This window comes from Agromyces molybdatiresistens (assembly GCF_052748445.2).
The window spans coordinates 2,610,361-2,834,293 of sequence record NZ_CM188258.1 but is presented as its reverse complement, the minus strand read 5'-3'; the positions used below and the strand labels follow the sequence as shown (position 1 = coordinate 2,834,293).

219 protein-coding genes, 5 tRNA genes, 3 rRNA genes and 3 riboswitches (2 of these 230 running past the window's edge) are annotated in these 223,933 nt (G+C 71.9%); of the genes, 136 read left to right on the top strand and 91 right to left on the bottom strand.

The annotated features are described in order from the left end of the window. The 6 genes from pstA to ACULK2_RS13050 all read right to left on the bottom strand — a co-directional run. Positions 1-388 carry the 5' portion of a phosphate ABC transporter permease PstA gene (pstA, locus tag ACULK2_RS13075; RefSeq protein WP_445968304.1) on the bottom strand. It extends 713 nt beyond the left edge of the window, so the window shows 388 of its 1,101 coding nt (coding positions 1-388); it begins with the start codon at positions 386-388; its stop codon lies beyond the left edge, outside the window. After that, positions 388-1,326 carry a phosphate ABC transporter permease subunit PstC gene (gene pstC, locus ACULK2_RS13070; protein WP_445968303.1) on the bottom strand — a complete coding sequence of 313 codons (939 nt, stop codon included), beginning with the start codon at positions 1,324-1,326 and terminating at the stop codon, positions 388-390. The genes pstA and pstC overlap by 1 nt, the downstream gene beginning before the upstream one ends. Positions 1,327-1,417: 91 nt before the next feature. Further along, entirely contained in the window at positions 1,418-2,512 is a 1,095-nt protein-coding gene (locus tag ACULK2_RS13065; protein WP_445968302.1) for a phosphate ABC transporter substrate-binding protein PstS, read from the bottom strand. A gap of 178 nt (positions 2,513-2,690) precedes the next feature. Next, positions 2,691-3,635, bottom strand: coding sequence for an NUDIX hydrolase (locus ACULK2_RS13060; RefSeq protein WP_445968301.1), 945 nt, complete (start codon positions 3,633-3,635; stop codon positions 2,691-2,693). After that, positions 3,632-5,830 carry an RNA degradosome polyphosphate kinase gene (locus ACULK2_RS13055; RefSeq protein ID WP_445968300.1) on the bottom strand — a complete coding sequence of 733 codons (2,199 nt, stop codon included), beginning with the start codon at positions 5,828-5,830 and terminating at the stop codon, positions 3,632-3,634. Before ACULK2_RS13055 ends, ACULK2_RS13060 begins: the two co-directional genes overlap by 4 nt. Before the next feature lie 45 nt (positions 5,831-5,875). Beyond that, entirely contained in the window at positions 5,876-6,565 is a 690-nt protein-coding gene (locus tag ACULK2_RS13050) for a response regulator transcription factor (protein WP_445968299.1), read from the bottom strand. A gap of 74 nt (positions 6,566-6,639) precedes the next feature. Between ACULK2_RS13050 and ACULK2_RS13045 the strand changes: the two genes are divergently transcribed. The 4 genes from ACULK2_RS13045 to ACULK2_RS13030 all read left to right on the top strand — a co-directional run bounded on the left by ACULK2_RS13045 (position 6,640) and on the right by ACULK2_RS13030 (position 9,933). Next, complete coding sequence (locus ACULK2_RS13045) at positions 6,640-6,963, top strand: hypothetical protein (protein ID WP_445968298.1); 324 nt, start codon at positions 6,640-6,642, stop codon at positions 6,961-6,963. Positions 6,964-7,103: 140 nt separating this feature from the next. Then, a complete protein-coding gene (locus tag ACULK2_RS13040; RefSeq protein WP_445968297.1) occupies positions 7,104-7,712 on the top strand; it encodes a nitrobindin family protein in 609 nt (202 codons plus the stop codon). Next, entirely contained in the window at positions 7,712-8,857 is a 1,146-nt protein-coding gene (gene ygfZ, locus ACULK2_RS13035; protein ID WP_445968296.1) for a CAF17-like 4Fe-4S cluster assembly/insertion protein YgfZ, read from the top strand. The genes ACULK2_RS13040 and ygfZ overlap by 1 nt, the downstream gene beginning before the upstream one ends. Then, a complete protein-coding gene (locus ACULK2_RS13030; protein WP_445968295.1) occupies positions 8,854-9,933 on the top strand; it encodes an FUSC family protein in 1,080 nt (359 codons plus the stop codon). The genes ygfZ and ACULK2_RS13030 overlap by 4 nt, the downstream gene beginning before the upstream one ends. Positions 9,934-9,968: 35 nt before the next feature. Here ACULK2_RS13030 and ACULK2_RS13025 read toward each other — a convergent pair whose 3' ends face one another. Beyond that, positions 9,969-10,778, bottom strand: coding sequence for a class I SAM-dependent methyltransferase (locus tag ACULK2_RS13025; protein WP_445968294.1), 810 nt, complete (start codon positions 10,776-10,778; stop codon positions 9,969-9,971). A 127-nt stretch (positions 10,779-10,905) separates the two neighbouring features. Here ACULK2_RS13025 and ACULK2_RS13020 point away from each other — a divergent pair, with 127 nt between their 5' ends. Then, positions 10,906-11,652: a phosphoglyceromutase gene (locus tag ACULK2_RS13020; RefSeq protein ID WP_445968293.1), complete on the top strand. Its 747-nt coding sequence runs from the start codon at positions 10,906-10,908 to the stop codon at positions 11,650-11,652. Positions 11,653-11,732: 80 nt separating this feature from the next. Here the strand turns inward: ACULK2_RS13020 and phoU are convergent, their stop codons facing one another. Further along, positions 11,733-12,386, bottom strand: coding sequence for a phosphate signaling complex protein PhoU (gene phoU / locus ACULK2_RS13015; RefSeq protein ID WP_445968292.1), 654 nt, complete (start codon positions 12,384-12,386; stop codon positions 11,733-11,735). A gap of 191 nt (positions 12,387-12,577) precedes the next feature. Between phoU and ACULK2_RS13010 the strand changes: the two genes are divergently transcribed. Further along, a complete protein-coding gene (locus tag ACULK2_RS13010) occupies positions 12,578-13,828 on the top strand; it encodes a sensor histidine kinase (protein ID WP_445968291.1) in 1,251 nt (416 codons plus the stop codon). Then, on the top strand, positions 13,825-14,505 hold the full coding sequence (locus ACULK2_RS13005; RefSeq protein ID WP_445968290.1) for a response regulator: 681 nt from the start codon (positions 13,825-13,827) through the stop codon (positions 14,503-14,505). The genes ACULK2_RS13010 and ACULK2_RS13005 overlap by 4 nt, the downstream gene beginning before the upstream one ends. Positions 14,506-14,583: 78 nt before the next feature. Here the strand turns inward: ACULK2_RS13005 and ACULK2_RS13000 are convergent, their stop codons facing one another. Next, positions 14,584-15,045, bottom strand: a complete 462-nt coding sequence (locus ACULK2_RS13000) for a hypothetical protein (RefSeq protein ID WP_445968289.1) — start codon at positions 15,043-15,045, stop codon at positions 14,584-14,586. A gap of 158 nt (positions 15,046-15,203) precedes the next feature. Here ACULK2_RS13000 and ACULK2_RS12995 point away from each other — a divergent pair, with 158 nt between their 5' ends. From ACULK2_RS12995 to rlmB, 4 genes are all read left to right on the top strand, one after another. Next, entirely contained in the window at positions 15,204-15,686 is a 483-nt protein-coding gene (locus tag ACULK2_RS12995) for a CarD family transcriptional regulator (protein ID WP_067948714.1), read from the top strand. A gap of 124 nt (positions 15,687-15,810) precedes the next feature. After that, positions 15,811-17,046: a 2-C-methyl-D-erythritol 4-phosphate cytidylyltransferase gene (gene ispD, locus ACULK2_RS12990; protein ID WP_445968288.1), complete on the top strand. Its 1,236-nt coding sequence runs from the start codon at positions 15,811-15,813 to the stop codon at positions 17,044-17,046. Positions 17,047-17,094: 48 nt separating this feature from the next. Then, positions 17,095-18,519, top strand: coding sequence for a cysteine--tRNA ligase (gene cysS, locus ACULK2_RS12985; protein ID WP_445968287.1), 1,425 nt, complete (start codon positions 17,095-17,097; stop codon positions 18,517-18,519). Continuing rightward, entirely contained in the window at positions 18,516-19,532 is a 1,017-nt protein-coding gene (gene rlmB, locus ACULK2_RS12980) for a 23S rRNA (guanosine(2251)-2'-O)-methyltransferase RlmB (RefSeq protein WP_445968286.1), read from the top strand. The genes cysS and rlmB overlap by 4 nt, the downstream gene beginning before the upstream one ends. 97 nt (positions 19,533-19,629) lie before the next feature. Here the strand turns inward: rlmB and ACULK2_RS12975 are convergent, their stop codons facing one another. Continuing rightward, the gene (locus ACULK2_RS12975) at positions 19,630-20,946 is read right to left on the bottom strand and encodes a DUF4032 domain-containing protein (protein WP_445968285.1); all 1,317 of its coding nucleotides are present in this window, start codon (positions 20,944-20,946) and stop codon (positions 19,630-19,632) included. A gap of 73 nt (positions 20,947-21,019) precedes the next feature. Continuing rightward, positions 21,020-22,120 (bottom strand): ABC transporter ATP-binding protein, encoded by a 1,101-nt coding sequence (locus ACULK2_RS12970; RefSeq protein ID WP_445968284.1) that lies wholly within the window; start codon positions 22,118-22,120, stop codon positions 21,020-21,022. 286 nt (positions 22,121-22,406) lie between these two features. On the opposite strand from ACULK2_RS12970, the gene ACULK2_RS12965 reads away from it, so the two are divergent. The 3 genes from ACULK2_RS12965 (at position 22,407) to ACULK2_RS12955 (ending at position 24,603) form a co-directional block, all read left to right on the top strand. Further along, complete coding sequence (locus ACULK2_RS12965; RefSeq protein WP_445968283.1) at positions 22,407-23,327, top strand: DsbA family protein; 921 nt, start codon at positions 22,407-22,409, stop codon at positions 23,325-23,327. Between the two features lie 97 nt (positions 23,328-23,424). After that, positions 23,425-23,497 (top strand) — tRNA-Thr (locus tag ACULK2_RS12960). Positions 23,498-23,499: 2 nt separating this feature from the next. Continuing rightward, positions 23,500-24,603, top strand: coding sequence for a DMT family transporter (locus ACULK2_RS12955; RefSeq protein ID WP_445968282.1), 1,104 nt, complete (start codon positions 23,500-23,502; stop codon positions 24,601-24,603). On the opposite strand, the gene ACULK2_RS12950 is transcribed toward ACULK2_RS12955, so the two are convergent. Together ACULK2_RS12950 and msrB are read right to left on the bottom strand one after the other, a co-directional pair. After that, a complete protein-coding gene (locus ACULK2_RS12950) occupies positions 24,587-25,138 on the bottom strand; it encodes a nitroreductase family protein (protein ID WP_445968281.1) in 552 nt (183 codons plus the stop codon). The two genes, ACULK2_RS12955 and ACULK2_RS12950, sit on opposite strands and share 17 nt — an antisense overlap. Positions 25,139-25,140: 2 nt before the next feature. Then, positions 25,141-25,542 carry a peptide-methionine (R)-S-oxide reductase MsrB gene (msrB, locus tag ACULK2_RS12945; protein WP_445968280.1) on the bottom strand — a complete coding sequence of 134 codons (402 nt, stop codon included), beginning with the start codon at positions 25,540-25,542 and terminating at the stop codon, positions 25,141-25,143. Positions 25,543-25,764: 222 nt separating this feature from the next. Between msrB and ACULK2_RS12940 the strand changes: the two genes are divergently transcribed. The 4 genes from ACULK2_RS12940 to groL all read left to right on the top strand — a co-directional run bounded on the left by ACULK2_RS12940 (position 25,765) and on the right by groL (position 28,818). After that, on the top strand, positions 25,765-26,034 hold the full coding sequence (locus ACULK2_RS12940) for a DUF3263 domain-containing protein (RefSeq protein WP_430647713.1): 270 nt from the start codon (positions 25,765-25,767) through the stop codon (positions 26,032-26,034). A gap of 24 nt (positions 26,035-26,058) precedes the next feature. Beyond that, positions 26,059-26,601, top strand: coding sequence for a LytR C-terminal domain-containing protein (locus ACULK2_RS12935; RefSeq protein ID WP_445968279.1), 543 nt, complete (start codon positions 26,059-26,061; stop codon positions 26,599-26,601). A 210-nt stretch (positions 26,602-26,811) separates the two neighbouring features. Then, positions 26,812-27,015, top strand: a complete 204-nt coding sequence (locus ACULK2_RS12930) for a cold-shock protein (protein ID WP_155053299.1) — start codon at positions 26,812-26,814, stop codon at positions 27,013-27,015. A gap of 183 nt (positions 27,016-27,198) precedes the next feature. Further along, a complete protein-coding gene (groL, locus tag ACULK2_RS12925; protein ID WP_445968278.1) occupies positions 27,199-28,818 on the top strand; it encodes a chaperonin GroEL in 1,620 nt (539 codons plus the stop codon). A 108-nt stretch (positions 28,819-28,926) separates the two neighbouring features. Here the strand turns inward: groL and ACULK2_RS12920 are convergent, their stop codons facing one another. From ACULK2_RS12920 to ACULK2_RS12910, 3 genes are all read right to left on the bottom strand, one after another. Continuing rightward, positions 28,927-29,217 carry a WXG100 family type VII secretion target gene (locus ACULK2_RS12920; protein WP_445968277.1) on the bottom strand — a complete coding sequence of 97 codons (291 nt, stop codon included), beginning with the start codon at positions 29,215-29,217 and terminating at the stop codon, positions 28,927-28,929. Positions 29,218-29,466: 249 nt separating this feature from the next. Continuing rightward, positions 29,467-31,329: a sensor histidine kinase gene (locus ACULK2_RS12915; RefSeq protein ID WP_445968276.1), complete on the bottom strand. Its 1,863-nt coding sequence runs from the start codon at positions 31,327-31,329 to the stop codon at positions 29,467-29,469. Positions 31,330-31,370: 41 nt separating this feature from the next. After that, positions 31,371-32,060, bottom strand: a complete 690-nt coding sequence (locus ACULK2_RS12910) for a response regulator transcription factor (RefSeq protein ID WP_445968275.1) — start codon at positions 32,058-32,060, stop codon at positions 31,371-31,373. 112 nt (positions 32,061-32,172) lie between these two features. On the opposite strand from ACULK2_RS12910, the gene ACULK2_RS12905 reads away from it, so the two are divergent. From ACULK2_RS12905 to ACULK2_RS12890, 4 genes are read left to right on the top strand one after another with little or no spacing between them, the layout of a single operon-like run. Next, positions 32,173-33,408, top strand: coding sequence for an NAD(P)/FAD-dependent oxidoreductase (locus ACULK2_RS12905; protein WP_445968274.1), 1,236 nt, complete (start codon positions 32,173-32,175; stop codon positions 33,406-33,408). A 59-nt stretch (positions 33,409-33,467) separates the two neighbouring features. After that, positions 33,468-34,289 carry a dihydropteroate synthase gene (gene folP / locus ACULK2_RS12900; RefSeq protein WP_445968640.1) on the top strand — a complete coding sequence of 274 codons (822 nt, stop codon included), beginning with the start codon at positions 33,468-33,470 and terminating at the stop codon, positions 34,287-34,289. 50 nt (positions 34,290-34,339) lie between these two features. Continuing rightward, positions 34,340-35,089, top strand: coding sequence for a dihydrofolate reductase family protein (locus ACULK2_RS12895; RefSeq protein WP_445968273.1), 750 nt, complete (start codon positions 34,340-34,342; stop codon positions 35,087-35,089). A gap of 52 nt (positions 35,090-35,141) precedes the next feature. Then, positions 35,142-35,873: a Pr6Pr family membrane protein gene (locus tag ACULK2_RS12890; RefSeq protein WP_445968272.1), complete on the top strand. Its 732-nt coding sequence runs from the start codon at positions 35,142-35,144 to the stop codon at positions 35,871-35,873. Positions 35,874-35,905: 32 nt separating this feature from the next. Here the strand turns inward: ACULK2_RS12890 and ACULK2_RS12885 are convergent, their stop codons facing one another. From ACULK2_RS12885 to ACULK2_RS12875, 3 genes are all read right to left on the bottom strand, one after another. Continuing rightward, positions 35,906-37,546, bottom strand: coding sequence for a DNA repair helicase XPB (locus ACULK2_RS12885; RefSeq protein WP_445968271.1), 1,641 nt, complete (start codon positions 37,544-37,546; stop codon positions 35,906-35,908). Between the two features lie 130 nt (positions 37,547-37,676). Continuing rightward, positions 37,677-39,551 carry a helicase-associated domain-containing protein gene (locus tag ACULK2_RS12880; protein ID WP_445968270.1) on the bottom strand — a complete coding sequence of 625 codons (1,875 nt, stop codon included), beginning with the start codon at positions 39,549-39,551 and terminating at the stop codon, positions 37,677-37,679. Between the two features lie 5 nt (positions 39,552-39,556). Further along, positions 39,557-39,832, bottom strand: a complete 276-nt coding sequence (locus ACULK2_RS12875; RefSeq protein WP_445968269.1) for a hypothetical protein — start codon at positions 39,830-39,832, stop codon at positions 39,557-39,559. 109 nt (positions 39,833-39,941) lie between these two features. On the opposite strand from ACULK2_RS12875, the gene ACULK2_RS12870 reads away from it, so the two are divergent. Then, positions 39,942-40,322 (top strand): cold-shock protein, encoded by a 381-nt coding sequence (locus ACULK2_RS12870; protein WP_129234506.1) that lies wholly within the window; start codon positions 39,942-39,944, stop codon positions 40,320-40,322. Further along, positions 40,315-40,986: a DUF3027 domain-containing protein gene (locus ACULK2_RS12865; protein ID WP_445968268.1), complete on the top strand. Its 672-nt coding sequence runs from the start codon at positions 40,315-40,317 to the stop codon at positions 40,984-40,986. The genes ACULK2_RS12870 and ACULK2_RS12865 overlap by 8 nt, the downstream gene beginning before the upstream one ends. 28 nt (positions 40,987-41,014) lie before the next feature. On the opposite strand, the gene ACULK2_RS12860 is transcribed toward ACULK2_RS12865, so the two are convergent. Both ACULK2_RS12860 and serC read right to left on the bottom strand, forming a co-directional pair. Next, positions 41,015-41,278 (bottom strand): DUF2530 domain-containing protein, encoded by a 264-nt coding sequence (locus ACULK2_RS12860; protein ID WP_445968267.1) that lies wholly within the window; start codon positions 41,276-41,278, stop codon positions 41,015-41,017. A 9-nt stretch (positions 41,279-41,287) separates the two neighbouring features. Next, the gene (gene serC / locus ACULK2_RS12855; protein WP_445968266.1) at positions 41,288-42,403 is read right to left on the bottom strand and encodes a phosphoserine transaminase; all 1,116 of its coding nucleotides are present in this window, start codon (positions 42,401-42,403) and stop codon (positions 41,288-41,290) included. A gap of 151 nt (positions 42,404-42,554) precedes the next feature. On the opposite strand from serC, the gene ACULK2_RS12850 reads away from it, so the two are divergent. The 8 genes from ACULK2_RS12850 to ACULK2_RS12815 all read left to right on the top strand — a co-directional run bounded on the left by ACULK2_RS12850 (position 42,555) and on the right by ACULK2_RS12815 (position 49,953). Then, a complete protein-coding gene (locus ACULK2_RS12850) occupies positions 42,555-43,247 on the top strand; it encodes an iron-dependent transcriptional repressor DtxR (RefSeq protein ID WP_445968265.1) in 693 nt (230 codons plus the stop codon). Positions 43,248-43,650: 403 nt separating this feature from the next. Beyond that, the gene (locus tag ACULK2_RS12845; protein WP_445968264.1) at positions 43,651-44,394 is read left to right on the top strand and encodes a C40 family peptidase; all 744 of its coding nucleotides are present in this window, start codon (positions 43,651-43,653) and stop codon (positions 44,392-44,394) included. A 339-nt stretch (positions 44,395-44,733) separates the two neighbouring features. After that, positions 44,734-45,231: an HNH endonuclease gene (locus tag ACULK2_RS12840; protein WP_445968263.1), complete on the top strand. Its 498-nt coding sequence runs from the start codon at positions 44,734-44,736 to the stop codon at positions 45,229-45,231. Between the two features lie 799 nt (positions 45,232-46,030). Further along, positions 46,031-47,017: a CHAP domain-containing protein gene (locus ACULK2_RS12835; RefSeq protein WP_445968262.1), complete on the top strand. Its 987-nt coding sequence runs from the start codon at positions 46,031-46,033 to the stop codon at positions 47,015-47,017. Positions 47,018-47,350: 333 nt separating this feature from the next. Then, a tRNA-Arg gene (locus ACULK2_RS12830) sits at positions 47,351-47,425 on the top strand. Between the two features lie 82 nt (positions 47,426-47,507). Continuing rightward, the gene (pgi, locus tag ACULK2_RS12825; protein WP_445968261.1) at positions 47,508-49,190 is read left to right on the top strand and encodes a glucose-6-phosphate isomerase; all 1,683 of its coding nucleotides are present in this window, start codon (positions 47,508-47,510) and stop codon (positions 49,188-49,190) included. A 140-nt stretch (positions 49,191-49,330) separates the two neighbouring features. Beyond that, entirely contained in the window at positions 49,331-49,663 is a 333-nt protein-coding gene (locus ACULK2_RS12820; RefSeq protein WP_445968260.1) for a DUF7882 family protein, read from the top strand. After that, on the top strand, positions 49,660-49,953 hold the full coding sequence (locus ACULK2_RS12815) for a hypothetical protein (RefSeq protein WP_445968259.1): 294 nt from the start codon (positions 49,660-49,662) through the stop codon (positions 49,951-49,953). The genes ACULK2_RS12820 and ACULK2_RS12815 overlap by 4 nt, the downstream gene beginning before the upstream one ends. 37 nt (positions 49,954-49,990) lie before the next feature. On the opposite strand, the gene ACULK2_RS12810 is transcribed toward ACULK2_RS12815, so the two are convergent. The 3 genes from ACULK2_RS12810 to ACULK2_RS12800 all read right to left on the bottom strand — a co-directional run bounded on the left by ACULK2_RS12810 (position 49,991) and on the right by ACULK2_RS12800 (position 50,869). Continuing rightward, positions 49,991-50,350, bottom strand: a complete 360-nt coding sequence (locus ACULK2_RS12810) for a hypothetical protein (protein WP_445968258.1) — start codon at positions 50,348-50,350, stop codon at positions 49,991-49,993. A gap of 82 nt (positions 50,351-50,432) precedes the next feature. Then, the gene (locus ACULK2_RS12805) at positions 50,433-50,690 is read right to left on the bottom strand and encodes a hypothetical protein (RefSeq protein ID WP_445968257.1); all 258 of its coding nucleotides are present in this window, start codon (positions 50,688-50,690) and stop codon (positions 50,433-50,435) included. Continuing rightward, positions 50,687-50,869: a hypothetical protein gene (locus tag ACULK2_RS12800; RefSeq protein WP_445968256.1), complete on the bottom strand. Its 183-nt coding sequence runs from the start codon at positions 50,867-50,869 to the stop codon at positions 50,687-50,689. The genes ACULK2_RS12805 and ACULK2_RS12800 overlap by 4 nt, the downstream gene beginning before the upstream one ends. Positions 50,870-51,048: 179 nt before the next feature. Here ACULK2_RS12800 and ACULK2_RS12795 point away from each other — a divergent pair, with 179 nt between their 5' ends. Beyond that, a complete protein-coding gene (locus ACULK2_RS12795) occupies positions 51,049-52,116 on the top strand; it encodes an ATP-dependent DNA ligase (protein ID WP_445968255.1) in 1,068 nt (355 codons plus the stop codon). 86 nt (positions 52,117-52,202) lie between these two features. Here ACULK2_RS12795 and ACULK2_RS12790 read toward each other — a convergent pair whose 3' ends face one another. Further along, positions 52,203-52,706, bottom strand: coding sequence for an Lrp/AsnC family transcriptional regulator (locus ACULK2_RS12790; RefSeq protein WP_445968254.1), 504 nt, complete (start codon positions 52,704-52,706; stop codon positions 52,203-52,205). 131 nt (positions 52,707-52,837) lie between these two features. Between ACULK2_RS12790 and ald the strand changes: the two genes are divergently transcribed. Then, positions 52,838-53,938, top strand: coding sequence for an alanine dehydrogenase (ald, locus tag ACULK2_RS12785; protein ID WP_445968253.1), 1,101 nt, complete (start codon positions 52,838-52,840; stop codon positions 53,936-53,938). A gap of 100 nt (positions 53,939-54,038) precedes the next feature. Here the strand turns inward: ald and ACULK2_RS12780 are convergent, their stop codons facing one another. Beyond that, complete coding sequence (locus ACULK2_RS12780; protein WP_445968252.1) at positions 54,039-54,332, bottom strand: metal-sensitive transcriptional regulator; 294 nt, start codon at positions 54,330-54,332, stop codon at positions 54,039-54,041. Then, on the bottom strand, positions 54,329-54,637 hold the full coding sequence (locus tag ACULK2_RS12775; protein ID WP_445968251.1) for a rhodanese-like domain-containing protein: 309 nt from the start codon (positions 54,635-54,637) through the stop codon (positions 54,329-54,331). The genes ACULK2_RS12780 and ACULK2_RS12775 overlap by 4 nt, the downstream gene beginning before the upstream one ends. 140 nt (positions 54,638-54,777) lie before the next feature. Here ACULK2_RS12775 and ACULK2_RS12770 point away from each other — a divergent pair, with 140 nt between their 5' ends. Further along, on the top strand, positions 54,778-58,542 hold the full coding sequence (locus tag ACULK2_RS12770) for an AAA family ATPase (protein ID WP_445968250.1): 3,765 nt from the start codon (positions 54,778-54,780) through the stop codon (positions 58,540-58,542). Positions 58,543-58,859: 317 nt separating this feature from the next. Here the strand turns inward: ACULK2_RS12770 and mscL are convergent, their stop codons facing one another. The 3 genes from mscL to ACULK2_RS12755 form a co-directional block, all read right to left on the bottom strand. After that, positions 58,860-59,300 (bottom strand): large conductance mechanosensitive channel protein MscL, encoded by a 441-nt coding sequence (gene mscL, locus ACULK2_RS12765; protein ID WP_445968249.1) that lies wholly within the window; start codon positions 59,298-59,300, stop codon positions 58,860-58,862. A 65-nt stretch (positions 59,301-59,365) separates the two neighbouring features. Beyond that, positions 59,366-59,692, bottom strand: coding sequence for an FmdB family zinc ribbon protein (locus ACULK2_RS12760; protein WP_445968248.1), 327 nt, complete (start codon positions 59,690-59,692; stop codon positions 59,366-59,368). Positions 59,693-59,745: 53 nt separating this feature from the next. Next, the gene (locus ACULK2_RS12755; RefSeq protein WP_445968247.1) at positions 59,746-60,324 is read right to left on the bottom strand and encodes a 5-formyltetrahydrofolate cyclo-ligase; all 579 of its coding nucleotides are present in this window, start codon (positions 60,322-60,324) and stop codon (positions 59,746-59,748) included. Between the two features lie 62 nt (positions 60,325-60,386). Here ACULK2_RS12755 and galU point away from each other — a divergent pair, with 62 nt between their 5' ends. The 6 genes from galU (at position 60,387) to ACULK2_RS12725 (ending at position 65,658) form a co-directional block, all read left to right on the top strand. Next, positions 60,387-61,286 carry a UTP--glucose-1-phosphate uridylyltransferase GalU gene (gene galU, locus ACULK2_RS12750; protein WP_445968246.1) on the top strand — a complete coding sequence of 300 codons (900 nt, stop codon included), beginning with the start codon at positions 60,387-60,389 and terminating at the stop codon, positions 61,284-61,286. Position 61,287: 1 nt separating this feature from the next. Further along, a complete protein-coding gene (locus ACULK2_RS12745; RefSeq protein WP_445968245.1) occupies positions 61,288-61,950 on the top strand; it encodes a GNAT family N-acetyltransferase in 663 nt (220 codons plus the stop codon). Positions 61,951-62,002: 52 nt separating this feature from the next. Beyond that, positions 62,003-63,124, top strand: a complete 1,122-nt coding sequence (locus tag ACULK2_RS12740) for a SepX/GlpR family protein (RefSeq protein WP_445968244.1) — start codon at positions 62,003-62,005, stop codon at positions 63,122-63,124. A 51-nt stretch (positions 63,125-63,175) separates the two neighbouring features. Further along, a tRNA-Ala gene (locus ACULK2_RS12735) sits at positions 63,176-63,251 on the top strand. A gap of 67 nt (positions 63,252-63,318) precedes the next feature. Beyond that, the gene (gene pdxH / locus ACULK2_RS12730; protein ID WP_445968243.1) at positions 63,319-64,011 is read left to right on the top strand and encodes a pyridoxamine 5'-phosphate oxidase; all 693 of its coding nucleotides are present in this window, start codon (positions 63,319-63,321) and stop codon (positions 64,009-64,011) included. Between the two features lie 81 nt (positions 64,012-64,092). Next, positions 64,093-65,658 carry an MFS transporter gene (locus tag ACULK2_RS12725; RefSeq protein ID WP_445968242.1) on the top strand — a complete coding sequence of 522 codons (1,566 nt, stop codon included), beginning with the start codon at positions 64,093-64,095 and terminating at the stop codon, positions 65,656-65,658. Positions 65,659-65,672: 14 nt separating this feature from the next. Here ACULK2_RS12725 and ACULK2_RS12720 read toward each other — a convergent pair whose 3' ends face one another. Then, positions 65,673-66,326, bottom strand: a complete 654-nt coding sequence (locus tag ACULK2_RS12720; RefSeq protein ID WP_445968241.1) for an NADPH-dependent F420 reductase — start codon at positions 66,324-66,326, stop codon at positions 65,673-65,675. Between the two features lie 192 nt (positions 66,327-66,518). Between ACULK2_RS12720 and ACULK2_RS12715 the strand changes: the two genes are divergently transcribed. After that, positions 66,519-67,658, top strand: coding sequence for an LLM class flavin-dependent oxidoreductase (locus ACULK2_RS12715; protein WP_445968240.1), 1,140 nt, complete (start codon positions 66,519-66,521; stop codon positions 67,656-67,658). 17 nt (positions 67,659-67,675) lie between these two features. Here ACULK2_RS12715 and ACULK2_RS12710 read toward each other — a convergent pair whose 3' ends face one another. The 10 genes from ACULK2_RS12710 to ACULK2_RS12665 form a co-directional block, all read right to left on the bottom strand. After that, positions 67,676-68,878 (bottom strand): cation:proton antiporter, encoded by a 1,203-nt coding sequence (locus ACULK2_RS12710; protein WP_445968239.1) that lies wholly within the window; start codon positions 68,876-68,878, stop codon positions 67,676-67,678. A 13-nt stretch (positions 68,879-68,891) separates the two neighbouring features. Then, positions 68,892-69,386, bottom strand: coding sequence for a cation:proton antiporter regulatory subunit (locus tag ACULK2_RS12705; protein ID WP_445968238.1), 495 nt, complete (start codon positions 69,384-69,386; stop codon positions 68,892-68,894). Between the two features lie 96 nt (positions 69,387-69,482). Further along, positions 69,483-70,355 carry an alanyl-tRNA editing protein gene (locus ACULK2_RS12700; protein ID WP_445968237.1) on the bottom strand — a complete coding sequence of 291 codons (873 nt, stop codon included), beginning with the start codon at positions 70,353-70,355 and terminating at the stop codon, positions 69,483-69,485. Next, positions 70,355-70,534: a hypothetical protein gene (locus ACULK2_RS12695; protein ID WP_445968236.1), complete on the bottom strand. Its 180-nt coding sequence runs from the start codon at positions 70,532-70,534 to the stop codon at positions 70,355-70,357. Before ACULK2_RS12695 ends, ACULK2_RS12700 begins: the two co-directional genes overlap by 1 nt. Positions 70,535-70,608: 74 nt before the next feature. Continuing rightward, on the bottom strand, positions 70,609-71,775 hold the full coding sequence (locus tag ACULK2_RS12690) for an acyl-CoA dehydrogenase family protein (protein ID WP_445968235.1): 1,167 nt from the start codon (positions 71,773-71,775) through the stop codon (positions 70,609-70,611). A gap of 9 nt (positions 71,776-71,784) precedes the next feature. Further along, positions 71,785-72,762 carry a DUF4349 domain-containing protein gene (locus ACULK2_RS12685; RefSeq protein WP_445968234.1) on the bottom strand — a complete coding sequence of 326 codons (978 nt, stop codon included), beginning with the start codon at positions 72,760-72,762 and terminating at the stop codon, positions 71,785-71,787. 57 nt (positions 72,763-72,819) lie between these two features. Further along, positions 72,820-74,292 carry a carotenoid oxygenase family protein gene (locus tag ACULK2_RS12680; RefSeq protein WP_445968233.1) on the bottom strand — a complete coding sequence of 491 codons (1,473 nt, stop codon included), beginning with the start codon at positions 74,290-74,292 and terminating at the stop codon, positions 72,820-72,822. Beyond that, positions 74,289-75,836: a phytoene desaturase family protein gene (gene crtI, locus ACULK2_RS12675; protein ID WP_445968232.1), complete on the bottom strand. Its 1,548-nt coding sequence runs from the start codon at positions 75,834-75,836 to the stop codon at positions 74,289-74,291. Before crtI ends, ACULK2_RS12680 begins: the two co-directional genes overlap by 4 nt. A gap of 51 nt (positions 75,837-75,887) precedes the next feature. Beyond that, positions 75,888-76,718 carry an aldo/keto reductase gene (locus ACULK2_RS12670; RefSeq protein ID WP_445968231.1) on the bottom strand — a complete coding sequence of 277 codons (831 nt, stop codon included), beginning with the start codon at positions 76,716-76,718 and terminating at the stop codon, positions 75,888-75,890. A gap of 54 nt (positions 76,719-76,772) precedes the next feature. Further along, entirely contained in the window at positions 76,773-77,981 is a 1,209-nt protein-coding gene (locus ACULK2_RS12665; protein WP_445968230.1) for an MFS transporter, read from the bottom strand. 95 nt (positions 77,982-78,076) lie between these two features. On the opposite strand from ACULK2_RS12665, the gene ACULK2_RS12660 reads away from it, so the two are divergent. Both ACULK2_RS12660 and ACULK2_RS12655 read left to right on the top strand, forming a co-directional pair. Beyond that, entirely contained in the window at positions 78,077-78,412 is a 336-nt protein-coding gene (locus ACULK2_RS12660) for an ArsR/SmtB family transcription factor (protein WP_445968229.1), read from the top strand. Continuing rightward, positions 78,409-78,924: an SRPBCC domain-containing protein gene (locus ACULK2_RS12655; RefSeq protein ID WP_445968228.1), complete on the top strand. Its 516-nt coding sequence runs from the start codon at positions 78,409-78,411 to the stop codon at positions 78,922-78,924. Before ACULK2_RS12660 ends, ACULK2_RS12655 begins: the two co-directional genes overlap by 4 nt. On the opposite strand, the gene hrpA is transcribed toward ACULK2_RS12655, so the two are convergent. Beyond that, positions 78,905-82,993 (bottom strand): ATP-dependent RNA helicase HrpA, encoded by a 4,089-nt coding sequence (gene hrpA, locus ACULK2_RS12650; RefSeq protein WP_445968227.1) that lies wholly within the window; start codon positions 82,991-82,993, stop codon positions 78,905-78,907. The genes ACULK2_RS12655 and hrpA overlap by 20 nt on opposite strands. A gap of 144 nt (positions 82,994-83,137) precedes the next feature. Between hrpA and ACULK2_RS12645 the strand changes: the two genes are divergently transcribed. The 7 genes from ACULK2_RS12645 to pnuC all read left to right on the top strand — a co-directional run bounded on the left by ACULK2_RS12645 (position 83,138) and on the right by pnuC (position 93,254). Then, entirely contained in the window at positions 83,138-83,983 is an 846-nt protein-coding gene (locus tag ACULK2_RS12645) for an aldo/keto reductase (RefSeq protein ID WP_445968226.1), read from the top strand. A 583-nt stretch (positions 83,984-84,566) separates the two neighbouring features. Further along, positions 84,567-86,100 (top strand): 16S ribosomal RNA (locus tag ACULK2_RS12640). A 473-nt stretch (positions 86,101-86,573) separates the two neighbouring features. Continuing rightward, positions 86,574-89,677, top strand: a 23S ribosomal RNA gene (locus tag ACULK2_RS12635). Between the two features lie 203 nt (positions 89,678-89,880). Next, positions 89,881-89,997 (top strand): 5S ribosomal RNA (rrf, locus tag ACULK2_RS12630). The 16S, 23S and 5S rRNA genes sit together here, the layout of an rRNA operon. 161 nt (positions 89,998-90,158) lie before the next feature. After that, the gene (locus ACULK2_RS12625) at positions 90,159-92,132 is read left to right on the top strand and encodes a thioredoxin domain-containing protein (RefSeq protein ID WP_445967575.1); all 1,974 of its coding nucleotides are present in this window, start codon (positions 90,159-90,161) and stop codon (positions 92,130-92,132) included. 28 nt (positions 92,133-92,160) lie between these two features. Then, positions 92,161-92,583, top strand: a complete 423-nt coding sequence (locus tag ACULK2_RS12620; RefSeq protein WP_445967574.1) for a DUF3054 domain-containing protein — start codon at positions 92,161-92,163, stop codon at positions 92,581-92,583. Further along, on the top strand, positions 92,580-93,254 hold the full coding sequence (gene pnuC, locus ACULK2_RS12615) for a nicotinamide riboside transporter PnuC (protein ID WP_445967573.1): 675 nt from the start codon (positions 92,580-92,582) through the stop codon (positions 93,252-93,254). The genes ACULK2_RS12620 and pnuC overlap by 4 nt, the downstream gene beginning before the upstream one ends. A gap of 51 nt (positions 93,255-93,305) precedes the next feature. On the opposite strand, the gene ACULK2_RS12610 is transcribed toward pnuC, so the two are convergent. Continuing rightward, on the bottom strand, positions 93,306-93,638 hold the full coding sequence (locus tag ACULK2_RS12610; protein WP_445967572.1) for a hypothetical protein: 333 nt from the start codon (positions 93,636-93,638) through the stop codon (positions 93,306-93,308). Between the two features lie 148 nt (positions 93,639-93,786). Between ACULK2_RS12610 and ACULK2_RS12605 the strand changes: the two genes are divergently transcribed. The 4 genes from ACULK2_RS12605 (at position 93,787) to ACULK2_RS12590 (ending at position 98,427) form a co-directional block, all read left to right on the top strand. Next, positions 93,787-95,388, top strand: coding sequence for a DUF7059 domain-containing protein (locus ACULK2_RS12605; protein ID WP_445967571.1), 1,602 nt, complete (start codon positions 93,787-93,789; stop codon positions 95,386-95,388). Positions 95,389-95,532: 144 nt separating this feature from the next. Next, on the top strand, positions 95,533-96,465 hold the full coding sequence (locus ACULK2_RS12600; protein WP_445967570.1) for a DnaJ domain-containing protein: 933 nt from the start codon (positions 95,533-95,535) through the stop codon (positions 96,463-96,465). 75 nt (positions 96,466-96,540) lie between these two features. After that, on the top strand, positions 96,541-97,824 hold the full coding sequence (locus ACULK2_RS12595) for a M18 family aminopeptidase (RefSeq protein ID WP_445967569.1): 1,284 nt from the start codon (positions 96,541-96,543) through the stop codon (positions 97,822-97,824). A gap of 93 nt (positions 97,825-97,917) precedes the next feature. After that, positions 97,918-98,427 (top strand): rhodanese-like domain-containing protein, encoded by a 510-nt coding sequence (locus ACULK2_RS12590; RefSeq protein ID WP_445967568.1) that lies wholly within the window; start codon positions 97,918-97,920, stop codon positions 98,425-98,427. A gap of 52 nt (positions 98,428-98,479) precedes the next feature. On the opposite strand, the gene ACULK2_RS12585 is transcribed toward ACULK2_RS12590, so the two are convergent. Further along, positions 98,480-98,671, bottom strand: coding sequence for a hypothetical protein (locus ACULK2_RS12585; protein WP_445967567.1), 192 nt, complete (start codon positions 98,669-98,671; stop codon positions 98,480-98,482). A 64-nt stretch (positions 98,672-98,735) separates the two neighbouring features. Further along, entirely contained in the window at positions 98,736-100,109 is a 1,374-nt protein-coding gene (locus tag ACULK2_RS12580) for an L-serine ammonia-lyase (RefSeq protein WP_445967566.1), read from the bottom strand. Positions 100,110-100,386: 277 nt separating this feature from the next. Between ACULK2_RS12580 and ACULK2_RS12575 the strand changes: the two genes are divergently transcribed. The 3 genes from ACULK2_RS12575 to ACULK2_RS12565 all read left to right on the top strand — a co-directional run bounded on the left by ACULK2_RS12575 (position 100,387) and on the right by ACULK2_RS12565 (position 102,723). Continuing rightward, positions 100,387-101,487 (top strand): ThuA domain-containing protein, encoded by a 1,101-nt coding sequence (locus tag ACULK2_RS12575; protein ID WP_445967565.1) that lies wholly within the window; start codon positions 100,387-100,389, stop codon positions 101,485-101,487. A gap of 102 nt (positions 101,488-101,589) precedes the next feature. Continuing rightward, a complete protein-coding gene (locus ACULK2_RS12570) occupies positions 101,590-102,189 on the top strand; it encodes a GNAT family N-acetyltransferase (RefSeq protein ID WP_445967564.1) in 600 nt (199 codons plus the stop codon). A 57-nt stretch (positions 102,190-102,246) separates the two neighbouring features. Then, positions 102,247-102,723 (top strand): MmcQ/YjbR family DNA-binding protein, encoded by a 477-nt coding sequence (locus tag ACULK2_RS12565; protein WP_445967563.1) that lies wholly within the window; start codon positions 102,247-102,249, stop codon positions 102,721-102,723. On the opposite strand, the gene ACULK2_RS12560 is transcribed toward ACULK2_RS12565, so the two are convergent. From ACULK2_RS12560 to ACULK2_RS12550, 3 genes are all read right to left on the bottom strand, one after another. Continuing rightward, positions 102,698-103,198 carry a CoA-binding protein gene (locus ACULK2_RS12560; RefSeq protein ID WP_445967608.1) on the bottom strand — a complete coding sequence of 167 codons (501 nt, stop codon included), beginning with the start codon at positions 103,196-103,198 and terminating at the stop codon, positions 102,698-102,700. The genes ACULK2_RS12565 and ACULK2_RS12560 overlap by 26 nt on opposite strands. A 176-nt stretch (positions 103,199-103,374) precedes the next feature. Further along, the gene (locus tag ACULK2_RS12555) at positions 103,375-104,694 is read right to left on the bottom strand and encodes an O-acetylhomoserine aminocarboxypropyltransferase/cysteine synthase family protein (protein WP_445967562.1); all 1,320 of its coding nucleotides are present in this window, start codon (positions 104,692-104,694) and stop codon (positions 103,375-103,377) included. Positions 104,695-104,773: 79 nt separating this feature from the next. After that, entirely contained in the window at positions 104,774-105,337 is a 564-nt protein-coding gene (locus tag ACULK2_RS12550; RefSeq protein ID WP_445967561.1) for a cysteine hydrolase family protein, read from the bottom strand. A gap of 234 nt (positions 105,338-105,571) precedes the next feature. On the opposite strand from ACULK2_RS12550, the gene ACULK2_RS12545 reads away from it, so the two are divergent. The 8 genes from ACULK2_RS12545 (at position 105,572) to ACULK2_RS12510 (ending at position 110,478) form a co-directional block, all read left to right on the top strand. Beyond that, entirely contained in the window at positions 105,572-105,886 is a 315-nt protein-coding gene (locus tag ACULK2_RS12545) for an antibiotic biosynthesis monooxygenase family protein (protein ID WP_445967560.1), read from the top strand. After that, a complete protein-coding gene (locus ACULK2_RS12540; RefSeq protein ID WP_445967559.1) occupies positions 105,883-106,548 on the top strand; it encodes an FAD-dependent oxidoreductase in 666 nt (221 codons plus the stop codon). The genes ACULK2_RS12545 and ACULK2_RS12540 overlap by 4 nt, the downstream gene beginning before the upstream one ends. After that, the gene (locus ACULK2_RS12535; RefSeq protein ID WP_445967558.1) at positions 106,545-107,057 is read left to right on the top strand and encodes an FAD-dependent oxidoreductase; all 513 of its coding nucleotides are present in this window, start codon (positions 106,545-106,547) and stop codon (positions 107,055-107,057) included. The genes ACULK2_RS12540 and ACULK2_RS12535 overlap by 4 nt, the downstream gene beginning before the upstream one ends. Before the next feature lie 202 nt (positions 107,058-107,259). Next, positions 107,260-107,326: riboswitch (guanidine-III (ykkC-III) riboswitch) on the top strand. An 11-nt stretch (positions 107,327-107,337) separates the two neighbouring features. Continuing rightward, positions 107,338-107,664: a DMT family transporter gene (locus tag ACULK2_RS12530; protein ID WP_445967557.1), complete on the top strand. Its 327-nt coding sequence runs from the start codon at positions 107,338-107,340 to the stop codon at positions 107,662-107,664. A gap of 129 nt (positions 107,665-107,793) precedes the next feature. Continuing rightward, positions 107,794-108,225, top strand: a complete 432-nt coding sequence (locus ACULK2_RS12525; protein WP_445967556.1) for a hypothetical protein — start codon at positions 107,794-107,796, stop codon at positions 108,223-108,225. After that, positions 108,120-108,452, top strand: a complete 333-nt coding sequence (locus ACULK2_RS12520) for a helix-turn-helix transcriptional regulator (RefSeq protein WP_445967607.1) — start codon at positions 108,120-108,122, stop codon at positions 108,450-108,452. Before ACULK2_RS12525 ends, ACULK2_RS12520 begins: the two co-directional genes overlap by 106 nt. Then, a complete protein-coding gene (locus ACULK2_RS12515) occupies positions 108,449-109,447 on the top strand; it encodes an NAD(P)-dependent alcohol dehydrogenase (protein ID WP_445967555.1) in 999 nt (332 codons plus the stop codon). The genes ACULK2_RS12520 and ACULK2_RS12515 overlap by 4 nt, the downstream gene beginning before the upstream one ends. Next, on the top strand, positions 109,447-110,478 hold the full coding sequence (locus ACULK2_RS12510) for an NAD(P)-dependent alcohol dehydrogenase (RefSeq protein WP_445967554.1): 1,032 nt from the start codon (positions 109,447-109,449) through the stop codon (positions 110,476-110,478). Before ACULK2_RS12515 ends, ACULK2_RS12510 begins: the two co-directional genes overlap by 1 nt. Before the next feature lie 48 nt (positions 110,479-110,526). Here the strand turns inward: ACULK2_RS12510 and ACULK2_RS12505 are convergent, their stop codons facing one another. Both ACULK2_RS12505 and ACULK2_RS12500 read right to left on the bottom strand, forming a co-directional pair. Beyond that, on the bottom strand, positions 110,527-111,579 hold the full coding sequence (locus ACULK2_RS12505; RefSeq protein WP_445967553.1) for a YeiH family protein: 1,053 nt from the start codon (positions 111,577-111,579) through the stop codon (positions 110,527-110,529). Then, complete coding sequence (locus ACULK2_RS12500) at positions 111,576-113,285, bottom strand: dolichyl-phosphate-mannose--protein mannosyltransferase (protein ID WP_445967552.1); 1,710 nt, start codon at positions 113,283-113,285, stop codon at positions 111,576-111,578. Before ACULK2_RS12500 ends, ACULK2_RS12505 begins: the two co-directional genes overlap by 4 nt. 52 nt (positions 113,286-113,337) lie before the next feature. Here ACULK2_RS12500 and rsmI point away from each other — a divergent pair, with 52 nt between their 5' ends. The 11 genes from rsmI (at position 113,338) to ACULK2_RS12445 (ending at position 125,357) form a co-directional block, all read left to right on the top strand. After that, positions 113,338-114,165 (top strand): 16S rRNA (cytidine(1402)-2'-O)-methyltransferase, encoded by an 828-nt coding sequence (gene rsmI, locus ACULK2_RS12495; protein ID WP_445967551.1) that lies wholly within the window; start codon positions 113,338-113,340, stop codon positions 114,163-114,165. A 126-nt stretch (positions 114,166-114,291) separates the two neighbouring features. Next, a complete protein-coding gene (locus ACULK2_RS12490; RefSeq protein ID WP_445967550.1) occupies positions 114,292-115,407 on the top strand; it encodes an NADP-dependent oxidoreductase in 1,116 nt (371 codons plus the stop codon). Positions 115,408-115,515: 108 nt separating this feature from the next. Beyond that, positions 115,516-117,081, top strand: a complete 1,566-nt coding sequence (metG, locus tag ACULK2_RS12485; RefSeq protein ID WP_445967549.1) for a methionine--tRNA ligase — start codon at positions 115,516-115,518, stop codon at positions 117,079-117,081. Beyond that, positions 117,078-117,980: a TatD family hydrolase gene (locus ACULK2_RS12480; protein WP_445967548.1), complete on the top strand. Its 903-nt coding sequence runs from the start codon at positions 117,078-117,080 to the stop codon at positions 117,978-117,980. The genes metG and ACULK2_RS12480 overlap by 4 nt, the downstream gene beginning before the upstream one ends. A 67-nt stretch (positions 117,981-118,047) precedes the next feature. Next, positions 118,048-118,947, top strand: a complete 900-nt coding sequence (rsmA, locus tag ACULK2_RS12475; RefSeq protein ID WP_445967547.1) for a 16S rRNA (adenine(1518)-N(6)/adenine(1519)-N(6))-dimethyltransferase RsmA — start codon at positions 118,048-118,050, stop codon at positions 118,945-118,947. Between the two features lie 62 nt (positions 118,948-119,009). Then, the gene (locus ACULK2_RS12470) at positions 119,010-119,552 is read left to right on the top strand and encodes a hypothetical protein (protein ID WP_445967546.1); all 543 of its coding nucleotides are present in this window, start codon (positions 119,010-119,012) and stop codon (positions 119,550-119,552) included. Between the two features lie 9 nt (positions 119,553-119,561). Then, a complete protein-coding gene (locus ACULK2_RS12465; RefSeq protein WP_445967545.1) occupies positions 119,562-120,521 on the top strand; it encodes a 4-(cytidine 5'-diphospho)-2-C-methyl-D-erythritol kinase in 960 nt (319 codons plus the stop codon). Between the two features lie 81 nt (positions 120,522-120,602). Further along, positions 120,603-122,489, top strand: coding sequence for an ABC-F family ATP-binding cassette domain-containing protein (locus tag ACULK2_RS12460; protein ID WP_445967544.1), 1,887 nt, complete (start codon positions 120,603-120,605; stop codon positions 122,487-122,489). Positions 122,490-122,679: 190 nt separating this feature from the next. Then, on the top strand, positions 122,680-123,564 hold the full coding sequence (locus tag ACULK2_RS12455; protein WP_445967543.1) for a MetQ/NlpA family ABC transporter substrate-binding protein: 885 nt from the start codon (positions 122,680-122,682) through the stop codon (positions 123,562-123,564). A gap of 105 nt (positions 123,565-123,669) precedes the next feature. Then, complete coding sequence (locus ACULK2_RS12450; RefSeq protein ID WP_445967542.1) at positions 123,670-124,698, top strand: methionine ABC transporter ATP-binding protein; 1,029 nt, start codon at positions 123,670-123,672, stop codon at positions 124,696-124,698. After that, positions 124,698-125,357, top strand: coding sequence for a methionine ABC transporter permease (locus ACULK2_RS12445; RefSeq protein WP_445967541.1), 660 nt, complete (start codon positions 124,698-124,700; stop codon positions 125,355-125,357). The genes ACULK2_RS12450 and ACULK2_RS12445 overlap by 1 nt, the downstream gene beginning before the upstream one ends. Before the next feature lie 84 nt (positions 125,358-125,441). Here ACULK2_RS12445 and ACULK2_RS12440 read toward each other — a convergent pair whose 3' ends face one another. Continuing rightward, entirely contained in the window at positions 125,442-125,939 is a 498-nt protein-coding gene (locus ACULK2_RS12440) for a MarR family winged helix-turn-helix transcriptional regulator (RefSeq protein ID WP_445967540.1), read from the bottom strand. Between the two features lie 123 nt (positions 125,940-126,062). On the opposite strand from ACULK2_RS12440, the gene ACULK2_RS12435 reads away from it, so the two are divergent. From ACULK2_RS12435 to ACULK2_RS12420, 4 genes are all read left to right on the top strand, one after another. Beyond that, a tRNA-Gln gene (locus tag ACULK2_RS12435) sits at positions 126,063-126,134 on the top strand. Position 126,135: 1 nt separating this feature from the next. Beyond that, a complete protein-coding gene (glmU, locus tag ACULK2_RS12430) occupies positions 126,136-127,587 on the top strand; it encodes a bifunctional UDP-N-acetylglucosamine diphosphorylase/glucosamine-1-phosphate N-acetyltransferase GlmU (protein WP_445967606.1) in 1,452 nt (483 codons plus the stop codon). 34 nt (positions 127,588-127,621) lie between these two features. Next, positions 127,622-128,599 carry a ribose-phosphate diphosphokinase gene (locus tag ACULK2_RS12425; protein WP_445967539.1) on the top strand — a complete coding sequence of 326 codons (978 nt, stop codon included), beginning with the start codon at positions 127,622-127,624 and terminating at the stop codon, positions 128,597-128,599. After that, positions 128,599-130,314 (top strand): long-chain-fatty-acid--CoA ligase, encoded by a 1,716-nt coding sequence (locus ACULK2_RS12420; RefSeq protein ID WP_445967538.1) that lies wholly within the window; start codon positions 128,599-128,601, stop codon positions 130,312-130,314. Before ACULK2_RS12425 ends, ACULK2_RS12420 begins: the two co-directional genes overlap by 1 nt. A 32-nt stretch (positions 130,315-130,346) precedes the next feature. On the opposite strand, the gene ACULK2_RS12415 is transcribed toward ACULK2_RS12420, so the two are convergent. From ACULK2_RS12415 to ACULK2_RS12395, 5 genes are all read right to left on the bottom strand, one after another. Then, positions 130,347-130,709 carry a hypothetical protein gene (locus ACULK2_RS12415; RefSeq protein ID WP_445967537.1) on the bottom strand — a complete coding sequence of 121 codons (363 nt, stop codon included), beginning with the start codon at positions 130,707-130,709 and terminating at the stop codon, positions 130,347-130,349. Continuing rightward, positions 130,706-131,035, bottom strand: coding sequence for a DUF202 domain-containing protein (locus ACULK2_RS12410; RefSeq protein ID WP_445967536.1), 330 nt, complete (start codon positions 131,033-131,035; stop codon positions 130,706-130,708). Before ACULK2_RS12410 ends, ACULK2_RS12415 begins: the two co-directional genes overlap by 4 nt. Further along, positions 131,032-131,388 (bottom strand): YidH family protein, encoded by a 357-nt coding sequence (locus tag ACULK2_RS12405; RefSeq protein WP_445967535.1) that lies wholly within the window; start codon positions 131,386-131,388, stop codon positions 131,032-131,034. The genes ACULK2_RS12410 and ACULK2_RS12405 overlap by 4 nt, the downstream gene beginning before the upstream one ends. A gap of 42 nt (positions 131,389-131,430) precedes the next feature. Beyond that, entirely contained in the window at positions 131,431-132,900 is a 1,470-nt protein-coding gene (gene gnd / locus ACULK2_RS12400; RefSeq protein WP_445967534.1) for an NADP-dependent phosphogluconate dehydrogenase, read from the bottom strand. A gap of 132 nt (positions 132,901-133,032) precedes the next feature. Next, on the bottom strand, positions 133,033-133,752 hold the full coding sequence (locus ACULK2_RS12395) for a FadR/GntR family transcriptional regulator (RefSeq protein WP_445967533.1): 720 nt from the start codon (positions 133,750-133,752) through the stop codon (positions 133,033-133,035). A gap of 288 nt (positions 133,753-134,040) precedes the next feature. Between ACULK2_RS12395 and ACULK2_RS12390 the strand changes: the two genes are divergently transcribed. Then, on the top strand, positions 134,041-134,688 hold the full coding sequence (locus tag ACULK2_RS12390) for a 50S ribosomal protein L25/general stress protein Ctc (protein WP_445967532.1): 648 nt from the start codon (positions 134,041-134,043) through the stop codon (positions 134,686-134,688). Positions 134,689-134,840: 152 nt separating this feature from the next. Beyond that, positions 134,841-135,425 carry an aminoacyl-tRNA hydrolase gene (gene pth, locus ACULK2_RS12385; protein WP_445967605.1) on the top strand — a complete coding sequence of 195 codons (585 nt, stop codon included), beginning with the start codon at positions 134,841-134,843 and terminating at the stop codon, positions 135,423-135,425. Between the two features lie 61 nt (positions 135,426-135,486). Here the strand turns inward: pth and ACULK2_RS12380 are convergent, their stop codons facing one another. Both ACULK2_RS12380 and ACULK2_RS12375 read right to left on the bottom strand, forming a co-directional pair. Continuing rightward, entirely contained in the window at positions 135,487-135,756 is a 270-nt protein-coding gene (locus tag ACULK2_RS12380; protein ID WP_445967531.1) for a hypothetical protein, read from the bottom strand. 100 nt (positions 135,757-135,856) lie between these two features. Then, positions 135,857-136,543 (bottom strand): RNase H family protein, encoded by a 687-nt coding sequence (locus ACULK2_RS12375; RefSeq protein ID WP_445967530.1) that lies wholly within the window; start codon positions 136,541-136,543, stop codon positions 135,857-135,859. Between the two features lie 123 nt (positions 136,544-136,666). Between ACULK2_RS12375 and mfd the strand changes: the two genes are divergently transcribed. Continuing rightward, positions 136,667-140,344, top strand: coding sequence for a transcription-repair coupling factor (gene mfd, locus ACULK2_RS12370; RefSeq protein ID WP_445967529.1), 3,678 nt, complete (start codon positions 136,667-136,669; stop codon positions 140,342-140,344). Between the two features lie 31 nt (positions 140,345-140,375). Here mfd and nhaA read toward each other — a convergent pair whose 3' ends face one another. Continuing rightward, positions 140,376-141,578 (bottom strand): Na+/H+ antiporter NhaA, encoded by a 1,203-nt coding sequence (nhaA, locus tag ACULK2_RS12365; protein ID WP_445967528.1) that lies wholly within the window; start codon positions 141,576-141,578, stop codon positions 140,376-140,378. Positions 141,579-141,747: 169 nt separating this feature from the next. On the opposite strand from nhaA, the gene ACULK2_RS12360 reads away from it, so the two are divergent. From ACULK2_RS12360 to ACULK2_RS12320, 9 genes are all read left to right on the top strand, one after another. Continuing rightward, positions 141,748-142,473: a nucleoside triphosphate pyrophosphohydrolase gene (locus tag ACULK2_RS12360; protein WP_445967527.1), complete on the top strand. Its 726-nt coding sequence runs from the start codon at positions 141,748-141,750 to the stop codon at positions 142,471-142,473. A 63-nt stretch (positions 142,474-142,536) separates the two neighbouring features. Further along, positions 142,537-143,799, top strand: coding sequence for a histidine--tRNA ligase (gene hisS / locus ACULK2_RS12355; RefSeq protein ID WP_445967526.1), 1,263 nt, complete (start codon positions 142,537-142,539; stop codon positions 143,797-143,799). 51 nt (positions 143,800-143,850) lie between these two features. Beyond that, positions 143,851-144,903, top strand: a complete 1,053-nt coding sequence (locus ACULK2_RS12350) for a glycosyltransferase (RefSeq protein WP_445967525.1) — start codon at positions 143,851-143,853, stop codon at positions 144,901-144,903. A gap of 112 nt (positions 144,904-145,015) precedes the next feature. Then, positions 145,016-146,296 carry a phosphopyruvate hydratase gene (eno, locus tag ACULK2_RS12345; protein WP_445967524.1) on the top strand — a complete coding sequence of 427 codons (1,281 nt, stop codon included), beginning with the start codon at positions 145,016-145,018 and terminating at the stop codon, positions 146,294-146,296. A 74-nt stretch (positions 146,297-146,370) separates the two neighbouring features. Continuing rightward, the gene (locus tag ACULK2_RS12340; protein ID WP_445967523.1) at positions 146,371-146,985 is read left to right on the top strand and encodes an FtsB family cell division protein; all 615 of its coding nucleotides are present in this window, start codon (positions 146,371-146,373) and stop codon (positions 146,983-146,985) included. Next, complete coding sequence (locus ACULK2_RS12335) at positions 146,982-147,521, top strand: DUF501 domain-containing protein (RefSeq protein ID WP_445967522.1); 540 nt, start codon at positions 146,982-146,984, stop codon at positions 147,519-147,521. Before ACULK2_RS12340 ends, ACULK2_RS12335 begins: the two co-directional genes overlap by 4 nt. Then, on the top strand, positions 147,518-148,840 hold the full coding sequence (locus tag ACULK2_RS12330; protein WP_445967521.1) for a S8 family serine peptidase: 1,323 nt from the start codon (positions 147,518-147,520) through the stop codon (positions 148,838-148,840). The genes ACULK2_RS12335 and ACULK2_RS12330 overlap by 4 nt, the downstream gene beginning before the upstream one ends. A 38-nt stretch (positions 148,841-148,878) precedes the next feature. Then, complete coding sequence (locus ACULK2_RS12325; protein WP_445967520.1) at positions 148,879-150,300, top strand: NAD(P)/FAD-dependent oxidoreductase; 1,422 nt, start codon at positions 148,879-148,881, stop codon at positions 150,298-150,300. A gap of 45 nt (positions 150,301-150,345) precedes the next feature. After that, positions 150,346-150,422, top strand: a tRNA-Leu gene (locus tag ACULK2_RS12320). A gap of 87 nt (positions 150,423-150,509) precedes the next feature. Here the strand turns inward: ACULK2_RS12320 and ACULK2_RS12315 are convergent. Further along, complete coding sequence (locus ACULK2_RS12315; RefSeq protein ID WP_445967519.1) at positions 150,510-151,436, bottom strand: Ppx/GppA phosphatase family protein; 927 nt, start codon at positions 151,434-151,436, stop codon at positions 150,510-150,512. Positions 151,437-151,588: 152 nt separating this feature from the next. Here ACULK2_RS12315 and ACULK2_RS12310 point away from each other — a divergent pair, with 152 nt between their 5' ends. From ACULK2_RS12310 to ACULK2_RS12295, 4 genes are read left to right on the top strand one after another with little or no spacing between them, the layout of a single operon-like run. Further along, on the top strand, positions 151,589-152,176 hold the full coding sequence (locus ACULK2_RS12310; RefSeq protein WP_445967604.1) for a TetR/AcrR family transcriptional regulator: 588 nt from the start codon (positions 151,589-151,591) through the stop codon (positions 152,174-152,176). Continuing rightward, positions 152,173-153,507, top strand: coding sequence for an MFS transporter (locus tag ACULK2_RS12305; protein WP_445967518.1), 1,335 nt, complete (start codon positions 152,173-152,175; stop codon positions 153,505-153,507). Before ACULK2_RS12310 ends, ACULK2_RS12305 begins: the two co-directional genes overlap by 4 nt. Continuing rightward, positions 153,504-154,754, top strand: coding sequence for an alanine racemase (locus ACULK2_RS12300; RefSeq protein WP_445967517.1), 1,251 nt, complete (start codon positions 153,504-153,506; stop codon positions 154,752-154,754). Before ACULK2_RS12305 ends, ACULK2_RS12300 begins: the two co-directional genes overlap by 4 nt. Continuing rightward, a complete protein-coding gene (locus tag ACULK2_RS12295) occupies positions 154,751-156,115 on the top strand; it encodes a D-arabinono-1,4-lactone oxidase (RefSeq protein ID WP_445967516.1) in 1,365 nt (454 codons plus the stop codon). The genes ACULK2_RS12300 and ACULK2_RS12295 overlap by 4 nt, the downstream gene beginning before the upstream one ends. Here ACULK2_RS12295 and ACULK2_RS12290 read toward each other — a convergent pair. After that, complete coding sequence (locus ACULK2_RS12290) at positions 156,090-156,824, bottom strand: ABC transporter permease (RefSeq protein ID WP_445967515.1); 735 nt, start codon at positions 156,822-156,824, stop codon at positions 156,090-156,092. The two genes, ACULK2_RS12295 and ACULK2_RS12290, sit on opposite strands and share 26 nt — an antisense overlap. Beyond that, positions 156,821-157,483 carry an ABC transporter ATP-binding protein gene (locus ACULK2_RS12285; protein ID WP_445967603.1) on the bottom strand — a complete coding sequence of 221 codons (663 nt, stop codon included), beginning with the start codon at positions 157,481-157,483 and terminating at the stop codon, positions 156,821-156,823. Before ACULK2_RS12285 ends, ACULK2_RS12290 begins: the two co-directional genes overlap by 4 nt. Positions 157,484-157,799: 316 nt before the next feature. Between ACULK2_RS12285 and ACULK2_RS12280 the strand changes: the two genes are divergently transcribed. Together ACULK2_RS12280 and ACULK2_RS12275 are read left to right on the top strand one after the other, a co-directional pair. Then, entirely contained in the window at positions 157,800-158,366 is a 567-nt protein-coding gene (locus ACULK2_RS12280; RefSeq protein ID WP_445967514.1) for a LemA family protein, read from the top strand. Between the two features lie 6 nt (positions 158,367-158,372). Further along, a complete protein-coding gene (locus tag ACULK2_RS12275) occupies positions 158,373-159,245 on the top strand; it encodes a M48 family metalloprotease (RefSeq protein ID WP_445967513.1) in 873 nt (290 codons plus the stop codon). Here ACULK2_RS12275 and ACULK2_RS12270 read toward each other — a convergent pair. Further along, entirely contained in the window at positions 159,242-160,501 is a 1,260-nt protein-coding gene (locus tag ACULK2_RS12270) for a winged helix-turn-helix domain-containing protein (RefSeq protein WP_445967512.1), read from the bottom strand. The two genes, ACULK2_RS12275 and ACULK2_RS12270, sit on opposite strands and share 4 nt — an antisense overlap. Before the next feature lie 71 nt (positions 160,502-160,572). Between ACULK2_RS12270 and ACULK2_RS12265 the strand changes: the two genes are divergently transcribed. Together ACULK2_RS12265 and ilvA are read left to right on the top strand one after the other, a co-directional pair. Further along, positions 160,573-161,811: an AI-2E family transporter gene (locus ACULK2_RS12265; protein ID WP_445967511.1), complete on the top strand. Its 1,239-nt coding sequence runs from the start codon at positions 160,573-160,575 to the stop codon at positions 161,809-161,811. 85 nt (positions 161,812-161,896) lie between these two features. Beyond that, positions 161,897-163,126 carry a threonine ammonia-lyase gene (ilvA, locus tag ACULK2_RS12260; protein WP_445967602.1) on the top strand — a complete coding sequence of 410 codons (1,230 nt, stop codon included), beginning with the start codon at positions 161,897-161,899 and terminating at the stop codon, positions 163,124-163,126. A 78-nt stretch (positions 163,127-163,204) separates the two neighbouring features. Here the strand turns inward: ilvA and greA are convergent, their stop codons facing one another. Together greA and ACULK2_RS12250 are read right to left on the bottom strand one after the other, a co-directional pair. Beyond that, positions 163,205-163,696: a transcription elongation factor GreA gene (gene greA, locus ACULK2_RS12255; RefSeq protein ID WP_445967510.1), complete on the bottom strand. Its 492-nt coding sequence runs from the start codon at positions 163,694-163,696 to the stop codon at positions 163,205-163,207. 59 nt (positions 163,697-163,755) lie between these two features. Beyond that, positions 163,756-164,313 carry a DUF4307 domain-containing protein gene (locus ACULK2_RS12250; protein ID WP_445967509.1) on the bottom strand — a complete coding sequence of 186 codons (558 nt, stop codon included), beginning with the start codon at positions 164,311-164,313 and terminating at the stop codon, positions 163,756-163,758. A 114-nt stretch (positions 164,314-164,427) separates the two neighbouring features. Between ACULK2_RS12250 and ACULK2_RS12245 the strand changes: the two genes are divergently transcribed. Next, positions 164,428-164,757, top strand: a complete 330-nt coding sequence (locus ACULK2_RS12245) for a hypothetical protein (RefSeq protein WP_445967508.1) — start codon at positions 164,428-164,430, stop codon at positions 164,755-164,757. A gap of 48 nt (positions 164,758-164,805) precedes the next feature. Here ACULK2_RS12245 and trhA read toward each other — a convergent pair whose 3' ends face one another. Beyond that, entirely contained in the window at positions 164,806-165,603 is a 798-nt protein-coding gene (trhA, locus tag ACULK2_RS12240; protein WP_445967507.1) for a PAQR family membrane homeostasis protein TrhA, read from the bottom strand. Positions 165,604-165,678: 75 nt separating this feature from the next. Between trhA and ACULK2_RS12235 the strand changes: the two genes are divergently transcribed. The 3 genes from ACULK2_RS12235 (at position 165,679) to phoH2 (ending at position 169,207) form a co-directional block, all read left to right on the top strand. After that, positions 165,679-166,464 carry an isoprenyl transferase gene (locus tag ACULK2_RS12235; RefSeq protein WP_445967506.1) on the top strand — a complete coding sequence of 262 codons (786 nt, stop codon included), beginning with the start codon at positions 165,679-165,681 and terminating at the stop codon, positions 166,462-166,464. A gap of 67 nt (positions 166,465-166,531) precedes the next feature. Continuing rightward, a complete protein-coding gene (locus ACULK2_RS12230) occupies positions 166,532-167,644 on the top strand; it encodes an aminotransferase class V-fold PLP-dependent enzyme (RefSeq protein ID WP_445967601.1) in 1,113 nt (370 codons plus the stop codon). 192 nt (positions 167,645-167,836) lie between these two features. Continuing rightward, positions 167,837-169,207 carry an RNA 5'-3' helicase PhoH2 gene (gene phoH2 / locus ACULK2_RS12225; protein WP_445967600.1) on the top strand — a complete coding sequence of 457 codons (1,371 nt, stop codon included), beginning with the start codon at positions 167,837-167,839 and terminating at the stop codon, positions 169,205-169,207. 86 nt (positions 169,208-169,293) lie between these two features. On the opposite strand, the gene ACULK2_RS12220 is transcribed toward phoH2, so the two are convergent. The 5 genes from ACULK2_RS12220 to xseA form a co-directional block, all read right to left on the bottom strand. Next, complete coding sequence (locus ACULK2_RS12220; RefSeq protein WP_501044999.1) at positions 169,294-170,667, bottom strand: aspartate ammonia-lyase; 1,374 nt, start codon at positions 170,665-170,667, stop codon at positions 169,294-169,296. Positions 170,668-170,769: 102 nt separating this feature from the next. After that, positions 170,770-171,423 carry a carbonic anhydrase gene (locus ACULK2_RS12215; protein ID WP_445967504.1) on the bottom strand — a complete coding sequence of 218 codons (654 nt, stop codon included), beginning with the start codon at positions 171,421-171,423 and terminating at the stop codon, positions 170,770-170,772. A gap of 11 nt (positions 171,424-171,434) precedes the next feature. Continuing rightward, positions 171,435-172,076, bottom strand: coding sequence for a DUF4245 domain-containing protein (locus tag ACULK2_RS12210; RefSeq protein WP_445967503.1), 642 nt, complete (start codon positions 172,074-172,076; stop codon positions 171,435-171,437). After that, positions 172,076-172,387 (bottom strand): exodeoxyribonuclease VII small subunit, encoded by a 312-nt coding sequence (locus ACULK2_RS12205; RefSeq protein ID WP_445967502.1) that lies wholly within the window; start codon positions 172,385-172,387, stop codon positions 172,076-172,078. Before ACULK2_RS12205 ends, ACULK2_RS12210 begins: the two co-directional genes overlap by 1 nt. A gap of 1 nt (position 172,388) precedes the next feature. Then, positions 172,389-173,612, bottom strand: a complete 1,224-nt coding sequence (gene xseA / locus ACULK2_RS12200; RefSeq protein WP_445967501.1) for an exodeoxyribonuclease VII large subunit — start codon at positions 173,610-173,612, stop codon at positions 172,389-172,391. Positions 173,613-173,697: 85 nt separating this feature from the next. On the opposite strand from xseA, the gene ACULK2_RS12195 reads away from it, so the two are divergent. Further along, positions 173,698-174,744, top strand: coding sequence for a 4-hydroxy-3-methylbut-2-enyl diphosphate reductase (locus ACULK2_RS12195; RefSeq protein WP_445967599.1), 1,047 nt, complete (start codon positions 173,698-173,700; stop codon positions 174,742-174,744). Positions 174,745-174,807: 63 nt separating this feature from the next. Here the strand turns inward: ACULK2_RS12195 and ACULK2_RS12190 are convergent, their stop codons facing one another. Further along, positions 174,808-175,422, bottom strand: a complete 615-nt coding sequence (locus tag ACULK2_RS12190) for a DUF6264 family protein (protein ID WP_445967500.1) — start codon at positions 175,420-175,422, stop codon at positions 174,808-174,810. 8 nt (positions 175,423-175,430) lie between these two features. Next, entirely contained in the window at positions 175,431-176,462 is a 1,032-nt protein-coding gene (gene fbaA / locus ACULK2_RS12185) for a class II fructose-bisphosphate aldolase (protein WP_445967499.1), read from the bottom strand. Between the two features lie 118 nt (positions 176,463-176,580). On the opposite strand from fbaA, the gene ACULK2_RS12180 reads away from it, so the two are divergent. The 4 genes from ACULK2_RS12180 (at position 176,581) to ACULK2_RS12165 (ending at position 180,700) form a co-directional block, all read left to right on the top strand. Next, positions 176,581-177,585 (top strand): fructose-bisphosphatase class II, encoded by a 1,005-nt coding sequence (locus ACULK2_RS12180; protein WP_445967498.1) that lies wholly within the window; start codon positions 176,581-176,583, stop codon positions 177,583-177,585. Between the two features lie 160 nt (positions 177,586-177,745). Next, positions 177,746-178,747, top strand: coding sequence for a class II fructose-bisphosphatase (gene glpX / locus ACULK2_RS12175; protein ID WP_445967497.1), 1,002 nt, complete (start codon positions 177,746-177,748; stop codon positions 178,745-178,747). 41 nt (positions 178,748-178,788) lie between these two features. After that, positions 178,789-179,226 carry an SRPBCC family protein gene (locus ACULK2_RS12170; protein WP_445967496.1) on the top strand — a complete coding sequence of 146 codons (438 nt, stop codon included), beginning with the start codon at positions 178,789-178,791 and terminating at the stop codon, positions 179,224-179,226. Positions 179,227-179,347: 121 nt separating this feature from the next. Then, positions 179,348-180,700, top strand: a complete 1,353-nt coding sequence (locus tag ACULK2_RS12165) for an MFS transporter (RefSeq protein ID WP_445967598.1) — start codon at positions 179,348-179,350, stop codon at positions 180,698-180,700. Positions 180,701-180,801: 101 nt separating this feature from the next. Here the strand turns inward: ACULK2_RS12165 and ACULK2_RS12160 are convergent, their stop codons facing one another. Then, entirely contained in the window at positions 180,802-182,268 is a 1,467-nt protein-coding gene (locus ACULK2_RS12160) for a DNA recombination protein RmuC (RefSeq protein WP_445967495.1), read from the bottom strand. 112 nt (positions 182,269-182,380) lie between these two features. Continuing rightward, the gene (locus ACULK2_RS12155; RefSeq protein WP_445967494.1) at positions 182,381-182,998 is read right to left on the bottom strand and encodes an exonuclease domain-containing protein; all 618 of its coding nucleotides are present in this window, start codon (positions 182,996-182,998) and stop codon (positions 182,381-182,383) included. Positions 182,999-183,160: 162 nt separating this feature from the next. On the opposite strand from ACULK2_RS12155, the gene ACULK2_RS12150 reads away from it, so the two are divergent. Next, entirely contained in the window at positions 183,161-183,955 is a 795-nt protein-coding gene (locus ACULK2_RS12150) for a class I SAM-dependent methyltransferase (protein WP_445967493.1), read from the top strand. A gap of 4 nt (positions 183,956-183,959) precedes the next feature. On the opposite strand, the gene ACULK2_RS12145 is transcribed toward ACULK2_RS12150, so the two are convergent. Then, positions 183,960-185,228 (bottom strand): DUF7363 domain-containing protein, encoded by a 1,269-nt coding sequence (locus ACULK2_RS12145; RefSeq protein ID WP_445967492.1) that lies wholly within the window; start codon positions 185,226-185,228, stop codon positions 183,960-183,962. A 245-nt stretch (positions 185,229-185,473) separates the two neighbouring features. Between ACULK2_RS12145 and ACULK2_RS12140 the strand changes: the two genes are divergently transcribed. The 3 genes from ACULK2_RS12140 to ACULK2_RS12130 all read left to right on the top strand — a co-directional run bounded on the left by ACULK2_RS12140 (position 185,474) and on the right by ACULK2_RS12130 (position 188,489). Next, the gene (locus tag ACULK2_RS12140; RefSeq protein WP_445967491.1) at positions 185,474-186,439 is read left to right on the top strand and encodes a DMT family transporter; all 966 of its coding nucleotides are present in this window, start codon (positions 185,474-185,476) and stop codon (positions 186,437-186,439) included. Between the two features lie 106 nt (positions 186,440-186,545). Further along, positions 186,546-187,619: a redox-regulated ATPase YchF gene (gene ychF, locus ACULK2_RS12135; protein ID WP_445967490.1), complete on the top strand. Its 1,074-nt coding sequence runs from the start codon at positions 186,546-186,548 to the stop codon at positions 187,617-187,619. A gap of 78 nt (positions 187,620-187,697) precedes the next feature. Next, on the top strand, positions 187,698-188,489 hold the full coding sequence (locus ACULK2_RS12130; RefSeq protein WP_445967489.1) for a GNAT family N-acetyltransferase: 792 nt from the start codon (positions 187,698-187,700) through the stop codon (positions 188,487-188,489). Between the two features lie 13 nt (positions 188,490-188,502). Here the strand turns inward: ACULK2_RS12130 and ACULK2_RS12125 are convergent, their stop codons facing one another. Beyond that, positions 188,503-188,796, bottom strand: a complete 294-nt coding sequence (locus tag ACULK2_RS12125) for a putative quinol monooxygenase (RefSeq protein ID WP_445967488.1) — start codon at positions 188,794-188,796, stop codon at positions 188,503-188,505. 164 nt (positions 188,797-188,960) lie between these two features. On the opposite strand from ACULK2_RS12125, the gene ACULK2_RS12120 reads away from it, so the two are divergent. The 3 genes from ACULK2_RS12120 (at position 188,961) to ACULK2_RS12110 (ending at position 191,248) form a co-directional block, all read left to right on the top strand. Then, positions 188,961-189,542 (top strand): RNA polymerase sigma factor, encoded by a 582-nt coding sequence (locus ACULK2_RS12120; protein WP_445967487.1) that lies wholly within the window; start codon positions 188,961-188,963, stop codon positions 189,540-189,542. Between the two features lie 78 nt (positions 189,543-189,620). Next, a complete protein-coding gene (locus ACULK2_RS12115; RefSeq protein WP_445967486.1) occupies positions 189,621-190,955 on the top strand; it encodes a hypothetical protein in 1,335 nt (444 codons plus the stop codon). 83 nt (positions 190,956-191,038) lie between these two features. Further along, on the top strand, positions 191,039-191,248 hold the full coding sequence (locus ACULK2_RS12110; RefSeq protein ID WP_430645710.1) for a dodecin: 210 nt from the start codon (positions 191,039-191,041) through the stop codon (positions 191,246-191,248). A 50-nt stretch (positions 191,249-191,298) separates the two neighbouring features. Here the strand turns inward: ACULK2_RS12110 and ACULK2_RS12105 are convergent, their stop codons facing one another. After that, the gene (locus tag ACULK2_RS12105) at positions 191,299-191,913 is read right to left on the bottom strand and encodes a 1-acyl-sn-glycerol-3-phosphate acyltransferase (protein WP_445967485.1); all 615 of its coding nucleotides are present in this window, start codon (positions 191,911-191,913) and stop codon (positions 191,299-191,301) included. Between the two features lie 153 nt (positions 191,914-192,066). On the opposite strand from ACULK2_RS12105, the gene ACULK2_RS12100 reads away from it, so the two are divergent. Further along, complete coding sequence (locus ACULK2_RS12100; RefSeq protein WP_445967484.1) at positions 192,067-192,825, top strand: hypothetical protein; 759 nt, start codon at positions 192,067-192,069, stop codon at positions 192,823-192,825. Positions 192,826-192,829: 4 nt separating this feature from the next. Here ACULK2_RS12100 and ACULK2_RS12095 read toward each other — a convergent pair whose 3' ends face one another. Together ACULK2_RS12095 and ACULK2_RS12090 are read right to left on the bottom strand one after the other, a co-directional pair. Then, positions 192,830-193,324, bottom strand: coding sequence for a hypothetical protein (locus tag ACULK2_RS12095; protein ID WP_445967483.1), 495 nt, complete (start codon positions 193,322-193,324; stop codon positions 192,830-192,832). A 146-nt stretch (positions 193,325-193,470) separates the two neighbouring features. After that, positions 193,471-193,701, bottom strand: a complete 231-nt coding sequence (locus ACULK2_RS12090) for a hypothetical protein (protein ID WP_445967482.1) — start codon at positions 193,699-193,701, stop codon at positions 193,471-193,473. 31 nt (positions 193,702-193,732) lie between these two features. Between ACULK2_RS12090 and ACULK2_RS12085 the strand changes: the two genes are divergently transcribed. From ACULK2_RS12085 to ACULK2_RS12065, 5 genes are all read left to right on the top strand, one after another. Then, positions 193,733-194,167 (top strand): MarR family winged helix-turn-helix transcriptional regulator, encoded by a 435-nt coding sequence (locus ACULK2_RS12085; protein WP_445967481.1) that lies wholly within the window; start codon positions 193,733-193,735, stop codon positions 194,165-194,167. Positions 194,168-194,372: 205 nt separating this feature from the next. Then, complete coding sequence (locus ACULK2_RS12080; RefSeq protein ID WP_445967480.1) at positions 194,373-194,714, top strand: DUF7882 family protein; 342 nt, start codon at positions 194,373-194,375, stop codon at positions 194,712-194,714. Positions 194,715-194,759: 45 nt separating this feature from the next. Then, positions 194,760-195,656, top strand: a complete 897-nt coding sequence (locus tag ACULK2_RS12075) for an Fpg/Nei family DNA glycosylase (RefSeq protein ID WP_445967479.1) — start codon at positions 194,760-194,762, stop codon at positions 195,654-195,656. Positions 195,657-195,740: 84 nt separating this feature from the next. Further along, positions 195,741-196,490 carry an LON peptidase substrate-binding domain-containing protein gene (locus ACULK2_RS12070; protein ID WP_445967478.1) on the top strand — a complete coding sequence of 250 codons (750 nt, stop codon included), beginning with the start codon at positions 195,741-195,743 and terminating at the stop codon, positions 196,488-196,490. Beyond that, on the top strand, positions 196,487-196,678 hold the full coding sequence (locus tag ACULK2_RS12065; protein ID WP_445967477.1) for a hypothetical protein: 192 nt from the start codon (positions 196,487-196,489) through the stop codon (positions 196,676-196,678). The genes ACULK2_RS12070 and ACULK2_RS12065 overlap by 4 nt, the downstream gene beginning before the upstream one ends. 27 nt (positions 196,679-196,705) lie before the next feature. Here the strand turns inward: ACULK2_RS12065 and ACULK2_RS12060 are convergent, their stop codons facing one another. Continuing rightward, positions 196,706-197,443 carry a hypothetical protein gene (locus ACULK2_RS12060; protein ID WP_501044927.1) on the bottom strand — a complete coding sequence of 246 codons (738 nt, stop codon included), beginning with the start codon at positions 197,441-197,443 and terminating at the stop codon, positions 196,706-196,708. A 294-nt stretch (positions 197,444-197,737) separates the two neighbouring features. On the opposite strand from ACULK2_RS12060, the gene ACULK2_RS12055 reads away from it, so the two are divergent. Further along, entirely contained in the window at positions 197,738-199,324 is a 1,587-nt protein-coding gene (locus ACULK2_RS12055; protein ID WP_445967475.1) for a VWA domain-containing protein, read from the top strand. Positions 199,325-199,403: 79 nt separating this feature from the next. Here the strand turns inward: ACULK2_RS12055 and ACULK2_RS12050 are convergent, their stop codons facing one another. From ACULK2_RS12050 to ACULK2_RS12025, 6 genes are all read right to left on the bottom strand, one after another. After that, positions 199,404-200,954, bottom strand: a complete 1,551-nt coding sequence (locus tag ACULK2_RS12050) for an MDR family MFS transporter (RefSeq protein WP_445967474.1) — start codon at positions 200,952-200,954, stop codon at positions 199,404-199,406. Between the two features lie 195 nt (positions 200,955-201,149). Continuing rightward, entirely contained in the window at positions 201,150-202,292 is a 1,143-nt protein-coding gene (locus tag ACULK2_RS12045) for a cysteine desulfurase family protein (protein ID WP_445967473.1), read from the bottom strand. Continuing rightward, complete coding sequence (nadC, locus tag ACULK2_RS12040) at positions 202,289-203,173, bottom strand: carboxylating nicotinate-nucleotide diphosphorylase (RefSeq protein ID WP_445967472.1); 885 nt, start codon at positions 203,171-203,173, stop codon at positions 202,289-202,291. Before nadC ends, ACULK2_RS12045 begins: the two co-directional genes overlap by 4 nt. Continuing rightward, positions 203,173-204,765 (bottom strand): L-aspartate oxidase, encoded by a 1,593-nt coding sequence (locus ACULK2_RS12035; RefSeq protein WP_445967471.1) that lies wholly within the window; start codon positions 204,763-204,765, stop codon positions 203,173-203,175. The genes nadC and ACULK2_RS12035 overlap by 1 nt, the downstream gene beginning before the upstream one ends. A gap of 1 nt (position 204,766) precedes the next feature. Then, complete coding sequence (nadA, locus tag ACULK2_RS12030) at positions 204,767-206,206, bottom strand: quinolinate synthase NadA (protein WP_445967470.1); 1,440 nt, start codon at positions 206,204-206,206, stop codon at positions 204,767-204,769. After that, entirely contained in the window at positions 206,203-206,982 is a 780-nt protein-coding gene (locus ACULK2_RS12025; protein ID WP_445967469.1) for an NUDIX hydrolase, read from the bottom strand. Before ACULK2_RS12025 ends, nadA begins: the two co-directional genes overlap by 4 nt. A 166-nt stretch (positions 206,983-207,148) precedes the next feature. Then, positions 207,149-207,253: riboswitch (glycine riboswitch) on the top strand. A gap of 1 nt (position 207,254) precedes the next feature. Then, a riboswitch (glycine riboswitch) is annotated at positions 207,255-207,360 on the top strand. Between the two features lie 45 nt (positions 207,361-207,405). Here ACULK2_RS12025 and gcvT point away from each other — a divergent pair. From gcvT to gcvP, 3 genes are all read left to right on the top strand, one after another. Then, the gene (gene gcvT, locus ACULK2_RS12020; protein ID WP_445967468.1) at positions 207,406-208,584 is read left to right on the top strand and encodes a glycine cleavage system aminomethyltransferase GcvT; all 1,179 of its coding nucleotides are present in this window, start codon (positions 207,406-207,408) and stop codon (positions 208,582-208,584) included. A 61-nt stretch (positions 208,585-208,645) separates the two neighbouring features. Further along, on the top strand, positions 208,646-209,017 hold the full coding sequence (gene gcvH, locus ACULK2_RS12015; protein ID WP_445967467.1) for a glycine cleavage system protein GcvH: 372 nt from the start codon (positions 208,646-208,648) through the stop codon (positions 209,015-209,017). Positions 209,018-209,035: 18 nt separating this feature from the next. Further along, positions 209,036-211,933 (top strand): aminomethyl-transferring glycine dehydrogenase, encoded by a 2,898-nt coding sequence (gcvP, locus tag ACULK2_RS12010; protein ID WP_445967466.1) that lies wholly within the window; start codon positions 209,036-209,038, stop codon positions 211,931-211,933. 27 nt (positions 211,934-211,960) lie between these two features. On the opposite strand, the gene ACULK2_RS12005 is transcribed toward gcvP, so the two are convergent. Further along, positions 211,961-212,149 carry a hypothetical protein gene (locus tag ACULK2_RS12005; RefSeq protein WP_445967465.1) on the bottom strand — a complete coding sequence of 63 codons (189 nt, stop codon included), beginning with the start codon at positions 212,147-212,149 and terminating at the stop codon, positions 211,961-211,963. Positions 212,150-212,291: 142 nt separating this feature from the next. On the opposite strand from ACULK2_RS12005, the gene ACULK2_RS12000 reads away from it, so the two are divergent. Beyond that, positions 212,292-212,768 carry a hypothetical protein gene (locus ACULK2_RS12000; protein ID WP_445967464.1) on the top strand — a complete coding sequence of 159 codons (477 nt, stop codon included), beginning with the start codon at positions 212,292-212,294 and terminating at the stop codon, positions 212,766-212,768. Here ACULK2_RS12000 and ACULK2_RS11995 read toward each other — a convergent pair. Next, the gene (locus tag ACULK2_RS11995; RefSeq protein WP_445967463.1) at positions 212,714-213,478 is read right to left on the bottom strand and encodes a CPBP family intramembrane glutamic endopeptidase; all 765 of its coding nucleotides are present in this window, start codon (positions 213,476-213,478) and stop codon (positions 212,714-212,716) included. The two genes, ACULK2_RS12000 and ACULK2_RS11995, sit on opposite strands and share 55 nt — an antisense overlap. A gap of 208 nt (positions 213,479-213,686) precedes the next feature. On the opposite strand from ACULK2_RS11995, the gene ACULK2_RS11990 reads away from it, so the two are divergent. The 5 genes from ACULK2_RS11990 to typA all read left to right on the top strand — a co-directional run bounded on the left by ACULK2_RS11990 (position 213,687) and on the right by typA (position 221,228). After that, the gene (locus tag ACULK2_RS11990) at positions 213,687-215,306 is read left to right on the top strand and encodes a peptide ABC transporter substrate-binding protein (RefSeq protein WP_445967462.1); all 1,620 of its coding nucleotides are present in this window, start codon (positions 213,687-213,689) and stop codon (positions 215,304-215,306) included. A gap of 184 nt (positions 215,307-215,490) precedes the next feature. Next, the gene (locus tag ACULK2_RS11985; protein WP_445967461.1) at positions 215,491-216,420 is read left to right on the top strand and encodes an ABC transporter permease; all 930 of its coding nucleotides are present in this window, start codon (positions 215,491-215,493) and stop codon (positions 216,418-216,420) included. Further along, on the top strand, positions 216,410-217,360 hold the full coding sequence (locus ACULK2_RS11980) for an ABC transporter permease (protein ID WP_445967460.1): 951 nt from the start codon (positions 216,410-216,412) through the stop codon (positions 217,358-217,360). Before ACULK2_RS11985 ends, ACULK2_RS11980 begins: the two co-directional genes overlap by 11 nt. Further along, a complete protein-coding gene (locus tag ACULK2_RS11975; protein WP_445967459.1) occupies positions 217,357-219,120 on the top strand; it encodes a dipeptide ABC transporter ATP-binding protein in 1,764 nt (587 codons plus the stop codon). Before ACULK2_RS11980 ends, ACULK2_RS11975 begins: the two co-directional genes overlap by 4 nt. Positions 219,121-219,323: 203 nt before the next feature. Further along, complete coding sequence (typA, locus tag ACULK2_RS11970) at positions 219,324-221,228, top strand: translational GTPase TypA (RefSeq protein ID WP_445967458.1); 1,905 nt, start codon at positions 219,324-219,326, stop codon at positions 221,226-221,228. Between the two features lie 243 nt (positions 221,229-221,471). Here typA and ACULK2_RS11965 read toward each other — a convergent pair whose 3' ends face one another. After that, positions 221,472-221,633 carry a hypothetical protein gene (locus tag ACULK2_RS11965; protein WP_445967457.1) on the bottom strand — a complete coding sequence of 54 codons (162 nt, stop codon included), beginning with the start codon at positions 221,631-221,633 and terminating at the stop codon, positions 221,472-221,474. Here ACULK2_RS11965 and ACULK2_RS11960 point away from each other — a divergent pair. Further along, positions 221,614-222,288, top strand: coding sequence for a M23 family metallopeptidase (locus tag ACULK2_RS11960; protein ID WP_445967456.1), 675 nt, complete (start codon positions 221,614-221,616; stop codon positions 222,286-222,288). The genes ACULK2_RS11965 and ACULK2_RS11960 overlap by 20 nt on opposite strands. Positions 222,289-222,405: 117 nt before the next feature. Here the strand turns inward: ACULK2_RS11960 and ACULK2_RS11955 are convergent, their stop codons facing one another. Continuing rightward, complete coding sequence (locus tag ACULK2_RS11955; protein WP_445967455.1) at positions 222,406-223,218, bottom strand: enoyl-CoA hydratase/isomerase family protein; 813 nt, start codon at positions 223,216-223,218, stop codon at positions 222,406-222,408. Between the two features lie 119 nt (positions 223,219-223,337). Here ACULK2_RS11955 and ACULK2_RS11950 point away from each other — a divergent pair, with 119 nt between their 5' ends. Both ACULK2_RS11950 and ACULK2_RS11945 read left to right on the top strand, forming a co-directional pair. Further along, entirely contained in the window at positions 223,338-223,784 is a 447-nt protein-coding gene (locus tag ACULK2_RS11950; protein WP_445967454.1) for a hypothetical protein, read from the top strand. After that, positions 223,781-223,933, top strand: partial view of a hypothetical protein gene (locus ACULK2_RS11945; RefSeq protein WP_445967453.1) — the 5' portion only. It continues 249 nt past the right edge of the window; 153 of the gene's 402 nt are visible here — the first part of the coding sequence; it begins with the start codon at positions 223,781-223,783; its stop codon lies beyond the right edge, outside the window. Before ACULK2_RS11950 ends, ACULK2_RS11945 begins: the two co-directional genes overlap by 4 nt.

Genomic DNA, 223,933 nt, shown 5'->3' with positions numbered 1-223,933 from the left:
AGTAGGTGAAGAACTCGGCGTCGAAGCGATTGAGCCCGAGCGTGACGACGGTGATCACCAGCGAGACGAGCGGCACCATCGCGATGAGGAAGGCGCCCGTGACGAGGGCGGTGACGAACCGGTCGGTCGCACGCCGCGAGCCTTCGACGATGCGGGAGAGCAGCGTGATCGTGGCGACGTAGAACAGGGCTGCGACGACGAGAGTGCCGACCCAGTTGAACTCGGCGCCCGCGAACGCGATGACCGCGAAGAGGCCGGCCGACACCACGAGGCTCGCGCCGAGCACCATCCACGAGGCGCCGTTGGGCAGCTTGCCCGCGGTGAGCGAGTTGCTGACCGGCGCCGCCGCGGGGCTGCGGGTCTCGGGAGGGGTGATCGTCGTGGTCATCAGTTCGCTCCCGAGAACTCGGCACGGCGAGCGACGATCCAGCGGGCGATCGCGTTCACCGCGAAGGTGACGATGAAGAGGATGAGGCCGGTCGCGATGAGCACGTTGACGTTGATGCCGTACGCCTCCGGGAAGCTCAGCGCGATGTTCGCGGCGATGGTCGACGGGTTCACCGACGTGAGCAGCTGGAAGGTCACCGCGCCGGTCGCGGAGAGCACCATGGCCACGGCCATCGTCTCGCCGAGCGCACGGCCGAGGCCGAGGACGGCGGCGGAGATGATGCCCGGGCGACCGAACGGGAGGACCGCGGTGCGGATCATCTCCCAGCGGGTGGCGCCGAGGGCGAGCGCGGCCTCCTCGTGGAGCACCGGGGTCTGCAGGAAGACCTCGCGCGAGATGGCCGTGATGATCGGCAGGATCATGACCGCGAGCACGATCCCCGCGGTGAGGATGGTGCGGCCGGTGCCTGAGACCGGGCCGGCGAAGAGCGGGAACCAGCCGAGGTTGTCCACGAGCCAGGAGTAGAGGGGCTGGACGGCCGGGGCGAGGACTCCGATGCCCCAGAGGCCGAACACGACGGAGGGCACGGCGGCCAGCAGGTCGACGATGTAGCCGAGCACGGACGCGAGCCGTCGCGGCGCGTAGTGGGAGATGAAGAGCGCGATCCCGATCGCGATCGGCAGGGCGATGATCAGCGCGAGTGCCGCCGCCCAGATCGTGCCGAAGACGAGGGGGCCGACGTACACCCAGAAGTTGGTTTCGAGGATCGACGCGTCCTCGCTGTCGGCGAAGAATGCCGGGATGCTCTGGACGATGAGGAACGTCGCGACGGCGGCGAGCGTGACGAGGATCATCGAGCCGGCGAAGACCGCCGACTTGGAGAAGACGCGGTCGCCTGGGCGCTGCTTCGCCCGGATCGGCGCGGCTGCGGTGGTCATTCGGGAGATCCTCCGGTCGAGATACGGGGAACACGGCCGTGCCCGGCCCGGTGCTCCGGATTCGGAGCACCGGGGCCGGGCACGATCGTCATTACTGGATCGAGTCGATCGCAGCCAGCGCCTGCTCGCGCAGGTTGTCCGAGATCGGAGCGGAGCCTGCGGCCTCGGCCGAGACCTGCTGGCCCTCCTCGCTCGCCATGAACTCGAAGTAGGCCTTCACGAGCTCGACGTTCTCGGGCTCGGCGTACTCCTGGCAGGCGATCTCGTAGCTGACGAGCACGACGGGGTAGGCGCCGCTGTCGGGCGTGCGGTCGAGCTCGAGCGAGAGGTCGCCGTCGGGGCGGCCCTCGACGAACGGCGACGCGTCGACGATCGCCGCCGCAGCCTCCGGCGAGTACGGAACGAACTCGTCGCCCACGCCGACCGCGACGGTGCCCAGCCCCTCGGCGCGCGACGCGTCGGCGTAGCCGATCGTGCCCACGCCGTTGGTCACGGCGTCGACGACGCCCGAGGTGCCCTGGGCGGCCTCACCGCCCTCGAACGGCCACTCACCGTCGGCCTCCCAGGTCCACACGTCGGGTGCGGCCGAGTAGAGGTAGTCGGTGAAGTTCTCGGTCGTGCCCGAGTCGTCGGAGCGGTGGACCGGCGTGATCGCCTGGTCGGGCAGTTCGACGCCCTCGTTCGTCGCGGCGATCGCCTCGTCGTTCCAGTTGGTGATCTCACCCGCGAAGATGCCGGCGATCGTGGCCGGGTCGAGGTCGAGGCTGTCGACGCCCTCGAGGTTGAAGATCACCGCGATGGGCGAGATGTAGAGGGGGAGCTGGATGATCGACGAGTCGGGAGCGCACTTGGCGAAGCCGCCCGCGGCGAGCTCCTCGTCGTTGAACGCACGGTCGGAGCCGGCGTAGTCGCTGGCGCCCTCGAGGAACGTGTCGCGACCCGCTCCTGATCCGGTCGGGTCGTAGTTGATGGTGACGTCGGGGTTCTCCGTCTGGAACGCGGCGATGAGGGCCTGCTGCGAGGCATCCTGGGCCGACGAGCCGGCCCCGATGAGGTTGCCGGAAAGCGTCGACTCCGAGCCGGTGTCGCCGCTGTCGGCCGTCTCTTCGTTCGCGGCGCAGGAGCTGAGCGCGAGAGCCGCGGTCATGGCGATGACGGCGGGCGCGCCGAAACGCTTGAGGTTCACGTGATTCCCTTCCGGGGGTTGTGTGCAGGAAGTGGGGCCGGGTGCCGACCCGCCTGCGACGCTAACCAGCGTGCGTGACGAGCGTCCCCCACGACGGTGAACAGAAGGTGAACGGGGGCTTTCGGAGCGGATGCCGCAGCTGGGAATCGTCGGGGATCCGCTGGGAGTCCGCGGAGGACTACGCGACGGGCGCGTGCGTCTCGATCGCGATGATGCCCGACGACGGGTTGGTCGACGACAGGTGCACGACGCTGAACGCGCCGACCTCGAGGCTCGCGGCATCCGTCACGTAGGAACCGAGCGGCGTGCCGGTCGCGAGCGCGATCTCGCGCATGATCTCCGGCATCACCGGACCGTGGCCGCAGATGACCGCCGTCTTGCCGACGCGCACGCGCTTGCCGATGACCCGCCGGACCTCGTCGTTGCCGGCCTCCCACGCGTCCTGGCTGATCCCGTCGTCGCGCTTGACGGGGATGCCCGTCTTCGCCGACAGCGGCGCGACCGTGGTCACGCACCTGACGGCGGGGCTCGAGACGATCTTCCTCGGCCGCCAGGCCAGGACCGTGCCGACGAGCGCCGCGGCCTGCTGCACGCCTCGCTCGACGAGCGGCCTGGCCGTGTCCGGCCCCTTCCACGACGAGCGGGCCTGCGCCTTGCCGTGCCGGAGCACGATGAGCGCGAACGTCTGCGTCACGCCCTGCTCGACGAGCGCCGCGAAGTTGTCGAGGATCTCGCGGTCGGGCTCGTAGGTGAGGTAGCCGCGGGCGCGCTTGACGGGCACCCACTCGAGCGCGGCGATCTCGGCGTTCGGCCGGAAGGTCGACGCGAGGATCGCCTTCTCGGTCACCTCGGCCGCCCAGTAGTGCACGATCTTCTCGCGGCCGCTCGGCAGGGGGTACCGGGAGACGCCCACCGGGACGCCCAGTGCGACCGACAGCCCGGTCTCCTCCGCGATCTCGCGGACCGCGGTCTGCGGCAGCGTCTCGCCGGGGTCGACCTTCCCCTTGGGGATCGTGACGTCGCCGTGGACGGTGCGGTGCACGACGAGCACGTTGATGCGCCCGTCGATGACGCGCCAGCAGACCGCGCCTGCCGCGTAGACGGCGGTGGCGACCTGGCTCATCGACGAGCCGCCCGGGAGGCGCGTTGGGCGACGCGCTTGCTGCGCTGGGCGACACGTTGGATGCGGAGGTGCTGCAGGTCGTCGAGCGGGCGGCCCGCGTCATCCGTCGAGTGCCTCGTCCAGGTGCCGTCGCCGGCGAGCCACCAGGATCCGGTGCGTTCGTCCATCGCCTCGTCGAAGAGGCCGGCGATCGCGGCCAGGTGGTCGGGATCGGTCAGCCGGACGAGCGCCTCCACGCGGCGGTCGAGGTTGCGGTGCATCATGTCGGCCGAGCCGATGTAGGTCACGGGGTCGCCGCCGTTGCGGAAGGAGAAGATCCGCGAGTGCTCGAGGTAGCGGCCGAGGATGCTGCGGACCGTGATGTTCTCGCTCAGGCCGGGGATGCCGGGCCGGAGGCTGCAGATGCCGCGCACCCAGATCTCCACGGGCACGCCGGCGTTCGACGCGCGGTACAGCGCGTCGATGATCGCCTCGTCGACCATCGAGTTGACCTTGATGCGGATGCCGGAGGGCCTGCCCTCCTGCGCGTTCCGGGTCTCCTCGGCGATGAGCTTCAACAGGCCCTTCCGCAGGTGCAGCGGCGCGACGAGCAGCCGCTTGAACTTCTTCTCGATCGCGTAGCCCGACAGTTCGTTGAACAGCCGGGTGAGGTCCTTGCCGACCTGGTCGTCGGCGGTGAGCAGGCCGAGGTCCTCGTAGATGCGGCTGGTCTTCGGGTTGTAGTTGCCGGTTCCGATGTGGCTGTAGTGCCTGAGCCCGGTCTTCTCCTGGCGGATGACGAGGGCGAGCTTGCAGTGCGTCTTCAGCCCGACGAGCCCGTAGACCACGTGCACGCCGGCCTTCTCGAGCTTCCGGGCCCACGTGATGTTGGCAGCCTCGTCGAAGCGCGCCTTGATCTCGACGAGCGCGAGCACCTGCTTGCCCGACTCCGCGGCGTCGATCAGCGCCTCGACGATCGGGCTGTCGCCCGACGTGCGGTAGAGGGTCTGCTTGATCGCCAGCACGTCGGGATCGGCGGCGGCCTGCTCGAGGAACGCCTGGACGCTCGTCGCGAAGGACTCGTACGGGTGGTGCAGCAGCACGTCCTTCTCCGCGACCGCGGCGAAGATGTCGGCCGACCGGTTCGGCTCCGACGGCTGCAGCTGGGGGTTCGTGGTGGGCACGTGCGTGGGGTAGTGCAGCTCGGGCCGATCGATGCGCGCGAGGTCGAACAGGCCGCCGAGGTCGAGCGGCGACGGCAGGACGTAGACCTCCTGCTCCGTGACATCCAGCTCTCGGACGAGGAGGCCGAGCGTCACCTCGTCCATGTCGTCGGAGATCTCGAGGCGGATCGGCGGGCCGAACCGGCGGCGCAGCAGCTCCTTCTCGAGCGCCTTGATCAGGTTCTCGGTCTCGTCCTCCTCGATCTCGACGTCCTCGTTGCGCGTCACGCGGAACACGTGGTGGTCGAGCACCTCCATGCCGGGGAAGAGATCCCCGAGGTGGTTCGCGATGAGCTCCTCGAGCGCGATGTACCGCGCGTCCTCGACGGTCTCGGTCGGGTCCACGCGGACGAACCGGGGCAGCATCTGGGGCACCTTCACGCGCGCGAACTCCTGGCGGCCGGTGCGGCTGTTGCGCACGCGCACCGAGAGGTTCAGCGAGAGTCCCGAGATGTAGGGGAACGGGTGGGCGGGATCGACCGCGAGCGGCATGAGCACCGGGAAGATCTGCGTGCTGAAGTAGTTGTGGAGGTGCTCGCGGTGCGCTTCGTCGAGCTCGCCCCAGGAGACGATGCGGATGCCGGCTTCGGCCAGCGCCGGCTTGACGAGCTCCTGGTACGCGGCGGCGTGCCGCGACTGCAGTTCGTGCGCCTTCTGCGAGATGTCGGCGATCACCTCGTGCGGGGTGCGCCCGACGTTCGTCGGGACCGCGAGCCCCGTGTTGATGCGACGCTTGAGGCCCGCGACGCGGACCATGAAGAACTCGTCGAGGTTCGACGCGAAGATCGCGAGGAAGTTGGCGCGCTCGAGCACGGGCAGCCGCGGGTCCTCCGCGAGCTCCAGGACGCGCTGGTTGAACGCCAGCCAGCTGAGCTCGCGATCGAGGTAGCGTTCGGCGAGGAGCTCCGGGGCGCCGTCGATGTCGAGCGGCTCGAAGTCGTCGTCGAAGTCGCTCGCCGTGCGGTCGTCGTCGAGGGTGCTCTCCGCAGTCATCCACACATCATGCCACCGGGCTGCGACGCGGTGGTGAAGCGCAGGTCACCGGGCGGTGACGTTCGCGTCCTGCTCGTCCTCCTCGTGGACGTTGAACCGGTAGCCCACGTTGCGGACGGTTCCGATCAGGCTGTCGAGATCGCCGAGCTTGGCCCTGAGGCGACGGACGTGCACGTCGACGGTGCGGGTGCCGCCGAAGTAGTCGTACCCCCAGACCTCGCTGAGCAGCTGCTCGCGGGTGAACACGCGCGACGGGTGGGCCGCGAGGAAGCGCAGCAGCTCGAACTCCTTGTAGGTGAGGTCGAGGGTGCGACCGTGCACCTTCGCCGAATAGCTGGCCTCGTCGATGACGACGCCCGACGTCTGGATGCGCTCGGCGGGCTGGGCCGCCTGCGCGCGCCCGAGCGCGAGCCGGATCCGCGCATCGATCTCGGCGGGGCCCGCCTGCTCGAGGATGACGTCGTCGACGCCCCAGTCCGAGGACACCGCGGTCAGCCCGCCCTCGGTCACGACCAGGATGAGCGGGACCGAGAGCCCGGTGGTGCGCAGGATCTGGGCGAGCGCCTTCGCGCCCGCGAGGTTGGTCCTGGCGTCGAGGAAGACGAGGTCGGCCTCGGGCGCGCGCACCAACTGATCGGGTGACGCCGGAATCACGCGCACCCGATGCGTCAGGAGAGACAGGGCCGGGAGAACGTCTTCGTTTGCTGCCGGCGTCAGGATCAGCAGCTGCGCCACGCACACCCTCCAGTAGTAAGGTGCGGTCAATACTACGGGACGGCGGACGGCCGGCGATGGACACGGGGACGCACATGACGCAGGACGACGCGGAGGCACCGGCGACGGGGCTCGCACGGTGGGCCGTGCCGGCCGTCTGGCTCATCTCCCTGATCGGCACCGCGGTCGTCGTCGGGCTCGCCTGGGCCGGTACCTCCGACTGGTTCCACGACTCCGGTCCGTACGCCGCGCTGGGGGTCCTCGGCATGGTGTTCGCGGCATCCGTCATCGCGGCGCTGCTGCTGCAGCTCGCCTCGCGACGACCCCACGGGTACGTCGGCCGGGTGAGCGCGTCGATCGCCGGCGCCGTCGTCCCGGTGGCCGTCGGGGCGCTCGCGCTGCTTCCGGTCGTCGGCTGAGCACCGGGTAGACTCGCACCATGTCCTCGCTGCTCGCGCTCGAACTCTTCTTCATCGGCCTGCTCGGTCTTGCGAGCCTCACCATCGCGTGGATCAGCGGCGTCGTCGTCTACAAGCTCTTCAAGGGGCAGCGCTAGACCGTGATCGAACTGCCGGTCGACCTCCCCGCGGAGCTCGTTCCGCTCTCCTGGCTCATCGGGGTCTGGGAGGGTTCCGGCGTGATCGACTACGCCATCGGCGACGGTTCGGTCACGCACGAGTTCGGGCAGCGCGTGAGCTTCAGCCACGACGGCCTGCCGTACCTCAACTACACGTCATCGACGTGGCTGTTCCCGTCGACGGATGACGGCGAGCCCACGCCGCTCTCAGCGGAGACCGGCTACTGGCGGCTCGCCCGCCCGCTCGGCGAGGGCGACCCGGGCCCGGCCATGCTGCCCGCGGTCGGTCCGACCCGGTTCCCCGACGCGGAGTCGGTCGAGACCCTGCGCAACGGCAACGGCGGCTTCGACCTCGAGGTCTCGATCGTGCACCCCGGCGGAGTGAGCGAGCTGTACCTCGGCCAGGTCAAGGGGCCGCGCATCGACCTCGCCACCGACGCCGTCATGCGCACGGCCGGAGCGAAGGAGTACGCGGCGGCGACGCGCTTGTACGGCCTGGTCGAGAACCACCTGCTGTGGGCGTGGGACATCGCCGCGCTCGGACAGGACCTGCGCACGCACGCGTCGGCCCGCCTCGCGAAGGTCGACTGATGACCGGTTCGCCGTTCCTCGCCCTGCCCGGCGCGGTCGCCGGGGATCCGCCCGACGAGGGCGTCGCCGCCCACTACGGCAATCCGATGGTCGAGCAGCGCCGCCTCGAGGCGGGTCGCGCGATCGTCGACCTCTCCCACCGCGGCGTGCTGACGGTGTCGGGCCCCGACCGGCGGTCGTGGCTGAACTCGATGGCCAGTCGCGCACTCGACCACCTCGCGCCGGGCGAGAGCGCCGAGGCGCTGTTCCTCGACGCGTCCGGCCACGTCGAGCACGCCGTGCACGTCGTCGACGACGGCGAGCGCACCTGGCTCGTGCTCGAGGGCGACGCGGCGCCGGCGCTCGCGACCTGGCTCGACCGCATGCGGTTCATGCTGCGCGTCGAGGTCGCCGACGCGTCCGAATCCCACGCCGTCGTCGGGGGGATGCCGCGGGGCGACGACTTCCCGGTGGAGCTCCCCGTCGGCGCCCTCGTCTGGCGCGATCCGTGGCGGCAGGTGCTGCCCGACGGCTACGGCTACGCTCCCGAGGCCGGTCACGCCGGCGCCGACTGGCGGTACGCCGAGGCGATCGTGCCGCGCGAGTCTCTGCCCGAGCTCGCCGCCTCGGTCCGGGGCGGCTCGGTCGAGGTCGCCGGTGCGCTCGCGCTCGAGGCCCTCCGCCTGGCCGCCTGGCGGCCGCGATTCGCGACCGAGGTCGACGAGCGCACGCTGCCCCACGAACTCGATTGGTTGCGGAGCGCGGTCGACCTGAACAAGGGCTGCTACCGCGGTCAGGAGACGGTCGCCAAGGTCGTGAACCTCGGCCGCCCGCCGCGTCGTCTCGTGATGCTGCACCTCGACGGCAGCGACACCGTCCTGCCGAAGCGTGGAGACGCGGTTCTCGCCCTGAAGGTCCGACCCGAGCCCGCGCCGGGGGAGGAGCCCGAGCGCCGGGTGGTCGGCGCCGTCACGTCGGCGGCCATGCACCACGAACTCGGTCCGATCGCGCTCGCCGTCGTCAAGCGGGCCGTGCCCGTCGACCTCGAACTCATCGTCGAGAGCCACGGCATCGACGTCGCGGCCGCGCAGGTCGAGGTCGTTCCTGCCGGTGCCGCTGCGGCCGTCGACGTGCCCCGCCTGCCGAGGCTCGGCATCCGGCCGTGACCCGGTCGCCCGGCGGGGCGACCCGCCTGGCCGTTCGATACGGGCGATTGCGCGACTCCCTGCCCGCCATCCTGCAGATCACGGTCACGGCGATCGCGGCGTACTCCTTCTCGCTGTTCGTCGTGGGGCACGAGCAGCCGCTCATCTCCGCTCTCGTGGCGATCACGTCGCTCGGGTTCGTCCGCGACGCGCGCCCCATCCGGGTGCTCGAGACCGTCGTCGCCATGACGCTCGGCATCGCGCTCGCCGAGGGACTCCTCCTCGCGGCGGGCAGCGGGATCTGGCAGTACGCGCTCGCCCTGGCGGTCACGCTCGCGGTCGCCCGCTTCCTGTCGGGCAACGCGTCGTTCGCGATCGCGGCGGCCGTGCAGTGCTCGCTCGTGATGCTCGTGCCGGCGCCGGAGGGCGGCCCGTTCGTCCGCACGCTCGACGCCGTGGTCGGCGGCGTGTTCGCCCTCCTCGCGACCGCCGTCATCCCGCGCGATCCGCGCCGCACGGCGCTCCGCGACGGGCGACGGCTGCTCGACGAGCACGTCGCGGTGCTGCTCGAGCTGGCGGGCGCGCTGCGCGAGGGCGGGGCGGATGCCGCGGGGCGCGCGCTCTCGCGTGCGCGCGCGACGCAGCCGCTCGTCGAGGCGTGGACGTCGAGCGTCGACTCGGGCATCGCCATCGCGCGGCTCTCGCCCGTCGTGCGACGGGCGCGGTTCGACCTGGAGCGGCAGCGAGCGATGCTCTCGGGCGTCGACCTCGCCACGAGGAATCTCCGCATCGTGGCCCGCCGCATCGAGTGGAGTCTCCGCGACGGACGCTCGCGCGGCGCCGTCGCCGACGTCGTCGCGCGGATCGCCGTCGCCGTGGAGGTGCTCGACGAGTCGCTGCGCGACGTCTCGCAGCAGCCGATCGCGAGGCAGGGCTTCGCCGAGATCCTGCGACACCTCGATCCCGTCGCGATCCTGCCCGACGGCCCGCAGGGCGATCGGAACACGCTCGCGGCGCTGCGCCCGTACCTCGTCGACCTGCTCACCGCGACCGGGCTCGACCTCGAGGAGGCGCGGGCGATGCTGCCCGGCGAGTGAGCGAGGGGCGGCCGCGCGACGACCGACCGCGCGGATCAGCCGGGCGCGACGGCGTCCCAGTCGAGCGTGACCTCGCCGAGGCGCCAGCGCCGCACTCCGTCGTGGACGGGCCAACCCGCCTCGCGGAGCTCGCGGACGACCGCGATCCATCGTTGCGACGGACCGTACACCGACAGCGGTGCGTGCACGCGCCAGCCCCGGTCGAGCGCGGCGAGCAGCTCGTGCACCCGCTCGCCCGGCACGTTCCGGTGGATCAGCGCCTTCGGCAGGCGCTCGGCGACCACGGACGGCACGTCGAGCCCGGTGAGGCGGAGGCTGATCGTGAACGTGCGGGCGCCGGCATCCGTCACGCCCGCCCAGCTCGCGACCCGGCCGACCTCGTCGCACGTCCCCTCCACGAGGAGGCCGCCCGGCGCGAGCCGCCCGGTCATGCGGGCCCAGGCGTCGGCGACCTCCGCCTCGTCGTACTGGCGCAGCACGTTGAACGCGCGGATCACGGCCGGTGCCCGCCCGTCGGGAACGGGCACCTCGAAGCCGCCGAGGCCGAACGCCACGGGCAGGTCGTCCGCGAACGGCGTGCGGCCCGCGCGCACGTCGGCGAGCTGCGCGTCGGCGGTCCGCACGCGCGTCGGGTCGATCTCGAGCCCGAGCACGCGCACGTCGGGGCGAGCGCGGCGGAGTCGCGCGGCCAGCTCGAACGCCGTCACCCCGCTCGCCCCGAACCCGAGGTCCACGACGAGCGGGTCGGCCGCACGTCGGAGCTCCGGCTGCTCGGCGATCCAGCGGTCGACCCGGCGCAGGCGGTTCGTGTTCGTCGTCCCGCGCGTGATGGATCCGACCGGCATGCTCCCAGTGTCGCAGCCGCGGCGACCACGCGGCATCCGTCACCGGTCGCTCGCCGCGCCACGCGGCATCCGTCACCTGACGACCCCGCCCGTGGCGGGCTCCGACCTCGCCGCTAGGCTGGAGCGCATGGTCTACACCCTCGTGCTGCTGCGCCACGGCCAGAGCGACTGGAACCAGAAGAACCTGTTCACCGGATGGGTCGACGTGCGACTCAGCGACCTCGGTCGCTCCGAGGCCAGGCGCGCCGGCGAGCTGCTCGTCGAGAAGGACGTGCTCCCCGACGTGCTGCACACCTCGGTGCTCACGCGGGCGATCCAGACGGCCGAGATCGCCCTCGAGGCGGCCGACCGATCGTGGATCGACGTGCGACGCTCGTGGCGGCTCAACGAGCGCCACTACGGCGCGCTGCAGGGACTCGACAAGGCCGAGACCCTCGAGAAGTACGGCCAGGAGCAGTTCATGCTCTGGCGCCGCTCGTTCGACACGCCGCCGCCGCCCATCGCCGACGACAGCGAGTGGTCGCAGGTCGGCGACCCCCGCTACGCGAACCTGTCCGACGATGAGATGCCGCGCACCGAGTGCCTGAAGGACGTCATCGCGCGCATGCTCCCGTACTGGGAGTCCGACATCATCCCCGACCTGAAGGACGGCAAGACGGTGCTCGTCACCGCGCACGGCAACTCGCTGCGCGCGCTGGTCAAGCACCTCGACGGCATCTCCGACGACGACATCGCGGAGCTCAACATCCCCACGGGCATCCCGCTCGTCTACGAGCTCGGCGACGACTTCATGCCGACCAGGCCCGGCGAGTACCTCGACCCCGAGGCCGCCGCCGCGGGCGCCGCCGCGGTCGCCGCCCAGGGCAAGAAGTAGTCCCACCCGGGAACGACGCGAGGGCCGAGCGGATGTCGCATCCGCTCGGCCCTCGTCGTGTCGCCGGGTGGGCGGCCGGCTCAGACCGGCTCGGGCACCCAGTCGCCGGTCGCGAGGTACACGACCTTCTGGGCGATCGACACGGCGTGGTCGCCGAACCGCTCGTGGTAGCGGCTCGCGAGCGTCGAGTCGACGGTGTCGACCGCCTGGCCCTTCCACGTCTCGCCGAGCACCTTGTCGAACACCGAGAGGTGCAGCGCGTCGACCTTGTCGTCCTCGTTGCGGATCGCCTCGGCGAGCTCGACGTCCTGCGTCTCGAGCAGCGTGACGAGCTTGCGCGCGATCTCGACGTCGAGCGCGCCCATCTCGATGAAGGTGGGGCGGAGCGACTTCGGCACCACCTTGTCGGGGAAGCGGTAGCGGGCGAGCTGCGAGATGTGGGTCGCCAGGTCGCCCATGCGCTCGAGCGACGCCGAGATGCGCAGCGCGCTGACCACGATGCGCAGGTCGCGCGCGACCGGCTGCTGGCGGGCCAGGATCGTGATGGCCAGCTCGTCGAGCGCCTGCGCGCGCTGGTCGATCAGGTTGTCGTCGGCGATGACCTCCTCGGCGAGACTCACGTTCGACTCGTTGAAGGCGCGGGTCGCCTTGTCGATGGCCTCCGCGACGAGCGTCGCGATCTCGACGAGGCCGTCCTGAACCTCGCGCAGTTCCTGCTGGAACACCTCACGCATGTGTTTGACCCCTTCGATGGTCTCGGGCTCCCACGACGGGCACGCGGGACGACCGGTCGAAGACCGGCACGCGACATCCTCGCCGTCGAAGGTGAACGGCAGGTGCCGTGCTGCTGAACTCTCATTAACCTACCCCTGCGCGCGGACGCCCCGGGTGAAACGCAGGTGACCGGGGTGGTTATGGTGGTGCCATGGACTCCACCTGGTCGGTGCTGGTCGCGCTGACCTTCGGCATCCTCCTCGGGGCCGGGTTCACGGTCGTGCTCCACATGGCCGAGCGCCGCGGCCAGAGCGCAGCTCGCGTGGTCGCACCGACCATCCCCGACGGCGTCGACCAGGTGCTCGACGTGCTCGAGTCGGCCGGAGTCGTGCTCGACCCGTCCAACAACGTGCTCCGCGCCTCGCCCGGCGCGCTCGCCATGGGGCTCGTGCGGAACCAGATGCTCGCGCACCAGCAGCTCGTCGACCTCGCCGCCGACGTGCGGAGGACCGGCGAGCCGATCGCGCTCGACCTCGAGCTGCCGCGCGGGCCGTTCGGCGACGCGACGATCCGGCTCCAGGTTCGCGTCGCCCGGCTCGGCACGCGGTTCGTCCTGCTGCTCGCCGACGACCGCACCGAGGCGCACCGCCTCGACGAGGTGCGACGCGACTTCATCGCGAACATCAGCCACGAACTGAAGACCCCGATCGCCTCCGTGAGCCTCCTCGCGGAGGCGCTCGACCAGGCCGCCGACGAGCCCGACCAGGTCCGCCGGTTCGCCGATCGGCTCGGCGTCGAGTCGACGCGCCTCGCGCACATCACGGGCGAGGTCATCGAGCTGTCCCGACTGCAGGCGCGCGACGCGCTCCGTCGCGACGAACTCGTCGACGTCGATCGCGTGGTCGCCGCCGCGGTCGACCAGAACCGCGTGGTCGCCGCAGCCAGGGGCGTCGACGTCGCCGTCCGGGCGAAGTCCCGCGCCGAGGTCTACGGCGACGAGGCGCTCCTCGTCGTCGCCCTCCACAACCTCATCTCCAACGCGATCGCCTACTCGAGCGAGGGCGGGCGCGTCGGGGTCGGGGTCGTCGTCGACGACGACGCCGTCGAGATCTCGATCGCCGACCAGGGCATCGGCATCGCCCCGGAGGACCTGGACCGGGTGTTCGAGCGCTTCTACCGCGTCGACCAGGCCCGATCCCGGAACACCGGCGGCTCCGGCCTCGGCCTCAGCATCGTGAAGCACACCGTCCAGAACCACGGCGGCGACGTGCGCGTCTGGTCGCGCCCGGGCCGGGGCTCGACGTTCACGATCCGCCTCCCGCTCGCGGAGCGACCGATCGCGCGCGAGGTCCCCGAGGCCGTCGAGCCGACCTCCGCCGGGCCCGCGTCCGTCGCCGAGGACACCAAGACCCGTATCGCCGCGGCACTTCCGGCCGCGCCATCCCGAGGAGACCGAGAGTGACCCGCATCCTGCTCGTCGAGGACGAGATCGCGCTGAGCGACCCGCTGAGCTTCCTGCTCGAGCGCGAGGGCTACGAGGTGGAGGTGGCCGCTGACGGCCTCGCCGCGGTGGCCGCATTCGACCGGGAGGGCGCCGACCTCGTGCTGCTCGACCTCATGCTCCCCGGCCTGCCGGGCACGGAGGTCTGCCGCGAGATCCGGCAGCGCTCGAACGTGCCGATCATCATGCTCACCGCCAAGGACTCCGAGGTCGACATCGTGGTGGGCCTCGAGCTCGGCGCCGACGACTACGTGACCAAGCCCTACTCGACCCGCGAGCTGCTGGCGCGCATCCGCGCGGTGCTCCGCCGCCGCATCGAGCCGGAGGACCTCGACGACGCGATCATCGAGGGCGGTCGGGTGCGGATGGACGTCGATCGCCACACCGTCGAGGTCGAGGGCGAGCCCGTCGCGATGCCGCTGAAGGAGTTCGAGCTGCTCGAGCTCCTCATGCGCAACGCCGGGCGCGTGCTCACGCGCGGCCAGCTCATCGACCGGGTGTGGGGCAGCGACTACTTCGGCGACACCAAGACCCTCGACGTGCACATCAAGCGCATCCGTTCGAAGATCGAGGTCACGCCCTCCGAGCCCGTGCAGCTCGTGACCGTGCGCGGGCTCGGCTACCGCTTCGAGGCCTAGCGGTACGAGAGGAGCGGATGCCGCCGGCTCGCGCCGCGGCATCCGCTCTCGTGGCTTCAGGCCCGGGTGGGACGCCCCCTACGGGACGAGGTCCTCGTATTCGGGGAGGCGGCCGTCGAGGACGGGCACGTTGATCTCGACCCCCTCGGCGCTGCCGGCCTGGAGGTAGACGGAGATGAGGCCGCCGACCTCGGCGTCGAGGTTCTCGATGAGGAGCGGCTCCTCCTCCGCGGTGCCGAGCGAGACGGTCTCGCCGCCGTCGACGTCGATCTCGAAGGTGTCGCCCTGGTCGACGAGCTGGACCGAGAGGGTCTCGTCGTCGGTGGTCGGGTTCGTCACGGACATGACGAGGTTGCCCTCCTCGCCGTCGTCGCTCACGATGAGCACGTTGCGCACGTCGAGCCCGCCGACGTCGGCCGAGACTCCGTCGCTCGGGTCGTACTTCTCGGTGGTGGCCTGGTAGGTGATCATGGCGCAGCCGCTGCCGCCGATGGCGATGCCGAGAGCCAGAGCGGCGGATGCCGCAAGACGCGCCTTCACAGAACCTCCAAGGACGAGCGTGCGCGCAGCGGAATGCGACCCGCGCGCGTGGGATCGAGACGAGTGTAGCCTACGGCGTCGACGCCATCCGGGAGGGGAGCGAACCTTAGCACTACCTCGGTGTGATATCCTGAAAGTTGCCGAAAGGACGTCTATTCATGCTGTTTGAGGTTGGCGAGACCGTTGTCTACCCCCACCACGGAGCCGCGACGATCGTCGAAGTCAAGAAACGCATCATCAAGGGCGAAGAGAAGCTCTACCTCAAGCTGAACGTCACGCAGGGCGACCTCGTCATCGAGGTTCCCGCCGAGAACGTCGACCTGGTCGGCGTGCGTGACGTCATCGGCAAGGAAGGCCTCGACAAGGTCTTCGAGGTGCTCCGCGCCCCCTTCACCGAAGAGCCGACCAACTGGTCGCGCCGCTACAAGGCGAACCTCGAGAAGCTCGCCTCGGGCGACGTGATCAAGGTCTCCGAGGTCGTGCGCGACCTGTGGCGCCGCGATCAGGACCGCGGTCTCTCGGCGGGCGAGAAGCGCATGCTCGCGAAGGCCCGCCAGATCCTGATCTCCGAGCTCGCGCTCGCAGAGAAGACCGACGAGGAGCAGGCTTCCACCGTCCTCGACGAGGTGCTCGCCTCCTAGGCCGAGCTCGTTCGACGATCGCCGCCTGCGCTGACGCGCACGGCGGCGATCGTCGTCTCCCGGACGTCCCGGACCGGGGCGATCGACCCGCGTCGGTCGGGGGTCGGGCGGCTACGGTGGAGGGGTGAACGACTCCACCGTCGCCGTCATCGTCGTCGCCGCCGGCTCCGGCACTCGACTCGGGCATCCGGAACCCAAGGCCCTCGTCCCCCTCGGCGGCGACACCATCCTCGGCGTCGCATTGGATGCCGTGCTCGGCATGCGCGAGGCGCCCTACGTCGTCGTGGTGGCTCCCGCCGACCGCGTCGACGAGGTGCGGGAGCGCTGCGTGCCGCGCGCGGCCGCGGCATCCGTCGACCTCGTGGTCGTCGCGGGCGGCCTCACCAGGCAGGAGTCCGTCGCACGCGGCATCGCCGAGCTCCCGCGCGAGGTCGAGGTCGTGCTCGTGCACGACGCCGCGCGCCCGCTGGCGCCCTCGCAGGTCTTCGACGAGGTCGCCGCAGCGGTCGAGGGGCGTGGGCGCGGGATCGTGCCCGGCCTTCCCGTCGTCGACACCGTCAAGCGCGTGGACGCCGAGGGGCACGTCCTCGAGACGGTCGACCGTTCGGAGCTCGCCGCGATGCAGACGCCCCAGGGCTTCCCGCGGGAGGTGCTCGAGTCGGCCTACGCGTCGGCGGGCGCCGAATTCACGGATGACGCGGCGCTGGTCGCCGGCGCAGGGGTGGCGGTCGACGTGGTGCCCGGCGATGCCCGCGCCTTCAAGATCACGGTTCCGTCCGATCTGCACCGGGCGGAGCAGCTGCTCACGGAGCGGGCCGCAGCGGCATCCGCCGCAGCGACGCGGGCCGAGCCCTCGAGCCGGCGCGCGCTGCCCGCGCACGCCGCGACGCCGCGAGTCGGCACCGGCATCGACGTGCACGCCTTCTCCGACGATTCCGAGACGCCGTTGTGGCTCGCCGGCCTGCGCTGGCCGGGGGAGCGCGGACTCTCCGGCCACAGCGACGGCGACGCGGTCGCGCACGCGATCTGCGACGCGCTGCTCGCGGCGGCCGGCCTCGGCGACATCGGCGGCATGTTCGGCACCGCCGATCCGCGGTTCTCGGGCGCGCACGGCGAGGTGTTCCTCGGCGAGACCGTCCGCCGGCTCGCCGACGCGGGGTGGCGAGTGGGCAACGTCTCCGTCCAGGTCGTCGGCAACCGCCCCAGGCTCGCGCCCCGCCGCGCCGAGGCCGAGGAACTGCTCACCCGCATCGTCGGCGCGCCCGTGAGCGTCGCCGCGACGACGACCGACGGACTCGGCTTCACCGGCCGCGGTGAGGGCGTCACCGCGATCGCGACCGCGCTCGTCGTGCCGTCCTGAAGTCGCGCCTGACCGGTCGGGCGGGCACTCCGCCGGTACGCTTGACGGGTGACGCTGCGACTCCACGACTCGAAGGCCCAGGCCCTGCGTGACTTCGTGCCCCTCGAGGAGGGGCACGTCGGCATGTACGTCTGCGGACCCACGGTGCAGTCGAGCCCGCACATCGGGCACCTGCGGAGCGCACTCGTGTACGACATCATGCGGCGCTGGTTCCTCGCGCGCGGGTACGCGGTCACGTTCGTGCGCAACGTCACCGACATCGACGACAAGATCCTGAACGCCGCCGCCGAGGAGGGCATCGGCGAGCAGTGGTGGTCGCTCGCGTACAAGGTCGAGCTGGAGTTCACCGCCGCCTACAACGCGCTCGGCATCCTGCCGCCGACCTACGAGCCGCGCGCGACCGCGAGCGTGACGCAGATGCAGGAGATCATCCGGCGGCTCATCGACCTCGGACACGCCTACGCGGCGCCCGACGGCTCGGGCGACGTGTACTTCGACACGGGCAGCTGGCCGTCCTACGGCGAGCTCACCCGTCAGGCGCGGGAGAACATGGAGGCGGCCGCCGACTCCGACCCGCGCGGCAAGCGCGACCCGCGCGACTTCGCGCTGTGGAAGGGGCACAAGGCGACCGAGCCGCGCTCGGCCGGGTGGGCCTCGCCGTGGGGGCCGGGCCGGCCCGGATGGCACATCGAGTGCTCGGCCATGGCCGCGCGCTACCTCGGGCCCGAGTTCGACATCCACGGCGGCGGCCTCGACCTGCGCTTCCCGCACCACGAGAACGAGCTCGCCCAGTCGACCGCGGCCGGTGACGGCTTCGCGCGCTACTGGGTGCACAACGGACTCGTGAACATCGGCGGGCAGAAGATGTCGAAGTCGCTCGGCAACTCGGTCTACGCGTCCGAGCTCACGGTGCTCGCCTCGCCGCTCGCCGTCCGGTACCTGCTCGGCCAGGCCCACTACCGCTCGACGCTCGACTACTCGCCCGACTCGCTCGCCGAGGCCGAGGCGGCGGTCGATCGCATCAGGACCTTCCTCACGCGGGTCGACCGGCGCCTCGCCGGCACGCGCTACGCCGGCGAGGGGGCGGATGCCACGTGGCCGGACGCCTTCGCCGAGGCGATGGACGACGACCTCGGCGTGCCCCAGGCGCTCGGCGTGCTGCACGAGACCGTCCGCGCCGGCAACCAGGCGCTCGACGGCGAGGACCTCGCGACCGCGGCCGACCTGCGCGGGCAGGTGCTCGCCATGGTCCGGGTGCTCGGGATCGACCCGACCGACCCGGTCTGGTCGACGGATCCCGGCCCGGCGGCCACCGCGCTCGACACCCTCGTCGCCCGGCTCCTCGACGATCGCCGCGCTGCGCGCGAAGCGAAGGACTGGGCCGCCGCCGATCGCATCCGCGCCGAGCTCGCGGACGCCGGGATCACCATCGAAGACAGCCAGACCGGAACGCATTGGAGCCTCACGTCATGAAGGGCAGTAGCGGAAAGCCTCGCGCGGGAGCCGTGCGCAAGAAGGGCAAGGGCCAGAAGGTCGGGACCGGCGGCCACAGCCGCAAGGCGCTCGAGGGCAAGGGGCCGACGCCGAAGGCGGAGGATCGGCCGTACCACCAGGCGCACAAGCGCAAGGCGGCGGCCGAGCGTGCGGCGGCGAAGTCCGGTGGGCGCGGCGGGCAGCGCCCCGGCGCCCCGAGAGGCGCCTCCGGTGCCGCGCGTCGGGCGAAGTCGGGAGACGAGTCCGAGATCGTGACGGGCCGGAACGCCGTCGTCGAGGCGCTGCGGACCCGCATCCCCGCGACGACGCTCTACATCGCGGCGCGCATCGAGATGGACGACCGCGTCAAGGAGTCGATGAAGATCGCCACCAACCGCGGCATCCCGATCCTCGAGGTGATGCGCCCGGAACTCGACCGGCTCGCGGGCGAGGGCGGCGTGCACCAGGGCGTCGCGCTCAAGGTGCCGCCGTACGAGTACGCGCACCCGGTCGACCTGCTCGACGAGGTCGTCGACTCCGGCGAGACGCCGCTCTTCGTCGCGCTCGACGGCGTGACGGATCCGCGCAACCTCGGCGCCATCATCCGCTCGACCGCCGCCTTCGGCGGCCAGGGCGTCATCGTGCCGCAGCGCCGTTCGGTCGGCGTGACCGCCTCGGCGTGGAAGACCTCGGCGGGCGCGGCGGCGCGCGTGCCGGTCGCGATGGCCTCCAACCTCACGCAGACGCTGAAGGCGCTGAAGGAGCGCGGCGTGTTCGTGCTCGGCCTCGACGGCGATGGCGACGTCTCGCTGCCCGGCCTCGACTTCGCCGACCGGCCGATCGTCATCGTCGTCGGCTCGGAGGGCAAGGGCCTCTCGCGCCTCGTCACCGAGACGTGCGACGCCGTGGTCTCGATCCCGATCTCGGCGGCGACCGAGTCGCTGAACGCGGGCATCGCGGCCTCCGTCACGCTCTACGAGATCGCGAAGCTGCGGGCCGACTCGGCCGGGTAGCCCGCGGAGCGCCATCGCCCTGGGTGCGGCGAACGGGAAGCGGGGGGAGTGGGGCCCGATACGGGGCGCTCCGCCTCCTCCCCGACCACCGGGGGCGTCAGACCTTGAGGCGCCAGTCGCCCTCGTCGTCGGGGTCGTGCACGGGCACGGCGGACGTGTCGGGCGCCACCGCGGGCATCGCGGTGGTGATCGCCTCGGTCGGCGGGCCGATCACGGTGGCCTCGTCGCGTCGGTGGCGCAGCACGTCGTTGATGTACGAGGTCAGCGCCTCGGCGAGCGGGATGTCGTGCCCTTCCCGTTGCGCCAGGTACCACCGGTGCTCGAGCAGCTGGTGGAACACCTCGGCCGGTTCGAGCTTGCCTCGCAGCTCCTGCGGGACCGCCCGCACCACGGGTTCGAACACGCGCATGAGCCACTCGTGGGCGACCATCTCCTCGTCGGCGTCCTTCCGGTACGCCGCCCGGTAGGAGTCGAGGTCGTTGAGCAGGCGCCGCGCCTGGTTCTCGCCGGCGTCGAGGCCGGTCAGGCGCAGGAGGCGCCGCTGGTGGTGGCCGGCGTCGACGACCTTCGGCTGGATGCGCAGCGTCGTGCCGGACTCGTCCGTGCGGATCGCCAGCTCCTCGATGTCGAACCCGAGGTCGTTCAGCCGGTTGACGCGCTCGTTGATTCGCCACCGGTCGGCCATGCCGAACGACTCGCTGCCGGTGAGTTCCTTCCACAGGTTGCGATAGGCGTCGACGATGCCGTTGGAGATGTTGACGGGGTCGAGTTCGTCGGCGACCCGGCCGCCGGCCTCGAGGTCGAGCAGCTCGCCCGCGATGTTGACCCGGGCGATCTCGAGGTCGTTCTCGCGCTGGCCGTTCGACAGGCCGCCCTCGTAGAGCTTGCCGGTCTCGGCGTCGACGAGGTAGGCGGCGAACGCGCCCGCATCGCGTCGGAACAGCGTGTTCGAGAGCGAGACGTCGCCCCAGAAGAAGCCGATGATGTGCAGCCGCACGAGCAGCACCGCGAGCGCGTCGACGAGGCGCGTTGCGGTGTCGGGCCGGAGCGTCTGTGAGAACAGCGCACGGTAGGGCAGGGAGAAGCGGAGGTGCCGGGTGACGAGGACGGGCTTCAGGCCCTCCCCGTCGGCATCCGTGCGGTTGGTGATGACGGCCACCGGCTCGACGCACGGGATCTCGAGGCGCTGCAGCGTCCGCAGCATCTCGTACTCGCCCTCGGCCATCTCGGCCGTCGTCTCCTTGATGGCCACCACGTGACCACTCAGGTGCGCGAAGCGCACGAGGTGGCGCGAGATGCCCTTCGGCAGCGCAGCGATGTGCTCGCTCGGCCAGGCTTCGAGGGGGAGGTCCCACGGGAGGTCGAGCAGTGCGGGGTCGGTCGACGCCGACGTGATCGAGAGTGTGCCGCTCATCAGGGACAGCGTACCGGGGAACGACGAAGCCGGCCGGGCCGAGGGCCCGACCGGCTTCGTGGACGACCGGAGGTCAGCTGGCGACGGCCGACTTCAGCAGGCGCTCGCCCGACTCGGCGTCGAACACGTGCACATGCTTCGGGGTCGGCATCAGGTAGACCGTGTCGCCCGCGAACGGGTGGCTGCGGCCGTCGACGCGCGCGACGATGTCGGTCCGCTTGCCCTCGATCTCGGAGTGGCCGTACAGGTAGCCGTCGGCGCCGAGCTCCTCGACGAGGTCGACCTTCACCTCGAGGCCCTCACCCTGCGTGTTCGAGACCTGGATGTCCTCGGGGCGGACGCCGATCGTCACGATCGGGCCCGAGGCGGAGGCGAGCGCGTCGCGCTCGACATCCACGGTGGCCGTTCCGAACATCACGCCGCCCTCGACGACGTCCGCGTGGAAGAGGTTCATGGCCGGCGAGCCGATGAAGCCCGCGACGAACACGTTGCTCGGCCGCTCGTACAGCTCGCGAGGGGTGCCCACCTGCTGGAGGACGCCGTCCTTGAGCACCGCGATGCGGTCGCCCATCGTGAGCGCCTCGGTCTGGTCGTGCGTGACGTAGACCGTGGTGACGCCGAGACGGCGCTGGAGCGACGCGATCTGGGTGCGGGTCTGCACGCGGAGCTTCGCGTCGAGGTTCGACAGCGGCTCGTCCATGAGGAACACCTGCGGCTGGCGCACGATCGCCCGGCCCATCGCGACGCGCTGGCGCTGACCACCCGAGAGGGCCTTCGGCTTGCGGTTCAGGTACGGCTCGAGGTCGAGGAGCTTCGCGGCCTCGAGGACGCGCGCGGCACGCTCGTCCTTGCCGACGCCCGCGATCTTGAGCGCGAAGCCCATGTTCTCGGCGACGGTCATGTGCGGGTACAGCGCGTAGTTCTGGAAGACCATCGCGATGTCGCGGTCCTTCGGCGGCACGTCGGTGACGTTGCGGTCGCCGATGAAGATGTTGCCCTCGTTGACCTCTTCGAGGCCCGCGAGCATGCGGAGCGACGTGGACTTGCCGCAGCCCGAGGGACCGACGAGGACGAGGAACTCGCCGTCCGCGATCTCGAGGTCGAGCTGGTCGACGGCGGGACGGGTGCCACCGGGATAGAGGCGGGTGGCCTTGTCGAACGTGACTGACGCCATGGTTCTGTTCTCCTTCACCGGCAGGTACGTGCCGGACGATCCGTAGTGAATGGAAACGCCGACCTCGATGTCGACGCCCCCTCAGTATGCCATGGGTTCGCGGCGCCCCATCCGCGCGGCGTCGGCGGCCGCGCCGTCGGCCGCGTCGTCCGATGATGCGGGCGGAGGGCGCGTGCAGCGCGCGTCCGGGCGCCGTTTGGGCGATTCCCAGTGATCGCTCCTACACTCTTCGGTGCGTGCGCCTGCATGCACGCGCGCCCCCACAGCGACCCGGAGTTGACCCACGATGAGCACTGGCGGATCAGAGCCACGCCCCACCCGCAACCAGCGACGCGAAGCGGCTCGCGAGAAGGCCCGCGTCCTTCGCGAGGAGCAGAAGAAGCGCGAGCGCCGCAACCGGTTCCTCATCCAGGGCGGCGTGGTCGTCGCGATCGTCGCGGTCGCGGCCCTGATCGGCACGCTGATCTTCAACAGCATCCGTCCCGAGGGGCCGGGCCCGCAGAACATGGCGAGCGACGGCATCCTGCTCGTCGGCGGCGAGAACGGCATCGAGCCCGTCCAGACCCCGGCGATCCCCGCGGGCGGCGAGCCGACGGCCACCGTTCCCGACGAGAGCGGCACGGTCGCGAACATCGTCGTCTACCTCGACTACCTGTGCCCGTTCTGCGGCCAGTTCGAGACGACGAACTCCGAGACCATGCGCACCATGGTCGAGCAGGGCGCGGCGACCCTCGAGATCCACCCGATCGCGATCCTGACCAACAAGTCCGCGGGCACCCAGTACTCGCTGCGCGCCGCGAACGCCGCGGCCTGCGTGGCGGAGGAGTCGCCCGAGGCCTTCTTCGACTTCAACGCGCTCATGTTCGAGAACCAGCCCGAGGAGCTCACCGCCGGCCTCACCAACGACGAGATCAAGGAGCTCGCCGCCGAGGCGGGCGCCGCCTCGTCGGTCGACTCGTGCATCGACGACACGACCTTCAAGAGCTGGGTGCAGGATGCCACGGAGCGCGCGCTCACCGAGCCGATCCCGAACTCCGAGCTCGCGTCGGTGACCGGCACCCCGACCGTGCTCGTCAACGGCAAGCAGTACGTCGGCTCGCTGGAGGACCCGGCCGAGTTCCAGGCGTTCGTGCTGCAGGCGACCGGCGAGAGCTACTCGGAGTCCGAGGCGACCCCGACGCCGACGCCCACGCCCGACGCGGGCTGAGCTCCGACCTCCGATCGCACGACGACGGCCCGGCCGACCGGCCGGGCCGTCGTCGTGCGTGCCGGCGCCACGGCTCGGTAGGATGTCAGGGTCCCATGCCGGCTTGGCGCAATTGGTAGCGCACCGCTCTTGTAAAGCGGTGGTTACGGGTTCGAGTCCCGTAGCCGGCTCGATGTCGAGATCCTCCGGCGGTCCCGACCCGGTCGCGGTGTCGCACTCGCCCGAGGCGTCGACCGATCCGGTCGCGCACCCGCATCACCACGCACATGCCGAGTCGTCCCGCGTGCCCCTGTGGGTCGCGATCGCGCTCACGGTCGTCACCGGCGGATTCGTCGCGCTGCAGTCCCGGGTCAACGGCGAGCTCGCGCGTGCGCTCGACGACTTCTCGGTGGCCGCGGCGATCTCGTTCGGTTCCGGACTCGTGATCCTGCTCCTCATCACCGCGGCCTGGCCGGGGGGTCGCCGCGGCGTCGCTCGGCTGCGCGACGCGGTGCGCGCGCGGCGGATCGCATGGTGGATGCTCCTCGGCGGCGTCGCGGGCGCGTGGTTCGTGGCCACGCAGGGGCTCTCGGCGGGTGTGCTGGGCGTTGCCCTCTTCACGGTGGCGATCGTCGCCGGCCAGACGATCGGCGGCGTGGTCTTCGACGTTGTCGGTCTCGGCCCCGGCGGTCGCCGGCCGCTCAGCCCGACCCGGGTCGCCGGTGCGGCGCTCGCCCTCGTCGCGATCGGCTGGGCCGTCTCGGCGCAGGTCGCGGAGGCGGTGCCGCTCCTGCTCATGCTGCTGCCGTTCTCGGCCGGCGTCGGCGCGTCGTGGCAGCAGGCGATGAACGGCCGCGTCCGCACCGCGTCGACGAGCGCCCTCGCGGCGACGCTCACGAACTTCCTCGTCGGCACCATGGTGCTCCTCGTCGTGATGCTCGTGCACGCGGCATCCGTCGGTTGGCCGACCGCGTTCCCGACCGAGCCGTGGCTCTACGCCGGCGGCGCGATCGGCTGCGTGTTCATCGCCGCGCAGGCCGTGCTCGTGCGCCGCGTCGGCGTCCTCGTGCTGGCGCTCGGCCTCGTCGCGGGCCAGCTCGCCACGGCGCTCGCGCTCGACCTGCTCGTGCCGACCTCGGCGCGGCCGGTCGGGTTCGCGACGGTCGGCGGCACGGTCCTCGCGCTCGTCGCGGTCGCGCTCGCGAGCATCCGGTGGCGCCCGGCGCGCCATCTCGCGGCCGAGTCGACGTCCGCGACCACGTTCGACGGGTCCGGTCCGATCACGCCAGCGCGCTGAACCGCTCCTCGACGCGAGCGCCGGCGCGGCGCTGGGGCCGGTCGGCGGCGCTGCGGCCGCCGACGTACAGCCAGCCGAGCAGGTGCTCGCCCTCACCGAGCCCGTGCATGCGGGCGACGGCCGGATGCCGCGTGAACGGGCCGGTGCGCCACATGACGCCCCAGCCGGCGTCGTCGAGCAGCAGTGCGAGCAGGTGGCCGACCCCGGCCGCGCACGCCTCCTGCTCCCATGCGGGCACCTTCGGGTGCGCCCGCACGACCGCGACCAACGCGAGCAGCAGGGGAGCGCGGAGCGGCTTGGCCGCGAGCTTCTCGGCGGCCGCGCCCTCGAGGCCGGATGCCTCGGCGAGCGCCGCACCGAGGTCGGCACGCGCGTCGCCGCGCAGCGCGATGACGCGCCACGGTCCGAGGGCGGCGTGGTCGGGAACCGTGGCGGCGGCTCGGAGCAGGTCGGCGAGCTCGGAGTCCGTCGGCGCGGCATCCGTCACCTTCGGCCAGGAGCGGCGCGCGAGCACCGCCTCTCGGACGGCGGACACGCTCAGGACTCGGGCGTGAAGTCGAGCGCGATCGAGTTCATGCAGTAGCGGTCGCCTGTCGGCGTCCCGAAGCCGTCGGGGAAGACATGGCCGAGGTGCGATCCGCAGTTCGCGCAGCGGACCTCGGTGCGCACCATGCCGAGCGAGGCGTCCTCGAGCAGTTCGACCGCCTCGGGGCGCACCGATTCGTAGAAGCTCGGCCAGCCGCAGCCGGAGTCGAACTTCGTGCCCGACTTGAACAGCTCGCTCCCGCAGGCGGCGCACGCGTAGACGCCGGCGCGCTCCTCGTCGAGCAGCTCGCCCGTCCACGGGCGCTCGGTCGCGGCCTCGCGGAGCACGGCGTACTGCTCGTCGTCGAGCTCTGCGCGCCACTCGTCGTCGGACTTGTTCACCTGGTACGTCATGGGTCTCCTCGGGTCGGCCGTCTTCCATCGTCGCAGCTTTGCGGCGCGTCGGGTGCAACGTGTCCCGGCGCGACCGTGTTCCCGGCCCGTCGGCCCGGCCCGTCCCGCATCGACCTCCGGCCGCGGTGGCCGCGTTCGGGCCGCGCCGTCGCGTGCGGTGGGCTCGCGGCATCCGCTCTCTAGGATGTGCACGACGGGTGACCGCGACGGGAGCGAGGTGCGATGGACGGGGACGGGCTCGACGAGGCGCAGCGCGCCATCCTCGCCTTCGAATCACGACCCTGGCGCGATCCGGCGCGGAAGGCCGATGCGATCCGCGACGAGCTCGGGCTCTCCGCGGCCCGGTACTATCGCCTCCTCGGCGCACTCGTCGACTCGCCGGCCGCGCTGCGGTTCGATCCGATGCTCGTCGGGCGACTCCAGCGGCAGCGCGACGCCCGCGCGCAGTCACGTGCGCGCCGAACCATCCCGACCGCCCGGCCGCTCGCCTGAGCGCCCCGACCGACTGGACCCCAGGTGCAGAAGTTCCCCCGCGACCGGTTCGACTCGATCCCGCACGGCATGGACCGGGTCGGTGCGCATCGCGCGCCCGCGCGCCGCGGGCGTCGCTGGGTGACCTTCGCGTGGGCCGCGCTCGCGACGGTGGTGCTGGCCGGGATCGGGATCGCCGCGGTCGCGGCGTACAACCAGCGACTCGACTTCGACGACACCGCGCTGCCCACCGGAACGGCGTCGCCGGGGCCGACGGCGGAGCCCACGCTGGCACCCGACGTCAGCGTCGCGGTCCTGAACGGCACGTCGACCAGCGGCCTGGCGGCACGCGCCGGCGAGACCTTGACCGCTGCGGGCGTGCCGGTCGGCATCACGACCAACGCCGACCGGTCCGATATCGAGCAGACCGTCGTGTACTACGCCTCGGCCGACCTCGAGGGCGCCGCCAGGGGCGTGGCGCAGCAGCTCCCGGAGGCCGAGGTGCGATTGTCGGAGGAGTTCGGCGAGGAGGGCATGCAGCTCGTCGTCGTCCTCGGGGCCGACTACGCGGAGGCCGTCGCCGGATGACCCGGTGACCGAATCGTTGCCATTCTGCGACCATTCGCGCCGTCGGAAACCTTGTGCGGGGCCGCCGCGCCGTGAGTATCTAGAACCGGCCGCTCGAACACCCGTGTGAGCACCCGGCGCCGGTCCCCGTCGTCGACGTCGGCACGACGACGGCCCGGTACAGCCGACGGCACGTGCTGACTTCGATACACGGCAACATGGGAGCAACGCATGGCGAACGGAACCGTGAAGTGGTTCAACGCTGAAAAGGGATACGGATTCATCACCGTCGACGGTGGAGGCCAGGACGTCTTCGTCCACTACTCCGCGATCGACATGAGCGGCTACAAGGTCCTCGAGGAGGGCCAGCAGGTGACCTTCGAGGTCGGGTCGGGCTCGAAGGGTCCGCAGGCCGAGGCGGTCCGTCCCGCCTGAGTTCGGTACTTCGGAAGCGCCGCCGGATCCCCCGGCGGCGCTTCCGCATGTCCGTGGAGTCCCGATCGCGTCCCGGCTCGCTTGCACTCGATGCATGCGAGTGCCAGAATCGGTTTAGCACTCGTTCGATTCGAGTGCTAACCCCAAGGTTCTTAGACGTCCGGGAAGGGACGAGAGACACACATGGCAAAGATCATTGCTTTCGATGAGGAGGCCCGCCGCGGGCTCGAGCGTGGGCTCAACCAGCTCGCCGACGCGGTCAAGGTGACCCTCGGCCCGCGCGGCCGCAACGTCGTCCTCGAGAAGAAGTGGGGCGCCCCCACGATCACGAACGACGGCGTGTCGATCGCCAAGGAGATCGAGCTCGACGACCCGTACGAGAAGATCGGCGCCGAGCTCGTCAAGGAGGTCGCGAAGAAGACCGACGACGTCGCCGGTGACGGCACCACCACCTCGGTCGTGCTCGCCCAGGCGCTGGTGCGCGAGGGCCTGCGCAACGTCGCGGCCGGCGCCGACCCCATCTCGCTGAAGCGCGGCATCGAGAAGGCCGTCTCGGCCGTCTCCGAGGAGCTGCTCGCCGCCGCGAAGGAGGTCGAGACCAAGGAGGAGATCGCCGCCACCGCGTCGATCTCGGCCGCCGACCCCCAGATCGGCGAGATCATCGCCGAGGCGATCGACAAGGTCGGCAAGGAGGGTGTCGTCACCGTCGAGGAGTCGAACACCTTCGGCACCGAGCTCGAACTGACTGAGGGCATGCGCTTCGACAAGGGCTACCTGTCGGCGTACTTCGTCACCGACCCGGAGCGCCAGGAGGCGGTCTTCGAGGACCCGTACATCCTCATCGCCAACCAGAAGATCTCGAACATCAAGGACCTGCTCCCGATCGTCGACAAGGTGATCCAGTCGGGCAAGCAGCTCCTGATCATCGCCGAGGACGTCGACGGCGAGGCCCTGGCCACGCTCGTCGTGAACAAGATCCGCGGCATCTTCAAGTCGGTCGCCGTCAAGGCCCCCGGCTTCGGCGACCGCCGCAAGGCGCAGCTCCAGGACATCGCGATCCTCACCGGCGGCCAGGTCATCTCCGAGGAGGTCGGCCTCAAGCTCGAGAACGCGACGCTCGACCTGCTCGGCCAGGCTCGCAAGGTCGTCATCACCAAGGACGAGACGACCATCGTCGAGGGTGCGGGCGACCCCGACCAGATCGCGGGCCGCGTCGCCCAGATCCGCTCGGAGATCGAGAACACCGACTCGGACTACGACCGCGAGAAGCTCCAGGAGCGCCTCGCCAAGCTCGCCGGCGGCGTGGCCGTCATCAAGGCGGGCGCGGCCACCGAGGTCGAGCTCAAGGAGCGCAAGCACCGCATCGAGGACGCCGTCCGCAACGCGAAGGCCGCGGTCGAGGAGGGCATCGTCGCCGGTGGTGGCGTCGCCCTCATCCAGGCCGGCAAGGTCGCGTTCGAGAAGCTCGAGCTCTCGGGCGACGAGGCGACCGGCGCGAACATCGTGAAGGTCGCCATCGAGGCGCCGCTCAAGCAGATCGCCCTGAACGCAGGCCTCGAGCCGGGCGTCGTGGCGAACAAGGTCGCCGAGCTCCCCGCGGGCCACGGCCTCAACGCCGCGACCGGAGAGTACGGCGACCTGCTCGCGCAGGGCATCATCGACCCGGCGAAGGTCACCCGCTCGGCGCTGCAGAACGCCGCGTCGATCGCCGGCCTCTTCCTCACCACCGAGGCGGTCGTCGCCGACAAGCCGGAGAAGGTCGCCGCCGCTCCGGCCGACCCGACCGGCGGCATGGACTTCTGAGTCCACGCGGACCGGTTCCGCTTCGCGGCATCCGCCGCACCACGCGCGAAGGGCGCCTCCCGAGGGAGGCGCCCTTCGTCGTGCCGGGGAGCGTCGGATCCGCCGCCGTCAGCGCACGAACAGGCGCGCGTTCGCCGCCTCGACGTCGCCGTAGTGCAGCGCCGCCGCACCGAGGGCCTGATTCAGCCCCGCGAGGCTCTGCTCGACGTGCTGCTGCGTCGCGCGCCAGTCGTGCACGGCGGCCTGGAACGCCGACGAAGCCTGACCCGACCACGAGCCCTGCAGCCCCGTCAGCTGGGCGAGCAGTGCGGCCACCTCCGATTGGATCCGCCCGATCGTGGCCTGCATGCTCTGGGTCGCCGCGTGCACCTGCTCGCTGTCGACCTGGTACCTCGTCATGGTCTGTCTCCTTCCGCTTCGCGCTGCTGCGAACGTAGGAGAACGTACGAGGTGGGAGGCGGGCGGCGCGCTCCGGGACGGGGATCGGCGACGCGCATGGAGCCGCGGCGCCTGTGGAGGACGGCGTCGACGCAGTCGACTGCGCCGACGTGGTGCCGGTCGCCGGCGCGCCCCGGCACCCGCGCCCCCGCTGCAGCGCGGGGCGCGCGTCGCTCAGCCGTGCTGCACCACGCGCGGGCCGCGCCTCGCTCAGCCCTGCGCGACCGGTTGGGGGGCCGCGCTCGAGCCGGCGAGCGGGAGCGCCACCCGGAAGGTCGCGCCGCCGCCGGGCGTCTCCACGACGTCGACGTGCCCGTTGTGCGCCGACACGATCGACGACACGATGGCGAGCCCGAGGCCCGAGCCGCCCGTCTCGCGAGTGCGCGAGGTGTCGGCCCGCCAGAAGCGCTGGAAGATCTTCTCCCTGATCTGCGGCGGGATGCCCTCGCCGTGGTCGATGATCTCGAGGAGGGCGCGCTCGGCGCCGTCGTCGACCGACACGCGGATCTCGATCGGGCTCTCGACCGGCGTGAACCGGATCGCGTTGCCCATGAGGTTCGTGATCACCTGGCGGATCTTGTTCTCCTCCGCGAGCACGACCGCCCGGCGCACGGGCACCACCTCGACCGCGGCGCCGGCGGCCGACGCCCCGCTTCGGGCGGCGTCCGTGGCCGTCTTCGCGCCGCCGTCGCCGCCTCCTGCGTGCGTCGTCGCGGAGGCATCCGCTGCCGCACCGCTTCGGGCCTGGGCACCGCGACCGGCTCGACCACCCGCAGCGGTCCGGCCTCCGCGTCGACCGCCCCGCGCCGGGGCGCCGACCTCGTCGGCGGCGTCGCCCGCGCGCCGGCCGCGCAGCCGGGCGAGCGTGGCGCCGGCGAACGCGATGGGTCCCGGCGAACGCCCCGCCGCGGCATCCAGGTCGACCTCGACCTCGGCCGCGACCACCTCGGTGGAGCCCGTCGCGATCGCCTCGGGCGCGATCACGGTGACGGTACGGCCGGGGTTCGCCGCCATCGCATCGAGCGCCGCGTCGCGTGCGAGGGGAACGAGATCGACCTCGGTCAGGTCGAGCGGCTTCGCCTCGTCGAGGCGGGCGAGCGCGAGCAGGTCCTCCACGAGGCCGCCCATGCGGATGGCCTCCTTCTCGATGCGGTCCATGGCCTGGGCGACGTCGTCCGGATCCTGGAGGGCGCCCATGCGGTACAGCTCGGCGTAGCCGCGCACCGACACGAGCGGGGTGCGGAGCTCGTGCGATGCGTCACCCACGAAGCGGCGCATCTGGTCGATCGTGCGGGCGCGGTCGCGGAACGCCCGGTCGATGCGGTTGAGCATCGTGTTGAGGGAGCGGTTCAGGCGCCCGACCTCGGTGTTCGGCGTGGCGCCGCCCAGGCGCTGGCTGAAGTCGCCGTCGGCGATGGCCGCCGCCGTCGCCTCGACCTCGCGGAGCGGCGTGAACGTCGTCGTCACGAGCATGCGGGTGAGGAGCGCGCCGACGAGCACGACCCCGATGCCGAAGCCGAGGAAGATCGTGAGGTAGGCCGCGAGGAGGCGCTCGGTGTCCTTCGACGAGATCGCGATGAGGATCGGTGCGAGGTTGCCCTGCTCGTCCGCGTACATGACGGCGTACACGCCGCGGAACGTGAGGTCGCCGTTCGCGTCGGGCAGTGAGAAGACGTGGTAGCCGCCGCCGACGTTCTGCGCGTAGACGTCGGCCTGCGTCAGCTGCTTGGGGATGAGCGGGAAGGCGCCCGGGTCCCGAGTGCCCCAGTTGTGCGTGAGGAAGCTGCCCGAGTTCGCGTCGTAGACTGCGACGAACACGTCGTCGGAGGCGTTGATGTCGAACGCCCCGCCGTCCGGGTCGGAGCCGTCGTCGCGCGTGAGGTAGTCGGCGATCTTGCTCGACGCGATCGACTCGAGCTTGGTCTCGAGCTGCGACTCCACGTACGACCGGAGCATCGCCGCCGTTCCGATGCCGGAGACCAGGAGCCCGAGCGTCAGCATGAGGACGGTGACGCCCGTGATCTTGGTCCGGAGCGAGATCCGGCTCCACCGGTCGGCGAGGGTCTGATGCATGGCGGGCCGAGTCTACGGATCCTCCCTGAGCCGGTGCTGGGCTACGACTTCGACTTCAGCATGTACCCGAAGCCGCGCTTGGTCTGGATGAGCGGTTCCGAGGAGTGCAGGTCGAGCTTGCGGCGCAGGTACGAGATGTAGCTCTCGACGATGCCCGCGTCGCCGTTGAAGTCGTACTCCCACACGTGGTCCAGGATCTGCGCCTTGGAGAGCACCCGGTTGGGGTTCAGCATCAGGTAGCGCAGCAGCTTGAACTCGGTGGGGGAGAGCTCGACGGGCACGTCGCCCACGAGGACCTCGTGCGTGTCCTGGTCCATGGTGAGCTCGCCGGTGCGGATCACCGCGTCCTCCTCGGCGTGCATCGTGCGGCGCAGGATGGCGCGGATGCGCGCGACGATCTCGTCGAGGCTGAAGGGCTTGGTCACGTAGTCGTCGCCGCCGACCGTGAGGCCGGTGATCTTGTCCTCCGTGTCGTCCTTCGCCGTGAGGAAGAGGATCGGCGCCGTGTACCCGGCCGACCGGAGGCGCTTGGTGACGCCGAAGCCGTTCATGTCGGGCAGCATGACGTCGAGGATGATGAGGTCCGGCTCCTCCTCGAGCACGGCCGAGATGGTCTGCGCGCCGTTGGCCACCGCGCGCACCGCGAAGCCCGCGAACCGGAGGCTCGTCGTCAGCAGGTCGCGGATGTTGGGCTCGTCGTCGACGATGAGGATGCGTGGTCCGTCACTCATGCAACGATTCTGCTGCGCGTGGGCTGAAACCTGGCTGGGAATTGCTCGAATGCAGCGCGAACGGATGCCCTGAGCCGTCGCCGCCCGCAGGCGACCGTGAAAGACTCGCGGGATGGCACGCGAACGAGTGGTGGTCGTCGGTGGGGGCCTGACGGCGGCGCGAGCCGTCGAGTCGATGCGGGAGCACGGCGTCGACGACGAGATCGTGGTCGTCGTGGAGGAGCACCGGTGGCCGTACGAGCGGCCGCCGCTGTCGAAGGGGTACCTCGCCGGCGACGAGCCGTCGAGCGCGATCTACCCGCTGGATGCCGCATGGTACCGAGAGCACGACGTCGACGTGCGGCGCGGGGTGCGGGCGACCGGCCTCGACATCGTGGCCCGGACGCTCGCGACCGACGCGGGCGAGCTCCCGTGGGACCGCCTGCTGCTCGCGACCGGCGCATCGCCGAGGCGGTTCGATGGGCCGGGCGCGGGGCTCCGCGGCGTCCACGTGCTGCGCACGCTCCCGGACTCCACCCGCCTGCGGACGGCGCTGCGCGAGGGCGACCGGCGCGTCGTCGTCATCGGCTCGAGCTGGATCGGCCTCGAGGTCGCCGCGGCGGCGCGGACGTACGGCAACGAGGTCACGGTCCTCGGGCGCGGCGAGGCGCCGCTCGTGGGCGCCGTGGGGCGCGAGCTCGGCGGCATGTTCGCCGACCTGCATCGCGAGCACGGCGTGGACGTCCGCACCGAGGTCGCGGTCTCGGCGATCGAGGGCGGGCGCGGGCGAGCGGTCGGCGTCCTGCTCACGACGGGCGAGGCGCTGCCGGCCGACCTCGTCGTCGTCGGCATCGGCGCGACGCCGAACGTCGAGCTCGCGACATCCGCTCGCCTGACCGTCGACGACGGCATCGTGACGGATGCCGCCTTCCGCACGAGCGCCGACGGCGTGTTCGCCGCGGGCGATGTCGCCAGCGTGTTCAACCCGACGCTCGGTCACCGGCTGCGCGTCGAGCACTGGGACAACGCCGACGCGTCGGGTCGCGCGGTCGGCCGGGTGCTCGCCGGCCAGGACGTCGAGTACGACGAGATCCCGTACTTCTTCACCGACCAGTACGACCTCGGCATGGAGTACTCGGGATACGGCGAGCTCGCCGAGCGCGCCGGCCTCGTCGTGCGCGGCGACCTGGCGACGCGCGAGTGCATCGCGTTCTGGGTGCTGGACGGCCGGCTCGTCGCTGCCATGAACGTGAACGTATGGGACGTCAACGACCAGGTGCAGCGGCTCATCCGCTCCGGCGAGCCGGTCGACCCGGCCGCGCTCGCCGACCCCGATGTGCCCCTCGCCTCGATCGGCGCCTCGGCGTGAGCGGAGCGGTGCGCCGGATCGGCCCGCGCGAGTTCGACTTCCAACGGCAGGTCGCCGTGATGGCGATCGTGAACCGCACGCCCGACTCCTTCTACGACCGGGGTGCCACCTTCGCGCTCGACCGGGCGGTGGAGGCCGCGCACGCGGCCGTCGCGGACGGCGCCGACTGGGTCGACATCGGCGGCGCCAAGTTCGCCCCCGGCCCGCCGATCCCCGTCGACGAGGAGGCGGACCGGGTGGTCCCCGTGATCGCCGCGCTCGCCGGCTCCGGCGCCGTGATCTCGGTCGACACGTTCCACCCCGAGGTGGCCCGCCGCGCGATCGCGGCCGGTGCTCACGTGATCAACGACACGACCGGCATCCACGACCCGGCGATGGCCGACGTCGTCGCCGACAGCGATGCGACCCTCGTGGTCACGCACAGCCTCGCCGCGCCGCGCTCGCCGCTCCCGATGCCGCGGTACGACGACGTCGTCGCCGAGGTCGCGGCGTTCCTGCGCGAGCGCATCGACCTCGCGCGCGCGCACGGCGTGCCCGACGAGCGGATCGTGATCGATCCGGGCCACGACCTCAACAAGAACACGCTGCACTCGCTCGAGCTCACCCGGCGCCTCGACGAGATCGCGGAGATCGGGCCGCCGCTGCTCGTCGCGCTCTCGAACAAGGACTTCATCGGCGAGAGCCTCGGTCGCCGCGACCGTCGCGACCGCCTCGCGGGGTCGCTCGCCGCGGCCGTGTACTGCATCGGCCGGGGGGCGCGGATCGTGCGCGTCCACAACGTGCGGGAGACGGTCGACGCGGTGCGCATGGTCGAGGCGATCGAGGGATGGCGCGAGCCCGCGTTCCTCGAGCACAACCTGCAGCCCGGAGCGGCGGGATGATCGCGGGCATCGCGGCCTCGTCGGATCGGCCGCCGTTCGACGCGGACCGGATGCACGCAGCGTACGCCGTCGACGTCGTCGACTCCGGCGGACGGCAGGGCACGTTCTGTCGCGTGAACATGGTGTCGAGCCTCGACGGCGCGGCGACGCTGGCCGGCCGGAGCGGCGGGCTCGGCGACCCCGAGGACCAGCGGCTCATGTCGGTGCTGCGTTCGCACGCAGACGTCGTGGTGGTCGGCGCGGCCACGGTCCGTGCCGAGGGATACGGCGGTGCCGCGGTCGTGGCCGAGGATGCCGCGTGGCGCGTCGCTCGCGGCCGTGCCCCGCAGCCGCGCTTCGCGATCGTCTCGACCGGGCTCGGCCTGGGGCCGGAGCATCCGTTCTTCGCCGAGGCCCGGGAACGGCCTCTCGTCCTGACGAGCCGATCCGCGTCGGCGGAGCGGCGCGCGGCGCTCGCCGAGGTCGCGGACGTGATCGTCGCGGGTGACGACCGGGTCGACCTGCGGGCGGCGTTCGCCGAGCTCGCCCGGCGCGGCCTGCGCTCGGTGCTGTCCGAGGGCGGACCTCGCCTGCTCGGCGAGCTCGCGGCCGCCGACCTCGTCGACGAGCTGTGCGTGTCGATCGGGCCGCTGCTCGTCGGCGGCGACGCGGGCCGCATCGCGGCGTCGGGGCAGGAGGCGCCGCGTGCCCTGCGGTTCGTGCACGCGATCCGGGGCGAACGCATGCTGTTCGTGCGCTCGTCGCGCGACGCCCCGGCCGGCGACGGGCCCGCATTGACACGCTCGCGGGGCGCCGCCTAGCCTCTGCGTGCGGCGCACGAGGGCCCGCTCGACGACGAGGAGAGGTGACCGGGTGAGCGTGGATGCGGCCGACCGGACCCGGGTGGACGACGGCGTCGGGACGGGAGCGCGAGGGAAGGTCTGGGCGACGCCCGCCTTCTGGTGGCGCCTGGCGATCGTCCTCGTCGTGCTCTGGGGCCTGGTCGCGGGCGAGCGGCGACTGGCCCACTTCACGACCCAGAGCAACGTGATCGTGTTCGCGTACTTCGCCGGAGCGCTCTACTGGATGGTGCGTCGCTCCACGACCGCGCCGCCCGCGCGGGTGCTCCGGGGCGGGGTGACGACGTGGATCCTCACCACCATGGTCGTCTCGCACGTGCTGCTCAATCACTTCGAGAACCCGATCCCGGGCCTCTTCGTGAGCGATCCGACCGACCAGCTCGCCAATCGCGCGATCTTCGCCATGCACTACGTCGTGCCGGTCATGGTGCTCGTCGACTGGCTCGCCTTCGGACCGCATCGCGTGGTCCGGTGGCGGGATGCCCTCTGGTGGCTCGTCTACCCGACCGCGTACGGGCTGATCTTCCTCTGGCGCGCGCTCGCCCTGCCCGAGGTGCCCGACCGGTTCCCGTACCCGTTCCTCGACACCGATGCGCTCGGCGCGTTCGGATCGTTCGTGGAGATGCTCGAGGTCGTGGGCTACATCGCGGTGCTCGGGGTCGTCGTGATGGGGCTCGACCGGCTCGCATGGTGGGTCGGCGACCGGTGGCGGCGCGTGCGCGGGCGTGCCGCGGCATCCGTCTGACCTCGCCGCACGGCCGGCCGCCCGGCGGCCGTTCAGGCCGCGAGCGCGTGCGCGTCGAGGATCGTGTAGCTGTAGCCCTGCTCGGCGAGGAACCGCTGGCGGTTGAGCGCGAAGTCCTGGTCGACGGTGTCGCGCGCGACGAGCGTGTAGAAGTTCGCCGACAGGCCCGACTCCTTCGGTCGCAGCAGCCGCCCGAGGCGCTGCGCCTCCTCCTGGCGCGACCCGAACGATCCCGAGACCTGGATGGCGACCGTCGCCTCGGGGAGGTCGACCGAGAAGTTCGCGACCTTCGACACCACCAGCACCGGCGTCCTGCCGTCGCGGAACTCCTGGAAGAGCCGCTCGCGCTCGTCGACCGGTGTCGCGCCGGTCAGCTGCGGTGCGCCGAGTGCGTCGGCGAGCTCCTCGATCTGGTCGAGGTACTGGCCGATCACGAGGATGCGCTCGCCGGCGTGCTTGGCGACGAGTTCCCTGACGACGCCGAGCTTCGCGGGCGCGGTCGCGGCGAGTCGGTAGCGCTCCTCGTCGGCGGATGCCGCGTACGCGAGGCGCTCGGACTGCGGCAGGTCGATTCGCACCTCGTAGCAGGCGGCGGGGGAGATGAAGCCCTGGGCCTCGATCTCCTTCCACGGCGCGTCGAACCGCTTCGGGCCGATGAGCGAGAAGACGTCGCCCTCGCGGCCGTCCTCGCGGACGAGCGTCGCCGTGAGGCCGAGGCGGCGGCGCGCCTGGAGCTCGGCGGTCAGCTTGAACACCGGGGCCGGCAGCAGGTGCACCTCGTCGTAGACCACGAGGCCCCAGTCGAGCGCGTCGAGCAGCGCGAGATGGGCGTACTCGCCCTTCCGCTTCGCGGTGAGGATCTGGTAGGTCGCGATCGTGACGGGCTTGACCTCCTTCACCTGCCCCGAGTACTCGCCGATCTCGTCGGCGGTGAGGCTCGTGCGCTTGAGGAGCTCGTCGCGCCACTGGCGCGCCGAGACCGTGTTGGTCACGAGGATGAGCGTCGTGGTCTTCGCGGTCGCCATCGCGCCCGCGCCGACGAGGGTCTTGCCCGCGCCGCAGGGGAGCACGACCACGCCCGACCCGCCCTCGAAGAAGTTGTCGACGGCCTTCTGCTGGTAGTCGCGCAGGTGCCATCCGTCCTGCTCGAGGTCGATCTCGTGGGGCGTGCCCGGCGTGTAGCCGGCCAGGTCCTCGGCCGGCCACCCGAGGCGCACGAGCTCCTGCTTGAGCTGGCCGCGCGCCCAGGCCTCGACGAGGAAGCTCGTGTCGTCGATGCGCTCCGTGAGCAGCGGCGCGACGCGCTTCGCACCGGCCACCTCGGTGAGCACCGCGAGGTCGTCGCTGCGCAGCCGCAGCGCGCCGTCGTCGGTGCGGTCGACCACGAGCCGGCCGTAGCGGTCGACGGTCTCGCGCATGTCGACGGCGACCGTCTGCGGCACCGGGAACTTCGCGTAGCGCTCGAGCGTGCCGAGCATGTCGTCGGCCGTGTGGCCCGCCGCGCGCGCGTTCCACAGGCCGAGCCGCGTGATGCGGTACGTGTGGATGTGCTCGGGTGCGCGTTCGAGTTCGGCGAAGATGGCGAGGTCGTGCCGTGCGTCCTCGGCGAGCGGGTTCGCCACCTCGAGGAGCACGGTGCGGTCGCTCTGGACGATGAGGGGGCCGTCTGACATAGCGGACGAGTCTATCCCGGGTTCCCGGGCACCGGCTCCGAGCGGCCGGATGCCGCGGGGTCGGGCGCGCCCGCCCGGCCGGATCGGCCGACGCGGCATCCGGCGCGGCCGTGTCGGACGCGGGATGCGGTCAGCTGCCGGCCGGCGCCGGCGCGACCGCCGCGATCGCGGAGATCGGCAGCGTGCGCTCGATGTCGGACTTGCGGTCGCGTGCGCGCAGCCGGCCGTTGGCGACGCTCGCCGGCGCCAGGAGGTAGTCGGCCGTGTCGCCGCCGGGCATCCGCACCGTCACCGTCAGCGTCTCCTTGGCGCGAGCCGCCGCCTCGAGCTGGCGCGCGAGCCAGGCCTGCTCGGTGCCGCCGCCGGCGTCGGCCTCGGCCAGGCGATCGAGCATGGCCTCGACCGGGTCGGTCCGCGGTGCCGGTGCCGCCGCGTGCCCCACGTGGTGGCGTCGGAGGCGGATGATGCGCCCCTCGGCGTCTTCGGCCGCGACCGGGTAGCGCGCATCGCTGAGGCCCCAGAACACCACGTCGGGAGGGAAGCGGGAGAGGAGGCGGTGCGCGCCGTCCTGGCGCAGGCCGAGCGAGGAGAGCGCCTGGTCGACGAGCAGCGTGCCGATGAGCTGCGCGTCGTCGGACCGGACCGAGGCGCGCGCGGGGGCCTCCGACGGGTCGGCGGCGCCGACCCGCACGGCTCCGAAGCGGGCCGCCGACTCGCTCAGCAGGTAGGCGAGCGGCTGCGGGATGCCGGTCAGCGAGATCTTCTCGAGGAAGGCGCGGATGCCCTCCTCGCTGTCGCCCGCCGCGAGGGCCCGGTTGACGGATGCCGCGGTGACCCGGTAGCTCGATGCGAGGTCGCGGCCCTCGACCTCCGCGAACGCGCGGAGTCGCGCGTCGAGCGACGGCTCGAGCGGGCCAGGGGAGACGACCGTGAGGTCGTGCTGGACGTACACCTTGTCGACCTGCTGCGGGAAATGGCGCGCGAGCCGCTCCGCGGCGCCCGCGAGGTCCCCGGAGAGGACGAGCGAGGCCGTCTCGAGCGGCTCGCCGGCGACGGCGAGCCCGAGCGCCTCGGCGTCCTCCAGGAGCCGGTCCATGCCGTCCCGGAGCCAGGCGCCGCCGCCGGGGTAGTACCAGGCGACGTCGTCTCGGATCGAGGCGGAGCTGAGCGCCTCGCTGCGACGCACGACGAGGTCGCGGAGCGGCGCCGGGATGCGGGCGCGCCATGCCTCCGCGAGCCGGGTCCATCGTGCGCCGGTGCCGAGCAGGATCCACTCGGCGCCCGCGTCGGACTCGAGCCAGACCGGGCCGTCGCGCACGATCAGGCCCGACTCGGTGGCGCGTCGGACCAGACGCGGGAACTCGTCGAGCTCGACGCCCGCGGCCTCGGCGAGCCGCTTCGCATCGGGCAGTGCGAAGCCGCCCTTGGCCAGTTCGCGGGCGGGCTGCACCGCGAGACCCGCGAGCAGCTCGGCGGTCGCGGCGACGGTGCCGTACGCGGTCTCGGCGGCGCGCCGGTCGAGGAGCCCGGTGTCGGGCCGGTCGCGGGGCAGCGCGACGGGCGGTGCGTGCGCCGCGAGGGATTCGAGGCTCGGCAGGTCGACGTCGAGGCGGGCGCGCAGGCGCGCACCGACCTCGGTCGGCACGTGGATGCGTTCGTCGTCGCGGAGGAGGAGCAGCCGTGCCTCGAGGCCGGCGAGCACGCTCGCGGGGTCTGCGGCCAGGCCCCCGGCGAGGTCGTCGGCGCCGAGCCGTCGCAGTTCGTCGGACAGCAGGCCCAGGTCGGTCCAGCCGGCGTCGTCGGTAGTGGCGGCCGCTGCGGAGAGCACGGCGAGCGCGGGCCGTTCGAGGCGGTCGATCGCATGGTCGATGGAGTCGGGCGCGGTGAGGGCCTCGGCGAGGTCGAAGAGGTCGCGGACGTTCGAGTGGTCGAGCTCTCGAACCGCCAGCGCGGCCGCGAGCCGCTCGCGCGGAATCGCGCGGAGCCTCGCGGCGAGCACCAGCATGGCCGTCAGTCCGCGCCCTGTCGGGACTCACGCGAGCGGCGGACGCCGTTGACGATGAGCAGCACGATCAGGAGCACGAAGCCGATCGGCAGGCCGATGAGCGGCAGCATGAGCACGAACGGCCAGACGCCCTGGCTGAAGCCGTCGTCGGCGCCGGCCCCGGCGAGCGTGCCGATCATGACCGCGAAGAACGCGATGATCGAGAGCCCGACCGTGGCGGCGACCATGTAGGCGAGGATGCGCTCGAGGCGATGGTCGGTGATCGGGCCCTGGTTGCTCACGCTCCCAGAATAGGCCCCACGGCCGATCCGGGGGATGCCGGACCGTAGACTGGGAGGCGACGTCGCCGCGGTTTCCGGCGCGCCCATCGAGACAGCGGGAGATCCATCGATGCCCACCGGCAAGGTCAAGTTCTACGACGAGGAGAAGGGGTTCGGCTTCATCAGCGGCGATGACGGCCAGGAGGTCTTCCTCCACGCCTCGGCACTTCCCGCCGGTGCGACCGTGCGGTCGGGGACGCGGTTGGAGTTCGGGATCGCGCAGGGCAAGCGCGGAGCGCAGGCGCTCTCGGTGCGCGTGCTCGACGCGCCGCCCAGCCTCGCCCGCATGCATCGCAAGCCGGCGGACGACATGGCGGTCATCGTCGAGGACCTGGTCAAGGTGCTCGACGGCATCGGCGCGAACCTCAAGCGCGGGCGGTACCCCGACAACGCCCACAGCCGCAAGATCGCGGCCCTGCTGCGCAAGGTTGCGGACGAGCTGGATGCCTGACGCGGAGAACGGCGAGGGGGCGGCGGCCGATGCACGCGTGCCCGTGATCGCTGACGAGGTGCTGCTCGCCGCCGTGGACCTGGCGCGCGGCGCACTGCTCGAGGTGACCCCTGCGCAGACCGTCGGATCGGTGATCGGCCACGTGGCCGAGGGCGAGCACGTGCTCTCGCTGCACTTCGCCGCCGACCTCTCCGGCTATCCCGGATGGCACTGGTCGGTCACGCTCGCGCGTGTCGAGGAGGCGGAGCCCACCGTGCTCGAGACCGAGCTGCTCCCCGGTGAACGGGCGCTGCTCGCGCCCGAGTGGGTGCCGTGGTCCGAGCGGCTCGCCGACTACCGCGCCGCCCAGGCCGCGGCCGCCGAGGCGGATGCGGCCGACGAGGAGGACCTCGACGGCGACGACTCGGGCGACGGCGAGGGCGCCGACGGCGGGTTCGACGACGACGAGGCCGACGGCTCCGACGACGACCTCGACGCGGAGGACGACGCCTTCGGGGACGACGCCGGCGACGACGCGTTCGACGGCATCGACATCGACGCGCTCGACGCGGACGGCGACGACGATTCCGGGGAAGACGACGACGAGGCGGACGAGCCCGACGAGGCGGACTCCGACGACGCGGACGACTCCGACGTCGACGACCGGGCGCACGGCACCGACTAGACGTACGAGACCGTCGGAGGTCGCACCCTCACGGCCGGTCCGTCGCCACCGGCCGGCCGCGACGACGTCGCAGCTGCACGGCGACCAGTCCGACGACCCCGAGCGCCACGCCGACCGCGGCCGCGGCGATGAACCACGAGAACCCCGACTCCGCGAGCGGAGCCGCGAAGGCCAGGGCGAGCACGAGCGCGAGCAGCCAGCCGAGGGTCCCGGCGAGCAGCGCCTTGCGCGCGTCGGCACGCGCGGGCGCCGGATCGGGGCGCCGCTCGGACTCGGACAGCCACAGGCGCATGCCGTCACCCTATCCGTTGTGTTCGAGCACCCAGTCCAGCGAGGCGGTGAGTGCGCGGACGTCGTCGGGCTCGATCGCCGTGAAGGTCGCCACTCGGAGCTGGTTGCGGCCGAGCTTGCGGTAGGGCTCGGTGTCGACCACGCCGTTGGCCCTGAGCGTCGTCGCGAGCGCGGCGGCATCCGTCGTCTCGTCGAAGTCGATCGTGACGACCACCTGCGAGCGGTGGTCGGGGTCGGCCACGAAGGGCGTCGCGACCGGCGTGCCGGCCGCCCAGTCGTAGAGGATGCCGGAGGACTCGCGCGTGCGCGCGTCGGCCCAGGCGAGCCCGCCCGACGCGTTCATCCACTCGAGCTGGCTCTCGAGCAGCAGCAGCGTGGCGAGCGCGGGCGTGTTCAGCGTCTGGTCCAGGCGCGAGTTGTCGACCGCGTTCTTCAGCGAGAGGAACTCGGGGATGTAGCGATCGGATGCCGCGATCCGCTCGATCCGCTCGATCGCGGCGGGCGACATGATCGCGAACCAGAGTCCGCCGTCGGACGCGAAGTTCTTCTGCGGCGCGAAGTAGAGGACGTCGAACTCGGCCGGGTCGGCGGTCGCGCCGCCCGCCGCGCTCGTGGCGTCGACGACCGTGAGCGCTCCCTCGTCGCCGCGCACGCGGCGCACGGGGGCCTGGACGCCCGTCGAGGTCTCGTTCTGCGGCCACCCGTACAGGTCGACGCCCTCCAGCGGCTCGGCGTCGACGCGCGAACCGGGTTCGGCCTTCCGGACGTCCGGGGCCTCGAGCCACGGGGCAGCCGCGGCCTTGGCGAACTTCGCACCGAACTCGCCGAACGAGCAGAGCTGCGCGCGCCGCTCGATGAGGCCGAACGCCGCGGCGTCCCAGAAGGCGGTCGAGCCGCCGTTGCCGAGCACGACCTCGTAGCCGTCGGGCAGCGAGTAGAGGTCGGCGATGCCCCGACGCACGCGACCGACGAGCTGCCTGACGGGGGCCTGCCGGTGCGAGGTGCCGAGCAGGCGCGGGCCGACCTCGGCGAGGTGCGCGAGCTGCTCCGATCGCACCTTGGACGGTCCGCAGCCGAAGCGGCCGTCGGCGGGCAGGAGCGACGAGGGGATCACGAGCTCAGGCATGGTCCGATCTTAGGCGCGGCCGATTCGCCATGGCGGCGGATGACGCGGGGTCGGGGGTTCGCGACGTCCATCGTGGCGCTCGGCGGCATGTCGGCCGCGGCCAGTAGTCTGTTCTGATGCACGAGGCGCCCCACGGCCGAGGAGGAGCGAGTTGACCGACCTCATCGACACGACCGAGATGTACCTGCGCACCATCCTCGACCTCGAGGAGGAGGGCATCGTGCCCCTGCGGGCCCGGATCTCGGAGCGCATCGGGCACTCCGGTCCCACCGTGTCGCAGACGGTCGCGCGGATGGAGCGCGACGGGTTGGTCGTCGTCTCCGGCGATCGCCACCTCGAGCTCACGGCCGACGGCCGCCAGAAGGCCGTCCACGTCATGCGCAAGCACCGGCTCGCCGAGCGACTGCTTGCCGACGTCATCGGGCTCGACTGGGAGTACGTCCACGAGGAGGCGTGCCGCTGGGAGCATGTGATGAGCGAGCACGTGGAGCGGCGTCTCGTCGAGATCCTCGGCCAGCCCACCCACTCGCCCTACGGCAATCCCATCCCCGGGCTCGAGGAGCTCGGCGTCGAGCCGGCCGCTCCGTTCATGCAGGGCGTGCGCAACGTGCTCACGGCGCTCGACGAGGGCGACGGCGCGGCCGAGGGTGTGATCCGGCGGCTCGCCGAGCCCGCCCAGTTCGAACCCGAGCTGCTCGGACGCCTGAAGTCCGCGGGAGTGCTCCCGGGCACGCGGGTCTCGCTGCGCCGGGAGGGCCGGTCCGTCGTCGTCTCGGTCGAGGGTCGTGACGACCGGCTCGAGCTGCCCGCCGAGCTGGCGGGCCACCTCTTCATCGGCGACTGAATCGGGACCGCCGCCCCCTGGCGCGGCGCCCGGGCCGACAGGGCTTCGGATCCATCCGCGGAGCGGTTTCCGGAGTGCCGATTCCGGCGCACCGTGATCGAAATGTGACAATCGACGACCTCTCGCGTATTCTCGGTCGAGTCCGCCGGCGACAAGCCAGCCGGAGGAACAGGGTCGAGACGCCTCCCGCGCTCACCGCTCGGCCCCGATACCCGTGACGCGCCCCCCGGCGCACAGGTGAGACGAAGCTCAGGCCTCGTGGGGCGGAGGACACGTTTTGGCTCGATTCCCCCGGCGCCGCTCCGGCGCGACCACCGCCCCCAAGCCCAGGACCGGAACCGCGCTCGTTCGGCGCGCGACGCCGGCCGCCCCAGCGGCTCCCGCGACAGCCACGGACGCCGCGATGCAGGCGAAGCTCCAGCAGGACTCGCTCGGCCGCCGCCTCCGCCGAGGCAGCGCGAAGAACGTGATGGTCATGTCCGTCGCGGCCGGCCTCGTCGGCACGCTCGCGATCCCCGCCTACGCGTTCGCGCCGGGAAGCGACGGCATCGAGTTCGGCGCCACCGCGGCGACCCAGCTCACCAAGGCCGCCCCGCAGGACGTCCAGGTCGCCGACGACGTCATCGCCGCGCCGATCTCCGAGGACGGCTACGACGCCGTCACCGGTGAGGAGATCCGCGCTGCCGAGGAGGCCAAGCGCGCCGCGGAGGAGGCGGCCGCCGCCGCAGAGGCCGCCCGGCAGGCCGCCGCCGAGGAGATGACCTCGTACGCCGCGGCCGCGAGCGAGTACACCCCGGCCGCCGTCTACGGCTCGGCCGACCCCGCCAGCGTCTTCTCGGTCGCGCAGCAGTACCTCGGCGTGCCCTACGTCTACGGCGGCGCCACGCCCGCCGGCTTCGACTGCTCCGGCCTCGTCCAGTACGTCTACGCCCAGTTCGGCATCAGCCTCCCGCACTCGTCCTCCGCGCAGGGTGCCGCCGGTACGCAGATCCCCGTCTCCGAGGCCGTCCCCGGCGACCTCGTCGTCATGAGCGGACACATCGGGTTCTACGCCGGCGACGGCATGATCCTCCATGCCCCCTACGAGGGCACGGTCGTCCGGGTCCAGCCGATCTGGACGAGCGACTACTGGATCGTGCGGATCTGACGTGTGAACAGCATGTGAAGCGTGTCTCGAATGGCGTGCCGGGAGGACCCGGCACGCCATTCGTGTCGTAGCCTTGGATCCTGACGATCTCGATACCGGGTAGGGGAAGTCCGATGGTCGGTCCGCGCAGCAGCACTCATTCCGCGGGTGCGCGCGTGCTCTACGACCAGCGGCGCAGTAGTCAGCCGAGTCGCGACCGCGCCGGGATGCCGACGGGCACTGTCTTCACGACGGTGCCCGTTTCGCGTCTCCGCGGCGGTCGCGCGCACCCCGCGGCATCCGGATCGTCCTTCCCTTCACGCGGCTGGAAGCCATCCAGCACCGATCGAAAGGCACCCCATGCGCACCCTCGTGCTCAACGCCGGATATGAACCCCTCGCGGTCGTCTCGTTCAAGCGCGCCCTCCTGCTCGTCATGAACGAGAAGGCCACCGTGATCCTGCACGACGAGGGGAATCCGGTGCACGGCACGAACAGCGACTGGGTCCGGCCCAGCGTGATCCTGCTCACCCGGTACGTGCGGACGCCGCGCGTGCACCAGGTGCCCGTCAGCCGCCGCGGGGTCCTGCGGCGCGACGAGCACCGTTGCGCGTACTGCGGCAAGTCGGCCGGCACCATCGACCACGTCCTGCCGCGTTCGCGCGGCGGCCGCGACACGTGGGAGAACCTCGTGGCCTGCTGCCTGCGGTGCAACAACTCCAAGGGCGACCACACGCCGGCGGAGATGGGGTGGACGCTGCGGATCACGCCGCGCATGCCGCACGGTCGCGGGTGGGTGGTGCGGGGCTTCGAGCGGCCGCTCCCGCAGTGGAGCGACTTCCTCGAACGCGCCGCGTAGCGGGCGGCCGACGCGCCGGGAACGGCATCGTGACAACCGCTCGGGCCGTGCCCTAGGGTGGTACGAGTCCGGAGCACCCCCGGTTCCGGAGACCCGAAACGCCCCCGCGTGCGCTCCCCCCAGAGGCGGCGCGGGACCCGGAGGTTCACGACCCTTGTACGGTGACGACTCGCACGGCCGGCCCCCGAGCCTGCGGCCACGGCGCCCTGCACTGCCCGTCGACGGTTCGCCGAGTCGGATGCCCGGCGGCGACGTGACGCCGCGGCCGGATGCCGCGCCGGCCCCGCCCGTCAGGGGGCGCCGCGCGGACCGCGAGCGCCCGGCGGACGGTGCGGCGGCGCCGGAGCGCGCGGGACTGCGGGATCGATCGGCGCTGCGCGAGACCGGATCCATGCCGCCGCCCGCGCCCTCGCTCGCACCGGAGCCGGCTCGGCCCGCGCGTCCCGAGTCGTACCGGCCCCGGGCGGAGCCGATCGCCCGGCCCCTGCCCGACCGGGCGCCCGCGGAACGGATGCCGGCGCCGACGCCGCACCGATTCCCGCGCGAGGAGGCGCGGCGCGATGTCGAACCACCAGCCCGCCGGAGCGAGACGCGCCCGCCCGTCGAACCGTGGCGTCGCGAGCAGGTCCGCCGCGCCGCGTCGGCGCCACCGGCGCAGCGTCCCGACTCCCCGCAGCCCGCGCCGCGTCGTGAGGGCCCCGCTGGCGGGGCCGGCGCGCCCGGTCGCCCGGCCGCTCCCGGTCGACCGGCCCAGGCTGCGCCGGTCGCGCGCCGTGCGCCGTTCCCCGAGGCGGTCGCCGTGCCCGCCGCGACCCCGGCCGATCCCGCGGGGATCCCCACCGCCACGGCGGTCGGCGTTCCGGCGACACGCTCGTCCGCGACCCCCGCGCTCGCGCGTGCGACCGACGCAGGCGGTGCCGCCGGCGGGGCCTCCACCGCGGCTCCTGCGGGCGCCGCCCAGCCCCGCGGCGCGGTCCGAGCGGCGTCGGCGCGTCGTCGCCCGGCGGCGGCATCCACCAGCCCGGCCGGCCGTGCGAGCGGCCCGGTGGCGCGTCGGAACGGACCCATGCGGGTCGCGGCGACGGTGTTCCTGGTTCCCGCGCTCGTCGGAACCGTCGCCCTGCCCGCCTACGCGTTCCTCCCCGGCGGGCATCTGCCCGGCGGGTCCCCGACGAAGTTCAGCCTGTCCGTCGCCGAGGCGCAGGCGCTCGAGGTCTCCGACCAGGCCGCGGGAGCTCCGGTGTCGAGCGACACCTTCTCCGTCACGACCAAGGAGGAGATCGATGCGGCGGCCGCCGAGGCCGCTGCGGCCGAGCGCGCGGCGTGGGAGGCCGAGCTCGCATCGCGGGGGACCGGCGAGTACGCGATCGTGGCGCAGCAGGCCGAGGGCGACGACTACCCGTGGTGGTACGAGACGCCCGACGACTACGGCGGCGGCCTGTCGCCGCTGCGGTACTACTACCGCGAGTGCGTCGACTTCGTCGCGTGGCGCCTGAACCGCGACGCCGGCGCGACGGGCGCGCCGTGGAAGTGGGACTGGAGCAACCTCGCATCCGGCAGCGCCTGGATGTGGGCCGACGAGTGGGCCGCGAAGGGGTGGCCGTCGAGCAGCGAACCCGTCGTCGGCTCGGTCGCGTGGTTCCCGTACAACCATGTCGCGTACGTGCAGTCGGTCAACGGCGACGGCACGGTCACGATCGAGGAGTACAACTGGAACTCCGACCACTCGTACCACGTGCGCACCATCCCGGTCGGCGAGGCGCTCTACCTCTACCCGCCGGCCTGACCGTTCGGGTGCCGTCGACCGCGCGTTCCGATCGCCTAGCGTGACAACATGGCGAAACCGCCCCGCGAAGTTGGACGTTCCGGACAATGACCGCGACCGACTCCCGCCGATAGCCTGAGGCTTCCCCTTCCCCACCAGCGAAGCAAGGTGACCGCGATGACGCAGCCCTCAGACGACAGCCGGTTCGACGAGAACGGGTTCGTCGACGAGCTCGCGCCGTCGACGTCCGCGATCGTGGTGCTCGGCTACAACTGAGCTGCGATCTCTCCGGTCCGTCGGTGCGGTCCCGCGGGATCGGGCGGCACCGGTGCGCCCGCTAGACTCGACCGGTCAGCCTCTGTAGCTCAATGGAAGAGCAGCTCCGTCCTAAGGAGAGGGTTGGGGGTTCGAGTCCCTCCAGGGGCACCATCGCGGATGGCGCATCCGACCTCGGCGGTAGCCGGGCGTCGCACGGGTTCACGCACCCGACCGAGGGCGATAGCGTGGGCGGGTGAGCACGCCGATCGATCCCACCGCCACGTCCGCCTGGTCCGAACTCGAGGCCCATGGCGCCTCGTTCGAGCCCGACCTCCGCGCCTGGTTCGACGCCGACCCCGGTCGCGTCCAGCGCCTGAGCCTGCCGCTCGCCGACCTGCACGTCGACCTGTCGAAGAACCTCGTGACCGACGAGATCGTCGCCGCGCTCGTGCGGCTGGCGGAGGAGACCGGCGTCGCCGAGCGGTACGCCGCGATGCTCGCGGGCGAGCACATCAACACCACCGAGGACCGCGCGGTGCTGCACACCGCCCTGCGCCGTCCGAAGGGTGCCGTGCCGGCGCTCGTGGTCGACGGGCAGGACGTCGACCACGACGTCCACGAGGTGCTCGATCGCGTGACGGCGTTCGCCGAGCGCGTGCGCTCCGGAGACTGGGTCGGCGTGACGGGCAGACGAGTGGAGCACGTCGTCAACATCGGCATCGGCGGGTCCGACCTGGGGCCGGTCATGGTGTCCGAAGCGCTGAAGCCCTACGCCGACGCCGGCATCGACGCTCGGTTCGTGTCCAACATCGATCCGACCGACCTCGCTCAGAAGACGGCCGGCCTCGACCCGGAGACGACCCTCTTCATCGTCGCATCGAAGACCTTCACGACGCTCGAGACGCTCACGAACGCGCGACTCGCGCGCGACTGGCTGTGGGCCGGGCTCGAGGCCTCGGGCGCGATCGCCGCCGACGAGGCATCCCGCACCGACGCGGTCGCCCATCACTTCGTCGCGGTCTCGACCGCGCTCGACAGGGTCGCCGAGTTCGGCATCGACCCGCAGAACGCGTTCGGGTTCTGGGACTGGGTCGGCGGCCGGTACTCCGTCGACTCCGCGATCGGTCTGTCGCTCGCGATCGAGCTCGGGCCCGAGGCGTTCCGCGAGCTCCTCGCGGGCTTCCACGCGGTCGACGAGCACGTCCGCACGACACCGCTCGAGCGGAACGTGCCGGTCCTCATGGGGTTGCTCAACGTCTGGTACACGAACTTCCTCGGCTCCCAGTCGCATGCCGTCCTGCCCTACGCCCAGCAGCTGCACCGCTTCCCCGCCTACCTGCAGCAGCTGACGATGGAGTCGAACGGCAAGTCGGTCCGCTGGGACGGCTCTCCCGTGACGACCTCGACGGGGGAGGTGTTCTGGGGCGAACCCGGCACGAACGGCCAGCACGCGTTCTACCAGCTGATCCACCAGGGCACGCGCCTGATCCCGGCCGACTTCATCGCGTTCGTCAACCCGGCCTACCCGCTCGCCGACGACGGTCGCGACGTGCACGGACTGTTCCTCGCGAACTTCCTCGCACAGACGAAGGCGCTCGCGTTCGGCAAGACGGCGGAGGAGGTCGAGGCCGAGGGGACGACGGGGGCCCTCGTCGCCGCACGCACCTTCGGGGGCAACCGGCCGACGACCTCGATCTTCGCCCCAGCGCTCACCCCTGCGGTGCTGGGCCAGCTCATCGCGCTGTACGAGCACATCACGTTCACGCAGGGCGTCGTCTGGGGCATCAACTCCTTCGACCAGTGGGGCGTCGAGCTCGGGAAGCAGCTCGCCATGCAGATCGCCCCGGCGATCGAGGGCGACGAGGCGGCGCTGGCGGCACAGGACGCCTCGACCCGGGCGCTGCTCGAGTACTACCGGTCGTACCGGCACGGCTGAGGCCGGCGCGTGCGGAACCGGATCGCACCCGGTCCGATCGCTCCGTGGCAACCCCTGTTCCGCGGCGGTCGGCGAGACTACGCTGATGCACACGCATGTGCGGTTCGGAGATCTGCTCCGTCACGGTGTCGGAGGTGGACGTGGGGAAGCTGACGTACGATTCCACGCTGGGCGTGGACTTCGATGACCGAGTGCTCGCGCACCTGCAGCTCGTCATCGGCGCCAAGCTCCGCCGCGGTGAGTCGTTCTACTTCAGCTGGCGCGACGATCCCGCGATCGGCGACGGGCGCAGCACGCTGTGGATGCATCCGCGCATCCCGCTGGTGTTCAAGTACGCGGGCGGCCGTCAGCCCTCGATCAACCGCGCCTGGGTCGATGCGCTCATGGCCACGGCGAACTCTCCGGGAGGGCTCGTGCTCGTGCCGGAACCCGAGGTGAGGAACTCCGCGGATCCGAACGGAGGGCACGAGTGAAGCGCGTCAACATCATGTACGGCGGCGCCCAGTACTCGGTCGGCGAGGCCGACGTCGAGGCGATCAAGGCGGCGATCGAGCAGGCGCACCGCAACGGCATCGCGGACTGGATCACGGTGAACTTCGGCGAGGGCCGCCCGCAGCCGGCGGAGCTGCTGGTCGGCCCGGGCATCCCGGTGAGCATCGTGCCGATCCCGTCGGATGACCCGGAGCCCGGGGAGGACCGCGAGGCGCCCCTGTCGGACGAGTCCGGGACGGGGCGGTCGTCTTCCACCGAACTCGACGGCTGAAGCGCTCGCGGCGGATCGGTCGCCGCGGGATCCTCGGTCACCGGATCGGAGGCCACTCCAGGTCGTCCGTGTCGCCGCTGTCGTCGAGACCGCCGTTGTCGGATCGGCCGACCAATGGCCGCGCCGTCGAGAGCGCCGTCGTCGCCGCCCGCAGCCTGGTCACCAGGTCCTCGTCCTGGAGCTCGTCCTGGTCGGTCTCGACCGGCTCACTGAGCAGTTGGCTCGCCGGGCCGATGAGCAGTTGGGCGTGTGCGGTGGTGCCGTCGGCCGCGCGGATCGGGATGTCGATCGACGCCGCGGTCCGCTGCGACGCGAGCGCGGCCGCGTACTCGATGACCGCGTCCGCGATCGCGCTCCCGGTGAGCAGCTCACCGCCGGCGTAGTGGATCCGATCCATGCTTTCTGGTCTACCGGTCGCGGCGGGGTGGACTCAACGGCTTGCGCGTACGCCTCGGACGTGGTGTCATCCGCGCGACCCGTCAGACCCAGTCGGTCGCGTGCGTCCAGCCCGCCAGGTACGCGCGCTCGTTCGGACCGAGCCGGACGCCGGAGCGGGGCACCGGACGGTCCTCGAGTTCGCAGAGTTCGAAGATGCGCCGCACGACGACCGCACGCAGCGGCGCGGTCGGCTGCTCGAGGATCTCACGCTGCAGCGGCGCCTCGAGCATGGGCCACCATACGCCGATGGACGGGAGCACCGCGGTCTCATGCTCGGGTCGATCGAGGAGGGAACTCATTGCGCTCGCTCCTGCGTGATCCGCCCGTCGTCGTCCTGGACGGCGACGCGCTCCTCGGCGTCGGCGTCCTCCTGCGCACGCGCCCGGCGCTCGACCTCCTCGATCGCAGCGTCGGCGACGCGGTCGTCCTCCGATTCGTCGGCGTTCCGCCCGTGTCCCTCCGGTTCGGTCATCGTCACGCTCACCTCTCCGTGGTTTCGCGCGCCCCCGAGCGCGACTCCGGATTCCGATGGTACGCGGCGGGTCCGTCTGCGGGCAGTCCCTTGACCCTCCCGAACCTCGGTGCTACTCCGAGCGGATGGCCGGGCTCGCGCGGTCGACGGATGCGGGTGTCGGCGGCGGGGAGCATGATGGGCGGATGGACCTGCCGGTGATGCCGCCCGTCAAGCCGATGCTCGCGAAGTCCGTGAAGGCGATCCCCGACGTCGGCCACGTCGAGCCGAAGTGGGACGGCTTCCGCACCATCGTGTTCCGAGACGGCGACGAGGTCGAGCTCGGCAGCCGCAACGAGCGCCCGATGACGCGGTACTTCCCGGAGCTGGTCGAGGCGTTGAAGCGGAATCTGCCGGACCGGTGCGTGGTCGACGGCGAGATCGTGCTCGTCCGTGACGGGCGACTCGACTTCGACGCGTTGCAGCAGCGCATCCATCCGGCAGCGAGTCGCGTGGCGATGCTCGCCGAGCAGACGCCGGCGTCGTTCGTCGGCTTCGATCTCCTGGCGCTCGGCGACGACGATCTCACCGCCCGGCCGTTCGCCGAGCGGCGCGCGCTCCTGGAGGAGGCGCTCGCCGCGACATCCGACCCGGTCTTCGTGACACCGGCCACGGGCGACCTGGCCGAGGCGGAGGACTGGTTCGCGCGATTCGAGGGTGCGGGACTCGACGGGGTCGTGGCGAAGCCGCTCGACGGGGCGTACCTGCCCGACAAGCGCTCGATGTTCAAGGTGAAGCACGAGCGCACGGCGGACTGCGTGGTCGCCGGGTACCGCTGGCACAAGACCGGCGGCATCGTCGGTTCGCTGCTGCTCGGCCTGTACGGCGACGACGGCCGCCTGCACCACGTCGGCGTCGCCGCATCGTTCCCGATGACCAGGCGCCGCGAGCTCGTCGACACGCTCGCACCCTTCGTCGAGGAGGACCCGTCGCGGCACCCGTGGGGGGAGTGGGCCGACCAGGAGGCGCACCGCAGCGGCCGGATGCCCGGCGCGGTCAGCCGATGGAGCGCCGGGAAGGACCTCTCGTTCGTCCCGCTGCGACCCGAACTCGTCGTCGAGGTCGCCTACGACCACATGGAGGGCGACCGCTTCCGGCACACGGCGCAGTTCCGTCGGTGGCGCACCGATCGTGCGCCCGAGAGCTGCACGTACGAGCAGCTCGATGCGCCCGATGGGCTCGACCTGGGCGAGATCCTTCCGGTTTCGCGCTGACGCGGCCGCCGGACGAGCCGCCTGCCGAGGTCGGGCGCCGACACCGACCGCGACGCCGCCCCGCGGCATCCGTCGCCCGCGCGCCCTCAGAGCACGGCGCGGAGCCCCGCCGAGTCGGCCGTGTGATGCTCGAAGACGAGGTTCGTCTCGGTCAGGGCGACCGCGGGATTCGCAGACAGGTTCTTCAGGACGAACTGTCGCACGTGCTCGCTGTCGCGCACGCGCACGTGGATGAGGAAGTCCTCGCTGCCGCCGAGGAAGAAGAGCTGCGCGACCTCGGGCTCGCGGCGGAGCTCGTCGGAGATCTGCTCCATGAGGTGGCGCGCGCCCGGCCTGATGCGCACCGAGACCAGCGCCTGGAGGGTGAAGCCGAGTGCGGCGGGGTTGATCTCAGCGGTGTAGCGCGTGATGACGCCGCGCTCGCGGAGCGAACGGACGCGAGCGAGGCACGTCGACGGCGAGACGCCGACTTCGCGGGCGAGGTCGACGTTGGGAATGCGGGCGTTCTCGTGCAGGAGGGCGATGATCTGCCGGTCGATGTCGTCGAGCACGACTCGGGCGGGTTCGCGGAACTGCGGCAGATCGGTCATGCGGGCGCTCCTGTACGAACATTCGAGACGGATGCCGTGAGTCTACCGAACATCATGCGGAACCGCTTCCCAACAGGCGAATATGCGGCGACCATGGAAGCACACATCCACACAGCATTCGGAGCGTACCCATGCACGTCGGCGTGCCTGCAGAGATCAAGAACAACGAATTCCGCGTCGCGATGACGCCCGCCGGAACGCACGCGCTCGTCCAGCGCGGTCACCGCGTCGACATCCAGGCGGGTGCCGGCGAGGGCGCGGGCTACCACGACGACGAGTACCGCGCGGTCGGCGCGAACATCGTCGCGACCGCCGACGAGGCGTGGGCGGCCGAGCTCGTGCTGAAGGTGAAGGAGCCGATCGAGCAGGAGTACGGATTCCTTCGCGAGGACCTCACGCTGTTCACCTATCTCCACCTCGCGGCCGACCTGCCGCTCACCCGCGCCATCCTCGACTCCGGGGTCACGGCCATCGCCTACGAGACGGTGCAGCTGGCCGACCGGTCGCTGCCGCTCCTCACCCCGATGAGCGAGGTGGCGGGCCGGCTCGCGCCGCAGGTCGGCGCGGCGTCGCTGCACGCCTCCAAGGGCGGCCGCGGCGTCCTCCTCGCCGGCGTGCCCGGCACGGCCCCCGCGAAGGTCCTCGTCATCGGCGGCGGCGTCGCAGGCGAGCAGGCCGCGGCGACCGCCCTCGGCATGGGCGCCGACGTGACCGTGATGGACATCTCGCTGCCGAAGCTCCGCGAGATCGACGCGCGCTACGAACACCGCATCAAGACCCTCGCCTCGTCGCCGTACGAGACGGCCCGCCAGGTCCGCGACGCCGACCTCGTCATCGGCGCGGTCCTCGTACCCGGGGCGGCGGCGCCCAAGGTCGTGACCGACGAGATGGTGGCGACGATGAAGCGCGGCGCCGTGCTCGTCGACATCGCCATCGACCAGGGCGGTTGCTTCGAGGGATCGTGCGCGACCACGCACGCCGAGCCGACGTTCCGGGTGCACGACGCGATCTTCTACTGCGTCGCGAACATGCCCGGAGCGGTGCCCGCGACCTCGACGCCGGCCCTCACCAACGCCACGCTGCCGTACGCGCTGAAGATCGCCGACCTCGGCTGGGAGGCCGCGCTCGCCGCGGACCCGGCCCTGGCCAAGGGGCTCAACGCGACGGCCGGCAAGCTGACCAACGAGGGCGTCGCGAAGGCGCACGGACTGGAGCTGTCCTCCCTCGTCTGACGCCGGGGTGCCCGACCAGGCGCTCCGTGAGCACACGACGGCCGCCGACCCGATCTCGCATCGGGCGGCGGCCGTCATGGTATCCGCGGGTGCTCGTCCGTCAGGACAGGGAGAGGAACAGCTTCTCGAGCTCGTCGAAGTCGAGACGCTCGCCCGAGCCGTCGACCTTGCCGTCGGGGTCGGCGGCGCAGTCGCGCATGGCCGTCGAGATGACGGCGAAGCCCGCGCGGTCGAGTGCGCTCGACACGGCCGCGAGCTGGTTGACGACCGTGCGGCAGTCCGCGCCCGATTCGACGGCGTCGATCACGGCGTTGAGCTGGCCGCGGGCGCGCTTCAGGCGGTTCGCGATCCGGCGCTGGGCGTCGGTCGTGGACTCGTTGACGACGGTGGTCATTCGGCACCTCCGAGGGTGATGGGGAGTCCGGCGCGGTACCACTCGGTGATGCCGCCGGAGATGTTCACGGCGTCGACGCCCTGCGTCGACAGGTATTCGGTCGCCTGCGCGCTGCGGCCGCCGGCGTGGCACATCACGTAGACGGTGCGGTCGCGCGGAACCTCGTCGAGGCGTTCGACGAGGGTGCCGAGCGGGATGTGCTGGGCGTCCTGGATGCGGGCCTGAGCGAGCTCGGCGTCCTCCCGGACATCGAGGATCCAGGCATCCGACTCGGCGTGCACCTCGGCGGGGGTGATCGACTTCATGTGCGGCTCCGGCTCGTGATCGTGCGTGGGCTGTCGACGACAACCATACCCCCATGGTATCAATACCCGGTGGGTATCGAAATCCGGCGCAGCGCGGCGATGCTCCGGGGGATCCGGCCCGTCCGCCGTATGGTGTCGATGTGCAACGGCTCGATCGGAACGACGGGGACGACTTCCTCGACGACGGGACCGAGACCCCTGCCGCCGTGCGAGCCGGGTCGACGGACCCGGCGCGCGACCCCGCGACCCCCCACGCGGTGACGCTCGGCGACCCCACCGTCGTCGCCGGCAACATCGCCGAGCCGAGCTGGCGTCGCTGGCACGCCGAGCTCCGCGATCTCGGCGGGCGTTCGCCGCTCATCCACTTCGACGATGCCCCGCGCACGCGCATCGAGCTCTCCACGACGCATCCCGGCGGACTGCCGCAGTTCATCACCGGCAAGTCCACGCTCCTCTCGAGCCTGATCCGCGACGAGCTCGCGCTCCGCAACGCCCGGCTCGCCGCAGCCGAGATCACGCAGAAGGGCGTCGAGCTCCGCTCCGTCCGGGGCATCGAGTCGGTGCACCTCGCGATCGGCCTCGCGTCGTGGCAGTCCGCGGGGGAGGACTTCCTCTCGCCCGTGCTCCTCCGGCCCCTCGCCATCCGTCGATACGGTCGCGACTTCGAGCTGAAGCTCAAGGGCCAGCCGTTCCTCAACCCGGCGCTCGCGCGCGAACTGCACGAACGCTTCCAGATCACGCTCGACGCCGACGCATTCGTGGCGCTCGCCATCACGAACGGCGTGTTCAAGCCGCAGCCCGTGATCGATCGACTGCGCGGCCTGACGTCGCACCTGCCGTACTTCCACGTGGCGCCGCGCCTCGTGGTGTCCTCGTTCGCCGAGGTCGGTCCGGCCATGGGGGCGGATGCCTCGCGGCTCGAGCACCCCGTCATCGACGCGATCGCCGGCAACCCGAATGCCCGCGCGGCAGTGTCGCGCACTGCGGACGCGCCGCGGATCGTTCCGCAGGACGAGCGGCCGCCGTCCACCGACCGGCTCCTGCTCGACGCCGACCCGGAGCAGGAGCAGGTGATCGCCCGCATCGAGCAGGGCGACTCGATCGTGGTCAAGACGCTGCCGGGCACGGGCGGCACCCAGACCATCGTGAACGCGATCGGCGCGCTCATCGCGAACGAGAAGCGGGTCCTGGTCGTCGGCGCGCGGCGTGCGAGCCTCGACGGCATCGCGCACCGGCTCGGCCAGGTCGGTCTCGGTGGGCTCGCCGTGAGCACCGAGCGCCTCCGTCGCGACCTCATCCAGTCCATCACGCGCAACGAGAAGGCCGAGCAGCCGCGCATCGCCGACATCGACGACGCGCTCGTGCGCCTCCGCCGCGTCCTGCTCGACTACCGGCACGCGCTCACGCGACGGGACGGCGAACTGGGCGTCTCGGTCCTCGATGCGCTGACCGCGCTCGCGGGGCTCGCGTCGATGGCCGAGCCGCCCGACACCACCGCGCGGCTCGACCGCGGGTCGCTCGTGGCCCTCGCCGAGGGTCGCGACGCCGTGGCCGGCGACCTCGTCCGCGCCGCGACGCTCGGCGAGTTCCGCTACGGGCCGGGCGACTCGCCCTGGTACGGCGCCGACTTCGCCACCTCCGAGGAGGCGGCCGCCGCCCACGAGCTCGCCAAGCGGCTGAGCGCGAGCGACGTGCCGCGGCTGCTCGATCGAGCCCGCGCGCTCATCGGGCAGACGCGACTGCGCCAGTTCGAGTCGGTCGCCGAGCTCGGCGTCTTCCTCCGCCTGCTCCACGACGTGCGCGACACGCTCGACAAGTTCCTGCCGTCGGTCTACGACCGGCCGCTCGGCGAGCTCATCGCCGCGACCGCGCCGCGCCGCGAGACCGGGATGTCGGGTGCGAACCGGCGCCGGTTGAAGCGACTCGCGCTCGAGTACGTGCGGCCGGGGGTGCACGTCGGCGACCTGAACGGCGCGCTCCGCGGCATCCAGCAGCAGCGCACGCTGTGGCACCGGTACTCGGAGGCCGGTGCCGTCCCCAGCGTGCCCGTCGGACTCGACGACGTCCACGTCGCGTACCACACGGTCGCCGCCGACCTCCACGAGCTCGATCGGCCGCTCGGCCTCATCGGCACGCCGAAGCGGCTCGCCGCGCGGCCGCTGCGCGACCTGGAGGCGACGCTCGTCGGCCTCGCCGCCGAGTCCGAGGTGCTCCTCAACCTCCAGGAGCGGACGGCGCTGCTGCAGAAGCTGCGCGGCCTCGGCCTCGATCCGCTGCTCGTCGACCTCGCGAAGCGCCATGTGCCCGAGCAGCAGGTCGCCTCCGAGCTGGAGCTCGCGTGGTGGCAGTCGGTCTTCGAGACCATGCTCGCGGGCGATCCCGCGCTGCTCGGCGCGAACACGAGCGTCCTCGACCGGCTCGAGTCCGACTTCCGCCTCGTCGACGACGCGCACGCCTCCGCGGCCGGCCCCCTGCTCGCCTGGCGCCTCGCCGAGGCCTGGCGCGTCGCCCTCGTCGACCAGCCCGAGGAGGCCGAGCGCCTCCGGCGCATGCTGCGCGGGGATCGCGTGCGCCCCGACCGGGTGCACCGCGAGGCACCGCACCTGTTCCGGCTGCTCGCACCCGTCTGGCTCGCGTCGCCGTACGAGGTTCCCGAGATCGATGACGCGATCCGGTTCGACACCGTCCTGCTCGTCGACGCCGGCGCCACGACGATCGCCGAGAACCTCGGCGCCATCCGTCGCGCGAACCAGGTCGTCGCCTTCGGCGATCCGGTCACGCAGACGCCGACCCGGTTCGAGATCGCGGTCGCGGCGGACGCCGACGCCGATGAGCGGCCCGCGTCGGAGCACGGCGTCGACGCGCTGCACGCGGACTCCGCGCTCTCGCGCCTCGCCGACCTGCTGCCGACCCTGACCCTCACCCGCAGCTACCGCGCCGGCGGCGAGGACCTGGCGGAGCTCGTGAACCGGCGCTTCTACGGAGGTCGGATCGTTTCGATGCCGTGGGCCGGCAGCTTCCTCGGTCACGGCAGCCTCGGGCTGCACTACGTGCGCGGCAACGGCCTGCCCGACCCCGTGACGGGCACGGTCGAGAGCCTCGACGCCGAGGTCGCGAAGGTCGTCGAGCTCGTCATGGAGCACGCCGTCAAGCGCCCGCGCGAGTCGCTCATGGTCATCACCGCGAGCGCGCGGCACGCCGCACGGGTGCACCAGGCCGTGCTCGCCGCGTTCGCCAAGCGCAGCGACCTGTCCGACTTCATCCTGCGCGACCGCGCCGAGCCGTTCACGGTCCTCACGCTCGAGCAGGCCGTCGCGCAGAGCCGCGATCGCGTCGTGTTCTCGATCGGCTACGGCAGGACCCCGCACGGCCGCCTGCTGTCCAACTTCGGCGCGCTCGGCGAGCCCGGCGGCGAGCGGCTGCTCGCGGTGGCGATGACGCGCGCGCGGCGTTCGATGGACATCGTGACCGCGTTCCGACCCGAGGACATCGACGCCGACCGCCAGCGCCACGGGGTCGTCGCGCTCGCGAGCGTGCTCTCGCACACCGAGGAGCAGAAGGACGGGCTGCGCGACCGCGGGCGCGGGGACCCCATGCTCGTCGACCTCGCGACGCGACTGGAGCGCCGCGGCATCCGGGTCAGCGTCGGTCATCGCGACACGCTCTCGCTCGCCGCCGCCCACGCGGGCAGGGCCGTCGTGGTCGAGACCGACCAGGCACTCGTCGGCCAGAGCCTGCGCGAATCCCTGCGCCTTCGGCCCGACGTGCTGCGTCGCCTCGGATGGCACTACCTGCGGGTTCACAGCTTCGAGCTGTTCGGCGATCCCGAGGCCGTCGCCGAGCGCGTGGCCTCCGTGCTCGGACGGGGCACGCCGCCCGCCGAGGAGGAGGCCGCGAGCGCGTGACGGCTCGGTCCGATCGCGACTCCGGCCCTGCGCGGGGCGATGCCGGGCAGCCGGATGACGGGCAGCCGGATGCCGCGCGCCCGCGTCAACGCGTCGAACGCGCGCGCGGCGCGCGCCGCGCGCGCCTGACTCCGGCCCCGGGGACGGATCCGTCGCCCGAGACGGCCGTGCCCGGCGCGCACGGGTCGACGGAGGACGGCGCCGCGCCGCCGGCGCGCCCCGAGGACGAACGGATCACGCGGGAGCGCCCGCCGCACTGGTGAGACGGCGAAGCGCCCGCGACCTCGGTCGACGGACGCTCCGTTCGCTCGATCGCGCTACTCGGCTCGGTCGGCGCTCGACCGCCCCTGACGGTCGGCGGCGAGCAGGTCGCGGATCTCGGCGAGCACCGTGAGCTCGGTCTCGGGATCCTCCGCCTTCGGCTCGCCCGCCTGACGGCGTGCGTCGGCGCGCTCCTTCAGGATGTTCATGGGCATCACGAAGACGAAGTACACGACGGCGGCGACGATGACGAAGGTGAGGACGGCGCCGAGCACCGCGCCGAACTTCACCTCCGCGACGCTGCCGTCCATCGTGGGGATCTGCCAGATGAACGCCTCGTCGAGGCTGTCGGCACGGAAGAGCGCGCCGATCAGCGGGTTGAACAGGTTGTTCACGATCGAGTTGACGACGGCCGTGAACGCGGCGCCGATGACGACGGCGACCGCGAGGTCGATGACGTTCCCCCTGAGGATGAACTCCTTGAATCCCTTGAGCACGTGGGGTTCCTCTTCTCTTGCGGTGCGGTGCGGTGCGGTGCGGTGAGAGCGGGCGGTGCGGCGGCCTATGCGGCGGTCGGGGACGCGCTCGTCGTCGAGCCCGAGGCCGACGCCGATCCGGACGACGATCCGGACGACGCGGAGGATCCCGACGACGAGGACGAGTCGCCCGACGACCCGCCCGACTCCGATCCGGTTGCGCCGCCCTTCGCGGCCGCCCGCGAATCGGTGCGGTAGAAGCCCGACCCGTTGAAGGTCACGCCCACGATGCCGTAGAGCTTGCGGAGGCGTCCGCTGCACGCGGGGCACTCGGTCAGCGACTCGTCGGTGAAGGCCTGCTGGATGTCGAAGGCCTCGCCGCACTCGGTGCAGCGGTAGGAATAGGTGGGCATGGTCCGGCTCCGGAGTCCGTCGGTGGCGTATGGGGTGGCGTACGTCGCGGGGTTCAGAACGCGACGATCCGCGTGGGCGTCACGACGCCGTTCACCGGCTGGTCGTGCACCTCCCGCGGGACCTCCTCGACGAACTCGCCGTCGAAGACGATGGCGTACACCGGAGGACATTTTCCCATCGAACCGAGGGTCTTGTCGAAATACCCGCGTCCCCACCCGAGGCGCATGCCCGTGGCATCCACCGCCGCGGCCGGTACGAGGATGAGGTCGACGTCGTTGATCGCCATCGGGCCGAGGAGTTCGCCGACCGCCTCGGGCATGCCGTGCAACCCGGTCACCTCCGCCTCCTCCTCACCGACCGTCCAGTCGAGCAGGCCGTCCTCGCGCGTGATCGGGAAGAGGACCCGGATGCCGTTCGCCTCCGCCCAGTTCACGAAGGGACGCGTGTCGGGCTCGGTCGGCATCGAGAGATAGCACGAGAGGGAGGTCGCCCCGGTGGAGCCGACGAGCTCCTGCAGCCGCGACGTGAAGCCCTCCGTCGACTGCTCGCGTTCGTGCGCGGGCATGTTCCGCCGGCGCTCGCGGAGCTCGGCGCGGAGGATCCGCTTGACCACGGTCGGATCGTCGGGCATGGCAGCCATCCTAGGACGACCGGTCGGGCCGAGGCCGACGCCGTACGGCTACGCTGAAGCGCATGACTGAACGGATCACGAAGGCCGTCATCCCCGCGGCCGGCCTGGGAACGCGCTTCCTGCCCGCGACGAAGGCGATGCCGAAGGAGATGCTGCCGGTCGTCGACAAGCCCGCGATCCAGTACGTCGTCGAGGAGGCGGTCGCCGCCGGCCTCACCGACGTGCTGATGATCACCGGCCGGAACAAGAACGCGCTCGAGAACCACTTCGACCGCGTCGCCGAGCTCGAGTACACGCTCGAGCAGAAGGGCGACACCGCCAAGCTGCAGCAGGTCAACGAATCGACCGAGCTCGCCCAGATGCACTACGTCCGCCAGGGCGACCCGAAGGGACTCGGCCACGCGGTGCTGCGCGCCGAGATGCACGTCGGCGACGAGCCGTTCGCGGTCCTGCTCGGCGACGACATCATCGACGAGCGCGACGTGCTGCTCACCCGCATGCTCGACGAGCAGGTCGCGCGCGACGCGACGATCGTCGCCCTCCTCGAGGTCGACCCCGACAGCATCCATCTCTACGGTGCCGCCCAGGTCGAGGAGACCGACGACCCCGACGTCGTCAGGATCACCGGCCTCGTCGAGAAGCCCGCCAAGGAGGTCGCGCCCTCGAACTACGCCGTCATCGGCCGGTACGTCATCAAGCCCGAGGTGTTCGAGGTGCTGCACCGCACCGAGCCCGGGAAGGGCGGCGAGATCCAGCTCACGGACGCGCTCATGGAGATGGCCGGCGACGTCGAGGGCACGGGTGGCGTCTACGGCGTCGTCTTCCGCGGCCGCCGTTACGACACGGGCGACAAGCTCGACTACATCAAGGCGGTCGTCCAGCTCGCGTCGGACCGCGAGGACCTCGGCGCGGACCTGCGCGCCTGGCTGGTCGAGTTCGCCGCCGGGCTCGAACGGGACTGACGTGCCCGCGGCATCCGTTCCGACCCTCGTCGACGGGTCGCTGACGCTCCGGCCGATCCGCGTGCGCGACGCGCGCCAACTCGAACGGGTGCTCCTGGACAACCGGGCCTGGCTGCGTCGATGGGAGGCGACGTACCCCGGCGGGGGCACGGTGATCGATGCGCGGGCGAGCATCCGCAATCTCAACGCGCATGCTCGCGCGGGCACCGCGCTTCCGTTCGTGCTCGAGTGGGAGGGCGAGCTCATCGGGCAGTTGAACGTCTCCTCGATCACGCACGGTTCGCTCGCGTCGGCGTCGATCGGCTACTGGGTGGCGAAGGACGTCGCGGGGCGCGGCATCACGCCGACCGCCGTCGCGCTCGCGACCGACCACTGCTTCCGCACCCTGCGCCTGCACCGCATGGAGATCTGCATCCGACCGGAGAACGGGCCGTCGCTCCGTGTCGTCGAGAAGCTCGGCTTCCGCTACGAGGGGCTCCGGCGACGGTTCATCCACATCGACGGCGACTGGCGCGACCACTTCGCGTTCGCGCTCGTCGCGGAGGAGGTTCCGGGCGGGGTGCTCCGACGCTGGCGCGAGGGGCGGGCGCCGACGCACGCCGCGGCCATCCCGGAGGCGGACCGCGAGGCCGCCCGGACCCCCCTTCGGGTGGGTGATCGCTGACACGCCCCACGGCGAGTGGGACCGGCACGGCGCCGTGACCTAGCGTGGTCCCATGGATCCGATCGGCGGCGGCGTACTCGTGGCGGTGGCCGCGACGCTCTGGATCGCCTATCTGCTCCCGAGCTGGCTCCGCCGACGCCAGTACCTCGCGACCGAGCGCAACGCCGTGCGCCTGCAGCAGACCCTCCGGATCCTCGCCGAGACCGCCGAGGCGCCCGAGGAGGTGCGCACGGGGGTGACCGCCCGCGAGGTCGCCGCCCAGGAGCGGATCCTCCACGAACACGAGCTCGCGGTGCGCCTCGAGGCACAGGCGGCCGAGAACCTCGCGATCGCCGAGCGGATCGCCGCCGAGGAGGCCGCCGCGGCCGCCGAGCGCGAACTCGAGGCGCAGGCCGAGCTCGCGAAGCAGGCGGAGCGCCAGGAGGCCGCGCGGCGTGCTGCCGCCGAGCGTGCGGCGGCGGAGCAGCGTGCGGCGCAGTCCGCGACCGACGCGGACGGCGCCTCCGCGCCCCGCACGCCCGCGCCGATGTCCGCGGGCTCGAACGCCGCGGCCCGCCGGTCGCTCCGCCGGCGTCGCGCGATGTGCTCGCTGCTGCTGCTGGCGTCCCTGATCGCGGTCGTCGTCGGCCTCGTCGTGCTCGCCTTCGGCGGGACCGGACTCGTGGCCCTCGGCGGCGCCGGCGGGATCGTCGTCGCGATCACCGGTCTCGTGGCGCTCGCGCGTCGACGCCCGGCCCCGGTCGTCGCCGTGCGCGCACCGCAACCGGTCGCCGAGCCGTTCGAGCCGATCGACGTGGAGGAGCCGGCCGCGGCCGAGGCACCCGGCTGGACCCCGCAGCCGCTGCCGAAGCCGTTGCACCTCTCCCGCGGCACGATCGCGGCGAGCGTCATGGCGTCGATCGCCGAAGCCGAACAGCTGAAGCGCGCGACGAACGATGCCGAACTCGCCGAGCGCGCCGAGCGGATGGAGCCGCGCGTGCCCGTGCTCCGCCCTCCAGTGGCATCCGTCGACGAGGCACCGACGGAGGCGGTCGGCGACGCGGTGGCGCGGCGTCAGACCGCCTCGGCGTCCGACCCGGCGAACCCGTACGCCCGCATGGGCATCGTCGAGGGCGCTGAACCGGGCATGAGCGACCTCGATCAGGTGCTGCGTCGGCGACGGACGGCCGTCTGATCCGGCTGGTCCGGACCACCTCCCGGAGGATGGTAGAGTCGTTGACGGCTCGGGCCCATGGCGCAGTTGGTAGCGCGTCTCGTTCGCAATGAGAAGGTCGGGGGTTCGAATCCCCCTGGGTCCACCAACCTGATGAAGCCCCCGGAATCCGTTCGGATCCCGGGGGCTTCGTCGTTCCCTCGTACGCTGGTGGCATGAGCGACGCGATCGACCCCGACCGGATCGACCGGGGGGTCGCACACGCGCTGACCCGGCGCAAGGACTACGGCGAGGAGCAGCTCGACGAGTCGCAGGTCGCGGCCGATCCGTTCGTGCAGTTCGGCCGGTGGTTGGCCGAGGCCGATGAGCGCGGGGTGTACGAGCCCAACGCCATGGTGCTCGGCACGATCGACCCGGAGGGGACGCCGTCGAGTCGCACGGTCCTGCTCCGCGGGGTGGACGATCGCGGGTTCGTGTTCTACACGGATCGCTCGTCGCGGAAGGGCCGGGCCCTCGCGGCGAATCCGAGGGCGACCCTCCTGTTCCCGTGGTACCTCATCCATCGCCAGGTCATCGTCGGCGGCGACGTGGTGCCGATCGGCGACGACGAGTCGGATGCCTACTGGGCGACGCGGCCGTACGGGTCGCGCATCGCGGCGACCGCCAGCCGCCAGTCGCAGCCGATCGGGTCGCGTGCGGACCTCGAAGCCCGCGTGCGCGACCTCGAGGAGGAGTACGCGAGCGTCGACGACGTGCGGCGCCCCGAGCGCTGGGGCGGCTACCGCCTGGACCCGGGGCGCGTGGAGTTCTGGCAGGGACGCACCTCGCGGCTGCACGATCGGCTCGTGTTCACGCGCGACCGTGGAGCCGCGGCATCCGGATGGCGGGTCGAGCGGCTGCAGCCGTAGCCGGTCGGACGGGCGGTCCCGGGCGAGCGGAGTGCGTCGGCGTGCCCGGAGCGCCGCCGAGGCGGGCGTAGGCTGGAGCGGATGTCGCAAGACCCTCCCGTTCGCGAGGCGAACCACCACCGCTGGCGCGCGTACTGGGTGTGCGTGGGCGTGGCCGCACTCACGATCATGGACCTGACGAAGGTCAACGTGGCGCTGCCCTCGATCGAGGAGGCGCTGGGCGCCGGTCCGACCGAGCTCGGCCTGCTCGTCTCGGGGTTCGTCCTGGCGTTCGGGCTCACCCTCGTCCCCGCTGGCCGCATCGGCGACCAGGGCTCGCGCAAGACGATGTTCATCGTGGGGCTCAGCCTCTTCGCCCTCACGAGCCTCGTGTGCGCGATCGCGCCGAACGCGACGGTGCTGCTCGTCGGCCGCCTCCTCCAGGGGGTCGCCGCGGGCATCCAGATGCCGCAGGTGCTCGGCCTCGTCCAGCAGCTCTTCCAGGGGGCGGAGCGCGGTGCCGCGTTCGGCCTGTTCGGTGCGACGATCGGCATCGCGACGGCGTTCGGCCCGACCCTCGGCGGTCTGGCGATCGCGATCGGCGGGCCGGAGGACGGCTGGCGCGGGATCTTCTGGATGAACGTGCCGCTCGCGCTCATCGCGATCGCCTTCGCGGCACGCCTGCTGCCGGGGCGACCCGTCGGCGAGACCCGGCGCATCTCGCTCGACCCGGTCGGCGTGGTGCTCTTCGGGATCGCGGTCGCGTCGCTCATGTGGCCGTTCCTCCTCACCACCGGATCGCCCGACGACGACCCGGCACGGTGGTGGACGCTGGTGGTGTTCGCGATCGCGCTCGCGGGCTTCCTGTGGTGGGAGCGGCGGTATGCGGCATCCGGCCGGGCACCGCTCGTGCCGCTCGACCTGTTCTCGCTCCGCTCGTACCGGAACGGCACGCTGCTCGCGACGGTGTACTTCGCCGCGATGCCCGCCTCCTTCCTGCTCACGACGCTGTACCTGCAGGAGGGGCTCGGCCTCGCGCCCGTCTTCGCGGGGATGGTCACGATCGGCTTCGCCCTCACGAGCGCCTACACCTCGTGGCTCGGAGGTCGCCTCGTCAATCGCGTGGGGCGCCCGCTCGTCGTCGCCGGGCTCGTGTTGCTCCTCATCGGCTTCGGGCTGCTCGTCCTCGTCGCCGTCGCGACGCCGCCCGAGCTCACGCCGTGGTTCATGGCCGCGGTCATGCTCATCGGCGGCGCCGGCGGAGGGTTGGTGATCGCGCCGAACCAGGTGCTCGCACTCGCGGAGGTCCCCATCATGCGTGGCGGGCTCGCGGGCTCGGTCGGCCAGCTCGGGCAGCGGATCGGGACGGCGATCGGGACTGCGGTCGCGCTCTCGCTGTTCTACTCGACGATCTTCCGCGAGCAGGGCGGCGAGCCGCGGATCGACGTCTTCCACCAGGCCTACGCGATCGGCATCGCGGCCGTCGGCGCACTGCTCGTCGTCGCCCTGCTCGTCGGGGTGGTCGACCTCCGCCAGCGACAGGTCGGTGGCCGAACCGACGGCGAGCGTGCGGCGCGCGACGGGGGCGCCCGGACCGGACTGCCGGAGGGGGAACCGCCGCCCCGCCGTGCGATCGATCCCGAACCCGACGGTCCCGCCTCGGCCTGATCCGGCGGGTCGGCTCAGGCGGCGATCGTGCGTTCGGCCTCGAGCAGGCGCGCCAACTCGGCGGCCGAGAGTTCCCGTCCGAACGCCGGATGTCCCGGCTCGAGCGCGCGGCCGTTGCCGAGCGCTCCGCCGTCGACGGGGTCGAAGCCCAGGTCGTCGATGATCCGGGCGACCGTTCCGCGCGCGGCCGCATCGTCGCCGACGACGGCGATGGCGCGTCGCAGCGGCGAGCCGGGCGGCATCGGGTCGTCCTCCATGTCGTGGTAGCCGAGGTGGTTGAGCGACTTCACGACGCGTGCGTCGGGGTTCAGGGCGGCGTGGATCTCACTCGTCGTCCGCTCGTCGGCGTCGACCTCGGGGATGTGCCCGTCGACGGGCGGCCAGTAGTTGGTGGCGTCGACGACGACCTTCCCGTCGAATGCCGCCCAGGGCACGGTGTCCGCCTTGCCGAACGGCACGGCGACGACGATCACGTCGGACTCCGCGGCGAGCTGCGCGGCTTCGGCGACCCGTGCGCCGGGCGCGACGACCGAGACGAGGAGTGCGAGCGCGGTCTGGCGGGGAGACCCGGCGAGGGCGACGTCGTACCCGGACTCGACGAGCAGCCTGGCCAGCGCCGTGCCCACCTTGCCGGCGCCGAAGATGCCGATCGACGGTCGTTCCGTCACGTCCGCTCCTCCACTCCCGGCGCGCGGCTCGCAGAACGCGCCGACCAGGCGCCGGTCGTCCGGCACCGTCTCCTTCCGGGAACGCACGCTGTCGGGCGGGCATTCCCGAACCCCACGGAATAGTCTCTCAGCAGACGGGGTTCCGATCAGGTGTATGCACATGCATCGATCACACGAACAGGGGAGCAGCGGATGACGCGCCACCACGAATTCGGACTCGACACCTTCGGCGACGTGACCCTGGGCCCCGACGGCGAGCCGCTGCCGCAGGCCCAGGTGCTGCGCAACGTGGTCGCGGAGGCGGAGCTCGCCGATCGCCTCGGCCTCGACTTCTTCGGAGTGGGGGAGCACCACCGGCACGAGTTCGCGATCTCGGCGCCGGAGGTCGTGCTCGCGGCGATCGCGGGCCGGACGGAGCGGATCCACCTCGGCTCGGCGGTCACGGTCCTGAGTTCCGACGACCCGGTGCGGGTGTACCAGCGCTTCGCGACCCTCGATGCGGTGTCGGGCGGTCGTGCCGAGGTCATCCTCGGCCGCGGCTCCTTCATCGAGTCCTTCCCGCTCTTCGGCTACGACCTGAGCCAGTACCAGGACCTCTTCGAGGAGAAGCTGAACCTCTTCTCCGCGCTGCTGCCGCAGGAGCCCGTCACCTGGACCGGCAAGCTGCGCGCGTCGCTCACCGACCAGGAGGTCTTCCCGAAGGTCGAGCACGGAGGCCTGCGCACCTGGGTCGGCGTCGGCGGGAGCCCCGAGTCCGTCGTGCGCGCGGCCCACTACGGACTGCCGCTGGTGCTCGCGATCATCGGCGGCAGCCCTGCGCGGTTCGCTCCGCTCGCCGAGCTCTACCGGAAGGCGCTCGCGCAGTTCGGCCACGAGCCGCAGCCGGTCGCCGTGCACTCGCCGGGCATCGTCGCCGAGACCGACGCGCAGGCGCTGGAGACCCTCTGGCCGCACTACGAGGTCATCATGAACCGCATCGGCCGCGAGCGCGGCTGGGGCGCGGTGACCCGTGAGCACTTCGAGAGCGAGTCGAGCCCGAACGGCGCGCTCTACGCGGGCTCGCCGGAGACCGTTGCGCAGAAGATCGCCGCCACCATGCGCACGCTCGACGCGCAGCGGTTCGACCTCAAGTACTCGAACGGCACGCTGCCGCACGAGGCGATGCTCCGCACCATCGAGCTCTACGCGACCGAGGTCGTCCCTCGCGTGCGTGAACTGCTCGCCGACGACGAGGCGGGCGAAGCGGATGAGGTGGGCGAAGCGGATGCCTCGGGCGAAGCGGATGCCTCGGGCGAAGCGGATGCCTCGGGAGCGGCGTCCGACGGCGCCTGACCGCTCTGCGGGCCGAGCTAGGGCTTCGCGGGCGCGACGCGTGCGGTCTTCGTGGCCGCCCTGCGCCGAACCGCGGTACGGAACCATGCCGCATCGGGCATCCGCGCCAGGAAGCTGCCGGCGAGGATCGTGATGAGCACGTAGCCGGTGGCGAGCGGCGCCAGCGCGGGCTCGATGCCCGACCCCACCGCGAGTCCCGCGATGACGATCGAGAACTCGCCTCGCGGCGCGAGCACCAGCCCGGCGCGCCACTGGCCGAGCGTGCCCACGCCGGCGCGCCGCGCGGCGTACGCCCCCGAGACGAGCTTCGTGAGGATGGTCAGCGCGGCGAGGGCCGCGGCAGGCAGGAGCATCGAGACGATCGCCGACGAGTCGGTCGTGAGCCCGAAGAACACGAAGAAGATCGCGGCGAACAGGTCGCGCAGCGGCGTGAGGACGGCGCTCGCGTTCGCGGCGACCCGCCCCGAGAGCGCGATGCCGACGAGGAACGCACCGACCGCGGCCGAGACGCTGACCTCCTGTGCGAGGCCCGCGACGAGCATGACGAGCCCGAGCACGCCGAGGAGCAGCGGCTCCGCGTGCTCTGCCGGGAAGAAGCGCGAGATGATGTGGCCGTGCCGCAGGGCGACGAAGAGGATCACGATGACGATCGTGACCGCGATCGCCACACCGATCGCGCCCTGCACCAGGCTCATCCCCACGACGAGCGCCGAGAGCACCGGCAGGTAGAACGCCATCGCGAGGTCCTCCATGACGAGGATCGCCAGGACCCCGGGGGTCTCGCGGTTGGAGAGCCGGCCGAGGTCGCGCAGGAGCTTGGCGATCACGCCCGACGACGACACCCAGGTGACGCCGGCGAGCGCGACCGCGGCGATCGGTCCCCAGCCGAGCAGCAGCGCGACGGCCGCGCCGGGAAGCGCGTTGAGCACCGCGTCGAGGATGCCCGCGCGGCGTGACGAGCGCAGGCCGATGACGAGCTCCTCCGCGGTGTACTCGAGGCCGAGGAGCGCGAGCAGCAGGATGACGCCGATCTCGGCGCCGGTGGCGAAGAACTCCTCGCTCGCCTCGAAGGGGAGCAGCCCGCCGTTGCCGAACGCGAGGCCGAGCAGGAGGTAGAAGGGGATCGGGGAGAGGCCGATGCGGATGGCGAGACGCCCCAGGAGGCTCATGGCGAGGAGCAGCGCGCCGACTTCGATGAGGAGCAGCGTGGTCTCGTGCATCGGGCCCCCGCGGTCAGTCGGGGCCGTTGGCGAGCAGTCGGGCCAGTCGGTCGAGGCCGTCTCGGGTGCCGACGGCGACGATGACGTCGCCGGCGCGCAGGACGTCGGCCGGAGTCGGAGACGGGATCACCTGTCGGTCGCGCATGATCGCCACGATCGACGAGTGCGTGCGCGTGCGCGCCTTCGTGTCGCCGAGGGGGTGGTTCAGGTACGGCGAGTCCGTCGGCAGTGCGATCTGCTCGGTGAACAGCCCCGTCGTCTCGTCGGAGAGATTGGTGAGGCGGGCGAGCATGACGGAGGCGCCGAGGACGTCGGCGAGCGCGGCGGCCTCGTCGTCGCTCAGCGCGATCGTGTCGCGGCACTCGTCCGGGTCGTCCTCGTCGAAGACCCCGAGATCGCGTTCACCGTCCCGGTGCGACACCACACTGATGCGTCGACCGCTCTCGGTCACGAGGTCGTGGCGGAAGCCGATCCCGGGCAGGTCGATCTTCTCGATGCGAATTCCCACGTTCGCCATGCTAGACCCGCTGGAGCCGCTCGCGGCCGAGGAACGCTCAGGATCGGCGGGAGCCCGTCGACTCCCGGTCCGCGCCGGCAGCCCGGTTCAGGCGGATGCCGCGGCGCGGGTCGTCATCGTCAGGACGGGCGTGCCGCCGTCGTCGTCGACGGAGAACGCGACGTGCACCTCGCCGAGCTCGCCGAGCGAGTCGACGTGCGTGCCGCCACACGGGATCCGCGCCGAGGCGTGGGGCAGTTCGCACACCCAGGTCCTGCGGTCGGTGAGGTCATCGCCCACTCGTTCGATGCGCACCTTCGCGTCGTCGCCGACCCATTCGGCGAGCGTCGCGTCGACGGATGCCGCGAGCTCGTCGAGCGCGTCGGCGAGCCCGGTCGCGTCGAAGCCGGCCCGGCGCAGCGACTTGTTGAGCCGGTAGCGGTCGACCGAGCCTGAGGGTTCGATCCGCGAGGAGGCGATCGCGATGCCGTCGAAGTCGGGCGCGCCGAGCGCATCCTCGCGGGCGGACTTCGACCAGCGGCCGGCGAGGGCGCGGTTCAGCGCGAGCGATGCCGCGTGGCAGGCGGTGTGGCCGATCGAGAGCGAGCGGCGGGTCGCGGCATCCGCCTCGAGCTCGATCTCGTCGCCCTCGCCGATCTCGGCGTCGGCGTCGACGAGATGTGCGACGAGGAACGCCCATCCCTCGGTACCGGGGCGCACCGGGATGGCGCCGATGTGCAGGTCGCTGCCGTCCGTCGCCGCGACGACGGCGTCGCGGATCGCGAACTCGCGGCCGTCGGCTCGGAGCACGCCGGCATCCGCCGGCTGGTCGGGCCACGCGGCGTCGACCGGGTGGATGCTCGTGCGATCGGTGATCACGGCGAGGCGGTCGTCGTACGGGGCGACGACGAGGACGCGGGCGTCGGTGCGGAGTCCTCCTGCGGGATAGGTGACGATCGTGTCGGCGCCGGGCAGCGCCATCAGACGCCGGACTCGCGCCGGCCGAGGACGTTGAACGGGATGGCGAGCGCGAGCGACACGCAGACGATGCCGCCGAAGAAGACGAGCGCCTCGAAACCGGGCACGGCGTCGGCGATGCCGAACAGCCACATGCCGAAGACGAACAGCGCCATGGCGACGAGGAACGGGAACACGCTCACGAGGGACCTCCTTCGGACGCGGCGGAGCGCCGCGGCGCCAGTCTAGCGAGCACGGGCGCCGCCTCGTCGTGCCGTCAGTCCCGCACCGGACCGAGCCACGCGTTGGCGATCGTGTTCAGCGCGCCGTCGTCGCTCGACGGGTGGAAGACGCCCGCGAGGACGTCGCGTTGGAGGCGGCCGAGCTCATCGCCCGCGAAGTACGTGCCCCCGCCCGCGACTCGCACGGCCGCATCCACGACGTCTCGCGCGGTCTGGACGGTGCGGACCTTGACCCCGGACAGCTTGGCGAACCAGAAGGGGCCGTGGTCGACGCCCGTGGCGACGTCGGTCGCGAGCGCCCAGAGCTGCGGGCCGACGCCGTCGAGCGCGAGCGCCGCCTCGGCGATCCGCCGGCGCACCGCCGGATCCTCGGAGCGGGGGAGTCCGGTGCGCGCCGAGGTCCGGGAGCGCGCGGCGTCGACGGCGAGGTCGAGCGCCCGCTGGGCGAGGCCCGCGTACACCGCGCTCAGGAAGAGCTCGAAGCACGCGAAGATCGCGAAGACGAAGGGGTCGGGGTTGGGGCCGGGGTCGAGCCGGCGCACGATGCGGGCGCGTTCGGCGACCGCGCCGTCGAGCACGGTCGTCCGGCTCTGCGTGGCGCGCATGCCGATCGTGTCCCAGTCGTCGAGCGTGCGCACGTCCGGGTCCTCGCGGTCGATGAAGCCGTAGACGAGCTTCGGCCCGTCGGGCGAGGCGGTGTCGAGCCCGTGCACGCCGAGCCGCGTCCACGCGGGCGAGAGCGAGGTGAAGATCTTCCGGCCGGTGTAGCGGACGCTTCCGTCGCGCTGCGGTTCGGCGACCGTGCCCGAGCCGAACAGCATGAGGTCGTTGCCGGCCTCGCTGATGCCGAACGCGAAGACCTCGCCGCCGGCCGCCTCGGCGAGCACGAAGTCGAGCCCGTCGTCGCCGCGGTCGTGCAGCACCCGGGCGACGCCCGTCCAGACGAGGTGCATGTTCACGCCGAGGGCCGTCGCAGGGGCGGCGGTCGCGAGTCGCGACTGCGCCCGGACCACGTCGGCGAGGCCCCAGCCGAGGCCGCCGAGATCGACGGGGACCAGCGCGCGCAGGTACCCTCGTTCGGACAGCTCGGCGAGGTCGTCGCCGAAGAACGCGTTCTCCCGGTCGTAGCGCACCGCGCGTTCGCGGAACCGGGTGAGCAGGTCGTCGTCGAGCAGGGTTTCCGGCGTCGTCTGGGTGGTCACGGCGCCAGCCTACGCCGGGCCGCCGGTGCCGCTCGGGGTGCGCCCGGCGCCGGTTCCGCCCGCGGCATCCCCAGGGGCGGTGGAGCCGCTCGCTCCGCCGCCGTCGCCGCCGCCGGGAGGCCTGCGCCCGCCCCGGTTCGCGAGCAGGATGACCCCGACGACGATCGCCCCGAGCACGGCGAGCAGCACGAGCCACGGCAGCATGACGCCGATCACGACGAGCACTCCGGAGACGAAGGTCGTCAGCGCGTTCCATCCCGCGGCGAGACCGCTCCAGAAGTCGTCGGGGCCGGCCTCGGGTGCGAGCCCCTCGGAGAGCAGCTCGACCGTCAGCGTCGAGTAGGCCACCTGGTCGGCCAGCTGGTCGCGCCGGGTCGCCAGGGAGTCGAGCTCGGACTGACGGGCCGTGAGCTCGGACTCGATCGCGATGAGGTCGCCCACGTCGTCGGCCTCGGCGAGGAGCGCGCGGAGGCGGTCGATCGAGGTCTGCAGTGAGCCGATGCGAGAGTCGAGGTCCTGCGTCTGCTCGGTCACGTCGGTCGCGTCGAGCTGGACCGAGTCGACGTCTCCGAGCTCCCGGAGGTCGGCGAGCACGTCCTCGAACCGGGCCGCCGGGATGCGGACCACGAGCGTCGCCCGCGCCTGCTGGGTGTCGGTGCCCGGCGTCTCGGTGCGGGAGTCGATGCGTCCGTCCGCTCCGGTCACGAGCGCGGCGACCTCGGCGGCCGCGTCGATCGGATCGTCGACGGTGACCGCCATCCAGCCGGTCGTGACGACGCTCCGGTCCTCGTCGATCGAGCCCGCCTGCTCGTCCTCGGTGAACGGCTCCTCGTCGCGCGGCGCGACGCCGCCGTCGGCCGGCGCCTCGACACCGACGTCTGGTTCGCCCATCTCGCTGTCGGATCCCGTCGAGCCCATGCTGCAGCCCGTGAGGAGGATCGCGGAGAGGGCGGCGAGGCCTGCGAGTCGGAGCCGTCGGCTGGTCATGCCGTCACGGTAGCGTTCGGGCACGGGCCGTTGTCTGGGTCCGGGCTGGAAGTCCGGTCACGATCGGGTTGCGCTCGTCCCCTTCCGCGCGCCGCGCCGAACGGCCGGGGGGTCGTAGAACTGGCCGTGGTAGCCGAGCAGCACCGGATGCGGAAGGCGGGCTCGCGCGACCTCGGTGAACGACCCGGCGTCGAGCACCAGCAGGAACGAGGTTCCACGCGCGGCGTCGAGCACCACGGAGAGGACGACGCCGTCGTCCTCGGCGTCGCGGCCGGGGCGCCCGACGAAGACGCCCTCGCCCGGGTGGCAGCCGGGCTCGTGCCAGGTCGCCGTCGCACCTCCCGCGATGTCGATCTTGACGAGCTGGTCGTAGAACCCGCGCCCGTCCCGCACTCCGACGCCGTACACGTAGCGCAGGGCGGGGCTCGTGTTGCGCCGGGCGTAGTCGACGTTCGGCAGCTCGAGGCCGGTCGGGGAGAGCTCGTCCGCGCGCAGGCGCTCGTCGGCGCCGTGCAACGGGACCCGGAGGCGTCGGAGCGTGCCCGGAGGGATCCGCACGTCGGGGTCGGAGAGCCGATGCAGGTAGAACGACTCGATCACGGACGCGTCGTCGTAGGCGACGAGGTCGACGACGACCTCGTCGCCGTCATCGTGGGCGTTCACGTGATGGAACGCGAAGAACGGGTCGGCCGTGGCCGACCGGACGTGATCGCCCGTCGCGCGGTCGAACACGTGGATCCGGGTCCCGCGCTCCGGCTTCCAGCGGAAGTTCTCGATGTACGGGCGCAGCCACAGCAGGAGCGAGATCGGATTGACCACGAGGGGGAACTCGACCAGGACCAGGTACCGCTCCGACATGCCGAAGGAGTGGATGTAGGACGGCTCGCGCACCTCGCGCGAGGCGACGGTCTCGCCTCGCAGCAGTCCGGGATCGCGCGTGTCCACCCGGCGGAAGGCGTAGGTGCTCACGGCGCCGTACCTGGTCACGAGGTTGATCGCCTCGTGACGCGCCTCGTCGACGTGCGGATGGACCGTCGTCATCCGCCCGAAGTCCGACCGGTCCCACCCGGCCACGCCCACGGTCCGGAGCGTCTCGGGGTCGAACTCGACCTGGATCGGCGTCTCGGCGAGCGCGAGGAAGTGCTCGGCGACGCGGGCGATGTTCACCTTCGCGCTGTCGGTGACCTGCGGGTCGAACACCGCCATGGCCCGTGCGAACAGCGACCGGCACGGATCGGTGGCGAACTCGGGGTAGGCGATGCGGCCCTCGTCGCGAGCGATGCGGTAGGACTCGGTCTCGAGGAAGCGATTGGCGTAGGAGACGCGGCCCTCGTGGATCGTGAAGCGATGCAGCATCGCGAGCCCGTCGAACCAGTGGCGGTACCGCTGGGAACCGACCCGGAACGTGCCGGGACCGTTGCGGAGCAGCGATCCCGTGAGCCAGCGGGGCAGGACCCCGTCGACCGGGACGTCGTCGAGTGCGACCTCCGGGCTCTCGCCGAAGCCGTGGATCGCGTAGTCCGCCGTCATCGCACCTCCGCGTCGATCGGTCGGTCCGTCGCCGGCACCCTGCGCGACGTCCGTTCGCCACGCCGGATGAGGTCGGCCGCGATCTTGCCCGATGCCAGAACCGCCGGGATGCCGGCTCCGGGGTGGGTGCCCGCCCCCACCAGGTACAGGCCGTCGACCCGTGCCGATCGATTGTGCGGGCGGAACCACCCGGACTGGAAGAGCGTCGGCTGCAGCGAGAACGCGGCGCCGTGCGGGGTGTTCAGCACGTCTCGGAAGTGCTCGGGACCGATCGCGTGCTCGACCGCCAGGTGCGCGGCGAGCCCCGGCAGGTACCGGCGGTCGAGCGTCTCGATCACGAGGTCGCGGATGCGCCGGGCCTCCGACGCGGGCACGGTCTCGCCGTCGGCGAGCGGCGGAGCTGCGACGAGCACGTACATCGCCTCGCATCCCTCGGGCGCCACCGTGGGGTCGGTCCGCGTCGGCAGGTGGACGTAGAGGAACAGGTCGTCTCCGCTCAGCGGCCGGGCCGCCCGGGCCCGCGCCCTCCTCGAGCGGGGGAACACGCGGCCGAGCACGCGACGGGAGTCGCCCGTCAGGAACAGGTTGTGATGGGCGAGCGGCGTCGCGGGCCAGGTCCGGTCGGCGCCCAGGTAGAGCACGTGCAGCGACATGCTCGGTCGCCCCGCCGGAGGACCCGCACGGCCCCGCGACCGACCGAGCAGCCGTTCGGCGGTGTAGGCCGGATCGGCGTTGGAGACGACGACGTCGGCGTGCCGCTCGCTGCCGTCCTCGAGCCGGACGCCGGTCACGCGGCCCGATCGCACCAGGATGCGCTCCACCGCGGTACCGCACTCGATGCGCCCGCCCAGCCGTTCGAGCAGCGCACCGAGTGCATCGACGATCGCGGCGGTTCCGCCGACCGCGTAGTGCACGCCCCAGCGGCGCTCGAACTCGACGATGAGCGAGTACAGGGCGGGCGTGCGGGCCGGATGACCGCCGATGAGGAGCGGATGGAACGCGAGGGCGCGCCGGAGGAAGGGGTCCCGCACGCAGCCGTCGACGAGGCGTTGCACGCCGAGGGCCGCGCGATGGCGCAGCAGGAACGGGAGCATGCGCAGCATCACGTGCAGCTGCATCATGGGGCGCTCGGTGTAGGGGTAGAAGGCGTCGAAGATGCGACTGATGCGTCCGCTGAGCCGGACGTAGCCCCGCTCGTCGTCGGGGCTCCGGCGCGCGATCTCCTGGCGCATCCGCTCGGGATCGGCGTGGAAGTCGAAGGAGGCGCCGTCCGCGTCGAATGCGCGGTAGAACGGATCGAGCGGCACCAGCCGGACGTGGTCCTCGAGCCGCTCGCCGGCGAGGGCGAACAGCTCCTCGAACATGAACGGAGCGGTCAGGACCGTCGGGCCCCCGTCGAACCGGTATCCGTCGAGCTCGTAGAGGTAGGCCCGCCCGCCGATGCGCTCACGCTGCTCGAGCACCGTGACCTCGTGTCCCGCCGCCGCAAGGCGGATCGCCGCGGCCAGGCCCCCGAACCCGCTTCCGATGACGACCGCCCGCATCCGGTCACCATAACGGCGGCGCGGGTGCCACGCCGTCCATCGTTCGATGGATCAGTCGTCGTCGGGGTCCCGGCCCGTGCGCTCGCCGGACTCGAGGGTCGCGATGGCCGCGACGTCGTCGTCGTCGAGCCGGAAGGAGAAGACGTCGAGGTTCTCGGCGATGCGTTCGGGGCTCGACGCCTTCGGGATCACGATGGTGCCCTGCGCGACGTGCCACGCGAGCACGACCTGCGCGATCGAGCGGCCGTGCTTCGCGGCGATCGGGGCGAGCACGGGGTCTCCGAGCAGTCGCCCGCGCGCGAGCGGCGACCATGCCTCGGTGCGGATGCCGACGCGCTCGTGGAACGCCCGGAGCTCGCGCTGCGGCAGCCACGGGTGCAGCTCGACCTGGTTGACGACGGGCGCGACGCCGGTCTCGTCGATGATCCGCTCGAGGTGGTGCGCGTGGAAGTTGGAGACGCCGATCGAGTTCACGCGCCCCTCGTCGCGCAGGCGCACGAGCGCCCGCCACGTGTCGACGTAGCGGTCGCGCGACGGCACGGGCCAGTGGATGAGGAAGAGGTCGAGGCGGTCGAGTCCGAATCGGACCATCGCCGCGTCGAACGCGGCGAGGGTCTCGTCGTAGCCGTGGTCGTCGTTCCAGACCTTGCTGGTGACGAAGACCTCGTCACGCGGCAGGCCGCACTCGCGGACCGCGGCGCCGGCCTCGGCCTCGTTGCCGTAGAGGGCCGCGGTGTCGAGGTGGCGGTACCCGAGTCCGATGGCGGTGACCGCCAGCCGCGCGGCATCCGCCGCGGGCACCTTGTACATGCCGTAGCCGACCTGCGGGACGGCTCGTCCGTCGGCGAGGGGGATCATCGGTGCGAGGGGCGGATGCGACATCCGTTCGCCTTTCGTCGGGAGCTCGACGGCTCCGGGTCGGTCGGGTCGGTCGGGTCAGCTGGGCGTGATCGCGACCGGCTCGGTGTCGGGGATCGGGCTCGCGTCGCGGCCGCGCAGGTCGGGGTGCCATCGCCGCGCCAGCGCGGGCACGAGGAATCCGAGGAACGCGAGGACGGTCGCCGCCCAGAACGCGCCGACCGCGTCGTAGCCGTCGATGAGGAAGCCGGCGAGCGCGGAGCCGAGCGCGGCGCCGATGAGCTGCCCGGTGCCGACCCATCCGTACGCCTCGGCGGTGTCGGAGAACTTCACGCTCGCCGAGACGATCGCGAACAGCACCGCGAGCGCGGGAGCGATGCCGATGCCGGCGATGAACAGGGTGATCGCGAGCCACCAGAAGTCCATCGAGAACGCCGCGAGCGCGGTGCCCGCGAAGACGATGAACATGCGCCGGGCCGTCGACCACGGCCCGATCGGGACGTGCCCCAGGCCCAGTCCGCCGGCCAGGCTGCCGATCGAGAAGATCGCGAGCACGATGCCGGCGTCGGCGCCGTCGTGTCCGAACGCGGCGACGACGCCCGCCTCGATCGCGGCGCACGCGCCGATGAGGAGGAAGCCGACGATCGTCGCGAGCATGACCGGCGGGCGCAGGAGCACCTTCCCGAAGGCGCGCTTCGAGCGCGGGATGCGCACGCGGCCGAGTTCGGGGGAGGAGATGAACCAGATCCCGCCGACGACCATGAGCACTGCGGCGAGCAGAATGCCCCACACCGTGCCGATCTGCGTCGAGACGAACGTCGTGACGACGGGGCCGACGACCCAGATGATCTCCTGCGCCGAGGCGTCGAGCGAGAACAGCGGCGTGAGCTGCCGCGAGTTGACCATCTTGGGGTAGATGGTGCGCACGGCCGGCTGCACCGGTGGGGTCGCGAGGCCGCAGACGAATCCGATGGCCATGTAGAGGGGCACGGTGAGCGGCAGCACGCCGATCGCGACGACGGACGCCACGCACACGATGAGCGTGAGGATGAGCACCGGTCGCATGCCGAACCGGCCCATGAGGCGGCTCGTCATGGGCCCGGCGATGGCCTGGCCGATCGAGGTGGCGGCCAGCACGAGCCCGGCGGCGCCGTACGAGCCGGTCTGCTGCTCGACGTGCAGCAGGAAGGCGAGCGAGAGCATGCCCGACGGGAACCGTGCCGTCAGCTGGGCGGCGATGATGCGAGCGACGCCCTTGGTCCTGAGGAGATCTGTGTAGCCGGCCACGGTGGCTCGATCCTATCGACGCGGATGCCGCGGGCTCGGCCACGCCGAAGGTATCAGTCCTTCCATATATAACGATGAACTGATAGGATGTCGCCGTGCACGCGTTCGACGTCCTCGGCGACCCGGTGCGCCGCCGCATCCTCGACCTCCTGGCCGACGGCGAGCGACCGGCGGGCGCCGTCGTCGACGTCGTCGCGGCCGAGTTCGGCATCACGCAGCCGGCCGTGTCGCGGCACCTGCGCATCCTGCGCGAACACGGGTTCGCGAGCGTCCGCGCCGAGGGCGCGCGCCGCATCTACGCGCTCGAGCCGACCGGGCTCGACGAGGCATCCGCCGCCCTCGAGCGCTACCGCCGGGTGTGGGCGCAGCGCCTCCACGCCCTGCACACCGAGATCGCGCGCGGACGGCGCGCCCGACGGAAACGCGCATGATGGCCGTGACCGGTGACATCCTGCCCGACGAGCCCGGCTTCGAGCTGCGCTTCGACGACGTCTACGACACCGACCCCGACGACCTGTGGGAGGCGATCACCACCCCCGGACGGCTCGCCCGATGGATGGCGGCCTACCGCGGCGACTTCCGCCCCGGCGGGCGCTGGCAGGCGCTCACGCGCGACGGCGACGTCTACTGCGACGGCGAGGTCGTCGCGTGCGACCGGCCGAACGGGTTCACGACGACGTGGACCGTGGTCGGCGAGGCGCCCACGGTGCTCACCGTGCGCCTCGAGCCCGTCGACGGCGAACGCACGCGGCTGCATCTGCGGCACGAGCACGTCATCCGCGCCGACTACGGGCCCGGCTGGCACACGTATCTCGAGAGCCTCGGCTGGCACCTCGCGGACCCGCTCGCGCCGAAGGATCGTGCCCGGTGGGACGCCCGCTTCGCCGAGCTCGAGCCGGGCTACGCCGCGCGGCTGGCGGCGATCACTCGGCCAACGCCCTGAGGACCCGCTTCACCGACACGGTCTCGGCGGTGCGCAGCTCTTGGGCGAAGAGCCCGACGCGGAGCTCCTCGAGCATCCAGCGCACGCGCACCAGGCGCTCGTCGGCCTCGCGATCGATCGGGAACGTGCCGCCGGCCTTCCCGTAGGCGCTGCGCGCCTGGTCGAACTCGGTCACGAGCTGGCGGTCGCGACCCGGGTTCTCCTGCATCCGGCGAACGCGGAAGGTGATCGCCTCGAGGTAGCGGGGCAGGTGCCGCAACCGGTCGAGTCCGGTCGCCGACACGAAGCCCGGCGGGACGAGGGACTCGAGCTGCGAGCGGGCGTCGGCGAGCGCCGCCATGAGCTGCAGGCTCGACGCCTTCGCGATCGCGCGGTCGGCCTCGCGCGCCGCCACCAGGATCTTCGACACCAGCCCGACGGTCTCGAACATCCGGTCCACGACGTGCGCCGAGACCGCGTCGCGGACGGCCTCGAACTCGGCCCGCGTGCGCACGAGTCCGTCCGGATGGCGCGCGGCGAGCTCCGAGTCGACCACGGCAGCCAGGCAGTCGTCCAGGAGCGCGCGCGGGCCGGCGTAGGCGCTCGACGCGAGCGCGAGCTTCTCCTGGTTCGACAGGTGCTCCTGCACGTAGGCCACGGGCGTGGGCGTCGCGAGGACGAGCAGGCGACGGATGCCCCGGCGCGACGCGCGATCGCGCTCGTCATCGGTCGGGACGAGGCGCAGGGCCACCGACGCGCCCTCGTCGACGAGGGCGGGGTACGCGCGGACGACGTTGCCCGCCTGCCGGGTGTCGACGTGGGACGGGAGCTCGTCCCAGTCCCAGGTCGTGAGACCGGAGCGCTCGGCGAAGGCCGCGGCTGCGGCCCGCCCGTCGCGCGCCGCGCGATCGCCCGCGCCGCCCGGCCCGGCGGGGCGCCCGGTGCCGGCCTCGCCGTTCGTCCCGTTGCCGCGCGAGGGATCGTGGCCGTCGCGGTCCGTCGCGCCGACGGCGGACGCCGGCCCCGCGGCATCCGCCTCGCCTCGACCGCGCCGCCCGGCGGGTGCGCCGGCGAACGTCGAGGCGACCGCCCGACCCGCGCGCTCGGCGAGGCGCGCCTGCAGCGCGCCGAGGTCCTTGTCCTCGCCCACCGGTCGTCCGCGCTCGTCGACCGCGCGGAACGTGACGCGCAGGTGCGGCGGCACTCGCTCGAGGTCGAAGTCATCGGCGGTCACCGGGGCGTACGTGAAGCGCTTGATCACGCCGGCCACGGTCTCGGCGAATGGCGCTCGCGCCTCGCCCGACTCCGGCCCCGCCGGCAGCTCGGCGGCGATCTTCGCCGCCCACTCGGCGGCCGGGACGACCTGGCGCCGGAGCACCTTCGGCAGCGTCCGCAGCATCGCGGTGATGAGCTCGTCGCGGAACCCCGGCACCTGCCAGTCGAACCCGGTCGGCTCGAGGCGGGGGAGGAGCACGAGCGGCACCTGCACGGTCACGCCGTCGTCGTCGGCGCCGGGCTCGAACCGGTAGCGCAGCGTCAGGTTCTGGTCGCCCTGGCGCCACCGGTCGGGGAGCCCGCCGTCGGCCGTCACCTCGTCGACGCCGAGGAGGTCGGCCTTCGTCATCGTCAGCAGGTCGGGACGCGCCCGGTGCTCGGCGCGCCACCAGCGCTCGAACGCGCGGGCGTCCGTGGCATCCGCCGGCACTCGCGCCTCGTAGAACGAGACGACCGCCTCATCGCCCGCGAGCACGTCGCGCCGGCGCGTCCGCTCCTCGAGCTCGCCGAGTTCGCGCCGCAGTTCCCGGTTCCGGCGGATGAACCCGTAGACCTTCCCGTCGAGCCGGTTCCAGTCCCAGTCCTCCTCGACGAGGGCGTGGCGGATGAAGAGCTCGCGCGCGAGCGCTGCGTCGACCCGGGCGAGCTGTATGCGCCGCTTCGGGATGATCGGCACGCCGAAGAGCAGCACCTTCTCGTCGGCGACCGCCGACCCCTGACGACGCTCCCAGCGCGGCGACGAGTACGAGCGCTTCGCGAGCGGCCCGGCGAGCTGCTCGGCCCATGCCGGGTCGATCGCGGCGGCCGTGCGCGCGAACAGGCGGCTCGTCTCGACGAGCTCGGCGGCCATGATCGCGGCCGGGGGCTTCTTCGCGAGTGCCGAGCCCGGGAACACGACGAATCGCGCGTTGCGCGCTCCCGCGAACTCCGCCTGTTGGCGGCGTCCGCGTCGCTCCGACTCCCGCTGGGCGCCGGCGCCGCCGCGGCCGCTCGAGGTGCGGCTGTCGTCGCGGATGCCGATCTGCGACAGCAGGCCCGCGAGCAGCGAGCGGTGGATGCCGTCCGGGTTCGGAGCACCCGCCGTCGTCGCCACGTGCAGGCCGAGCGGCTTCGCGAGCCGGACGAGCTGGCGGTACAGGTCCTGCCACTCGCGCACCCGGAGGTAGTTGAGGAACTCGGTGCGGCACATGCGACGGAACGCACTGCCGGAGAGCTCGCGCTGCTGCTCCTCGAGGTGGTTCCAGAGGTTCAGGAGGGTCAGGAAGTCGCTCGTCGGGTCGACGAACCGCGTGTGCATGGCGTCGGCCTGCTCGCGGCGCTCGAGCGGGCGCTCCCGCGGGTCCTGGATCGTGAGGCCCGCGACGATCGCCAGCACCTCGCGGCTCACGCCCTGCGCCTTCGACTCGAGCACCATGCGCGCGAACCTCGGCTCGATCGGCAGCCGGGCCAGCTGACGCCCGATCCGGGTGAGCTGCGGGCCGCCCGCGGCATCCACCTCGTCGATCGCCCCCAGCTCGCGCAGCAGGTCGACGCCGTCGCGGATGCCGCGCGCATCGGGCGGCGTGAGGAACGGGAAGTCCTCGACCGCGCCCAGTCCGAGCGAGGCCATCTGCAGGATGACCGCCGCGAGGTTCGTCCGCAGGATCTCGGGGTCCGTGAACTCCGGGCGCCGGTCGAAGTCGTCCTCCGAGTAGAGGCGGATGGCGATGCCGTCGCTCGTCCGGCCCGACCGGCCCGAGCGCTGGGAGGCCGAGGCCTGCGAGATCGGCTCGATCGGCAGGCGCTGCACCTTCGAGCGCACCGAGTAGCGGCTGATGCGCGCCGTGCCGGCGTCGACGACGTACCGGATGCCGGGCACCGTCAGGCTCGTCTCGGCGACGTTCGTCGCGAGGACCACCCGGCGCCGGAGCCCCGCGACCTTCGACGGCTCGAATACGCGGTGCTGGTCGGCCGAGGACAGGCGACCGTAGAGGGGGAGCACCTCGGTCAGGTCCGCCGCGCCGCGCCGCGCCGCGTGCACGCGCACGGCGACCTCGGCGTCGCGGATCTCGCTCTCGCCGGAGAGGAACACGAGCACGTCGCCCGGCGCCTCGCGCCCCAGCTCGTCGAGGGCGTCCAGGATGCCGCGCTGGATGTCGCGATCCTCGGCGGCCGCGCCCTCGTCGTCGGCCTCGTCGGTTCCGCCCGAGCCGGCCGACTCGGCGACGAGCGGCCGGTAGCGGACCTCGACCGGGTAGGTGCGGCCGGACACCTCGATGATCGGGGCGGGGACGCCCGCGCCGTCCGCGAAGTGCGCGGCGAAGCTCTCGGGGTCGATGGTCGCGCTCGTGATGATCACGCGCAGGTCCGGACGGCGCGGGAGGAGGCGCTTCAGGTACCCGAGCAGGAAGTCGATGTTCAGGCTGCGCTCGTGCGCCTCGTCGATGATGATCGTGTCGTAGCGGCGGAGGTCGCGATCGCGGTGGATCTCGTTGAGCAGGATGCCGTCGGTCATGACCTTGATGCGCGTGGCCGCGCTCGCGCGATCGGTGAAGCGCACCTGGTAGCCGACGAGGTCGCCGAGTTCGACGCCGAGCTCCTCCGAGACCCGCTCGGCGATCGTGCGCGCCGCGATGCGGCGCGGCTGGGTGTGCGCGATCGACTCGCGCCCCAGCTCGAGACAGATCTTCGGCAGCTGCGTCGTCTTCCCCGAGCCCGTCGCGCCCGCGACGATGACGACCTGGTGATCGCGGATGGCGCGTGCGATGTCGTCGCGTCGACCGCTGACCGGCAGGTCGGCCGGGTACGTGATTGTGGCGGGGACGGGCGCAGGCATAGCCCTCCATCCTAGCGGCGGGCGGGCGCGTTGCCCGGTGGGCGCACGTTCCGGGCTCGCGTGGTGCGCGCGTTCGAGGCTCCGCCCGTTCGCGCCCGGCGAACAGGGGATGGAACTCGGAGCCGAACCGTGTTGCATGACGACATGACCCAGATCTCGACCAACCAGGTCCCTCGCGTCCAACTCAACGACGGGCACTCGATCCCGCAGCTCGGCTTCGGGGTGTTCAAGGTCGAGCCGGCGGACACCGAGCGCATCGTCACGGATGCCCTCGAGGTCGGCTACCGGCACCTGGACACCGCGCGCATCTACGGAAACGAGGAGGGCGTGGGCCGGGCCGTCGCGGCGTCGGGCCTGCCCCGGGAGGAGCTGTACGTCACGACGAAGCTCTGGAACGACGACCAGGGCACGCAGTCGGCCCTCGACGCCTTCGAGGGCAGCCTCGAGCGGCTCGGGCTCGAGTACGTCGATCTCTACCTGATCCACTGGCCGGTTCCCGCGCAGGACCGCTACGTCGAATCGTGGCGTGCGCTCGAGCAGATCCGGGAGTCGGGCCGTGCCCGGTCGATCGGCGTCTCCAACTTCATGGTCCCGCACCTCCAGCGACTCCTCGACGAGACCGAAGTGGTGCCGGCCGTCGACCAGATCGAGCTCCACCCCGCGCACCAGCAGCCGGAGGCGGTCGAGTTCGCGGTCGAGCACGGCATCGCCGTCGAGTCGTGGGGCCCGCTCGGGCAGGGCAAGTACCCGCTGCTCGAGCTCCCCGAGGTGACCGAGGCGGCCGAGGCGCACGGCAAGACGCCGGCGCAGGTCGTCATCCGCTGGCACCTGCAGCGCGGGTTCATCGTGTTCCCCAAGTCGAACCGGCGCGAGCGCATGGCCGAGAACTCCGACGTGCTCGACTTCGCGCTCTCCGAGGGTGAGATGGATCGCATCACCGCGATCGAGCGGGCCGGCCGACTCGGCCCCGACCCGCAGCACTTCGGGTGATCGACGCACGCGATCGGCGCGTGATCGGGGGTTCGGCCGGCCGGCCGGGCCCCCGGCCCGGGCGAGCGGATGGCGCGACACGCGCGGGATCCGAGACCGATTTGTGATCGCGGCGGAGTGCTGCGTATCTTTGAACACGTCGCCGCGGCGGCCGGGAGCGGAAGCCCCGGACGAAGCGGTCAGCACTTAGCCAAACAGCCTCGTAGGCGCTCTTGCGACTCGGTTGCTTCAAGCCTAAGATGACGATTCCACACCTCCTCGATCGAACGCCCTCGGGTCGTCGGTTCGGGTCCTCCAATCGGCACGTCCGGGTGGACGGGATCCGCAGGATGGCGTGGTACAGTGGGGAAGTTGCCCTGGTGTGGCTCGGCTCGGTTTTGAGACGGTCTGCCGGGTGCGTCCGTTCCTTGAGAACTCAACAGCGTGCACTATGTTCAATGCCAATTTTTTGAACCCCGTGTTTTCTGCCTTTTGGTGGGGGACGGGTTTCCTTTGATTGATGGACAATTTGATGTTTTTTTGTCAGTTGTTTCTCTGTCAGTGATTGAACTTGACTGGCCTTTCGGGGTTGGTTGAACCATTTTTTTTGGAGAGTTTGATCCTGGCTCAGGACGAACGCTGGCGGCGTGCTTAACACATGCAAGTCGAACGATGAAGCCTAGCTTGCTGGGTGGATTAGTGGCGAACGGGTGAGTAACACGTGAGTAACCTGCCCTGGACTCTGGGATAACCCCGAGAAATCGGAGCTAATACCGGATAGGACCTTGAGCGGCATCGCTTGGGGTGGAAAGTTTTTTCGGTTTGGGATGGACTCGCGGCCTATCAGCTTGTTGGTGAGGTAATGGCTCACCAAGGCGTCGACGGGTAGCCGGCCTGAGAGGGTGACCGGCCACACTGGGACTGAGACACGGCCCAGACTCCTACGGGAGGCAGCAGTGGGGAATATTGCACAATGGGCGCAAGCCTGATGCAGCAACGCCGCGTGCGGGATGACGGCCTTCGGGTTGTAAACCGCTTTTAGTAAGGAAGAAGGGGGGCCTTCGGGTTTCTTGACGGTACTTGCAGAAAAAGGACCGGCTAACTACGTGCCAGCAGCCGCGGTAATACGTAGGGTCCGAGCGTTGTCCGGAATTATTGGGCGTAAAGAGCTCGTAGGCGGTTTGTCGCGTCTGCTGTGAAATCCCGAGGCTCAACCTCGGGCCTGCAGTGGGTACGGGCAGACTTGAGTGGTGTAGGGGAGACTGGAATTCCTGGTGTAGCGGTGGAATGCGCAGATATCAGGAGGAACACCGATGGCGAAGGCAGGTCTCTGGGCACTTACTGACGCTGAGGAGCGAAAGCGTGGGGAGCGAACAGGATTAGATACCCTGGTAGTCCACGCCGTAAACGTTGGGCGCTAGATGTGGGGACCTTTCCACGGTTTCCGTGTCGTAGCTAACGCATTAAGCGCCCCGCCTGGGGAGTACGGCCGCAAGGCTAAAACTCAAAGGAATTGACGGGGGCCCGCACAAGCGGCGGAGCATGCGGATTAATTCGATGCAACGCGAAGAACCTTACCAAGGCTTGACATGACCGAGAACGCCGCAGAAATGTGGAACTCTTTGGACACTCGGTTACAGGTGGTGCATGGTTGTCGTCAGCTCGTGTCGTGAGATGTTGGGTTAAGTCCCGCAACGAGCGCAACCCTCGTCGCATGTTGCCAGCACGTTATGGTGGGGACTCATGTGAGACTGCCGGGGTCAACTCGGAGGAAGGTGGGGATGACGTCAAATCATCATGCCCCTTATGTCTTGGGCTTCACGCATGCTACAATGGCCGGTACAAAGGGCTGCGATGTCGTAAGGCGGAGCGAATCCCAAAAAGCCGGTCTCAGTTCGGATTGAGGTCTGCAACTCGACCTCATGAAGTCGGAGTCGCTAGTAATCGCAGATCAGCAACGCTGCGGTGAATACGTTCCCGGGCCTTGTACACACCGCCCGTCAAGTCATGAAAGTCGGTAACACCCGAAGCCGGTGGCCTAACCCTTGTGGAGGGAGCCGTCGAAGGTGGGATCGGTGATTAGGACTAAGTCGTAACAAGGTAGCCGTACCGGAAGGTGCGGCTGGATCACCTCCTTTCTAAGGAGCATCTGGAGGCTTTCGGGCCTTCCAGGCGCCGGATCGAGCCGTTCGTGCTCGCCGGTAGCTCATGGGTGGAACATTGACATAGGCATCAGCTGCAAGGGTCTTGACCTAGTACGCCGTCCTTCGGGGTGGTTGGAACGGTGGGGGTCGGCGGGGTTGGTGCGTGCACGCTGTTGGGTCCTGAGGGACCGGACACGGCCTGGTGCCCTTCGGGGTGCGGGGTGGGGATGGTTTCCCTTCAGGCCTTCATCGAAGCCGGCGGTTGCTGGTGGGGGTGGGGGTTCTGGCCGTCTGTTGAGAACTACATAGTGGACGCGAGCATCTTAGATTCAATGTCTTCGGACGTTGGGTCACAAGGTGAGTCGCCGGTTGGGTGCCTTTCGGGGTGCCCGGTTGGCGTATTCACTGGTCAATTTCGCATCCGGGCCTTCGGGTTCGGGTGCACGAATTCGATCGAACTCATGTGATTTCAAGTTTCTAAGAGCAAACGGTGGATGCCTTGGCATCTGGAGCCGAAGAAGGACGTCGTAATCTGCGATAAGCCTCGGGGAGCTGATAAACGAGCTGTGAGCCGAGGATTTCCGAATGGGGAAACCCCGCCAGGCCCTTCGGGTGACCTGGTGACTCCCGCCTGAATGTATAGGGCGGGTAGAGGGAACGTGGGGAAGTGAAACATCTCAGTACCCACAGGAAGAGAAAACAACCGTGATTCCGTGAGTAGTGGCGAGCGAAAGCGGATGAGGCTAAACCGGTCATGTGTGATACCCGGCAGGGGTTGCATGGTCGGGGTTGTGGGACCTCTCTGGTCGATCTGCCGGTCGGCCGCGGTGACGCGTCAGGTATAGACGAATCGGTTTGAATGCCGGACCGGAGTGGGTGTGAGTCCCGTAGTCGAAATGCCTGGCGGCCCGGAGGGGGATCCCAAGTAGCACGGGGCCCGAGAAATCCCGTGTGAATCTGTCAGGACCACCTGATAAGCCTAAATACTCCCAGATGACCGATAGCGGACAAGTACCGTGAGGGAAAGGTGAAAAGTACCCCGGGAGGGGAGTGAAATAGTACCTGAAACCGTTTGCTTACAAACCGTCGGAGCCTCCTTGTTGGGGTGACGGCGTGCCTTTTGAAGAATGAGCCTGCGAGTTAGTGATCTGTGGCGAGGTTAACCCGTGTGGGGTAGCCGTAGCGAAAGCGAGTCTGAATAGGGCGTTTTAGTCGCAGGTTCTAGACCCGAAGCGAAGTGATCTATCCATGGCCAGGTTGAAGCGACGGTAAGACGTCGTGGAGGACCGAACCCACTTAGGTTGAAAACTGAGGGGATGAGCTGTGGATAGGGGTGAAAGGCCAATCAAACTTCGTGATAGCTGGTTCTCTCCGAAATGCATTTAGGTGCAGCGTTGCGTGTTTCTTGCCGGAGGTAGAGCTACTGGATGGCCGATGGGCCTCAACAGGTTACTGACGTCAGCCAAACTCCGAATGCCGGTAAGTGAGAGCGCAGCAGTGAGACGGTGGGGGATAAGCTTCATCGTCGAGAGGGAAACAACCCAGACCACCGACTAAGGTCCCTAAGCGCGTGCTAAGTGGGAAAGGATGTGGAGTTGCACAGACAACCAGGAGGTTGGCTTAGAAGCAGCCACCCTTGAAAGAGTGCGTAATAGCTCACTGGTCAAGTGATTCCGCGCCGACAATGTAACGGGGCTCAAGCACGCCACCGAAGTCGTGGCATTGCCGCATATCGATAGGCCTTCGTGGTCCAGTCGTGGTGATGGGTAGGAGAGCGTCGTGTGCCGGGTGAAGCGGCGGTGGAAACCAGCCGTGGACGGCACACGAGTGAGAATGCAGGCATGAGTAGCGAAAGACGGGTGAGAAACCCGTCCTCCGGAAGACCAAGGGTTCCAGGGTCAAGCTAATCTGCCCTGGGTAAGTCGGGACCTAAGGCGAGGCCGACAGGCGTAGTCGATGGACAACGGGTTGATATTCCCGTACCGGCGAAGAACCGCCCACACGAGATCAGGAGTGCTAAGCATCCCAAGACCTGGTGATGTCCTTCGGGACGGATCCTGGTGGCGGCGTGCGACCCCATCTGGTGGAGTGAGCGTGATAACAGGTGTGACGCAGGAAGGTAGCCCAGCCCGGGCGATGGTTGTCCCGGGGCAAGCGTGTAGGCCGAGTCGTAGGCAAATCCGCGACTCGTACAGGCTGAGACGTGATGCGGATGAAAAGTGGGTGATCCTATGCTGCCGAGAAAAGCATCGACGCGAGGTTCCAGCCGCCCGTACCCCAAACCGACTCAGGTGGTCAGGTAGAGAATACCGAGGAGATCGAGAGAATCGTGGTTAAGGAACTCGGCAAAATGCCCCCGTAACTTCGGGAGAAGGGGGGCCCGATTCGTGAAGGGACTTGCTCCTGGAGCGTTGACGGCCGCAGAGACCAGTGGGAAGCGACTGTTTACTAAAAACACAGGTCCGTGCCAAGTCGCAAGACGATGTATACGGACTGACGCCTGCCCGGTGCTGGAAGGTTAAGAGGACCGGTCAGCTCTTCGGAGCGAAGCTGAGAATTTAAGCCCCAGTAAACGGCGGTGGTAACTATAACCATCCTAAGGTAGCGAAATTCCTTGTCGGGTAAGTTCCGACCTGCACGAATGGCGTAACGACTTCCCAGCTGTCTCAACCGCGAACTCGGCGAAATTGCAGTACGAGTAAAGATGCTCGTTACGCGCAGAAGGACGGAAAGACCCCGTGACCTTTACTACAGCTTGGTATTGGTGTTCGGTGTGGCTTGTGTAGGATAGGTGGGAGACGGTGAAGCGGGCACGCCAGTGTTCGTGGAGTCATTGTTGAAATACCACTCTGGTCACTCTGGATATCTAACTTCGAACCGTGATCCGGTTCAGGGACAGTGCCTGGTGGGTAGTTTAACTGGGGCGGTTGCCTCCCAAAGAGTAACGGAGGCGCCCAAAGGTTCCCTCAACCTGGTTGGCAATCAGGTGGCGAGTGTAAGTGCACAAGGGAGCTTGACTGCGAGACTGACAGGTCGAGCAGGGACGAAAGTCGGGACTAGTGATCCGGCAGTGGCTTGTGGAAGCGCTGTCGCTCAACGGATAAAAGGTACCTCGGGGATAACAGGCTGATCTTGCCCAAGAGTCCATATCGACGGCATGGTTTGGCACCTCGATGTCGGCTCGTCGCATCCTGGGGCTGGAGTAGGTCCCAAGGGTTGGGCTGTTCGCCCATTAAAGCGGTACGCGAGCTGGGTTTAGAACGTCGTGAGACAGTTCGGTCCCTATCCTCTGCGCGCGCAGGAAATTTGAGAGGATCTGACCCTAGTACGAGAGGACCGGGTTGGACGAACCTCTGGTGTGCCAGTTGTTCCGCCAGGAGCACCGCTGGTTAGCTACGTTCGGGATGGATAACCGCTGAAAGCATCTAAGCGGGAAGCCGGCCTCAAGATGAGATTTCCATCCCCTTCGGGGGGAGAGGCTCCCAGCCAGACGACTGGGTTGATAGGCCAGATGTGGAAGCACCGCAAGGTGTGCAGCTGACTGGTACTAATACGCCGACAACTTGACAATCACCACACGTACACCGTTTCAAGGCGGGTGTACGTGGCCTGATGACTCGCGTCCACTCTGTGGTTCCCAACAGACGGAGAACACACCACAACACAACACAGCACACCCCCACCACCCCGGCCCCGGCCGACACCACGGTGGGGGACACCGAGACCACCAACACCCACCCCGCATCCCGGGGCGGGACCAGTTGGTTCCAGAGTTTCGGCGGCCATAGCGCGAGGGAAACGCCCGGACACATTCCGAACCCGGAAGCTAAGACTCGCAGCGCCGATGGTACTGCAGGGGCGACCCTGTGGGAGAGTAGGACACCGCCGGACATTCCTCACGGAAGAGCCGCCCAGAGTTGGGCGGCTCTTCCGCATTTAACCACCCCACCCGCACGGTCGACCGCGCGGCGAGGGCAGGACGCTCTCGCCGACACTACGGCGGTGGGGCGCAAGCCCCGGAACTCCGGTGCAAGCGGGCCTACGCTGGGTCGATGGCGAATCGACTTGCCGAGGCGCTCAGCCCGTACCTCCGCGCGCACGCGGACAATCCCGTCGACTGGTTCCCGTGGGGCGAAGAGGCGTTCGCGCAGGCGCGCCGGCGCGACGTTCCGATCCTGGTCTCGATCGGCTACGCCACGTGCCACTGGTGTCACGTCATGGCCCGCGAGAGCTTCAGCGACCCGGCGATCGCGGACGTGCTGAACGACCGGTTCGTCGCGATCAAGGTCGATCGGGAGGAACTCCCGGAGGTCGATGCGAGCTACCTCGCGGCGGCATCCGCATTCACGAGGGAGCTCGGCTGGCCGCTCACGGTGTTCGCCCGGCCCGACGGACGGGCCTTCTACGCGGGGACGTACTTCCCGCCTCGGGCGCATCCCGGCATGCCCGCATTCCGCGACGTGCTCGAAGCCGTCGATGAGGCGTGGCGCGAGCGCCGTGACGACCTCGATCGCACGGCCGAGGCCGTGGGCGAGGCGATCGCCGCGGCAGCCCGTTCCCGCACGGACGCGCAACTTCCGGCGCGGGCCGCGCTCGACGACGCGGTGCGGCAGCTCGAGGCCGATGAGGACGTCGTGCACGGCGGATTCGGCGTCGCGCCGAAGTTCCCGGTGGCGCCGGTGCTCGGCTTCCTCGCGGTGTCCGGCTCCGACGGTCGTGGGCTCGCGACGCGGACCATGCGGAAGATGGGCGCGTCCCCGCTCCGCGATCCGGTCGAGGGCGGCTTCTTCCGCTACGCCACCCGGGCGGACTGGAGCGACCCGCACTACGAGCGCATGCTCACGGACAATGCGCTCCTGCTCGAAGCCGCCGCCGATCTCGCGACCGGCAGCGATCGGGCCGCGTTCCTCGACGACCTCGCGGCGGGGATCGTGTCGTTCCTCGTCGAGCGGATGCAGCTTCCGGGCGGCGGATTCGCCGCGGCGCAGGACTCCGAGAGCATGATCGACGGCCGGCGCGACGAGGGTGGCTACTACCGGCGGGATGCCGCGGGCAGGGCGGGACTCGAGCCGCCGGCGCTCGATACGAAGCTCCTGACGGGATGGAACGGACTCGCGATCGGCGCGCTCGCGCGCGCCGGGCAGGTGTTCGGCGCCGACCACGCGATCACGGCCGCGCGACGCGCCGCGGATCGTCTCCTCGCCGAGCATGTCCGGGACGACGGGACGCTGGTGCGCGCCTCGCTCGAGGGCCGCGCGTCGGACGCGCCCGCGACGCTCGAGGACACGGGCATGTTCGCGGGCGGCCTGGTTCGGCTCGCCGCGGCGATCGGCGAGGCGAGGTACGCGGTCGCGGCGCGGGATCTCGTCGATGCCGCGGCCGTGGCGGCGGAGCGCTCGACGGCGCGCGACGTGGCGGACGGACCGGTCGGAGGCGACGATGCGCCGACGTCGTCCGTCGTGTCGGCGTCGGGCGAGGAGCCCGGGAGCGCGAGTGCGGCCCCGTTCGCCGCGCCGGGCGGGGGCGACCCGGTGCTCGCGGCGCGCGGACTCGGCTTCGCCGACGACCCGGCCGAGGGCGCCGCGCCGTCCGGGCTCACATCGTGCGCCGATGCGTCGCTCCGGCTCGCGGCGCTGGGCGCGGGCGAACGGTATCGCGAGCTCGCGGAGGCGGGCATGCGGTGGGTGGCGGGCATCGCGCCGACGCGTCCGATCGCGTTCGGGGGCGCCCTCGGCGTGATGGCACGGCTCATCACGCCGCTCGTGCAACTCGTCGTCGTGGTTCCGGACGACGCCATCGGCCGCGCACCCGAGCCCGAACTCATCGGCGAGGCACGGCGGCAGGCGGCATCCGTCACCGTCACCGTGACCGAAGCGCAGGCGGATGCCTTCGCGAGAGCGGGGTTCGAGCTGTTCGAGGGCCGATCGGCCGTCGACGCGCACGCCACGGCGTACCGCTGCCGCTCGTTCGTCTGCGCGCTGCCCGTCACGACGGCCGACGCCCTGCGCGAGCTCGTCGTCGGCTGAGCGGGCCGCAGCGACCTACGATGGTCGCATGCCCGCGCCCGCACGAACCCCGACGTCCCCTGTGGTGACGACGGCCGTGGCCGTCGCGGCCGACGTCGCGCTCGTCGTCGTGTTCGCGGCGATCGGCCGAGCCAGCCATGACGAGGCCGTCGACGCCATCGGGATCTCGGAGACCGCGTGGCCGTTCCTCGTCGGGCTCGCGATCGGTTGGATCGTGGTGCGCGGATGGCGGCATCCGCTCGCCGTCCGACCCACCGGCGTCTCCGCATGGCTCGCGGCGGTCGTCGTGGGCATGCTGCTCAGATTCGCGGTCGGCGCCGGGACGGCCCCGGCGTTCGTGATCGTGGCGTCCCTGACGCTCGCGCTGTTCCTGCTGGGCTGGCGGGCCGTCGCCGCCGCGGTACGACGGGCCCGTTCGCGCGCACGACGCGACGCGGAGGTCGCCCCGTGAATCCGATCGAGTGGTTGTTCGACGCGCAGTTGGTGATCGGCGACCAGGTGATCCTGTGGCGCGAGATCGTCGGCAACGCCTTCGGCCTCGCGTCGGCGGTCGGCGGCCTGCGTCGCAAGGTGTGGGCGTGGCCCGTCGGCATCGTCGGCAACGCGCTGCTCTTCACCGTCTTCCTCGGTGCGGTGTTCGGCACGCCGAACCCGGTGAACCTGCTCGGTCAGGCGGCGCGGCAGGTGATGTTCATCATCGTGTCGATCTACGGCTGGATCCAGTGGTCCCGGAACCGCCACGGCGACGCGTCGGCGCCGGCCGTCACGCCGCGCTGGGCGACCGGGCGCGAACGCGTGCTGCTCGTCGCGCTCCTCATCGGCGGCACGCTCGTGCTCACGCCGATCTTCCGGGCGCTCGGCTCGTTCGAGCCGGTGTGGGCCGACGCGTGGATCTTCATCGGTTCGCTGCTCGCGACGTGGGGCATGGCCCGCGGCTGGACCGAGTTCTGGCTGATCTGGGTCGCGGTCGACGTCGTCGGGGTGCCGCTGCTCGTGAGCGCGGGCTACTACGCGTCGGCGATGCTGTACCTGTTCTACGGCGTCTTCACCCTCATCGGCTTCATCACCTGGATGCGGGTGCAGCGACGAGCGGATGCCGCGACCGCGCCGGCCGCGGCCTGAGCCGGGTCCGAGGTACCGCGGGCCGGATGCACGGCGCTCGCGGCGCCGCTGTCACCAGGCGGTCGGCACCCGCTCGAGCATGCTCCACACGGCCGAGCTGAGCTCGGGGTGGTCGAGCGCGATCTCGCGCAGGATCTCGAACTCGAAGCGCTCCGCTGCGCCGCGGCGCGCGGTCGGGTGGTACGCCCGCGCACGCGCGGGGCTCCAGCGGTCGGAGTGCAGGCGCTCCTCGCGGAGGGTGGCGACGACCTGCTCGTCGACCGACGGGAGCTCGGGCAGGAACGCCCACGGGTCCTCGCCGAGACGGCAGCGCAGTTCGATGAGCGCGGAGAGCTCGTCTCGTGCATCCTGTCGCAGGCGCTCGAGCGTGATCGGCTCTGCCATGTGCGACCTCCCCTCGCTCGTTCGATCGTAACCGACGCTACTTGCCGCGTGTGTCGCGCGGGTTACACGCCATCGCCCGGGATGGACGCCCGGTGACGGGCAGATGTCGAACGGGGGACGCCGCGGGGACGGCTGGTTGAATGGACCGGTGAGCACACCCGCTGGCCGGTCCGCCGAACCGTCCGATCCGTCCACGGACGACGCCGTCGACGCCCTCGCTGCCGACCTCCGGGCGGCGGGGTACACCGTGGCCGCCATCGAGGCGCTCTGGGAACGCGGCGGCGCAGCGTCATCGACGCATCCGGGTGCGGCGCTGCGCCGCGGCCACCGCGTGCCCGCGTTGCGGGCGCTCGAGCGGGTCGAGCCCGGCGAGCCAGGCCTCGCGACGCTCGTTCGGTGCTTCGTGCTGGGCGCCCCCGTGGCATCCGCCGAGCTGGCCGACGCGCTGCCGACCCTCGGGTTCGAGCGTGCGCAGATGCTCGGGATGGTGCGCGCGGACGAAGACCGGGCCGTGCCGGCCATGGACCTCCGGCCGTACGCGTTCGTCGACGCGGGCGGGGCGGGGGAGTGGTGGATCGCGTCGGATCCCGGCGAGCTCGCAACAGGCGGGGCGCTGCCCGAGGAGTACGTGCTCGGGGTCGGCGGTGCATCGATGACGTTGAGCGGCCTGCTCCTGCAGCGACCCGTCGCGACCACGTTCGACCTCGGCACGGGGTGCGGCATCCAGGCCATGCACGCGGCGCGGTTCAGCGAGCGGGTGATCGCGAGCGACATCTCGGAGCGGGCGCTGCGGTTCGCACGGCTGAACGCGCGACTCAACGGCACTGACGGCGTCGAGTTCCGGCTCGGGAGCCTCTACGCGCCGCTGGCCGGCGAGCGCGTGGAACGGATCGTGTCGAACCCGCCGTTCGTGATCACGCCGCGGCGGCAGGACGTTCCGGCATACGACTACCGCGACGGCGGACTCGTCGGTGATGCGATCGTCGAAGCCGTCGTGCGCGGCGCCGCGGACCACCTCGTCGACGGCGGCATCGCGCAGCTCCTCGGCAACTGGGAGTACCGACGAGACGGCGACGATCTGCAGGACGGGCTCGAGCGCGTCGTCGGCTGGGCCGCCGGGTCGGGACTCGAGTACTGGATCGTGGAACGCGAGCGCCAGGATCCGAGCGAGTACGCGGAGACCTGGATCCGCGACGGCGGGACGCGCCCGGGCACCCCCGTGTTCGAGGAACTGCACGGCGCGTGGCTCGAGGACTTCTCGGCGCGCGGCGTCGAATCGGTCGGGTTCGGCTACGTGCTGCTCCGCCGTCCCGCCGACGGCCGTGACGCGACGCTCGCGCGCGCCGAGCGGCTGCACGGACCGCTCGGCGACGTGTCCGGCGGGCTCGCGGCGCACCTCGAGGCGTGCCTGGGGGCATCCGACCTCGTCGCGGCGCTCGACGATGCCGCGCTCCGCAGCCTGCGCGTCGCCGTCGCGGAGGACGTCACCGAGGAGCGGCACCACTGGCCGGGGACCGAGCAGCCGACCGTCATCCTCCTGCGGCAGGGCGGCGGCTTCGGCCGGGTGGTCGACGCGGGCACCGGGCTCGCCGCGCTCGTCGGGGCGGCCGACGGCGAACTGCCGCTCGGCGTGCTCGTCGACGCGATCGCCGACCTGCTCGAGGTCGACCGGGCGGAACTCTGGGACGAGCTCGCGGCCGCGACGCGCGAGCTCGTCGCGGGCGGCCTGCTGCGGCCCGTCGTCGACTGACCCGGCGGGGCCGCCGTCGCCCTGGCGGCGAGCAGCGAACGCCTGCGCTCGCGCCGTGCTCGCACGGTGCTCGCCGGGGCGCTCGCGCACGGCGAGATCCCCGTCGGCGGCGGTATCCTCGTGGCTGCCACCGAAAGCGAGCCCATGCCCGAGTCCCCACTCTCCGATTCGCCCTACGAGGTGCTCGGCGTGCCCGCCGACGCGGATGCCGCGGCGCTGCGCCTCGCGTACCGACGCGCCCTGCGGCACGCCCACCCCGACACGGGCGGCGATGCGGTGCGGTTCCACGCGGTCCAGCGCGCCTGGGAGCTCGTGGGCACGCCCGAGGCGCGTGCGGCGTTCGATCGCGGCTCCGGCGGCGGCATGGCCGAGCCGCAGCACGAGGCGTGGGCGCCCGCGGCGCCCCGGCCCCGACGCGACTCGCGGCCGATGGCGCGCGCCTACGGTCACCCGGGCGGCTGGAGTCGCGAGCGCTACCTCGCCCTCATCCGCGAGTGGGCGGGCCGCGGCGTGACCCTCGAGGACCCGTACGACCCGGCGCTCGTGCGATCGGCGCCGCGCGACATCCGTCACGTGCTCGCCGATGCGCTCGCCGAGGAGGAGACCGCGCGAGCGCTCGCGTCGCTCGGCATCGCGTACACCGTCTGGCACGACATCGCGACGGATGCCGCCGGCCCGGGGCTGCCGCCGAAGCTCGATCACCTCGTGCTCGGACCGACCGGACTCATCGCCATCCAGTCGGAGGACTGGGGCGGCCCGGTGGCGTTCAAGCGGGGCGAGCTCATCGGCGAGGCGCTCGCGGGGGAGCGGCCGATCCGCCTGCTGGCGGCGCGCGCCAAGGCCGTGACGCGCGCGGCGCGCGTCAGGCCGACCGCCCTCGTCGTGGTCGTGCCCGACGAGGACGCGAGCGCCCCGCTCGAGGTGGGCGGGTCGGTGCGCGGCGCCGCGGCCGTGCTCGTGCGGCGGTCGCGGCTGGCGAGCGCGATCCGCGACGGCGTTCCCGGGTCTCCGGTGCTCGGCGGGGCGGACGTCATGGAGATCCGGAGCCGGCTGCAGGCCGCCATCCGCTTCGCCTGAGTGGTTCGGCCGCCGTGGCGGTGCCGATGGGCGGCGACGTCCGAACCATCCGTCGACCTTTGCCAAGATGGAGGGATGGGCACCCCTGACGTCGACGCGTACATCGAGGACTTCACCGCGTTCGTGACGGCATCGCCGTCGTCGTACCACGCGGCCGAGGAGGTCGCCCGGCGGCTCGTGGAGACCGGATTCGAGCGGCTGGACGAACTCGACCAGTGGCCGACGGGTCCGGGGCGTCGCGTGGTCGTCCGCGACGGCGCGGTCATCGCGTGGACGCAGCCCGAGGGCGCCGAGGCGACGATGCCGTTCCGCATCCTCGGCGCGCACACCGACTCGCCCTCCTTCAAGCTCAAGCCGAACCCGTCGAGCGCCGCGGCGGGCCTCGCGCAGGCGAACGTCGAGGTCTACGGCGGTCCGCTGCTGAACTCGTGGCTCGACCGCGAGCTGCGCCTGGCGGGCCGTCTGGCGACGCGCGACGGTGCGACGCACCTCGTCGCGACCGGTCCGCTGCTCCGGATCCCGCAGCTCGCGGTGCACCTCGACCGCGGCGTCAACACCGACGGGCTCACGCTCGACAAGCAGCGGCACGTGCAGCCCGTCTGGGGCGTGGAGACGCTCGGGGACCCTGCCGACATCGTGGCGCACCTCGCGGCGCTCGCGGGCATCGATGCGGAGGAGGTGGCGGGCCACGACGTGCACGTCGTCGATGCGGCCGCTCCCGCGCGCTTCGGCCGGGGTGAGGTGTTCCTCGCGTCGGGCCGGATGGACAACCTCACGTCGGTGCACGCCGGGCTCACCGCCCTCATCGACGCGCCGGCCGATGCCGGGCACATCAGCGTGCTCGCCGCGTTCGACCACGAGGAGCTCGGCTCTGAGTCGCGGTCGGGCGCGAGCGGACCGTTCCTCGAGGACGTGCTCGCGCGCATCGGCGCCGGCCTCGGCGCGGGCGTCGAGGATCGTCGTCGCGCGTTCGCCGGTTCGTGGCACGTCTCGAGCGACGCCGGACACGCCGTGCACCCGAACTACCCCGAGCGGCACGACCCCGTGAACCTTCCGGTGCTCGGCGGCGGGCCGCTGCTGAAGCTCAACGCGAACCAGCGGTACGCGACGGATGCCGCGGGCGCGGCGCTCTGGGCGGCGGCGTGCCGGGCGGCCGGCGTGCCGACCCAGGAGTTCGTCTCGAACAACGCGATCCCGTGCGGCTCGACGATCGGGCCGCTCACCGCGACCCGGCTCGGCATCCGCACGGTCGACGTCGGGCCGCCGCTGCTGTCGATGCACTCCGCCCGCGAGCTCGCGCACGTCGAGGACCTCGCGGCGCTGGGCTCGGCGATCGGGGCGTTCTTCCGCGGCGCCTGAGGCGGGCCCCCCGCCGGCAGTCTGGCGGGATCTTGCGCACGCTCGACCGGATGCGCGCCGGACCGACGCGTGGTCCGGTGCGAGCATCGGAGCATGACGAACGCGATCTCCTCCGTGCCGGCCGCGCCCGCGGCATCCGTCGACGGGCTCTTCGCCCACGTCGCCTCGCCCGAGGACGCCGTCCGCCACTTCCGGGCGCGACTCGGGTTCGAGACCGACGTGTCCGACGTGGCCGGGGCGCTCGCCACATCCGACCCCGGCTTCGTCCTCGTCGACACGCGGAGCGAGGCCGCGTGGGCGGCCGGCCGGATCCCCGGCGCCGTCCACGTGCACGGGCGCCGCATCGCCGACGTCGCCCCTGAGCGCTTCGCGCCGGGGACGCCGGTCGTCGTCTACTGCTGGGGACCGGGCTGCAACGGCGCGACCCGCGCCGCGCTCGCCTTCGCGAGCCTCGGGCACCCGGTGAAGGAGATGCTCGGCGGATTCGAGTACTGGGCGCGCGAGGGCTTCGAGGTCGAGCGCGACGGCGGCCGGGAGCGCCGAACGGTCGACACGCTGACGAACGTGGCGACCGGCGCGCCGGTCATCGAGTGCGCGTGTTAGGGGGACACGGGTACCTCGACGCCGGAACGGCCTCGGGGCGGCCGGGGACGGGTCAGCGGAGCGGGCCGCGTCGCTGCTCGAGCCAGAGCGTGTGCTCGCGAAGTCCGTTGCGCACGGCCGCCTTGATGATCAGGTAGCCGATCCACAGGCTCAGCGCGATGACCGCCAAGTAGATGAGCGAGCCGATGATGAGGGCGGCGGCGCTCAGCCCGCCGAGCGTGCCGGGGTCGAAGTTCGGGTCCACTCGGCTACCTTCGCAGAGTCGGGGCCCGCGCCGGAAGGGACCCATCCGGGGGACACGGCCCGCTTCAGCACTCGATGACGTTCACCGCCAGGCCGCCCTCGCTCGTCTCCTTGTACTTCGACATCATGTCGATGCCGGTCTGGCGCATGGTCTCGATCACGGTGTCGAGCGAGACGACGTGCGTGCCGTCGCCGTGCAGTGCGAGCCGCGCGGCCGAGACCGCGGTCGACGCCGCGATCGCGTTGCGCTCGATGCACGGCACCTGGACGAGACCGGCGACCGGATCGCAGGTGAGGCCGAGGTGGTGCTCCATGGCGATCTCGGCGGCGTTCTCGATCTGCGCCGGGGTGCCGCCGAGCACCGCGCAGAGCGCGCCCGCGGCCATCGCGCAGGCCGAGCCGACCTCGGCCTGGCAGCCGCCCTCGGCGCCGGAGATCGACGCGTTCTTCTTGACCAGGCTCGCGATCGCCGAGGCCGTGAGCAGGTAGCGGCGGATGCCCTCGCGGTCGGCGCCCGGCACGTACTTCAGGTAGTAGTGGCCGACGGCGGGGATGATGCCCGCAGCGCCGTTGGTGGGCGCGGTCACGACGCGGCCGCCTGACGCGTTCTCCTCGTTGACCGCGAGCGCGAACGCGTGCAGCCACTCGGTCGACGTGTCGCGGACGTGCTCGTCGCGGTCGTACTCCTCGAGCCTGCGACGGACCTCGGGCGCGCGTCGCTTGACCCTGAGCCCGCCGGGCAGCGTGCCCTCGGTCGCGAGGCCGTGCGCCACGCACTCCGCCATGGCGTCCCAGATGGCGTCGAGGCCGGCGTCGATGCCCTCCTCGCCGTGCACCGCGACCTCGTTGCGCCAGGAGATGTCGCAGAGGCTGACGCCGTGCTCCTCGCAGAGCGCGAGGAGCTCGGCCGCGGTCGAGTAGGGCAGCGGATGGCGCAGCGCCTCGGCCTGCTCCGGTGCATCGCCGTCGCGTCGGATGAATCCGCCGCCGACCGAGTAGTACGTCTCCTCGGCGATCGGCAGGGCGTCGTCGTCGCCCCATGCCTGCAGCGTGAGCGCGTTCGGGTGGCCCGGGAGCCGCGTGCGCGGCTCGAGCGAGACGTCGGACTGCGACATCCGGATCGGGTGCCGGCCCGCGAGGCGGACCTCGGCGCCGTCGCCGAGGCGCGTCCACGCGCTGCGGACCTCGTCGGGGTCGCAGTCGTGCGGGGCGAGTCCGCCGAGGCCGGCGATCACCGCGTCGGGCGTGCCGTGCCCCAGCCCGGTGGCGCCGAGCGAGCCGTAGAGCGAGCACGTGACGCGGCGCACGCGGTCGAGACGGCCGTCGTCGGCGAGCCCCTCGACGAACACGCGTGCGGCCCGCATGGGTCCGACGGTGTGCGAACTCGAAGGGCCGACGCCGATCGAGAACAGGTCGAGGGCTGAGACGAACGCTGTCACCCCTCAAGGCTACGTCGCAGCACGCGCAGGCATTCGCCGTGGATTCGCAGAATCGTGCACGCGACGCGGGCTCGGTCACCGGAATGCATCGTTCGAAGCATAAACGCGGCTTTTAACGACGCGTAAGCAAAAGCTGAGGGTATGACGTGCAGCTATCAACGTCAATCATTGACAAGCACGCATGGAGGCGAATAGGGTGATCCCGCAATATGTCGCCTGAAGCAACATATTCGTCGCCTCAGGCGCTCGAAGGTCCACTCGAAGGGGAGAACGACCCATGAAGCATCCTGCCAAGCTCGCCGTCACGGGGCTCTGCGCCGCCGGCATCACCCTCACCCTGGGCATCGCGGCCGTGCCCGCCCAGGCCGACGACGACTACGACGTGCTCGTCGTCGGCGAGACCCTCGGGTTCCGCCACTCGCACATCGACGACACGACCAACGCGATCATCGCGCTCGGCGACGAGCACGGCTTCGACGTCGACGTCTGGGACCCGCCCCAGGGGAGCTCGCCCGGCCAGCCCGCGCTGACGCTCCCGAGCTCGCCGTTCACGACCGCCGAGGACCTGTCGAAGTACGCGACGATCATCTTCGCGTCGCCCGTGGACGCCACGAACAACCTCGACCCCAACCGCCCGCGCCTGCTGAACGACACCGAGCTCGCGGCGTTCCAGGGCTACATCCGGGCGGGCGGCGGATACGTCGGGCTGCACGCCGCGACGGACTCCATGCACACGGTGCCCTGGTACAGCGAGCTGACCGGCGGCAGCGCCCGCTTCCGCAACCACCCGGCGCAGCAGACCGCGACCATGCGGGTCGAGAGCCCGACGCACCCGTCGACCGAGATGCTCCCGGCCGAGTGGGTGCGATTCGACGAGTGGTACAACTTCACGACGAACCCGCGTGAGGACGTCCATGTGCTGATCACCCTCGACGAGTCGACGTACAACCCGGGCTTCGGTCGGATGGGCGAGGACCACCCGATCGCGTGGTGCCACAACTTCGAGGGCGGCCGGTCGTGGTACGAGGGCGCGGGGCACACCGACGCCTCGTGGTCCGACCCGCTCTTCCTCAGCCACATCCTCGGCGGGATCGAGTGGACGGCCGGGGTCGTCGAGGGCGGCGGCGACTGCGTGACCTTCGCCGAGGTCGGCGGCGTGCTCGACGGACTCGCCGACGGATCGATGCGCGCGGAGATGCTGGGCAGCGGCGTGGGCGAGTACCTCGCCGACGCGGAGGCCGCGGCCGATGCCGGCGACCACGCGACCGCCACGGCGATCCTGCGCCAGGCCCACGCGAAGGCGCACGGCCTCCAGGACGAGCTCCTCGTGGCGAAGATCGGCGACCTCATCGAATGGCAGGAGGGCCTGACGTCCTGACGTCGCTCGAGCCGACTCGAACGACCGGGGATCAGCAGATCCCCGGTCGTTCGCGTTGCACGTTCGGCCGGGGCACAGGCGGCGGCGCGTAGGCTGGTCCGGATGCCCACGACCGACGCCATTCCGACGTTCCGCACGCCCGGCCCCGACGCCGACGGCGTCGTACTGCGACGCATGCGCGACCACGAGACCCGAGCGGTCGGCCGGCTCGTGCGCGACGCGTACGCCGGCGACTACGCGCTGACGGAGGCGTACCTCGACGAGATCGAGGCCGTCGGCGAGCGTGCGCGCGAGCACGAGGTGTGGGTCGCGGCGGACGCCTCGAGCGGCGAGCTGCTCGGGACCGTGACCGTGCCGCGAGCGGGCCGGCGCATGTCGGCCGTCGCTCGGCACGAGGACGAACTCGACTTCCGGTTCCTCGGCGTCTCGGCGGCCGCGCGCGGGCGCGGCGTCGGCGAGGCCATGGTGCGGCACATCATCGCGCTCGCCGCGGGCCGCGGCATCCGTCGCGTCGTGCTCAACACGGGCGAGCAGATGCGCCCCGCCCGCCGGCTCTACGAGCGCATGGGCTTCGAGCGCCTCGCCGACCGCGAGTTCACGTTCGACCGGCCGGACGGCACGCCCGTGCACATCCTCGCGTACGGGATCGACGTGCCGCGGACGAGCGGCGGCCCGGGCGTCGCGACGGCGCCCGCCGCCTGACCTCGCCCCGGCACGACCTGCCGCGGGCCTGTCGGGGGTGCGGCGTAGTCTCACGGTGTGGCCTCCCTCGACGACCTCAGGCGCATCGCCGTCGAGCTGCCCGGCAGCGAGGAGCGCGCCACGACGGGCGGCGCCGCGTGGTTCGTCCGCGGGCGGCTCTATGCGTGGGAATGCCATCCGTGGCCCAGCATCCCCGCCGATATGCGGGCGATCATCGCGGCCGAGCTGGTGGTCGGGGTGAAGGTCGCCGAGACGGTCGACGCCCTCGCGCTCGTCCAGATGGCGCCCGACGTCTTCCTCCGTACGACCACGGCGTGGGGTGAACCGAAGGTGGCCTTCCGCATGTCGGCGATCGATCGGGGTCACCTCCGCGAACTGGTGACCGAGGCCTGGCACGTGCAGGCTCCGAAGTACCTGCGCGCAGAGTTCGACGACCGTGAGGGCGCCGGCGCGGGTGCGGACGCGGGCGCGGGCGCGGGTGCAGGCGCGGCCGCACGTCGCGATGACCTCAGCGACCGCCGCGACGGCTCGTGATCTGGCCGGTGTCGAAGCCGAGCAGGTGCAGTCCGCCGTGGAAGCGGGCGTGCTCGACCTTGATGCACCGGTCCATGACGACCGTGAGCCCCTGCTCCTCGCCGTAGTACGCCGCCTGCTCGTTCCAGATGCCGAGCTGCACCCAGATCGTCGTCGCGCCCGCGGCGACGACCTCGTCGACGACCGACGGGATGTCGCTGCCGCGCCGGAACACCACGACGATGTCGGGCACCTCGGGGAGGTCCTTCAGGCTCGCGTAGGCGGGCTGGCCGAGGATCTCGGTCTCGTTCGGGTTCACGAAGTAGACGCGGTAGTCGCTCGACTGCTGCAGGTAGGTGCCGACGAAGTAGCTCGACCGCTGCGGCTTCGGCGAGGCGCCGACGATCGCGATCGACTTCGCCGCGTTCAGGATGCGCAGGCGCTGCCTGGCGTCGGGTCCGATCCAGGTGCGCTGCGACGTCAGCAGCTTCGCCAGCGGCGAGCTCGCGGGGAGCTCGCACGAGAGGCCGTTGACGAGGCGAACGGTCGCGACATCGGATGCCACGGCATCCGCCCCGGTCACGGCCGCGGCGGTCTCGGCCGCGGCGGTCTCGGGCGCGGCGGTCTCGGCCGACGCGCCGGCTGCGGAGGCCCCGGTCTCGCTCGCGATGCTCATCGGGCGCCTCCCACGGCGGTCAGAACGCGGTCGCGCGTCGCGGCGGTCACGGCCTGGTCGAGGTCGGCGATGACGTCCTCGACGTCCTCGATGCCGACCGAGAGGCGCACCACGCCGGGCAGCACGCCCGCGTCGAGGAGCTGCTGGTCGGTGAGCTGGGCGTGCGTGGTCGACGCGGGGTGGATGATGAGCGTCTTCGCGTCGCCGATGTTGGCGAGGTGGCTCGCGAGCTCCACCGACTCGATGAGCTTCTGGCCGACCTCGCGGCCACCCTTCACCTCGAAGCTGAACACCGATCCCGGGCCCTTCGGCAGGTACTTCGCGGCGCGCTCGAAGTGCGGGTGGTCGGGCAGGCCCGCCCAGAACACGCGCTCGATGCGCGGGTCGGCGTCGAGCCACTCGGCGACCCGGCGGGCGTTGTCGATGTGGGCCTGGATCCGGTACGGCAGGGTCTCGACGCCCTGGGCGAGGAGGAACGCCGAGTGCGGCGCGAGCGCCGGCCCGATGTCGCGCAGCTGCTCGGCCCGGAGGCGCGTGAGGAACGCGTACTCGCCGAAGTTGCCCGACCACTGCAGGCCCCCGTAGCTCGGCACGGGCTCGCCGAAGAGCGGGAACTTCTCGGAGTGCCAGTCGAACCGGCCCGACTCGACGACGACGCCGCCGAGCGTCGTGCCGTGACCGCCGAGGAACTTCGTCGCCGAGTGCGTGACGAGGTCGGCGCCCCACTCGATCGGCCGGTTGAGGTACGGGGTGGCGATCGTCGAGTCGACGATGAGCGGGATGCCGTGCGCGTGCGCGACGTCGGCGAGGCCCTCCAGGTCGGCGATCTCACCCGACGGGTTCGCGATCGTCTCGACGAAGAGCGTCTTGGTCCGGTCGGTGATGGCCGCGGCGTAGTCGACGGGATCGCTCGAGCGCACGAACGTCGTCTCGACGCCGAAGCGGCGCAGGGTGACGTCGAGCTGCGTGATCGAGCCGCCGTAGAGGTTCGCCGACGCGACGATGTGGTCGCCCGCGCCGACGAGGCTCGCGAACGTGATGTACTGCGCCGACAGGCCCGACGCGGTGGCGACGGCGCCGAGTCCGCCCTCGAGGCTCGCGACGCGCTCCTCGAAGCTCGCGACGGTCGGGTTGGCGAGGCGCGAGTAGATGTTGCCGTACTTCTGCAGGGCGAACCGGGCCGCGGCATCCGCCGTGTCGTCGAAGACGAACGCGCTCGACTGGTAGATCGGGAGCGCGCGGGCGCCCGCCTCGGCGTCGGGGATGTTGCCCGCGTGGATGGCGCGGGTCTTGAAGCCGTATTCGCGGTCTGCCATGGGGACACGGTAGTCCGGTCGGCCGCGCCGTCCGGCCCCTGCCGTAACGCAGGGCAACGGATGCCGCGGCCGCGCTCTCCTACGCGCCGAGCACGTCGTCGGTCGAGACGACCCGGGCGAAGCCGCCGCCGTCGAGGTTGACGGCCGTCGCTCGTGCGAGTTCCTCTGCGGTGAGGCGGATGCCGCCGGGGCCGCTCATCGCGAAGGTGTGCGTGGCGTCGATCGGCAGGACCACGTCGTAGCCGAGGTTGCCCGCCATGCGGGCGGTGGTCTCGACGCACTGGTTGGTCTGGATGCCGCAGATCACGAGCCGACGGATGCCGCGCTCGCCGAGCCACGCGTGCAGGTCGGGCTCGCCGTAGAACGCGGAGTTGACGTGCTTCGTGACGAACAGGTCATGCGGGGCGTCGGCGACGACGGGCTTCAGCGCATTCCCCGGGGTGCCGGCGGCGAGCGGGGAGCCGGGCTCGCGCGAGTCGTGGCGGACGAGCACGATCGGCCGCGAGGCATCCGCCCATGCCTCGACGAGGCGACCGATGTTCGCCTCGGCCCCGGGGTTGTCGCGCTCGCCCCAGTAGTCGGGGTCGTCGAAGCCCTGCTGCACGTCGATCACGATGAGGGCGGCGGTGTCGTCGGAGTCCATGCGACCATCGTCGCGTCGCGGGCGGTCCGTCGCGCCCGGCGCGACTGCCATTCCCCCGCGACCGCCTGCCAACCGCGCGCCGGCCGGGTGATGCTGCTGATGCGGTTCACAGGTAGATCGGCGATCCGCAGGAGGAAATCGTCGATCTGGCCGTGCAGACCGCGGAATCTCCTGTGAAGCGGGCCCGGTCGGCGCGCGGCGCACCGCGGATCGGCGGCGGGTACCGTGGGGCGGGTGATCCTCGAGCACGCCGTCCTGCCCGTCGTCCCCGGCCGCGAGGCCGAGTTCGAGGTCGCCTTCGCCGATGCGAAGGCGATCATCGCCTCGATGCCCGGCTTCGTCGACCTCACGCTGTCGCGTTCGCTCGAGACGGCCCACGAGTACCTGCTGCTCGTGCACTGGGAGCGGCTCGAGGACCACGACCCGGGCTTCCGTGGCTCGCCCGAGTACCAACGATGGCGGGAGCTGCTGCACGGGTTCTACGCGCCGTTCCCGGTGGTCGAGCACTTCCGCGAGGTCGTCTCCATGCCCGCGGAGGGCGCCCGATGAGCGCCGTCACCCGGGTGGAGACGGTCGTCGTCGGCGGCGGCGCGATGGGCGCCGCGACCGCGTGGCAGCTCGCGCGGCGCGGCCGCGACGTCACCCTGCTCGAACGGTACGAGCCCGGCCACCGCAACGGCGCCTCGCACGGCGCGTCGCGCAACTTCAACGTCGCCTATGCCGACCCGACGTACGTGCGGATGCTCGTCGAGGCGCTGCCGCTGTGGCGCGAGCTCGAAGCCGAATCCGGCACGTCGCTGCTCGAGCTCGTGGGCGTCGCGAACCATGGCCCGGCTCGGCAGTTCGACGCCGTGCACGCGGCACTCGCCGCCGCCGGAATCCCCGCCGAGTTCCTGCCCGTCGAGGAGGCCGGGCGCCGCTGGCCCGGCATCCGCTTCGACACTCGCGTGCTGTTCAACGAGCGGGCGGGGCGGGTCGACGCGGATGCCACGATCTCGGCGCTGCACGCGACGGCGGCCGCCGACGGCGCCGACGTGCGGCACCTCACGCGGGCCACGCGGATCGAGGTCGTCGGCGACGATCGAGTGCGCGTGGCATCCGTCACGGACGCAGGAGCCGATGAGGTGTTCGAGGCGCGCACGGCGGTCGTGACGCTCGGCGCCTGGACCACGACGTTCATCGGCCTGCTCGGCTGCCGCGGCTCGTCGTGACGCAGGAGCAGCCGGCGCACTTCGCCGTGCGCGACGAGTCGGTCGCGTGGCCGAGCTACAACCACTTCCCGGGTGCGGAGGCGGACGGCTACGGCTACTGGCGCTCGCCGGTGTACGGGATGCTGACGCCCGGCGAGGGCGTGAAGGCCGGATGGCACGGTGTCGGGCCCGTCGTCGATCCGGATGCGCGCGACTTCCTGCCGGTCGCCGACCAGCTCGCCGACCTGCAGCGCTACGCGCGCGACTGGCTGCCGGGCGTCGACGCCGACGCCGTGACGCCGATCAGCTGCACGTACACGACGACGCCCGACGAGCACTTCGTGCTCGACCGCGTCGGACCGATCGTCGTGGGTGCGGGCTTCTCGGGGCACGGCTTCAAGTTCACGCCCGTGGTCGGCCGGATCCTCGCGGACCTCGCCGACGGCTCGCGGCCGGCGCCCGCGCTGTTCGCCGCCGACCGCGCGATCGCGGCGGACGCCGGGTCGCCGACCGGCCTCGCCGGCCGCTGAGCCGCGCTCGTCGCGGCATTCCGCCGGCCCGCGGCATTCGCGTGCGGCGGTATGCGCTGGCCCCACGGCCTGCAGGAAATGCCGCGATCTGCAGGACTGATTCGCGAATCGCGGCCTGCGCATCGTCGGATCTCCTGTAGACCGGGTGTGCGGCATCCGCTCACCTGCACAGGGCGTGATCAGGCCGGCTTGCTAGCCTCAGGGGAGGTCGCGTGAGGCGGCCCCGGACGAGGGAACCCAGTACCCGGAACGCGACAAGACTGGCCGAAGGAGTGCCGTCATGTCGTGGATCGTCCTCATCCTCTCCGGTGTGCTCGAGGCCGTGTGGGCCACCGCCCTCGGGAAGTCCGAGGGCTTCGCGAAGCTCTGGCCGTCGGTCGTGTTCGGCGTCGCGCTCCTCCTGAGCATGGGCGGGCTCGCCTGGGCGATGCGCGGCATCCCCGTCGGCACGGCGTACGCGGTGTGGGTCGGCATCGGTGCGGCGCTCACGGTGATCTGGGCGATGGTCACGGGTGAGACGGATGTCTCGTGGGCCCGCCTCGCGCTGATCGCCGGGCTCGTGGGCTGCGTCGTGGGCCTGAAGCTCGTCGACGGCGGCGGCCACTAGCCCGCCCGCGCACGAAGGGTGCCGAGCGGCGCACCCCGCGCCATCCGGTGTGTAAAGAATGCTTGACACGATGTCCAGAATGGTTGACACTGAGCATGTCAAACATTCTTCACATCGGAGGACCCCCGGATGTCGTACGAAGAGAAGGGCACGTGGTCGTTCCTCGTGGTCGCGATCGTGACCTACGGGGTGTACCTGTGGCTCGTGCTCGGGCAGCTCGCCGCGGGTACGCCCGTCGAGCAGGCCGACTACGCGATCCCGATGCTGTGGACCATCGGCGGCGCGATCGTGCTCGGCATCGTCGCGCGCATCGCCATCGAGATCGTCACGCCGAGCGAGAGCCGCCGCGCCGACGTCCGCGACAAGCAGATCGACCGCGCCGGCGAACAGGTCGGCAACTCGCTCGTCGTGATCGCGGCCATCGGCGCGCTCGTGCTGGCGATGCTCCAGGTGCACTGGTTCTGGATCGCGAACGCGATCTACCTCGGCTTCGTGCTCTCCGCGGTGCTCGCGAGCCTCGCGAAGCTCGGGATGTACCGTCGAGGGCTGCCCGAATGGTGAAGCCGACCCGGGTCACGAACGACATCCGGACCCTCCGTTTCCGGCACGGCGAGATGACGCAGGCCGAGCTCGCGGAGCGGCTCGGCGTCACTCGCCAGACCGTCATCGCCATCGAGCAGGGCCGCTACTCGCCCTCGCTCGAGATGGCCTTCCAGATCGCTCGAGTGTTCGGGGTCCCGCTCGACGACGTGTTCCAGTACCCCCATGAGGAGGTGTCGGCATCATGAGGATCGCCGCCTATCACCGGTACGGTGCCCCCGAGGTCGTCGGGGTCGAGGAACGAGCGCGGCCGGAGCCGGGCCCGGGCGAGGTGCGCGTGGTCGTCCACGCGGCGTCGGTCGGGGCAGCGGATGCCGCGGGGCGGTCGGGTTCGCCCTGGTTCGCCAGGCTCGCCTTCGGGTTGCGTCGCCCGCGCAACGCGGTGCTCGGGTCGGACTTCGCCGGCGTCGTCGACGCGATCGGCGAGGGCGTGACCCGCTTCGCCGTCGGCGACCGCGTGTTCGGGGCGACGGGCGCCGACGGCGGCGCCCACGCCGAGGCGGTCGTCGTGGCGGAGCGCGGGGCGATCGTCCCGCTGCCCGACGGCCTGTCGGTCGAGTCGGCCGTCGCGATCTGCGACGGGGCGATGACGGCACTGCCGTTCCTCCGCGAGGGCGGGCGCGTGCGGCCGGGCATGCGCGTGCTCGTCAACGGCGCCTCGGGTGCCGTCGGGTCTGCCGCGGTGCAGCTCGCCGTGCAGTCCGGCGCCGAGGTCACGGCGGTCTGCGGTCCGGCGCACGTCGAGCTCGCGGCATCCCTCGGTGCCGCTCGCGTCATCGACCGCACGCGAGACGACGCGTTCAGCGCCGGGGCGCCCGGCGCCCCGTTCGACGTCGTGTTCGACGCAGCCGGGAAGTCGAGCTTCCGCCGGGCCCGGCGGGTGCTCACCGCGCACGGCCGCTACCTGACCACCGTGCCGAGCTGGGCGATCATGCTCCAGCAGCTGACGTCACGGCTCGGCCGGCGCCGCGCCGTCATCATGTTCACCGGGCTCCGCTCCGCCGAGGCGAAGCGACCCGACCTCGAGGAGCTCGCCGCGCTCGCCGTGTCGGGCGCGTTCACGCCGGTCGTCGACCGGGTGCTGCCGCTCGGCGCCGTCGCCGAGGCGCACCGCATCGTCGACACCGGCCACAAGACCGGCACCGTCGTCGTCACGCCCGTGCCCGAGTACCAGGAGGCGTGATGCGCGCGGTCATCCAGAACGGGTACGGCGGGCCCGAGGTCCTCGCCGTCGCCGACCTGCCCGAGCCGGGCGCACCCGGCCCGGGCCGGGTCGCGATCGAGGTGCATGCTGCGGGCGTGCACGCGGGCGACGTGTGGATCATGCGCGGCGAGCCGTTGCTGGTCCGCGCGGCGTTCGGCCGGAAGCGGCCCAGGCAGCCGATCGTCGGGCGGGATGTCGCGGGCGTCGTCACCGCGATCGGCGACGGCGTCACGGCCCTCGCGGTCGGCGACCGGGTGTTCGCCGAGTCCGAGGCCGGCTTCGCCGAGACCGTCGTCGTCGACGCGCGGTTCGTGCGGCGCGCGCCCGCGAACCTCGACGACGTGCACGCCGCCGTCATGCCGGTCTCGGGGACGACTGCGCTCCAGGCGCTCCGGCTCGCGGGCGTCGGGCGGGGTGATCGCGTGCTCGTGATCGGCGCGTCGGGCGGCGTCGGAACCTACGCCGTGCAGCTCGCGGTCGCGCTCGGCGCGACGGTCACGGGTGTCGCGAGCGCGGCGAAGGCCGACCACGTGCGCGCCGCGGGAGCGAGCCGCGTCATCGACCATCGGACCGAGGACGTGACGGCCGACGGCGCGACCTACGATGTCGTGATCGACCTCGTCGCCGCGCAGTCGATCGGCGCGCTGACGCGCATCCTCGCGCCGCGGGGCACGCTCGTCCTGTCGGCCGGCACCGGCTCGCGCACGCTCGGACCGCTGCCGCGCATGGCCGCCGCGGTGTTCCGGTCGCCGTTCACGCGACGACGCCTGAAGCCGCTCGCGGCCCGGCGGAGCGGCGACGACCTCGACGAACTGCGCGCGCACGCCGAGGCGGGTCGCGTGCGGCCCGTCGTCGACGAGGTGTTCCCGCTCGACCGGGCGCCCGAGGCGTTCGCGCGACTGGCGTCGGGCTCGGTTCGCGGCAAGGTCGCGATCCGGGTGCGCGGCGACGATGGCCGGGCGGATGCCGCGGCCCGCGCGGATGCGGACGCCGGCACCGATCGCAGCTGACCGGCGGCGGGCGGCGTCGAGCCGAGCTGACCGGCCGCCGGCCGCGCCTCAGCCGAGCAGCACCGCCCCGTAGGCGAGCGCCGCGACGAGCACCCACGACGCCAGCCCCGTGACGAGCGCGCGCCATCCGGTGTGCAGCAGGGTCGCGACGCGGATCGACGCGCCGAGCGCGAAGAGCGCCATCGCGAGGAGCGTCGTCTGCACGAGATCGGCCGCCTCGAGCACGGCCCCGGGCACGGGCACGAAGGTGCGGACGAGCACCGCGATGAGGAAGCCCACGATGAACAGCGGAACGATCGCGGGTCGCGGGCCCGCGGCATCCGTCGACCGTCGCCGCTCGACGCCCGCGGCGATCGCGACCATGGGCGCGAGCAGCAGGACGCGGGTGAGCTTGACGACGACCGCCACGGCGAGCGCCGACGCGCCAGCGATCTGGGCGGTCGCGACGACCTGACCGACGTCGTGCACGCCGGCGCCGACCCAGTGCCCGAACTGCGTCGCCGACAGGCCGAGCGGGTGCCAGAGGGCGGGCAGCACAGCGATGGCGAGCGTGCCGCACAGCGTCACGAGCGCCACCGGGCGCGCCTGCTCGCCGTCGCGCGCCCGCACGGTGGCGGCCATCGCGCCGATCGCCGACGCGCCGCAGATCGCGAACCCGCTGGCGACGAGGAGCGGCTCGTGCCCGGGCAGGCGCATCACGCGGCCGAGCGCGATCGTGCCGAAGAAGGTGAGGCCGACGACGGCGACGGTCGTGGCGATCGTGATCCAGCCGAGTCCGGCGATGTCGGCGAGGCTGAGCTTCAGGCCGAGCAGCACGATGCCGATGCGGAGCAGCGTCCGCGCCGAGAGGGCGAGGCCGGGTCGGAGTGCACCGTCGAGCGCCGGCCGCAGCGCCGGAACCTGGCCTGCGACGATGCCCGCCGCGACGGCGACCGTGAGGAGCGGCACGGCCGGGACCGCGAGGTGGACGAGCCACGCGAACGCGGCGGCCGCCGCGGCGACGACGAGGCCCGGCGTCCGCTCCCGCCATCGACGGCCGGCCGCGACCGGCGTGCCGTCGTGGGGCGCGCCCAGTCCGTCGCCGTCGCCCCGGTCGCTCATCCCCACCCCGGCAACCAGAAGTGCAACTGCCGGAAGTCGGGCGTCACGGGCATCGCCGTCCAGAGCGGCAGGAAGAAGAGCGACACGGCGAGCGCGACCCCGAGGAACACCGCGACCGTCCCGATTCCCTGCTGGCGCCGCCACCGCGGATCGTCCGGCCGGCCGAGCACGAGCCCGATGACCGCGGCGAGCGCGAGCAGCAGGTACGGCTCGTAGGCGATCGTGTAGAACTGGAACACCGTGCGGTTCAGGTAGATGAGCCACGGGAGGTACCCGGCGGCGATGCCGACGAGGATCGCGCCCGACGTCCACTCGCGGTAGTGGGCGAACCGGTAGACGAGGTAGACGGCCGCGAGCGTCGCCGCCCACCAGATGATGGGGTTCGGGATGCCCATGATCGAGGACCAGCACTCGGCCTGGCCGCATCCTCCCGAGCCGTCGGTCGTCGACGCGAAGTACATGTTCGTCGGGCGCCAGGCGATCGGCCAGGTCAGCGGGTTCGCCTGCCACGGATGGGGCGACGCGACGCCCACGTGGTAGCCGTAGGCGGCCTGGTGGTAGTGCCACAGGCTCTGCAGCGAGTGCGGCACCCACGACCAGAACCCGGTCGCCGCGTTGCCCGGCTCGCCGGCCCAGCCGCGGTAGTACCCGCCGTCGGTGACGAGCCACCCGGTCCACGAGGCGAGGTAGACGAGGCCGGCGACGGGCACGAGGAGGAGGAAGGTCGCGGGCGCCTGCTTGAGCAGCGTGCCCTCGACCCAGAAGCCGAGGCCAGCCCGGCGGCGCGCCATCGCGTCGACGAGCACGAGATAGAGGCCGAACGCGGCGATGAAGTACAGCCCCGACCACTTCACCGCGGTCGCGGCGCCGAAGGCGACCCCCGCGGCGACCACCCAGGGCCGCGCCCAGATCACCGGCCCCCAGTGCGGGTCGCCGCCGTCCGCGCGGAGCGCGGCGATCCGCTCGCGCAGCCGCGACTCGGTCGCCGCCCGGTCGAGCAGGACGAACCAGAACCCGATCAGGCAGAACAGCATGACCCAGTTGTCGAGGAGTGCGACGCGGCTCATCACGATCGCGTTGCCGTCGATCGCGAGCAGGAACCCCGCGATCACGGCGACGAGCGTCGAACGGAAGAGCCGCCGCCCGACCATCGCCATGACGAAGACCGCGACGGTGCCCGCGAGCGCCGTCGACGCGCGCCACCAGAACGCGCTGTCGGCGCCGAAGAGCGCCATGCCGAGCCCGATCATCCACTTGCCGAGCGGCGGATGGACGACGTACGCCGGGTCGTCGGAGAACACCTCGGTGTCGCCGCGCGCGAAGTCCTCGTTCGCGCCCTCCGGCCACGCCGACTCGTAGCCGTTCGCGAGGAGCGTCCACGCGTCCTTCACGTAGTACGTCTCGTCGAAGACGACCGCCTGCGGGTGCCCGAGGTTCCAGAAGCGCAGCACGGCGGCGAGCAGCGTGACCGCGATCGGGCCCCCCCACATCCACAGCGCGCGGCGGCGCGGCGTGCGCAGCAGGTGCGCCCACCACGCGTCGAGGCGCGTGCCGACGGCCTGACGGGGCGCGGCCGACGGGGCGACGGATGCCGCGGGCTCGCCCGAGGCCCTCCGCGACGCGTCGTCGGGGCCGCCCGCGTCCTCATCGGGCGGGGGCTCCCCGTGCCCGTCGCGCGCGCCCGCGTCGACCCCGTGGAGACCCATGCGCTCCACTGTAACCGCGCGCCCCGCGGCGCCCGTGCGTCAGACTGGACCGGTGATCATCCTCGCGGCGACGCCCATCGGCAACCTCGGCGACGCGTCGACGCGGCTCCGGCAGGCGCTCGAGGACGCCGACCTCGTGGCCTCGGAGGACACGCGCGTGACGCAGCGCCTGCTCGCGGCTCTCGGGATCGCGAACCGGCCACGTCTCATCGCCCTGCACGAGCACAACGAGCGCGCCCGCGCGGGCGACCTCGTCGAGCTCGCGCGCGACGGCGACCTGCTCGTGCTGAGCGACGCCGGCATGCCGACGGTGTCGGACCCCGGCTTCCCGCTCGTGCAGGCCGCCGTCGCCGCGGGCGTCGACGTCACCGCCATCCCCGGGCCGAGCGCCGTCGTCACCGCGCTCGCCGTGTCGGGGCTGCCGACCGACCGGTTCGCGTTCGAGGGCTTCCTGCCGCGCAAGGCGGGGGAGCGCGCGCGGCGTCTCGCCGAACTCGCGGGCGACCGTCGCACGCTCGTCTTCTTCGAGGCGCCGTCGCGCCTGGCGGCGAGCCTCGCTGCGCTCGCCGAGGCGTTCGGCCGCGACCGGCCCGCTGCGGTGTGCCGCGAGCTCACGAAGCTGCACGAGGAGGTCCGCCGTGGGCCGCTCGACGAGCTGTCGGCGTGGGCCGAGGGCGGCGTCCGCGGCGAGATCTGCGTCGTGGTCGGCGGGGCGGCCGAGGCGCCCGTCGCCGATGCCGACGAGGCCGTCTCGCGGGTCGTCGCGCTCGCGGCATCCGGCACCCGGTTGAAGGACGCCGCGGCGCTCGTCGCCGGCGAGACCGGGCTCGGCAAGCGCGACCTCTACGAGGCGGCGCTCGCAGCCCGCTCCGGTCGCTGAGCGGCAGATGCGCCCGACAGGACTTCGATGCATTCGCATGCATCGAAGTCACAGGTCGTTCCCATGCGGCTCACACCCACCGGGCGCACGCTAAAGGCATCGGTCACACCACGGGGGGTGGGAACCATGGGCAAGGCAGTCAGGTTCGGGCGGTTCGGCGGGCCCGAGGTCCTGGAGGTCGTCGACGTCGAGACCCCGCGACCCGGTCCCGGCGAAGTGCTCGTCGAGGTCTTCGCGAGCGGGATCTCGCCCGTCGAGACGGCCGTGCGCAGCGGAGACCACCAGGATCGATGGCCGGTCGAGTTCCCCTCCGGCCAGGGGCGGGACCTCGCCGGCGTCGTCGACGCGGTCGGCGAGGGCGTGACGCGGTTCCGCCGGGGCGACGAGGTGATGGGGTACGTCGCGCGCGGCGCGCAGTCCACCCACGTGGCGGTGCCCGAGTCGCAGCTCATCCCGAAGCCGGTCTCCCTGTCATGGGAGGTCGCGGGCTCGCTGTACGTCGCGGGGACGACCGCCCTCGGCGCGGTCGACGGTCTGAATCTCGGCCCGCGCGACCTCGTCGTCGTGACCGCGGCCGCCGGGGGCATCGGGTGCCTCGCCGCGCAGCTCGCGAGAGCGCGCGGCGCCGCGGTGATCGGCACGACCGCCGAGTCGCGGTTCGACTTCGTGCGGCAGTTCGGCATCGAGCCGCTCGCGTACGGCCCGGACCTCGCCGAGCGAGTCCGGAAGATCACCGATCGCCCTGTCACGGCGTTCCTCGACTTCCTGGGCGGGCAGGTCGCGGAGGCCGCCGAGCTCGGCCTCCCGGCGTCGCGCGTGTTCACCACGACCGACTGGGGCGCCGTCGAGGACCACGACGCCGTGAAGCTCTGGGCCGGCGACACCATCGCGCTCAGCCGCATCGCGCAGCTCGCCGCCGACCGCCAGGTGCGGCTGCCGATCGCCGACGTGTTCCCGCTCGCCGACATCGCCGACGCCTATCGTCAGCTGGATCACCGCGACTCGGCGGGGAAGATCGTGATCGGCATGAAGATGGTCGACTACCCGGGGCAGAAGATCCGGCCCGCCGGGCGGCTGCGCGAGCAGGACCTCACGATCGGTGTGGCGACCCCCCACGAGCGCATGCAGGTGGAGGAGCAGGTCCCGCCCGTGATCGCCGACGGTCGGGCGCGGCAGCGGCGCGCGGACGCCCATGCGAGGCTCGACCCCGTCGCGACGGACAGCGGCACGGACGCCGCCTGAGCCCCGCCGCCCGGGCCTCGCCGACGCGCGGCGGGGCCGGCCGGCGGCGGCCGGCGGCGCCATTCGCCCCGGCGTAGCGGGCGCCCGCGCGCCCGTAGGATTGTCGGCATGGCCGACGCCTCCTCGTTCTACATCACGACCCCCATCTTCTACGTCAACGACGTGCCCCACATCGGGCACGCGTACACGGAGGTGGCCGCCGACGTGCTCGCGCGGTGGAACCGCCAGGCGGGGCGCGACACGTGGATGCTCACCGGCACCGACGAGCACGGCCAGAAGATCCTCCGCACCGCGACCGCGAACGGCGTGAGCCCGCAGGAGTGGGCCGACAAGCTCGTCGCCGAGGCGTGGAAGCCGCTCCTCGACACCGTCGACGTCGCGAACGACGACTTCATCCGCACGACCGACGAGCGCCACGAGCGCAACGTGCAGCGGTTCCTGCAGAAGCTCTACGACGAGGGCCACATCTACACCGGCGAGTACGAGGGCTACTACTGCGTCGGCTGCGAGGAGTACAAGCAGCAGTCCGAGCTGGTCGACGGCACGGGGGAGTACGAGGGGCAGCTCGTCTGCGCCATCCACTCCAAGCCGGTCGAGCTGCTGCACGAGAAGAACTACTTCTTCCGCATGTCGGCGTTCGCCGACCGGCTCCTCGCCCTCTACGAGGAGCGCCCGGACTTCGTGCAGCCCGAGTCGGCGCGCAACGAGGTCGTGAGCTTCGTGCGCCGCGGGCTCGACGACCTGTCGATCTCGCGGTCGACGTTCGACTGGGGCGTGAAGGTCCCGTGGGACGAGACGCACGTCGTCTACGTCTGGTTCGACGCGCTCCTCAACTACATCACGGCGGTCGGCTACGGCGAGGACGACGAGCAGTTCGGCAGCCGCTGGCCGGCGCAGCACCTCGTCGGCAAGGACATCCTGCGCTTCCACGCCGTGATCTGGCCCGCGATGCTCATGGCCGCCGGCCTCGAGGTGCCCGCGGGCGTGTTCGGCCACGGCTGGCTGCTCGTCGGCGGCGAGAAGATGTCGAAGTCGAAGCTCACGGGCATCGCGCCGTCGCAGATCACCGACACGTTCGGGTCCGACGCGTTCCGCTACTACTTCCTCTCGGCGATCTCGTTCGGCCAGGACGGATCGTTCTCGTGGGAGGACCTCGCGGCGCGCTACCAGGCCGAGCTCGCGAACGGCTTCGGCAACCTCGCCTCGCGCGTCATCGCGATGATCGGCCGGTACTGCGGCGGCACCGTGCCCACGGGCACCGACGCGGCCCGGACCGAGGCCGACGACGCGATCCGGCGCATCGAGGCCGAGGCGACGGATGCCGCGTGGCAGGCGATCGACCGCCTCCAGATCCACGAGGCGATCGCCGCCACGTGGAAGCTCGTCGACGCCCTGAACGGCTACATCACCGAACAGGAGCCGTGGGTCCTCGCGAAGGACGAGACGAAGCGCGCGCGCCTCGAGGCCGTGCTCGAGACCGCCTACCACGGCGTCGGCACGCTCGCCGTGCTGCTCTCGCCGGTGCTGCCGAAGGCCACCGAGAAGCTCTGGACCGCGCTCGGCGCGCCCGGCACCGTCCAGGAGCAGCCCATCGACCGCGCCCACCAGTGGAGCGTCGGGACGCAGACCGCCGCGCTCGAGCCGCTGTTCCCGCGCGTGGAGGCGACCGAGTGACGGCTGGGGCCGACCACCTGCGCACCCGCTCCGACGGTGGGCGTGCCGCCGAGTACCCGCCGTCGCCCGAGCCGCTCCGCGTCCCCGTCTACGACAACCACACGCACCTCGAGATCGCCGACGGGGCGCTGCCGCTCACGGCCCACGAGCACCTCGAGCGTGCAGCGTCCGTCGGCGTGGCCGGTGCGGTGCAGGTCGGCACGGATGTCGCGACGAGCCGCTGGTCGGCCGAGATCGCCGCGCGCGAGCCGCGCCTGCTGGCCGCCGTGGCGCTGCACCCGAACGAGGCGCCCGAGCTCGACGGGCGTGGTGAGCTCGACGCGGCACTCGCCGTGATCGACGAGCTCGCGGCGCAGCCGCGCGTGCGGGCCGTCGGCGAGACCGGGCTCGACTTCTACCGAACGGGCGAGGACGGCCGCGAGGCGCAGTTCCGGTCGTTCGAGGCGCACATCGACATCGCGAAGCGCCACGGCATCGCCCTGCAGATCCACGACCGCGACGCGCACGACGACGTCGTGGCGACGCTGCGCCGCGTCGGTGCGCCCGAGACGACGATCTTCCACTGCTTCTCCGGCGGTGAGGACCTCGCGCGGCTCGCCGGCGACGCCGGCTGGTACTGCTCGTTCGCGGGAAACGTCACGTTCAAGAACGCCGAGACCCTGCGCGAGGCGCTGCGGGTCGTGCCGCGGGACCGGATCCTGGTCGAGACCGACGCGCCGTACCTCACGCCCGTGCCGCTCCGCGGTCGGCCGAACGCGCCGTACCTCGTGCCGCACACCATGCGCTTCATGGCCGACCTGCTCGCCGCCGACCTCGACGAGCTGTGCGCACAGGTCGCCGCGAACACCGAGCGCGCGTACGGCTCATGGGCCGACGGCCTCGCGGCGGGTTCGCCGTGACGCGGCGCGCCGCGTGCACGGGGGGCGCCGCCTGCCGCAGCATCGGGAGCGTGCGGGGGAGCAGCGCGTGAACGCGCATCGGCACGAGGCCGACGGCGGCGGCGCCGTCAGGCCGCGTCTGCTCGGCCCTGCCGAGATCCGCGACCTCGCCGAGCTGCTCGACGTGACGCCGACCAAGAAACTCGGGCAGAACTTCGTCCACGACGCCAACACCGTCCGCCGCATCGTGCAGACCGCGGGCGTGCAGCGCGGCGAGACCGTGCTCGAGATCGGGCCGGGGCTGGGGTCGCTGACCCTCGGCCTCCTCGAGGCGGGCGCCGACGTCATCGCGGTCGAGATCGACCAGCGGCTCGCCGCGCAGCTGCCGCACACCGTCTCCGTCATGCAGCCCGGCACGTCGCTCACCGTCGTCCGAGCGGACGCGCTGCGCGTGGCCGAGCTGCCCGGAGAGCCCACCCGGCTCGTCGCGAACCTGCCGTACAACGTCTCGGTGCCGGTGCTGCTGCACCTGCTCGAGCACTTCCCGTCGCTCACGTCGGGGATCGTCATGGTGCAGGCCGAGGTCGGGCACCGCCTCGCCGCCGATCCCGGTTCGAAGGTCTACGGCGCGCCGAGCGTCAAGGCCGCGTGGTACGGCGACTGGCGCACCGCGGGGCACGTGTCGCGCATGGTGTTCTGGCCGGTCCCGAACGTCGACTCGGTGCTCGTCGGCTTCGAACGCGCCGCCGCGCCCGGCGACCCGCCGGGCACCGAGGAGGAGCGGAGGGCGGTGTTCGCGATCGTCGACGCCGCCTTCCAGCAGCGTCGGAAGATGCTCCGCCAGTCGCTCTCAGGCGTGCTCGGCGGCTCCGCCGCCGCGGCGAGCGCGGTGCTCCAGCGCGCGGGTGTCGACCCACAGGCGCGCGGTGAGCAGCTCATCGTCGACGACTTCCTGCGGATCGCGCGCGCCGCGGCATCCGGCGCCTGACCCGGACGATCGCCGGCTGGCGCCCCTCGCGCCGGGCGTCGACCCGGCGGTACGGTGTCGGCATGGACGAGGGTGACGTCGGTTCGAGTCGTGACGCGGTCGGCGACGCCTCGGTCCGCGAGGCGACGGGCCGCGAGCGGACCGAGTGGTTCGACCTGCTCGACGAAGCCGGCGCGGGCGAGTGGACGCACGCCGCGACGGCCGCCTGGCTCGCCGGCGAGCAGGGCGTGGACCCGTGGTGGTCGCAGCACCTGACGGTGGCGTACGAGCAGTCGCGCGGCATCCGCTCGCCCGGCCAGCGACAGGACGGCTCCTTCGAGGCGAGCGTGTCGCGCACCGTGGCGCTCGACGCGGTGGCCGCGCTGCACGCGCTCGTCGACGTCGTGGCCGTCGAGCTCGACGCGCAACCGCTCGCGCGGAACACGTCGGCTCGGAACCCGACCGCGCGGTTCCCGCTCGACGGCGGCGAGTTCCTGCTCGCCGGGTCGAGCCCGCGCGGCGAGGGGAGGTCGTCGATCTCGCTCACCTGGGGCCGGATGCCCGACGGCTCGCGCGTCGCCGAGGTGAAGCGGGCCATGCGCGACTGGCTCTCCCGCGTCGGCTAGCGTGGTGCCATGGTGTTCCCGGCGACCGACGCGGCAGTGCACGTCCGAGCCCCCGGGAAGATCAACCTCTTCATGCGGGTGGGCGCACTCGACGACGACGGGTACCACGACGTCGCGACCGCCTACCAGGCGGTGTCGCTCTACGAGGACATCCGCGCCTGGCCCGACGACGAGTTCTCGGTCTCCTTCGGCGGCTCGGTCGACACGTCGGACCTGCCGGCGGATGCCTCGAACCTCGCGATCCGCGCCGCGAAGCTGCTCGCCCGCCACGCGGGCGTGCCAGGCGGCGTGCGGCTCGAGATCGACAAGCACGTCCCGATCGCCGGCGGCATGGGCGGTGGGTCGGCGGATGCCGCGGGCACGCTCGTCGCGTGCGATGCGCTCTGGGGCACGGCCCTGCCGAAGGAGGAGCTGCACGCGCTCGCCGCGTCGCTCGGCGCCGACGTGCCGTTCGCGCTCACCGGCGGCACGGCGATCGGCACCGGTCGCGGCGACCGGCTGAGCCCCGCGCTCGCCACGGGCTCGTTCCACTGGGTGCTCGCGATCGCCGACTTCGGGCTCTCGACGCCGGCGGTGTACGGCGAGCTCGACCGGCGACGCGACGCCGGCGTCGACCCCGAGTGGCGCGACGGGCACCACGGAGCGCGGAGCGCGCTCGACTCGCCCACGGTCGACGCAGCGATCCTGCATGCGCTGCGCGCGGGCGACCCGCGGCAGCTCGCCGTCGCCCTGCACAACGACCTGCAGGCCGCCGCCGTCGGCCTCGCGGCAGGTCTCGCGGCCGTGCTCGACCTCGGCGAGCAGAACGGCGCGCTGGCCGGGCTCGTCTCGGGCTCCGGTCCGACGGTCGCGTTCCTCGTCGACGACGCCGACAGCGCGCTCGAGCTCCAGGTGGTGCTCTCCGCCGGCGGACTGACGGCGTTGCACGTGCACGGTCCCGTGCACGGCGCCCGCGTGCTGCCCTTCTGACGCGGGCCGACACGGGACTCGGCCACGGCGCCGGGCGCGGCCGGCCCGCGCCGCACGGGGCGAAGTAGGGTTGAGCGCGACATGGCACACCTCCTCGGCGCCGAGCGCCTGCACCTCGAGTTCCCCACGCGCATCGTCTTCGACGAGGTCACCCTCGGCATCGACGAGGGTGACCGCATCGGCATCGTGGGGCGCAACGGCGACGGCAAGTCGACGCTGCTGAAGCTGCTCGCCGGACGGCTCGAGCCCGACGCCGGGCGCGTGACCGTGCGGCGCGGCGTGCGGATCGGCATGCTCGACCAGGCCGACACGATCGACGCAGATCTCACGGTCGCGGAGGCCGTGGTCGGCGGCATCGAGGAGCACGTCTGGGCGGGCGACGCGAAGGTGCGCGACGTCATCGCGGGCCTCCTCGGCGACGTGCCGTGGCGCGGACGCGTGGGCGACCTGTCGGGCGGCCAGCGCCGCCGCGTCGGGCTCGCGGCGCTCCTCGTCGGCGACTGGGACGTGCTGTTCCTCGACGAGCCGACGAACCACCTCGACGTCGAGGGCATCGCGTGGCTCGCCCGCCACGTGAAGGGTCGCTGGGCCGCGAGCGACGGCGCGGTGGTCGTGGTCACGCACGACCGGTGGTTCCTCGACGAGGTGTGCACCGCCACCTGGGAGGTGCACGACCGGATCGTCGAGCCCTTCGAGGGCGGGTACGCCGCCTACGTGCTGCAGCGGGTCGAACGCGACCGCATGGCCGCGGCATCCGAGGCCAAGCGCCAGAACCTCATGCGCAAGGAGCTCGCCTGGCTCCGGCGCGGGGCACCCGCCCGCACGTCGAAGCCGAAGTTCCGCATCGAGGCCGCGAACCAGCTCATCGAGAACGAGCCGCCCGTCAGGAACCCGGTCGAGCTGAACCGTCTCGCCGTCTCGCGGCTCGGCAAGGACGTCGTCGACCTGCTCGACGTCACCGTCGAGTACCCGGTGCGGGACGGCGCGCCCGCGGGTCTCGAGACGCGGTCGGCCGCTCCCGACGGTCGGCCGATGAAGACGGTGCTGCACGAGCTCGAGTGGCGCATCGCGCCGGGGGAGCGGACCGGCATCCTCGGCGTCAACGGCGCCGGCAAGTCGACGCTGCTGAAGCTCGTGACGGGCGAGGTGCAGCCGACGACGGGCCGCGTCAAGCGCGGCAAGACCGTGAAGATCGCGGTGCTGAGCCAGGAGCTCGCCGAGCTCGCGGAGTGGGCCGACGAGCGCGTGAGCGCGGTGGTCGCGGCGCAGAAGACGGCGTACGTCGTCGGCTCCGGCTCGAAGGCCGTCGAGCTCACGCCGGGGCAGCTGCTCGAGCGGCTCGGCTTCACCAGCCAGCAGCTCGCCACGCCGGTGAAGGACCTCTCGGGCGGGCAGAGGCGGCGGCTGCAGCTCCTGCTCATCCTGCTGCAGGAGCCGAACGTGCTGATCCTCGACGAGCCCACGAACGACCTCGACACCGACATGCTCGCCGCGATCGAGGACCTCCTGGATGCGTGGCCCGGCACGCTGCTCGTCGTGAGCCACGACCGCTACCTCGTCGAGCGGGTGACCGACCGGCAGGTCGCGATCCTCGACGGGCACCTGCGCGACCTGCCGCGGGGCGTCGACCAGTACCTCGAGCTGCGGCGGCAGCAGCAGGCGACGGATGCCGCGGAGCCGGCGCGGACCGCCGCGACACCGGCCCCGGGCGGCTCGGGTGCGGGGACGGCCACGCCCGCCCTCGCGGGCGCCGACCGACGCGCGGCCGAGAAGGAGATCTCCTCGATCGACCGGCGCCTCGAGAAGCTCCAGTCGCAGATCGCCGAGCAGCACGAGAAGCTCGCGCGGCACGACCAGTCCGACTACGTCGGCCTCGGCACCCTCGGCGACGAGCTGCGATCCCTCGACGACTCCGTGGCCGAGCTCGAGACGCGCTGGCTCGAAGTATCCGAGCAACTCGAGCGCTGACATCGCAGGATCTGTGACGCATGATGACCCGGTGGTCATTCAGGCGCAGATCCTTCGCCTACCGTGGAGATGCGCCCGCGAACGCGGCAACGACGCCCCACCGCCACCAGCGGTGGGGTTCGTCGTGTCCGAGGCACCACCGCCACCAGCATCCGATCGCGCGCGCCGACTCGTGAAAAGGAACTCCGCCATGCCCAGCACCACCGTCAAGCTCATCGCCGCGCTCGCCGCAGCACCGCTCGTCATCGGCCTCGCCGCCTGCTCGGCCGCGGGTGCCGCCGAGGACGACGTCGTCCGCATCGGCGTGGTCGGCAAGTCCGACCCGCAGTGGCCCGCGTTCGAGGAGGCCGCCGCGGAGGCCGGCATCGACATCGAGCTCGTCGACTTCGCCGACTACACCCAGCCCAACCCGGCGCTCACCGAGGGCGAGCTCGACCTCAACCAGTTCCAGCACATCGTCTACCTGGCCGACTACAACGTGTCGTCCGACGCCGACCTCACTCCGATCGGCGCGACCGCGATCTACCCGCTCGGCCTCTACTCGCTCGAGTACGACTCGGTCGAGGACATCCCCGCCGGCGAGACCGTCGCCGTTCCCGACGACCCCTCGAACCTCGCCCGCGCCCTCCTCGTCCTCCAGTCGGCGGGGCTGATCGAGCTCGATGGCGGCGGTTCGATCTTCTCGACCGTCGACGACATCGACGAGGCGAACTCGAAGGTGGAGGTCACCCCGCTCGAGGCCTCGCTCACCCCGACGAGCCTGCCCGACGTCGCGGCGGCGATCATCAACAACGACTTCGTGCAGGACGCCGGCCTCACCTTCGCCGACGCGATCGCGCAGGACGACCCCAGCGACCCGAACGCGCTGCCGTACGTCAACGTCTTCGCCGCACGCGCCGACGACGCCGGGAACAAGACCTACCTGAAGCTCGTCGAGATCTTCCAGACCGACCCCGAGGTGCAGGCCGGCCTGCTCGAGGCCTCGGGCGACACCGCGGTGGCGCTCACCACCCCGGTCGACGAGCTCGCCGACTCGCTCGCGACCGTCGAGGACGACACCCGCGCCCAGGGCTGATCGGCTCGGGCCGAAAGCCGACACCACGACGCATCCGCCGCACGCGCGGGTGGCGCGCCCCGATCGGGCGCCGCCACCCGCTCGCGTGCGTCGAGGAGGTATCCCATGGCGCTCGTCACCCTCGAGCACGTCACCAAGTCCTACCCGCCCGCCGGGCGCGGCGCCGAGGCCGTCACCGCCGTCGACGACGTCTCCCTCGAGATCGAGGCCGGCGACGTCTACGGCATCATCGGCTACTCCGGCGCGGGCAAGTCGACCCTCGTGCGGCTCATCAATGCGCTCGAGCCCGCCACGAGCGGCTCGATCCGCATCGACGGCCGCGAGATCACGGGCCTCCGCGAACGCGAGCTCCGCGGCATCCGCCTCGGGATCGGCATGATCTTCCAGCAGTTCGAGCTCTTCGACGCGAAGACCGTGCGCGGCAACGTCGCGTACCCGCTGAAGGTCGCCGGCTGGGCGAAGGCCGACATCCGCGCGCGCGTCGACGAACTGCTCGCGTTCGTCGGGCTCACGGACAAGGCCGGCGCGCACCCCGACCAGCTCTCGGGCGGGCAGAAGCAGCGCGTCGGCATCGCCCGTGCGCTCGCGACCCGTCCGCGCATCCTCCTCGCCGACGAGGCCACGAGCGCGCTCGACCCCGAGACGACGCAGGAGGTGCTCGCGCTCCTCCGGCGCGTCAATCGGGAGCAGGGCGTCACGATCATCGTCATCACGCACGAGATGGACGTCATCCAGTCGATCGCGACGAAGGTCGCCGTGATGGACCGGGGCGGGGTCATCGAGCACGGCGACGTCTTCGACGTGTTCTCCGCCCCGCGGCATCCGTCGTCGCAGAAGTTCGTCGGCACGGTCGTCAAGGGCGTCCCGTCGCCCGCCGAGCTCGCGGTGCTCCGCGAACGGCACGAGGGCCGGATCGTGACGTGCTCGTTCCGCGACGGCGACGCGTCGCAGGCGCGCGTGTTCCTCGACCTCGCCGAGGCCGGGCTCGAGTTCGAGCTCGTCTACGGCGGCATCACCGACATCCGCGGTCGCGCGTTCGGCCACCTCACGCTCGCCGTGCGCGGCGACGACGCCGCGATCGACCGCGCGCTCGTCGCGGTCGCCCGGCACGCCGACGTCACGGAGGTGCGCTGATGGACCGGCTCCTCGAGCTCGGCCCCGAGTTCTGGGCCGCGGCGGGCGAGACCCTGTACATGGTCGCGCTCACGATGCTGTTCGGCGGCGCCGGCGGGTTCCTGCTCGGACTCGGCCTCTACGCGACCCGCCGCGGCGGCCTCCTGCCGAACGCCGTCGTGAACAACGGGCTCAACGTCGTCATCAACTTCTTCCGCCCCATCCCGTTCATCATCTTCATCGCCGCGGTGCAGCCGCTCACGCGCGCGGTGATCGGCGTCGGCATCGGGACGGACGCCGCGATCTTCGCGCTCTCGCTCGCAGCGGCCTTCGCGATCGGGCGCATCGTCGAGCAGAACCTGCTCACCGTGCGACCCGGCGTGATCGAGGCGGCGCGGTCGATGGGCGCAGGGCCCTGGCGGATCCTCGCCACCATCGTCGTGCCCGAGGCGCTCGGTCCGCTGATCCTCGGCTACACGTTCATCGTCATCGCGGTCATCGACATGTCGGCGATGGCCGGGCTCATCGGCGGCGGCGGCCTCGGCTACTTCGCGCAGCTGTACGGGTTCCGGCAGTTCGAGCCGGTGGTCACCTGGGCCGCGGTGCTGCTCATCGTCGTGTTCGTGCAGGTCGTGCAGTACGTCGGCAACTGGCTGGCGCGGCGGGTGCTCCGGCGCTAGCAGGGCGAGCGGATGCCGCGGCGGCGCGCTGCGCGACGGCGTCGCGCCGGGCGGGCCTCGCAGACCGCGGCATCCGCTCGCCGCTCAGGCGAAGCCGAGTGAGAGCTTCCGGAGCAGCGCCGCGAGCCGGCGCTGCTCGGCGGGCGGGAGGCCGGCGAGCAGTTCCGACTCGGAGTCGACCAGTCGCGTGATCGCCGCATCCACGCGCGTGAGGCCTGCGGGCGTCATCTCGACGAGGATGCCGCGGCCGTCGTGCGGGTCGGTCTGACGTGTCACGAGCCCCCGCGCGACGAGCCGGTCGATGCGGTTGGTCATCGTGCCGCTCGAGACGAGCGTCTGCGCGAGCAGGGCCTTCGGCGGCAGGCGGAACGGCGTGCCCGCCCGCCGCAGCGCGGAGAGCACGTCGAACTCCCACGACTCCAGCTCGGAGCGCTCGAACGCCTGCCTGCGCGCCCGGTCGAGCAGCTTCGCGAGTCGGCCGACGCGCGAGAACACCTGCAATGGCGCGAAGTCGAGGTCGGGTCGCTCGCGCTCCCAGTCGTCGACGATCCGGTCCACCTCGTCCTGCTCGCCGGTCGTCATGCGGCCAGTATCCCACCGGCCGCAGGGGGCCTGCCGCGCGGGCCCGCGCGTTCGGGGCGACGGATGCCGCGTGGCAGACTTGAGGGCGGCGCCCGCGGGCCGCGCAGCCCGCGCCGGGGCCGGTCCGCCATGGTGTAACGGCAGCACGACAGCCTTTGGAGCTGTGAGGACCAGGTTCGAATCCTGGTGGCGGAGCATGGACGACAACCTCGCGATCATCGTGCTGGCAGCGGGTCAGGGCACCCGCATGAAGTCGGCGACGCCGAAGATCCTGCACCCCCTCGCGGGCGCGCCGATCATCGCGCACGTGCTGGCCACGGCGCGCGCGCTCGACGCAGCGCACGTGGTCGCGGTCGTGCGCCACGAGCGCGATCTCGTCGCGGCGGCCGTCGAGGCGGAGTTGCCCGGGGTGATCATCGTCGACCAGGACGACATCCCCGGCACCGGGCGGGCGGTCGAGCAGGCCGTCGCGGCGCTGCCCGACGACTTCGAAGGCGACGTGCTCGTGCTGAACGGCGACGTGCCGCTGCTCAACGCCTCGACGCTCGCCGAGATGCTCGAGCGCCACCGCGCCGATTCGCTCGCGGCATCCGTCCTGTCGGCCCGCTCCGACGACCCGACCGGGTACGGCCGCATCGTCCGCAGCGTCGAGGGCGCCTTTGACCGCATCGTGGAGCAGAAGGACGCCACCGACGACGAGCTCGCGATCGACGAGATCAACGCGGGCGTGTACGCGTTCGGCGCGGCGGCGCTCCGCGACCAGCTCGCGAACCTCACGACTGAGAACGCGCAGGGCGAGAAGTACCTCACCGACATCATCGCGTTGCTCCGCGCGGCCGGCTCCGAGGTGAAGGCGCGGCCCGTGTCGGAGCCGTGGCTCGTCGCGGGCATCAACGACCGCGCGCAGCTGTCGGAGACGGCGGCACGCCTGAACGCGCTCATCGTGCGCGGGTGGCAGCTCAACGGCGTGACGATCGAGGACCCGGCGACGACGTGGATCGACCTCGCCGTGCGCATCGAGCCCGACGTCACCATCCGGCCCGGCACCCAGCTCAAGGGCGCGACCGCGATCGCGTCCGGCGCGGTCGTCGGGCCCGACACGACGCTCGTGGACTGCGAGGTCGGCGAGCGCGCCGAGGTCAAGCGCACGGATGCCACGCTCGCCGTGATCGGCGCCGGAGCGTCAGTCGGCCCGTTCGCCTACCTGCGGCCCGGCACGGTGCTCGGCGCCGACGGCAAGATCGGCACGTTCGTCGAGACCAAGAACGCGCACATCGGCGCGGGCAGCAAGGTGCCGCACCTCTCCTACATCGGCGACACCGAGATCGGTGAGGGCTCCAACGTCGGCGCCGGGTCGATCACGGCGAACTACGACGGCGTGAGCAAGCACCGCACGACCATCGGCTCGCACGTGCGAACCGGGTCGCACGGCGTCTTCGTCGCGCCCGTTACGATTGGGGACGGGGCGTACACGGGGGCAGGCACGGTCGTCCGCAAGGACGTGCCGGCCGGTGCACTCGGCGTCAACGTCGCTCCGCAACGCAACATCGACGGATGGGTTCAGCAGCACCGCGTCGGAACCGCGGCCGCGCAGGCGGCCGAGGCCGCGCGCGAGGCAGGCGAGACCGACGTGAGCGATGCCGAATAGGATCCCGGCCGGGCCGGTGGGAAGGACTGCAACCATGTCGGGAATCGAGACCACCGGATCCAAGCGGCTCGTGCTCGTGTCGGGCCGCGCGCATCCGGAGCTCGCGAAGCACATCGCCGCCGAGCTCGGCAGCGAGCTCGTCCCGACCGACGCGCGCACCTTCGCCAACGGCGAGCTGTACGCCCGTTACGACGAGAGCGTGCGCGGCTCCGACGCGTTCGTCATCCAGTCGCACGCGGCGCCGATCAACGAGTGGCTCATGGAGCAGCTCATCATGGTCGACGCGCTGAAGCGCGCCTCCGCGAAGCGCATCACGGTGGTCTCGCCGTTCTACCCGTACGCCCGGCAGGACAAGAAGGGCCGCGGCCGCGAGCCCATCTCGGCGCGCCTGGTCGCCGACCTCTACAAGGCCGCCGGCGCCGACCGCATCATGTCCGTCGACCTGCACGCGGCGCAGATCCAGGGCTTCTTCGACGGCCCGGTCGACCACCTGTTCGCCATGCCCGTGCTTCTCGAGGAGTTCAAGAACTCGCTCGACCCCGAGAGCCTGACGGTCGTCTCGCCCGACATGGGCCGCGTCCGCGTCGCCGACATCTGGTCCGACAAGCTCGGGGCGCCGCTCGCCATCATCCACAAGCGCCGCGACCCGCTCGTGCCGAACCAGGTCTCGGTGCACGAGATCGTCGGCGAGGTCGAGGGGCGCGTCTGCCTCCTCGTCGACGACCTGATCGACACCGGACGCACGATCGTGAAGGCGGCCGAGGCGCTCAAGGCCAACGGGGCGACCGGGGTGGTCGTCGCGGCCACCCACGCCGTGTTCTCCAACCCGGCGACCGAGATCCTCCAGTCCGACTTCATCGATCGCGTCGTCGTCACCGACACGCTGCCGATCCCCGAGGAGAAGCGGTGGGACCGTCTCACCGTGCTCCCCATCGCGCCGCTCCTCGCCCGTGCCATCCACGAGGTCTTCGAGGACGGCTCGGTCACGAGCATGTTCGACGGGGCGGCCTGATGGCGGATGCCGCGTCCAGGCCCTGGCTCGCGAGCTACGCGCCCGGCGTGCCGAACTCCCTTCCCGCGCCCGGGGGCTCCCTGATCGACCTGATCCACGACACCGTGGCGCAGTACCCGGACCGCCCCGCGCTGGAGTTCTTCGGTCGCGTCACCAGCTACGCCGAGCTCGGCGAGCAGATCGATCGCGCCGCCGAGGGCCTGCGCCGGCTCGGCGTGCAGGCGGGCGATCCCGTCGCCATCGTGCTGCCGAACTGCCCGCAGCACATCGTCGCGTTCTACGCGGTGCTCCGACTCGGCGCCATCGTCGTCGAGCACAACCCGCTCTACACGCCGCGTGAGCTCCGCCACCAGTTCGAGGACCACGGGGCGCGCGTCGTCATCGCGTGGGACAAGGTCGTCGCCACCATCCAGGACTTCCCCGACGACCTCGCGATGCGGCACGTCGTGTCGGTCGACCTCACGCAGGCCATGCCGTTCACGACCCGCGTCGCATTGCGGCTGCCGATCGCGAAGGCCCGCGAGTCGCGTGCGGCGCTCACCACGAGCGTGCAGGGCGCCGTGCCGTGGCGCGAACTCGTGGCATCCGATCGCATCGCACCGCACATCCACGCGCCGCGGGTGGGCGACGTGGCGCTCATCCAGTACACGAGCGGCACCACGGGCAACCCGAAGGGCGCGACCCTCACCCACGCCAACCTGCTCGCGAACGCCGCGCAGGCGCGCGCCTGGGTCCCCGACATCGAGCGCGGCACCTCGGTCGTCTACGCGGTGCTGCCGATGTTCCATGCCTACGGCCTGACCCTGTGCCTGACGTTCGCGATGAGCATGGGCTCGCGGCTGGTGCTGTTCCCCCGCTTCGACCCCGATCTCGTGCTGAAGGTCGTGAAGCGGCATCCGCCGACCTTCCTGCCTGCCGTGCCGCCGATCTACGAGCGGCTCACCGCCGCCGCCGCGGAGCAGGGCGTCTCGCTCGAGGGGATCAGCATCGCGATCTCCGGGGCCATGCCGCTGTCGGCATCCGTCGTCGAGCCGTGGGAGGCGGAGACCGGCGGGTACCTCGTCGAGGGCTACGGCCTCTCCGAGTGCTCGCCCGTGCTCATGGCGAACCCCGTCGCGCCCACCCGCAAGGCGGGAACGGTCGGCCTGCCGCTGCCCGACACCGAGTGCCGCGTCGTCGACCCCGACCAGCCGATGAACGACGTCCCGGCGGGGAAGCGGGGCGAGCTCGTCGTGCGCGGGCCGCAGGTGTTCAGCGGGTACTGGCACAAGCCGGAGGAGACGGCGGCCGTCTTCGTGGACGACCCCGCCGGCGGCGCGCCCTGGTTCCGCACGGGCGACATCGTCACCATCGACGACGAGGGGTTCGTCCGGATCGTCGACCGCATCAAGGAGCTCATCATCACGGGCGGCTTCAACGTCGCGCCGAGCGAGGTCGAGGATGCGATCCGCCAGCACCCGGACGTCGCGGACTGCGCCGTCGTGGGCATGCCCGACGAGCGGTCGGGCGAGGAGGTCGTCGCGGCGGTCGTGCTGGTCCCCGGCGCGACGCTCGACGCCGAGGGCATCCGCACCGCGGTCCGCGACCGGCTGACGCCGTACAAGGTGCCGCGCCGCGTCGTCGCGGTCGACGACCTGCCGCGCTCGCTCATCGGCAAGGTCATCCGCCGCCAGGTGCGCGAGCAGTTGCTGGCGGGGGCCGCGCAGGCCGACTGAGGCGCGGACCGCCGGCCGTTCGTCGGGGCGGCTCAGGCGTCGCGGGACGGGCCGGCCGGCCTCGGGTACGCCGGCATCAGGCCCAGGTTGCCGATCACGATGCTGGTGCCGGACGGTGCGACGGCGACGCACAGCCAACCGGGGCCGCCTTCGGCGAACAGGTCGAACTCCACGCGCGAGTCGTCGAGGCGGCTGAGGTCGCCGACGTACGCGGCGCACGCGTTCGCCGCCGCCGAGCGGGCGACGCCGAAGGCCGACAGCACGAGCGGGAGCACCATCGCACCGAGCGCGAGGATGACGGCGATCCGCATCACCCGGCGACGCCGTGCGCCGACGACGGGGCGGTCGTCGAGTTCCCCGGGCTCGTCCCACCCGCTCGCGGGCCCGGTGTTCACCACGGCGTGCTCACGAGGATCGACCAGGTCGCCGCAGCGCAGGCGAGCAGGGTGGCGCCGAGCACGGTCCACGCCATGGGCAGCGGGAGGGGCAGGGGAGCGGCCGCGACGGCCAGCGCGCGCCGGCGCCGCCAGCCGACGGCGAGGATCGTCGCCGCGCCCGCGAAGAGCACGACGGATGCCGCCACGAGCGAGGTCGTCCCGCTGATCAGCCCCTCGCGGAGCACGAGGAGTGCGTTGATCGCGACGGCGAACGAGGTGCGCGACCACGCGAGCGCGGTGCGCTCGGGCTGCAGCCCCGGATCGCGGGCGACGGCGTCCGTCATGCCGTCACCACGAAGAGCACCGCGAGCACGGCGGCCGCGAGCAGGCCGATCGCGGAGATCAGCGGCAGCACCCAGCTGAACGGGAGCGGGCCGTTCCTGCGCATCGCGATCTCGTTGGCGCGCCACCGCGTGTACGCGCCGACGCTCAGCACCGCGGCGGCCACCGCCAGGGCGATCGCGAGCACCAGCACCGCGACGCGCGGCTCGAGGGCGGTCGCGAACTGGTCGAGCAGCACCGCGCCCGCGAGCAGCGCGAGCGCGGTGCGGATCCACGCGAGGAAGGTGCGCTCGTTGGCGAGCGTGAACCGGTAGTCCGGGTCGTCGCCGTCACGGCGCCATGCCGGTTCGCGCACCGCGCCTCCCTCCCCGCGTGGGTTCCGTCAGGTCAGTATCGCTCAGTGCGACGACGGCGTGGTCTCGATCTCGCTGCGGTCGCCAGACCAGAGGGTGTGGAAGACGCCGTCCCGGTCGACCCGCTTGTAGGTGTGCGCGCCGAAGAAGTCGCGCTGCCCCTGGATGAGCGCCGCGGGGAGGCGGTCGGCGCGGAGCCCGTCGTAGTAGGCGAGCGAGGACGAGAAGGCGGGGGTGGGGATGCCGGCCTGCGCGGCGGTCGCGACGACGCGCCGCCATGCGGACTGGCCCCCGGCGATCGCGTCGCGGAAGTACGGTGCGACGGCGAGGGCGACGAGCGACGGGTCCTCGGCGTACGCCTCGGCGATGCGGTTGAGGAACCGCGCCCGGATGATGCAGCCGGCGCGCCAGATCTTCGCGACGTCGCCCTTGTGCACGTCCCAGCCGAACTGCTCGGCGCCGGCGATGATCTCGTCGAAGCCCTGCGAGTACGCGATGATCTTCGACGCGTAGAGCGCCTTGCGGACGTCCTCGATGAACGCGTCGGCATCCTCCGGGGCGACCGTCCACGCCTCGTCGGGGCCGGGCAGGTCGGCGGCGGCCACGCGCTGCGCGCGCTTCGAGCTCAGCGAGCGCGCGAACACGGCCTCGGCGATGCCCGACACGGGCACGCCGAGGTCGAGCGCGTTCTGCACGGTCCACGCGCCCGTGCCCTTCGCGCCCGCCTCGTCGAGGATGACGTCGACGAGCGGCTGCCCGGTCGCGGCATCCGTCTGTCGCAGGACCTCGGCCGTGATCTCGATGAGGTAGCTCTCGAGCTCGCCCGTGTTCCACTCGGCGAACACGTCGGCGATCTCGGCCGGCGACTTGCCGGTGCCGCGGCGGATGAGGTCGTAGGCCTCGGCGATGAGCTGCATGTCGGCGTACTCGATGCCGTTGTGCACCATCTTCACGAAGTGGCCGGCGCCGTCGGTGCCGATGTGGGTCACGCACGGTTCGCCCTCGGCGACCGCTGCGATCGAGGCGAGGATCGGGCCGAGCGTCTCGTACGACTCGGCCGAGCCGCCGGGCATGATCGACGGGCCGTGGAGCGCGCCCTCCTCGCCGCCGGAGATGCCGGCGCCGACGAAGTGGATGCCCGTCGGCTTGATCTCGGCCTCGCGGCGGATGGTGTCGTGGAAGTTCGCGTTACCGCCGTCGACGATGATGTCGCCCGGTTCGAAGCGCTGCACGAGTTCGGAGATGACGGCGTCGGTGCCCCTGCCGGCCTGCACCATGATGATCGCGGTGCGGGGCGTGGCGAGCGAGGCGACGAAGTCGTCATAGCTCTGGGAGGCGACGAACCCGGCCTCGGGGTGCTCGCTCGTCAGGGTGTGCGTGCGCTCGGGGGAGCGGTTGAACACCGCGACCGTGTTGCCCTCGCGGCTGGCGAGGTTGCGGGCCAGGTTGGACCCCATGACGGCGAGGCCGACGACCCCGATGTTGGCGCTGGCGGTGGTGGTGCTCTCGGGCATGCTCATGGCTCCTGCGTCGGTGCGGTTTCCGGCACCACGCTAGCAGGGCGGCGCCGTTCAAGAATCAGACGCCAATCAGTATTGCATCGATGAAATATGACTTGAAAGCCGGATGGCGCGCCGTGACGTCGATCAGGTGGCGGGTGCCGCGCGGGGGATGTCGCGCCAGGTCCGCTCCACGTCGTCCGCCGTGCGGCCCAGCACGCGGAGCATGGCGTCGCGCGCGCCGTCCGCCCGGCCCGCGAGGATCGCGTCGGCGACGTCGACGTGCCACTGCATCGCATCCTCGCTCGGGTGCGCGGGCATCAGCCCGCTCGACGAGCGGCCCCGCAGGACCTCGCCGACCGCGTCGCCGAGCGCCGCGAACATCTCGTTGCCCGAGCCGCGCAGCACGGCCCGATGGAACTCGACGTCGTGCTCGAGGAACGCGTCGGCGTCGCCGGCGCGCCCGGCCGCGCGCATCGCGGCCGCGATGCCCATCAGCTCGGCGCCCTGCTCGGGCGTCGCGAACCGCGCCGCGAGCTCGGCCGCCACCGGCTCGACCGCCGTGCGCAGTTCGGTGAGCGAGCGCAGCTGCGCCCCCTTCTGCACGGACTCCAGCCGCCACCGGATCACCGACGGATCGAAGAGGTTCCACGCGGCCATGGGCCGAACGCGGATGCCGACGCGTCGCACGGACTCGACGAGCCCGAGCGACTGCGCGACGCGAACCGCCTCGCGGACGACCGATCGGGACACCCGCAGCTCGGCCTCGAGCACCTCGGTGCGGAGGATGGCTCCCGGCTCGAGCTCGCCCGACACGATCCGCGAGCCGAGGTGCTCGACGGCCAGGTCGTGCAGGCGGGAACTCATGCGGCGAGCATAACGGCGGGGTTGCCGCGCGATCACCGCGACGCGGTGCCGTGACGACGCCCGGTCCCGGCCGCGTCGCGCGGCTGCGGCGTCGGGTAGACTGATCCATTGAACTTCGGCGAGGGACGCCGCCGGAGCCGGGCCCGTCCCGGTGCGGCATCCGTTATCGACGCGGTGGAACCAGACTCACGGCTGTTCCTCACGCTGGCTGCACGCGCAGCCCCGGGCGTTCGAGTTGACACACACAGAAACCCACCCTGGGCCGCGAGCCCGCAAGGAGCCACCATCATGGACGAAGACAACAAGATCGTCGCCGAGGAGCGCGAGACGTTCGGCAAGGGCGCGGCGCGCAAGATCCGCGCCGTCCACAAGATCCCCGCCGTGCTCTACGGCCACGGCACCGAGCCCAAGCACCTCACGCTGCCGGGCCACGAGACCGCGCTGCTCATCCGCAAGGCGAACGCCGTGCTCGACCTGCAGATCTCGGGCAAGAGCCAGCTCGCGCTCGTGAAGGACGTGCAGAAGGACCCGGTGCACCAGGTCATCGAGCACATCGACCTCGTGGTCATCAAGCGCGGCGAGAAGGTCCAGGTCGAGGTGCCCGTGCACGTCGAGGGCGAGCCGGCGGCCGGCACGATCGCCGACCTCGACGCCCACACCCTCCTGCTCGAGGTCGAGGCGACGCACATCCCCGAGAACGTCGTCGTGAGCGTCGAGGGCCTCGAGGATGGCACCCAGCTGCTCGCGAAGGACGTCGAGCTGCCCAAGGGCGCCACGCTGATCAGCGAGGCCGAGACGCTCGTCGTCAACGTGCACGTGCCGCAGAAGGTCGACCTGGGCGAGGAGCCCGAGGCCGCCGAGGGCGAGGAGGCCGCCGAGGGCGCCGAGGCCGAGGCCGCTCCCGCCGAGGAGACCGAGGGCGAGTCGGCCGAGTAGTCGATCCCGCCTCGTCGCGAGGGCTCGCGGCGCCGCATCCGGGTACGCTCGGTTCGCGGGGCCGCGGGCCCTCCGCCGTTCCCACCACCACCAGCCCGGAGGCATCCGTGAACCTCATCGACCGCCTCCTGCACCGCCGGAAGGACGACGTCGTGCCCGACAACACCTGGCTCGTGGTCGGGCTCGGCAATCCCGGCGCGCAGTACGCCGGCAACCGCCACAACGTCGGCCAGATGGTCGTCGACGAGCTCGCCGCCCGCATCGGCGCGACGTTCAAGAGCCACAAGACGCCCTCGCGCGTCGCCGAGGGCTTCCTCGGCCCGGGCCGGCCGAAGCTGGTGCTCGCCAAGCCCAACGGCTACATGAACACCTCGGGCGGCCCGGTCTCGGCGCTGCTGAAGTTCTACTCGCTCGGCGTCGACCGGCTCATCGTCGTGCACGACGAGCTCGACATCCCGTTCGACACCGTGCGCCTGAAGCGCGGCGGCGGCCACGGCGGGCACAACGGCCTGCGCGACATCCAGAAAGCCGCCGGCTCGCCCGACTTCACGCGCGTGCGCGTCGGCATCGGCCGCCCGCCGGGGCGGATGGATGCCGCGGACTACGTGCTGCGCGACTTCGCCGGGCCCGAGCGTGCCGACCTGCCGAACCTGCTGTCGGATGCCGCGGACGCCGTCGAGGCGGTCGTCTCGGACGGCCTCGTCGCCGCGCAGCAGCGGTTCCACTCGCCGGCGTGACGCAGCGGATGGCGCACGGCAGGCGGCTCGGCTGCCGGCGTCCGCACGCCGGCCGGCCGGGCTACCAGACGGTGCCGCCCCCGACCGAGATGCCGCCCCACGTGAGCGCGATGAAGATCGCGGCGAACACGACGGGAGCGATGCCCGTGCCGCCCCGCGCGAGCCCCTTGAGCAGCGCGATCACGGCGAGGATCGCGGCGACGATCGACAGGCCGCCGCCGAGGATCAGGCCGATGAACAGAGGGATGGGCATGAGGACGAGGCCGGCCAGGGCGACCCAGAACGCGGCCCAGGCGGTCGGATTGGAGCGGCGTTCGACGGAGGAGGACATGCTTCAGTATCTCCGGTCCGTACGCCGTGGCCCGTGAGACCCACCCTGCTCGTCGGTTTCCCGCGGCGCGGATACGGCGACCGCGGAGGGCGTCCGCCGGTCAGATCAGGCCGCGGAGGAACTCCTCGGGCGTGAGCCCGGCCGCGCGGGCGCGCTCGACCAGCCGCGTGTGCTCCTCCGTGCTCAGCTCGAGCGAGAGCGTGCGCCAGTCGGCCGCGGGGTCGTCGAAGTCGAACAGCGCGGCATCCTCGGCCTCCCGGTCGACGAGCGCCGCGGCGGCCGGCACCGGCGGCTCGGTGGAGGCGATCTCGACGGCGGGCTCGCAGTCGCCGGTCCAGCCGGGGCCGGACGGGATCTCGCCGCCGCTGCGGTAGGCCTCCGCGACGGAGCGCGCGCGCAGGTCGGCGGCCTCGTTCATCGGGTGGCCGACGTGCCCGCGCACCCATTCGAAGCGGAAGCTGCGGCCGGCGAGCGCCTCGTCGAGCTGCTCGAGCAGGTCGCGGTTCAGCACGGGCGAGCCGTCGGCCTTGCGCCATCCCTTCCGCTTCCATCCCGCCATCCACTTCGTGACCGAGTTGATGACGTACTGGCTGTCGCACTGCACGAGCAGTTCGTCGTCGAGGTGCGCGGTCGCGCGGAACAGTTCGAGCACCGCGGTCAGCTCGCCCTGGTTGTTCGTGGCACGGGGCCATCCGCCCGCCGCCCAGCAGTCGTCGGAGACGTACCAGGCCCAGCCCGCAGGACCGGGGTTGCCGAGGGCGGAGCCGTCGGCGGCGGCGATGATCATGCGGTGGTCCTTCCGATGGGGCGGGCGGCGACCATGCTATCGGCGGCCGCCGACCCGGTGCGCCGGTCGGCCGCCGAGCCGCCGTCCGGCGGGGATGTCGGAGGGCGCGCGTAGACTGCTCCGGTGATCCTGCAGGGCTTGAACACGGCGCTCTCGCGCGCCTCGACGATCGACCGAGCCCTCGCGGAGGCCGAGCGGAACGCCGACTTCTCCGCTCCCGCCGGTCTCGACGCGCCCCTGCTCGCCGGCCTGCTGTCCCGTCGTGTGGCGAACGGGCACCCGCCCGTCCTGTTCGTCGTCACCGCCACGAGCCGGGAGGGCGAGTCGCTCCGGCACTCGCTCGCGCCGTACCTCGACGACGCCGAGGTCCTCGAGTTCCCCGCGTGGGAGACCCTCCCGCACGAGCGGCTCAGCCCGAGCGCCGAGACCGTCGGCCGACGCCTGCACGCGATCCGGCGGATGGCGGCGTGGAGCGCCGAGGGCGCGAGGCCTCCGCTCGTCGTCGTCGCCTCGGTGCGCGCAGCGCTGCAGCCCGTCGCCGACAACCTCGCCGACATCGCACCCGTCGAGCTGGCCGCGGGCGGGCGCGGGCACGACCTCTCCGACATCTCGTCGCGGCTCGTCGACCTCGCCTACGCGCGCGTCGACATGGTCTCGCGGCGCGGCGAGTTCGCAGTGCGCGGCGGCATCCTCGACGTCTTCCCGCCGACGGCCGACCACCCGGTGCGCGTCGACTTCTTCGGCGACGAGGTCGAGGAGCTGCGCGCGTTCTCCGTCGCCGACCAGCGATCGCTGCCCGACGGGGTCGAGCGCGTGCTCCTCGCCCCGAGCCGGGAACTGCTCCTCACCGAGCCCGTGCGACAGCGCGCCCGCGAGATGGTGCACGAGTTCCCGAACCTGTCCGGCATGCTCGAGCGCATCGCCGAGGGCATCCCGGTCGAGGGCATGGAATCGCTCGCACCCGCGCTGCTCGACCGGCTCGTGCCCGTCACGTCGTACCTGCCCGAGGGTTCGGCGGTCGCCGTCGTCGGCCCCGAGCGGGTCGCGAGCCGCGCCGTCAGCCTGGGGGAGACGAACCGCGAGTTCCTCGCCGCGGCGTGGGATGCCGCGACCGCGGGCGCCGCGGCGCCCATCGACCTCGCCGCGGGCGACTTCCTCACCCTCCGGGCGCTCCGCGAATCGGTGCTCTTCAGCGCGCCGGGGTCGCACGACCCCGGGCGCGTGTGGTGGACCTTCTCCAGCTTCGACCAGGGCGATGCGGCCGAGGCGGTCGGCGAGACCGCAGGCGGGACGGATGCCGCGTACGTGCGCGTCGCGGCCACGACCGTGCCGAGCTTCCAGGGCAACGTCGAGGGCGCGGTCGCGCACGTCGGCGAGCGGCTCCGCGACGGGTGGAGCCTCGTCGTCGCCGCGGCCGGGCACGGACTCGTCGAGCGGGCGCGCGACGTGCTCGCCGAGCACGGGCTCGCCGGGCGCATCGTCGAGTCGGTGCCCGACGAGCTCGAACCGGGCGTCGCCTTCCTCGTGCAGGCGCAGGCCGCCGCAGGGTTCGAGGTGCCCGAGGCGAAGCTCGGGCTCATCGCCGAGGCGGAGTTCTACGGCCGCTCGGCGGGCTACGACACGCGCCAGGTGAAGAAGCTCGCGAGCCGGCGCCGCAACGTCGTCGACCCGCTTCAGCTCGAGGCCGGCGACCACGTCGTGCACTCCACCCACGGCATCGGGCGGTTCGTCGAGCTCGTGCAGCGCGAGGTCGCCGCGGGCGCCCGGCCGACGGGTCCGAGTCGCACCGCCGGCATCAAGCAGGCCCCGACGACGGTCCGCGAGTACGTCGTGCTCGAGTACGCGCCGTCCAAGCGCGGCCAGGCCGGCGACCGGCTCTACGTGCCCATGGACCAGCTCGACCTGCTGAGCCGCTACGTCGGCGGCGAGGCGCCGAGCCTGTCGAAGATGGGCGGCAGCGACTGGTCGCAGGCGAAGAGCCGCGCACGCAGGGCCGTGCGCGACATCGCCGTCGAGCTCGTCAAGCTCTATTCGGCGCGGATGGCGGCCAAGGGGCACGCCTTCGGGCAGGACTCGCCCTGGCAGCACGAGCTCGAAGAGGCGTTCCCGTACGCCGAGACGCCCGACCAGCTGCAGACCATCGACGAGGTCAAGTCCGACATGGAACGGCCGATCCCGATGGACCGCCTGCTCGCCGGCGACGTCGGGTTCGGCAAGACCGAGGTCGCGGTGCGCGCCGCCTTCAAGGCGATCCAGGACGGCAAGCAGGTCGCGATGCTCGTGCCCACGACGCTGCTCGTGCGCCAGCACCTCGAGACGTTCTCCGAACGCTTCGCCGGGTTCCCGGTGCACGTCCGCGCGCTCAGCCGGTTCCAGACCGACAAGGAGGTGCGCGAGACCGTCGCGGGCCTCGCCGACGGCACCGTCGACATGGTCATCGGCACGCACCGCATCCTGACCGAGAAGGTGGCGTTCAAAGACCTCGGGCTGCTGGTCATCGACGAGGAGCAGCGCTTCGGCGTCGAGCACAAGGACCAGCTGAAGAAGCTCAAGACCAACGTCGACATCCTCGCGATGAGCGCGACGCCGATCCCGCGCACGCTCGAGATGGCCGTCACCGGCATCCGCGAGATGTCGACCCTCGCGACGCCGCCGGAGGACCGGCACCCGATCCTCACGTTCGTCGGGCCGTACACCGACCAGCAGGTCGCCGCCGCGATCCGGCGCGAGATGCTCCGCGAGGGCCAGGTCTTCTTCGTCCACAACCGGGTCTCCTCGATCAACCGCGCGGCCGCGCAGCTCGCCGAGCTCGTGCCCGAGGCGCGCATCGCCGTCGCGCACGGCCAGCTCAACGAGCACGTGCTCGAGCAGATCGTCGTCGACTTCTGGGAGCGCAAGTTCGACGTGCTGGTCTCGACGACGATCATCGAGACCGGGCTCGACATCTCCAACGCGAACACGATCATCATCGACCGGGCCGACAAGTACGGCCTGTCGCAGCTGCACCAGCTGCGCGGCCGCGTCGGACGCGGCCGCGAGCGCGCGTACGCGTACTTCCTGTACGACCCGGCGAAGCCGCTCTCCGAGACCGCGCACGACCGGCTCTCCACGATCGCCGCGAACAACGAGCTCGGCAGCGGCATGCAGGTCGCCCTGAAGGACCTGGAGATCCGCGGGGCCGGCAACCTGCTCGGCGCCGAGCAGGCCGGGCACATCGCGGGCGTCGGCTTCGACCTCTACCTCCGCATGATCGGCGAGGCCGTGAACGCGTTCCGCGGCGACGTCGCCGAGGGGCAGACCGAGCTCCGGCTCGAGCTCCCCGTCGACGCGCACATCCCCGAGGACTACGTCGACAGCGAGCGGCTTCGCCTCGAGGCGTACCAGAAGCTGTCCGCGGCGAGCGGTCCGGCGGCGAAGGAGGGCCAGATCGACCTCGTGGTCGAGGAGCTCGTCGATCGCTACGGCGACCTCCCCGAGGCGGTCGAGCACCTCGTCGCCGTCTCACGGCTGCGCCGGAAGGCGCAGCTCGCGGGGCTCTCCGACGTCATCGCGACCGGGTCGAAGCTGCGTCTCGCGCCCGCGAAGCTCCCCGACTCGCGTCGCGTGCGGCTCGAGCGGATGTACCCCGGCGCGAAGCTCTTCGCGCAGAACGACGTGATCCTCGTGCCGTTCCCGACGCCCGGCGGCGACGCACCGGGCGACGCCGACCTCATCGAATGGGTGTCGAACCTGATCGGCGTGATCTTCCCGACGGAGCAGCCGGCCGCGCGCGCCGAGGGCGCGACGGCGACGGCGGGCTGACGGCGGGCCGCGCGTCAGCCGCGTCGCGCGCTCAGCGCGAGAGCGCCCCGCCGACGCCCTCCGCCGAGCCGCGCTTGCGGTACGCGCGCGACTTCAGGGACACGAACACGGCGGACACGACGATCGCGATGCCCGATCCGACGAGCACCGCGACGGTGCCCTGGTCGACGACCTCCGGGTACTCGCGGAACGCCAGCTCGTTCATCAGCAGCGACACCGTGAAGCCGATGCCGCCGAGCGCGCCGACGGCGGCGATGTCCGACCACGTCAGCGGCTGCACGCCGGTGCGGCGGTGCACGAACAGCGTCGCGAGCCCGCCGATGAGCGTGATGCCCACGATCTTGCCGACCGGCAGGCCGACGAGGATGCCCCAGAACGCCGGGTCGAGCTCGCTCGGACGCACGGCGGGGATCGCGACGAGCGCCGCCGAGAACGCGAAGAGCGGCAGGATCACCGCGTTCGACCACGGCTCGAGGCTGTGCACGGCTCGGCCCGCGGGGCGACGCGACATCACGAGGCCGAGCATCACGCCCGCGATCGTCGCGTGCACGCCGGAGAGGTAGACGAAGCTCCACGTCAGCACGGCGAGCACGCAGAGCACGACGATGAGCGGCCACTGCGCACGGCGGGCGAGGACGTACGGCGAGCGGGGCCGCAGCATCCGGCTCATCATGCCGAACACGGTCACCGTGATCGCGGCGAACCCGAGGTAGGTGAGGTCGGCGTCGCTGGTGAAGAAGAAGGCGATGATGAGGATCGCGATGAGGTCGTCGAGCACCGCGAGCGCGAGCAGGAACACGCGCACGCGCGTCGGGATGAAGCGCCCGAACATCGCCAGCACGCCGAGTGCGAACGCGATGTCGGTCGCGGTCGGTACGGGCCATCCGTCGGCGGTCGGCCCGCTGCCCGCGAACGCGAGGAAGACGAGGGCCGGCGCGACGACGCCGCCGATGGCCGCGATCGCCGGCAGTGCGGCCTTCGAGAAGCTGTTGAGCTCGCCGATGACGAGCTCGCGTCGCAACTCGACCGCGACGATGAAGAAGAAGACCGCGAGCAGCCCGTCGCTCACCCAGTGCCCGAGCGAGAGGTCGAGCGCGGTGCCGGGGATCGCGAGGTGCACGTGCTTGAACTCGATCAGCCCGTGCCCGATCGGCGAGTTGGCGAGCACGAGGCCGAGCACGGCGGCAGCGAGGAGGAGCGACGCGGACACGCGCTCGGAGCGGAGGAAGTTCATGGCACCTCTGACGGGGTCGGGATCGGCGGACGGAGCCGCGCGGAAGGGCGACGACGCGCTCGCGTCGGCCGACCAGACTTCCCGGCACCCCTGCCGTCGAGTCTATCGGGCGCCGCGGCTAGGCTCGCAGCGACGGGTCGCGCCGCGGCCCGGTGAGGGGGCGGTGCTCATGACGCGAACGGCAGGCGGGCACGCTGCGAGCGAGCGGTCGACGACGGATGCCGCGGCCGCGACATCCGCCCCCGGTGACGGCCTGCTCGAGCTCGTCGCCATGGTCGGGCGCCTCCGCGGCCCCGGTGGATGCCCGTGGGACGCCGAGCAGACCCACGAATCCCTCGTGCAGTACCTCGTCGAGGAGTGCTGGGAGCTCATCGACGCGATCGAGTCCGGCTCGCGGGAGGAGATGATCGAGGAGCTCGGCGACGTGCTCTACCAGGTGCTCTTCCACGCAGACCTCGCTGCGCACACCCCCGGCGAGGACTACGACATCGACGACGTGGCCCGCCACATGACGGCGAAGATGGTGGCGCGCCATCCGCATGTCTTCGGCGACCGCGAGGCCGAGACCGCGGCCGACGTGGTCGCCTTCTGGGACGACCTCAAGGCCAGCGAGAAGCCGCACCGCACGAGCGTGCTCGACGGCGTGCCGCAGGGCATGCCCGCGCTCGCGCTCGCGCAGAAGCTGCTCGGCAGGGCCGAGAAGGTGGGCGTGACCAGGGCGCCGACGGATGCCGCATCCGCGCCGGCCACGGAGGACGAGCTCGGCGACGTGCTGCTCGAGCTCGTCGCATCCGCCCGGTCGCAGGGGCTCGACGCCGAGCGCGCGCTGCGCGGCGCGATCCGCTCGCTGCAGGACGACGTGCGGTCCGCCGAGTCGGGTCCGGTCGGCGAGTAGCGCGCAGCGCCACGGAGCCCGCGGCGTACGGGCGCGCCATCCGCTGCTGGAAGAATGGGACGCATGGCCCAGACCGTGACGCCCCCGCGCGGCATGCGCGACTTCCTGCCCGCCGAGAAGGCCCGCCGAGAGCACGCGCTCTCGGTGATCCGCGGCGTGTACGCGACGCACGGGTTCGACGAGATCGAGACGCCGGTCATGGAGGATTCGTCGCGCCTGCACGCCGGGCTGGGCGGCGACAACGAGAAGCTGGCGTTCGCGGTCATGAAGCGCGGCATCACGCCCGACGACCTCGCGGCGGCCGCGACATCCGGCGACGCCCTCTCGCTCGCCGACCTCGGCTTGCGCTACGACCTGACCGTCCCGCTCGCGCGGTTCTACGCGACGCACCGCGCGGCGCTCCCGCCGGTGTTCCGCGCCATCCAGATCGCGCCCGTGTGGCGGGCCGAGCGTCCGCAGAAGGGGCGCTACCGCCAGTTCGTGCAGTGCGACATCGACATCATCGGCGAGGCCGGACCGCTCGCCGAGCTCGAGCTGCTGACCGCGACCGTCGCGACGCTCGACGCGCTCGGCCTCGAGGGGTGCCGTATCCGGCTGAACGACCGGAGGATCCTGGCGGGCATCCTCGGCTCGTGGGGCGTTCCCGACGACCTTCGCGAGCGCGCGCTCATCACGATCGACAAGCTCGACAAGATCGGCCCCGACGGCGTGGCCGCCGAGCTCGCGACGATCGGCGTCGACCGGGCGGGCGTGGCCGACGAGCTGCGGCAGCTCGCCGCCGCCGGATGGCACCTCGCCGACGACCTCTCCGACGTGCCCGCATGGCTCGACCTCGACGCGTTCCACGACCTGGTCGCACTTCGCGACGCGCTGCCGGGCACGCCGGTCGATTTCGACCCGACCCTCGTCCGCGGCATGGGGTACTACACGGGCACGATCTTCGAGATCGCCCACCCCGACCACGGCTACTCGCTCGGCGGCGGCGGGCGCTACGACCACATGATCGGACGCTTCCTCGGCCAGGAGGTGCCCGCGTGCGGGTTCTCGATCGGCTTCGAGCGCATCGTGGACCTGCTCGCCGTGCGCGACGAGGGGCGCCCGCGCTCGGTGGTGCTCGTGCACGACAGCGACGTCGCCCCGGGTGAGCTGCTGACGCTCAAGCACGAGCTCGTGGCATCCGGGACCCGCGTGCGGTTCGAGCGGCGCGTGAAGAACCTCCGGGGGCTGCTCGACCGCGTGTCGGCCGACGGCTTCGACGCGTGGGCGCCCGTCACGACCGAGACGACGGATGCCGCGTCGCTGGAGTTCCGCGAACTGGGCGCGTAGCGCGCGCCCGCGGATTCTCGGGCGGTGCGTGCTTCGTGCCATGCTCGTGGCATGACGTCGGACGCCGCCCTCGGACGAGCCGGCGAGCGAGCCGATCCGGTGGTCACCGTCGTGATCCCGCTGCACGATCGTGGTCGGTACATCGCCGAGACCCTCCGATCGGTGCTGGCGCAGTCGTTCGTCCGGTTCGAGGTCATCGTCGTCGACGACGCATCCGCCGACGACGGGCCCGACGTGGTGCGCGGCTTCCTCGGCGATCCGAGGGTGACGCTCGTGCTCCGCTCGCACGGCGGCGTCGGAGCTGCGCGCAACGCCGGGGCGGCGCTCGCGGCGCCGTCGAGCCGGTTCCTCGCCTTCATGGACGACGACGACCTCTGCGAACCCGATCTGATCTCCTCGCTCGTGACGGCACTCGAGGCGCACTCCGACGCCTCGGGGGCGTTCGCTCGGGCGGAGTTCATCGACGGCGACGGCGGGCCGGTGCACGACGGCGCGTTCCGCGACCAGATGATCGCGCGGGAGGAGCTCGGGCTGGCCGACGGGGCGGTCTCCGGCCCGTACCGGGGGATCGACCAGGTGTTCCTCGCCACGCCGGTCGTGCCGATGGGCACGCTGCTCATGCGGCGATCGGCGTTCGATGCCGCGGGCGGATACGACCCGACCTTCGTGGTCGGGCAGGACTGGGACTTCACCATCCGGCTCGCCCGGCGCGGGCCGCTCGTCGTCGTCGACCGAGCGCTCGTCCGGTATCGCCGTCACGTCGGCAACGCCTCGGCGAACCGCCGACGCGACGTCCGCACCGCTCGCCGGGTCTGGGCGACGGCCTATCATTCGCCCGAGAACACGGCGGAGGACCGGGCCGTGCTCGCGCGCGTCTGGCGGTCCCACCAGAGGCGGACGTCCGTCCGCAAGGTCGCGCAGGGACGCGCGCTGATCCGGGAGCGCCGACTCGTCGAAGGGATCGCACGGATCGCCGACGGACTCGCGCACCGCGCGCTGCGGCGGCCGTTGCGCAGCTGGCGGCGGCCCGTCCCGGGTTCCGTCGGTCACGATGACTCACGCACGATCGCGATCGAGCGCGGTCTCGTCGCGTCCGGTCGCTGACCGTCCCGAGCCTCGGCGACATACGCGAGCGGGCCTCGGAACCGGGTCCTAGACTGTCCTGCGGGCAACGACGGAGTCGTCCACGCACATCCCCATCACAGAGGAGTTCACTGTGGCATTCATCGAAGCTGTCGGCGCACGGGAGATCCTGGATTCGCGCGGCAATCCCACGGTCGAGGTCGAGGTGCTCCTCGACGACGGGACCGTCTCGCGGGCCGCCGTGCCCTCGGGAGCGTCGACCGGCGCGTTCGAGGCGTACGAGCTTCGCGACGGCGAGGCCGATCGCTACCTCGGCAAGGGCGTGCAGAAGGCCGTCGACGCCGTGCTCGACGAGCTCGGCCCGGCCGTCGAGGACCTGGATGCCGCCGACCAGCGCGTCGTCGACGCCGCCCTCATCGAGGCCGACGGCACCGACAACAAGGGACGTCTCGGCGCGAACGCCATCCTGGGCGTCTCGCTCGCGGTCGCCAAGGCGGCGGCCGACTCGGCCGACCTGCCGCTGTTCCGCTACCTCGGCGGCCCGAACGCGCACGTGCTGCCCGTGCCGATGATGAACATCATCAACGGCGGCGCGCACGCCGACACCGGCGTCGACATCCAGGAGTTCATGGTCCTGCCGCTCGGCGCGCCGACCTACTCCGAGGGTCTCCGCTGGGGCGTCGAGACCTACCACGCGCTGAAGAGCCTGCTGAAGTCGAAGGGGCTCTCGACGGGCCTCGGCGACGAGGGCGGCTTCGCACCCGACCTGGCGAACAACCGCGCCGCGCTCGACCTGATCGCCGAGGCGATCGGCACGGCCGGCTTCACGCTCGGCACCGACATCGCCCTGGGCCTGGATGTCGCGTCGACCGAGTTCTTCGAGAACGGCGCGTACCGGTTCGAGGGCCAGGACCGCACCGCGGCCGAGATGAGCGCCTACTACGCCGAGCTCGCCGCCGCGTACCCGCTCGTGTCGATCGAGGACCCGCTGGCCGAGGACGACTGGGAGGGCTGGGCGACGCTCACCTCCGAGCTCGGCGGCAAGCTGCAGCTCGTCGGCGACGACCTGTTCGTCACGAACCCGACGCGCCTCGCCGACGGCATCGCGAAGCACGCCGGCAACTCGATCCTCGTGAAGGTCAACCAGATCGGCACGCTCACCGAGACGCTCGACGCGGTCAAGCTCGCGCAGCGCGCCGGCTACACCGCCGTCCTCTCGCACCGCTCGGGCGAGACCGAGGACACGACGATCGCCGACCTCGCGGTCGCGACCGACTGCGGCCAGATCAAGACGGGCGCGCCCGCCCGGTCCGAGCGCGTCGCGAAGTACAATCAGCTTCTGAGGATCGAAGAGGAGCTCGGCGAGGCCGCGGAGTACGCGGGCCGCTCGGCATTCCCGCGCTTCACGGCGTGATGCGCGTCTGAGACGAGACGACGGGGGTGGCCGGTGGCCGCCCCCGTCGGTCGTTCCGGCGAGTGAGGAGGACGATGAACGCAGCACGTCGTCCCTCGCGCCCGTCGAGCGGGAAGCGCTCCGACGGCGCGATCGGATCGAAGGGCGCCGGGCGCCCGCCACGCCAGTCGATCCGCCAGGTCGCGGAGACGTGGCTCGCCGGCATCCGCTTCTCGGGGTTCTCGATCATCATGATGGGCGTCCTCGTGCTCGCCGTCGTCGTCCTCGCGCCGAGTATCGCGGCCTACGCGAACCAGCGGCAGCAGATCGCCGAGCTGAAGGCCGACGTCGCCCGCCAGGAGGCCGAGGTCGCGCGCCTGAAGGGGGAGCGCGAACGCTGGAACGACGAGACGTTCATCGTCACGCAGGCCCGCGACCGCCTGTACTACGTCCTCCCCGGCGAGGTGAGCTACCTCGTGATCGACGACCGCGACCCGGCGACCGTCACCACCGCCGACCGGGCGGTCTCCGCCGAGGTGACCGAGGCGCGCGGCGACTGGATGCAGACCATGCTGCGCTCGGTCATGACGGCCGGCCTCGCGCCCAGCGCGACGGATGCCGCGGAGCCGGCGCCCGACGCGGGCGGCACCGGCGCCGACGAGACGGGTGCCGACCCGACCGATCAGCCCGCCGACGAGGGGAACCGATGACCCGCCCGCCGTTCGAACCCGTCACCGAGCGCGACCTCCGGATCGTGTCGGTGCAGCTCGGCCGTCCCGCTCGCGACGTCGTCGGCATCGCCGCCCGGTGCGTGTGCGGTGCGCCGACGGTCGTGTCGACGCGGCCGAGGCTGTCCGACGGCACGCCCTTCCCGACGTTCTACTACCTCACGCACCCGGTCGCGACGGCGGCGATGTCGTTCCTCGAGGCGGCGCAGCTCATGGTCGAGTTCACCGAGCTGCTCGCCGGCGACGCCGAACTGCGCGATGCCTACCGCGCCGCGCACGAGCAGTACCTCGCCGACCGCGAGATGTTCGGCGTCGTCGAGGAGATCGCGGGCGTCTCGGCGGGCGGCATGCCGACCCGCGTGAAGTGCCTGCACGCGCTCGCGGGCCACGCGCTCGCCGCCGGGCCGGGGGTGAACCCGATCGGCGACCTCGCGCTCGAACGGTCGACGTGGTCGCCCGACGTGTGCCGCTGCCCCGACTACGGCGTGGACGACGACGAGGAGGGGCCGACCGCGTGAGCCCCGCCAGCACCCGCCCCGCTCGGCGAACCGTCGAGCGACCGCTGCCGCGCGCCGTCCGGCGCCGGTTCTGGCGCGCCGGCGTCGGCGCGCTCGTCGCGGGCGTGCTCGCCCTGTCGGGTGCGGCCCCGGCGCAGGCCGACACCGTCCGCGACCTGGAGTACTGGCTGACCGACTACGGGTTCACGCAGGCGTGGACCACGTCGCGCGGAGACGGCGTGAAGGTCGCGATCATCGACACCGGCGTGAACGGCGACGTCGCCGAGTTGCAGGGCGTCGTCGTCGGCGGCACGGATGCCTCGGGCATCGGGTCGCCCGACGGCCAGACCCCCGTCGGCGAGGAGGAGGAGCACGGCACGATGGTGGCGTCGCTGCTCGCCGGCCGCGGCACGGGCGAGGGCAACGGCGTGATCGGCGTCGCGCCCGATGCCGACCTGCTCACGGCATCCGTCGCCTTCGGGCTCGAGACGGGCGCCGACAAGACGAACGACGAGCAGATCGCCGAGGCCGTGGTCTGGGCGGTCGACAACGGCGCCGACGTCATCAACATGTCGCTCACGCGAAACACGCCGGACTGGCCCGAGAGCTGGGACGACGCGTTCCTCTACGCGTTCGAGAACGACGTGGTGGTGGTCGCCGCCGCCGGCAACCGAGGCTCGGGAACCACGCAGGTGGGCGCGCCCGCGACGATCCCCGGAGTGCTCGCCGTCGCCGGTGTCGACCGCGACCAGAACGCGAGCTTCGACGCGAGCTCGCAGGGCATCACGATCGCGGTGGCCGGGCCGAGCGAAGACCTGGTGGGGGTGCTCCCCGACGGCAGCCACGTCGTGTGGTCGGGCACGAGCGCCGCGGCGCCCCTCGTCTCGGGGCTCGTCGCGCTCGTGCGCGCGCAGTACCCGGAGCTGGATGCCGCGAACGTCATCAACCGGGTCATCCGGACCGCCGACCCGAAGGGCGAGGAGGTGCCGGGGCCGCTCTACGGCTACGGCATCATCGACCCGGTCGCCGCGCTCACGGCCGAGGTCGAGGCGGTCGAGCAGAACCCGCTCGGCAGCCTCGAGGAGTGGATCCGCGTGCATCGGCGCGCCGAGGTGCCCGCGCAGGACGGCTCGGGCGGCACCGGCGAGCAGGAGATCGTGCCGATCGCCGACCCGCCGGCGCCGCGCGCCGACAGTGCGAAGACGCTCCTGCCGACGCCGTGGACGCTGTCTTATATCACGGTGCCGCTCTCGCTGGTCGCCGGGTTTGGTACGCTAGCAGCGCTGTTGGGCATCGGCGCCACTCGGCATATCAGGCGTTCCACGCGGTCCGACGCGTAGGAGTCGCAGTCAGCACAGATCCAAGGAGTCCATTCACCGTGCCCAAGATTCTGATCGTCGGTGGCGGCTATGCGGGGTTCTACACGGCGTGGAAGCTCGAGAAGTGGCTGCGTCCGGGCGAAGCCGAGGTGACGGTCGTCGACCCGCTGCCGTACATGACCTACCAGCCGTTCCTCCCCGAGGTGGCCGCGGGCTCGATCGAGGCCCGCCACTCGGTGGTGGCGCTGCGTCGGCACCTGAAGAAGACCAACGTCATCACCGCCAAGGTGACGGGCATCGACCACGCCTCGAAGAGCGCGACCATCACGCCGGAGGTGGGCGAGCCGTGGCAGTTCGACTACGACGTCGTCGTGGTCACCGGTGGTGCGGTGTCGCGCACGTTCCCGATCCCGGGCGTCGCCGACCAGGCCCTCGGGCTCAAGACGATCGAGGAGGCCGTCGCGATCCGCGACCGCCTGCTCACGAACTTCGACAAGGCCGCGAACCTCCCCGCCGGCCCCGAGCGCGACCGCCTGCTGACGGTGGTCGTCGTCGGCGGCGGCTTCGCCGGCATCGAGGTGTTCGCCGAGCTCCGCTCGTTCGCGAGCGCGCTGCTCGAGTTCTACCCGCAGCTCTCGTTCGACGACACGCACTTCCACCTCATCGAGGCGATGGGCCGCATCATGCCCGAGGTGTCGCTCCCGACGAGCCACTGGGTCATCAAGCACCTCGCGCAGCGCGGCGCCGAGATCCACCTCGACACGCAGCTGACGAGCGCCGTCGACGGCCGGATCGAGCTCTCGACGGGCGAGACCTTCGAGACCGACCTGATCGTCTGGACCGCGGGTGTCATGGCGAACCCGGCGATCGTGCGCACCAGCGACCTGCCCGTCGAGGAGCGCGGCCGCATCATGACGCGCGCCGACCTCCGCGTGGGCGACGAGGACGAGATCGTGCCCGACGCGTGGGCCGCGGGCGACATCGCGGCCGTCCCCGACCTCTCGGGCGGCGGCGTCGGCGGCTACTGCGTGCCGAACGCGCAGCACGCCGTCCGTCAGGGCAAGCTCCTCGCGAAGAACATCGTCGCGGTGCTCCGCGGCGAGGAGCCCAAGGATTACTTCCACAAGAACCTCGGCGCCGTCGCGGGCCTCGGCGTCGGCTCGGGCGCGTTCCAGTCGGGCAAGATCGCGATCACCGGCCTCCTCGCCTGGTTCGCGCACCGCGGCTACCACGGCCTGGCGATGCCGACGTGGGAGCGCAAGTTCCGCGTGTTCTGGGGCTGGTGGAACAACTTCTGGCTCGGTCGCGACATCGTCTCGCTGCGTGCCGTGCAGAACCCCCGCGCCGAGTTCGAGCGCTTCGCCGCGCGCCCGAAGCCGGCCGGCGAGGTCGCGGCCCCGCCCGCACCGGCCAGGGCCGAGGCGAAGAAGCCCGTCGCGAAGTCGGGGAAGCCGGCCGAGAAGGCCATCGCCGCCAAGTAGGGCGCTCTATGCTGTGACGCGGTGCCGGCCCCGGGCCGGCACCGCGCTCCCGTAGCCCAATCGGCAGAGGCAGGCGACTTAAACTCGCCTCAGTCTGGGTTCGAATCCCAGCGGGAGCACCATCGGCGAACGTCGGCGCGCGGTCGCGCTCCGACCGGCTCCGCGGATGGCTCTCGCGTCGGACCACGTCGTGGCCCGGCCCCGCGGTCTCAGGAGAGCCGGTCGATGCGGCGCAGGATGAGCCCCTCGCGGAGCGCCCAGGGCGAGACCTCGAGGGTCTTCACCCTGAACGCGCGCATCGTCTCGGAGAGCACGACCGCGCCGGCGACGATCTGGAAGGTGCGGTCGGCGGTGATGCCGGGGAGGTTCGGCCTCGCGTCGGCGGGGATGCGGGCGAGCCGGGGGATCCAGTCGTCGAGGCGCGAGAGCTTGAGGATGCTGCGCTCCTCGGACCCCACGCCCTCCTCGGTGCTGCCGGCGAGGCGCGCGAGCGACCTGATCGTCTTCGACGACCCGACGACGTGGTCGACCTCGGGGATGCCGCCGATCTCGTCGACCGTGGATCGGAGGACGGCGCGCGCGTGCGTGCGGAGGGCGTCGACCTGCTCGTCGGTGGGCGGGTCGGTGGCCAGGAACTCGATCGTCGACCGGCCCGCGCCGAGCGGCACCGACCGGGCATGGTCGGGCACCTCGTCGCCGCCGTGCGCGATCTCGAGCGATCCGCCGCCGATGTCGAAGAGCAGGATGCGGCCTGCTGACCAGCCGTACCATCGGCGGACCGCGAGGAAGGTGATCCGTGCCTCGTCGGCGCCGCTCAGGACGTCGAGGTGGATGCCGGCGGTCTCCTCGATCAGCGCGAGCACCTCCGCGCCGTTCGTCGCCTCGCGGATGGCGGAGGTCGCGAAGGCCAGGAGCTCGTCGATGCCCGACTCCTTCGCGACGGCCGATGCCTCGCGGACGGCGTCGAGGATGGCGTCGACGCCATCCTGACTGATCGACCCGTCGTCGTCGAGGTAGCGCATCAGCCGGAGCACCGCCTTGTGGGAGGCGGCGGGGATCGGCCGCGCGCCCGGGTGCGCGTCGACCACGAGCAGGTGGACGGTGTTGGATCCGACGTCGAGAACCCCGAGGCGCATGAGGCGAGCGTACCGGGAGGCTGGTGCGGCGCGCGCGGGGCATGCATACTGGGTCGGACTGGGACGAGCGTCCCAGTCCGACGCCCGCCATCGCATCCCGACCGGCGTCGGACGATGAGGTCCACCGAGGCCGAAGGAGCGCCGTGTCCCGCATGCCAGCCGCCGAGCGTCGCCCTGCGCTCATCGAGGCGGGCCTGCGCGTCATCGCGCGCGAGGGCATCGCCGGCGCCTCCACCCGCGCGATCGTCGCCGAGGCGGGGATGTCGCTCGCGAGCTTCCACTACGCGTTCGACTCGCGCGACGCCTTCCTCGACGAGCTGACCTCGACCGTCGTCGCCCGCGAGGCGCAGGCCGTCCTCCCGCTGCCCGACGTCGACGGCGACCTGCGCGAGGTCATCGAGGCGGGCTTCGTGCGGTACCTCGATCACCTCCGAGCCGACCCGGCGCACGAGCAGGCGATGCTCGAGCTCACCCAGCACGCGCTCCGCGCGCCCGAGCGCCATCCGCTCGCCGTCGCCCAGTACCGGCGCTACGCCGACTTCGCCGAGCAGGCGCTCGCGCTCGCCGCCGAGCGGGTCGGTGCGTCCTGGCGCTCGCCCGTCTCCGAGGTGGCCGGCGTGCTCGTCGCCTTCACCGACGGCATCACCCTGACCTGGCTCGTCCACCGCGACGACGACGCCGCGCTCGCGGCGGCGCGCGCGGCCGCCGACGCCCTCTCGAGAATGGCGGACCCCCGGTGACCCGGACCGACGGCGGCGACGCGACGACCCCGACCACTCCCGCGACGCCCCCGACATCCGGCACGCCCGCCCCGCGGGGCGTCCCGACGGCCTCCGGCGCCTTCGACGAACCCACGCGTCCGGTTCGCGCCGGCTGGATGGCGGCGTTCGCCGCCGCCTGGCTCGGTGTCTGGATGGCGCAGCTCACGCCCGTGCAGCTGCTGCTGCCCGCGCAGATCGACGCCGAGCTGCGCCCCGACGACTGGATCGAGAGCGTCGTCGCGTTCGGCGTGGTCTCCGGGATCGCGGCGCTGTTCGTGGTCATCGCCTACCCGCTGACCGGGGCGCTCTCGGACCGCACCACGTCGCGGTACGGCCGCCGTCGCCCGTGGATCGCGGGCGGTGCGCTGCTGTTCGCCGCGTCGCTCGTGGTGCTCGGCCTGCAGCACGAGCTGTGGGCGATCGGCCTCGCGTGGGTCGGTGCGACGATCGGCTTCTGCGTGATGACCGCGGCGCTCACCGCGACCATCTCCGACCAGGTGCCGGTTGGCCAGCGCGGCGTGGTCTCCGGCTGGATGTCCGCGCCCCAGGCGGTCGGCATCATCCTCGGCCTCGTGCTCGTCACCATGGTGTTCACGGGGCAGCTCACGGGCTACGCCGTCGTCGCGGTCGCGCTCCTGGTGCTCGCCGTCCCGTTCCTCCTCCGCCCCGAAGCGCCCCTCGCGGCCGGCGAGCGGGAGCGGGTCACCGCGCGCGGCATCCTCGCGAGCCTCTGGATCAGCCCGCGCGGGCACCCGGACTTCGGCTGGACCCTGCTCAGCCGCGTGCTCGTCTCCATCGGCAACGCACTCGGGACGAGCCTGCTCCTCTACTTCCTGATGTTCGGGCTCGGCGACGCGAACGCCGAGGAGGACCTCATCGTCCTCACGCTGATCTACATGGTGTTCGTGATCGTCGCGTCGCTCGCCTTCGGGCGGCTCTCCGACCTGCTCGGCCGCCGCCGCGTCTTCGTGCTGCTCGCGGCCTCGTTGCAGGGCGTCGCCGCGCTCCTGCTCGCGGTCTTCCCGGACCTCGGCGTCGCGATGGTCGCCGCGGGCCTCCTGGGACTCGCCTACGGGTGCTTCCTCTCCGTGGACCAGGCGCTCGCGACCCAGGTGCTCCCCGACCCCGCCTCGCGAGGCAAGGACCTCGGCATCTTGAACATCGCGACCGCCGTGCCGCAGTCGCTCGGGCCGCTGCTCGGAGCCCTGGCCGTCGTCGCGACCGGGTCGTTCACGCTCGTGTTCGTCCTCGGCGCCGTGTTCGCGTTCGCGGGCGCGGTCGCCGTCTCGCGAGTCCGGAGCGTGCGATGACGGCCGCGCTCGACCTCCGCCCCTCTCCGGCGGCCAGGCCGTGGCTCGACCCATCCGTCCACTGGCCGGCGATGACGGCGGCGACGCGTCACCTCGACGCCCCCGTCGGGGCCCTGCACCTCGGCGCGCTCCGCTGGAACGCGCAGGAGATGCTGCGTCGTGCGGCCGGGACGCCGATCCGGATCGCCACGAAGTCGATCCGCGTGCGCGCGGTCGTGGAGGCCCTGCTCGCCCTGCCCGGCTACCGGGGCGTGCTCGCCTACACGTTGGCCGAGGCGATCTGGCTGGCAGAGCGGATGCCGCGGCTCGACGACCTCGTGGTCGGCTACCCGACGGCGGAGACCGCCGGGATCCGCCGGGTCGCGACCGACGCCGACCTCGCGCGGCGGATCACGCTCATGGTCGACTCGCCGGAGCAGCTCGACCTCGTCGACGCGGTCATCCCGCCGGGCGAGCGCGAGGAGATCCGCCTCTGCCTCGAACTCGACGCCTCGTGGCACGCGCCGGTGCTCGGCCACCTCGGCGTGCGCCGGTCGCCGGTGCACGAACCCGACGACGCGGGCGCGCTCGCCGAGTACGTCGCGGAGCGCCGCGGGTTCCGGCTCGTCGGCGTGATGGCGTACGAGGCGCAGGTCGCCGGCGTCGTGAACGCCCCCCGCGGTCGTCCGGTCGACGGGCTCGTGAACCGATGGATGCAGTCGCGCTCCATGCCCGAGCTCGTCGAGCGGCGCGCGCGGGCCGTCGCCGCGGTGCGCCGCCACGCCGATCTCGAGTTCGTCAACGGCGGCGGCACCGGATCGCTCGAGGCCACCGCCGCCGACCCGTCGGTGACCGAACTCGGCGCAGGCTCGGGCATCCTCGCCGGGCACCTGTTCGACGGCTACGCCCACTTCACGCCCGCCCCGGCCGCGGCCTTCGCGCTCGACGTCGTGCGGTCGCCGAGCCCGCGTCACGCGACGATCCTGGGCGGCGGTTGGATCGCGTCCGGCCCGCCGGCGGCCGACCGGCTCCCGCGGGTGGTCTGGCCCGAGGGGCTCCGCATGCTGCCGCGCGAGGGCGCGGGCGAGGTGCAGACCCCGGTCACCGGCGCGGGGGCGGGGCGCCTGCGCCCGGGCGACCGGATCTGGCTGCGGCACACGAAGTCCGGCGAACTCGCCGAGCACCTGAACGGGTTCGCCGTCGTCGACGGCGACGAGGTCGTCGGCTCGGTGCCGACCTATCGAGGAGAAGGGACGGCGTTCCTGTGACGGCGAGCGGAGCGGTCTGGCGCAACTGGGGTCGAACGGAATCCGTGCGCCCGAACCGGATCGAACGGCCCGGGGACGCCGGGGCGGTCCAGCGCGCGGTGATCGCCGCCGCGGCATCCGGTCGTCGCATCAAGCCTGTCGGGTCGGGCCACAGCTTCTCCGGCGTCGCGGTGGCCCCCGACATCCAGCTCGACCTCGCCGACCTCACGGGCGTGATCGATGCGGATGCCGCGACCGGCCGGGTCACGCTCGGCGCGGGCACCCCGCTGCATCGACTGCCCCGACTGCTCGAGCCGTACGGCCTCGCGATGCCGAACATGGGCGACATCGACCGGCAGACGATCTCGGGGGCGACCTCCACCGGCACCCATGGCACGGGCGTCGGATTCGGCGGTCTCGCGACGCAGATCGTCGGCGCGCAGCTCGTGACGGGCGTCGGCGAAGTGCTCGCCGTGAGCGAGACCGAACGGCCCGAACTGCTGCCCGCGGTGCGGCTCGGCCTCGGAGCGCTCGGCGTGATCACCGAGCTCACGCTGCAGCTGGTGCCGCGGTTCGTGCTGCACGCCGTCGAGCGCACCGAGGCGCTGGACTCCGTGCTCGACGAGTGGATGCCGCGCGTGCATGCGGCCGACCACTTCGAGTTCTACTGGTTCCCGCACACGTCGACCGCGCTGACGAAGACGAACACGCGCCTGCCGGGCGACGCGCACCGCTCGCCGCTGGGTCGCACCGAGCGCTGGCTCTCCGACGAGGTGCTCGCCAACGGCGTCTACCGCGCCATGTGCGCGCTCGGGCTCGTCGCGCCGGCGGCGACGCCGCCGCTCGCGCGCCTCGTCGAGCGGTTCACCGGCAACCGCGACTTCAGCGACCTCTCGCCGAACGTCTTCACGACGAACCGGTCGGTCCGATTCCGCGAGATGGAGTACGCGATCCCGCTCGAGGCCGTTCCCGAGGCGTTCCGCGCAGTCCGCTCGCTCATCGACCAGCGCGGATGGCGCATCACCTTCCCGATCGAGGTGCGGGCCGCGGCATCCGACGAGAACTGGCTCTCGACCGCACACGGGCGGGAGACCGGCTACCTGGCCGTCCACCGCTACTTCCGCGAGGACCCCGCGGAGTACTTCGCGGGCGTGGAGGAGATCATGCGCTCCTTCGGCGGTCGACCGCACTGGGGCAAGATGCACACGCAGACCGCGGCGACGCTCCGCGAGGTGTACCCGCGATTCGACGACTTCCTCGCCGTGCGCGATCGGCTCGACCCGCAACGGCTGTTCGCGAACCCCTACCTCGATCGCGTCCTCGGCAGCGGTGACGCGCACGGCGGCCGCTCCGAGGTCAGGGCGTACGACGGCGCAGCGTGATCGACCCGAGCACGATCGAGCCGACGATCCACGCCCAGATCACGACGATCTTCCCCCAGATCCACGCCGCGTCCTCCGATCCGTCGGCGACCGCGGTCAGCGCGTCGATCGCGAAGCTCAGGGGGAGTGCGTCGCCGATCGCCTCGAGCACCTCGGGCAGCTGATCGCGCGGCAGGAAGATCCCGCCGAGCAGGATCTGCGGGAACACCAGCACGGGCATGAACTGGACGACCTGGAACTCGGTGCGCGCGAACGCGCTCGCGAGCAGGCCGAGCGCCGTGCCGAGAAGTGCGTCCGACACCGCCACGGCGAACAGCAACCAGATCGACCCCTCGATCTCGAGGCCGCACACCCAGACCGCCCACGACACCGCGATGGCCGTCTGGAAGATCGCGAGCAGGCCGAAGGCGAGCGCGTAACCCAGGATGAAGTCGCCCTTGCCGAGCGGCATGGAGAACAGGCGCTCCAGCGTGCCGCCACGGCGCTCGCGGAGCGTCGCGATGCTCGTGACGAGGAACATCACGATGAACGGGAACAGGGCGATCATCGCCGGCCCGATGTCGGCGAACACGTCGGTGTCGGTGAAGATCCACGCGACGAGGCCGATGAGCAGGCTCGGCACGACGAGGAGCAGTCCGACCGTGCGGGGGTCGTGGCGGATCTGGTTCAGCACCCGCCCGGTTGTCGCGAGCGTCCGCATCGGCGTCATCGCGGGCCGTCCTCGTCCGTCACCGGCGTGGCCGCGCGCTCGATCAGGGTGAGGAACGCGGTCTCCATGTCGTCGGTAGCCGTCACCTCCAGCACATGGGCCACCGAGGCGTCGGCGAGCAGTTCGCCGTTCCGCATGAGCAGGAGCTGGTCGCAGCGCTTGGCCTCATCCATGACGTGGCTCGAGACGATGAGCGTCGCGCCCTCGGCGGCCGACTGGTGGAACAGGTCCCAGAGCTCCACGCGAAGCACCGGGTCGAGTCCGACCGTCGGCTCGTCGAGCACGAGCAGCTCCGCATCGCCGAGCAGTGCCGCCGCCAGCGACACGCGGCTCCGCTGTCCTCCCGAGAGCGAGCCGGCGAGCCGGCCCGCGACATCGCCGAGGTGCGTGCGGGTGATCGCCTCGTCGACGTTCGCCCGCGGGACGCCGAGCACGCGCGCGAAGTAGGCGAGGTTCTGGCGCACCGTCAGGTCGTCGTAGACGCTCGGCTGCTGCGTCACGTAGGCGACGCGGCGGCGGAGCTCCCGCGAGCCCGCAGGAAGACCGAGCACGTCGATCGTGCCGGACTGCACGACCTGCACCCCGACGATCGAACGCATGAGCGTCGTCTTGCCGCTCCCGCTCGGTCCGAGGAGTCCGACGATCCGCCCACGCGGCACCGTCAGCGAGAGGCCGTGCAGCACCGGGGTCTTCAGCCGGCGCACGTGCAGGTCGCGGACCACGACGACGTCGTCGGAGCCGTCGCCGCGGGTTCCGTCGCGACCGGCGTCGTCCGCGTCGGGTGCACGACCCGATTCGATCGGCGCCCGATGGCGCCCGTGCGGGGTGGCAGGCTCGCCCACGAGGCTGAGCCTACGCCCGGAGGCGCCCCTCCGCTCGCTCCGAGTCTCATGGGAGTTGGGGGCGCGTCACAGCCCCGATCGTTAGGATTGAACGTCCGCTGATCTCGTCGCCGATATCTCAGGAGTCCCCGCCATGGAATGGCTCATCCCGCTCATCATCGTCGTCGTGCTCGTCCTGGTGATCGGCATCTACCTGTGGGCGACCTACAACTCCCTGGTCACGTTGAACGTCCGTGTCGACGAGGCGTGGAGCGACATCACGGTGCAGTTGAAGCGTCGTGCCGACCTCATCCCGAACCTCATCGAGGCGGTGAAGGGCTACGCCGCGCACGAGAAGGCCGTCTTCGAGAACGTCACGAAGGCGCGTGCCGAGACCCTCTCGGCGAGCGGACCGGCCGAGGCGTCCGCCGCCGAGAACCACATGCAGCAGGCGCTGAAGTCGATCTTCGCGGTCGCCGAGGCGTATCCGCAGCTGCAGGCGAGCCAGAACTTCCTCCAACTGCAGTCCGAACTCGTCGACACCGAGGACAAGATCCAGGCCGCCCGCCGGTTCTACAACGGCGGCGTGCGCGAGCTCAACACCAAGATCAAGGTCTTCCCGAACACGCTGTTCGTGCGCGGGCTCGGCTTCCACGAGCGCGAGTTCTTCGAGGTGACTGAGGCGGCGGCGATCGCCGAGCCACCGCGCGTGCAGTTCTAGCCGCCGATGTACCGAGCGATCGCCCGGAACAAGCGCAACACCGTCTTCACGATCCTGCTCTTCCTCGCCATCGTCGGCGGGCTCGGCTACCTGGCCGCGGTGATCTACGGCGACCTCACCATCGTGGTGATCACCATCGTGATCGCGACGGCGTACGCGCTCTTCCAGTACTTCACCGCCGACCGTCAGGCGCTGTCGATGTCGGGCGCCGTCGAGATCCGCAGCGTGTCGGAGCATCCGCGCCTGTGGCGCACGATCGAGAACCTCTCGATCACGACCGGGACGCCGATGCCGCGCGTCTTCGTGATCTCCGACCCGGCGCCCAACGCGTTCGCCACCGGGCGCGACCCCGAGCACGCCGTCGTCGCCGCGACCACGGGGCTCCTCGAGATCATGGACGACTCCGAGCTCGAGGGCGTCATGGCGCACGAGCTCGGCCATGTGCGCAACTACGACATCCGGCTGTCGATGATCGTGTTCGGGCTCGTCGTCGCGGTCGGGTTCATCTCCGACCTGTTCGTGCGGATGGCGTTCTTCGGGCGGAACAACAACGGCAACCCGATCGTGGTGATCTTCGGTCTCGTCGCGATGCTCATCGCACCGCTCGTCGCGAGCCTCGTGCAACTGGCGGTCTCGCGCCAGCGCGAGTACCTCGCGGATGCCACGGGAGCGATGACGACGCGCCATCCCGACGCCCTGGCGAGCGCCCTGCTCAAGCTCGAGCAGTACGGCCGGCCGATGCGCCGCCAGAACACCTCGATGGCGCACCTCTGGATCGCCGACCCGCTGAAGCCGGGCGTGATCGACCGTCTGTTCGCGACCCACCCGCCGATCCCCGAGCGGGTGAAGCGCCTGCACGAAATGGGCCGCAGCTTCTAGGCGCCTCGGCGCTGCGACGCGGTCGCCGCAGCGGCGCTCCCGGCCCCCGAACCGCCGAGGGCGGACGAGATGGCGGGGGAGAGGTCGCCGCGACCGGCGACCAGCACGTCGTCGAGGCCCTGCCACGCGGCCGCCTCCCGCAGCACCGGCACGAGTCGCTCGGCGAGGTCGTCCGGAGCACCGGGCTCGGCCCACGCCGACTGCACGCGCAGGACCCCCGGCTTGCGGTCGCTCTTGAGGTCGACCCGGGCCACCACGCGGTCGTCGACGAGCACGGGCAGCGAGTAGTAGCCGAACCTGCGCTGCGGCTCCGGCGTGTAGATCTCGATGCGGTAGTGGAAGTCGAAGATCCGCTCGGTGCGCGGGCGGAACCACACGACCGGGTCGAACGGGGACAGCAGCGCGACGCCCTCGATGCGCCGCGGCCGCCGCGCGTCGCGGTGCACCCACGCGGGCGCCGGTCGGCCCCCGTTGCCCCAGCCGGGAACCTCGACCGGGAGGAGGTCGCCGGCGTCGACCAGGTCGGCGATCGCGGGTCGGACCTGCGCCTGGGACATGCGCCAGTAGTCGGCGAGGTCGGCGGAGGTGGCGATGCCGAGTGCCGCCGCGGCGCGCTCGACGAGGACTCTCACCGCGTCGGGCTCGGCCGGGCCGTGGTCGAGGAGGTGCGGCTCGAGGGCCTGCTCGGGGAGTGCGTACACGCGCTCGAAGCGGCGGCGCTCGACGCAGACGACCTCGCCCGTGAGGAACATCCACTCGAGCGTGCGTTTCGCGTCGGACCAGCCCCACCACGGGCCGCGACGCTCGTTGGCGTCGTGCTCGATCTCGCTCGCACGCATCGGGCCATGCTCCGCGAGCTCCGCGCGGAGCCACGCCGCGAGGTCGCGGTGCTCGCGCAGCCACCCGCCCGACTCCGCCGTTCCCTTGCGCAGGTACTCGGTGCGGCGGAACTCGAACAGCGGCCACAGCTCGCGGGGGATGAACGCCGCCTGGTGCGCCCAGTACTCGACGAGCCGGCCCCGGCGACCCCACGCCATGCGATCGAGCAGGTCGCGCTCGTACCCGCCGACGCGACTGAAGGCGGGCAGGTAATGGCTGCGTTCGAAGACGTTCACCGAGTCGATCTGCAGCAACCCGAGCCGGTCGACGACGCCGGCGAGCTGCCGGGTGCCCGGCGCCGCCGGGGCCCGGCGGCCGAAGCCCTGTGCGGCGAGGGAGATGCGACGCGCGAGCGCGGGGGAGACCTGATCGACCATGGTGCACCGACCCTACCGGCGACCGCCGACACATGGCCGGTCGAGCATGGGTCCGCGCCTAGACTGTGACGGTGACCGAGGCGAAGGGGACCTCGCGTGCGCGACGGCTCCGCGCGCGCCGCTCCTCCACGTCCGAACGAGCCGCCGAGCGGGCCGCGCAGCACGACGCCGAGCCGATGCGCGACGCCGCGGCATCCGTGCCCTTCGGAATGCGGGTCGCCGCCGCCTGGTCGTGGCGGCTCCTGCTCGTCGGCGGCGTCCTGGCGGTCGTGATCTTCCTGGTCATCCAGCTGCGGCTCGTCATCATCCCGGTCCTCGTCGCGATCCTCATCTCGGCGCTCCTCGTGCCGTTCTCGCAGTTCCTGCAGCGGCACCGGTGGCCGAAGGGGCTCGCGGTCGCCGCAGCGATGGTCGCGACGCTCGCATTCGTGGGCGGGCTCTTCACGCTGGGCATCTCGCAGATCGTGCGCGGCTCCGCCGATCTCGCCGCGCAGAGCGTGGTCGCGTGGGAGAACTTCCGCGAGTGGCTGCTCGAGGGGCCCCTGCACGTGACGTCCGACCAGATCGACCAGTTCGTGCAGCAGGTGGTCGAGACGGCCCAGTCGGAGAGCGGGGTGCTCGTCTCCGGCGCACTCTCGGTGAGCTCGTCCATCGGGCACTTCCTCGCGGGACTGCTGCTCGCGCTCTTCGCGACGCTGTTCATCCTCATCGACGGTCGCGGCATCTGGAACTGGATCGTCGGGATCTTCCCGCGCACCGCGCGCGCGGCGATCGACGGCGCGGGCCGGGCCGGATGGGCCACGCTCGAGAACTTCGTCCGGGTCCAGATCTTCGTGGCGGCCATCGACGCGATCGGCATCGGGCTCGGCGCGCTCCTGCTCGGCGTGCCGCTGGCGATCCCCATCGCCGTGCTCGTCTTCCTCGGCTCGTTCATCCCGATCGTCGGTGCGGTGGTCACCGGCGCGCTCGCCGTGTTCGTGGCGCTCGTGTACGAGGGCTGGGGCATCGCGCTCGCCATGCTCGGCGTCGTGCTGCTCGTGCAGCAGGTCGAGGGCCACGTGCTGCAGCCGCTCATCATGGGCACCGCGGTCAAGGTGCATCCGCTGGGGGTCGTCGTCGCGGTGGCCACGGGGTCGCTGCTCGCCGGCATCCCCGGCGCGCTCTTCGCGGTGCCGGTGGCCGCGGTCGCGAACGTCATGATCATGTACATCTCGGGCGGCTCGTGGAAGGACGCCCAGCCGCCCCCGCCCGCCGAGATCCGATCTCCGCTGTGGCGCACGGTACCCCAGCGACCCGGATACGGACGGTGAAATGAACCACGCCATCGACACGACCTCCTCGGCTCCGAGCGCGGCCGCCGGCGCCGGACTGCCCGAGGCCGCCCTTCCGGCCTCGATGCTGCCCGGTCCGTCGCTCTCGGAGTTCGAGCACGCGCAGCGCACCGTTGCGGCCATCGCGCGACGCACGCCGATGGAGACCTCCCGGTACCTCGGGGCGATCGCCGGCGTGCCGGTGCACCTGAAGTGCGAGAACCTCCAGCGCACCGGGTCGTACAAGCTGCGCGGCGCGTTCAACCGGCTCTCCTCGCTCAGCGCCGAGGAGCGCGCCCGGGGCGTCGTCGCGGCATCGGCCGGCAATCATGCGCAGGGCGTCGCCTACGCGGCGCGCGAGCTCGGCATCCGCGCCACCATCTTCATGCCGGTGGGCGTCGCGCTGCCGAAGCTCGAGGCGACCCGCGCCTACGGCGCCGACGTGGTGCTCCGCGGAGACTCGATCGGCGAGACGCTCGAGGCCGCGGCCCGGTTCGCGACCGAGACCGGCGCGACCGTGATCCCGCCGTTCGACCATCCCGACGTCGTCGCGGGTCAGGGCACGCTCGGCCTCGAGATCCTCGAGCAGGCACCGGATGCCACGACCATCGTCGTGCCGATCGGCGGCGGCGGGCTGGCCGCGGGCATCGCGAGCGCGGCCAAGCAGAAGGCGGCGGCCCTGGGGCGCAGTGTGCGCGTGATCGGCGTCCAGGCCGAGAACGCCTCACCGTACGTGCCCTCGCTCGCCGCGGGCCAGCCGGTCACCGTCCCCGTCGTGCCGACCATCGCCGACGGCATCGCCGTGTACCAGCCGGGCGAGCTGAACTTCGAGATCATCCGCGACGCGATCGACGAGGTCGTCACGGTCGGCGAGGACGACATCGCCCGCGCGCTGCTCGTCCTCCTCGAGCGCGCGAAGCTCGTCGTCGAGCCGGCGGGCGCGGTCGGCGTCGCCGCCCTGATGACCGGCAAGGTTCGCTCGGACGGTCCGCTCGTGGTCGTGCTCTCCGGCGGGAACATCGACCCGCTCCTCATGCAGCGCGTGATCGCGCACGGACTCGCGGCATCCGATCGCTACCTCACGCTGCGGATCGGGCTGCCCGACCGACCGGGCCAGCTCGCCCGCATCTCGGAACTCCTCGCGGCGGCCAATGCGAACGTCGTCGAGGTGCTCCACACGCGGCACGGTGCGGGCATGCAGATCTCCGAGGTCGCGCTGCAGCTCTCGGTCGAGACCCGCGGGCCCGCGCACCGCGAGGAGGTCGTCGCCGTCCTCCGCCGTGCCGGATACGAGCCGGAGATCATCGCCGAGTGAACGTCGGCTGAGGCCCGGGACGCGGAACGGCCCCTCCGATCGGAGGGGCCGTTCGCGGTGTTCGAGCCGCTCAGCGCGTCACTGGCCGCCCCAGGTGTCGACACCGGTGATCTCGACGGCGATCTCGCGACCGTTCGGTGCGGTGTACGACGTCGTGTCGCCGACCTTGAGTCCGAGGATGGCCGCGCCGAGGGGCGACTGCTCGCTGAAGACGTCGAGCTCGGAGTCGCCCGCGATCTCCCGGCTGCCGATGAGGAAGCGCTCCTCGTCGCCGGCGACGACGGCGGTGATGACGGTGCCCGACTCGACGACGCCGCTCGACGTCGGCGCCTCGCCGACCTCGGCGTGGCGGAGCAGCTCGGTGAGCTGACGGATCCGCGCCTCCTGCTTGCCCTGCTCGTCCTTCGCGGCGTGGTACCCGCCGTTCTCCTTGAGGTCGCCCTCCTCACGCGCGGCCTCGATGCGCTTCGCGATCTCCTCGCGGCCGTGGGTGGAGAGGTGCTCGAGCTCACCGGCGAGCCGGTCGTAGGCCTCCTGGGTGAGCCAGGTGACGGTGGCGTCCTGCGCCATGGTGCACACTCCCGTGATAGACGTGTCGCCCCAGCGTCTGCCGGGGCGAATCACTCATTCTAGTCGAGCCAGCATTGGGAGATCAAACCGGTGTTGGCCTCCTGCGCCGTCCGCACGGTCTCGGTGAACGTGCGCAGCGGGCGGTCGGACGCCGGGATCTCGACGACCTTCCAGCCGACCACCGTGAAGTCCTCGTTGAGGGCCTGCACGATGCACGCCGTGGCGTTGCCGGACGGCACCGAGAGCCGCCACGTCACCTCGACGGAGCGCTCGTCGAGGAGTTCGTGGCCGAGGTCGGTCGCCTGCACGAGCGGCGTGCTGCCGTCGAGGCCCGCCCAGACCACCCACGAGACGAGGACCGCCGCGAAGGCGATCGCGGCGCCCACGAGGATTCCCCGTTCGCGCCGGCGACGGCTCGGCGTCCGGCCGTACCGGCCGGCGAGATCGGATGCCGCGTGCGGCATGTGCCCGTCCGCGTCGACGCCGTGCCCGGCTCCGGTCCGGGCACGGCGCTCGGCGGCGTCGCTCCCGGCCGGCGCACGACCCGGCTCGGGGTCGGGGACGCCGTCGAGGGCCGCGTCCTCGGCCGCCGCATCGGCGGACTCGCGTGGGGGCACCGCGCGGCTCCTTCCCGGGTGGATCGTCTAGGCTTGGCTCCCAGCCTAACCGCCCGTCCCTGAAGGGAATCCGATGCTCGTCGCGCCCGCCGTCATCACTCGCGGAGACCGCCGATGAGCCCCGCGCTCGCGTCGGCGCTCACGTTCGTCGCGGCCGCCGAGGAGGAGTTCGACCCGAACGACGTCACCCCCGGCGTCGTGGGATTCATCGCCACGATCCTCATCATGCTGGCGGTCCTGCTGCTCGTGATCGACATGGTCCGGCGCATCCGTCGCGTGAACTACCGGGCCGAGGCGCGCGAGCGCATCGCCGCGGAGGAGGCGGCGGCCGCGGCGGCCGCGGAGGGCGCGCTCGAGGGCGGCACCCCCGCCGGCGGCGCGACCGAGCCGCAGGCGGAGGCCGCGGCATCCGATGCGCCCCCGGTCGACCGCGACGAGCGGTAGCCGGACGGCGCCCGCGGTCCCACCACCGGCCGCCGGCGCCGCTGCGCGTCAGCCTCCGTGGTACGCGGGCTCGATCGCGATGAGCAGCGTCGCCGTCCAGTGGCACATGAACGCGAGCACCGTGCACACGTGGAAGATCTCGTGGAACCCGAAGTGGCCGGGCCACGGGTTGGGTTTCTTCAGTCCGTAGACGACGGCGCCGATCGTGTACAGGATGCCGCCGACGATGACGAGCACCATCATCGCGACGCTCGCCTCGAGCAGGTCGCCGAGGTACATGACGGCGGCCCAGCCGAGCAGCAGGTAGATCGGCACGTACAGCCATCGGGGCGCGCCGATCCAGAACACGCGGAAGGCGATGCCGACGAGCGCGCCGCTCCAGACGAGGACGAGCAGGATGAGCCCCTTGTCGGGCGGGAGCGCGAGGATCGACAACGGGGTGTAGGTGCCCGCGATCAGCAGGAAGATGTTCGCGTGGTCGATGCGCTTCAGGATCACCTTCGTGCGCGGCTGCCAGTCGAAGCGGTGGTACAGCGCGGAGTTCCCGAACAGCAGCATCGAGGTGAGCACGAACACCGCCGAGGCCCACTTGGCCGCCGCACCCTCGGCGAGGGCGATGAGCACGATGCCCGCCACGATCGTCAGCGGGAACGTGCCCGCGTGGATCCAGCCGCGCCAGGTGGGCTTGACGTCGGCGGGGTGTTCGGGCGAGGCGTCGATGAGGGGGAGGTTCGGGATGTCGGCGCCGCGGCGGTCGTCGGCGGCGACCGCGGCGTCGGCGCGATCGAGCTCGGCGGTCGGCCGGTGCAGGTGCTCGGCGACGTCCTCGGGTTCGCGCTGGGTCATGGTCACAGCGTAGGGCGGGGCCGATCACGGCTTGCTGTGAGTGTCCGAACGCGCGCGGGGGAGTACCGTTGTCGGGTGCAGACGAGCGATCAGCGCCCCGGTCGCGGCCTCCTCTATCGGCTCTACCAGAACCGCCTCCGCCGCGAACTCGACCAGGCGGAGCTTCCACGACACGTGGCCATGATCATCGACGGCAACCGCCGGTGGGCGAAGCAGCTGGGGTACGACTCCGCCGCGCACGGTCACCGCGCCGGGGCTGCGAAGATGCGGGAGTTCCTCGAATGGTGCGACGACCTCGGCATCGCCGTGGTGACGCTCTACCTGCTCTCCTCGGACAACCTCGGCAACCGCACGTCCGCGGAGCTCGCCGACCTCATCGAGATCATCGCCGAGCTCGCCGAGGAGCTCAGCCACTACCGTGACTGGCGCGTGCAGCACGTCGGGTCCGACGCCGGCCTCCCCGAGCCGCTCGTCGCGGCGCTCGACGCCGCCGAGCATCGCACCGAGGGCAAGAAGGGCCTGCACGTCAACCTGGCCGTCGGCTACGGCGGCCGGCGCGAGATCACCGACGCGATGCGTTCGATCGTGGCATCCCACCACGCCGAGGGGCGGAGCCTCGAGGACCTCGCCGAATCGCTCACGCCCGAGCTCATCGGCGAGCACCTCTACACCGGCGGCCAGCCCGACCCCGACCTCGTGATCCGCACGTCGGGCGAGCAGCGCCTCAGCGACTTCATGCTCTGGCAGGCCGCGCACAGCGAGTTCTACTTCGTCGAGGCCCTCGGCCCCGACCTCCGCGAGGTCGACTTCCTCCGCGCCATCCGCGACTACACGCGACGGCATCGCCGATTCGGCGGGTGAACGCGCTCACGATCCGATCAGGATTCTGTCAGGATATGCCTCGGAGAAGGGGGCGCCGCCCGTGAGCATGGATGACTACCTGGCCGGTTTCAGCGAGGAACCCGGGTACCTGGACTACGCACGCGTCGGCCCGCTGGCCCGCGTCGCCGCCGAGGAGACGCTGGCGTTCACGCAGGTGCTCGAGCGCGCGCGCCACGGCAGCATGGACGCGTTCGGGGAGCAGGACGTGCGGCTCCGCACCGCGGCATCCGCCCTCACCGGCATCGCGGCCGACCGCATCGTGGCGATTCCGAACACGACGACGGGGCTGATGCACGCGATGTTCGGCCTGACCGGCACCGTGCTCCTCTCACCGGGCGAGTTCCCGAGCGTGCCGATCGCGGCCGTGCGCGCGAACGAGGCGCTCCACTCGGTCCAGCCCGCATGGCTCGAGACCGATCACGGCAAGGTGACGCCGGGCCTCATCCGCGACCAGCTCGAGGCGAACGTCGCGGCGGTCGCGGTGAGCCTCGTCGACAGCCGCACGGGGTACCTGTGCGACCTCGAGGGCATCCGCCAGGTCATCGGCGACCGGCTGCTCATCGTCGACGCGATCCAGGGCTTCGGCGTCGTCGACGCGCCGTGGGAGGCCGCGGACGTGGTCGTCACGGGCGGGCAGAAGTGGTGCCGTGCCGGGTGGGGCACGGGCGTCATGGCACTGTCCGAGCGGGCCGCGGAGCAGCTGACCCCGGTGTTCTCCGGGTACACGGGCACCGCAGACGACGAGGTGTGGGACGACGTGCCTCCGCCGGCCGCCGGCGCGCGGGCGTTCCGGGTGTCGAATCCCGACCCGGTCGCCGAGGCCCGGTTCGCCGCGTCGCTCGAGGAACTCGCCGACGTCGGCGTCCAGGCGGTCAACGAGCGCGTCGCCGAGAACGTCAGCCGCCTCATCGAGCTCGCCGACGAGTTCGCCGTGCCCGTCTCGAGTTCGCGCGACGAGCGCGAGCGGGCGGGGATCGTCGTGCTCGAACCCGAGCCCGAGCAGGTCACCGTCCTCTCCGCGTCGCTGCACAATCACGGGCTCACCACGACGACCCGGCTCGGTACCGTCAGGCTCAGCGTGCACGCCGCACTCGAGGAGGAGACCGTCGAGATGCTGCGCGGCGCGTTCGTCTCGTTCAGCACCGCGGCCAACTACTGACGCGTGCATGTGAACAGCGGATGTCGCGCCGCGTGTCGCATCGGCGGATGTCGGCCGTCGGTCGTAGCGTCGAGGCATCGGGCAAGGCGCCCGGTCGAGTCGGCTCGTGAACCGCTCGTGGGAGGATCGCCGGCCGGCGGGTGAGCCGAGCGAGAGCTCGGGGCAGGAGCGGTCGTGACCTCTGTCGATCCCATCAAGCCCCTCGGACCGGTCGAGCCGGACGCGCAGCACCAGCGGCGTCCCGACGGGTCGTCGCCCGGGGGCGCTGCGCAGGACGAACGGACCTACGTGCTGGACACGTCGGTGCTGCTGTCGGACCCGCGCGCCCTGTTCCGGTTCGCGGAGCACCCCGTGGTGCTGCCCGTCGTCGTCATCACCGAGCTCGAGGCCAAGCGCAACGACTCGGAGATCGGGTACTTCGCCCGCGCCGCGCTGCGGCTGCTCGACGACCTGCGCGTGCAGCACGAGCGCCTCGACTTCCCGATCCCCGTCGGCGACGGCGGCTCGCTCCGGGTCGAACTGAACCACTCGAGCCTCTCGGTGCTGCCGAGCGGCCTGCAGCTCGCCGACAACGACTCGCGGATCCTCGCCTGCGCGATGAACCTCGCCAACGACGGCCTCGCGGTGACCGTCGTCTCGAAGGACCTGCCGCTGCGCATCAAGGCCGCCTCCATCGGCCTCGACGCGCAGGAGTACCGCGCCGAGCTCGCCGTCGACTCGGGCTGGACCGGTATGGCCGAGGTCGCACTCGGTTCGAACGACATGGCGAGGCTCTACGAGCACGAACACCTCGAGACCGACGTCGCCGCCGGGATGCCCGTGAACACGGGCCTCGTCATCCAGTCGGAGCGCGGCTCCGCACTCGCGAGGGTGGTGGGCGACCGCGAGGTGCGGCTCGTCCGCGGCGACCGCGAGGCGTTCGGCGTGCACGGGCGCTCGGCCGAGCAGCGCCTCGCGATCGACCTGCTGCTCGACCCCGAGATCGGGATCGTCTCGCTCGGCGGCCGCGCCGGCACCGGCAAGTCGGCGCTGGCGCTGTGCGCGGGGCTCGAGGCCGTCCTCGAGCGGCAGCAGCACAAGAAGATCATGGTGTTCCGGCCGCTGTACGCGGTCGGCGGCCAGGAGCTCGGCTACCTGCCCGGCGACCAGGGGGAGAAGATGAACCCCTGGGCGCAGGCGGTGTTCGACACGCTCGGGGCGCTCGTCTCCGACAACGTGCTCGAGGAGGTCGTCGATCGCGGCATCCTCGAGGTGCTGCCGCTCACGCACATCCGCGGCAGGTCGTTGCACGACGCGTACGTGATCGTCGACGAGGCGCAGTCGCTCGAGCGCAACGTGCTGCTCACGGTGCTCAGCCGCGTCGGGCAGAACTCGCGCGTCGTGCTCACGCACGACGTGGCCCAGCGCGACAACCTCCGCGTCGGGCGCCACGACGGCGTCGCGAGCGTGATCGAGACGCTGAAGGGACATCCGCTCTTCGCCCACATCACGCTCACCCGCTCCGAGCGCTCCGCGATCGCGGCACTCGTGTCGGAGATGCTCGACGGCGCCGAGCTCGCCTGACGTCGCGCCCCGCGCACGACGACGGCGGCCCCGGAACCGAGAGGTTCCGGGGCCGCCGTCACGCGGGTCGAGCGGACGCCGCGGGCTCAGCCCTGCTGCGGCGGGCGCGTCATCGAGAGCAGGTGCAGTGCCTCGTCGAGCTGCGCCTCGGTGAGCTCTCCGCGCTCGACGTGGCCGAGGTCGATGACGGCCTCGCGGACCGTGATCCCCTTCGCGACGGAGTGCTTGGCGATCTTCGCGGCGGCCTCGTAGCCGATGATCTTGTTCAGCGGCGTGACGATCGACGGGGACATGCCCGCGAGCGCCGTGGTGCGCGCCTCGTTGACCTGCAGGCCGTCGATGGTCTTGTCGGCGAGCACGCGCACCGAGTTCGAGAGCAGGCGGATCGACTCGAGCAATGCCGTGCCCATGACGGGGATCTGCACGTTGAGCTCGAACGAGCCCGACGCGCCGGCCCAGGCGATCGTCGCGTCGTTGCCGACCACCCGCGAGCAGACCATCAGGACCGCCTCGGGAACGACCGGGTTCACCTTGCCGGGCATGATGGAGGAACCGGGCTGCAGGTCGGGGATGAACAGCTCGCCGAGACCGGTGTTGGGGCCGGAGCCCATCCAGCGCAGGTCGTTGCAGACCTTCGTGAGGCTCACGGCGATCGTGCGGAGGGCGCCCGACGCATCGACGAGGCCGTCGCGGTTGGCCTGCGCCTCGAAGTGGTCGGCGGCCTCGGTGATCGGGAGCTCGGTCTCCTGCTGGAGGAGCTCGATCACGAGCTGCGGGAAGCCGGCGGGCGTGTTGATCCCGGTGCCGACGGCGGTGCCGCCGAGCGGGACCTCCGCGACGCGCGGGAGCGCGGTGCGGACGCGCTCGATGCCGAGGCGCACCTGGCGGGCGTAGCCGCCGAACTCCTGGCCGAGGGTCACGGGCGTGGCGTCCATGAGGTGCGTGCGGCCCGCCTTGACGACGCCCGCCCACGCCTCGGCCTTCGCCTCGAGCGCGACCGCGAGGTGGTCGAGCGCGGGGATCAGGTCGTCGATGAGCGCGGCGGTCACCGCGATGTGCACCGACGTCGGGAAGACGTCGTTCGAGGACTGCGACGCGTTCACGTGATCGTTCGGGTGCACGGCGCTGCCGAGCTTCTGCGTCGCGATCGTCGCGAGCACCTCGTTCATGTTCATGTTCGAGGACGTGCCCGAGCCGGTCTGGTAGACGTCGACCGGGAAGTGCTCGGCGAAGTCGTGCGCGCCCGCGATGACCTCGTCGGCCGCGTCGGCGATCGCCTGCGCGAGCTGCTGGTCGAGCACCCCGAGGCGCGCGTTGGCGAGGGCCGCGGACTTCTTGATGCGCGCGAGCGCTGCGATCTGGGCGGGCTCCAGGCCCGCGCCCGAGATCGGGAAGTTCTCGACCGCCCGCTGGGTCTGCGCACGGTAGAGCGCCGCTGCGGGGACCCGCACCTCGCCCATCGTGTCGTGTTCGATCCGGTAGTCGGCGGCGTTGTCCACCACGGTGTGCTCCCCTTCGATTCGAAAAACGTGCGGCGCGGCGGTGGGATGCCGCCGGCGGCGTCAGATGCGACCGACGACGACGTCGGTCTCGGCGCGGCCCTCGAGCAGGCGGTAGTTCGCGCCGACGACAGCCAGCGTACCCGCTGCGATCGCGTCGCTGATCACCTCGGAGCGCTCGAGCAGCTGCGATACCGCGTTGCGGAGATGCTCGCGGCCGACGTACCCGGCGTCGATGTCAGCGGGCTCGATCGGCCCCTCCTCGACGCCCGCGACCTTGCGCACCGCGGGCACGATGTCGTCGACGATGCCCGCGATGTGCGCCGGCAGCGGCGGGGCCTCGTCGGCCTGCGAGTCGATGGCGGCGCGCACGGCGCCGCACTCGTCGTGGCCGAGCACGAGGATCAGGGGCACGCCGAGGACAGCCACGGCGTACTCGAGCGAGCCGAGCACCGAGTCGGACGGCACCTGGCCGGCATTGCGGACGACGAACGCGTCGCCGAGCCCGACATCGAAGATGATCTCGGCCGAGAGCCGCGAGTCGCTGCAACCGAAGATGGCCACGAGCGGTCGCTGGTGGTTCGCGGTCTCGGTGCGGCGCTCGACGTCCTGTCGGGGGTGCAGGGGCGCGCCGGCGACGAACCGGGCGTTGCCGGCACGCAGCTCGCGCCACGTCTCGGCGGGGGTGGTCGGTCGTGCGGGTGCGGACTTGCTCACGGCCGCTCCTCTCAGGGCTGCGCTTCGATCGCCGGCGCGAGCGCGCCGGCGAGGGTCTCGAACTCCTCGGGGGTCGCGGTGCCGAGGAGCACGAAGGTGCTCTCGCCCGCCTCGGTCACGAGTCCGTAGCGCGCGTTCCCGACGTCGGCGGCGGTCTCGCGGTTGTCGTAGACGGTCCACTCGATGCCGTCGATCGTGACGACGCCGGTGGCGATCGTGTTCTTCAGCAGGTCGGCCGTCCAGGTCGGGTTCGCACCGAGACCCTGGTACATGCCGGCGTACTCGTCGCTCGGCGTGAGGTACCCGGCGTACCAGGCCGTGATGCCGTCGGCGTCGCGCGTACGCAGCTCCGCGGCGTTCGAGCGCCACCCGTCCGGCAGCTCGGGCACGGCGAGCGGTGCGTCGATGCCGACCTGGGCCTGGTCGGCGACGGCCGCCACGTCGACGTCGCGCTCGATCGGGGTGTCGCTGCGGGGCACGAGCAGCACGATCAGCGCGACGACGGCGACGCACGCGACGAGCGAGCCGATGAGGTTGCGCAGCGTCTGCCGCTCGCGGTGCTTGCGCGACTGCTCGGCCTTCCGGTCGGCGGTCTCCTGCGGGGTCTCGGGGCGGCCGAGCTCGGCGACGACCCTCGGGGCGCGGGCGGCCATCAGGCCTCGCCGCCGTCGAGGTCGAGCGCGTCCGCCGGCGCCGTCGAGGCGGCGCGTGACCCGGTCGGCCTGCCGGACGCAGCTGCGCCACCGTCCGCGCCGGCGCGCGCGGCGTCGAGCCGGGCCTTGGCGCCCACGAGCCATTCCTCGCACCGCTGCGCGAGCGCCTCGCCGCGCTCCCACAGCGCGAGCGACTGCTCGAGCGTTGCGGAACCCTGCTCGAGCTCGGCGACGACGCGCACGAGTTCGTCGCGGGCCTGCTCGTAGCTGAGCTCGGCGACATCCGTGGAGGCAGGGGGCATGGACGGCATTCTATTCGGCGTCGCCGAGCGCTCCCCGAGATGTCGCCGCGAGACGGCCCTCGGCGAGCGTGATGCGGAGGCCGGTGCCCTCCGGCGCCTGCCCGGGGTTCGTGAGCACGCCGTCGTGGTCGCGCTGCACGATCGCGTAGCCGCGCTCGAGCGTGGCGAGCGGCGAGAGCGCCCGCAGCTGCGAACGGAGCTCGGCGACCCGCGTCCCGGCTCGCTCGATCGCGCGCTCGGCGAGCTCGCTCCCTCGTGCCACCCAGCGGGTGACCTCCTCCGCACGGCGATCGATCATCCAGCCCGGGTCTGCAAGGGCGGGCCGACTCCGCAGGTGCCCGAGCCGGTCGATCTCGTGGGTCACGAGCGTCGTCACGCGCATGCGGAGGCGCGCGCGGGCCTGCTCGACGCGGATGAGCTCCTCGGCGACGTCGGGCACGACGCGCTTCGCGGCATCGGTCGGCGTGGACGCCCGGAGGTCGGCGACCTCGTCGAGCAACGGCCGGTCGGCCTCGTGCCCGATCGCGCTCACGATGGGGGTGGATGCCGCGGCGGCGGCCCGCACCACGCGTTCGTCGCTGAAGCCCAGCAGGTTCTGGAAGTCGCCACCGCCGCGAGCGACGATGATGACGTCGACCTCGGGGTCGGCGTCGAGGCGACGGATGGCGCCGACCACCTCGGGTGCGCATCGGTCGCCCTGCACGGCCGCATGCGCGATCCGGAACTCGACCGCCGGCCAGCGCAGCCGGGCGTTGCGGACGACGTCCTTCTCGGCGTCGCTGTCCTTGCCGGTGACGAGGCCGATGACGCGGGGCAGGAACGGCAGCGGGCGCTTGCGGTCGGCGGCGAAGAGCCCCTCGGCGGCGAGCTGCGCGCGAAGGCGCTCGAGGCGCTCGAGCAGGTCGCCGAGCCCCACGTGCCTGAGGTCGAAGACCTGCATGGTGAGCGAACCGCCCTTCACCCACCAGTTCGGCTTCACGAGCGCGACGGCGTGGTCGCCGGCCTTGAACTGCTCCGTCAGCCGGGCACGCGTCGACGACCAGATCGTGAACGACACCGTGGCATCCGTCTCGAGGTCCTTCAGCTTGCCGTAGACGTTGCCGGCGGACACGCCCCACTGCGTGATCTCGCCCTCGATCCACACCGTGCCGAGGCGGTCGAGGTACTCCTTCAGCTTCGCCGAGAGCACCGAGACGGGCCAGGGCGTCTCGCGGGTCGTCGGTCCCTCGGCCATGCGCCTCCCAGCAGCCCGTCATCATCGCCCGCGTAGGATGGCATCCGTGACGAGCTTGACGGATGCCCCGCGAATCGACCTCGGCATGCCTCGGATCCCGAGCGTGCGCGGCCGGCTCAAGGATATCCCCGTCCCCGGACGCAAGAAGGTGCTGCTCGCGGCGCCGCGCGGCTACTGCGCGGGCGTGGACCGGGCGGTGATCGCCGTCGAGAAGGCGCTCGACCACTACGGCGCGCCCGTGTACGTGCGCAAGCAGATCGTGCACAACATCCACGTGGTCACCGAGCTCGAGAAGCGCGGCGCGATCTTCGTTGAGGAGGTCGACGAGGTGCCCGAGGGCGCGCACGTCGTCTTCAGCGCGCACGGCGTCTCGCCCGCGGTCGTGAACTCGGCCGCCGAGCGGGGCCTGCACGCGATCGACGCCACGTGCCCGCTCGTCACGAAGGTGCACCGCGAGGCGGTGCGCTTCGCGCGCGACGACTACGAGATCCTGCTCATCGGCCACGAGGGCCACGAGGAGGTCGAGGGCACCGCGGGCGAGGCGCCCGACCACGTCACGCTGGTCAACAGCCCCGACGACGTGCCGAACATCGAGGTGAGCGACCCCGACAAGGTGGTCTGGCTCTCCCAGACGACGCTCTCGGTCGACGAGACGATGGAGACCGTGCGGCGCCTGCGCGAGCGGTTCCCGAACCTGCAGGACCCGCCCTCCGACGACATCTGCTACGCCACCCAGAACCGCCAGGTCGCGATCAAGAAGGTCGCGCAGGGCGCCGACCTCGTGATCGTCGTCGGCTCCGCGAACTCGTCGAACAGCGTGCGGCTCGTCGAGGTGGCGCTGGAGTACGGCGCGAAGGCCGCCTACCGCGTCGACTACTCGACCGAGGTCAGGCAGGAGTGGCTCGAGGGCGTCGAGACCGTCGGCGTCACGAGCGGCGCCTCGGTGCCCGAGGGGCTCGTCAAGGAGGTGCTCCTGGAGCTCGCCGACGCCGGCTTCGGCGAGGTCGAGGAGGTCAAGACGGCCGAGGAGGACCTGATGTTCTCGCTGCCGAAGGAGCTCCGCAAGGACCTGCAGGGCAACCGCGACGCCCGGGCGATCGGCGGGCGGAACCGGGCCGCCGCTTCGGCCTGAGCCGGCCGGCGGCGCGGGCCGTTCGGCGGTGCCGCGTGCGAGACATGCTCGGCGCGCGCGACGCTAGGATCCCGTCATCTGCTCCAGGTACGACTGGAACGTCGGATCGGTGAGGAACACGATCGACGTGAGCACCATCGTCGCGAGGAACGCGACCGCGCCGCCGACGAGCGGCACCCAGAAGGCGAGCTTGCGTGCGCGCAGGCGCATGATCGACCAGCCGAGTACGGCCGCGTACAGCGCCAGCATGAACACGGTGCCGACGAGCGCGAGCGTCGGCAGCCACGGCTGCGGCGTGTAGGTGCCGACGCCCTGGTCGGTGTAGACGCCCTGGATGGCGCCGGGCAGCTGCTGCAGGCTCACCGAGGTGTTCCACGCGCCGATCGCGCCGAGCGCGAGCAGCAGGATCGTGAAGAACCGGTCGGTCGTGCGCGGCGGGCGGGTCGTCGCGTCTCCGGTGGCGGGCTCCGGGCCGCGCGCCGGCGCCGCCGGCGGGGGCGGCGGCGCCGGGGCGGATGCCGCGGCATCCGTTCGGTCGTCGGCAGGCGGCTGCCACGACCACCCCTCGGGGGCGTACTCGCCGTACTGCGGGCGAGGCCGCTCGTCGCGCGGCGGGGCAGCGGCGCCCTCGGCGGACTGCCCCTGCGTGCCGTTCCGAGCGGCCTCGTCCTGCGTCATCCGTCGCCCTAGGCCGAGATCGAGTTGCCGGCCGAGCCGAGCTGGCGCGTGGCCTCGCCGACGCGGACCGCCATGGCGGACTCGGCGACCTTGCCCCAGGCACGCGGGTCGTACTGCTTCTTGTTGCCGACCGAGCCGTCGACCTTGAGCACGCCCTCGTAGTTGCTGAACATGTAGCCTGCGATCGAACGCGTGAATGCGTACTGCGTGTCGGTGTCGATGTTCATCTTCACGACGCCGTTGGCGACCGCCTCGGCGATCTCGGCGTCGGTCGAGCCCGAACCGCCGTGGAAGACGAGGTCGAGCGGCTTCTCGCCGGTGCCGTACTTCGCGGCGAGGCCGTCCTGGATCTCCTTGAGCAGTGCGGGGCGCAGCTTCACGTTGCCGGGCGCGTACACGCCGTGCACGTTGCCGAACGTGAGGGCGGCCATGTAGCGGCCCTGCTCGCCGAGGCCGAGCGCCTCGACCGCCGCGATGGCGTCGTTCAGCGTGGTGTACAGCGCCTCGTTCGATCCCTCGTGCGCGACACCGTCCTCTTCGCCGCCGACGACGCCGATCTCGACCTCGAGGATGGCGTTGATGGCCTTCATTCGCGGAAGGATCTGCTTCGCGATCTCGAGGTTCTCCTCGAGCGGCACGGCCGAGCCGTCCCACATGTGCGACTGGAAGATCGGGTTGCGGCCCGCCTTCACCTCCTCCTCGGAGGCGGCGATGAGCGGGTACACGAAGTCGTCGAGCGCGTTCTTCGGGCAGTGGTCGGTGTGCAGCGCCACGGTGATCGGGTAGGACTTCGCCACCTCGTGGGCGAACCTCGCGAACGCGAGGGCGCCGGCGGCGCGCGCCTTCACGGTGTGCCCGGCGAAGTAGTCGGCACCGCCCGTGGTGACCTGGATGATGCCGTCGGACCCGGCCTCGGCGAGGCCCTGCAGCACGGCGTTGAGGGTCTGCGAGCTCGAGACGTTGATCGCCGGGAAGGCGAATCCCTTGGCCTTGGCGGTGTCGAGCATCTCGGCGTACTGCTCGGGCGTTGCGATGGGCATACCTTGCTCCTTCGGAGGTGAGTGGGATCGGCACGAGTCTACCGACGTGTCGAGCACGCCTCAGGTGCGATGACGCAAGGGGTGACGGATGCCGCGGCGCGCACGGCAGGATTGGGTCGTGCCGCACGACTCCGAGTTCCCGAACGGCGAACGCCTGCCCGGCCGCGACGCGTCCGAGCGAGCGCCGTTCCACCCCGACTCATCCGACGCCGACCCGAACGCGCACGAAGCGCGCGAGCGGGACCCGCTCGCCGACGGCTTCGCCGCCGCCGTGCGGGACGCCGCGATCGCGGCGGTGCCGTTCGTCGGGCGGGGGGACCGCGACGCGGTCGACGGCGCCGCCGTCGCCGCGTTGCGGTCGGCGCTGGCGCGGCTCGAGGTCGACGGCCGGGTCGTCGTCGGCGAAGGCGAGAAGGACGAGGCGCCGATGCTGCACCTCGGGGAGCGGTTCGGCACCGGAGTCGGACCGGCGGTGGATGTCGCGGTGGACCCCGTCGACGGGACGAGCCTGGCCGCGGCGGGGGAGCCCGGCGCCATGGCCGTCCTGGCGGTCGCACCGCGCGGGACGTTCCTCGACATCGGCCCGGCGCACTACATGGCGAAGCTCGTGTCGCGGCTGCCCGGGCTCGAGGTCGACGCACCGGTCCGCGAGTCGATCGCCCGGATCGCCGAGGCGCGCGGCGTGCCGGTCGACGAGGTTCGGGTCGCGGTGCAGGATCGGCCGCGCAACGCGGCCCTCGCGGATGCCGCGGAGGCGACGGGCGCCCGCGTGGAGCGGTTCGTGCACGGCGACGTCGAGCGGTGCCTGCGCGCGGCGCGTCCCGACGGGGACCTCGACCTCGTGGTCGGCATCGGCGGCGCGCCCGAGGGCGTGCTCACGGCTGCCGCGGTCCGGGCGCTCGGCGGATGGATGCAGGCGAGGCTCGCCCCGCAGTCCGCCGGCGAGTCGGAACGGCTCGCGGAGGCCGGCGTCCCGCTCGGTCACGTGGCCGACCTCGCCGACCTCTGCAGCGACCGCGTCGCGGTGTTCCTCACGGCGGTGACGTGGTGCGACCTCGGCCCGGGCGTCCGGCTCGAGCCCGGGCGGTCGTGGCGCATCGGGTCGGTCGCGACGTTCGGTTGAACCGCCGCGTTCGCGCGAGCCGTTAAGAATGCACGAACTTTCACGCCCGATCGCGGTGGCACCGGCCCGATCCGCCACCCCCCTCAGTAGGCTCGGAACAGGCGCCCCGGCCGTTCCGAGTCGTGCGGGCGCAGCGCCCACGAACCAGGAGGATCCCTCGATGGCGAGCAGCGAACACGACAGCCTCTACCTGCACCCCGACCGCAACATCGCGCTCGAGCTGGTGCGTGCGACGGAGGCGGCCGCCATCCGCTCGTACCCGTGGATCGGCCGCGGCGACAAGCTCGCCGCCGACGGCGCGGCGGTCGACGCGATGCGGGCGTTCCTCGGCACGGTGAACTTCGACGGCGTCGTGGTCATCGGCGAAGGCGAGAAGGACGAGGCGCCGATGCTGTTCAACGGCGAGAAGGTCGGCAACGGGCGCGGTCCCTCGTGCGACATCGCCGTCGACCCGATCGACGGCACGTCGCTCACCGCGGCCGGCCGTCAGAACGCGCTGTCGGTGATCGCGGTCGCCGACCGGGGCACGATGCTCGACGCGTCATCCGTCTTCTACATGGACAAGATCGTCACGGATGCCTCCGGGATCGGCGTCGTCGACATCCGGAAGCCCATCGGCGAGAACCTGCGGGCGCTGGCGAAGGCGAAGGGCAAGGAAGTCGGCGAGCTGCGGGTCGCGGTGCTGAACCGCCCGCGTCACGAGCAGCTCATCGCCGACATCCGCGAGGCCGGCGCCGGCACCCGGCTCATCTCCGACGGCGACGTCGCAGGCGGCATCAACGCGGCCAGGTACGAGTCGCGCATCGACATGTGCGTCGGCATCGGCGGCAGCCCCGAGGGCATCACGACCGCGTGCGCGATCAAGGCCCTCGGCGGGTTCATGCAGGGCCGGCTCGCGCCCAAGGACGACGAGGAGCGTGCGCGCGGCGAGGCCGCCGGGCTCGACTGCGACCAGGTGTACGAGCTCGACGACCTGGTGCGCAGTGACAACACGTTCTTCGTCGCCACGGGCGTGACCGACGGCGAGCTCGTCGAGGGCGTGCGCAAGAAGGGGCCGATCATCCGCACCGAGTCGATCGTGCTGCGTGGCAGGTCCGGCACCATCCGCCGGATCGTGGCCGACCACCTTGTCGAGAAGTGGCTCGACGACGCCGATCGTTGAGTCCGACGTCGCCGGGCCCGCGGCGTCGGTGAGGAGTGATCATGACCGTCGACGTCCTGACCGAGATCGTCATCGACCGTCCGATCGCCGAGGTCGCCGGCTACGCGGCCGACCCGGACACCGCGCCCGAGTGGTACGCGAACATCGATCGTGTCGCGTGGGAGACCGACCCGCCGCTGCGGGTGGGCTCGCGGGTCGCATTCGTGGCGCGCTTCCTCGGGCGGACGCTCGAGTACACGTACGAGATGAGGGAGTTCGAGCCGGACACCAGGCTCGTCATGCGCACCGCACAGGGGCCGTTCCCGATGGAGACGACGTACACGTGGGAGCCGGCGGGTGAGGGCTCGACGCGGATGACGCTGCGCAACCGGGGCGAGCCGGCCGGGTTCTCGCGAGCCATCGGGCCGCTCATGGCGTCGGCGATGCGCCGGGCGAACCGCGCGGATCTCGCCGCGCTGAAGCGCATCCTCGAGCGCTGAGCCCGCGCGGCGGACGTTCGGCCACCGCGCCGCGGCCGCGCATCCGTCTGCCGTCGGCGGAAGTCGCTCGCGCGACGTCGGTGGTCTGCCCCAGACTGAGCGGGTGAGCTCCGAGACCCGGATGCCGCGTGCGCTCCGCCCGTTCGCCTCAGGCCAGTACCGGCTGCTCGTCGTCGCGCTCTCCGCGTCGCTGCTCTCAGCGGGCGCGTGGATCGTCGCGGCGGCCTGGCAGGTGATCGAGCTCGGCGGCACGCCGATCGACCTGTCGATCGTCGCGGTGGGCGCGAGCCTCGGGCTGGTGCTCGCCGTGCTCGTGGGCGGGGTCGTGGCCGACCGCGTGCCCCAGCGGCGGATCCTCCTCCTCGTCGAGACGGTGCGTGCGACGGTCTTCACGGTCGCGGGCGTGCTCGCCGTGTCCGGCAGCATCGAGGTGTGGCACCTCGCGGTGCTCTCATTCGCGCTCGGTGTCGCCGACGGGTTCTTCTACCCCGCGTACTCGGCCTGGCTGCCGGCGCTGCTGCCCGCCGACCAGCTGCTCGCGGCCAACGGGGTCGAGGGCGTGCTGCGACCCGTTGCGCAGAACGCCGCAGGACCGGCGCTCGCGAGCGTCCTCATCGCGGTGCAGGCGCCCTGGCTCGCGTTCCTCGTCGTCGCGGCCCTCCAGGCGGTGGCGATCGGGGCCCTCGCGTTCATGCGGACCACGCCGTTGCGCCGGGAACTCGAGGCATCCGACGTGCATCCGCTGAGGCAGATGGCCGTCGACCTCCGCGACGGGTTCGCGTACCTGCTGCGGACCCGCTGGCTGTTCGCGACGCTCGCGTTCTCGATCCTGCTCGTCCTCGTCGTGATCGGTCCGATCGAGGTGCTCATCCCGTTCGCGGTGCGCGACCAGACCGGCGGCGGCGCCGGCGAGTTCGCGCTCGTACTGGCCTCGTTCGGCATCGGCGGCGCGGTCGGGTCGCTCCTCGTCTCCTCGTTCCGGCTGCCTCGCCGCTACCTCACGCTCATGATCCTCGCGTGGGGGTTCGGCTGCATCCCGCTCGCGGTGATCGGCGTCACGCCGTTGCTCTGGGTGATGGTGGTCGCGACGTTCATCGTCGGCTTCCTGTTCGACGCGGCGCAGGTCGTGTGGGGCACCCTCCTGCAACGGCGGGTGCCGCCGGCCATGCTCGGCCGGGTCTCGAGCCTCGACTTCTTCGTGTCGCTGGCGCTCATGCCGCTCTCGATGGCGATCGCCGGGCCGGTCGGCGAGTGGCTCGGGCTCGCGCCCGCCTTCCTGATCGCCGGGCTCGTGCCGCCCGTGCTCGCGGTCGTGACGCTCGCGGCCGCGCGACTCGGAGAGGACGAACGCGCGCACCCGCTCGACGACGGACCGATGGACGCGGTCCAGACCACCGGCGCCGAGGCCGCGGCGGGATTCGCACCGCCGGTCGACGAGCCGCACCCGCGCCCGGGCCAGGACCCGGTGCCCTGACCGACGGGGTCGCGGAACCGCGTCGGCGCGACGACCTGCGCGCGCATCGCCTCGGCGGTGCGGCGGACGCAGCGCGTCAGCGCGAGGTCGCCCGCCTCACGTCAGGATGACGCGGTGCGGCGGATGTGGTCGTCGATGTCGGCCCCGTCGAACTCGGCGTCGATCGGCAGGACCGCGTCTGCGTCGGGGTCGGCGGCGGCGCCGAGCGGGAGAGGCGACTGCAGGGCCGAGCCCGCCGACTCGCCGTCGGTGAGCTCGGGCGCCGACAGCCGGCGAGGTGACTCGTGGATGGCGGTCGGCTCGTCGACGAGCGACAGCTTGGTCTCGTTGATGCCGGGGAACTGGCGGGCGGTCACGAGCACGCGCGACTCGAGCGAGCTGGCGAACTTGTTGTAGCTGTCGACCGTGCGCTCGATGGCCTTGCGCAGCGAGTCGGCGTGGCCGGCGAGCACGCCGATGCGCTGGTAGAGCGTGTTGCCCAGGTCGAACAGCTTCTTCGCCTCGTCGGAGACGGCCTGCTGCTGCCACGCGTAGTCGATCGTCTTCAGCACAGCGAACAGGTTCACGGGGGAGGCGAGCGCGACCCGTCGCTCGAACGCGTAGTTGAGGAGCCCGGCGTCGGCCTCGAGTGCCGCCGAGAGCAGCGATTCGTTCGGGATGAACGCGATCACGAACTCGGGGCTCGCCGCGAGGCCGGCCCAGTAGGTCTTCTTGCCGAGCGCATCGATGTGCGAGCGCATGGCCTTGACGTGCTTCTCGATGAGCGACTTCCGCCGCGCGCCCTCTTCGCCCGTGGCGGTCTCGGGGATGCTCGAGGCCTCGAGGTAGTGCTCGAGCGGCACCTTCGAGTCGAGTGGGATGAACTTGCCGCCGGGCAGGTTCACGACCATGTCGGGGCGGCCCCGGCCCTGGTCGGTCGTGACCTGCGTCTGCAGCTCGAAGTCGACGTGCTGGGTGAGGCCCGCGGCCTCGACCACGCGACGCAGTTGCGTCTCGCCCCACACGCCGCGCGTGCTGTTGTTGCGGAGGGCGCTCGCGAGCGACTCGGTCGTCGCACGCAGTTCGGCGTCGGAGAGCTGTGCGCGCTTCAGCTGCTCGGCGATGGAGCCGTACTGCTCGTTGCGCTGCTGTTCGAGCTCGGAGACCTTGCGCTGCATCGTCGAGAGCGTCTCGCGCACGGGACTCAGGGCCTGCAGCACCGCGCTCTCGCGGCGCTCGCGCTCGCTGCGCTCGGCCTGGTCGAGCCGCTGCTGCTCGAGCAGCTCGCGCTGCCGCTGCCCCTGCTGCTCGACCTGCTCGCGCAGCGCCGCGAGGGCCGCCTCGGCGGCGGCGAGCTCGGCGCGCAGCGACGCCTGGACGCCCTGCTGCTCGGCGAGCAGGCGCGCCCGGTCGGCGTCGGCCGCCGCGCGCTGCTCGAGCAGCGCGCGCTCGTGCCTGGCCTCGACCAGCGCCGGGTCGTCGCCGCCGACCTCGGACGAGGCCGAGCGTCGGAGCGCGACGAGGTGCATGACGAGGGCCCCGAGGGCAGCGCCGACGAGGAGGCCGATGAGCAGCAGGAGGAGTTCCATGCCGCTCAGTGTGGCAGCGGCCCCCGACATCCCCCGGCACCGGCGGCGGCCGGCCGCGAACCGCGACGAGCGGGGGCGCGACGCGGTCGCCGGCCGGCCGTGCGACGGCGCGCTACTGCAGAGCCATCGGACCGTGCAGCGACGCCCGGGCCCGGGTGGCGGTGGCGCCGATCGCGCCCACCCGCACCCTGGTCACGTGCGCAAGCCGCTCGAGGTCGGTCACTCCATGCCGCTTCGCGGCATGCACGACGATGGCCGCGCACGCCTCGGCGTCGGCGAGCGCGTCGTGGTGCGCGAAGTCGTCGAAGCCCGCGGCGGCCGCGGCCGACGTCAGCCGATAGGAGTCGAGGTGGTACGTGTTCCGCGCGACCTGCAGGCTGCAGACGTACCGGAAGTCGGGCACGGCGAGCCCGTGCGCCTCGGAGGTCGCCCGGATGACACCCATGTCGAACCCGGCGTTGTGCGCCACCAGCCAGTCGTCGCCCGCGAACTCGCGGAGGAACGGCAGGTGCGCCTCCCAGCCGTCGGCCCGTTCGACCATGTCGGGCGTGATGCCGTGGATCCGCACGTTCCACGGCGAGAAGTCGCCGTGCGGGAACGGCGGGCGGATGTACCGGTGCTCGCGCTCGACCACGCGGCCGTCGACGACCTTGACCAGTCCGATCGAGCAGGCCGACGCGGCGGACGGGTTGGCGGTCTCGAAGTCGATCGCGGTGAAGCTCAGTGGCACGCGGGCATCCTCGCACGCGCCCCCGACGCGTCGTCCGAGCGGCGCAGGCGCGTCCGGGAACCGCCCGCGCCGCGGCATCCGCCGTCGCCGGCCGACCGCTCGCCATTGACGCACCCTCCCGGGTGGCGTGGAATGTCCCGTGGACGCATCCGGGGGTGGGCGATGACTGGCGAGGACGACACGGCGACCGGCGTGCACGGCGGACTCGTGGTCGACCCGGCCGATCCCGACACCGTGCGCGCCGCGCGTTCGTTCGGCGCCGTGGCATCCGTCTACGGGGCGGCGAGGCCGGGCTACCCGATCGAGGCGGTCGAGTGGCTCGTCGGCGACGCGCGGCGCGTGCTCGACCTCGGCGCCGGCACCGGACGGTTGACCGAGGCGCTCGTCGCGCTCGACCGCGACGTGATCGCGGTCGACCCGGTCGAGGAGATGCTCGAGGAGCTCGAGATCAGGGTGCCGGGCGTGCCGCGCATCCTGGGCACCGCAGAGGACCTGCCGGTCGAGGACGCCTCGGTCGACGCGGTCGTCGCGGGGCAGGCGTGGCACTGGTTCCAGCGCGATCGCGCCGTGCCCGAGATCGCGCGCGTGCTCCGCACCGGCGGCGTCCTCGGGCTCGCGTGGAACGCGCGGGACACGGGCGCCGACTGGCTCCGCGAGGCGGGCGAGATCATGCACGAGCGCCACGACGCGTCGACGTCGTTCGCATCCTACGTGCGCGTGGGCGCACCGTTCGGGGCGGTCGAGTCGCACCGGGTGGAGTGGGTCGAGCGGATGTCGCGGGCGAGGTTCCTCGACCTGGTGCGCTCGCGAAGCCACTGGCTGACCTCCCCGCCCGACGAGCAGCGCGCGGTGATCGCGGCCGTCGAGACGCTGCTGGCCACGCACCCGGACGTCGCCGGCGCCGACGAACTGGCGGTGCCGTACGTGACGCACTGCTTCCGCACGATCCGGAGCTGAGCGCTCAGGCCGCCTGCGCCCGGGCGTCGGGGTGCCCGTACACCGCGTACGCGAGCGCGCACGCCTCGCCGGCCGCCCGTGCGGTCTCGCGTGCCCGGCGCGAGGCCCGGTCGAGGGGCGAGCCGGCCGCGAGTTCCGCGGAGAACGTCGACAGGAAGAGCTCGGAGAGGGTGCTCCGGCCGCCGCTTCCGGCGCATTCCACGACCACGCCCGCGCCGTTCCGCATCGCGTCGAGCGCTCCGCCGTCCGGCGCGCCGCCGGTGCCGGAGCCGAGGGCGACGACGGACGCGGAGGCGATCGCGGTCGCGGTGCGCGGCCCCGCGGCATCCGCCCCCGACAGGCGCACCGCCGACGGCGGCGCCACGTCGTAGAGCCAGCGGGTGAGGCCGAACTGCCCGAGGAACGGATCATGCTCGGACGGGTCGCCGTTCGGGCAGCAGACGACGACGAGCTCCCACGGCAGCTCGGTCTCTCCGGTGGTCTGGACGACGAGCCCGTCGAGGCGGTCGCGGTGGGCCCAGAGCAGGTCGCGGGCGCGCCGGTCGAGGAGCCGCGCCGCGAGCCTCGCGCCGACCTCGCGCAGACCCTGCTCCACGGCACGCGCGCGCTCCGCGTCCGGCACGTCGGCACCCGCCGCCTTGGCCAGGGCGAGGGAGGCGCGCACCTCGCCGACGAGGCGCGCCTTGTCGTGGAGGCGGACCTTGAAGCGGTGATGCTCGCCGCCGACCGAGATCGCCGCGTGGAGGATGGAACGGCCTCGCGCGATCTCCTCGTCGATCCGCAGGGTCGGGCGGCTCGAGAGGACCCGGTCGGCGGGCGCCATGCGCGCCGAGGCGCGGGCGATGCCGGCCTGGTCGTGATCGTCGGAGTCGACGACCTCGCTCGTGAGCCTCACGGTCGCGAGCGGCAGTTCGCCGACGCCCCGTACGAGGACGATCACCTCGGCAGGGCCGCGGTCGGCGGCGAGGAGAGTGAATCGGACCTCGGCGGAGCCCGACGGCGGGAGCCGCAGCTGGCGACTCCGGCGCGCGCCGACGACGAAGCGCAGTCCGCGGGGCACGACCGTGACGGTGACGGGGCCGTTCGGGGCCGAGCGGGTCGTTCCGCCGGCCGCCGGCGCCGGCGTTCCGGCTCCGGCCGCGCCCGCGGCATCCGCTCGCACGAGGCGGACCGTCAGCGTCGCCGCCGAGCCGGCCGTCACGATCGGCGTGAGCTCCGCCTGGAGGTACGCCGCTGCGGCGTCCCCTGTGACGACGCGCTCGTCCTGCAGCATCCGTGCTCCCTTCGCCGGCCGGCGGCCGTGCATGCTCCGAGGCGCCCGCGACGGGCGCCTGACGCGACGGTAGGCGAGCGCAGCCCGAGCCGCCTCAGGGCGGACACCGAACCGCACCGCGAGTCCGCCGGCCCGCCTGGGGACGCCTGCGACCCGGCCGGCGCGACCACCCTGCGAAACCGCAGGTGGGAGGGTGGAACCGGCTCTCGGCGTCCGCACAGCCCCGCAGGCCGTAGCATTCCCCGGTGCCACGTCGCCGCGCCTTCGTCCTGCTCTCGCTCGCCAACCTGTTCTGGGCGGGCAACTTCGTCTTCTCGGCGATCATCTCCGATCAGGTCGATCCGGTCTCGCTGACGTTCTGGCGGTGGTCGCTCGCGGCCGTGCCGCTGCTCGTCGTGGCGTGGATCGTGGAGCGCCCCGACTGGCGTGCCGCGGCCCGGGAATGGCGCCGGCACCTCGTGCAGTCGGTGTTCGGCCTGACCGGGTACGCGCTGCTGCTCTACGCGGGCATCGGCATGACCGGTTCGGTGACGGCATCCGTGATCAGCGCCATCAACCCGGCGACGATCGCGCTCGCCGCGGCGGTCCTGCTGGGCGAGCGGATGTCGCGGACGCAGGTCGCGGGCATCGTGCTCGCGTTCGCCGGGGTCGCCGTGGTGCTGACCGGCGGCGACCCGGTCGCGGCGTTCGCGAACGGGTTCGGGCTCGGCGACCTGCTCGTCCTCGGAGCCGTGGCCGCCTGGACGGTGTACTCGATCATCGCCCGGCGTCTCGCGACCCCGCCGATCACCGCGACCGCGCTGCAGGCCGTGTTCGCCACCGTCACGATGCTGCCGGTGATCGCCGCCACCGGCCTCACGACGCCCTCCGACGCAGGGGGAGCGCTCGCTGTCGCGTACATCGTGCTGCTGCCCTCGGTCGCCGGCTACGCCCTCTGGAACGCGGGCTCCGCGAGCCTCGGGCCCGCTCGCTCCGGAGTCTTCCTCAACCTCCTGCCGGTCTTCACCGTGGTGATCGCGCTGCTCCTCGGCCGGCCCATCGATCCGGCCGCGATCATCGGCGGCGCGGTCGTGCTGGCGGGCGTGTACCTGACCGTGCGCGTCGCGAGGCCGCCGACCGCCGCGGCCCCCGACGAGCCGGGGCTCGCCGCCGCGCGGCCGATCGACGGGGCACCGACGGGGCCGATCGCACGGCCGTCGCCGGGCGCCTGACGGCGGCCACGGAGCGCCGCACGTCGACCGGACGGCGCATCCGTCCGGCCCGGCGGGTCCGACGCCGGCGCGGGCGGCAGGCGCCCCGCCGGTAGACTGGTCGCCCGTGGCACTCACCATCGGAATCGTCGGTCTCCCGAACGTCGGCAAGTCGACCCTCTTCAACGCCCTCACCAAGAACACGGTGCTCGCGGCGAACTACCCGTTCGCGACGATCGAGCCGAACATCGGCGTGGTGAACCTGCCCGACCCGCGGCTCGAGGTGCTCGCCGGCATCTTCGGCTCCGAGCGGATCCTGCCGGCAGCGGTGTCGTTCGTCGACATCGCCGGCATCGTCAAGGGTGCGAGCGAGGGCGAGGGGCTCGGCAACAAGTTCCTCGCGAACATCCGCGAGGCCGACGCGATCGCGCAGGTCGTGCGCGGCTTCGAGGATTCCGACGTCGTCCACGTCGACGGCAAGGTCGACCCGAAGAACGACATGGAGACGATCAACACCGAGCTGATCCTCGCCGACCTCGAGACCCTCGAGCGCGCCATCACGCGCTACGAGAAGGAGGTCAAGGGGAAGAAGCTCGACCCGTCGGTGCTCGCCGCCGCGAAGGAGGCGCAGGAGGTCCTGCAGAAGGGCACGCCGCTGTCGGCGGCGTCCGTCGATCTCGCCCCCATCAGGGAGCTCGGCCTGCTCACCGCGAAGCCGTTCATCTACGTCTTCAACGTCGACGAGGCGGTGCTGACGGATGCCGCCCGCAGGGCGGAACTGGCGGCGCTCGTCGCGCCCGCCGAGGCGGTCTTCCTCGACGCGAAGATCGAGTCGGAGCTCATCGACCTCGATCCCGAGGACGCCGCGGAGCTGCTCGCCTCCACCGGCCAGGAGGAGTCGGGGCTCGACCAGCTGGCGCGCGTCGGCTTCGACACGCTCGGCCTGCAGACCTACCTCACCGCCGGTCCCAAGGAGTCGCGGGCCTGGACGATCCACAAGGGCGACAAGGCTCCGCAGGCGGCCGGCGTCATCCACACCGACTTCGAGAAGGGCTTCATCAAGGCCGAGGTCATCTCGTTCGCCGACCTCGTCGAGACCGGCTCGGTCGCCGAGGCGCGCGCGAAGGGCAAGGCCCGCATGGAGGGCAAGGACTACGTCATGCAGGACGGCGACGTGGTCGAGTTCCGCTTCAACGTCTGACCGCCGAGCGGAGCGAGAGGCGGACGACATGACGCAGCGCGCCCGCAGGCGGAGACTCCCGACGATCGAGGGGGAGCAGTGGTCGACCGCGCCGGACTGCTGAGGGCCTACGACGACCAACTGCGGACGGATGCCGAGACGCCGAGCGCGATCGCGGTCGAGCGCCTCGGCCCGTTGCGCCTCGTCACCTTCGCCGGCGGCCGCGGATTCGTGACGTACCGCGACCTGGGCGGGGCGGATGCCGCGGGCGTCGACCGCCTCGTCGCCGATGCCGTCGCGTACTACGAACTGCAGCCCTCGATCGTGAAGGTGGAGTGGAAGACCCGCGGGCACGACCTCGCCCCCGGGTTGCACGAGTCGCTCGTCGCGCACGGGTTCGCGCCCGGCGAACCCGAGTCGATCATGATCGGCGAGGCGGTCCGCTTGGCCGGCGACGTCCCGCTGCCCGACGGCGTCGCTCTGCGGAGGGTCACGGCGGAGCACGACGTCCGCGCGATGAGCGCCATGCAGGACGAGGTGTTCGGCGATCCCGTCTCCGACGCGATGGCCGACGCGATCCTGCGGCGACTCGCGCTCCACGACGGCATGGAACTCTGGGTCGCCGAGACCGCCGAGGGCGAGATCGTGAGCGCCGGACGCCTCGAGCCGGTGGCGGGCACCGACTTCGCCGGCATCTGGGGCGGCGCCACGCGCGAGGGATGGCGCGGGCGCGGCATCTACCGCGCGCTGACCGCGGCGCGCGCGCGGTCCGCGCTCGCAGTGGGGAAGACGTTGATCCACAGCGATTCGACCGAGTTCTCGCGGCCGATCCTCGAGCGCTCGGGCCTCGTCAAGGTCTCGACCACGACGCCGTACCTCCGGCGGCGATGAGCGCACCGGCCGCTCAGGCGAGGGGCCGGATCACCGTCACCCGGAACGGCGCGGCCATGAGGTCGGTCAGCGGGCCGAACGCGTTCGTCGCCATCGCTTCCTCGAGATGCTCCATCCGCGCCTCGACCGACTCCCAGTCCGCCATCTCGACGAGCACGTCCGGGTCGTCGAGGACCTCGTAGCGGGTGCTGCCGAGGAAGCCGCGTCGATCGGCCCCTCGATCGGCGACGAGGTCGTCGAGCAGACGCTTGAGCTCGTCGCGCCGGCCGGGCTGGGCCTGCATCTCGATGATCACCGTGATGGCCATGTCGCCGTCCTTCCGAGCGCCCCGCAGTCGAGGAATGCTCAGAGGGTACGGCACTCGGGGGCCCGGCCGCACCCCGTATTCCCGCCGGGCATCCCGCGGCCGCGACATCCGTCGGAATGCGCCGGCGCGTGCAAGACTCGGCTCGATCGCGACACAGACAGGTCGTGAGGATCGCCAGCACCGACGCCGCAGCCGAGACGAGCCAGGGGGTTCCGATGCCCGATGCCGCGGAGCCGCCCGCGATGCCGGCGCCCGGGGACGACCTGGCCTGGTTCACCGAGGTCGTGCACGAGCACTCGACCGCGCTCGTGAAGTACTTCGCGCGCCGCGGCCCGCGGCAGGATGCCGAGGACCTCGCGGCGGACGTCTTCGCGACCGCCTGGCGGCGCCGCGACGACGTGCCGCGCGAGGCGGTGCTCCCGTGGCTGTACCGCACGGCCGGGTTCACGCTCGCCAACCACCGGCGCAAGCTCGTCGACCTCCCGGTCGACCGGGTGCCCGACTCCGGCAGCACCCGCGTCGGCGACGACCCCGAGCTCAGCGCGCTGTTCGACGCCGAGCTCCGCGGCGCACTGCAGAGCATCGGCGAACGCGACCGCGGCATCATCCTGCTCCATGCGTGGGAGGGCCTCGACGGCGACGAGCTCGCCCAGGTGCTCGGCATCTCCCGGTCGGGGGCGGATGCGGCGCTCTCGCGGGCCCGGAAGCGCCTCCGCGAGGCGTGGGGCGAGCGCCTGTCGTTCTGAAGGTGCAAGGTTCCGCGGCCGCGGGACACAGGCATGGGTGAGACAGGACGCCACGGAGACGGAGCGAGGGTGAGCGACATGGGCGACGAGACGGACCGACGCGATCCGGTGGAGCAGCTGCGCGCCGCCGACCCGGCCGCGGAGGTGGAGCCGCGGGACGGGTTCGCCGACGAGGTGGTCGCGCGCGTCGCGGCCGAGGCCGACGGCGAGCGGGGTCGGGCGGTCGCGCCGGCGACGACGGATGCCGCGGCGTCCGACCAGCCGACGGTCGTCGACCTCGGCGTCGAACGCGATCGTCGTCGCCCGCGCTGGATCCCGGTCGCGGCCGTCGCGGCATCGCTCGCGGTCGTCGGTGCCGTCGGCTACGGCGTCGGTGCGACGACGGCGCAGCCGACGAACCTCGCGGATGCCGCAGCCCCGCCGATCTCGCTGCAGGACCAGGGGGCTGCCGGGTCGACCGAGGGCGGCCTCGTCGCGCCCGGTGCGGCCGAGCAGCGGATGGCGGGCGACGCCGCCCTCTCCTCCCCCTACGGCTTCGGGCGCAACTCCTTCAGTGCCACCGGGCTCTCGACCGCCGGCGGCAGCGCGGCCGCGTACGCGTTCGACGCGCCCGCGGCGTCCGACCCCGAGACGGTCGGCGCGCTCGCCGCGGCGCTGGGCGTCGAGGGTGAGCCCGTGCTCGCGAATGGCGCCTGGACGGTCGGCCCGCAGGACGGCACCGCACCGACCCTGTGGGTCTCCCTCGACGGCACGATGAGCTTCTCGTACTCCGACCCCGCGAAGGATCCGTGGGTCTGCGAGGAGGGCGCCGACGTGTGCGAGCCGTCGGGCGAACTGCCGAGCGAGGCGGCCGCGATCGACGCGATGCGCGCGCTCCTCGCGGCGGCCGGACGGGATCCGGGGGCGTACGAGATCACCTCGGAGACCTGGGAGGGCGCGGTCACCCGGAGCGCGACCGCCCTGCCCGTCGTCGACGGGCAGGCGATCGACACCGGCTGGTCGGTCGAGGTGACCACCGACGGCATCTTCAGCGCCTACGGCGCCCTCGCGGAGCTCGTCCCGATGGGCGACTACGCGGTGGTCGGCGAGCAGGAGGCGTTCGAGCGGCTCTCCGACCCGCGGTTCGGGGCGCAGATGACGATCATGCCCCTCGCGGTGCAGGAGCAGGTCGACGAGGAGATCACCGAGTGGGTGCCGCCCACCGAACCGCCCGCCGTACCGGCGGCGGGGACCGCCCTGTCGTGGCCCGTGAACGACGTCGAGATCGTCGATGCGCGCCTGGGGCTCGCGAGCCAGTGGCAACCCGACGGCAGCGTGCTCGTCGTCCCGGCCTATGAGTTCACCGACGCCGACGGCGGTGCGTGGTCGGTCGTCGCGGTCGCCGACGAGGAGCTCGACTTCTCGGTGGAGTAGACCGCAGGCGCCCTGTCGGCGACCGGGAGATCGGGCTAGGGTCGAGGGATCCCGCGCCGATGCGGGAGGGGGAGCCGAGGCACATGAGCGATCACGTCTACCGCGTCACCGAGATCGTCGGCAGTTCGCCCGAGGGCACCGACACGGCGATCCGCAACGCCATCGCACGCGCGACCGCGACGCTGCGGCACGTCGACTGGTTCGAGGTCGTGTCGACCCGCGGCGTCGTCGAGGACGGCGGGGTCGCACACTTCCAGGTCACCCTGAAGGTCGGGTTCCGCCTCGACGAGTAGCCGCGCGGTGCGTCGCCGGCGTCGCCGGTGCGCTCCTCACGCGGCGTCGGTCACGCGGCGCCGGTCGCGCCGTCGGCGCCGGAACCGCCGCCGTCGTCGCTCGGCTCGGCGCGCAGTCGCGGCTCGGCGCGGAGCGCGGGCCGGATGCCGGCCTTGTCGGCGTAGAACTCCCGGATGCGATCCATGTCGGCGGCGACGTTCCCGGTGAGCTCGAACGTGGGCCCGAGGCCCGTCGTCATCGTCGAGCGATCCACGAAGCCGAGCGTCACCGCCATGCCGGTCTCGCGGGCGATGCGGTAGAAGCCCGACTTCCAGTACGCGTTCGAGCCGCGTGTGCCGTCCGGCGTCACGACCAGGCCGAACACCTCGCCCGCCCGGATGCGCGCGACGACCTCGTCGACGACGCGGCTCGGGTCGTCGCGGTCGACGGGGATGCCGCCGAGCCGGTGCATGACCGGTCCGCGCCATCCGCGGAAGAGGCTCTTCTTGCCCAACCATCGCACGTCGATCCGGTAATGCCATGCGATCGCGAGCATGAGCACGAAGTCCCAGTTCGACGTATGCGGCGCGCCGATCAGCACGGAGGGCCGGTCCGGGGCGGACTCGCCCGCGAGGGACCACCTGCTGAGGGCCCAGTAGACGCGGGAGACGAGTCGTCGGAGCATCCGGCAACCCTATGCGAGGTCGCATGCGCGAAGCGGCATGCGAGGCCTCGGAGGGTCGGCGGTCCGAGCCGCGGGGTATCGATCGGATCTCGGTCGCGTTCCGGCGCCGGGTGCGCGGATGCCTCGAGGCCGCCGGATCCATATGATCGCGCTGTGGACCCGAACACCGCACGCACGACGCTCCAGATCGCGCCCGACACCCGGCTCACGCTCGAGCTGATCGATGAGGCCTACCAGCGCGAGCTCTGGCTGCGGCATCCCTCGCGCTATCCCGACGCCGAGGGACGGCGCGCCGCCGAGACGTGGCGCGACGCTCTGGGTCGCGCGCGGGCCGTGCTCGTGGCCGAGCTCTCCGCGCCGACCGGCTCGGCGCCGACGGCGGCACGGTCGCGTCGGCGGCTGCCCGGAGCGGCGATCGCCGGCATCGCGGCCGGCGGCGTCCTGCTGGTCGGCACGCTCGTCGCCGGCGGGATCGGCCTCTTCGTGCTCGTGCAGGGCGTCGCCGAGACCGCGATCGCGGAGTCCTCGGAAGCCGGCGGCGGAGGCTGGGGCGACGAGGGGCCCGCCGCGCCGGGCGCCGACGACATCGCACGGTACGAATCCTTCGAGACCGGCTACGAGTTCCCGGCGGCACTCGAGATGTACTGGGACGGACGGTACGACGACGCCTGCGCGATCGGATTCGCGGAGGGATGCTGGCAGGCCGCGCTGTTCACCGAGGCCGACTGCGACGAGCTCGAGATCACGCTCGCGTTCAACGACGACGCCGAGTCCTCGGTCGCGGTCGAGACCGAGACCCGTCTCGTCTCCGGCGTGCACGCGGCCGAGGCGGTCCCCGTCGTCTTCGGCAACGACGAGCGGGACTACGGCTGGGTGGACCAGGTGGCCTGCACCGACGGCGCGACCACCTGACGCGTCAGGATGCCGCGGGCGGGCGCAACCCGAGTCGCTCTCGCTCCGCCAGGGTCCAGTCGCTGCGCCGCCTCCGGCGCACGTGCCCGACTCCGACGCCGAGCGCGATGAGCGCGGCGCCCACGAGGTACGTGGCCCAGAACCAGGGTTGGAATCCGGGCGCGAGCAGCACGTAGAGGGCGCCGACGAGGATGACGGCGATGCCGGCGGCCTCGGCGACGACCGCGGCCAGGCGCATGCCGTTCATCGCGGGGGCCGAGGCGAGGAGGGCGTACGTCGCCGCATGCCCGTCTCGGACGCGCTCGACCAGGTCGCGTTCGGCCGACGGCGGCATGCCCGCGAGCACGGAGGTCAGTTGCTCGGCGCGGCGCAGGTCGTCGCCGCCCCGGCCGAACCGCGTGGCAACGGCTGCGCCGACGACCGTCAGGACCGCGACGATCACCGGGATGACGGCGGTCCCGACCGCCGTGGTCCCCGACTCCGTCGGCACCGGGATCATCGCGCCTCCGTCCGCCGCGCAGCTCGGATGGGCTCATCGTAGACCTCGTGCACGCGACCGGGGACCGCGGGCGAGTCGGTCTCCGCGTGGAGTCTCGCTGAGCGCTCGTCCTCATCCGAGCGGCGCACCGTCCCCGGCGCGGGGACTCAGGGGCAGTGCAGGTGCGTGCGCGCGGTCGCGTCGCCCCGATCGATGCGATGCTCGGCCATGGGCGCCTCGCAGAGCGGGCACCTCGGGTCGGCCGGAGGGACGTACGGTGCCTCCGGGCGGCCGATGCCGACCTGCGCGGGTCCGGCGACGGGATAGAGGAACTGGTTGACGCGCGACCAGAACCCGGGCACGCCCTTCCACGGGTTCGGCAGCTTCTGTTCGTGCACGAATGATTAGTGTACAGACTATTCTTGGGAGATGACCGATCCGCTCGAACTCGACCGCCAGCTCTGCTTCGCGCTCGCCGCGACCAGCCGAGAGGTCGTGCGGCTCTACCGTCCGTCGCTCGAGCCGCTCGGGCTCACGCACCCGCAGTACCTCGTGATGCTGGCCCTGTGGGAGCGGAGTCCGCTGCGCCTGCGCGAGCTCGCCGATCGGCTGCACCTCGAGCCGGCGACCGCCAGCCCGCTGATCGGACGGCTCGAGGCGGCCGGGCTCGTGACGCGTCGACGGAGCGAGGCCGACGAGCGGGCCGTCGACATCCAGCTGACCGATGACGGCGAGGCCCTTCGCCGACGCGCCCTCGCGGTCCCGGTCGAGGTCATCGAACGACTCGGCTACCCGGTCGAGCGGCTCGAGGTCCTCCGAGACCAGCTGACCTCCCTGCTCGAGGCGGCGCAGCGCGTCGAGTGAACCCGGGGGAGGTATCGAGCACGTCGGGACACCCCGTGTCAAGTCCCTCCCGCGATCGCGGATCAGTACGTACAACTGACTTCGCGGGTCCCCGAAGCCCGCACGCAGGCCGTCGGTCACCTCGTGGAGTTCGACCACGTGGGCGTCCCGGATCCCGGGCGACCGACGGCCTGACCCGTGTCGTCGTCATGCCCGGAAGGACCCATTGGGAACGCTCCACCTCGGTCGGCTCACCCGCATCGACCTCCCCGATGCCGCGCTCGCCCACGTGCACGCCGTCCTCATCGCCAAGCTCCGCGTCCACGAGCCCGTCCTGCTCGGATGGGCGATGCCCGACGGGCGTCGCGACGAGGTGCTCGTGCACCCCACGCTCTCGATCGTCGTCCGCTACGACGAGGACGACTCGTGCCGACTCGACCGCGCCTGGGTCGAGCGGCTCATGCGCGCGGCGAACGGCGTCGGCGGCCTGCAGCTGACGCCCGAGCTCGTCGAGGGCATGGCCGCCGTCGGCGGCTCGACCGCGGGCTCGCCCACGCCGGCGGACTGAGTCGCGGCGGTCGCGGATGTCGGCCGCCGGTGCCACCATGGACGCGTGCCCGAGATGCCCGAGGTCGAGGCGCTCGCCGGGTTCCTCGGCGAGCGCCTGGTCGGGCATGCCGTCGCGTCCGCACGCGTGGCGGCGATCGCCGCCCTCAAGACCTTCGACCCGCCCCTGCACGCGATCGAGGGGCGGCCGATCATCGCGGTGCGACGCCACGGCAAGTTCCTCGACCTCGGGATCGGCGGGGCGGATGCCGCGGACGGCGGCCCCGCGGGCGAAGCGCTGCACCTCGTGTTCCATCTCGCCCGAGCGGGGTGGCTCCGCTGGTACGACGTGCTCCCGGCGACGGTGGTCCGCCCGGGGCGCTCGCCGATCGCGCTCCGGGTGCGCCTCGACGACGGTTCGGGGTTCGACCTCACCGAGGCCGGAACGAAGAAGTCGCTCGCGGTGTACGTGGTCCGCGACCCCGGCGACGTCCCCGGCGTCGCGCGCCTCGGTCCCGACCCGATGGCCGACGACTTCACGCTCGAACGCTTCGCCGCAGTGCTCGAGGGCCGCCGCACGCGGATCAAGGGACTCCTGCGCGACCAGTCCGTGCTCGCCGGCATCGGCAACGCCTATTCCGACGAGATCCTCCACGCCGCGAAGATGTCGCCCTACAAGATCGCCGCGACGCTCGACGAGGCCGAGGTCGACCGGTTGTACGCGGCGATGCGCGGCACGCTCGGCGAGGCGCTCGCCGAGGCATCCGGGAAGCCGGCCGCCGAGCTCAAGGACGCGAAGCGCCGTCGGCTGCGCGTGCACGGCCGGACGGGCGAGGCCTGCCCGGTGTGCGGCGACACGATCCGGCAGGTCGAGTTCCACGACTCGACCTTCCAGTACTGCCCGACGTGCCAGACCGGCGGCACACCGCTCGCCGACCGCGTCCTGTCGCGCCTGGTCAAGTGACCGCGGCTCCGAGCCGGCTGGGCGGATGCCGCGAGGGCGCTGTGGCATCGCCCGCGCGAGGCATCCCCGTGCTTGCATGCTGACATGGGCGCGTTCGCGATGTTCCCGCTCGGCAGCGTGCTGTTCCCCCACATGCCGCTCGCGCTGCGCGTGTTCGAACCGCGGTACCTCGTCATGATGTCGCGAGTCCTCGACGAGCACCCGAGCGATTTCGGCGTCGTGCTCATCGAGAGCGGTCGGGAGGCGGCCGGGGCCGAGGAGCAGCGCCGGTTCGGCGTGGGGACCATCGCCCGCATCACCGAACTCGGCGCGGCCGACGGCGATCTCGCCGTCGTCGCGCGGGGCGGCCGGCGGTTCGAGGTCGTCGAGTGGCTGCCCGACGATCCGCACCCGGCCGCCATCGTGCGCGACCTCCCGGAACTCGAGTGGGACGAGTCGCTCCGACCCCTGCTCGAGAAGGCCGACCTCGTGGTGCGCCGGACGATCGCGCGGGCGAGCGAGTTCGTCGAGCTGCCGTGGGACTCCGACGCGGCCCTGAGCGACGATCCCGCAGAGGCGTCCTGGCAGCTCGCGGGCATCGCGCCCCTGACCCAGCTGGACCAGGTCCGGCTGCTCGGCGCGACGAGCCTCCGCGGCCTCCTCACCGAGCTCGTGGACCTCACGCTGGGTGCGGGCGACGTGCTCACCGTCTCGTGGACCACCGAGGACGACCTCGACGCCGAGATCGCCGAGACGCTGGAACAGGCCGGCGACGCGTCGGGAGGGTCCGACGACGGTGCGGACGAGGACCCCGATGCCGAACCGGGCCCGGGACCCCGAGGAGGATCCACATGACCGATCGCTGGACGAGACTCGACTGTCCCGGCTGCGGTGCGACGGCCGCAGCGCTGGTCACCGTGGTGCCGACCATGGGCGACGCGGGCCTCGCCGTCTCCGACTACCGGTGCCCGAGCGGATGCCGCCTCGACGACGTGCACGCGCAGGTCGACGATTCGCTCGGCATCCGCCACGTGTTCGGCTGAGCTGCCGGCCCGCCGCCGCCGAGCCGCTCACACGTCGCGGGCGTGACGCGGCGCGTGCTCCGGATCGTCGGCGGACTCCCGTCGGACGGATGCCGGCTCGTCACCGGTTCGGACGGCGGGTTCCGCGTGCTGGTCGCTGGTTCGGATGGCGGGTTCCGCGTGCTGGTCGCTGGTTCGGATGGCGGGTTCCGCGTGCTGGTCGCTGGTTCGGATGGCGGGTTCCGCGTGCTCGTCGCCGGTTCGGATGGCGGGTTCCGCGTGCCGGTCGCCGTCCGGGTGGCCGTCGCGGTCCCGGTTGTCGGAACGGTCCTGGCTCTCGGTGCGTCCCGGGCGCTCGGCGTCGAGCGCCTCACGCTCAGCGCGTCCGCGGGGGTCGGCCGCGGGGGCGGCCCCGGCCGAAGCCCCGTCGGGGTCGAGTTCGGCCGCCTTCCGTTCCTGCTCGGCCTGCTCCGCGCGCAGCCGCTCCGCGTCGGTCTGGTGCTCGCGACCGGTCTCGGCCAGGCGTTCGGCCTCCAGTCGGGCACGGGCGGCGTCGGCCTCGGCAGCGCGGGCCGCGGCATCCGCCCGCATGGCCTCGGCCTCGCGCTCACGCGCCTGTCGTTCGGTCTCGGCGGCCTTCTCCCGGATCTCGGCGGCCTCGGCGCGCTGCGCCTCGGCGCGCGCCTCGCGCCGTCGGCCGGCCGTGGCGATGAGCACGACCGCGGCGACCACGACCAGGAAGACGATGATGCCGATGACGATCCAGATGGTGGTGCTGGTGTCCACGTTCGCACGTCCTTTCGTCCGGTTCGAGGTCACTCAAGCGCAGGCCGCGGCGCGGCGCATAGGGGTTGCGCGCCGAAGCGGGGTGTGGTTCGGGCGCCGTGGACCGAAGTTCGCGGAACGCTCAGGTTCCCTTACACTGGCAGCACCCTTCCCCCTGAACGGGGGAACCCGTTCAGACTGGGATCGGCGCCCCCCGACAGTGCCGGTCGGCTTGGAGTGTCCGTGGGACGTCATAGCGTCGCGGCTCCGGCGAAGAGGCCGAGCCGTGGTTTCATCCTGTCCATCATCGCCGGCGTGGCCGTGATCGGCGTCGTCGCTTCCGGCGTGTACCTGTGGGTCGGTGGTCACCTGAACCCGATCTTCGCCTCGGCCGAGGAGCCGGTCTGCGAGGAGGTCACGGAGCTGGCGATCGTGGCCGACACCTCGATCGCGACCGCGATCGAGGAGCTCGCCGCGGACTTCGACGCCGATCCAAAGCGCTGCGTCGAGACGACCGTGCGCGCCCAGGACTCGGCCGATACCGCGGCCGAGCTTGCGGCGGGCACGCTCGCCGCGGACGCGTGGGTGCCCGACTCGAGCAGCTGGCTGACGCGCACCGCGTCCACCGCTGCCTCGCTGGGCCTCGGCGCGCCGGAGGCGACCGCCGGCGACTCGGTCGCGACGTCCCCCGTGGTCTTCGCCGCACCCGCGAGCGATGCCCAGGAACTCGCCGCCGAGCCGGTCAGCTGGGCGCGCGTGCTGAACGGCACGCTCCCGGCGCTCCTGCCCGACCCCGAGGCATCCGCGGCGAGCCTCGCGAGCCTCTACGCCCTGAAGGGGCAGTCCTCGCCCGAGGACCCGAGGCAGTTCGCCGGCGCGCTCATCGCGCTCGGCAAGTCGATCCCGGCCACGGCGGATGCCGCCATGACCACGGTCGCGTCGGCGAGCACGCCGACCGTGGTGCTCACGAGCGAGGCCAGCGTCGCCGCGCACAACGCCGACGGGTCGGCCGAACCGCTCGTCGCGGCGTACCCGGAGGAGGGGACGATCGCGCTCGACTACCCGTTCGTGCGCATCGGCGACGACGCCCCGGCCGTCCTCGACACCTTCGAGGCCGCGCTCGCCACGGCCACCGATCACTTCCTCGAGGCGGGCTTCCGCGCACCCGACGGCTCGGGCGAGGTCGACTCGCCGGGGATCACCCCGACCGCGCCGCCCACGCAGACCGAGCTCGACGCCGCGGCGCAGATCGAGATCCTGCGCTCGTGGGGCGTCCTGACGCTGCGCTCGCGCATGCTCGCGGTGATCGACGTGTCCGGTTCGATGGAGGAGCCGGCAGACAACGGCCTGCGACGCATCGACATCTTCCAGCAGGCCGCCGTCGGCGCCATGTCGAAGTTCTCCGGCGAGGTCGAGCTCGGCGTGTGGATCTTCTCGACGGCCCGCAACGGCGACCTCGACTACGAGGACCTGTCGCCCATCGCGCCCCTCGCCGATGCGTCGCACACGCAGCAGATCCAGCAGATCATCGGCTCGCTGCCGGCCCGTCTCGGCGGCGCGACCGGGCTCTACGACACGACGCTCGGGGCGTTCAAGCGAGTGCAGGAGTCGTACGACCCCGAGAAGGTGAATTCGGTGCTCGTCATCACCGACGGAAAGAACGAGGACCAGAACGGCATCAGCCTCGACCAGCTGCTCGCCGAGCTCGACAAGCTCCAGGACCCGACCAAGCCCGTGGCCGTCATCATGATCGGCTTCGGTCCCGACACCGACCTCGACGCGATGAAGCGGATCGCGAAGGCGACGAAGGGCGGCGCCTACTCGGCGACCAAGCCGGAGGACCTCGGCACGGTGCTCGTCGACGCGCTGTCGCAGCGCACCTGCCGCCCGGACTGCGGTTGATCGGTCGGTCGACGCCGAGACGATGATGGGCGCCCTCCGTTCGGAGGGCGCCCATCGTGCGAGTCGGGCCGATCCGCGATCAGTGGGCGGACGTCGCGCCCACCATCATGTCGGCCGGCCGGCGCACGAGCGCCGCCCCGACGATCGCCAGCAGCGAGATGACGGCGCCGACGAGGAACGCGCTCCGCACGCCCGCGGCCTGCGCGGCGATCGCCTCGGCTCCGTCCGTCGTCGCGCCGACGGCGGTGGCGGTCATCACCGTGATGAAGAGCGCGGTGCCGGCCGCGCCGGCCACCTGCTGCAGCGTGCCGACGATCGCCGATCCGTGCGAGTACAGGTGCGGCTCGACCGAGCCGAGCGCGGTCGTGAACAGCGGGGTGAACATGAACGCGAGCGAGATCGACAGCACGACGTGGGCGGCGAGGACCATCCACGGCGGCGTGGTCTCGGAGACGAGCGTGAGCGACCAGAGCACCGCGCTCACGCCGATGCTCGCCGGCACGAGGAGCGGCGTCGGACCGACCTTGTCGTAGAGCCGGCCGACCGTCGGGCCGAGCAGGCCCATCACGAGTCCGCCGGGCAGCACGAGCAGCCCGGTCGCCAGAGGCTCGAGCCCGAGCACCTCCTGCAGGTAGATGGGCAGCAGGATGATCGTGCCGAACAGCGCGGCCATCATCACGGCCATGAGCGCGATCGAGATGGCGAAGTTGCGCGAACGGAACGTGCGCAGGTCGAGCAGCGCCCGGTCGCGGCGCTGCAGCACCAGCTGCCGGAGGATGAACGCCGTGATGCCGAGTGCTCCGACGGCGAGCGCGATCCACATGGGGACCGCGTCGCCGGGCGCGCGCCCGCTCGCGACCTCGCCGACGAGGCTCAGGCCGTACACGAGCCCGCCGAAGCCGAATGCGGAGAGCACGACCGAGAACACGTCGATCGGGAAGACCCGCGTCTCGCTGATGTTCTCGACGCGGCGCAGGCCGATGACGAGCATCGTGACCGCGATCGGCAGCACGAGCCAGAACATGTACCGCCAGCCGAGCGTGTTGAGGATGAGTCCGGAGATCGCCGGTCCGATGGCGGGAGCGACCGACATGACGATCGACACGCGCCCCATGAACCGGCCGCGGTCGGCCGGAGCGACGACCGTCATGAGCGTGGTCATGAGCAGCGGCATCATGATCGCGGTGCCGGTGGCCTGGATGATGCGCCCGCCGAGGAGCACCTCGAAGCCGGGGGCGAGCGCGGCGAGCAGGGTGCCGGCCGAGAACAGGGTCATCGCCGCCCCGAAGATCGGCCGGGTCGGGAATCGCTGCAGCAGGAAGCCCGTGATGGGGATCACGACGGCCATGGTCAGCATGAACGCCGTCGTCAGCCACTGCGCCGCCGTGAGCGTCACGCCGAGGTCGTCGACGAGCTGGGGGATGGCGACGCTCATGATGGTCTCGTTGAGGAAGACCGTGAACGTGGCCGCCAGGAGGAGCCAGATCACGCGGGTGTTGCGCGCGCCGTGGTCGGGGCGGGAGGCGATGACGTGCGCGTCGATGACGCGGTCGGCGGCCTCCGCCTCGGCGAAGTCGGCGGGCTCGGGCACCGTGATCGAATCGGTGTCGGGTGCGGATCGTTCGCTCACGGTGCGTCCTGTCGTCTCTTCGTCTCGTCGTCGGTGCTCGTGCTCGCCGGGCGTGGCAGGGCTGCCGCCCGGCCCGGGCGGACGAGGAGTGCAACCCGCGTGCGCGCGACCGCTATTCCCGATCGGCCCGATGCATGCCGACGCATGCATCGGAACCTCGTCCCCCGACGGTCAGGCGTCGGCGCCCGAGCCCGATCAGGGCACGATACCGCGCACCGCCGACACGGCCGCGGCGAGCGCGTTCGCCGCGGTCGCGGCATCCGCCTCGGTCGTCTCGGCGCCGAACGAGAACCGCACCGCGGTCTGCGCGACCTCGGGCGCGACGCCCATCGCCGTGAGCACGTGCGACGGCTCGTCGCTGCCGGCCGCGCACGCCGAGCCGCTCGAGACCACGACGTCGCGCCGCTCCAGTTCGAGGAGCACCGCCTCGCCGCTCGTCCCGGGGAAGACGTACGACGCGGTGCCGGGCAGCCGTCGCGTGGGGTGCCCGGTCGGCACGGCGCCCGGGACCGACGCCGCGACGAGCTCGCGGAAGCGCGACACGGCCGCACCGACGCGAGCCGCGGCATCCGCTCGCTCGTCCTCGGCGAGCCTCAGCGCCGTGGCGAACGCGACCGCGCCGGCGACGTTCTCGGTGCCCGAGCGACGCCCTCGCTCCTGGCCGCCGCCGTGCAGGACGGGCTCGATGGGCAGGCGGCCGCGGACCACCAGCGCGCCCGTGCCCTTCGGTGCGCCGACCTTGTGACCGGCGAGGGAGAGCGCGTCGACGCCGAGCTCGTCGATCGTCAGAGGCAGCCATCCGGCCGCCTGCACCGCGTCGGTGTGCATGAGCGCGCCCGCGGCGTGCGCGACGGCTGCGAGCTCCGCGACCGGGTTCACGGTGCCGACCTCGTTGTTCGCGAGCTGCACCGAGGCGAGGGTCGTGTCGGGGCGGATGACGCGCGCGAGCGCCCCGGGCACGACCGCACCGGTCCCGTCGACCGCGACCTCGTCGACCTCGAATCCGTGGAGGCGCCGCAGCGCGTCGGCCGCCTCGATGACGGCCTCGTGCTCCACGGGGGAGATCACGACGTGGCGGCCGCGCGGGTTCGCGAGCGCGAGTCCCTTGACGGCGAGGTTGTCGGCCTCGGTGCCGCCCGAGGTGAAGACGACGTCGCCGGCGCGGCATCCGACCACCGCTGCGACCTGGTCGCGCGCCCACGCCAGGGCCCGCGCGGCCTCCTCGCCGACGCCGTGGCGGCTCGACGGGTTGCCGAACGCGCCCGTGAGGTACGGCCACATCGCCTCGAGCGCCTCGCGGCGGACCGGGGTCGTGGCGGCGTGGTCGGCGAAGATCACGCGGGCCCCCGCGGCGCCGTCTCCGGGTCCGACTCGATCACGACGTCGAGGCCGAGGTCGAGCGCGCGCGCCGAGTGCGTGAGGGCGCCGACCGAGATGACGTCGACGCCGGTCGCGGCGATCCCGGCGACGGTGTCGAGGCTCACGCCTCCGGACGCCTCGACGATCGCGCGGCCGTCGATGAGCTCGACGCCCTGGCGGAGCGCGTCGAGGTCGAAGTTGTCCAGCATGATCGTGTCGGCGCCGCCCGCCAGGACGGCCGGGATCTGCTCGACCCGGTCGACCTCGACCTCGAGGTGGGCCGTGTGCGGCATGCGCTCGCGTGCGGCGCGGAGCGCCTCGGCGAGGTCGGCGCCGCCCGCGGTGAGCACGGCCAGGTGATTGTCCTTGGCCATGACCGCGTCCGAGAGCGAGCGGCGGTGGTTGCGGCCGCCGCCGTCGCGGACCGCCTGCCGTTCGAGGCTGCGAAGGCCCGGGGTCGTCTTCCGCGTGTCGACGATGCGCGCACGGGTCCCCTCGACCGCGGCGACGTAGCGGGCGGTCAGCGTCGCGACGCCCGACATCCGCTGCACGAGGTTCAGGGCGACGCGCTCGGCGCGGAGGATGCCGCGGGCGGGCCCCGCCACGCGGGCGAGCACGTCGCCCGCCGCGAACCGGTCGCCGTCGGCGACGAGCACCTCGACCGCGATGCGCGGGTCGACGAGCCGGAACGTCGCCTCGGCGACGCGTGCGCCGCTGAAGACGCCGGGCTCGCGGGCGACGAGCTCGGCCGTCGCAGTCGCGGCCTCCGGGATCAGGGTCTCGCCGGTCAGGTCGCCCCACGGCGCGTCCTCGTCGAGCGCCATGAGCACGAGCCGCTCGATCTCGCGTGGTTCGGTCATCAGGCGGCCTCTCGGGTCTCGGTGACGGATGTCGCGTCGGTGCGCGTGTGCGCGCCGACGCTCGTGGTCCGGGCGAGCGCGGCGGCGGCCGTGAGCCGGGCGAGGTCGAGCAGGTTGCGGTCCTCGACGCTGCGGCGGTCGACGGGCAGGGGCGCGCGCCATCCGTCGAGCCGGGCGGATGCCTCGGCCAGGCCCGCCGCGTCGCGCTCGAGCCCGACGCGGTCCCACATCAGGCGCTGCAACTCGCCCCGATCGACGGGCTTCCCCGCCCCGCCCCTGTCCACACCGGCGGATATCCGATCCGCCTCGCCGTGCGCGCCCCTGCCGCCTCCGGCGGGCCGGATCGGATATCCGCCGTCCTGGACGCGGGGGATCTGCCGGGCGGGAGCGCGGAACGGGACGGATGCCGCGTGCCCGACCGACGCGGCCGCGCGCTCGGCGAACACGGCGCCCTCGAGGAGCGAGTTCGAGGCGAGGCGGTTCGCGCCGTGCACACCGGTGCGCGCGGTCTCGCCGACGGCCCAGAGCCCGGGCAGGCTCGAACGTCCGTCGAGGTCGGTGGCGACGCCGCCCATCGCGTAGTGCGCGGCCGGCACGATCGGCACGGGTTCGCGCGACCAGTCGAAGCCGGCGGCACGGCACGCCCGGTCGATCGACGGGAACCGCCGGGCGAGGAAGGCGCCGCCGAGCGCGGTCGCGTCCAGGCGGACAAGTTCGCCGCCCTGCTCGGCCATCCGCCGCCAGACGGCTCGCGCGACGACGTCGCGCGGGGCGAGCTCGCCGCGCGCGTCGACCGCGAAGAGGAACCGATCACCGCCGGCGTCGCGGACGACCGCACCCTCGCCGCGCACGGCCTCCGAGATGAGCGGGGTCCCCGGCACCGCGAGGGCCGTCGGGTGGAACTGCACGAACTCCAGGTCGGCGACGCTCGCGCCGGCGCGGGCGGCGGCCGCGACGCCGTCGCCGGTCGCGACGTCGGGGTTCGTGGTGTGCGCGTAGAGCATGCCCGTACCGCCCGTGGCGAGCACCACGGCATCCGCTCGGAGCTCGCGCATCGCCGGGCCGCCGCCGGCCGTGGTCCCGCGCTCGTCGAGCACCAGCGCGCCGACCACCCGACCGCCCTCGACCAAGAGGTCGACGAGCGTCGAGCGCTCCAGGACCCGGATGCCGCGCCGGCGCACCGTGTCGACGAGCGCGGACTCGATCGCCGCGCCCGTCGCGTCGCCGCCCGCGTGCAGGATGCGCGCCCGGGAGTGCGCCGCCTCGAGGCCGCGCGCGAGCCCGGACTCGTCGTGGTCGAACGCGACGCCGAACCGGATGAGGTCGCGGATGCGCGCGGGCCCCTCGTCGGTGAGCACGCGAACGGCCCCGGCGTCGCCGAGCCCTGCTCCGGCGGCGAGCGTGTCGGCGGCGTGAAGCGCCGGCGCATCGCCGGCGAAGATCGCGGCGGCGATGCCGCCCTGCGCCCACGGCGTGGAGCCCTCGCCGATCGCCCCCTTCGTGACGACCGTGACGTCGCATCCGGCCTCGGCGGTGCGGATGGCCGTCCACAGGCCCGCGATGCCGGAGCCGACGACGAGCACGGAGGTCATGTCAGGCTCCGGTGGCCGCGGACGCGGGGGTGGCCGCCGCGACGGCGTCCGCCGCCCGGCGCGCCGCCGCGGCATCCGCCGCCTGCGCGATCGTCGACCCGGCGGGCACCGGGACGGAGGCCGGAGGCTTCGCCGCGAGCATCCGCTCGAGCGCGAGGCGCGCGGGCTCGGCGACGTCGTCGGCCACGGAGATGCGGTTCACGACCCGCCCGGCGACGAGCTCCTCGAGCACCCACGCGAGGTAGCCGGGGTGGATGCGGTACATCGTCGAACAGGGGCAGACCACCGGGTCGAGGCAGAAGATCTCGTGCTCGGGGTGCTCGGCCGCGAGCCGCTGCACGAGGTTGATCTCGGTGCCGATCGCGAACGTGGAGCCCGGGGGCGCCGCCTGGATCGCCTTCACGATGAAGTCGGTCGAGCCTGCGGCATCCGCGGCGTCGACGACCGGCATCGGGCACTCGGGGTGCACGATGACCTGCACGCCGGGGTGCTCGGCGCGGGCGCGCTCGATCTGGTCGACCGTGAAGCGCTTGTGCACCGAGCAGAAGCCGTGCCAGAGGATCACGCGGGCGTCGGCGAGCTCGGAGGCGGAGTTGCCGCCGAGAGCCTTCCGGGGGTTCCACATCGGCATCTGCTCGAGCGGAACGCCCATGGCCTTGGCGGTGTTGCGGCCGAGGTGCTGGTCGGGGAAGAACAGCACGCGCTGCCCGCGCTCGAACGCCTCCTCGAGCACGACGCGGGCGTTCGAGGACGTGCAGACGATGCCGCCGTTGCGCCCGACGAAGCCCTTGAGCGCCGCCGACGAGTTCATGTAGGTGACCGGTATGACCGGCACGCGGCCTTCGGCGTCGGTGGCGGTGAGGTCGCCGTAGACCTCGGCGAGCTGCTCCCAGCACTCCTCGACGCCCGACTCGTCGGCCATGTCGGCCATGGAGCAGCCCGCGGCGAGGTTCGGCAGGATGACCGCCTGGTCGGGCCGCGAGAGCATGTCGGCGGTCTCGGCCATGAAGTGCACGCCGCAGAAGACGATCGCCTCGGCCTCGGGGCGGGTCATCGCGGCGTTCGCGAGCTGGAACGAGTCGCCCGTGAAGTCGGCGTGCTGCACGACCTCGTCGCGCTGGTAGAAGTGCCCGAGCACGACGACCCGCTCGCCGAGGGTCGCCTTGGCGGCCCGGATGCGCTCGTGCAGCTCGGCGTCGGAGGCTTCGCGGTACTCGGCGGGCAGCGCGCCCTGGCGGGGAGCGCCCGTGGGGATGACGTCGCCCATCGACGAGCCCGGGCCGTAGCCGGCGGGGCCGGCGTCGAACTCCCACGGGCCCTTCGCGAGGTCGGGCGCGCAGGTCTCGCCCGCCGCCTTCCCGGTGGTGATGAGCCGGATGGTCCGGTCGACGGATGCCGCGAGGCGGACCTCGCGCTCTGGCGTGGTGGCGGTGGTGCTCATTGCGGTTCCTTGCTGTGCGTTCCGGGCCTGGTCGGGGATGCGGCGACGGATGCCGCGCGCGGCGACCCCGACGGCGCCGGTGAGGGCGACGCCACGGGGGAGTGGGCGGGATCGAAGCGGTAGAGCGCCGGCGGGCGGTGCCGGGTGCCGGCGAGGCGTTCACCGGTGTCGATGAGCGTGCCCGAGGCCTCGATCGTGCGGCGGAAGTTCGCCGGGTCGAGGCGACGCCGGAGCACGGCCTCGTGCACGCGCCGGAGCTCGGCCATCGTGAAGCGCTCGCCGAGGAGGGCGTGCGCGATGCGCGAGTAGACGAGCTTGGTGCGCAGGCGCCGCAGCGCGTAGTCGATGATCGCCGCGTGGTCGAACGCGAGCTCGGGCAGCGCGTCCTCGTCGAACCAGCGGACGTTCTCGTCGGAGACGGCGCGCTCGACCTCGTCGGAGTGCACGAGCGCCCAGTAGACGACGGAGACGACGCGCTCGCCGGGGGAGCGGTCGGGGTCGCCGAACGTGTACAGCTGCTCGAGGTACTTCGGGGCGAGGCCGGTCGTCTCGCGCAGCGTGCGGGCGGCGGCGTCGTCGAGCGCCTCGATCACGGGCAGCCAGCCGCCGGGCAGCGCCCAGCGTCCGAGCCCGGGCTCGCGGAGACGCCGCACGAGCGGGATGCGGAGGCTCGCGGGCCGTTCGCGGTCGTCGGCGATGCCGTCGGCCTGGTCGGGAGCGAGGGCGAAGATGACCGTTGACACGGCCAGGCGCGCGTGCGCGTCGTGCTGCGACATCCGTCGCCCCTCTCGCTCGGTACTTCGAGTCATCGTGACGCGAAGTCTGCTGGATGCAGCTTACAGTCACCGTGACACGAACGCCAATCGCGTGACGCGGACCCGCGAGGGCGGCCGCGCGAGCCCGCGTTGCTAGACTTCCCCCGACAACCGCATACCGGGCCATCGACGCATCGCGGGAGAGCCGGCAGTCCAGCCAGATCGGGCGCGCCGGCACCGAAGGAGCAAGCCTCCCCGCCAATCTCTCAGGTCGCATCACCGCGATGACGAGGCCGACTCTGAAAAGCGGATGCCGCAACGGCGGCTTCCCGCCGAAGGTGAAAGCACAGCTCCCCCGGGGCGTCGCGAAGCTCTCAGGCCCATGACAGAGGGGGAGTTCTTCCGCGGCGACCGCCGCGTGATCCGCGCGATCCTGGAGAACTCGTGACCGACGCACCCGGAACCACCGACCCCGGCACCACCGAGCGCCGCAGCCCTCTCGACGAGGTGCACCGCACCGCAGGCGCGTCGTTCACCGACTTCGCCGGCTGGCAGATGCCCGTCCGCTACTCGAGCGACCTCGCCGAGCACCACGCGGTCCGCGAGCACGCCGGCCTCTTCGACCTCTCGCACATGGGCGAGATCGTGGTCGTCGGGCCCGAGGCGGCCGACGCGCTCGACTACGCCCTCGCCGGCAAGCTCTCGGCGATCGTCGAGGGCCAGGCGAAGTACTCGCTGCTGCTCGCACGCGACGGAGGGGTCGTCGACGACATCGTCGTCTACCGCACCGGAACCGACCGCTACATGGTGGTCGCCAACGCGGCGAACCGCCGGGTCGTCGCCGAGGAGCTCCGCTCGCGCACCGCGCCCTTCGACACGGAGGTCTTCGACGAGTCCGACGACATCGCGCTCGTCGCACTGCAGGGACCCGACGCGCTCGAAGTGCTCCAGCAGACGCCCGGCTTCGGCATCGAGGGGCCCGGCAACGACGAGGAGGACTTCGTCGCCGCCGTCGCCGAGCTGAAGTACTACCGTGCGATCGCCGCGACCTGGGAGGGCGTCCCCGTGCTGGTCGCCCGCACCGGGTACACGGGCGAGGACGGCTTCGAGCTCTACGTCGCCCCCGAGCGGGCGTCGGCGCTGTGGGCGGCGCTGCAGGAGACCGGTGGCCCCCGCGTCGTCCCGTGCGGCCTCGCGAGCCGCGACACGCTCCGCCTCGAGGCGGGCATGCCCCTCTACGGGCACGAGCTCTCCCGCGACATCCTGCCCGTGCAGGCCGGCCTCGGCCGCGTGGTCGCGCTGACGAAGGAGGGCGACTTCGTCGGCCGCGCCGCCATCGAGGAGGGCCCGGCCGAGGGCGCTCCCGTGCTCGTCGGCCTCACCGCCGAGGGGCGCCGCGCCCCGCGCGCCGGCTACGCGGTGTTCGACGGCGAGGGCGACGAGGCCCGGAAGGTCGGCGAGGTCACCTCCGGCGCGCTGTCCCCGACGCTCGGACACCCCGTCGCGATGGCCTTCGTCGCCCCCGACGTCGCGGAGACCGGATCGCGGCTCTTCGTCGACGTCCGCGGCACGCGCGTCGCGGCATCCGTCGCCGCCCTGCCCTTCTACAAGCGCGGCGCCTGACCGCACGACCACCCGGCGGCCACGCCGGACCGAACCACACGACATCACGAGGGAGCACCCCATGACCGACCGCAGCGAACTGCAGTACACCGCCGAGCACGAGTGGGTGAGGGTCGACGGCGACACCGTCACCGTGGGCATCACCGACTACGCCGCCGAGAAGCTCGGCGACGTCGTCTACGTCGACCTGCCCGACGCGGGCAGCACCGTCGTCGCCGGCACCGTCGTCGGCGAGATCGAGTCGACCAAGTCCGTCGGCGAGCTGTTCGCCCCGGTCGACGGCGAGGTCGTCGAGTCGAACCAGGCCGTCGTCGACTCGCCCGAGCTCGTCAACAGCGACCCCTTCGGCGACGGATGGCTCCTGAAGCTCACCACCACCTCGCTGCCCGCCCTGCTCAGCCACGACGAGTACCGCGCCCTCACGGGCGAGTAGTCCGTTCCGAGGAAGACGATGACCACCAGCACCTCCCCGGCCTTCGACGTCGACGCCTTCGGGCGCCGGCACATCGGCACCACCCCGCGCGACCACGAGTGGATGCTCGCCGCGCTCGGCTACGACTCGCTCGACGCGCTCATGGATGCGGCGGTGCCGAGCGCCATCCGCATGCACGAGGTGCTCGACTCGGTCATCCCGGTCGCCGCGACCGAGCGCGAGGCGCTCGACGAGCTCCGCGCACTCGCCGACGCGAACACCGTTCGCACGTCGATGATCGGGCTCGGCTACTCGGGCACGATCACGCCGGCCGTGATCCAGCGCAACGTGCTCGAGAACCCGAGCTGGTACACGGCCTACACCCCGTACCAGCCCGAGATCTCGCAGGGCCGCCTCGAGGCGATCCTCAACTTCCAGACGATGGTCGCCGACCTGACGGGGCTCGACACCGCCAACGGCTCGATGCTCGACGAGGGCACGGCGGTGGTCGAGGGCATGCTGCTCGCGCGGCGCGCCTCGAAGTCGCGGTCGAACCGCTTCGTCGTCGACGCCGACGCGCTGCCGCAGACCCGGGCGCTCCTCGCGTCGCGCGCCGGGGCGGTCGGAATCGAGATCGTCGTCGCCGACCTCGACGAGACGACGGATGCCGCCGCGCTCGGCGAGCACTTCGGCCTCTTCGTGCAGTACCCGGGCGCCTCGGGCCGCGTGTGGAACCCGGGCCCGGTCATCGCCGCCTCGAAGGAGCAGGGCGCGCTCGCGGTCGTCGCGGCCGACCTGCTCGCGATGGCGCTGCTCACGAGCCCCGGCGAGCTGGGGGCGGATGTCGCGGTCGGCACCTCGCAGCGCTTCGGCGTGCCGATGGGCTTCGGCGGCCCGCACGCGGGCTACATGGCCGTGCGGAAGGGCCTCGAGCGGCAGCTCCCCGGGCGCCTCGTCGGCGTCTCGCAGGATGCCGCGGGCCACCCCGCGTACCGGCTCAGCCTCCAGGCGCGCGAGCAGCACATCCGCCGCGAGAAGGCGACGTCGAACATCTGCACCGCGCAGGTGCTCCTCGCGGTCATGGCGTCGATGTACGCCGTGTACCACGGGCCCCGCGGCATCCGTCACATCGCGGTGTCGACCGCGGCGAAGGCGAAGGCGCTCGCCGACGCGCTCACCGGGTACGGACTGACGCTCGCGCACGACGCGTACTTCGACACCATCCGCGTGCACGTGCCGGGGCTCGCCGCGAACGTGGTCGCGCGCGGTCGCGAGCTCGGGGTGAACCTCTGGGAGGCCGACGAGGCGACCGTGCACGTCGCCGTCGACGAGACGACCACCGCGGCCGAGCTCTCGCTCGTGGTCGAGGCCTTCGGGTTCGACCCGCGCACGGAGGTGCCGGTCGCGCTCCGCGCACTGCCCGCCAGCCTGCCCGCGTCGATGCGGCGCACGTCGTCGTACCTCGAGCACCCGGTGTTCAACACGCACCAGTCCGAGACCCAGATGATGCGGTACCTGAAGACCCTCGCCGACCGCGACTACGCGCTCGACCGCGGCATGATCCCGCTCGGCTCGTGCACCATGAAGCTCAACGCCGCCACCGAGATGCAGGCCGTCACGTGGCCCGAGTTCGCGAACCTGCACCCGTTCGCGCCCGAGGCCGACGTGCGCGGCTCCCTCGGGCTCATCGAGCAGCTCGAGAGCTGGCTCGCCGAGGTCACCGGGTACGACACCGTGTCGCTGCAGCCGAACGCGGGCAGCCAGGGCGAGCTGGCGGGCCTGCTCGCCATCCGCGGTTACCACCTCGCCAACGGCGACACCGAGCGCGATGTGTGCCTGATCCCGTCGAGCGCGCACGGCACGAACGCCGCCTCGGCGGTGCTCGCGGGCATGAAGGTCGTCGTCGTCGCGACCGACGAGCTCGGCAACGTCGACCTCGACGACCTGCGCGCGAAGATCGCCGCGAATGCCGAGCACATCGCCGCGCTCATGATCACCTACCCGTCGACGCACGGCGTCTACGAGCACGAGGTGAAGGACATCACGCAGGCCGTGCACGACGCCGGCGGCCAGGTCTACATCGACGGCGCCAACCTGAACGCGCTGCTGGGCTTCGCCCGGTTCGGCGACGTCGGCGGCGACGTCTCGCACCTCAACCTGCACAAGACGTTCTGCATCCCGCACGGCGGGGGCGGCCCCGGCGTCGGCCCGGTCGCGGCGAAGGCGCACCTCGCGCCGCACCTGCCCGGCCACCCGATGGCGCAGCGCGCCGATCACGCGGGCGGTGTCACGCACGACGGCGGCCCCGTCTCGGCGGCGCCGTACGGCAGCCCGTCGATCCTGCCGATCTCGTGGGCATACGTGCGGATGATGGGCGCCGAGGGCCTGAAGCAGGCGACGGCGACCGCGGTGCTCGCGGCGAACTACGTGGCCGCGCGCCTGCGCGACCACTACCCGGTGCTCTACACGGGCGAGAACGGACTCGTCGCGCACGAGTGCATCCTCGACCTGCGACCGCTGACCGCGGAGACCGGGGTCACGGTCGACGACGTCGCCAAGCGCCTGATCGACTACGGCTTCCACGCGCCGACCATGTCCTTCCCGGTCGCCGGCACCCTCATGGTCGAGCCGACCGAGTCGGAGGACCTCGCCGAGCTCGACCGGTTCGTCGAGGCGATGATCGCGATCAGGGCCGAGGCCGACGCCGTGGGCCGTGGCGAGTGGCCCGCCGAGGACAACCCGCTCCGCAACGCCCCGCACACCGCAGAGTCGGTCATCGCGGGGGAGTGGACGCACCCCTACACGCGCGAGCAGGCGGTCTATCCCGTGCACTCGCTCGTGCGCAACAAGTACTGGGCCCCGGTGCGGCGCATCGACCAGGCGTACGGCGACCGCAACCTCGTGTGCGCCTGCCCGCCCATCGAGGCGTTCGCGTAGCGGGCGTTCGTGCGTCGCGGGCGGCCGTCAGGCCGTCCGCGGCGCGGCGTGCCGCCCGCGCTCGGTGAACGCGATCGGCCGACGTTCGACCGCGGCCGCGCGGCGGCGCGCCACCCGCTGCTCGGCCTCGCGGATCTCCGCCTCGTCGGCCGTGAAGCGGTGCTCGGTGCGACGGCCGGCGAGGCCGCCGGCGTTCAGGGCGTGTGCGAGGTCCATGGTTCCTTCTCCCGGCGTGCGAGCGGGCCCGTCCGGCCCGGCGTGGACCATGTTCCGCGCGGCCCGCGGCCGCGACATCCGGGCCCTCCCGCCGAACGCCCCCGGGAGTACACTGAGGATCACTCGCACGAAGGGGGTGCGCATGATCCCGATGGATGTCGTCGCCCTGCTCGCCACGCTCGGGTTCGCCGGGGTCATGGTGGGCTGCACGCTCGCCGGATCGCGCGGGCTCGGGCTCGAGCAACGCGCCGGCCTGCTCGACCGGCGCAATCCGCAGCTGGCCGACGCCCTGCGTCGCGCCGAGTCGTTGAGCGACCTCTCGCGCGGCGGGTTCTACGGGGGAGCGGAGCAGTTCTCGTCGGTCTGCACGCCGGGGCGTCGCAGCTGGATCGACGGCGCGCTCGTGCGCGCGAACGACTCCGACCTCCGCGTCGAACCTCCGGAGGAGACGCTGCCGCCGATGCCCGCGACGGTCGTCGCGCTCGCCGGGGGGCATCACGTCGCCGAGGCGCCGCGGCCGAGGCATCCGTCGCCCCGGCCCGCCCGGCCCGAGGCGCCGGTCGGTCAATCGGCCGGAGGCGCGAACAGCTCGGGCCACCAGCCGAGCGCGAGCGGGTAGCCGACGAAGCTCACGACGTCGAGGAGCCAGTGCGCGATGACGAGCGGCATCGTGCGGCCCCATCGCGTGTAGGCCCACCCGAAGACGACGCCCATGACGGCGTTGCCCACGAAGCCGCCGAAGCCCTGGTAGAGGTGGTAGCTGCCGCGCAGCAGCGCGCTCGCCAGGATCGTCGCCCACGGGCCGACGCCGAGTTCGCGCAACCGCGTGAAGAGGTAGCCGACTGCGATGAGCTCCTCGGTGAGGGCGGCCTTCAGCGCGGCGAGCACGAGGATCGGGATCGTCCACCAGTACGCGTCGAGCGACTGCGGCACGATGGCCACGGTGAACCCCAGCGCGCGGCCGGCCGCGTAGAGGGCGAGGCCGGGCACGCCGATGGCCGCCGCGAGCAGCAGGCCGGATGCCGCGTCCCTGCCCGGTCGCGTCAGGTCGAAGCCGATGCGGCGGAACGGGCTGCGGCCGGGCTCCCACAGCAGGTAGAGCACGAGTGCCACGACCGCGAGGCCGAATGCGACGTCGAGGAACTGGTAGGTGAAGTCGAGCCACTCGCGCGACGACCGCGACTGGTTGAGGGCGGCGCTCTGCTCGCCGAGCGGGCGATCGGCGGTGAGCCGCGCGACGATCGCCACGATGGAGTACACGGCGGAGGCCCCGAGCGAGAGTGCGAGGACGATGGCGATCTCGATGCGGAGACGTCGTGCCGCGGGCATGCGGCAATCCTCGCACGGCGCCTCGGCGCAAGAATCATGCGTCTGCGGCTGCTCATCTGCGCAGCCGGACCTCGCAAGATTGCGCCTCGGTAACGGTTCCGCCGTGAAGTTTGTTCGGCTCGAACCCGCTTATAGTCTCGATTCACCTACCAGCGCCCCTGCTCGACCACGAATCGCGCAGTCGTGCGCTCATCTCACAGGAGGAACATTGAAGATCAAGAGAATCGGCGTAGCCGCCATTGCTCTTGCGGCGGCCGGTGCGCTCACGCTCGCCGGTTGCTCGTCCAGCAACGAGCCGGAGGCGCCGGCGGGCGACTCGACCGCGATCATCACGACCAACGGCTCTGAGCCCCAGAACCCGCTGGTCCCGACCAACACCAACGAGACCGGTGGCGGCAAGATCCTCGACTCGATCTTCGCGGGTCTGGTCTACTACGACGCCGACGGCGCTCCGGTCAACGACATGGCCGAGTCCATCGAGACCGAGGACTCGCAGACCTACACCATCACGATCAAGGAGGGTCAGGAGTTCACCAACGGCGAGCCCGTCACCTCCGACTCGTTCGTGAAGGCCTGGAACTACGGTGCCGCGCTCGACAACGCGCAGCTCTCGAGCTACTTCTTCGACTCGATCGAGGGCTTCAGCTACGACGAGAACGTCGACGAGCTGTCCGGCCTCGAGGTCGTGGACGACCGCACCTTCACCGTGACCCTGAGCCAGCCGGAGTCCGACTTCCCGCTGCGACTCGGCTACTCGGCGTTCTTCCCGCTGCCCGAGGCGGCGTGGGAGGACCTCGAGGCCTTCGGTGAGAACCCGATCGGCAACGGCCCCTACATGCTCGACGGCGAGGGTGCGTGGAAGCACAACGAGCGCATCGACCTCGTGAAGAACGAGGACTACCAGGGCGGCCGCCAGGCTGCCAACGGTGGTCTCTCGATCATCTTCTACGCCACGCAGGACGCGGCGTACGCCGACCTCCAGGGTGGCAACCTCGACATCCTCGACGCCATCCCGGACAGCGCGCTCTCGACCTTCCAGGACGAGTTCGGCGACCGCTCCGTCACCCAGGGCGCGGCGATCTTCCAGTCGTTCGTGGTCCCGGACCGTCTCGCGCACTTCGGTGGCGAGGAGGGCAAGCTCCGCCGCGCCGCGATCTCGCACGCGATCAACCGCGAAGAGGTCACCGACGTGATCTTCTCGGGTACCCGCACCCCGGCGCACGACTTCACCTCGCCGGTCATCGACGGCTACTCGGAGGACATCCCCGGTAGCGAGGTCCTGGAGTACGACCCGGAGCTCGCCAAGGAGCTGTGGGCCGAGGCCGACGCCATCAGCCCGTGGGAGGGTTCGTTCCAGATCGGCTACAACGCCGACGGCGGCCACCAGGGCTGGGTCGACGCGGTGACCAACCAGATCAAGAACGAGCTGGGCATCGACGCCTCGGGTGCTCCGTACCCGACCTTCGCGGAGTTCCGCACCGCGATCACCGACCGCACCATCCAGACCGGCTTCCGCACCGGTTGGCAGGCCGACTACCCGTCGCTCTCCAACTTCCTCGGACCGATCTACGTGACCGGCGCGGGCTCCAACGACGGTGACTACTCGAACCCCGAGTTCGACGCGCTCATCGAGGAGGGCCTCAGCGAGACCGAGGTCGAGGCCGGCATCGAGAAGTTCCAGCAGGCGCAGGAGATCCTCTTCGAGGACCTCCCCGCGATCCCGCTCTGGTACTCGACCGTCAACGGCGCGTGGGGTGAGCAGGTGGAGAACGTCGAGTTCGGCTGGAACTCGGTGCCGCTCTACCACCAGGTCACCAAGAGCGAGTAATTCTCGAACGGGGGTGTCGGGGGGTTAGACTCTCTGACGCCCGTGGGGCGGCGGTCCAGTGGATCGCCGCCCCACTCCCACGTATCCGGGGTGCGCCGAGGCGCGTAACATCGTGTGTGCGCACTCCCATAACGGTGAGGTTTCTTCCACAATGTCAACACACGCAGATCGCGGGGCCTGATCCATGGCCGGCTACATCGCGCGCCGACTGCTCCAGGCGATCCCTGTACTGCTCGGTACCACCTTCCTGATCTACTTCATGGTCTTCGCCATGCCGGGCGATCCCGTCGTCGCCCTCTTCGGCGACAAGACCCCTCCGCCCCAGGTGCTCGAGGCCGTCCGTGAGCGGTACAACCTCGACCAGCCGTTCATCGTGCAGTATCTGCTCTTCCTCGGCGGCATCTTCCAGGGCGACTTCGGCGTCTCCTTCTCCGGCCAGCCGGTCTCCGAGATCCTCGCCGAGACGTTCCCCGTCACCCTGCGCCTCGCGATCATCGCGGTCCTCATCGAGATGGTCTTCGGCATCACCATCGGCCTCGTCTCGGGCCTGCGCAAGGGCGGCATCTTCGACGCGAGCTTCCTCGTCGTCAGCCTGATCCTCATCTCCCTGCCGGTCTTCGTCGTCGCCTTCGTGGCACAGTACGTGTTCGGAATCCAGCTCGGCTGGTTCCGGACGACGGTCGGACCGGGAGCTCCGATCCAAGACCTGATCCTGCCGGCCATCGTGCTGGCGACGATCAGCTTCGCCCAGATCGTTCGACTGACACGGGCGTCGGTCATCGACACGGGAGGACAGGACTTCGTTCGCACCGCCGCGAGCAAGGGCCTGTCGCGGAGCCGCATCGTCCCCGTGCACATCCTGCGCAACTCGCTGATCCCCGTCGTCACCTACCTCGCCGTCGACTTCGGCGTGCTCATGGTCGGCGCGACGGTCACCGAGGGCATCTTCAACGTCCCCGGCGTGGGACGCACCCTGTACCAGGCCATCATCCGCGGCGAGGGGCCGACCGTCGTCTCGTTCGTGACCGTCATGGTGCTGATCTACCTCGTCATCAACCTGCTGGTGGATCTGCTGTACGCCGTTCTCGACCCGAGGATCCGCTATGCCAAGTAACACCCGACCCACTCAGGCGCACTTCGTCGCGCCGATCGACGAGACCCCGCTCGTCGCGATCGACTCGGTCAAGGCCGAGGGCAAGCCGACGAACCTCTGGACCGACGCCTGGCGCGACGTGCGCAAGCGTCCGATGTTCTGGATCTCCTCGGCCCTCATCGTGCTGATCGTGGTCGTGGCGCTGTTCCCGACCCTCTTCACGAGCGTCGACCCGCGGTACTGCCAGCTCTCGCTGAGCAACCAGGGCCCGGGAGACGGCAGCGTTCTCGGCTACAACCGCCAGGGCTGCGACATCTACTCGCGCATCATCCACGGCACGTCGACCTCGCTGTCGGTGGGCCTCATCGTGACGTTCCTCGTCGCCTCGCTCGGCATCTTCTTCGGTTCGCTCGCGGGCTTCTACGGCGGCTGGGTCGACGCGGTCCTCTCGCGCCTCGGCGACATCTTCTTCTCGATCCCCTACATCCTCGCGGCGGTCGTGATCATGTCGGTGCTCTCGCAGTACGCGAGCGTGTGGACGATCTCACTCGCGATCGGCATCTTCGCGTGGCCGGCGACGGCGCGTGTGCTCAGGGCCGAGATCCTCAGGGTGAAGAACTCCGACTTCGTCATGGCGGCCACGGCCGTGGGCGTCACGCGGCTGCGGATCCTCTGGCGTCACGTCCTGCCGAACTCGATCGCTCCCGTGATCGTGATCACGACGATCTCGCTCGCCTCGGCCATCGTCGCGGAGGCGACCCTGTCGTTCCTCGGCGTCGGACTGCCCTCGAGCACCATGTCGTGGGGCAATGACATCAGCCAGGCGCAGGTCGACCTCCGGACGAACCCGCAGACGCTGATCCTGCCCTCCATCGCGCTGTCGGTCACCGTGCTGAGCTTCATCATGCTCGGCGAGGTCGTCCGCGACGCGCTCGACCCGAAGGCGAGGGCGCAGCGATGACCTCGACCGTGAACGGAACCGACGTGAACCACACCACGCCCGACGGCGAGGAGCGCCCGCTCCTCGAGATCAAGGACCTCAAGGTCGACTTCACGTCCCAGGAGGGCAAGGCCAGGGCGGTCGACGGCGTGAACATCACGCTCTACCGCGGACAGAGCCTCGCCATCGTGGGCGAGTCCGGTTCGGGCAAGTCGACGACCGCGCACGCGATCATCAACCTGCTGCCGGGTTCGGGCGAGATCGCCGGCGGCCAGATCCTCCTCGACGGCCAGGACATCTCCAAGGCGTCGAAGAAGGAGATGGAGGCGATCCGCGGCCGCAAGATCGGCTTCGTCCCGCAGGACCCGATGTCGAACCTGAACCCGGTCTGGTCGATCGGATTCCAGGTCGAGGAGGCCGTCAAGGCCAACGGCATCGCGTCCGGGCGCAAGGAGGTCCGGGCTCGGGCCATCGAGGTGCTGAAGCAGGCCGGCCTGCAGGACGCCGACCGGCGCCTCAAGCAGTTCCCGCACCAGTTCTCCGGCGGCATGCGCCAGCGCGTGCTCATCGGCATCGGGCTCTCGGCCGACCCGCAGCTGCTCATCGCCGACGAGCCGACGTCGGCCCTCGACGTGACCGTGCAGCGGGTCATCCTCGACCACCTCGAGTCCCTGACGCGCGAGCTCGGCACGACCCTGCTCTTCATCACGCACGACCTCGGCCTCGCCGCTGAGCGCGCCGAGCAGCTCGTCGTCATGTACAAGGGCAAGGTCGTGGAGTCGGGCCCGTCGCTCGATATCCTGCAGAACCCGCAGCACCCGTACACGCAGCGCCTGGTCGCCGCGGCGCCCAGCCTCGCCTCGCGCCGCATCAAGTCGGTCCACGGCACCGACGCCGCGCCCGAGCTCGGTTCGGAGCCGGCGACCACGACCGACACGATCGACCTGATCGCGACGGCCGAGGCGCGTGCCGAGGCGCACGAGGCGCTGGCGGCGCAGCCGCCGGCGATCGTCGTCGAAGACCTGACGAAGGTCTTCAAGATCCGCGGCTCGGGCGACTTCACGGCCGTCGACCAGGTCTCGTTCCAGATCCCGAAGGGCACGACCACCGCCCTCGTGGGCGAGTCGGGCTCGGGCAAGTCGACGGTCGCGAAGATGCTGCTGAAGCTCGAGGATGTCACCAGCGGCAAGATCCTCGTCGGTGGCAAGGACCTCGCGAGCCTGACCGGCAAGGAGCTGTTCGACCTCCGCAGCCGGATGCAGCCCGTGTTCCAGGACCCGTACGGGTCGCTGAACCCGCTCCGCAACATCGGCAACACGATCTCGGAGCCGCTCGTCACGCACGGCGTGGGCGACCGCGCGTCGCGTCGCGCCCGGGTGATGGAGCTGCTCGACCAGGTGTCGCTGCCGCGGACCCTCGTGGGTCGCTACCCGAACGAGCTCTCCGGCGGCCAGCGCCAGCGCATCGCGATCGCGCGTGCACTCGCACTGAAGCCCGAGATCGTCGTCCTCGACGAGGCCGTGTCGGCACTCGACGTGCTCGTGCAGGCCCAGATCCTGCGCCTGCTCGCCGACCTGCAGGCCGAGCTCGACCTCACGTACCTCTTCATCACCCACGACCTCGCGGTCGTGCGCGTCATCGCCGACAACGTCTGCGTGATGCAGAAGGGCCGGATCGTCGAGGCCGCGGCCACGGACGACGTGTTCGAGAACCCGAGGGAGCAGTACACGAAGGATCTCCTCGCGGCGATCCCGGGGGCGAACCTCCAGCTCGGCGCATAGTCGACGCTGATCGCCGACGGACGCCCGGCCCCTCCCGTGGGGGCCGGGCGTCCGCCGTTTGCACAGGACGCGGTAGGCTGGTCGGGCGCGATCCGTGTGCATCGGCTCCTCGCGCTCCCACCGACTCCCACACCAGCGCCCCGGCGCTGCCGATCCGCGCCCCGGAGCCCCACGGCGACCGGCGGCCACGCGAGGACCACACCATGGCCAAGGCCACCCGCAACGACCTGCGCAACGTCGCGATCGTCGCCCACGTCGACCACGGCAAGACGACGCTCGTCGACGCGATGCTCAACCAGACGCACTCGTTCGCCGAGCACGCCCACGTCGAGGAACGTGCGATGGACTCGAACGAACTCGAGCGCGAGAAGGGCATCACGATCCTCGCCAAGAACACGGCGATCTCGTACAACGGTGTCCACGCGGGCGGCACCCCGGTCACCATCAACGTCATCGACACCCCCGGCCACGCCGACTTCGGCGGCGAGGTCGAGCGCGGCCTGTCCATGGTCGACGGCGTGGTCCTGCTCGTCGACGCGAGCGAGGGCCCGCTGCCCCAGACGCGCTTCGTACTCCGGAAGGCGCTCGAGGCGCGCATGCCGGTGATCCTGCTCGTGAACAAGACCGACCGGCCCGACGCGCGCATCGACGAGGTCGTCGCCGAGAGCCAGGACCTCCTGCTCGGCCTCGCGTCCGACCTCGCGGACGACGTGCCCGACCTCGACCTGGACGCGATCCTCGACGTCCCGGTGGTGTACGCCTCGGGCAGGAACGGCGCGGCGAGCCACCACAAGCCCGCGAACGGCGAGCTGCCCGACAACGACGACCTCGAGCCGCTGTTCGAGGCGATCCTGGAGCACATCCCGGCCCCGACGTACGACGACGAGCACCCGCTTCAGGCGCACGTCACGAACCTCGATGCCTCGCCGTTCCTCGGTCGCCTCGCGCTGCTCCGCGTCTTCCACGGCACCATCAAGAAGGGCCAGACGGTTGCCTGGGTCAAGCACGACGGCTCCGTGCAGAACGTCCGCGTCACCGAGCTCTTCCTCACGAAGGCACTCGACCGGTACCCCGCGGAGAGCGCCGGCCCGGGCGACATCGCGGTGGTCGCCGGCTTCGAGGACATCATGATCGGCGACACGCTCGCCGATGCGGAGGACGTGCGTCCGCTCCCGGTGATCGAGGTCGACGAGCCTGCGATCTCGATGACGATCGGCACGAACACCTCGCCGCTCGTCGGCAAGGTCAAGGGGCACAAGCTCACGGCCCGCATGGTCAAGGATCGCCTCGACCGCGAACTCATCGGCAACGTCTCGCTGAAGGTGGTCGACATCGGCCGTCCGGACGCGTGGGAGGTGCAGGGTCGCGGCGAGCTCGCACTCGCCATCCTGGTCGAGCAGATGCGCCGCGAGGGCTACGAGCTCACCGTGGGCAAGCCGCAGGTGGTCACCAAGCAGGTCGACGGCAAGCTGCACGAGCCGTACGAGCACCTCACGATCGACGCGCCCGAGGAGTACCTCGGCGCGATCACCCAGCTCCTCGCCGCGCGCAAGGGCCGCATGGACAACATGTCGAACCACGGCACCGGCTGGGTCCGCATGGAGTTCATCGTTCCGAGCCGCGGCCTGATCGGCTTCCGGACCGAGTTCATGACGACCACGCGCGGCACCGGCATCGCGAACGCGATCTCGCACGGCTACGACGAGTGGGCCGGCCAGATCGTCACGCGCAACAACGGCTCGATCGTCGCCGACCGGGCGGGAGTCGTGACGCCGTTCGCGATCATCGCGCTGCAGGAGCGCATGACCTTCTTCGTGAACCCCACCGAGGAGGTCTACGAGGGCATGGTCATCGGCGAGAACTCGCGCAATGACGACATGGACGTCAACATCACCAAGGAGAAGAAGCTGACGAACATGCGTTCGTCGACGGCCGACACCTTCGAGTCGATGACCCCGTCGCGACAGCTGTCGCTCGAGGAGTGCCTCGAGTTCGCGCGCGAGGACGAGTGCGTCGAGGTCACGCCGACGGCGGTGCGCATCCGCAAGGTGGAGCTCGACGCGACCGCTCGGGCACGTGCTGCGTCGCGCCTGAAGAAGCAGGGCTAGCCTCCGAGCAGCGAAGGGGATGCCGCGGGGACGCCGCGGCATCCCCTTCGGCGTTCGTGGAGCGTGGCGGTCGTCCCCGTCCGGGTAGGGGGCGGATGGAGGAACCTCACAGAAAGCCCCTCGTATGGTTGTCGGGTTCTTCGAAACCCGACTCTGTCGTTACGCAACCGTTACCTGAGCTCCGAAACTTCCCCCGCATATGAACCTCCCCCAGCACGGCCGCCGTGCGGCCGGCCGCCCCCGCTACCGCCGCACCGCCCCCGCATCCCCCACCAGCACCTCGACCTCCGCCAGCGCATCGTTCGCCGCATCCGAGGCCGGCTCCCGTTCGTCCGGCAGCCGCCGCGCCGCCGCCGCGCTGCGACCCGTCATGACGATCGGCGCGATGACCTTCGCCGGCGGCATGCTGCTCTCCACGAGCGTGCCCGCACTCGCGGTGACCGCGACCGACACCGTGGCGCGCGCTTCGGTGTACGCGCCGGCCGCGGACACGCCGTCGCTCCGGTCGCAGACGCTCGAGGTCGGCTCCGAGGTGGCCCTCGAACCGATCGAGGTCGGCCACTGGGACGTCGAGGCGGCTCCGCCGCCCATCCAGTCGAGCGTCGCCGGACTGGGCGACGTGTCGCTGCTCCAGGCCGACCGCGTCGTGTGGCCGGTCGACCCGTCGCGCACCGCGTCCGGCTTCGGTCCGCGCATCGCCCCCTGTGCGGGATGCTCGACCTTCCACGACGGCATCGACTTCAACCCCGGCCTCGGCGCGACCATCGGCTCGATCGCCGACGGCGTCGTGATCACGGCGACGGAGGCCGGCGGCGGTCTCGGCGTCATGGTCGAGGTGCAGCACAACATCGACGGTGTCGTCCTCACGTCGCTCTACGCGCACATGCAGTACGGCTCGCTCGCGGTCTCACCCGGCCAGCGCGTCACCGCCGGCCAGCCGCTCGGCGCCGTCGGCACCACCGGCCAGTCGACCGGCCCGCACCTGCACCTCGAGATGTACGGCGCCGACGGCGCCCGGTTCGACGGGATGGCCTGGCTGAGCTCGCACGTCACGGGCTGACGCGCGGGCGCGCTCGCTCCGTCGCCTCCGACGTCGTGGCGGTGGCGCCCCCGCGACGCGCGGCATCCGCGACGCGAGTCGGCGTCGATTGCGGCGCGAGCCGCGGCATCCGTCGCCTCAGCGACCCGAGAACTCGGGCTCGCGCTTCTCGATGAAGGCGGCCATGCCCTCGCGCAGGTCCTCGGTCCGGAAGGCATCGGCGAAGCCGGCGACCTCGAGGCCCGAGGCCGTGGCGGTCGGCGTCCCCGCCGCCTCGACGAGCACGCGCTTGGCGAGCGCGACGGCCGTCCACGCGTTGGCGGCGACCTCCTCGATCGTCGCGCGGGCACCGGCGAGCAGCGCGTCGCGGTCGGCGAACCGCCGTGCGACGAGCCCGGCTGCCTCGGCGGTCGCGGCGTCGATGCGGCGACCGGTGAAGATGAGCTCCTTCGCGAGCGACAGCCCGACCGCGCGAGGGAGTCGCACCGTGCCGCCGAAGCCGGGGATGACGCCGAGGCGCACCTCGGGCTGGCCGAAGGACGACGCGTCGGTCGCGTAGATCATGTCGCACGCGAGTGCGAGCTCGAGCCCCCCGCCGAGCGCGAAGCCGTCGACGCATGCGATGACGGGGGCGGGGAAGGCCTCGATCGCCGCCGCGACCCGGTGTCCGAGCCGGGCGGCCTCCGCACCTTCGTCCGGCGTGAGGGTCGAGAGTGCGCGGATGTCGGCGCCCGCGACGAACGCGCGCCCGCCCTCGCCGACGACGAGCACGCCGCGGACGGCGTCGCGCTCGTCCTCCAGGTCGTCGAACGCGTCGGCGAGCGCACGGAGGACGTCGGGGGAGAGCGCGTTGAGCGCCTTCGGCCGGTCGATGACCACGGTCGCCACGACGCCGTCGCGCTCGACGCGGACGGCCGGCCGGTTCTCGTCGGTCCGGGGCTGCTCGGTCATCGTCGATCGTCCTTCCCGCGGCGGTTCGGCCGCACCGCCGACCACGCTACGGCATGGGCGAGGGCCCTGCTCGCGGCATTCGGCCGGCCGCTTCAGGAGCGGCGGATAGACTCGCGCCCATGCCTCACCTCACCACCCGCGCTCGCGTCGCCGCGGCACTCGCCGCGAGCCTCGCCGCGGCAGCGCTGCTCTCCGGCTGCGGCGGAGCCGCCCAGGACCTCGTCGAGCGCGGCGTCGAGGACACCGTCGAGGAGGCGACGGGCGGTCAGGTCGACCTGAGCGGCGAGATGCCGGCGGACTTCCCGCAGTCCGTGCCGATCATCGACGGCACGGTCGAGCTCGCCGGCGGTGCGGCGACCACCGACGGCTGGATGGTCGTGCTGAGCTCGGAGGCGGCCGATCCGCTGGGCGATGCGCGCCGCACGCTCGAGGGCGCCGGCTTCACGGAGGACGACACGCTCGCGCCCGCGAGCGACGCCGGATCGGTCTACACCGACGGCGATCACCTGGTGATCCTGGCAGGTGAGGGCGGCACGGTGACCTACACCGTGACGCCGGCGCCGTGAGCGCCGGCGCCGAGCGCCGCTCGCTCGGCTCCCGGATCGGAACGTACGCCATCGCGTTCGCGATCGGGGTCGTCTACGGCACCGTCGCGACGATCGGCCACCGGCACGCGATCGAGGTCGGCGGGGTCTCGATCCCGTGGGGCGTCGTC

Coding starts and splice junctions, on each gene's coding strand:
- pstC (WP_445968303.1), bottom strand. CDS start 1,326: ATGACCACCGCAGCCGCGCCGATCCGGGCGAAGCAGCGCCCAGGCGAC.
- ACULK2_RS13060 (WP_445968301.1), bottom strand. CDS start 3,635: ATGAGCCAGGTCGCCACCGCCGTCTACGCGGCAGGCGCGGTCTGCTGG.
- ACULK2_RS13055 (WP_445968300.1), bottom strand. CDS start 5,830: ATGACTGCGGAGAGCACCCTCGACGACGACCGCACGGCGAGCGACTTC.
- ACULK2_RS13045 (WP_445968298.1), top strand. CDS start 6,640: ATGACGCAGGACGACGCGGAGGCACCGGCGACGGGGCTCGCACGGTGG.
- ygfZ (WP_445968296.1), top strand. CDS start 7,712: ATGACCGGTTCGCCGTTCCTCGCCCTGCCCGGCGCGGTCGCCGGGGAT.
- ACULK2_RS13025 (WP_445968294.1), bottom strand. CDS start 10,778: ATGCCGGTCGGATCCATCACGCGCGGGACGACGAACACGAACCGCCTG.
- ACULK2_RS13020 (WP_445968293.1), top strand. CDS start 10,906: ATGGTCTACACCCTCGTGCTGCTGCGCCACGGCCAGAGCGACTGGAAC.
- phoU (WP_445968292.1), bottom strand. CDS start 12,386: ATGCGTGAGGTGTTCCAGCAGGAACTGCGCGAGGTTCAGGACGGCCTC.
- ACULK2_RS13010 (WP_445968291.1), top strand. CDS start 12,578: ATGGACTCCACCTGGTCGGTGCTGGTCGCGCTGACCTTCGGCATCCTC.
- ACULK2_RS12995 (WP_067948714.1), top strand. CDS start 15,204: ATGCTGTTTGAGGTTGGCGAGACCGTTGTCTACCCCCACCACGGAGCC.
- rlmB (WP_445968286.1), top strand. CDS start 18,516: ATGAAGGGCAGTAGCGGAAAGCCTCGCGCGGGAGCCGTGCGCAAGAAG.
- ACULK2_RS12975 (WP_445968285.1), bottom strand. CDS start 20,946: ATGAGCGGCACACTCTCGATCACGTCGGCGTCGACCGACCCCGCACTG.
- ACULK2_RS12970 (WP_445968284.1), bottom strand. CDS start 22,120: ATGGCGTCAGTCACGTTCGACAAGGCCACCCGCCTCTATCCCGGTGGC.
- ACULK2_RS12965 (WP_445968283.1), top strand. CDS start 22,407: ATGAGCACTGGCGGATCAGAGCCACGCCCCACCCGCAACCAGCGACGC.
- ACULK2_RS12955 (WP_445968282.1), top strand. CDS start 23,500: ATGTCGAGATCCTCCGGCGGTCCCGACCCGGTCGCGGTGTCGCACTCG.
- msrB (WP_445968280.1), bottom strand. CDS start 25,542: ATGACGTACCAGGTGAACAAGTCCGACGACGAGTGGCGCGCAGAGCTC.
- ACULK2_RS12940 (WP_430647713.1), top strand. CDS start 25,765: ATGGACGGGGACGGGCTCGACGAGGCGCAGCGCGCCATCCTCGCCTTC.
- ACULK2_RS12930 (WP_155053299.1), top strand. CDS start 26,812: ATGGCGAACGGAACCGTGAAGTGGTTCAACGCTGAAAAGGGATACGGA.
- groL (WP_445968278.1), top strand. CDS start 27,199: ATGGCAAAGATCATTGCTTTCGATGAGGAGGCCCGCCGCGGGCTCGAG.
- ACULK2_RS12920 (WP_445968277.1), bottom strand. CDS start 29,217: ATGACGAGGTACCAGGTCGACAGCGAGCAGGTGCACGCGGCGACCCAG.
- ACULK2_RS12915 (WP_445968276.1), bottom strand. CDS start 31,329: ATGCATCAGACCCTCGCCGACCGGTGGAGCCGGATCTCGCTCCGGACC.
- ACULK2_RS12910 (WP_445968275.1), bottom strand. CDS start 32,060: ATGAGTGACGGACCACGCATCCTCATCGTCGACGACGAGCCCAACATC.
- ACULK2_RS12905 (WP_445968274.1), top strand. CDS start 32,173: ATGGCACGCGAACGAGTGGTGGTCGTCGGTGGGGGCCTGACGGCGGCG.
- folP (WP_445968640.1), top strand. CDS start 33,468: ATGGCGATCGTGAACCGCACGCCCGACTCCTTCTACGACCGGGGTGCC.
- ACULK2_RS12895 (WP_445968273.1), top strand. CDS start 34,340: ATGCACGCAGCGTACGCCGTCGACGTCGTCGACTCCGGCGGACGGCAG.
- ACULK2_RS12885 (WP_445968271.1), bottom strand. CDS start 37,546: ATGTCAGACGGCCCCCTCATCGTCCAGAGCGACCGCACCGTGCTCCTC.
- ACULK2_RS12880 (WP_445968270.1), bottom strand. CDS start 39,551: ATGCTGGTGCTCGCCGCGAGGCTCCGCGCGATTCCGCGCGAGCGGCTC.
- ACULK2_RS12870 (WP_129234506.1), top strand. CDS start 39,942: ATGCCCACCGGCAAGGTCAAGTTCTACGACGAGGAGAAGGGGTTCGGC.
- ACULK2_RS12865 (WP_445968268.1), top strand. CDS start 40,315: ATGCCTGACGCGGAGAACGGCGAGGGGGCGGCGGCCGATGCACGCGTG.
- ACULK2_RS12860 (WP_445968267.1), bottom strand. CDS start 41,278: ATGCGCCTGTGGCTGTCCGAGTCCGAGCGGCGCCCCGATCCGGCGCCC.
- serC (WP_445968266.1), bottom strand. CDS start 42,403: ATGCCTGAGCTCGTGATCCCCTCGTCGCTCCTGCCCGCCGACGGCCGC.
- ACULK2_RS12845 (WP_445968264.1), top strand. CDS start 43,651: ATGCAGGCGAAGCTCCAGCAGGACTCGCTCGGCCGCCGCCTCCGCCGA.
- ACULK2_RS12840 (WP_445968263.1), top strand. CDS start 44,734: ATGCGCACCCTCGTGCTCAACGCCGGATATGAACCCCTCGCGGTCGTC.
- ACULK2_RS12810 (WP_445968258.1), bottom strand. CDS start 50,350: ATGGATCGGATCCACTACGCCGGCGGTGAGCTGCTCACCGGGAGCGCG.
- ACULK2_RS12805 (WP_445968257.1), bottom strand. CDS start 50,690: ATGAGTTCCCTCCTCGATCGACCCGAGCATGAGACCGCGGTGCTCCCG.
- ACULK2_RS12795 (WP_445968255.1), top strand. CDS start 51,049: ATGGACCTGCCGGTGATGCCGCCCGTCAAGCCGATGCTCGCGAAGTCC.
- ACULK2_RS12790 (WP_445968254.1), bottom strand. CDS start 52,706: ATGACCGATCTGCCGCAGTTCCGCGAACCCGCCCGAGTCGTGCTCGAC.
- ald (WP_445968253.1), top strand. CDS start 52,838: ATGCACGTCGGCGTGCCTGCAGAGATCAAGAACAACGAATTCCGCGTC.
- ACULK2_RS12780 (WP_445968252.1), bottom strand. CDS start 54,332: ATGACCACCGTCGTCAACGAGTCCACGACCGACGCCCAGCGCCGGATC.
- ACULK2_RS12775 (WP_445968251.1), bottom strand. CDS start 54,637: ATGAAGTCGATCACCCCCGCCGAGGTGCACGCCGAGTCGGATGCCTGG.
- ACULK2_RS12760 (WP_445968248.1), bottom strand. CDS start 59,692: ATGCCCACCTATTCCTACCGCTGCACCGAGTGCGGCGAGGCCTTCGAC.
- ACULK2_RS12755 (WP_445968247.1), bottom strand. CDS start 60,324: ATGCCCGACGATCCGACCGTGGTCAAGCGGATCCTCCGCGCCGAGCTC.
- galU (WP_445968246.1), top strand. CDS start 60,387: ATGACTGAACGGATCACGAAGGCCGTCATCCCCGCGGCCGGCCTGGGA.
- ACULK2_RS12740 (WP_445968244.1), top strand. CDS start 62,003: ATGGATCCGATCGGCGGCGGCGTACTCGTGGCGGTGGCCGCGACGCTC.
- pdxH (WP_445968243.1), top strand. CDS start 63,319: ATGAGCGACGCGATCGACCCCGACCGGATCGACCGGGGGGTCGCACAC.
- ACULK2_RS12725 (WP_445968242.1), top strand. CDS start 64,093: ATGTCGCAAGACCCTCCCGTTCGCGAGGCGAACCACCACCGCTGGCGC.
- ACULK2_RS12715 (WP_445968240.1), top strand. CDS start 66,519: ATGACGCGCCACCACGAATTCGGACTCGACACCTTCGGCGACGTGACC.
- ACULK2_RS12710 (WP_445968239.1), bottom strand. CDS start 68,878: ATGCACGAGACCACGCTGCTCCTCATCGAAGTCGGCGCGCTGCTCCTC.
- ACULK2_RS12700 (WP_445968237.1), bottom strand. CDS start 70,355: ATGGCGCTGCCCGGCGCCGACACGATCGTCACCTATCCCGCAGGAGGA.
- ACULK2_RS12685 (WP_445968234.1), bottom strand. CDS start 72,762: ATGACCAGCCGACGGCTCCGACTCGCAGGCCTCGCCGCCCTCTCCGCG.
- ACULK2_RS12680 (WP_445968233.1), bottom strand. CDS start 74,292: ATGACGGCGGACTACGCGATCCACGGCTTCGGCGAGAGCCCGGAGGTC.
- crtI (WP_445968232.1), bottom strand. CDS start 75,836: ATGCGGGCGGTCGTCATCGGAAGCGGGTTCGGGGGCCTGGCCGCGGCG.
- ACULK2_RS12670 (WP_445968231.1), bottom strand. CDS start 76,718: ATGTCGCATCCGCCCCTCGCACCGATGATCCCCCTCGCCGACGGACGA.
- ACULK2_RS12655 (WP_445968228.1), top strand. CDS start 78,409: ATGATGGCCGTGACCGGTGACATCCTGCCCGACGAGCCCGGCTTCGAG.
- hrpA (WP_445968227.1), bottom strand. CDS start 82,993: ATGCCTGCGCCCGTCCCCGCCACAATCACGTACCCGGCCGACCTGCCG.
- ACULK2_RS12645 (WP_445968226.1), top strand. CDS start 83,138: ATGACCCAGATCTCGACCAACCAGGTCCCTCGCGTCCAACTCAACGAC.
- ACULK2_RS12625 (WP_445967575.1), top strand. CDS start 90,159: ATGGCGAATCGACTTGCCGAGGCGCTCAGCCCGTACCTCCGCGCGCAC.
- ACULK2_RS12620 (WP_445967574.1), top strand. CDS start 92,161: ATGCCCGCGCCCGCACGAACCCCGACGTCCCCTGTGGTGACGACGGCC.
- ACULK2_RS12610 (WP_445967572.1), bottom strand. CDS start 93,638: ATGGCAGAGCCGATCACGCTCGAGCGCCTGCGACAGGATGCACGAGAC.
- ACULK2_RS12600 (WP_445967570.1), top strand. CDS start 95,533: ATGCCCGAGTCCCCACTCTCCGATTCGCCCTACGAGGTGCTCGGCGTG.
- ACULK2_RS12595 (WP_445967569.1), top strand. CDS start 96,541: ATGGGCACCCCTGACGTCGACGCGTACATCGAGGACTTCACCGCGTTC.
- ACULK2_RS12590 (WP_445967568.1), top strand. CDS start 97,918: ATGACGAACGCGATCTCCTCCGTGCCGGCCGCGCCCGCGGCATCCGTC.
- ACULK2_RS12575 (WP_445967565.1), top strand. CDS start 100,387: ATGAAGCATCCTGCCAAGCTCGCCGTCACGGGGCTCTGCGCCGCCGGC.
- ACULK2_RS12570 (WP_445967564.1), top strand. CDS start 101,590: ATGCCCACGACCGACGCCATTCCGACGTTCCGCACGCCCGGCCCCGAC.
- ACULK2_RS12555 (WP_445967562.1), bottom strand. CDS start 104,694: ATGGCAGACCGCGAATACGGCTTCAAGACCCGCGCCATCCACGCGGGC.
- ACULK2_RS12550 (WP_445967561.1), bottom strand. CDS start 105,337: ATGGACTCCGACGACACCGCCGCCCTCATCGTGATCGACGTGCAGCAG.
- ACULK2_RS12540 (WP_445967559.1), top strand. CDS start 105,883: ATGAGCGCCGTCACCCGGGTGGAGACGGTCGTCGTCGGCGGCGGCGCG.
- ACULK2_RS12530 (WP_445967557.1), top strand. CDS start 107,338: ATGTCGTGGATCGTCCTCATCCTCTCCGGTGTGCTCGAGGCCGTGTGG.
- ACULK2_RS12525 (WP_445967556.1), top strand. CDS start 107,794: ATGTCGTACGAAGAGAAGGGCACGTGGTCGTTCCTCGTGGTCGCGATC.
- ACULK2_RS12515 (WP_445967555.1), top strand. CDS start 108,449: ATGAGGATCGCCGCCTATCACCGGTACGGTGCCCCCGAGGTCGTCGGG.
- ACULK2_RS12510 (WP_445967554.1), top strand. CDS start 109,447: ATGCGCGCGGTCATCCAGAACGGGTACGGCGGGCCCGAGGTCCTCGCC.
- ACULK2_RS12505 (WP_445967553.1), bottom strand. CDS start 111,579: ATGAGCGACCGGGGCGACGGCGACGGACTGGGCGCGCCCCACGACGGC.
- ACULK2_RS12500 (WP_445967552.1), bottom strand. CDS start 113,285: ATGGGTCTCCACGGGGTCGACGCGGGCGCGCGCGACGGGCACGGGGAG.
- ACULK2_RS12490 (WP_445967550.1), top strand. CDS start 114,292: ATGGGCAAGGCAGTCAGGTTCGGGCGGTTCGGCGGGCCCGAGGTCCTG.
- metG (WP_445967549.1), top strand. CDS start 115,516: ATGGCCGACGCCTCCTCGTTCTACATCACGACCCCCATCTTCTACGTC.
- ACULK2_RS12470 (WP_445967546.1), top strand. CDS start 119,010: ATGGACGAGGGTGACGTCGGTTCGAGTCGTGACGCGGTCGGCGACGCC.
- ACULK2_RS12465 (WP_445967545.1), top strand. CDS start 119,562: ATGGTGTTCCCGGCGACCGACGCGGCAGTGCACGTCCGAGCCCCCGGG.
- ACULK2_RS12460 (WP_445967544.1), top strand. CDS start 120,603: ATGGCACACCTCCTCGGCGCCGAGCGCCTGCACCTCGAGTTCCCCACG.
- ACULK2_RS12455 (WP_445967543.1), top strand. CDS start 122,680: ATGCCCAGCACCACCGTCAAGCTCATCGCCGCGCTCGCCGCAGCACCG.
- ACULK2_RS12450 (WP_445967542.1), top strand. CDS start 123,670: ATGGCGCTCGTCACCCTCGAGCACGTCACCAAGTCCTACCCGCCCGCC.
- ACULK2_RS12445 (WP_445967541.1), top strand. CDS start 124,698: ATGGACCGGCTCCTCGAGCTCGGCCCCGAGTTCTGGGCCGCGGCGGGC.
- ACULK2_RS12440 (WP_445967540.1), bottom strand. CDS start 125,939: ATGACGACCGGCGAGCAGGACGAGGTGGACCGGATCGTCGACGACTGG.
- glmU (WP_445967606.1), top strand. CDS start 126,136: ATGGACGACAACCTCGCGATCATCGTGCTGGCAGCGGGTCAGGGCACC.
- ACULK2_RS12425 (WP_445967539.1), top strand. CDS start 127,622: ATGTCGGGAATCGAGACCACCGGATCCAAGCGGCTCGTGCTCGTGTCG.
- ACULK2_RS12420 (WP_445967538.1), top strand. CDS start 128,599: ATGGCGGATGCCGCGTCCAGGCCCTGGCTCGCGAGCTACGCGCCCGGC.
- ACULK2_RS12410 (WP_445967536.1), bottom strand. CDS start 131,035: ATGACGGACGCCGTCGCCCGCGATCCGGGGCTGCAGCCCGAGCGCACC.
- gnd (WP_445967534.1), bottom strand. CDS start 132,900: ATGCCCGAGAGCACCACCACCGCCAGCGCCAACATCGGGGTCGTCGGC.
- ACULK2_RS12395 (WP_445967533.1), bottom strand. CDS start 133,752: ATGAGTTCCCGCCTGCACGACCTGGCCGTCGAGCACCTCGGCTCGCGG.
- ACULK2_RS12390 (WP_445967532.1), top strand. CDS start 134,041: ATGGACGAAGACAACAAGATCGTCGCCGAGGAGCGCGAGACGTTCGGC.
- ACULK2_RS12380 (WP_445967531.1), bottom strand. CDS start 135,756: ATGTCCTCCTCCGTCGAACGCCGCTCCAATCCGACCGCCTGGGCCGCG.
- ACULK2_RS12375 (WP_445967530.1), bottom strand. CDS start 136,543: ATGATCATCGCCGCCGCCGACGGCTCCGCCCTCGGCAACCCCGGTCCT.
- nhaA (WP_445967528.1), bottom strand. CDS start 141,578: ATGAACTTCCTCCGCTCCGAGCGCGTGTCCGCGTCGCTCCTCCTCGCT.
- ACULK2_RS12360 (WP_445967527.1), top strand. CDS start 141,748: ATGACGCGAACGGCAGGCGGGCACGCTGCGAGCGAGCGGTCGACGACG.
- hisS (WP_445967526.1), top strand. CDS start 142,537: ATGGCCCAGACCGTGACGCCCCCGCGCGGCATGCGCGACTTCCTGCCC.
- ACULK2_RS12350 (WP_445967525.1), top strand. CDS start 143,851: ATGACGTCGGACGCCGCCCTCGGACGAGCCGGCGAGCGAGCCGATCCG.
- ACULK2_RS12340 (WP_445967523.1), top strand. CDS start 146,371: ATGAACGCAGCACGTCGTCCCTCGCGCCCGTCGAGCGGGAAGCGCTCC.
- ACULK2_RS12335 (WP_445967522.1), top strand. CDS start 146,982: ATGACCCGCCCGCCGTTCGAACCCGTCACCGAGCGCGACCTCCGGATC.
- ACULK2_RS12315 (WP_445967519.1), bottom strand. CDS start 151,436: ATGCGCCTCGGGGTTCTCGACGTCGGATCCAACACCGTCCACCTGCTC.
- ACULK2_RS12310 (WP_445967604.1), top strand. CDS start 151,589: ATGCCAGCCGCCGAGCGTCGCCCTGCGCTCATCGAGGCGGGCCTGCGC.
- ACULK2_RS12300 (WP_445967517.1), top strand. CDS start 153,504: ATGACGGCCGCGCTCGACCTCCGCCCCTCTCCGGCGGCCAGGCCGTGG.
- ACULK2_RS12290 (WP_445967515.1), bottom strand. CDS start 156,824: ATGACGCCGATGCGGACGCTCGCGACAACCGGGCGGGTGCTGAACCAG.
- ACULK2_RS12280 (WP_445967514.1), top strand. CDS start 157,800: ATGGAATGGCTCATCCCGCTCATCATCGTCGTCGTGCTCGTCCTGGTG.
- ACULK2_RS12275 (WP_445967513.1), top strand. CDS start 158,373: ATGTACCGAGCGATCGCCCGGAACAAGCGCAACACCGTCTTCACGATC.
- ACULK2_RS12270 (WP_445967512.1), bottom strand. CDS start 160,501: ATGGTCGATCAGGTCTCCCCCGCGCTCGCGCGTCGCATCTCCCTCGCC.
- ilvA (WP_445967602.1), top strand. CDS start 161,897: ATGCTGCCCGGTCCGTCGCTCTCGGAGTTCGAGCACGCGCAGCGCACC.
- greA (WP_445967510.1), bottom strand. CDS start 163,696: ATGGCGCAGGACGCCACCGTCACCTGGCTCACCCAGGAGGCCTACGAC.
- ACULK2_RS12245 (WP_445967508.1), top strand. CDS start 164,428: ATGAGCCCCGCGCTCGCGTCGGCGCTCACGTTCGTCGCGGCCGCCGAG.
- trhA (WP_445967507.1), bottom strand. CDS start 165,603: ATGACCCAGCGCGAACCCGAGGACGTCGCCGAGCACCTGCACCGGCCG.
- ACULK2_RS12230 (WP_445967601.1), top strand. CDS start 166,532: ATGGATGACTACCTGGCCGGTTTCAGCGAGGAACCCGGGTACCTGGAC.
- ACULK2_RS12220 (WP_501044999.1), bottom strand. CDS start 170,667: ATGGGCGAGGTGCGGGTCCCCGCAGCGGCGCTCTACCGTGCGCAGACC.
- ACULK2_RS12210 (WP_445967503.1), bottom strand. CDS start 172,076: ATGGCCGCCCGCGCCCCGAGGGTCGTCGCCGAGCTCGGCCGCCCCGAG.
- ACULK2_RS12205 (WP_445967502.1), bottom strand. CDS start 172,387: ATGCCGTCCATGCCCCCTGCCTCCACGGATGTCGCCGAGCTCAGCTAC.
- xseA (WP_445967501.1), bottom strand. CDS start 173,612: ATGGCCGAGGGACCGACGACCCGCGAGACGCCCTGGCCCGTCTCGGTG.
- ACULK2_RS12195 (WP_445967599.1), top strand. CDS start 173,698: ATGCCTCGGATCCCGAGCGTGCGCGGCCGGCTCAAGGATATCCCCGTC.
- ACULK2_RS12190 (WP_445967500.1), bottom strand. CDS start 175,422: ATGACGCAGGACGAGGCCGCTCGGAACGGCACGCAGGGGCAGTCCGCC.
- fbaA (WP_445967499.1), bottom strand. CDS start 176,462: ATGCCCATCGCAACGCCCGAGCAGTACGCCGAGATGCTCGACACCGCC.
- glpX (WP_445967497.1), top strand. CDS start 177,746: ATGGCGAGCAGCGAACACGACAGCCTCTACCTGCACCCCGACCGCAAC.
- ACULK2_RS12170 (WP_445967496.1), top strand. CDS start 178,789: ATGACCGTCGACGTCCTGACCGAGATCGTCATCGACCGTCCGATCGCC.
- ACULK2_RS12165 (WP_445967598.1), top strand. CDS start 179,348: ATGCCGCGTGCGCTCCGCCCGTTCGCCTCAGGCCAGTACCGGCTGCTC.
- ACULK2_RS12160 (WP_445967495.1), bottom strand. CDS start 182,268: ATGGAACTCCTCCTGCTGCTCATCGGCCTCCTCGTCGGCGCTGCCCTC.
- ACULK2_RS12150 (WP_445967493.1), top strand. CDS start 183,161: ATGACTGGCGAGGACGACACGGCGACCGGCGTGCACGGCGGACTCGTG.
- ACULK2_RS12145 (WP_445967492.1), bottom strand. CDS start 185,228: ATGCTGCAGGACGAGCGCGTCGTCACAGGGGACGCCGCAGCGGCGTAC.
- ACULK2_RS12125 (WP_445967488.1), bottom strand. CDS start 188,796: ATGGCCATCACGGTGATCATCGAGATGCAGGCCCAGCCCGGCCGGCGC.
- ACULK2_RS12115 (WP_445967486.1), top strand. CDS start 189,621: ATGGGCGACGAGACGGACCGACGCGATCCGGTGGAGCAGCTGCGCGCC.
- ACULK2_RS12110 (WP_430645710.1), top strand. CDS start 191,039: ATGAGCGATCACGTCTACCGCGTCACCGAGATCGTCGGCAGTTCGCCC.
- ACULK2_RS12105 (WP_445967485.1), bottom strand. CDS start 191,913: ATGCTCCGACGACTCGTCTCCCGCGTCTACTGGGCCCTCAGCAGGTGG.
- ACULK2_RS12095 (WP_445967483.1), bottom strand. CDS start 193,324: ATGATCCCGGTGCCGACGGAGTCGGGGACCACGGCGGTCGGGACCGCC.
- ACULK2_RS12085 (WP_445967481.1), top strand. CDS start 193,733: ATGACCGATCCGCTCGAACTCGACCGCCAGCTCTGCTTCGCGCTCGCC.
- ACULK2_RS12070 (WP_445967478.1), top strand. CDS start 195,741: ATGGGCGCGTTCGCGATGTTCCCGCTCGGCAGCGTGCTGTTCCCCCAC.
- ACULK2_RS12065 (WP_445967477.1), top strand. CDS start 196,487: ATGACCGATCGCTGGACGAGACTCGACTGTCCCGGCTGCGGTGCGACG.
- nadC (WP_445967472.1), bottom strand. CDS start 203,173: ATGACCGAACCACGCGAGATCGAGCGGCTCGTGCTCATGGCGCTCGAC.
- ACULK2_RS12035 (WP_445967471.1), bottom strand. CDS start 204,765: ATGACCTCCGTGCTCGTCGTCGGCTCCGGCATCGCGGGCCTGTGGACG.
- nadA (WP_445967470.1), bottom strand. CDS start 206,206: ATGAGCACCACCGCCACCACGCCAGAGCGCGAGGTCCGCCTCGCGGCA.
- ACULK2_RS12025 (WP_445967469.1), bottom strand. CDS start 206,982: ATGTCGCAGCACGACGCGCACGCGCGCCTGGCCGTGTCAACGGTCATC.
- gcvH (WP_445967467.1), top strand. CDS start 208,646: ATGACCGACCGCAGCGAACTGCAGTACACCGCCGAGCACGAGTGGGTG.
- gcvP (WP_445967466.1), top strand. CDS start 209,036: ATGACCACCAGCACCTCCCCGGCCTTCGACGTCGACGCCTTCGGGCGC.
- ACULK2_RS12005 (WP_445967465.1), bottom strand. CDS start 212,149: ATGGACCTCGCACACGCCCTGAACGCCGGCGGCCTCGCCGGCCGTCGC.
- ACULK2_RS12000 (WP_445967464.1), top strand. CDS start 212,292: ATGATCCCGATGGATGTCGTCGCCCTGCTCGCCACGCTCGGGTTCGCC.
- ACULK2_RS11995 (WP_445967463.1), bottom strand. CDS start 213,478: ATGCCCGCGGCACGACGTCTCCGCATCGAGATCGCCATCGTCCTCGCA.
- ACULK2_RS11985 (WP_445967461.1), top strand. CDS start 215,491: ATGGCCGGCTACATCGCGCGCCGACTGCTCCAGGCGATCCCTGTACTG.
- ACULK2_RS11980 (WP_445967460.1), top strand. CDS start 216,410: ATGCCAAGTAACACCCGACCCACTCAGGCGCACTTCGTCGCGCCGATC.
- ACULK2_RS11975 (WP_445967459.1), top strand. CDS start 217,357: ATGACCTCGACCGTGAACGGAACCGACGTGAACCACACCACGCCCGAC.
- typA (WP_445967458.1), top strand. CDS start 219,324: ATGGCCAAGGCCACCCGCAACGACCTGCGCAACGTCGCGATCGTCGCC.
- ACULK2_RS11960 (WP_445967456.1), top strand. CDS start 221,614: ATGACCTTCGCCGGCGGCATGCTGCTCTCCACGAGCGTGCCCGCACTC.
- ACULK2_RS11965 (WP_445967457.1), bottom strand. CDS start 221,633: ATGCCGCCGGCGAAGGTCATCGCGCCGATCGTCATGACGGGTCGCAGC.
- ACULK2_RS11955 (WP_445967455.1), bottom strand. CDS start 223,218: ATGACCGAGCAGCCCCGGACCGACGAGAACCGGCCGGCCGTCCGCGTC.
- ACULK2_RS11950 (WP_445967454.1), top strand. CDS start 223,338: ATGCCTCACCTCACCACCCGCGCTCGCGTCGCCGCGGCACTCGCCGCG.